158 protein-coding genes and 5 pseudogenes are annotated in these 204508 nt (G+C 61.3%); 83 read left to right on the forward strand and 80 right to left on the reverse strand.

The window, feature by feature from the left end; genetic code table 11:
• Positions 1-860 precede the first annotated feature (860 nt).
• The 7 genes from AD662_RS11580 to AD662_RS11610 all read right to left on the reverse strand — a co-directional run bounded on the left by AD662_RS11580 (position 861) and on the right by AD662_RS11610 (position 8922).
• Complete coding sequence (locus AD662_RS11580) at positions 861-2015, reverse strand: M20 family metallopeptidase (protein WP_053187321.1); 1155 nt, start codon at positions 2013-2015, stop codon at positions 861-863.
• Positions 2012-3436: a M20 family metallopeptidase gene (locus AD662_RS11585; RefSeq protein WP_053187323.1), complete on the reverse strand. Its 1425-nt coding sequence runs from the start codon at positions 3434-3436 to the stop codon at positions 2012-2014. The genes AD662_RS11580 and AD662_RS11585 overlap by 4 nt, the downstream gene beginning before the upstream one ends.
• Positions 3433-4422: an ABC transporter ATP-binding protein gene (locus AD662_RS11590; RefSeq protein ID WP_053178911.1), complete on the reverse strand. Its 990-nt coding sequence runs from the start codon at positions 4420-4422 to the stop codon at positions 3433-3435. Before AD662_RS11590 ends, AD662_RS11585 begins: the two co-directional genes overlap by 4 nt.
• Positions 4419-5435, reverse strand: coding sequence for an ABC transporter ATP-binding protein (locus AD662_RS11595; RefSeq protein ID WP_053187327.1), 1017 nt, complete (start codon positions 5433-5435; stop codon positions 4419-4421). The genes AD662_RS11590 and AD662_RS11595 overlap by 4 nt, the downstream gene beginning before the upstream one ends.
• A 32-nt stretch (positions 5436-5467) precedes the next feature.
• Positions 5468-6370, reverse strand: a complete 903-nt coding sequence (locus AD662_RS11600) for an ABC transporter permease (protein WP_014338928.1) — start codon at positions 6368-6370, stop codon at positions 5468-5470.
• A 9-nt stretch (positions 6371-6379) separates the two neighbouring features.
• Positions 6380-7297 carry an ABC transporter permease gene (locus tag AD662_RS11605; RefSeq protein WP_014338929.1) on the reverse strand — a complete coding sequence of 306 codons (918 nt, stop codon included), beginning with the start codon at positions 7295-7297 and terminating at the stop codon, positions 6380-6382.
• Between the two features lie 104 nt (positions 7298-7401).
• Positions 7402-8922 (reverse strand): ABC transporter substrate-binding protein, encoded by a 1521-nt coding sequence (locus AD662_RS11610; protein ID WP_053187329.1) that lies wholly within the window; start codon positions 8920-8922, stop codon positions 7402-7404.
• Positions 8923-9108: 186 nt separating this feature from the next.
• On the opposite strand from AD662_RS11610, the gene AD662_RS11615 reads away from it, so the two are divergent.
• A complete protein-coding gene (locus tag AD662_RS11615; RefSeq protein WP_053187333.1) occupies positions 9109-10026 on the forward strand; it encodes a LysR family transcriptional regulator in 918 nt (305 codons plus the stop codon).
• A gap of 50 nt (positions 10027-10076) precedes the next feature.
• Here AD662_RS11615 and AD662_RS11620 read toward each other — a convergent pair whose 3' ends face one another.
• The 13 genes from AD662_RS11620 to AD662_RS11680 are packed head-to-tail and all read right to left on the reverse strand — an operon-like array spanning position 10077 to position 35209.
• Positions 10077-11438 carry an isochorismate synthase gene (locus tag AD662_RS11620; RefSeq protein WP_053187336.1) on the reverse strand — a complete coding sequence of 454 codons (1362 nt, stop codon included), beginning with the start codon at positions 11436-11438 and terminating at the stop codon, positions 10077-10079.
• Positions 11435-11743 carry an isochorismate lyase gene (locus AD662_RS11625; RefSeq protein ID WP_018605337.1) on the reverse strand — a complete coding sequence of 103 codons (309 nt, stop codon included), beginning with the start codon at positions 11741-11743 and terminating at the stop codon, positions 11435-11437. Before AD662_RS11625 ends, AD662_RS11620 begins: the two co-directional genes overlap by 4 nt.
• Positions 11740-12498 (reverse strand): thioesterase II family protein, encoded by a 759-nt coding sequence (locus tag AD662_RS11630; RefSeq protein WP_053187341.1) that lies wholly within the window; start codon positions 12496-12498, stop codon positions 11740-11742. Before AD662_RS11630 ends, AD662_RS11625 begins: the two co-directional genes overlap by 4 nt.
• Positions 12495-14093, reverse strand: coding sequence for a (2,3-dihydroxybenzoyl)adenylate synthase (locus AD662_RS11635; RefSeq protein WP_018605334.1), 1599 nt, complete (start codon positions 14091-14093; stop codon positions 12495-12497). The genes AD662_RS11630 and AD662_RS11635 overlap by 4 nt, the downstream gene beginning before the upstream one ends.
• A complete protein-coding gene (locus tag AD662_RS11640; protein WP_053187343.1) occupies positions 14086-14805 on the reverse strand; it encodes a VOC family protein in 720 nt (239 codons plus the stop codon). The genes AD662_RS11635 and AD662_RS11640 overlap by 8 nt, the downstream gene beginning before the upstream one ends.
• Positions 14802-15947: a Gfo/Idh/MocA family oxidoreductase gene (locus tag AD662_RS11645; protein ID WP_053187347.1), complete on the reverse strand. Its 1146-nt coding sequence runs from the start codon at positions 15945-15947 to the stop codon at positions 14802-14804. Before AD662_RS11645 ends, AD662_RS11640 begins: the two co-directional genes overlap by 4 nt.
• Complete coding sequence (locus tag AD662_RS11650; protein WP_235862397.1) at positions 15944-17656, reverse strand: class I SAM-dependent methyltransferase; 1713 nt, start codon at positions 17654-17656, stop codon at positions 15944-15946. The genes AD662_RS11645 and AD662_RS11650 overlap by 4 nt, the downstream gene beginning before the upstream one ends.
• On the reverse strand, positions 17653-18687 hold the full coding sequence (locus AD662_RS11655) for a class I SAM-dependent methyltransferase (RefSeq protein WP_053187349.1): 1035 nt from the start codon (positions 18685-18687) through the stop codon (positions 17653-17655). The genes AD662_RS11650 and AD662_RS11655 overlap by 4 nt, the downstream gene beginning before the upstream one ends.
• Positions 18684-19787 (reverse strand): saccharopine dehydrogenase NADP-binding domain-containing protein, encoded by a 1104-nt coding sequence (locus AD662_RS11660; protein WP_053187352.1) that lies wholly within the window; start codon positions 19785-19787, stop codon positions 18684-18686. Before AD662_RS11660 ends, AD662_RS11655 begins: the two co-directional genes overlap by 4 nt.
• Complete coding sequence (locus AD662_RS11665) at positions 19781-21526, reverse strand: ABC transporter ATP-binding protein (protein ID WP_053187355.1); 1746 nt, start codon at positions 21524-21526, stop codon at positions 19781-19783. Before AD662_RS11665 ends, AD662_RS11660 begins: the two co-directional genes overlap by 7 nt.
• A complete protein-coding gene (locus tag AD662_RS11670) occupies positions 21523-23262 on the reverse strand; it encodes an ABC transporter ATP-binding protein (RefSeq protein ID WP_053187358.1) in 1740 nt (579 codons plus the stop codon). The genes AD662_RS11665 and AD662_RS11670 overlap by 4 nt, the downstream gene beginning before the upstream one ends.
• A complete protein-coding gene (locus AD662_RS11675; RefSeq protein WP_053187359.1) occupies positions 23259-28733 on the reverse strand; it encodes a non-ribosomal peptide synthetase in 5475 nt (1824 codons plus the stop codon). Before AD662_RS11675 ends, AD662_RS11670 begins: the two co-directional genes overlap by 4 nt.
• A 38-nt stretch (positions 28734-28771) precedes the next feature.
• Complete coding sequence (locus AD662_RS11680; protein ID WP_053187362.1) at positions 28772-35209, reverse strand: non-ribosomal peptide synthetase; 6438 nt, start codon at positions 35207-35209, stop codon at positions 28772-28774.
• A 304-nt stretch (positions 35210-35513) separates the two neighbouring features.
• Here AD662_RS11680 and AD662_RS11685 point away from each other — a divergent pair, with 304 nt between their 5' ends.
• Genes AD662_RS11685 through AD662_RS11695 form a run of 3 tightly spaced genes read left to right on the forward strand, consistent with a single transcriptional unit; the run spans position 35514 to position 41671 of the window.
• Positions 35514-36398 (forward strand): ABC transporter ATP-binding protein, encoded by an 885-nt coding sequence (locus tag AD662_RS11685; protein WP_053187365.1) that lies wholly within the window; start codon positions 35514-35516, stop codon positions 36396-36398.
• Positions 36395-39490 carry a hypothetical protein gene (locus AD662_RS11690; RefSeq protein ID WP_053187367.1) on the forward strand — a complete coding sequence of 1032 codons (3096 nt, stop codon included), beginning with the start codon at positions 36395-36397 and terminating at the stop codon, positions 39488-39490. The genes AD662_RS11685 and AD662_RS11690 overlap by 4 nt, the downstream gene beginning before the upstream one ends.
• Positions 39491-39523: 33 nt before the next feature.
• Positions 39524-41671, forward strand: a complete 2148-nt coding sequence (locus AD662_RS11695) for a TonB-dependent receptor (protein ID WP_053187370.1) — start codon at positions 39524-39526, stop codon at positions 41669-41671.
• 23 nt (positions 41672-41694) lie between these two features.
• Here AD662_RS11695 and AD662_RS11700 read toward each other — a convergent pair whose 3' ends face one another.
• Positions 41695-43665 (reverse strand): TonB-dependent receptor, encoded by a 1971-nt coding sequence (locus AD662_RS11700; RefSeq protein WP_235862398.1) that lies wholly within the window; start codon positions 43663-43665, stop codon positions 41695-41697.
• A gap of 310 nt (positions 43666-43975) precedes the next feature.
• On the opposite strand from AD662_RS11700, the gene AD662_RS11705 reads away from it, so the two are divergent.
• Complete coding sequence (locus AD662_RS11705; RefSeq protein WP_074849658.1) at positions 43976-44962, forward strand: helix-turn-helix transcriptional regulator; 987 nt, start codon at positions 43976-43978, stop codon at positions 44960-44962.
• A 193-nt stretch (positions 44963-45155) separates the two neighbouring features.
• On the opposite strand, the pseudogene AD662_RS11710 reads toward AD662_RS11705, so the two are convergent.
• Positions 45156-45398 (reverse strand): annotated as a pseudogene (locus AD662_RS11710) (C4-dicarboxylate transporter DctA); the annotation flags it as partial.
• Between AD662_RS11710 and AD662_RS29650 the strand changes: the two are divergent.
• Positions 45379-45525: pseudogene (locus AD662_RS29650) on the forward strand (LysR family transcriptional regulator); the annotation flags it as partial. The pseudogenes AD662_RS11710 and AD662_RS29650 overlap by 20 nt on opposite strands.
• A 64-nt stretch (positions 45526-45589) precedes the next feature.
• Here the strand turns inward: AD662_RS29650 and AD662_RS11715 are convergent.
• Together AD662_RS11715 and AD662_RS11720 are read right to left on the reverse strand one after the other, a co-directional pair.
• Positions 45590-48520 carry a DUF4132 domain-containing protein gene (locus AD662_RS11715; protein WP_053187378.1) on the reverse strand — a complete coding sequence of 977 codons (2931 nt, stop codon included), beginning with the start codon at positions 48518-48520 and terminating at the stop codon, positions 45590-45592.
• A gap of 31 nt (positions 48521-48551) precedes the next feature.
• A complete protein-coding gene (locus AD662_RS11720; RefSeq protein WP_018605292.1) occupies positions 48552-48992 on the reverse strand; it encodes a hypothetical protein in 441 nt (146 codons plus the stop codon).
• A gap of 901 nt (positions 48993-49893) precedes the next feature.
• Here AD662_RS11720 and AD662_RS11725 point away from each other — a divergent pair.
• Both AD662_RS11725 and AD662_RS11730 read left to right on the forward strand, forming a co-directional pair.
• Positions 49894-50808 (forward strand): DMT family transporter, encoded by a 915-nt coding sequence (locus tag AD662_RS11725; protein WP_074849779.1) that lies wholly within the window; start codon positions 49894-49896, stop codon positions 50806-50808.
• A gap of 33 nt (positions 50809-50841) precedes the next feature.
• A complete protein-coding gene (locus tag AD662_RS11730) occupies positions 50842-51453 on the forward strand; it encodes a class I SAM-dependent methyltransferase (protein WP_018605288.1) in 612 nt (203 codons plus the stop codon).
• Between the two features lie 37 nt (positions 51454-51490).
• Here the strand turns inward: AD662_RS11730 and AD662_RS28485 are convergent, their stop codons facing one another.
• On the reverse strand, positions 51491-51853 hold the full coding sequence (locus tag AD662_RS28485; protein ID WP_074849662.1) for a glyoxalase superfamily protein: 363 nt from the start codon (positions 51851-51853) through the stop codon (positions 51491-51493).
• 661 nt (positions 51854-52514) lie between these two features.
• On the opposite strand from AD662_RS28485, the gene AD662_RS11735 reads away from it, so the two are divergent.
• Together AD662_RS11735 and AD662_RS29285 are read left to right on the forward strand one after the other, a co-directional pair.
• Positions 52515-52844, forward strand: coding sequence for a Luciferase-like, subgroup (locus AD662_RS11735; RefSeq protein WP_018605284.1), 330 nt, complete (start codon positions 52515-52517; stop codon positions 52842-52844).
• A gap of 33 nt (positions 52845-52877) precedes the next feature.
• Complete coding sequence (locus AD662_RS29285) at positions 52878-53021, forward strand: hypothetical protein (RefSeq protein ID WP_156334904.1); 144 nt, start codon at positions 52878-52880, stop codon at positions 53019-53021.
• Positions 53022-53054: 33 nt separating this feature from the next.
• Here AD662_RS29285 and AD662_RS11740 read toward each other — a convergent pair whose 3' ends face one another.
• The 3 genes from AD662_RS11740 to AD662_RS11750 all read right to left on the reverse strand — a co-directional run bounded on the left by AD662_RS11740 (position 53055) and on the right by AD662_RS11750 (position 55168).
• Entirely contained in the window at positions 53055-53789 is a 735-nt protein-coding gene (locus AD662_RS11740) for an NADPH-dependent F420 reductase (RefSeq protein WP_053187384.1), read from the reverse strand.
• 32 nt (positions 53790-53821) lie between these two features.
• The gene (locus tag AD662_RS11745; protein ID WP_053187387.1) at positions 53822-54265 is read right to left on the reverse strand and encodes a MarR family winged helix-turn-helix transcriptional regulator; all 444 of its coding nucleotides are present in this window, start codon (positions 54263-54265) and stop codon (positions 53822-53824) included.
• A gap of 144 nt (positions 54266-54409) precedes the next feature.
• Positions 54410-55168, reverse strand: coding sequence for an SDR family oxidoreductase (locus AD662_RS11750; RefSeq protein ID WP_053187390.1), 759 nt, complete (start codon positions 55166-55168; stop codon positions 54410-54412).
• A gap of 121 nt (positions 55169-55289) precedes the next feature.
• On the opposite strand from AD662_RS11750, the gene AD662_RS11755 reads away from it, so the two are divergent.
• Entirely contained in the window at positions 55290-55871 is a 582-nt protein-coding gene (locus AD662_RS11755; RefSeq protein WP_053187609.1) for a TetR/AcrR family transcriptional regulator, read from the forward strand.
• A gap of 119 nt (positions 55872-55990) precedes the next feature.
• Here the strand turns inward: AD662_RS11755 and dctA are convergent, their stop codons facing one another.
• The gene (gene dctA, locus AD662_RS11760) at positions 55991-57298 is read right to left on the reverse strand and encodes a C4-dicarboxylate transporter DctA (protein ID WP_053187394.1); all 1308 of its coding nucleotides are present in this window, start codon (positions 57296-57298) and stop codon (positions 55991-55993) included.
• A 101-nt stretch (positions 57299-57399) separates the two neighbouring features.
• Entirely contained in the window at positions 57400-58569 is a 1170-nt protein-coding gene (locus tag AD662_RS11765; RefSeq protein WP_018600327.1) for a mandelate racemase/muconate lactonizing enzyme family protein, read from the reverse strand.
• A gap of 99 nt (positions 58570-58668) precedes the next feature.
• Between AD662_RS11765 and AD662_RS11770 the strand changes: the two genes are divergently transcribed.
• Positions 58669-59544, forward strand: a complete 876-nt coding sequence (locus tag AD662_RS11770) for a LysR family transcriptional regulator (protein WP_053187398.1) — start codon at positions 58669-58671, stop codon at positions 59542-59544.
• 109 nt (positions 59545-59653) lie between these two features.
• Here AD662_RS11770 and AD662_RS11775 read toward each other — a convergent pair whose 3' ends face one another.
• From AD662_RS11775 to AD662_RS11785, 3 genes are all read right to left on the reverse strand, one after another.
• The gene (locus tag AD662_RS11775) at positions 59654-60580 is read right to left on the reverse strand and encodes a sugar ABC transporter substrate-binding protein (protein ID WP_053187401.1); all 927 of its coding nucleotides are present in this window, start codon (positions 60578-60580) and stop codon (positions 59654-59656) included.
• Between the two features lie 81 nt (positions 60581-60661).
• Positions 60662-61453, reverse strand: a complete 792-nt coding sequence (locus AD662_RS11780; protein ID WP_053187405.1) for a TIM barrel protein — start codon at positions 61451-61453, stop codon at positions 60662-60664.
• The gene (locus AD662_RS11785) at positions 61450-62472 is read right to left on the reverse strand and encodes a Gfo/Idh/MocA family oxidoreductase (protein ID WP_053187408.1); all 1023 of its coding nucleotides are present in this window, start codon (positions 62470-62472) and stop codon (positions 61450-61452) included. The genes AD662_RS11780 and AD662_RS11785 overlap by 4 nt, the downstream gene beginning before the upstream one ends.
• 194 nt (positions 62473-62666) lie before the next feature.
• On the opposite strand from AD662_RS11785, the gene AD662_RS11790 reads away from it, so the two are divergent.
• Positions 62667-64658: a sigma-54 interaction domain-containing protein gene (locus tag AD662_RS11790; protein ID WP_053187412.1), complete on the forward strand. Its 1992-nt coding sequence runs from the start codon at positions 62667-62669 to the stop codon at positions 64656-64658.
• A 302-nt stretch (positions 64659-64960) separates the two neighbouring features.
• On the forward strand, positions 64961-66862 hold the full coding sequence (locus tag AD662_RS11795) for a potassium transporter Kup (RefSeq protein ID WP_050585377.1): 1902 nt from the start codon (positions 64961-64963) through the stop codon (positions 66860-66862).
• Positions 66863-66892: 30 nt separating this feature from the next.
• On the opposite strand, the gene AD662_RS11800 is transcribed toward AD662_RS11795, so the two are convergent.
• Positions 66893-67843, reverse strand: coding sequence for a magnesium transporter CorA family protein (locus AD662_RS11800; RefSeq protein ID WP_013692972.1), 951 nt, complete (start codon positions 67841-67843; stop codon positions 66893-66895).
• A gap of 66 nt (positions 67844-67909) precedes the next feature.
• Entirely contained in the window at positions 67910-69496 is a 1587-nt protein-coding gene (locus tag AD662_RS11805; protein ID WP_053187414.1) for a RimK family ATP-grasp domain-containing protein, read from the reverse strand.
• Positions 69497-69588: 92 nt separating this feature from the next.
• On the opposite strand from AD662_RS11805, the gene AD662_RS11810 reads away from it, so the two are divergent.
• The 5 genes from AD662_RS11810 to AD662_RS11830 all read left to right on the forward strand — a co-directional run bounded on the left by AD662_RS11810 (position 69589) and on the right by AD662_RS11830 (position 75258).
• Positions 69589-70701 carry a GNAT family N-acetyltransferase/peptidase C39 family protein gene (locus AD662_RS11810; RefSeq protein ID WP_053187418.1) on the forward strand — a complete coding sequence of 371 codons (1113 nt, stop codon included), beginning with the start codon at positions 69589-69591 and terminating at the stop codon, positions 70699-70701.
• Positions 70702-71307: 606 nt separating this feature from the next.
• Complete coding sequence (locus tag AD662_RS11815; protein WP_024618072.1) at positions 71308-72327, forward strand: substrate-binding domain-containing protein; 1020 nt, start codon at positions 71308-71310, stop codon at positions 72325-72327.
• Between the two features lie 165 nt (positions 72328-72492).
• Positions 72493-72918, forward strand: a complete 426-nt coding sequence (locus tag AD662_RS11820; protein ID WP_018600350.1) for a YciI family protein — start codon at positions 72493-72495, stop codon at positions 72916-72918.
• 23 nt (positions 72919-72941) lie between these two features.
• Positions 72942-73349 (forward strand): VOC family protein, encoded by a 408-nt coding sequence (locus AD662_RS11825; protein WP_053187421.1) that lies wholly within the window; start codon positions 72942-72944, stop codon positions 73347-73349.
• A gap of 166 nt (positions 73350-73515) precedes the next feature.
• Positions 73516-75258 carry an OPT/YSL family transporter gene (locus tag AD662_RS11830; protein WP_053187425.1) on the forward strand — a complete coding sequence of 581 codons (1743 nt, stop codon included), beginning with the start codon at positions 73516-73518 and terminating at the stop codon, positions 75256-75258.
• Positions 75259-75856: 598 nt separating this feature from the next.
• Here the strand turns inward: AD662_RS11830 and AD662_RS29290 are convergent.
• Both AD662_RS29290 and AD662_RS11840 read right to left on the reverse strand, forming a co-directional pair.
• On the reverse strand, positions 75857-76027 hold the full coding sequence (locus tag AD662_RS29290) for a nucleoid-structuring protein H-NS (RefSeq protein ID WP_156331361.1): 171 nt from the start codon (positions 76025-76027) through the stop codon (positions 75857-75859).
• A gap of 262 nt (positions 76028-76289) precedes the next feature.
• Positions 76290-77447: an alpha/beta hydrolase family protein gene (locus tag AD662_RS11840; protein WP_053178945.1), complete on the reverse strand. Its 1158-nt coding sequence runs from the start codon at positions 77445-77447 to the stop codon at positions 76290-76292.
• A gap of 1195 nt (positions 77448-78642) precedes the next feature.
• Here AD662_RS11840 and AD662_RS30120 point away from each other — a divergent pair.
• A pseudogene (locus AD662_RS30120) lies at positions 78643-78939 on the forward strand (HAMP domain-containing protein); the annotation flags it as partial.
• 57 nt (positions 78940-78996) lie between these two features.
• A complete protein-coding gene (locus AD662_RS30125) occupies positions 78997-79797 on the forward strand; it encodes a methyl-accepting chemotaxis protein (RefSeq protein WP_371103351.1) in 801 nt (266 codons plus the stop codon).
• A 25-nt stretch (positions 79798-79822) separates the two neighbouring features.
• On the opposite strand, the gene AD662_RS11850 is transcribed toward AD662_RS30125, so the two are convergent.
• Entirely contained in the window at positions 79823-80734 is a 912-nt protein-coding gene (locus AD662_RS11850; protein ID WP_018600359.1) for a LysR family transcriptional regulator, read from the reverse strand.
• Positions 80735-81061: 327 nt separating this feature from the next.
• Between AD662_RS11850 and AD662_RS11855 the strand changes: the two genes are divergently transcribed.
• The 19 genes from AD662_RS11855 (at position 81062) to AD662_RS11945 (ending at position 103404) form a co-directional block, all read left to right on the forward strand.
• Complete coding sequence (locus AD662_RS11855) at positions 81062-82000, forward strand: VOC family protein (protein WP_053187431.1); 939 nt, start codon at positions 81062-81064, stop codon at positions 81998-82000.
• A 15-nt stretch (positions 82001-82015) separates the two neighbouring features.
• The gene (locus AD662_RS11860) at positions 82016-82378 is read left to right on the forward strand and encodes a Rieske (2Fe-2S) protein (RefSeq protein ID WP_053179363.1); all 363 of its coding nucleotides are present in this window, start codon (positions 82016-82018) and stop codon (positions 82376-82378) included.
• Between the two features lie 178 nt (positions 82379-82556).
• Positions 82557-83681 (forward strand): FAD-dependent oxidoreductase, encoded by a 1125-nt coding sequence (locus tag AD662_RS11865; protein ID WP_018600365.1) that lies wholly within the window; start codon positions 82557-82559, stop codon positions 83679-83681.
• 128 nt (positions 83682-83809) lie between these two features.
• Entirely contained in the window at positions 83810-85489 is a 1680-nt protein-coding gene (locus tag AD662_RS11870) for a DUF1302 domain-containing protein (RefSeq protein ID WP_018600367.1), read from the forward strand.
• A 12-nt stretch (positions 85490-85501) separates the two neighbouring features.
• On the forward strand, positions 85502-86866 hold the full coding sequence (locus tag AD662_RS11875; RefSeq protein ID WP_018600369.1) for a DUF1329 domain-containing protein: 1365 nt from the start codon (positions 85502-85504) through the stop codon (positions 86864-86866).
• Between the two features lie 72 nt (positions 86867-86938).
• A complete protein-coding gene (locus AD662_RS11880) occupies positions 86939-88042 on the forward strand; it encodes a WD40/YVTN/BNR-like repeat-containing protein (RefSeq protein WP_053187434.1) in 1104 nt (367 codons plus the stop codon).
• A gap of 4 nt (positions 88043-88046) precedes the next feature.
• Positions 88047-90575: an efflux RND transporter permease subunit gene (locus tag AD662_RS11885; RefSeq protein ID WP_053187437.1), complete on the forward strand. Its 2529-nt coding sequence runs from the start codon at positions 88047-88049 to the stop codon at positions 90573-90575.
• Between the two features lie 126 nt (positions 90576-90701).
• Positions 90702-91904: an MFS transporter gene (locus AD662_RS11890; protein ID WP_053187440.1), complete on the forward strand. Its 1203-nt coding sequence runs from the start codon at positions 90702-90704 to the stop codon at positions 91902-91904.
• 48 nt (positions 91905-91952) lie between these two features.
• On the forward strand, positions 91953-92990 hold the full coding sequence (locus AD662_RS11895; protein WP_053187444.1) for an aromatic ring-hydroxylating oxygenase subunit alpha: 1038 nt from the start codon (positions 91953-91955) through the stop codon (positions 92988-92990).
• Entirely contained in the window at positions 92990-93940 is a 951-nt protein-coding gene (locus AD662_RS11900; RefSeq protein ID WP_018600381.1) for a PDR/VanB family oxidoreductase, read from the forward strand. Before AD662_RS11895 ends, AD662_RS11900 begins: the two co-directional genes overlap by 1 nt.
• Before the next feature lie 63 nt (positions 93941-94003).
• A complete protein-coding gene (locus tag AD662_RS11905) occupies positions 94004-94576 on the forward strand; it encodes a cupin domain-containing protein (RefSeq protein WP_053187447.1) in 573 nt (190 codons plus the stop codon).
• The gene (locus AD662_RS11910; RefSeq protein WP_053187450.1) at positions 94573-95565 is read left to right on the forward strand and encodes a fumarylacetoacetate hydrolase family protein; all 993 of its coding nucleotides are present in this window, start codon (positions 94573-94575) and stop codon (positions 95563-95565) included. Before AD662_RS11905 ends, AD662_RS11910 begins: the two co-directional genes overlap by 4 nt.
• A complete protein-coding gene (locus AD662_RS11915; RefSeq protein ID WP_018600387.1) occupies positions 95556-96563 on the forward strand; it encodes an NAD-dependent epimerase/dehydratase family protein in 1008 nt (335 codons plus the stop codon). The genes AD662_RS11910 and AD662_RS11915 overlap by 10 nt, the downstream gene beginning before the upstream one ends.
• Positions 96550-97335: a cyclase family protein gene (locus AD662_RS11920; RefSeq protein WP_018600389.1), complete on the forward strand. Its 786-nt coding sequence runs from the start codon at positions 96550-96552 to the stop codon at positions 97333-97335. The genes AD662_RS11915 and AD662_RS11920 overlap by 14 nt, the downstream gene beginning before the upstream one ends.
• A complete protein-coding gene (locus AD662_RS11925) occupies positions 97332-98246 on the forward strand; it encodes a LysR family transcriptional regulator (protein WP_018600391.1) in 915 nt (304 codons plus the stop codon). The genes AD662_RS11920 and AD662_RS11925 overlap by 4 nt, the downstream gene beginning before the upstream one ends.
• A gap of 99 nt (positions 98247-98345) precedes the next feature.
• The gene (locus AD662_RS11930) at positions 98346-99356 is read left to right on the forward strand and encodes an ornithine cyclodeaminase family protein (protein ID WP_018600393.1); all 1011 of its coding nucleotides are present in this window, start codon (positions 98346-98348) and stop codon (positions 99354-99356) included.
• Between the two features lie 28 nt (positions 99357-99384).
• The gene (locus tag AD662_RS11935) at positions 99385-100401 is read left to right on the forward strand and encodes a dihydrodipicolinate synthase family protein (RefSeq protein ID WP_046062817.1); all 1017 of its coding nucleotides are present in this window, start codon (positions 99385-99387) and stop codon (positions 100399-100401) included.
• Between the two features lie 16 nt (positions 100402-100417).
• Entirely contained in the window at positions 100418-101887 is a 1470-nt protein-coding gene (locus tag AD662_RS11940; RefSeq protein ID WP_053187453.1) for an NAD-dependent succinate-semialdehyde dehydrogenase, read from the forward strand.
• Positions 101888-102270: 383 nt separating this feature from the next.
• Positions 102271-103404, forward strand: coding sequence for an FAD-dependent oxidoreductase (locus AD662_RS11945; RefSeq protein WP_018600399.1), 1134 nt, complete (start codon positions 102271-102273; stop codon positions 103402-103404).
• 98 nt (positions 103405-103502) lie between these two features.
• Here AD662_RS11945 and AD662_RS11950 read toward each other — a convergent pair whose 3' ends face one another.
• Entirely contained in the window at positions 103503-104237 is a 735-nt protein-coding gene (locus AD662_RS11950; RefSeq protein ID WP_053187456.1) for an EthD domain-containing protein, read from the reverse strand.
• A 269-nt stretch (positions 104238-104506) separates the two neighbouring features.
• Complete coding sequence (locus AD662_RS11955) at positions 104507-104746, reverse strand: hypothetical protein (RefSeq protein ID WP_018600403.1); 240 nt, start codon at positions 104744-104746, stop codon at positions 104507-104509.
• A 634-nt stretch (positions 104747-105380) separates the two neighbouring features.
• Here AD662_RS11955 and AD662_RS11960 point away from each other — a divergent pair.
• Complete coding sequence (locus AD662_RS11960) at positions 105381-106400, forward strand: substrate-binding domain-containing protein (RefSeq protein WP_053187612.1); 1020 nt, start codon at positions 105381-105383, stop codon at positions 106398-106400.
• Entirely contained in the window at positions 106388-109411 is a 3024-nt protein-coding gene (locus AD662_RS11965; RefSeq protein ID WP_053187458.1) for an EAL domain-containing protein, read from the forward strand. Before AD662_RS11960 ends, AD662_RS11965 begins: the two co-directional genes overlap by 13 nt.
• A gap of 46 nt (positions 109412-109457) precedes the next feature.
• Here the strand turns inward: AD662_RS11965 and AD662_RS11970 are convergent, their stop codons facing one another.
• The 4 genes and pseudogenes from AD662_RS11970 to AD662_RS11985 all read right to left on the reverse strand — a co-directional run bounded on the left by AD662_RS11970 (position 109458) and on the right by AD662_RS11985 (position 112459).
• Positions 109458-109946: a hypothetical protein gene (locus AD662_RS11970; RefSeq protein ID WP_018600409.1), complete on the reverse strand. Its 489-nt coding sequence runs from the start codon at positions 109944-109946 to the stop codon at positions 109458-109460.
• 190 nt (positions 109947-110136) lie between these two features.
• Positions 110137-110301, reverse strand: a pseudogene (locus tag AD662_RS11975) (helix-turn-helix transcriptional regulator); the annotation flags it as partial.
• Between the two features lie 107 nt (positions 110302-110408).
• Positions 110409-110993 carry an anthranilate synthase component II gene (locus AD662_RS11980; protein WP_018600413.1) on the reverse strand — a complete coding sequence of 195 codons (585 nt, stop codon included), beginning with the start codon at positions 110991-110993 and terminating at the stop codon, positions 110409-110411.
• Positions 110990-112459 carry an anthranilate synthase component I family protein gene (locus AD662_RS11985; protein ID WP_053187467.1) on the reverse strand — a complete coding sequence of 490 codons (1470 nt, stop codon included), beginning with the start codon at positions 112457-112459 and terminating at the stop codon, positions 110990-110992. Before AD662_RS11985 ends, AD662_RS11980 begins: the two co-directional genes overlap by 4 nt.
• A 639-nt stretch (positions 112460-113098) precedes the next feature.
• Between AD662_RS11985 and AD662_RS11990 the strand changes: the two genes are divergently transcribed.
• Complete coding sequence (locus AD662_RS11990) at positions 113099-113290, forward strand: alpha/beta fold hydrolase (protein ID WP_053187470.1); 192 nt, start codon at positions 113099-113101, stop codon at positions 113288-113290.
• Positions 113291-113304: 14 nt separating this feature from the next.
• On the opposite strand, the gene AD662_RS11995 is transcribed toward AD662_RS11990, so the two are convergent.
• Positions 113305-114519 carry a multidrug effflux MFS transporter gene (locus AD662_RS11995; protein WP_018600421.1) on the reverse strand — a complete coding sequence of 405 codons (1215 nt, stop codon included), beginning with the start codon at positions 114517-114519 and terminating at the stop codon, positions 113305-113307.
• Positions 114520-114974: 455 nt separating this feature from the next.
• Between AD662_RS11995 and AD662_RS12000 the strand changes: the two genes are divergently transcribed.
• A complete protein-coding gene (locus AD662_RS12000; protein WP_053187474.1) occupies positions 114975-115244 on the forward strand; it encodes a YceK/YidQ family lipoprotein in 270 nt (89 codons plus the stop codon).
• A gap of 49 nt (positions 115245-115293) precedes the next feature.
• Here the strand turns inward: AD662_RS12000 and AD662_RS12005 are convergent, their stop codons facing one another.
• On the reverse strand, positions 115294-116211 hold the full coding sequence (locus AD662_RS12005) for an EamA family transporter (protein WP_053187477.1): 918 nt from the start codon (positions 116209-116211) through the stop codon (positions 115294-115296).
• 108 nt (positions 116212-116319) lie between these two features.
• On the opposite strand from AD662_RS12005, the gene AD662_RS12010 reads away from it, so the two are divergent.
• Positions 116320-117093 carry an AraC family transcriptional regulator gene (locus tag AD662_RS12010; protein WP_053178983.1) on the forward strand — a complete coding sequence of 258 codons (774 nt, stop codon included), beginning with the start codon at positions 116320-116322 and terminating at the stop codon, positions 117091-117093.
• Positions 117094-117274: 181 nt separating this feature from the next.
• On the opposite strand, the gene AD662_RS12015 is transcribed toward AD662_RS12010, so the two are convergent.
• A complete protein-coding gene (locus tag AD662_RS12015) occupies positions 117275-118144 on the reverse strand; it encodes an NmrA family NAD(P)-binding protein (protein WP_053187480.1) in 870 nt (289 codons plus the stop codon).
• Between the two features lie 136 nt (positions 118145-118280).
• Between AD662_RS12015 and AD662_RS12020 the strand changes: the two genes are divergently transcribed.
• The 3 genes from AD662_RS12020 to AD662_RS12030 all read left to right on the forward strand — a co-directional run bounded on the left by AD662_RS12020 (position 118281) and on the right by AD662_RS12030 (position 124934).
• Positions 118281-119156, forward strand: a complete 876-nt coding sequence (locus tag AD662_RS12020) for a LysR family transcriptional regulator (RefSeq protein ID WP_053187483.1) — start codon at positions 118281-118283, stop codon at positions 119154-119156.
• A gap of 138 nt (positions 119157-119294) precedes the next feature.
• Positions 119295-120452, forward strand: coding sequence for a response regulator (locus tag AD662_RS12025; protein ID WP_053187486.1), 1158 nt, complete (start codon positions 119295-119297; stop codon positions 120450-120452).
• 57 nt (positions 120453-120509) lie between these two features.
• Positions 120510-124934, forward strand: a complete 4425-nt coding sequence (locus tag AD662_RS12030) for a response regulator (protein WP_053187490.1) — start codon at positions 120510-120512, stop codon at positions 124932-124934.
• 43 nt (positions 124935-124977) lie between these two features.
• Here the strand turns inward: AD662_RS12030 and AD662_RS12035 are convergent, their stop codons facing one another.
• The gene (locus AD662_RS12035; RefSeq protein WP_018600437.1) at positions 124978-125433 is read right to left on the reverse strand and encodes a winged helix-turn-helix transcriptional regulator; all 456 of its coding nucleotides are present in this window, start codon (positions 125431-125433) and stop codon (positions 124978-124980) included.
• A gap of 311 nt (positions 125434-125744) precedes the next feature.
• Here AD662_RS12035 and AD662_RS12040 point away from each other — a divergent pair, with 311 nt between their 5' ends.
• A complete protein-coding gene (locus tag AD662_RS12040) occupies positions 125745-126986 on the forward strand; it encodes an MFS transporter (RefSeq protein ID WP_139213112.1) in 1242 nt (413 codons plus the stop codon).
• Here AD662_RS12040 and AD662_RS12045 read toward each other — a convergent pair.
• A complete protein-coding gene (locus AD662_RS12045; RefSeq protein WP_003200706.1) occupies positions 126911-127801 on the reverse strand; it encodes a LysR family transcriptional regulator in 891 nt (296 codons plus the stop codon). The genes AD662_RS12040 and AD662_RS12045 overlap by 76 nt on opposite strands.
• A gap of 168 nt (positions 127802-127969) precedes the next feature.
• On the opposite strand from AD662_RS12045, the gene AD662_RS12050 reads away from it, so the two are divergent.
• The 4 genes from AD662_RS12050 (at position 127970) to AD662_RS12065 (ending at position 133291) form a co-directional block, all read left to right on the forward strand.
• Positions 127970-129052, forward strand: a complete 1083-nt coding sequence (locus AD662_RS12050; protein WP_053187492.1) for a 4-oxalomesaconate tautomerase — start codon at positions 127970-127972, stop codon at positions 129050-129052.
• Between the two features lie 55 nt (positions 129053-129107).
• The gene (locus tag AD662_RS12055) at positions 129108-130412 is read left to right on the forward strand and encodes a CitMHS family transporter (protein WP_018600453.1); all 1305 of its coding nucleotides are present in this window, start codon (positions 129108-129110) and stop codon (positions 130410-130412) included.
• 95 nt (positions 130413-130507) lie between these two features.
• Complete coding sequence (locus AD662_RS12060) at positions 130508-131761, forward strand: OprD family porin (protein ID WP_053187496.1); 1254 nt, start codon at positions 130508-130510, stop codon at positions 131759-131761.
• A 273-nt stretch (positions 131762-132034) separates the two neighbouring features.
• Positions 132035-133291, forward strand: a complete 1257-nt coding sequence (locus AD662_RS12065; protein WP_053187499.1) for an MFS transporter — start codon at positions 132035-132037, stop codon at positions 133289-133291.
• Positions 133292-133343: 52 nt separating this feature from the next.
• On the opposite strand, the gene AD662_RS12070 is transcribed toward AD662_RS12065, so the two are convergent.
• Positions 133344-134087, reverse strand: coding sequence for a PDC sensor domain-containing protein (locus AD662_RS12070; protein ID WP_013693025.1), 744 nt, complete (start codon positions 134085-134087; stop codon positions 133344-133346).
• Positions 134088-134194: 107 nt separating this feature from the next.
• Complete coding sequence (locus AD662_RS12075) at positions 134195-134926, reverse strand: FadR/GntR family transcriptional regulator (RefSeq protein ID WP_053187502.1); 732 nt, start codon at positions 134924-134926, stop codon at positions 134195-134197.
• Positions 134927-135161: 235 nt separating this feature from the next.
• Here AD662_RS12075 and AD662_RS12080 point away from each other — a divergent pair, with 235 nt between their 5' ends.
• The 3 genes from AD662_RS12080 (at position 135162) to AD662_RS12090 (ending at position 138770) form a co-directional block, all read left to right on the forward strand.
• Positions 135162-136655, forward strand: coding sequence for an aldehyde dehydrogenase (locus AD662_RS12080; RefSeq protein WP_053187504.1), 1494 nt, complete (start codon positions 135162-135164; stop codon positions 136653-136655).
• A gap of 86 nt (positions 136656-136741) precedes the next feature.
• Positions 136742-138220, forward strand: coding sequence for an APC family permease (locus AD662_RS12085; RefSeq protein WP_053187507.1), 1479 nt, complete (start codon positions 136742-136744; stop codon positions 138218-138220).
• 64 nt (positions 138221-138284) lie between these two features.
• Positions 138285-138770 carry an ester cyclase gene (locus AD662_RS12090; RefSeq protein ID WP_053187510.1) on the forward strand — a complete coding sequence of 162 codons (486 nt, stop codon included), beginning with the start codon at positions 138285-138287 and terminating at the stop codon, positions 138768-138770.
• A gap of 1 nt (position 138771) precedes the next feature.
• Here AD662_RS12090 and AD662_RS12095 read toward each other — a convergent pair whose 3' ends face one another.
• The 10 genes from AD662_RS12095 to AD662_RS12140 form a co-directional block, all read right to left on the reverse strand.
• Entirely contained in the window at positions 138772-140100 is a 1329-nt protein-coding gene (locus AD662_RS12095; RefSeq protein ID WP_235862400.1) for a sensor histidine kinase, read from the reverse strand.
• 13 nt (positions 140101-140113) lie between these two features.
• Entirely contained in the window at positions 140114-140800 is a 687-nt protein-coding gene (locus AD662_RS12100; RefSeq protein WP_018600461.1) for a response regulator transcription factor, read from the reverse strand.
• Positions 140800-141597 carry a MipA/OmpV family protein gene (locus AD662_RS12105; protein WP_053187515.1) on the reverse strand — a complete coding sequence of 266 codons (798 nt, stop codon included), beginning with the start codon at positions 141595-141597 and terminating at the stop codon, positions 140800-140802. Before AD662_RS12105 ends, AD662_RS12100 begins: the two co-directional genes overlap by 1 nt.
• A gap of 260 nt (positions 141598-141857) precedes the next feature.
• Positions 141858-142613: an ABC transporter ATP-binding protein gene (locus tag AD662_RS12110; protein ID WP_053179025.1), complete on the reverse strand. Its 756-nt coding sequence runs from the start codon at positions 142611-142613 to the stop codon at positions 141858-141860.
• Positions 142607-143668, reverse strand: a complete 1062-nt coding sequence (locus AD662_RS12115) for a FecCD family ABC transporter permease (RefSeq protein ID WP_053187518.1) — start codon at positions 143666-143668, stop codon at positions 142607-142609. Before AD662_RS12115 ends, AD662_RS12110 begins: the two co-directional genes overlap by 7 nt.
• Positions 143665-144849, reverse strand: coding sequence for an ABC transporter substrate-binding protein (locus AD662_RS12120; RefSeq protein ID WP_053187521.1), 1185 nt, complete (start codon positions 144847-144849; stop codon positions 143665-143667). The genes AD662_RS12115 and AD662_RS12120 overlap by 4 nt, the downstream gene beginning before the upstream one ends.
• Positions 144850-144913: 64 nt before the next feature.
• The gene (locus tag AD662_RS12125; protein WP_053187523.1) at positions 144914-147325 is read right to left on the reverse strand and encodes a TonB-dependent receptor; all 2412 of its coding nucleotides are present in this window, start codon (positions 147323-147325) and stop codon (positions 144914-144916) included.
• A gap of 99 nt (positions 147326-147424) precedes the next feature.
• Complete coding sequence (locus AD662_RS12130; protein ID WP_053187527.1) at positions 147425-148402, reverse strand: FecR domain-containing protein; 978 nt, start codon at positions 148400-148402, stop codon at positions 147425-147427.
• Positions 148403-148918: a sigma-70 family RNA polymerase sigma factor gene (locus AD662_RS12135; RefSeq protein ID WP_018600473.1), complete on the reverse strand. Its 516-nt coding sequence runs from the start codon at positions 148916-148918 to the stop codon at positions 148403-148405.
• Between the two features lie 85 nt (positions 148919-149003).
• Entirely contained in the window at positions 149004-150230 is a 1227-nt protein-coding gene (locus AD662_RS12140) for an MFS transporter (protein WP_053187530.1), read from the reverse strand.
• Positions 150231-150475: 245 nt separating this feature from the next.
• Between AD662_RS12140 and AD662_RS12145 the strand changes: the two genes are divergently transcribed.
• Positions 150476-152692: a TonB-dependent receptor gene (locus AD662_RS12145; RefSeq protein WP_053187533.1), complete on the forward strand. Its 2217-nt coding sequence runs from the start codon at positions 150476-150478 to the stop codon at positions 152690-152692.
• A 56-nt stretch (positions 152693-152748) separates the two neighbouring features.
• On the opposite strand, the gene AD662_RS12150 is transcribed toward AD662_RS12145, so the two are convergent.
• The 6 genes from AD662_RS12150 to AD662_RS12175 form a co-directional block, all read right to left on the reverse strand.
• Positions 152749-153672 carry a hypothetical protein gene (locus tag AD662_RS12150; RefSeq protein WP_018600479.1) on the reverse strand — a complete coding sequence of 308 codons (924 nt, stop codon included), beginning with the start codon at positions 153670-153672 and terminating at the stop codon, positions 152749-152751.
• Positions 153672-154937, reverse strand: a complete 1266-nt coding sequence (locus AD662_RS12155) for an MFS transporter (protein WP_053187535.1) — start codon at positions 154935-154937, stop codon at positions 153672-153674. The genes AD662_RS12150 and AD662_RS12155 overlap by 1 nt, the downstream gene beginning before the upstream one ends.
• Positions 154938-155068: 131 nt before the next feature.
• Entirely contained in the window at positions 155069-156118 is a 1050-nt protein-coding gene (locus AD662_RS12160) for a type III polyketide synthase (RefSeq protein ID WP_053179038.1), read from the reverse strand.
• Positions 156119-156275: 157 nt separating this feature from the next.
• Positions 156276-156716, reverse strand: a complete 441-nt coding sequence (locus tag AD662_RS12165; protein ID WP_018600485.1) for a Zn-ribbon domain-containing OB-fold protein — start codon at positions 156714-156716, stop codon at positions 156276-156278.
• Between the two features lie 10 nt (positions 156717-156726).
• Positions 156727-157923 carry a thiolase family protein gene (locus tag AD662_RS12170; protein WP_053179042.1) on the reverse strand — a complete coding sequence of 399 codons (1197 nt, stop codon included), beginning with the start codon at positions 157921-157923 and terminating at the stop codon, positions 156727-156729.
• Between the two features lie 31 nt (positions 157924-157954).
• Positions 157955-159037: a hydroxymethylglutaryl-CoA synthase gene (locus tag AD662_RS12175; RefSeq protein ID WP_053187538.1), complete on the reverse strand. Its 1083-nt coding sequence runs from the start codon at positions 159035-159037 to the stop codon at positions 157955-157957.
• Positions 159038-159456: 419 nt separating this feature from the next.
• Between AD662_RS12175 and AD662_RS12180 the strand changes: the two genes are divergently transcribed.
• On the forward strand, positions 159457-160083 hold the full coding sequence (locus AD662_RS12180) for a TetR/AcrR family transcriptional regulator (protein ID WP_053187541.1): 627 nt from the start codon (positions 159457-159459) through the stop codon (positions 160081-160083).
• 19 nt (positions 160084-160102) lie between these two features.
• Here the strand turns inward: AD662_RS12180 and phlG are convergent, their stop codons facing one another.
• Positions 160103-160984: a 2,4-diacetylphloroglucinol hydrolase gene (gene phlG / locus AD662_RS12185; protein WP_053187543.1), complete on the reverse strand. Its 882-nt coding sequence runs from the start codon at positions 160982-160984 to the stop codon at positions 160103-160105.
• 148 nt (positions 160985-161132) lie between these two features.
• Here phlG and AD662_RS12190 point away from each other — a divergent pair, with 148 nt between their 5' ends.
• Positions 161133-161810: a TetR/AcrR family transcriptional regulator gene (locus AD662_RS12190; protein WP_053187546.1), complete on the forward strand. Its 678-nt coding sequence runs from the start codon at positions 161133-161135 to the stop codon at positions 161808-161810.
• Between the two features lie 23 nt (positions 161811-161833).
• On the opposite strand, the gene AD662_RS12195 is transcribed toward AD662_RS12190, so the two are convergent.
• From AD662_RS12195 to AD662_RS12210, 4 genes are all read right to left on the reverse strand, one after another.
• On the reverse strand, positions 161834-162304 hold the full coding sequence (locus AD662_RS12195; protein ID WP_053187548.1) for a DoxX family protein: 471 nt from the start codon (positions 162302-162304) through the stop codon (positions 161834-161836).
• A 73-nt stretch (positions 162305-162377) separates the two neighbouring features.
• On the reverse strand, positions 162378-162596 hold the full coding sequence (locus AD662_RS12200) for a tautomerase family protein (protein ID WP_003200762.1): 219 nt from the start codon (positions 162594-162596) through the stop codon (positions 162378-162380).
• 138 nt (positions 162597-162734) lie between these two features.
• Positions 162735-164519, reverse strand: coding sequence for an IlvD/Edd family dehydratase (locus AD662_RS12205; protein WP_053187550.1), 1785 nt, complete (start codon positions 164517-164519; stop codon positions 162735-162737).
• A gap of 49 nt (positions 164520-164568) precedes the next feature.
• Entirely contained in the window at positions 164569-165750 is a 1182-nt protein-coding gene (locus AD662_RS12210; RefSeq protein WP_053187553.1) for a fumarylacetoacetate hydrolase family protein, read from the reverse strand.
• 113 nt (positions 165751-165863) lie between these two features.
• On the opposite strand from AD662_RS12210, the gene AD662_RS12215 reads away from it, so the two are divergent.
• From AD662_RS12215 to AD662_RS12230, 4 genes are all read left to right on the forward strand, one after another.
• Positions 165864-166814 carry a LysR family transcriptional regulator gene (locus AD662_RS12215; protein WP_053187555.1) on the forward strand — a complete coding sequence of 317 codons (951 nt, stop codon included), beginning with the start codon at positions 165864-165866 and terminating at the stop codon, positions 166812-166814.
• A 274-nt stretch (positions 166815-167088) separates the two neighbouring features.
• Positions 167089-168471 carry an MFS transporter gene (locus AD662_RS12220; protein ID WP_053187558.1) on the forward strand — a complete coding sequence of 461 codons (1383 nt, stop codon included), beginning with the start codon at positions 167089-167091 and terminating at the stop codon, positions 168469-168471.
• Positions 168468-169208, forward strand: a complete 741-nt coding sequence (locus AD662_RS12225) for an SDR family oxidoreductase (RefSeq protein WP_018600526.1) — start codon at positions 168468-168470, stop codon at positions 169206-169208. Before AD662_RS12220 ends, AD662_RS12225 begins: the two co-directional genes overlap by 4 nt.
• Before the next feature lie 31 nt (positions 169209-169239).
• A complete protein-coding gene (locus AD662_RS12230) occupies positions 169240-170088 on the forward strand; it encodes an ureidoglycolate lyase (protein ID WP_053187561.1) in 849 nt (282 codons plus the stop codon).
• A 266-nt stretch (positions 170089-170354) separates the two neighbouring features.
• Here the strand turns inward: AD662_RS12230 and AD662_RS12235 are convergent, their stop codons facing one another.
• The 4 genes and pseudogenes from AD662_RS12235 to AD662_RS30135 form a co-directional block, all read right to left on the reverse strand.
• A complete protein-coding gene (locus AD662_RS12235; protein ID WP_053187564.1) occupies positions 170355-173453 on the reverse strand; it encodes an efflux RND transporter permease subunit in 3099 nt (1032 codons plus the stop codon).
• A 3-nt stretch (positions 173454-173456) separates the two neighbouring features.
• Positions 173457-174626, reverse strand: coding sequence for an efflux RND transporter periplasmic adaptor subunit (locus AD662_RS12240; protein ID WP_053187566.1), 1170 nt, complete (start codon positions 174624-174626; stop codon positions 173457-173459).
• 95 nt (positions 174627-174721) lie between these two features.
• The gene (locus AD662_RS30130) at positions 174722-175477 is read right to left on the reverse strand and encodes a methyl-accepting chemotaxis protein (RefSeq protein ID WP_373419646.1); all 756 of its coding nucleotides are present in this window, start codon (positions 175475-175477) and stop codon (positions 174722-174724) included.
• Between the two features lie 102 nt (positions 175478-175579).
• A pseudogene (locus AD662_RS30135) lies at positions 175580-176773 on the reverse strand (PDC sensor domain-containing protein); the annotation flags it as partial.
• Positions 176774-177284: 511 nt separating this feature from the next.
• Here AD662_RS30135 and AD662_RS12250 point away from each other — a divergent pair.
• The 4 genes from AD662_RS12250 to AD662_RS12265 all read left to right on the forward strand — a co-directional run bounded on the left by AD662_RS12250 (position 177285) and on the right by AD662_RS12265 (position 183009).
• Positions 177285-178733, forward strand: a complete 1449-nt coding sequence (locus AD662_RS12250; protein ID WP_053179063.1) for an APC family permease — start codon at positions 177285-177287, stop codon at positions 178731-178733.
• An 84-nt stretch (positions 178734-178817) separates the two neighbouring features.
• Entirely contained in the window at positions 178818-180239 is a 1422-nt protein-coding gene (locus tag AD662_RS12255) for an aldehyde dehydrogenase family protein (RefSeq protein ID WP_053187569.1), read from the forward strand.
• 11 nt (positions 180240-180250) lie between these two features.
• Positions 180251-181600: an aminotransferase class III-fold pyridoxal phosphate-dependent enzyme gene (locus AD662_RS12260; RefSeq protein WP_053187572.1), complete on the forward strand. Its 1350-nt coding sequence runs from the start codon at positions 180251-180253 to the stop codon at positions 181598-181600.
• An 83-nt stretch (positions 181601-181683) separates the two neighbouring features.
• On the forward strand, positions 181684-183009 hold the full coding sequence (locus AD662_RS12265; RefSeq protein WP_053187575.1) for an alginate export family protein: 1326 nt from the start codon (positions 181684-181686) through the stop codon (positions 183007-183009).
• Between the two features lie 194 nt (positions 183010-183203).
• On the opposite strand, the gene AD662_RS12270 is transcribed toward AD662_RS12265, so the two are convergent.
• On the reverse strand, positions 183204-183956 hold the full coding sequence (locus tag AD662_RS12270) for an IclR family transcriptional regulator (RefSeq protein WP_053187578.1): 753 nt from the start codon (positions 183954-183956) through the stop codon (positions 183204-183206).
• Positions 183957-184232: 276 nt separating this feature from the next.
• Here AD662_RS12270 and AD662_RS12275 point away from each other — a divergent pair, with 276 nt between their 5' ends.
• From AD662_RS12275 to AD662_RS12345, 15 genes are all read left to right on the forward strand, one after another.
• Complete coding sequence (locus AD662_RS12275; protein WP_053187581.1) at positions 184233-185774, forward strand: acetolactate synthase large subunit; 1542 nt, start codon at positions 184233-184235, stop codon at positions 185772-185774.
• A 10-nt stretch (positions 185775-185784) separates the two neighbouring features.
• Positions 185785-187275: an aldehyde dehydrogenase family protein gene (locus tag AD662_RS12280; protein WP_053187583.1), complete on the forward strand. Its 1491-nt coding sequence runs from the start codon at positions 185785-185787 to the stop codon at positions 187273-187275.
• Positions 187276-187301: 26 nt separating this feature from the next.
• Complete coding sequence (locus AD662_RS12285) at positions 187302-188096, forward strand: SDR family NAD(P)-dependent oxidoreductase (RefSeq protein ID WP_018600550.1); 795 nt, start codon at positions 187302-187304, stop codon at positions 188094-188096.
• A gap of 12 nt (positions 188097-188108) precedes the next feature.
• Complete coding sequence (locus AD662_RS12290; protein WP_053179075.1) at positions 188109-189149, forward strand: VPS10 domain-containing protein; 1041 nt, start codon at positions 188109-188111, stop codon at positions 189147-189149.
• Between the two features lie 11 nt (positions 189150-189160).
• On the forward strand, positions 189161-189610 hold the full coding sequence (locus AD662_RS12295) for a VOC family protein (RefSeq protein WP_003200799.1): 450 nt from the start codon (positions 189161-189163) through the stop codon (positions 189608-189610).
• Between the two features lie 14 nt (positions 189611-189624).
• Complete coding sequence (locus AD662_RS12300; protein WP_053179077.1) at positions 189625-190227, forward strand: amino acid synthesis family protein; 603 nt, start codon at positions 189625-189627, stop codon at positions 190225-190227.
• A gap of 25 nt (positions 190228-190252) precedes the next feature.
• Positions 190253-191116, forward strand: a complete 864-nt coding sequence (locus tag AD662_RS12305) for an alpha/beta fold hydrolase (RefSeq protein ID WP_053187585.1) — start codon at positions 190253-190255, stop codon at positions 191114-191116.
• 2 nt (positions 191117-191118) lie between these two features.
• On the forward strand, positions 191119-192726 hold the full coding sequence (locus tag AD662_RS12310; RefSeq protein WP_053187587.1) for a bifunctional 3-(3-hydroxy-phenyl)propionate/3-hydroxycinnamic acid hydroxylase: 1608 nt from the start codon (positions 191119-191121) through the stop codon (positions 192724-192726).
• Positions 192723-193487 carry a 2-keto-4-pentenoate hydratase gene (locus AD662_RS12315; protein WP_053187589.1) on the forward strand — a complete coding sequence of 255 codons (765 nt, stop codon included), beginning with the start codon at positions 192723-192725 and terminating at the stop codon, positions 193485-193487. The genes AD662_RS12310 and AD662_RS12315 overlap by 4 nt, the downstream gene beginning before the upstream one ends.
• 206 nt (positions 193488-193693) lie before the next feature.
• Positions 193694-194635 (forward strand): helix-turn-helix domain-containing protein, encoded by a 942-nt coding sequence (locus tag AD662_RS12320; protein ID WP_053187615.1) that lies wholly within the window; start codon positions 193694-193696, stop codon positions 194633-194635.
• 406 nt (positions 194636-195041) lie between these two features.
• Positions 195042-195710: a GntR family transcriptional regulator gene (locus AD662_RS12325; protein WP_024616528.1), complete on the forward strand. Its 669-nt coding sequence runs from the start codon at positions 195042-195044 to the stop codon at positions 195708-195710.
• A gap of 76 nt (positions 195711-195786) precedes the next feature.
• Positions 195787-196593 (forward strand): ABC transporter substrate-binding protein, encoded by an 807-nt coding sequence (locus tag AD662_RS12330; RefSeq protein WP_018600568.1) that lies wholly within the window; start codon positions 195787-195789, stop codon positions 196591-196593.
• 12 nt (positions 196594-196605) lie between these two features.
• The gene (locus AD662_RS12335) at positions 196606-197382 is read left to right on the forward strand and encodes an amino acid ABC transporter permease (protein ID WP_053187592.1); all 777 of its coding nucleotides are present in this window, start codon (positions 196606-196608) and stop codon (positions 197380-197382) included.
• Between the two features lie 2 nt (positions 197383-197384).
• Positions 197385-198164, forward strand: a complete 780-nt coding sequence (locus AD662_RS12340) for an amino acid ABC transporter ATP-binding protein (RefSeq protein ID WP_003200817.1) — start codon at positions 197385-197387, stop codon at positions 198162-198164.
• A gap of 42 nt (positions 198165-198206) precedes the next feature.
• Positions 198207-199817: a gamma-glutamyltransferase family protein gene (locus tag AD662_RS12345; protein ID WP_053187595.1), complete on the forward strand. Its 1611-nt coding sequence runs from the start codon at positions 198207-198209 to the stop codon at positions 199815-199817.
• Positions 199818-199826: 9 nt separating this feature from the next.
• On the opposite strand, the gene AD662_RS12350 is transcribed toward AD662_RS12345, so the two are convergent.
• From AD662_RS12350 to AD662_RS12360, 3 genes are all read right to left on the reverse strand, one after another.
• On the reverse strand, positions 199827-200843 hold the full coding sequence (locus AD662_RS12350; protein WP_053187598.1) for an NADP-dependent oxidoreductase: 1017 nt from the start codon (positions 200841-200843) through the stop codon (positions 199827-199829).
• 90 nt (positions 200844-200933) lie between these two features.
• The gene (locus tag AD662_RS12355; RefSeq protein ID WP_018600584.1) at positions 200934-201722 is read right to left on the reverse strand and encodes an SDR family NAD(P)-dependent oxidoreductase; all 789 of its coding nucleotides are present in this window, start codon (positions 201720-201722) and stop codon (positions 200934-200936) included.
• Positions 201723-201799: 77 nt separating this feature from the next.
• On the reverse strand, positions 201800-202894 hold the full coding sequence (locus AD662_RS12360; protein ID WP_053187600.1) for an alkene reductase: 1095 nt from the start codon (positions 202892-202894) through the stop codon (positions 201800-201802).
• A 170-nt stretch (positions 202895-203064) separates the two neighbouring features.
• Between AD662_RS12360 and AD662_RS12365 the strand changes: the two genes are divergently transcribed.
• Positions 203065-203667 carry a TetR/AcrR family transcriptional regulator gene (locus tag AD662_RS12365; RefSeq protein ID WP_053187603.1) on the forward strand — a complete coding sequence of 201 codons (603 nt, stop codon included), beginning with the start codon at positions 203065-203067 and terminating at the stop codon, positions 203665-203667.
• Positions 203668-204508: the final 841 nt, after the last annotated feature.

A 204508-nucleotide genomic window follows, 5' to 3' on the forward strand; every position in this document is an offset into this window, starting at 1 on the left:
GAGTGTGGGAGCGGGCTTGCCCGCGAAGACGGCGGCACATCCAACGCTGATGCAAGCTGATCCACTGCTATCGCGAGCAAGCTCGCTCCCACAGGAATTTGCAGTGGCCGCAAATCTGTAGATCGCCCCCGACCCAGTGTGGGAGCGAGCCTGCTCGCGATGACGGCGGCACATCCAACGTTGATGCAAGCTGATCCACCGCTATCGCGAGCAAGCTTTGCTCCCACAGGGATTTGCAGTGGCCGCAAATCTGTAGATCGTCACCGACTCAGTGTGGGAGCGAGCTTGCTCGCGAAGAGGGCGGCACATCCAACGCTGATGCAAGCTGAGCCACCGCTATCGCGAGCAAGCTTTGCTCCCACAGGGATTTGCAGTGGCCGCAAATCTGTAGATCGTCACCGACTCAGTGTGGGAGTGGGCTTGCCCGCGAAGACGACAGCCAATTCAAAACTGAACCACCGCCTTCGCGAGCAAGCTCGCTCCCACAGGAGAAACGCGGTCCCACCAAGAACCAGGTCGGCTACCAGGCCGCCTCGCGGTGGACGTTGATCTCGGCGCCCCGTTAACCACGCTGGCCGAACGCAGGCATTGTGGAGTGGGCATCCCGGCATGGATGCCGGGATAGCCGCGCTGGGCCATGGATGGCCCTTCGCGGCGGGCCCACGGAGCAATGCCGGAGTGAGGGCATGCCGAGCCTAGGCGAGGCACCAAGTGGTGGGGCAAAAGCGTTTTGCTTACTTTTGCGCTCTTCAAAAGTGAGCCGCTGTAAGAGCGGAACCGCCAGTCGCCGTTACCAAAAAAACGGATATACACACCACCCATCCAGAAAAACGCAAATAGATTCTTCCCCAAAAAAAGCCTCAACTACCCTCGCCAACAGCCAGAATAGTCGCCACCAACGCCAGAGCCCGAGGCACCAGCGTATCCAGTTCCAGATACTCACGATCGGTATGGACCTTACCCCCCACCGGCCCCAGCCCACACAGGGTCGGAATACCCAGGCTGGCAGTGAATCCAGAGTCGGCACAACCACCGGTGAACTCGCCCTCGACACTGAAACCCAGCGCCAGTGCTTCTTGTTGGTAGATGCGCAGCAGCCGTTCGCTGTGACAGGCCTCCATCGGCAGAAAGGTTGTCGCCTCCTTGAGGATGGCGCGGGTGCCAATCAGCTCTTCTTCCGCGACGATGCCCAGGATTGCGCTAAAAATCTGATCCCAGTGCTCGAGTTCGATAAAGCGCACGTCCAGCCGGGCAGAGGCGCTAGGCGCGACGGTGTTGCTGGAGGTGCCACCGTCTATCAGACCAACATTGGTCGTGATGCCTGCCGCGTAATCGGTCAAGGCATGCAGCTTGACGATCTTGCGTGCCAGGGCTTCGATGGCACTGGCGCCGTCGGCATGGTTGACCCCGGCATGCGCCGCGCGGCCGCTGACTTCGATGATCAGCGTGGCGCCGCCTTTGCGTGCGCTGACCACGTTGCCGCTGGCCCGGCCGGGTTCGGTATTGAGCACGGCACGCGCGCCACGGGCGGCTTTTTCGATATGGGTTCTGGCGCTGCCGGAGCCGATTTCTTCGTCTCCGGTGTACAGGACTTGCACCGGATAGGGCAACTCACCGGCGCGTTTGAGAGCCTTGAGCGCGAAGCAATTGAGCACCAGGCCGCCTTTCATGTCGGCGACGCCGGGGCCATAGGCGAGGTGGGCGTCACGACTGTAGCCGCGAGTCGAGGTGGTGCCTTTGGGGAACACCGTGTCGCGATGGCCCAGCAGCAGCACCGGCTTTCCAGAGGCGCCTGGTACTTCGGCGAGCATCACATCGCCAAAATCATCGACGGGCATGCGCTTGAGCAGGATGCCGTCGGCTTCCAGTTCAGCCGCGAGCAGTGCGCCCACCGCGTCGACGCCCGCCTTGTCATAGCTGTTGGAGTCGGTGTCGACGATACGCTGCAGCAGCGCTTCCATGGCGTGGCGCTGGCCGGCAAGCCAGTCCAGCGCCTGTTGTGGCGAGTCGCTCATTGCGCCTGCTCCCGCAACTGATGTTCCTGAGTCAGGCGTGCCGCGTCGTTGCCCAGGTCCCAGAACAGACCAGCCATGATTTGCAGGCTTTCCTTGACCACCGGTGCCAGCAGGTGCTCGTTCGGCGCATGTTGCGAGCAGGCCGGGTACGAGTGCGGCACCCACAATGTTGGCAGGCCGAGCACGTCCGCAAACACGTCGTTGGGCAGCGAGCCCCCGAGGTTTGGCAGCAGCGCAGGTTTTTTGCCGGTGGTCTGTGTCAAGGAGCTGAGGGCCCAATTGACCCACGGGCTTTGCGGGTCCAGCCGAGTGGCATGCATCACATCGATGCGGCTTTGCTTGACCTCGACATTGCTGAAGCCATGGGCATCCAGGTGGGCACGAACAGCCGGGATAAAGGTCGTGTAGTCGCTGTTCACCACGAAGCGGATATGGCAGTGGGCATTGGCTTTACCAGGGATCGCATGCACGGGGGCATCCGGGTTTCCGGTCTTGAAGGCGATGACGTCGAGGGTGTTCCAGCCGAATACTTTTTCGCTCAGCGAGAGCTGCGGGTTACCCCAGTTGGCGTCGATGTCCGGATCGCCCGGTCCGCCACCCACGTCAATGTCGGCCAGTGCCTGGCGAACCGGCTCCGGCAGTGTCTCGGGCTGCAGGCCTGCCACCTTCACCCGGCCCTGTTCATCGATCATGCTTGCGATGGCATTGGCCAGAATGATGCCAGGGTTGGCCAGCAAGCCGCCCCAGTTGCCAGAGTGATGGGCGCCTTCGCGCAAATTGACCACCAGCTCGAAGTTGAACACCCCGCGTGAGCCGAGAAAAATCGTCGGTCGGGATGCCGCCAGGCGTGGGCCGTCCGAGGCGATGAAAACATCCGCCGCGAGCTCTTCGCTGTGGGCGGCACAGAACGCATTCAAGCCCGGCGAGCCTTCTTCTTCGCCCATTTCCAGCAGCAGTTTGACGTTAAAACCCAGCTTGCCGTCGCGAGCCTTGAGCGTTTGTTCCAGCGCGGTCAGGTTGATCAGGTGCTGGCCTTTGTTATCCGCCGTGCCGCGGCCGTACCAGCGATCGCCTTCGACGGTGACTTGCCACGGTGACAGGCCTTCACGCCATTGCGCTTCATAGCCGCGCACCACATCACCGTGGCCGTAGCTCAGTACGGTCGGCAGTTCTGGATGCTCAATGCGTGTGGCGATCATGAAGGGGCCGCGATCCGCCACCGGGTTGTCATAGATCTTGACGCTGAAGCCCATGGCCTTGACATGCGGGGTGATGAAGTCATTGAGGTAGCGATACAACTCGGGCTGGCTGTCCGTTGCCTGGCTTTCGGTGGGCAAGGCGACGCTACGTTCGAGCAGATTGAAAAAGGCGCCGTTGTCGAATTGCTCTGTGGTGTTGCTGATGGCCAATGAACGACTCATGAGTGGACAAGCTCCAGTGTTTGGGCAGGATTGTCGTGAAGGTGGCAACGCACGTTGCCCCCGATAATGGAATCATTGGCCGGGTAGGCCGTTTTGCACGGTGCGAAGCAGCTCGGGCAACGCGGGTGGAAAGCGCAACCGGACGGCGGTGACATCGGATTGGGAAAGGTGCCGTGCAGGCCGATATCGGGAATGCCCAGGTGCGGATCGGGGGTGAGCACCGAATCCAGCAAGGCGCGGGTATAAGGGTGGCCGGGTTCAGCAAACAACGATTCGCGCGTACGTTCTTCGACGATGCGCCCCAGGTACATCACCGCTACCCGGTCGGCGAGGTGTTCGATGACCGCCAGGTTATGGCTGATCAGCAGGTAGGTCAGGCCGAATTCGCGCTTGAGGTCTTGCAGCAGGTTGAGAATCTGCGCCTGCACCGACACATCCAGTGCTGAGGTGGGCTCGTCGCAGATCAACACATCGGGACGCATGATCAGCGCCCGTGCGATCGCGACTCGCTGGCGTTGTCCGCCGGACAGCTGGCTCGGGTAGCTGTCGATCACCCGCTTGGGCAGGCCGACCACATCAAGCATCGCTTCGGTCTTCTTGCGCCGCTCGGCAGGGCTGCCGATGTCATGCACGATCAGCGGCAGGGTAATGATTTCGCGCAGTGTCTTGCGTGGGTTCAGCGAGGAATACGGGTCCTGGAATATCGGCTGAATGTGCCGGGACATTGCCTTGCGATCCGTCGCCGCCAGATGTCTGCCGTTGACCAGTACATCGCCGCTGGTAGGCGGCAGCAGACCGAGCAGTAGCTTGGCCAGGGTACTTTTTCCGCAACCGGACTCACCGACCAGACCGAGGGTCTCGCCCCGCATCAGACGCAGGGAAACGCCATCTACGGCTTTCAGGGTGGCGGCGGGTTTGAAAAAGCCCTGGTTGATCCGAAACTCGCGGCGGATGTCACACAGCTCCAAAGCGATGTCTTTTTTCATGACCATGCACGCTCCTGAAGGCGAATCGGTGCCGGGGCCGGTGCGGCGAACAGGCAGCGCGCCATGTGGCCGTCCTGCTCGACTTCGGGGATGTTTTGCGCGCAGGTAGGTATCGCCTGAGCGCAACGATTGCGGAACGCGCACCCTTGCTGTTCGCCTACCAGGCTTGGCACCAGGCCTGGAATCGAACCCAGCGCCTCACCCGGTTTGGTCTGGCCAGGGATTGGAATGCTGGCCAGCAGACCACGGGTGTACGGATGCTGCGGGTTCTCGAACAGTTGCAGGGCCGGGGCGGTTTCGACGATTTCCCCGGCATACATCACCGCGACCCGATCGGCGATCCGTGCCACCAGCCCAAGGTCGTGGGTGATGAAGATCACCGCCAGGCCGAGTTCTTTCTGAATGTCGCGGATCAAGCGCAGGATCTGCGCTTGAATGGTCACGTCCAGTGCCGTGGTTGGTTCATCGGCGATGATCAGGTCCGGTTCGCACATCAACGCCATGGCGATGATCACCCGCTGGCGCAAACCGCCAGACAGTTGATGCGGATACTGCCGCAAGCGCTCGGTGGCATTGCTGATGCCGACTTTCTCAAGCATCCGCCCGGCGCGAACCAGGGCCTCCTTGCGCGATACCTTGCGATGCCGGGTCAGCACTTCGCTGAGTTGATCGCCAATGCTGTAGGCCGGGTTCAGCGAGGTCATCGGTTCCTGGAAGATCATCGCCAGGCGATTGCCGCGCAGGTCGCACATGTGCCGTTCGCTCTGGCCGGTCATGTCGATACCGTCCAGCGTCAGTCGGGACGCAGTACGTTTGGCCTTGCGTGGCAACAGGTCCATCAGCGCCAGCGACGTCAAGGATTTACCGCAGCCGGATTCGCCGACGATGCACAGCATTTCACCGCGCTCGACTTCAAAGTTCAGGCCGCGCACAGCATGCAGCGTGTCATCCGGCGTTGGGCTGTTGCCCATGGGGATATCCACGCGCAGGTTTTCTACATGGAGTAGTGCCATGTTAGGTACCTTCTATCAGTTACGGCCGTCTATCAGTTACGGCCGTCGGGCAGGATCAGATCGCGCAGGCCATCGCCGACCAGGTTGATGCCCAGCACCAGAATCATCAGGGCGACACCGGGAATGGCGATGACCCACGGGGAAAAGAACATGTAGGGTTTGCCTTCGGCGATCATCAAGCCCCAGGACGGCGTCGGCGGCTGCACACCCACCCCGAGGAACGACAGTGCCGACTCCAGCAGGATCGCGTGGGCCATTTCCAGCGTTGCGACGACGATCAGCGCGCCGACCAGATTGGGCAGGATTTCGCTGACCAGAATGCGCAGGGTCGAGCAACCCAGCGCCTGGGCCGAGGCCACATATTCAGCATCGCGAATCTGTTGCACCGAAGCCCTGACCACCACCGCGAAGCGATCCCAGAGCAGGCAGCCGAGCAGCACAATCACCACTTTCAGCGAGCCGCCCATCAGCGAGGCCGAGGCCAGTGCGACCATCACGACCGGCATCGCCAGCCGGGTGGTGATCAGGTAGCTGATGAACGCATCGACCTTGCCGCCGTAGTAACCCGCCAACAGCCCCATGACGGTGCCGATGAAGCCGGAAATAAGCGCCGCCGCAATGCCGATGAACAGTGAAATACGTGCGCCGTAGAGCAGTCGTGACAGGTAATCGCGGCCCAGCTTGTCGGTTCCCAGGACGTATTCCCAGGTGCCGTTGGCCATCCATACCGGCGGCTTCATACGCAGCATCACGTCTTGTGCGTAAGGGTCATAAGGGGCCAGCCACGGCGCGAAGAGTGCTCCCGTGAAGATGATCAGCAACAACACCGTGCCGATGGCGAAACCACGATGACGAAAGCTCTTGCCAAGGACTCGGCTCAGGCTGCTGGGGGGTGGCAGGTAGTCATTGATCGCGAGGGTAGTGGGGGTGCTCATGTAAGCCTCCTAGCGCACGCGAATGCGCGGGTCGAGCAGTGCGTTGAGCACATCGGCCAGCAAGGTGAGGATGATGTAGATCACCGCAATCAGCAGGACCACGGCCTGTACCACCGGAAAGTCATCACGGGCGATGGCGTCCCAGGCGAGCTGTCCGATACCTTGCAGGGAGAACACGGTTTCGATCACTACCGAACCGCCGAGCATGAAGCCAAACTCCACCGCCGCCAGGGCGACGACCGGGATCAGGGCGTTGCGCAGTGCGTGCTTGAACAACACGCGGGCCGGGCGCAGGCCCTTGGCGCGGGCGGTGCGGATGTAATCGGAACTGAGCACATCGAGCATGCCGGCACGGGTCAGACGCATGATTGCCGGCGTCGCGTAATAGCCCAAGGCAATGGCCGGCATGACGAAGTGCAGCATCGTCGAGTTGCCGGACACCGGAAGCCACTTGAGCGTCACCGCGAACACCACGATCAACATCAGCGCAAACCAGAAACTGGGCATTGCCTGACCCAGCACGGCGATGCTCAAGGCCAATCGGTCAACCCAGGTGTCGCGTTTGACCGCGGCCAGCACACCCAGTGGAATCGCCACCAGCAAGGCGATAGCCAGCGCCATGGCACCTAACCCGAGGGTAATCGGCAAGCGGCTGGCGACGAGGTTGTAGACCGACTCCTGAAAGAAAAACGAGTTGCCCAGGTCCAGCCGCAACAAATCGCCCAGCCAGTTGAAGTACTGGGTCGGTAGCGGTTTGTTCAAACCGTACTGCACGCGGATCTGTTCGATCTGCTCGCTGGTGGCTTCCGGTCCGCCAATGGCCGTGGCCAGGTCGCCGGACAGGTGCAAAAGAGAAAAGCTGATCACCGACACGGTAATGGCAACGCAAATGGCGATGCCTAGACGGCGCAGAAGGAATCCAAGCATGGCAAGTTTCCTCATATCCAATGGATGACAGGTGTGAGGACGTGTCCGTGGTGCGGGTCAGTCCGCAGCCACGGCACCTCTCGATCAATCCGCTCGGTGGCGGATTACTTCCAGCTGGACTGAACGAAACGCGGCAGCTCATCCGGGTACGACGTGAACGCCAGCTCGGAGGTGTAGGCGTAGTTCATCGAGTAGTTGAACAGCGGCGCCCAGTACGCCTGTTCGCTGATGCGCTGCAACGCCTTGCGGTAGTTGTCCTTGCGCAATTGCGGGTCGAGGGCGTTGTCAGCGGTCTGCAACCAGCCCTGGACTTGCGGGTCTTTGATGTTGTCGTCCGGATTGCCCTTGAACCAGGTGCCCGCCGACGCCGAGGTGTCGAGGATCGAGAACGAGCCCCAGGCCTGAAACGACATCGGCACCTTGCCGCCACGTTGCTGATCGCGCAGGGCGGCGTACTTCAAGTAGCGCAGCTTGGCGTTGATGCCCACGGCCCGCAGGTTGCCGATGATGGCTTCGACGTAATCACGGTCGCGATAAGCGAAGATTTCTGTCTCGAAGCCATTGGGGTAACCGGCTTCGGCGAGCAGCGCCTTGGCCTTGGCCGGGTCGTAGTTGTAGACCGTGGCCGCGGTGGTATCGCAGCCGAACTGGCCTGGATAACAGGCCACCTGCAAGGGCTTGGCTTCGCCCCCCACCAATTGTGTGGCCAGCGCGTTGCGGTTGATCGCATGGTTGATGGCCTGACGCACCTTGAGCTGCTTCATCGGCGAGTTTTCCGTGGAGGTGCCTCGCGCATCAAGAATCAGGAAGCCAATGCGCATGGTTTCGCCGCTGGTCACGGTCAGGTTCGGCATACCTTTAAGGTCGACTGCCTGGTCCGGGGTTACACGCCACGTCCAGTCGACACCCTCGGTCATCAACTCGGCCAGGCGGGTTTCTGCATCCGGAATCACCCGGAACTTGAGATGGCCGATATGCGGCTTGCCTTGTGGGCTGTCCGGAAAGTAGTCCTTGTTGATCTCCATGGTCACGCCTTCGCCAGCCACCACCGACACGGCTTTATACGGCCCGGTACCCACTGGTTTGCGGCTGAATTCAGCCAGGCCGACCTTCTCGAAGTACTGCTTGGGGAACATCGGAACGGCGTTGGACAGGTATTCCAGTGCCGGAGGGAAAGGTTTTTTCAAATGCAGGCGGACGCTGTAGTCACCGGTTTTTTCGGCGCTCTTGATCCAGTCTACGTTTTGCACGGTAACGACTTTCGCTTCGGGCGACACCACGTAGTTGAGGGTGAACACCACGTCGTCGGCGGTGAAGGTGTCGCCGTTGTGAAATTTGACGCCTTTGCGCAGCTCAAAGTCGAGGGTGGTGTCGTCGACCTGCTTCCAGCTAGTGGCCAACATGGGTTTGTATTCGCCGCTGCTGGGGTCGCGGTAGATCAGGTTGTCCCAGATCAGCCGGCCGAGAATCACCCCTTCGCGCAAATCGTTGTGATAGGGGCTGATGTTTTCAGGCTCGCTGTCGGAAGCGTAAACCAGGGTGTCGTTGGCTTTACCGGCATGCGCCGGGAAACTGCTGATGAGGCCCATCAGCGCAATACTGCAGGCGAAACCTTTGATGCCCATGCCGTCGTCTCCGTTGGCGAGAGTGGTTGAATCAAAGGGCAGCGAATCGCAAATGCGTAGAAGGAGGATGAGAAGGTCAGGTCATGTTTTTTTGGTCTGGACACGAATGTAGGGAAAGGCTATCAATGCCACAAGAATAAAATTTCGATACTTGCATTGCCGAAAAGGCAATCCTTGGGGGCGCCGATGCAGCTGTATGGTGTGCAGTCCACGGCACTGCGTTATTTTCTGGAAGTCGCGCGATGCGGATCGATCAGCGAAGCCTCCGTGCGCTTGAATGTCGCCGCGTCAGCGGTGAGCCGACAGATTGCCAAGCTTGAGTTGGCCCTGGATGCCAGTCTGTTTGAGCGTCGCGCCCGAGGCATGGTGCTCAGCGAGGCGGGGGGGCGGCTGGCGGCCTATGCGCGCAAGTCGCAGCTTGAGGCCGAGCAGGTGGTGCTGGAGATTACCGAGCTGCATGGCTTGCAGCGGGGCCATGTGCACGTTGCCTGCTCGGAAGGGTTTGCACTGGAATACATGCCCAGGAGCATCAGCGCATTCAGGCGTGAGTATCAGGGCATTCATTTCACCTTGGAGGTCTGTGCGCCTGCCGAAGCGACCGAGAAGGTGCGTTCCGGCGAAGCCGATCTGGCGATGACCTTCAGCCTGACGCCGCAAAAGGAAATCAAGGTCGAACATGTCCTGAGCGGAGCGATTTTTGCCGTGGTCGCCAATTCCCATCCCTTGGCCGGGCGTGAAGCGGTCAGCCTCGCTGAGCTGCAGCCCTGGCCCATTGCGTTACCCAAGGCCGATACCACGATACGGCAGCTATTCGACATCTGTTGCGGTGTACAGGGGTTGTTGTTCGACCCGGTGTTGACCACCAACTACGTTGCCGCGCTCTATAGCTTCGTGCGCGAAGAAGGCGTTATCAGCCTGGCCAGCGAAATGACCTTGCAAAAGCAGGTGGCGGACAAGGTCCTGCAATGCGTGCCGATCCTCGACGAAGGCATGCAGGCACGCCGCATCGAACTGCAAAGCATGGCGGGGCGCAATCTACCGGCAGCGGTGTGTGCCTTCAGGGATTTTCTGATTGCGGATCTGGCGAAAGCCAAGCGTCTCTGAAAAGAGGCGTTCTGTGCGGTTCACGCAAGGCACATTGCGGTGGTGCTCCGTTAGCCTGAGAAGAGGCGTAATGCTTGCTCCATGCTGGCCAGCTTGATTTGAGTTTCCTCATACTCATCGGCCGGTCGAGATCCGTGAACAATCCCGCAGCCTGCAAACAAATGGCAATGCCGGGGCGTAATCAGTGCCGAACGCAGGGCCACCAGGAAATCTCCGTTGCCCCTTGCGTCCAGCCAGCCCACGGGCGCCGCATACCAGCCCCGATCAAAACCTTCGTGACGCCGAATGAAGCTCATGGCGGCGGCACCTGGCAAACCTCCTACGGCTGGGGTGGGGTGCAAGGCCTGGATGCCGTCCAGCAAGCTGCGCCCCTCTTCAAGTCGGGCGCTGATGGGGGTGCTCAAATGCTGCACCGTGGCCAGTTTCAGCAGTTCGGGGCGGGTTTGCGCTTGCAGTTCGCTGACGATGCCACTCAAGCCTTGCAGGATGGTCTGCACCACCAATTGGTGTTCGTGCAGTTCCTTGGGGTCCGCTAACAAGCCTGTGCCTAGTTGCTGGTCTTCTTCGGGCGTTGGGGCGCGACGAGCGCTACCGGCGAGGGCATGGGTGCTCAGGCGGCCTTCCTGGCAACTGAGCAGTCGCTCCGGGGTGGCGCCCATGAAACAACTGTCTCCCCGGTGCAGGGCGAACAGGTGGGATTGGTTACGCCGGTCGTGCAGCCGGCGCATGACGGCGCCGCTGTCGAGGGCGGTGTCCAACTGATATTCGATATGGCGGGCAAGCACCACTTTGCTCAGGTAGCCGCGATCGATGGCCTGCAAGGCGTTGGCGACTTTGGCCTGCCACTGCGGCGCTGGCAATGCGTTGTGTTCGATCACCTGGGGGGCCGACGCAGGGGAGTGTTGAGGCGCGAAAAACTGTTGGTAAGCGGCAAGACTGTTGTGCGCCAGTACGGCTGGATCACTGCCGGGTTCTACCACGCATTGGCAACGCAGCCAGCGGCCATGGCTGTCCTCGCTGAGCAACCATTGGGCCAGGTGAAAACTGGCATCGGCAAACGGCGCCCAATGCGGCGTACAAGGTTGCTGCGCGTCGAAACGCATGCCGCCCAGCAGCAGCGGTGGATGGGGACCGTCGATCACCGCGTCGGCACACAACGCGAACCATTGATGGTTGACGTCGGCCAAGCGCTGGCCCCCCGCGGCTTCGATCTGCCAGGCGCAACCCAGGCCGAACAGTGTCAGGTCCGGCGAGTGAGCGCACCAGAAGAAGCCTTGCCGGTGCGCCTCGTAGAGTGCCAAGGGATCGAGGGTCGGTGCGGGACGCGAGCTCACGGCGACGACGGGGCGCTGGTACTTCAGCGCGAACTGGTGCGCGGCTTCGAACACGTTCAATAAGGTGGCTTCGTTCATACCGCTTCGCTCTTTTTTTGCAGCCAGAACGCCGTTTGTTCCGCGATGTACCAATGGATGATCTGGTTGAACAGGCCCTCGATGAATTCACCGTCCAACCCAACCTCCTGCGCCCATCGCCGGCGCTGTGGCAACATCGCCGCGACGCGGTCCGGTGCGGCAATACTGGCCTGGTCGGGCTTGAACGACGAGGCCGCCTTGACGTATTGCATACGCAGCCCCAGGGCATCGACGATCTGCCGGTCGAGGGTGTCGATGGCGTGACGAATGTCCGGCAGGCCGGTGCAGTGTTCCGGGGTTTTCATACCAAGTCTCCTTGAAGGTAGGCCGTGCGTTGCAGCAGGTGATGGATCACGGGGCGTGGCTGTTGCTTGAGGTAAAAATGATCGCCGTCGAACAGGCGAATATCCGGGGCGTGCTCGCTCAGGTCTGCCCAGGCGTGGGCCTGGTCAAGGCTGACGTCCGTGTCTTCGCGAGCCAGCAGCACGTCGATCGGCGCCGCCAAGCGGTCGAGCCGGGTGGGGCGCCAGGTTTCGATGGCCTGGTAGTCACTGCGCAAGGTAGGCAGGAACAGTGCGCGCAGCTGCGGGTTGGCCCATAGGCCGGTGGCCTCGGCGTCCTGGCGCAGAATGTCGGCGATCAGCGCGTCGTCGTCCTGGCGGTGCAGGTCACTGGATGGTTGCCGGTGCGGTGGCGGATGGGCCGAGACAAACACATGTTCGGCACCGACGCCCGCCGCCTCCAGATGCACACCGACGGCGTAGGCCAGCGCCGCGCCCATGCTGTGACCAAACAGCCACAGCGGGCCGGTGGGCAAACTCAACAGCGCCTGGGTAATACGTTCGGCCAGACTGGACAGACACCGAATATGTGTTTCGTTGAACCGCTCTTCACGTCCGGGATACTGCACGGCCAGGAGGTCGATATCCCCCGGCAGATGCGCCAGCCACGGGCGAAAAAAGCTCGCACTGCCTCCGGCATGTGGCAGGCACACCAGGCGGGCCCGGGCGTGTTCTCCTTCACGTAGCACGCGCAACCACGGGGATATTTCACCACTCATAAGGCGTGCACCTGCTCCGCCAGGGCCTTGCGGTTGACCTTGCCCAGGCGCGTCAGCGGGAACTCGCGCAGCACCTGCAAGCGATCCGGCAATTTGTAGGCGGCCAGTCCACGCTCGCGCAGCCAGGCGTTGATCGCTCCCAGCTCGACGTGTTCGGCGTGGGCCAACACACAGGCGCAACTGCGCTCACCCAGCAGCTCATCGGCCAAGGCCACCAGGGCTACATCGCGAATCAACGGATGGCCCAGCAGCAGATTTTCGATTTCCTCCACCGGAATTTTCTCGCCGCCGCGGTTGATCACATCCTTGGTCCGCCCCTCGACGATCAAATGGCCCTCGGGCAGACGCCGCACCAGGTCGCCGCTGCGGTAGAAGCCATCGGCGGTGAAGGCGCGCAGATTCTGTTCGCCGGCGTTGTAGTAACCGCGAATGGTGTAGGGGCCACGCACCAGCAGTTCGCCCACGGCGCCTGGCGCAACCGGTACGTCATCGGCGTCGACGATGCGGATCTCGTCATCGGCGGTCAGCGGCAGGCCCTGGGTTTCGAAGATGCGGGCTTGCGGGTCATCCAGTGGGGTGAAGCACAGCAACCCTTCGGCCATGCCGTACACCTGTTGCAGGCCACAGCCCAGGGCCGGACCGATACGTGCGGCGATCTCGGCCTTGAGCCGCGCGCCGCCGACTTGCAGCCATTGCAGACTGCTCAGGTCGTGGTCGGACCATTGCGCCATTTCCAGCCACAGCAGCACCAGCGGCGGGATCAAAGCGGTGTGGGTGATGCGTTCGGCCTCGATCAGTTCGAAGGTGGTGTCGGGGCTGGGTTCCGGCGCCAACACGAGGGTAGCGCCGACACTGAACACCCCGAGTGCACCGGGTGAGGCCAGGGGAAAGTTGTGCGCCACGGGCAACGCCGCCAGGTAGCGGGTGTGGCTGTCGAAGCCGCACGCGCGGGCTGCCAGGCGCGCATTGCAGGCGTAATCGTCATGGGTGCGCGGGATCAACTTGGGCAGGCCGGTGGTGCCGCCGGACAGCAGCAGCACGGCGACTTCCCGTGAGTCTGGCGCGGACAGTGGACGAGGGTCAGCAACGCAGTCGGCCAGAGACACGAATTCCTCGGCCGCCCCGACCACCCAGACCTGTTGCAGGCTCGGCGCCTGTTCACATAGGGTGCGCGCCAGCGGCCGATAATCGAAGCCCAGGTGCCGATCGACAATCACATAGGCCACGGCCTGGCTCAGTTGGGCCAAGTGGAGCAGTTCATGTTCGCGATGGGCCGGCAGGGCGAACACCGGAATCACGCCCAGGCGCAACAGGGCGAAAGTCAGGCTGAAAAACTCGGCGATGTTCGGCAGTTGCACCAGCACCCGCTGGCCGGCGCGCAGGCCCCGGTCGGCGAGGCCGGCGGCCAAGCGGTCGGCTTGCAGGTCGAGTTCGGCGTAACGCCAGCGCCGATGCCCGTCCACCAGCGCCTCCTTGTGCGGTGTGCGCTGCGCCTGCTCGCGCAGCAATTGGCCCAACGGCACGCCTTGCCAGTAGCCGAGTTCGCGATAACGGCGGATAAAGTCGTCGGGCCAGTCGGTGCATCCATCAAGCATGGCAATCTCCTTGAGCGGTCGGGCAACCCAGCAAACGGGCGCCGTGCAGAATCAGCGGGTGCGCCAGGCCGGCGATTCGCACCGCCTGTACGCCGGTGTATTCGGCCGGCTGGATACGCAGCAACGGGTCGTCACCGGTCAGCAGGCTGAGGGCACTGTGGTCGGCGGGATGTACGCCCAGGTGGATCGCCGCCAAGCCCGTTGCGCCGTTGGGATGAATCATTCGGGGCGGATGCTGGGCCGGCTCATAGGGCGTGACCAGGAAGGGCAGGCGGTCGTGGCGGGGGTAGACGAAACGAAAGCGCGTCTGGCGGCCATCAGCGCAGGTACGCCGCCAGTTCACCGTCCGGCCCATGGCCACGCCGCAGCCCGTCAGGCCCTTGAGGCGCGGCGCCAGGGCGGGGGTCTCGCATAGCAGCGCCAGGTCGCAGAACCCTTCGCCCTGGGCGGCCCAGCGCAACATCCGGCGCCCGGCGCCACGGCCGGCCAGGCAGTCGATGGGCCACTTGAATAGCCAGGCGTGACGCGGTGTGGTGAGCAATTCGATGATCGGCCCCTGGCTGAACCAGATATGCGCGTGTTGCGCGCGGGCCTCGGCAGTGGCGTAGGTGACCTCGAAACCGGCGGCACGAAAATTCGCCACGGCCTGGTGCAAGTTGCGCACCCATAGCAACACATGGCTGCAGGTGGAGGAGGATTGAGCAGTGTTCAAAACGGCAGCGCTCCGAGCAGTTGGGCGGTGGCGTCACCGCAAGGGGGTTGCACGGCGTCGGCCAGGGCCTGAAGTTCAGCCAGCGGCAGCGGGCGGGGCACGGGCGGCTCAATCAAGGCGGGCATGCCGATCCGGTTGTTCATTTCGCGCCAGGCCATGGACACCTCGGTGGCCCAGACGCCGCTGCGCAGGCGCCGCGACGGCTCGTCGATGTCGCGGCATAACTCGTCCAGGGCGACGCTGACCGCGTCGGGCCAGACCTGGTTGAACACCTGCTGGTAGCTCTTGGGCACCTGCGGATCGAGCAGCACCATCGTCGGCCCGGCCAGCCGCTCGCTGCCGGGACCGGCCATGATCAGGCGGTCGGTGCTGTCCCTTAAGGCGTGCAGGCGCGGGTTCCACAGCACCGGGCCGTGGGTGTCGCCCAGGCTCAGTACCCCGGCTTCACAACCGACTTCGAGGCGATGCAACAGGAACGAGTGGTTGTCCGGGTCCTTGGGGTGCACCTGGTTCTGCACCCGCAAGCTGATCGGTACGCCGTTGAAGCGGGCGTCGAGCCGCGTGAAGGGATCCTCTGCGACCGTAGGGGCCGGTGCCGCGAACACCCAGGGCCGCAGACCACCGGCCAGGCGCCCGAGAATATCCAGTAACGGGTAGGCCACCTGGCTGTTGCAAGCGGCTTCGATATACGCCAACCCCTGCCGATCGCGCAGGTAAGCGGCCACGGCGAGAAAGCGGCGGATCGCCAGGATATTCGGGTACAGCGTATTCACCGCATAGGCGGCCTGGCCCTGGCGCGCGGCCTGCATGCACGCGGCGATTTCGCGGTGGTGCACCGGGTGTTCCTGCAACACGTGGATGCCACGGCGTAGAAATTGTTGGGCCAAGTCACCGCCGGCGCCACCGGTTGCCCCGGAGCGCACCACCACGCAGGCGATATCGACCTCATCCGGCACCTGTTCGACGGTCTCGTACAGCGTCACCCCATACTGTTCGGCGCAGGCCTTGGAATAGGCATTGCCGCGGGACAGGATGCCCACCAGTTCGTAGCGGTCATGGGCGCGGGCCAGGGCTTGCAGGTAGATGCGGCCGAACGCGGTGCCGGCCACGATCACACGTTTGCGCGCAGGGGCACCGTTCATGAGCAGGTCTCCGGCAGGCGAGCCCACAGGGCCAGCGTGTGGTTGTCGGGTAACTGGTCGGGCAGCTCGAGGGCCAAGGCGGGCTCTTCCAGGTGCGCGGCCAATGCGGCGCGGCTCAGGCGATGGGCGGGCACCTGGGTGACGAAGACACGATGGCCCAGGCACGCCAGTGGGTGCCCTGCGGCGGGCAGGCTACGGTTGCCCTGGAACCCGGTCCTGGCCAGTGCGGTTTGCCACTGCGTGAGGTTCAGGAAGGTGGCGCTGCTGAGCTGACGTTCATCGTTGGCCTGGTTGAGCATGAAGGCCTGGGAGGCCATCACCCAGAATTCCTCCTGCGTGGGTTCGCTGAATACCAGCCAGCCGCCCGGCTTGAGCAAGGCGAGCAGGGTCGCCAGGGAGCGCTCGGTATCGCGGGCGGCATTGAGCACGCCACCGGCGACGATCAGGTCCCAGCTCTGGCTGCGGTAACCCTGGGCGAGGGCGGGGCGATCGATGTCGAACACGCCATGGCGGACCCACGGCCAGGCCTGCAAACGCTCGGCGGCCTGCTCGCTGAAATAGCGCGACACGTCGGTGCACAGGTAGTCCACCGAAGCCTCGGCCAAGGCCGGTAGCACGGCCTGGGTGGTCGACCCGGTGCCGGCGCCGACTTCAAGCACGCGCAACCGCATGCCGGCCGGTTGGCGTGCGGCCCAGGCGCCGACCCAGTGGGCTACCGCACGGTGCTGGTACTGCGCCGCCAGGCTTTCGCGGTACAACGCCGCCGCTCGGTAGGTACGCCCCTCGGGAAACAACAGGTGCACCGCCGCACAGTCGCCGCGCATCAGCGCCGGCAATTGGCGCGCATTCGCCTGCGCATAGTCGAGAGTGCCGCTGCCGCCGGTGTTGCACGCCCAGTCCAGGGTCAACTGCGCCCAGATGCCCTCCAGGGCGGCGTCGCTCCAGGCACTGGCGTCAAGGGTGGGATGCAATCGGGTGCCTTCGCGGCGCAACAGATCTTGCCCTTGCAGCACGTCCAGCCAGCGTGCGATCAGCGACCGGTGACCCGGCGCGATGCCCGCGTGAGCCAGACCCTGGGCCACATCATTCACCGGTGCCGGCAGCAGGCCGCAATGGTCCAGACCGTTGAGCATCGACAGCAACGCGGCGTGACCCAACCGATCATTGAGCCGTACCGCTTCAACAAGTCGCTCGGTGGAAAACTGCCGGTCGAGGGCCACTTCAGTGGCATCCAGGTAGTCCTCAACCCATCCTGTCTCACAAGGGTGAGGCACAGCGAACAAGGTCTGGCCGTGCAGCGCGACGCTGCTCACCGCGGGGTGCCCAAGGGCTCGCTCGCGCCAGCGTTGCTGCTCGAGCTTGACGCTGGCCAGGTCGCGCCATTGCCCAAGAGCATCGGTAAACCCCAGGACGCTGCAATTGAGCTGCGCCGCCGCCCGCTCGGCGAGTTGCCAGTCGCCCGGTTGCGCCGTGACGAACAACACCTGTTCCAGGTGGCTCAGGTCGGTCAAAGGCAGGGCGGGAAAGTCCAGCAGCCGTTCCAGCTGTTCGGCGTTCATCACCGCCACGGCGGGGCGCTGGCGTTCGATGACGGCCAACAGACGAGCCGGGGAGCGTTGATGAATGCCCAGGTCGGTCAGGGCAGGCAAATGCCATGGGAACGTGCCGACGGGCAGGTCGATCAGCAGGGTGTCAACGTTCAGCGTCATCGTGAAACTCCTATGGCGTGAAACAAGCGCTGCCCGGCGGCCGCCAGCGGGTCGGTTGCCGCGGGCCATACCTCAAGCAACTGGAAACCCCGGCTCTGCAAGGCCTGGCCCCATGCATCGGGTGTCATGAACGCCTCATCCGTACCGCGTAACGGCGCATTGGCGGGCGGTGACAGCAGCAGGTGCATGAAGGTCAACATGGCCGGGTTGTCCGCGATGGACTCACTGAACAACAAGCTCCCGCCGTCCCGCAGGCAGGCGCGAATCTGCCCGAGGCTGCGGGGCAAATCGCGGGCGTTGTGCAGCACATTGCCGGCGACCACCAAGTCCTGACTGCGCGCCTCGACGCCTTGCTGGGCGAAGTCGCGGTCCAGGTCGAGCAAGCCGAAGTGCATCCCCGGCTCCAGGCGAAACTGGCGCTGGGCCGCGCCGCTGAAAAGCGAGCTGATGTCGGTGAAGCGATAGCTCTTCTTGCGTGCTTGCAGCGCGGCCAGCACGGCGTGGGTGGTGCAGGCGGCGCCAGCGCCCAACTCCAGCACCCGCAGCCGATCGCCGTGGGCACTGACTTCGGCTGCACGTGCGGCGAGGGCCTGATTGATCGCCGTGGTGAACAGGTTGTGCTGGTAGGCACCCAGCACCGCGACGGGGTCACCCGTTTGCAACAGCAACGGCGCCAGGGCGAGTTGATCGCGCAACAGGCCGGGCAGGCAGTCGATGACCTGGCTGTGCAGGGGCGCCATGCTGGTCGGGAAGCCCAGTTCGGCGTATAGCCGGGGCAAGTTTTCGACTGCGGCTTTGGGTGGCGTGCCTTGCCAGGCGAGGCGTTCAGCGTCTTCGCACAGCGCACCGGCACGGCTCAGGGCCGCCAGCCAGCGCCGCACAATCCAGGCATGGCGGGGGGCCGTGCCCAAGGCCTGGTTGATTTGCCCGGCGCTGCGCCAGACCTGCAACGGCAAGGCCTGGGTGTGCAGCAGTACCTGGGCCATCACCCCCAGGCTCACGTGTTCAAGTTCATTCAGGGCGATGTTCATAGGCAGCCTTCTTCAACGGTATGCAAGTGATCGAGCGGACCGTCCAGCAGGTTCAACGCACGGATCGCCGAGGTGCGTTGCAGGCGTTCGAGGCTGGCGGCGGGCGGCAACGCCTGAGCGGCGTAATGGCAGCCGGCACGGATTTCATCGCTCGCTACGCTGACCACCGTGGCAGCGGCCATTGCACCGGTCAGCGCCGCGTTGCCTGCGCCGCTGAGCACCAGGCTGCGGGTGCGCGCCTGGTCGTCCCACAGCCCGTCGAGTTGCAGCAGCAACGTGACGAAGGGGGGCTGGCCGCTGAGGTCCAGCCGGCTGGCCTCGCACAATCGCTGCACGGCTTCGATACGTGGCAGGCTGTGGGCCAGGTCCAGCGCCTTGAGCACATGTCCGTCGGTGATCACGTTGAACCAATGGCCGACATTCAGGCGCAGGTCTATGGCCAGGCGTTCGCCTTCCTGATTCAAATAGGGCAGTAAGTGAACCTGGCCGGGGAAGCAGGGCAGCAGCACGTCTCGGCTGCGGCGCAGCGCTCTACTGCAGCGGCCGTTGTACCAGGCCGCCAGGGGTTCGCTGGTGCCGTCTACCGCCCCTTGCAGGAAGTCGTCGGCGGCCACCGCGGTGAATTGGTCACGCAGGCCGAAATAGCTGGTCAGGCCCAGGACCTGGGTAAATGCCTGCTCGGCCAGCCAACGCGGCAGCAAACCGGTAAGCCCCGGTTGCAGGCCGGCACCGAGGACGGCGCAACGGTCGGGCCATTGACTCGGCTCGAGCGTCATGTCACCGGCAGCATCCACGTAATGCGCATGGGTTTGCAGCGCCGCCTCGGCGGCACGGTCCGCCAATTGCCAGGAGGGCCCGGCGCAGTTGAGCAGCACGTCGCAGCCACGGGCGAACCCGGCCAGGGCGGGGGCATCATTGAAGTCCACTACTGTCCATTGCAGGTGTGCGTCGGGCCATTGCTGCTGGAGCGATGCCAGGCAGCGCGCACCGTTGCGTGGGTCACGCCCGCCCAGGCGCAGCTCGTTCACGCCCAAGTTCAACAGCGCCCGAGCGCTGGCCAGACCGACATCGCCACTGGCACCCAGCACTCCGATCAGCATGGCTGGGCCTGCGCATTCAGCCGCCAGCCGCCGGCACGCTGGCGATCACGCCAGAACCCGGTGTAACGCCCGTCGAGGGCCAGCAGTTGCGAGTGAGTGCCTGCTTCCACCAGGCTGCCCTGGTCCAGCACCAGAATCTGCTCGGCGGCCATGATGGTCGGCAGGCGATGGGCGATGACCAATACCGTCGAGCTTTGCTTCAGGCTACGAATGGCCGTCTGCACAAAGGCTTCGTTGTGCGGATCCAGGGCGGCGGTGGCTTCATCCAGCAGCACGATCGGGGCGCGTTTGAGCAAGGCCCTGGCCAGGGACACCCGCTGGCGTTCGCCACCGGACAGTGCCGCGCCGCCTTCGCCCACCGGGGTGTGCCAGCCCTGGGGCAGGCGCGCGACAATTTCATCGACGCCGGCCAGTCGCGCCGCTTCAGCCACCTGCTGCGCAGTGGCGTCCGGCCTGCCGACACGGATGTTGGCTTCGAGGCTGTCGTCGAACAGGTAGACGTCCTGCATCACCAGCGACAGTTGCGCCATCAAGGCTTCGTTGGACAGTTCGCGTACATCGACACCGCCGACCTTGACGCGGCCCTCGGTCGCATCGAAAAAACGCATGAGCAGGCGCGTGACGGTGGTCTTGCCCGAGCCCGAGGCGCCGACAATCGCCGTCATCGAATGGGCCGCTGCAGTGAAGGTCAGGTCGCGCAGCACCGTCGGGCCGCTGGCGTAGGCGAAGCTGACGTGTTCGAAGGCAAAGCTGCCGGGGGCGGTCAACGGCTGACTGACCGGGGGTTGCGGCAATGGCGACTCGCGCAGGATGCCGACCAGTTGGTCCAGGTCATTGCCGGCCATGCGCAACAGGCCGCTGCGCGCCGCCACCTCGGCCAGCGGCCCGACAAATCGTGCCGCCAGGGCGAGCAGGGCGATCAGTTGGATGGCGTCGATTTCGCCTCGGACAGCCAGGGCGATGCCCACGCCCACTAGCAGCGCGAAGGCCAGTTGCACGGTCAGGCCGCCGGCGAGCAATTTGGGAAAGGTCTGGGCCAACATCGAACCGCCGGCCTGTTTCTGCGCCAGGTTGGCCGCCTGCAAGGGCGCGTAGCCCTCCTGGGTCCGGCCAAAGGCGCGCAGCACTTGCTGGTAGCGGGCGAACTCCACCACGCGGTTACCGGCGAGGGTCGCGGCGGCTTCGACCCGGGCATCGTTACGGCCAATGGCAGCGGCCGACCCGTGATGGGCGAAATAGATCAGCGGCGCGCAGAACACGGCGGTCAGGCCCAGGCGCCAGTCGAAGATGAACAAGGTCAGGGCGACCGTGGCCGGTACCACCACCCCGGACACCACCGGTCCGAGGTAATGGGCAAACAAACCGGTGACCATCAACGTGCCGCTGGTGGCACTGCGCGACAGGCGCCCGACTTTCTCCGAGTTGAACCAGCCCAGGGGCAGGCTGGCCAGGTGTTGGCCGAGGCGATCATGCAAAGTGGTCAACACAACCAGCGCGAGGGCAAAGCCCTTCATCGCCTGCTGGTAATGGGCAAAGCAGGTCAGCACGGCCATCGCCGCCAGGCCGGCCAGCCAAGCCGTCGCCGTGGGTAGATCACCGGCAAACAACGCGTGCAGGATCGGCACCAGCAACGCGACGGCCAGCCCTTGCAGCACGGCGCTGGTCACCAGCCACGCGAGGTATCGATAGAGGCGTGTGGCGTGAGCCGGCCCCAGTAACGTGACAAGACTGTGGATCACAGGGACATCTCCAACTCGGGAACGGAGGTCTTGGCGCCGGCGCGCCAGAGGTGGGCATAGGCGCCGTTGGCCTGAAGCAGGGCTTCGTGACGACCGCTTTCCAGCACGCGGCCCTGATCGAGGACGACGATCTGGTCCACCCCGCTGATGCTGGCCAGACGGTGCGCAATCACCAGTACCGTGCGACCCCGGGCCAGGGCCGACAGGGCGTCCTGGATCAACGCCTCGGATTCGGGGTCGGCGTGGGAGGTGGCCTCGTCGAGGATCAGCACGGGCGTGTCGGCCAACAGCGTGCGGGCGATGGACAGGCGTTGTGCTTCACCGCCGGAGAAAATCGCATCCTCGCCGATCACCGACTGATAGCCCCGGGGCAGGGCCTGGATGCGTGGGTGAATCTGCGCCGAGCGAGCGGCCGCCTCCATTTCTGCATCGCTGGCGTCGGGGCGGCCCAGGCGCAGGTTATCGGCCACGGTCCCGTGCACCAGTTGCGCGTCCTGCAAGACGAAACCGACCTGCCGGTACAGCTGGCGCGGATCGATCTTGCGCACGTCGACACCACCGACTCGCACGCAGCCAGCGTTGACGTCGTGAAAGCGCGGCACCAGTTTGGCCAAGGTCGATTTGCCCGCGCCGGACGCGCCAACCAAGGCCGTCACGCTGCCGGCCGGGCAGTGCAGGTCAACGCCGTTCAGGATCGGGTGCTCGGGATCGTAGCCAAATTGCACGTGTTCAAAGGTGATGTCGCTGCCCTGGGGTGGCTTGCCTACATTTGGCGTGGGCAGCTCTTCAACCGTGAGCAGTGCTTCGATGCGGTCGGCAGCCGCCAAGGCGGTGCGTTGGGCGGTGAGGCTCTGATTGATCACCAACAGCGACTGCGGAATCACCACCGCCACCAAGGTTTCGGCGAACAATTGCAGCGGCGTGATCCCGCCTTCGGCCAGCAACAGGCTGCCCACCCCCAGGCTTACCAACAGAATCACCGGGACACTCAAGGCCATCGAGGAAAACGCTTCCAGGCGCAGCAGCGGTTTGACCCAGCCGGCGTATTGCTCGCTGAACTGGTTGACCGCCTGCTGATAGCTGCGATGAGCCTGGCCCTCTTGCCCGAATGCCTTGACCACGGCAATGCCGTGGACAAACTCGACGATGGCGGCGCTGACTCGGCTCATGCTCTTGTCCAGCAACTGCATCTTGGCGCCGAAGCCGCGCATCATCAGGGCGTAGGCCAGCGCATAAACCGGCAATGTCAGCACCGCCAGCAATGCCAGGCGCCAGTTCAGCGTGACCAGCCACACCAGCCCCGCCACGGGCGTGACGATGGCCGCGGTGAGTTCCACCGCGTGGTGGGCGACCAGGTGATGCAGGTCTTCAAGATCGTCCTGCACCACTTTGCGCACCGCGCCCGAGGTGGTGTCGGTGTACCAGCCCAGGGGCACGCGCCCCAGCTTGCGCACCATGGCTTCGCGCAGGCTGGCCTGCAGGCGGTGGTCCGCCAGATGGGTCAACCACAGGGCCACGCCGTTGGCCATCCAACCCAGGCTCAAGGCGATCACCACCAGCGCTGCCCAGCGCCACAAGGCCTGGGTGTCGACGCTGCCGGCCAGCAGCAACCGACCCAGCTCGGTCAGACCGGTAAAGGGCACCAGGTTGACCAGCGCGCCGACCGCGGCAAACACCACGCCAATACGGATCAGGCGGTTGACCGGGCGTTTCAGGGTCTCCAGGGCGGTGCTCATGAGTTTTTCCGAAGGGCGTCCAGCAGGTGCGCGGTGACGATGTGGACGTGGGGCGGTTCGATCACACTGAAGTGGTTGCCGGGCACGTCGATCAAGTCGAACCGCCCCAGGCACGCGTCTTCCCAGAACGGTGCTGCCAGGTGGCCAACGCCGCCGGTGATGCCGAACGACTGCTGCTCCAGGCAGCGCAGGTAGGTCATGTTGCCGAGGAACGGCGGCGGGTCGAACCTTGCCGCGCGCATGCTGTGGCGGCACACGCGAAACAGCGTCGGCACCAGCTCCGGGCCGATGGGCACCCCGGCCTGGCCCGACGCCAGGCGCGCGTACTCGGCCAGGCGTTGTTCCTGGCTGCGCGCCGATTGTTGTCGCACCGCCAGCGCCAGGGCTTCCAGGCCCGGGTCGCCGCTCAAGGACGCCATGGCCCCGGCCGGCACGCGGCGATTGTCACGGGCCATCAGCAGGTCGATGGCGCGGTACACGTCGTAGTCTTCGATGTGCGCGCCAAACACGGTTTTGACCGGGTCCAGGTTCAGGTTGGGCACGAAGATCGCCTCGTAGGCCAGCTCTTCGTCGGTGTCGATGAACATCGGAATGCTGTCGATCAGGCTCAGGTCCACCACGTCCATGCCGCGTTCGAGCAAACGCCGGGCGACTTCGGTGGCGAGCAGCCCGCCGAGGCAGTAACCGATCAACTGGAAGCGCTGGTGACCGTCGGCGATCAAGCGTTCGGCGTAGTCCTGGGCCACGCTTTCGATCAGGCGCTTGGGCTCCAGGGCCAGGTAGCGCTCGGTGTCGGCCACGGCAAAGCCGATCACCGGCCCGGCCTGCTGCTCGGCCAGGGCGCGCCCCAGGTGTTGGAAGTAATCCAGGGTGCCGAGGGCGGCGTGGAACATCACCCGCACCGGGCCGACCTCGCCACCGCCGAACGGCACCACCAACGCATTGCTGCTAGATGAACGCTGGGCTTCGCCGCTCGCCGCAGCGCTGGCCGGCGCGCTTTCGCCGTGGTTGAGCAGGCGCGCCAGGGCGGTGACATTCGGCTCGTTGAGCATCTGCCGCAGCAGCGTGTCGTAACTCAAGCCCTGGGCCTGGGGCAGTTGTTCACGCAGTTGACCGGCGACACGGGCGAGGATCAGTGAGTCCGCGCCTTTCTCGTAGAAACTGTCGTCGGCGCCAATCTGCGTCAATCCCAAGGCCTCGGCCCATAGCCGACACAACTCGGCGGTGAGGGGATCGCTCGGCGCCGCCTGGCCAGCAGACACCTGTGCATCGGCAGCGGGGCGCAACCCGGCCAGGGCCTTGCGATCGACCTTGCCGTTGGCGGTCAATGGCAAGCGGTCGAGCACTTGCAGGTGCGCTGGCAGCATGTAGTCGGGCAAGCGCTGCGCCAGGGCGCGACGCAGGCTGTCGACATCCAGGCGCTGGAACCCGGCCTTGAAACGGGCGGCGAACACCTGCATGCCGAGGGCGGCCAACGGGTGATCCACCAGGGGCAGGGCCGGCAGGCATTCACCCCCGAAGGACTTGATCCGCGCCTGCCAGGTCTCGGCGTTGTGCAAACCGCTACGGCCCAGGTCGTGGTTGCCGTTGACCGGGGTCATCATGAAGCCCTGGGTCAGCAGGATCGGCGGCCATTCACCGGTGGGTTCGCTGAACACCAGCCAGCCACCGGGGCTGAGCAATTCGGTGATCTGACCGAGGGCTTTGTCGATGTCCTTGACGCTGTTGAGCATGCCCGCGCACAACACGATATCGACGCTGTTGCTGGCTAGCCCTTGGGGACGAATGTCCTGGTCGATGTCCAGCACGCCGTAGCGCACCCAGGCGTGCTCGGCAAAACGTTGCTTGGCCGCCGGCAGGAAAAAAGCGGTCATGTCGGTGAACAGGTAATCGACCTCCAAGCCATCGAGCAGGCCGATCACTGGCGCGCTGGTGGCGCCGGTGCCGGCGCCGATTTCCAGGATACGCAGCGGACCGTCGCCGTCATGGTGAGTGGCGAGGCGGTTGATCAGTGCCGCGATGCTGTGATTGTTGTAGCGCGAGACGGCGTCCCCGCCGTACAGCTGCAACGCCAGGTCCTGTTGACCTTGGGGAAACAGCAGGTCGAACGGGTTGACCTCGCCCTTGAGCAGTTGCGGCAACTGCCAGATATGGTTGAGCTGGTAGTCGAACAGCGTTTGGCTGCACAGCCCCGCGGCGATGGCTTGTTCCACCCGACCCCAGGCAAGCGCCGGCTCTGGCGCGGGTTGCGCCAGTCGATAGCGCGATTGTTCGAGTTGCACCAGGCCAGCCTCGCACAGCGAGCCGAGCCAGCGGCGCACCAGCCAGTGATGGCGCGGCTGTGCCTGCAGGGCGTTGAGAATGGCTGGTGCATCGGGTTCGGTCAGCGCGCCGCTGAACAACCCGGCCTTGAGCATCACCTCCAGCATCGAGCTCAATGCCGCGACACTCAGGTCGGCCTGATAATCGCGTACGTGTTGCGCGTCAAACGTACCGACCTGGCTGTCGGCATAACGATTGATCGTTGTGAACAAGGACGCGTCCGGCAGGGGTTGGGGCGCTGTCCGCGCCGCGGTGACGAAGGCCAGCAGGCTGCGTTCGCCGGTCGCGTCACCGGTGACCAGGCTGATTGCGCTGTCGACGCCGGGGGTGGCGAGCAATGCGGCGTCGATCTCGCCCAGTTCAACGCGATGCCCGCGGATTTTCACTTGGCCGTCTTCACGGCCAAGGAACTCCAGCTCGCCACCCGGCAGGTAGCGACCACGGTCGCCCGTGCGATACAGGCGCTGGCCATCCACGGGATGGGCGAAGAACCGCGCCTCGCTCAGTGCCTGGTCGCCGAGGTAACCCTGGGCCAGGCCGACCCCTGTGATGTACAGGTCGCCGGGCACCCAGGTCGGGGCGTCGCGCCATTGGCTGTCGAGCACGCGAAAGCCCTGGTTGGCCAAGGGCAGGCCATAAGGAATGCTGCGCCACGCCGGGTCAATCGCGCCGATCGGGTGCAGGTTGGACCAGATCGAGGCTTCGGTCGCGCCACCGAGGCCCACCAGGGCCAGGCCGGGCAAGAGCTGTTGAAGTTGCGGCGGCAGGTTCAGCGCGATCCAGTCACCGGACAACAACGCCAGGCGCAGGCTGTCCAGTGGCCGGGGTTCGGCATGCAGGTAGTGGGCGAGCATGTGCAGTTGCGCAGGCACCGAATTCCACAGCGTCACCTGGTGCCGCTGCACCAACTCGGCCCAGTGCGAAGGGTCGGCGCCGCGCGCCGGGTCGGGCAGCACCAGTGCGCCACCCACGGCGAGGGGACCGAAGAGGTCGTACACCGACAGGTCGAAACTCAGCTGTGCCAACCCCAGCACGCGGTCTTTGGCGCCGAGTTGAAAGCGGCGGTTGATGTCTTGCACGGTATTGAGGGCGGCGCGATGGCTGATCATCACGCCTTTGGGATCGCCCGTGGAGCCGGAGGTGAAGATCACGTAGGCGAGGTCATCGGGGCTGCCGTCGACCGCTTTGAAATCGGCCGATGCGGGCACCAGTTGATCCACCGCATGCCAGTGCAGTCCATCAGTCAGCGGTGTGTGGGGCAAGGCGTGGGACTGGCCGAGTACATGACGCACCTGGGCGCTGCGCAGCACGCGGTCGCGGCGGGCGGCCGGGGCGTTGCTGTCGAGTGGCAGGTAGGCCGCCCCGGCGAGCAATACACCATAGGCCGCCACGACCTGGTCGAGGCCTTTGGGCATGAGGATCGCCACCGGCTCCTGGGCGGCGCAACCGGCCTGGCACAGGGTGGCGGCGACGGCGAGGGCGCGTTCGACGAGCGCGGCATAGGTCAGGCTGCCGCTGGCGTCGATCACCGCCAGCGCCTGTGGAGTTTCAGCGGCCATGGTCAGCAGGCCGTCCTGCAAGCGCCCGGTGGACAGCGGCGCGGCGGTGGCATTCGCCGCCAGGCGCTCACGCTGTTGCCAGGCCGGCAGGGGCACGTGCATCGGTTGTTCCCAGGCGGCCGGGTCCAGGGCCAATCGCTGCAACTGAGCCAGGAACGCCTGCTGCATGTCGTTGACCAAACCGTCGGGGAACACGCCTTGGCGCACGTCCCAATGGATGTGCAAACCGTTGAGGTCATCCATCACCTGGCAGTCGAGGGAGACCTGTGGGGTCTGGGTAATGCCGTGGCCCATCCGGCGCTGGCTGGCCGCCAGAGGTTCGATCGCCAGGCCAATGGCGCTGGTGAACACCACTGGCATGGCCGCGGCTTCACGGCCCCGACGGCGGCCGATTTCGCGCATCACTTCAATGCCGGAAAACAACCGGTGCTCCAGGTCGGCAAACAGTTGGCTGCCCAATTGCCGGGCCTGCTGGGTGAAGTCCTGGTCTTGAGGATCGTTGACCTGCAACAGGCTTACGGAGGTGAAGTCCCCCACCAGCCGATCCACCTGTGGGTGCAGCGGCAAGCGGTTGAGCAGCGTCAGGTTGAGGCTGAAGGCAGCGCGCTGGCTCCAGCGCTGCAGGGTTCCGACATAGGCGGCGAGCACTGCAATGGAAGGGGTCAGGCCGCGTTCGCTGGCAGCCTTTTTCAGGGCGCTCCATTGTGGCTGATCGAGCCGGGCCGAGTGCCGCTGAAAACGCGGTACGGTCGTGTCTTCGCCGCTCAAGGGGGCAGGCAATTGTGGCGCGGCGGGCAAGTCGTCGACGCGCGCCAACCAATACTCGCGATCGCGTTGATGGCGACTGCTTTCGAGTAAGCCACGCTCGGCCAGCAGATAGTCGCGGAAGGTGATGTCCAGAGGCGGCAGGGCGGCTAGGGGATCGTCCAGCAACTGCTCCAGCTCGTTGAACAGCAGCTGTGCGCTGGCCCAGTCGGCAATCAGCGAGTCCATGGAAAAGTGCAGGGTGTCGCCGCTGTCGCTGCGGCTCAAGCGCAATTCGAACAACGGCCATTGATCGGTGGGGTAGAGCTTCTGTTCCATGCTCTGGCGGATCTGTTGCACGGCGTGCTGATGCTGTTCACTTGTGGCGCCGCGCAGATCGGCGACGGCCAGCGGGTAATGGGCCACGTTGGCCAGGACGCGTTGCGAACCCTCGCTGGCGATCACCGCGCGCAGCATGTCGTGACGCTCGATCAGACGGTTCCATGCTTGTTCCACCCGGTGTGGATCGAGCACTGGCCAGCTCAGTTCCAGGTAACCGTGGCAGGCCACATTGCCGTAGCCAAACGAAGATTGGCGGCCCAAGAGGTAGGCGTTCTGCACATCGGTGAGCGGGAAGGGCGCGTGGTGGTTCGCCGGGTCGGCCTGGACCAGCGGCTGTTGCTGTATTTCGAGCAGGTGCAGGATCTGTTGTTTGTGCTCGCGCAGTTGTGCCAGGCACTCGGCATTGAGCAGGCCTTGGGGCGCGCGGAATTTCAGTTGTCCGTCCTGGGGCCAGAGTTCGACGCCCAGGGACTTGAGTTCACTTAGCAGTTTGGCGGCGGGCATGGGTACAGCTCCTGGAGAAAAGAGAGGATGTACGGGCATCAGATGACGCCCTCTTCAACGGTGTCCGAGGTGGGTTGGCGCTCAAGGATCTGCGCCACCTCCGTCAAGGTGGCGGCGCCGAACAACTGGCCCATGGGCAGTTCAAGGCCCAGGCGGGTACGCAGCATTTCGAGAAAGCGCGTGGCCAGGAGGCTGTCGCCACCGAGGCGGAAAAAGTTGTCGTGGCGCGACACGCTCGGCACGTTGAGCAATTGCTGCCAGAGTTCGGCGATCACTTGTTCGTCCGGGCGCAGCGGTTGTTCGTCCACCGCCGGGCGCGACTGAGCGGCGTCGGCCAAGGAGGCCTGCAGCGCCCGGCGATCGATCTTGCCGTTGCTGCTCAGGGGCAGGCGTTCCAACACCAGGATCTGCTCCGGGCGCATGTACCCCGGCAGGCACTGCTCCAGGTATCGCGCCAAGACCTGCGCGTCGGTGCTGGCGGTCACGGCAGCCATCAGTCGGTTGTCCGTGACCAGCGCCACGGCCCTGTTGACGCAGGGGTGACGGGCGAGGGCGGCCTCGATTTCGCCCAGCTCGATGCGATGGCCGCCGATCTTCACCTGGCTGTCGGCGCGCCCGAGAAATTCCAGCAGGCCATCGGGGTGGTAGCGGCCCAGGTCGCCGGTGCGGTACCAGCCATCGACAAAGCGCTCGGCATTCAACTGTGGCGCATGGCGATAGCCGCGGGCGACACCGGCTCCACCAATCCACAACTCGCCGGTCACCCAATCCGGGCAGTCCCGGCCCAGGGCATCGACCACCCGATAGGCCTGGTTGGCCAGCGGCACGCCGTAGGGGATCGAACGCCAACCCGGCAGCGCTTGCTGCACTGGGTAATGGTTCGACCAGATGGCCGCTTCGGTGGCGCCGCCCAGGGCGATAAAGCGACAGTCAGGGGCCTGTTGCCGCAGGCGCTGCGGTAGATCGAGGCCAATCCAGTCGCCCGACAGCAACGCCACGTTCAGGCCCAGTGGCTGGCGGTCGTGGGCGTTGGCTTCGAGCAACATGTCCAGCAGGGCCGGCACGCTGTTCCACAGCGTCACGCGATGGCGTTGCACGGCCTTGAGCCAGGCCCGGGCATCGCGGCGCTGGTCCTCATCGATCAAGACCAGCGCACCACCCACCGACAGCAGGCCGAACAGGTCGTACACCGACAGGTCGAAGTCCAGTGCGGAAAGGGCCAGCGTGCGGTCGCTGGCGTCGATGCCATAGCAGCGGTTGATCTCGGCCACGGTGTTCATCGCCGCGCGATGGGTGATTTCCACGCCCTTGGGCTGGCCGGTGGAGCCGGAGGTGTAGATCACGTAAGCCAGCTCTGCGGCCGAGACGGCGAACGGCGCGGGCAGCGGTTCAGCGTCCAGCGCGCGGAACGGATCGAGGTGTTTGACGCTCGGCAGTTGCGGGTCGTGCCCGGCAAGCATCACGGTCACGCCGGCCTGTTGCAGGATGCGTTGGCAACGCTGCAACGGTTGGTCGACACCGACCGGCAGGTACGCGGCACCCGTTGCCAGAATGCCGAGCACGCTGGCGATCTGTTGTGGGCCCTTGGCCAGGGACACGGCTACCAGATCGCCAGGCGCAACACCCGCGTCCACCAGGCTGCGGGCAATGCGCAGTGCCCGCTCGGCGAGTTCGCCATAGCTCAGCGTGCCGTGCTCACCCCACAACAGCGCCGGGTGTTGTGGCGCTTGGCGTGCCTGTTCGAAGAAGCCCTGGTGCAAGGTCGGGTCACCCGGCACGCTCGGGCCCGGGGCATTGAGCCGGGCGCGCAATTGCGCCTGGGCTTGCGGCAACAGGTCGGGCGGCGCGCTGTCCCAGGCGTGCTCGGCCAGCCAGTTCAAGCTGTGCAGGTAGGCGTCGAACATCGCTTCGACCAGGCCTTCGGGAAACAGGCCGACCACCCGGTCCCAGTTCAAGGCAATGCCGCCGTTGGCTTCCACCACCTGATGGTCGAGCCAGACCTGTGGGGTTTGGGTCAGGCCAAAGACTTGCCGGGCAAACGGTCCATCCACCGGCGCGGCCGTGCCATCCGGGACCCCGAGCGCACTGGTGAACACCACGGGCATGCTCGCCTGCTGCTCGCCATTGCCCCGGGCCAACTGCCGCAGCAGGCTGACCGAGCCGAGGCAACGGTGTTCCAGCGCCTCACCCAGGGTTCGCTGGGTACGCCGTGCGCGATCGACCCAACGTTCGCCAGGCACCGGTACATAGCCAAGCAGCGTCAGGGAGGTGAAATCGCCCATGACCTGATCGATCTGGGGGTGCAGCGCCCGACGATCGAACAGCGTGAGGTTGAGGCTGAGGTCGGGGCGCGCACTCCAGCGGCCGAGGGTTTCGGCAAACGCGCAGAGCAGTACGGCCGATGCGGTGAGGCCATGCTGTTGGGCCTTGGCCAGGATCGCCCCCCAGGCTTGGGCATCGATCTGCCCTTGCAGGCGCTCGAAGCGCGGTCGACCCAGGCTGGCGGGGTCAACCGCCAGCGGCAGTTGCGGAGGCGGCGGCAACTCGGGCAGGCGCTCTTGCCAGAAGTGTTGCGCGGCTTGCCGTTCGGCCGCCTCCACGGCGGATTGCAATTGATAGTCGCGGAACGACAGCTCCAATGGCGCCAGGGTCAAGCCGGGGTCACGGTACAAGGCATCGAGTTCTGCGTAGAAGCGCAGGATGCTCAGGGCATCGAGGATCAGGTTGTCCAGGCTGATGGCCAGCCGCGTGTGCAGGCCATAGGTCACGGCCTGCACATCGAACAGCGGCCACTGGCCCGGATCGAACACGCGATGGGCACAGTGTTTGCGCAAGTCGTCGAGGCTGGCGTAGTCCTGGCCGATTGCAAAGGACGGCAGCTGTTGCAGGGGCAGGATGCGGGCCTGGCCGTGTTGATCGAACACGGCACGGAGCATTTCGTGGCGCTCGATCAAGCGATCCAGCGCGTTCTGCAGGCGCGCAAGGTCGAGGTCCTCGACGTCGTATTCGCGATAGAAGTGGCAGCTCACGCCGCCCAGTACCAGGCTCGAGTCACGACCCAGCCAATAGGCTTGCTGCACCTCGGTCATGGGGAAGGGCGCATGGCGTTGTGGCAGGTCGGGCACAATGGTGTACCGCGGTTCGGCCTGGGCCTGTCGATGCAAATCGGCACAAAAGTGCGCCAGTACCGGTTTGGCAAAGACCTGGGCGATCCGCGCGCCCCCCAGCCCCTGTTCTGCAAGCAGGCGTACCAGGCGGGTGGCGCTCAGGGAATCACCGCCCAGGGCAAAGAAGTTGTGTTCACGGCAGACTTCACCGCAACCCAGCAACTGCTGCCAGGCACGCGCCACCTGTACTTCGATGTCACCGCAGGGAGGGGACAGATTGGCCTGCACGGGGGCGCTGTTGGCCGCCAGCCAGTCGGTCAGTACTTTGCGATCCACCTTGCCGTTGCCGGTCAAGGGCAACTGCGCGCAGCCCAGGATCGTGCTGGGAATCATGTAGCTCGGCAGACGCTCGGCCAGATGTTGGGCCAGGCCCGATGGGTCCAAGCGTGTGGGTGTCGCGGGGCCGTCCGTCAGGCGCACCACCGCCGCCAATTGCTGGCCGGCCAGCAGCGTCACCGCGTGTTCGATGCCTGGCCAGGCCAGCAATGCGCTTTCGACTTCCCCGGCTTCGATGCGGTAGCCGTGCAGTTTGAGCTGGAAGTCGGTGCGCCCGAGGAATTCGACGTTGCCGTCAGGGTGATAGCGCGCACTGTCGCCGGTGCGGTACCAGCGCAGGCCTTGATAGTCGACAAAGCGTTCAGCGCTGCGCACCCGGTCGCCGCGATAACCCTCGGCAACACCGGCACCGCCGATCCACAGTTCACCGGCCACCCAGTCGGGGCAGTCGTGGCCGTGCGGGTCGACAATGCGCAAGCGGACATTATCCAGCGGCGTGCCATAGGGCAGGCAGTGCCAGGGCAGCGGTTGGCCGGGCCGCACTTCGAACAGCGTCGAGTGAATCGCGGTTTCGGTGGCACCGCCCAAGGCCATGAAGCGGCAGCTGGGGGCTTGGGCCCACAGCCTTGGCGCAAGATCCGGGGCCACTTTGTCACCGCCGAGCAACACCGCGCGCAGGGGCAGGCTGGCGTCGGCGGGGGCGCAACCGAGCAGCATGTCGAGCAACGCCGGCACGCAGTTGAGCACGCTGGCGCGATGCAGCAGGGCCAGTTCGCGCCAGCGTCCGGCATCGCGCTGGGCCTCGGGCTCGATGCCGATCACCGCTGCTCCCGTCGACAGCGCGGCAAACAGATCGAACACCGACAGGTCGAATTCCAGCGCCGAGAGCGCGAGGATTCGGTCCTCGCTGTTCAGTTGCAAGCGCCGTTGCAGGTCTTCCAGGGTGTTGGCGGCAGCCATATGGCTGATTTCCACGCCCTTGGGCTCACCCGTGGAGCCGGAGGTATAGAGGATATAGGCCAGGTCGCTGACCGTTCCGGGCCGAGGGGCGTCCAGCGCGGTGCTGGCGGCGGGCAGTTGCGTGAGCAACAAGCGGGCACCCGACGAATCGCAGATTCTCTGGCAACGGGTCGCAGGTTGATCGACGCTGATGGGCAGGTACGTGGCGCTGCACGCCAGGATGCCCAGCACCGCGATCACCTGCTCGGGACCCTTGGGCAGTTGCAACGCCACCACGTCGCCGCGCCGGATGCCTTGGTCTTCCAGGTAAGCCGCCACTTGTAGGGCGCGTTCGGCGAGCTCGCCGTAGTGGATGACGGAGTGATTGCCGTGTAACAACGCGGGCAGGGCGGGAGTCAGGCGCGCCTGGGTAAAAAAGGCTTCGTGCAGGCGCTTGACCGGCAGGGGCGCCACCTGGCCTTGGACGGTATTGCGTACCGCAAGTTGGCTTGCAGGGATCAGCGCCGGAGGCGGCAAGTCCCACGCCGCGGCTTCAAAACACAGGCGCTGCAGCAAGCCGGTATAGGCTTGGAACAAGCCATCCAGTACACCGTCGGCGAACAACCCTTCACGGGCGTCGAGATTGACCAGGATGCCGCCATCCAGCTCGGTGACCTGGGCGTCGAGCCACACTTGCGGGCCTTGGGAAATGATCCAGGCCGGTTGACCGAAACACGCCTGCACACCCTCGGCGAACAATTCCCCCAGCCCCAGGGCGCTGGTGTACACCACCGGCGCCAGCACTTGCTCACCCCGTTGCCGGGACAGTTCGCGCAGCACCTCCAGGCCGGAAAACGCGCTGTGTGCCGCATCGCCGTGGAAGCGCCGTTGCAGGGCCGTGGCGCGAGCGGCGAAAGTACCGGCGACGTGACCGTCCCAAGCCAGCAGGATCGATGAAGTGAAATCGCCGACCAGGCGCTCGACATCGGCATGCAGCGGCGTGCGGTTGAATAGGGGCAGGTTGAGCAGCAGCTCGGGTGTCTCGCACCAGGCGCCAAGGGCTTCACAGAACACCGCCGCCAAGGCCATCGCCGGCGTCAGGCCGTGCTCCCGGGCGTGGCGCTCGAAGGCCTGGCGTTGTGACGGCGGCAGCCAATGGTGACGGCGTCGCACCTGGCGATCGTCGCTCTGGGGCTTGAGTGGCAAGCGCGGGGCGCCGGGCAATTGGTCCAGGCGCTGTAGCCAATAGTCACGGGCTCGTAGATGAAGCACACGTTGCTCGGGGCTGGCGTGTTCATGGCGCAGGTCCGCCAGGTAGCGGGCAAAGCTGTAGTCCAGCGCGGCCAGGGGGTGTTGGCGATACAACTGCACCAGGTCACCGAGCAGGGTGCGCAGGCTCAGGGCATCGGCGGCGAGCATGTCGAGGTTCAGGTGCAGGCGCGTCCCGTCGGGCAGCAACGACAACTGGATGTCCAGTACCTGACCTTGTTCAACGGCCAATTGGCGGTGGGACAACTCCGCGCGCAACGCTTCCAGCCGTTGCTGTTGTTGCTCGGCGTTGGCCTGGCGCAAGTCATGCACCTTCAACCCCGGCCAAGGGCTGCGAGCGAGGATCCGCTGGCGGCCGTCTTCGAGAAACTGCGCGCGCAACATCGGGTGGCGCGCCAGCAGCGCCCGAACGGCGGCTTCCAAGCGGATCGGGTCGACATCGCGGCGATCGAATTCGTTATAGAAGTGCGCGGCTACACCGCCCAACTGCTGGCCGGGGGCGCGTCCGATCCAATAGGCGTGTTGCATCGGCGCCAGTTCGAAAGGCTCCCCGTCGTCCACTTGCGCGGTAGTTGTGGTCGGGGCACGGGTCTCCACATCGAGCATGGCCAGCCAGGCTGACAGGCGCGGATCGGCGATCAGTTCAGCAAAACGCGCGGCCAGGCCGTGGCGGCGCCATTGGCCGGCGAGGCGAATCAGGGTGACGGAGTCCAGCCCCCATTCGATCAGGTTCGCCTCCAGGGGAATCTGGTCGGCGGGCCGGTCGAGGGCCTGGGACAGGGATTGACGCAGCAGTGTTGCGGTTGAGGTGCTGGGAGTGGCCATGGCTCAACGTCTTCTCATTGCTAGGGCCCGGACCGGGGTTGGCCCAGGCGCTGGGGGCAGGCAGTTGCATGGGGGAAGATGCTAGTCATTCTCATTTTGCCAACTACCCGGATCGAATCGTTTTTGCCCCGCATCCGCGTATCGCTCACCGGTTGCAGTGCCGTGGTGGCTACGCACAACGCCGATCGCTCGCAGGATGCGGTTGGAAAATGACTTGAATCGGGTAGAGCCCGCCCCATGGCCTTGACTACCGTCGCTCGCCGCCCTCTTTGCAGGGCCTGTGTCCCTTTGGTTGGAGTTGTGGATGTCTGTCGATTCGGGTTTACAAGTGCGCGGCCTGCGCAAGCGCTACAACAACGGCGTCGAAGCGCTGCGCGGCGTGGACCTGAGTGTCGGCCCCGGGATGTATGGCTTGCTGGGGCCTAACGGCGCGGGCAAAAGCAGCCTGATGCGGACCCTGGCGACCCTGCAGCAACCCGACGCCGGCAGCATTCACCTGGACGGGGTGGATGTGTTGGCCGATTCCGATCATTTGCGCCGCCGCCTGGGCTATCTGCCGCAGCAACTGGGCGCGTATCCGGGCGTAAGTGCGCGGGACTTGCTCGATCGTTTTGCCTGGCTCAAGGGTCGTACCGACAACCGCCAGCGCCGCGAGGAAATCGAGGGCCTGCTGGACAAGGTCAACCTCCAGCAGGCCGCCCATCGGGCGCTCGCCACTTATTCGGGCGGCATGCTGCGCCGGTTCGGCATCGCCATGGCGCTGGTGGGCTCGCCACGCTTGTTGATCGTCGATGAGCCCACGGCGGGCCTCGACCCGGCGGAGCGCAACCGTTTCCATCGAGTGCTCGCCGATGTCGCCGCTGAGTCCATCGTGTTGCTTTCGACCCATATCGTCGAAGACGTCGAGAACCTCTGCAGCCGACTGGCGGTGCTGGCCGGTGGGCAGATCCTTGTCGAAGGCAGCCCGGCGCAGTTGCTGGGTGCCGAGCAGGGCCGATTGTGGGAAGCGTCCTTCGACCGTGGCGAGTCGCTGCCCGACGCCTTGCATGTGGCCGCCAGCCCGCTGGGCAGCCGCGTGATCGTGCACGGCGAGCGTCCTGCCGATCCACGTTTCCTGCCCCATGCGCCGCGCCTGGAAGACATCTATTACCTGGCATTGGCCCAGGCAGGTGAGGCGATCGACGCATGAATACCTTTGCTCTGCTGATGCGCGAAGCCTGGGTGGAAGTACGCGCCGGGCTGCGCAGCGGCATTCCGTTACTCGTCTTTCTCGGCCTGACCGGCTACCTGCTAATGGCCCTGGCCAACGCCGACTATGTGCAGAAAATGGGCGCCAGCGAGATCGCCCGCAATGCCCCGAGCCTGATTTACCTGATGTCGTGCGGCTGTATGTTCTTCCTGTTTTTTGCCTGGGCCTGGGTCTTTGCCCAACCCGCCCTGAGGGATCGCAAGGCGCAGTTGGAAGAAGTGCTGCTGGCCTTGCCGCTGTCGCTGCCGGCGCTGTTGTGGGGACGTTTTATCGGTGCGGCATTGGTGGGTGGTTTGCTCGCCAGTTCATTGATCGTCGGTTTTCTCGTCAGCCCGGTGCTGGGCTGGCTCGACTGGGTGCCGGCGGCGAGCATCGGCGCGCCCATGTGGTCGGCACTGGGGTTTGCCTGGGTCGCCTTGCTGTTGCCGGTGAGCACCGGGATCGGTGCGTTGTATTACCTGCTGGCCTTGCGCAGCCGAGGCCTGGCTGCGCCGTTTGCCTTGGCGACGGTGTTGATGCTGCTCTGGATGTTCGCGGTGGTGGTGCTCAAGGGCGGCCATATCAACCCGCTGCTGGCCGCCAGCCTTGACCCGTCGCTGTTTACCTTTGCCCAGGCCCAGGTGGAAACCTGGAGCGCCGCGCAGAAGTCCCAATCGCTATTGGCCTTGACCCCGGGGTTCTGGCTTAACCGGGCGCTGTGGTGTGGGTTGCCTTTGTTGCTGTTGGCCGTCGTCCTGGCCCGCACCAGCCGCCAGGGTTTGATGGGCCGACGCAGTGGCACCGTATTGGCCGAGCCACCGATGCTGCTGGCGAGCCACGTTCGCCTGCCCGGCCCATTATCCGCCAGCCTGTGGTCGCGGGCCTTGTGGCGTGAGGTTCGCTGGCAGGTGCGGCAGCTGTTTGCCCGGCGCATTGGCTGGGTGGCCCTCGGGTTGCTGCTGGCCATGGGCATACTCAGTGGGTTTGTCCACATCGTGTGGCATGCGCGCGGGCCGATGGTGCCGCGACCGGACCTGATCTTGCCGCTGTTATCGAGCGCATCGTTCCTGGTGATCGCTTTTATTGTCGCGGCGCTGGTGGGGCTGGTGTGTCGGCGCGATGACGTCGAAGGCCTGGGGGCGATGTTGCAGGCAACCCCGGCACCGGCATGGCTGCGCTTGTTGGGGCAGGTGGCCTGCGTGCTGGCGGCGACACTGGCCTTGGCGCTGGTACCGGGTGTTGCCAGCCTGGTGATCAGCGCGCTGGTCGCCCCCGACAACCTGGCACCGGGCTTTGTGCTGATCTATCAGGCGCTGGTGTTTGCGCCGCCGTTGCTGGAGTTGGCGATGCTCACGGTGCTGGTGCATGCGTTGGTCCGTCGCTCCGGCCTGGCGTACGCGACGTCAATGTTGCTGACGTTTTTCCTGGTGCTCAACCATGAGTTGGGGCTGGTCAGTTATCCCGCCTATGCCATGGCGATACCGGCCCATGTGGCCTTGTCACAACTCACGGGCTGGGCGCCCTGGCTGCCTTATCTGGCCACCTTGACCAGCTGGAAACTGGCCGGCTGCCTGGTACTGGTTGCGGTGGCGGCGCTGGCCTTGCCTCGGGGGCCGGAGCGCCGGCGTCTCATCGATGTACGCCGCAGCCTGCGGGGCTTGCCCGGTGCGCTGCTGGTGTTGGGGGTCGTGGGTTTACTGGGCAGCGGTGTGCTGTTGCATCGGCATCTGGTGGAGCAGGGCGATTACCAGTCGGTGGCCGAAGAACGGGCCGAGCGTGCCGAATGGGAACAGCGATGGTTGGCCGGGGCGGGTGCCTGGCAGGTGGCCGACGGCCGCTTGCACTTGCGCATCGATAGCGTTGCACGACGTGTTGAAGGTGAGTGGACGCTGGGGGCCGTGACCGCCGCCAATGAGCGCCTGGACGCAGAACTGCCGCCGGGTTTGCAGGTTGCTGCGGTAAGCGTCATGGGGCGGCCGGTGGTTTTCGAACAGGCGGCCGGGCACCTGCGTGTGCCCTTGGATGGGTGCGCGGCGAGCGGCTGCAACGTGCAACTGAACTGGACGCTGGATGCCGCCGGCTGGCCTTCCGAAGGTGATGCAATCTGGCTGGGACCGCGAGGGGTGTGGCTGCAAGCGCGCCGCCTGATGCCGCGCCTGGGCCTGGACAGCGAGCGCTTGCTGCGCGCGCCGGTACAACGTGCCGAAGCCGGTTTGCCGCCTCAAGTACCGAGCGTGCCGGCAGGGGCGTCAGTCGCCGTGGACGCCGTGGCTCCGGCGGCGGCGTGGCAGTGGCTGATCGAGGTTGATGGTCAGGCTTTCAACGGCCACAGCGTAGGGCCACTGGACTTCGCCTATCACGTGGCGGCGACGCAAGACCTCGACGGCGTGCAAGTGCTCGCTGATGCCGGTCGCCAGCAAACCGCCCGCGAGGTACGTGAAGACCTCGACGTCATGTCCGCCTGTGTGGCTCGGCGCCTGGGCAGCCGCCCGGCCGTCGAGTCCCTGAGCCAGTGGCCGCCCGGCATGGGGGGCAGCCAGTTGAGCCAGCGCCATCTGTTGCTCAGCCAGGCGCCGGATTGGGACGTGGCGCAGGTGAGCGTCGGGCGCTGGGCGCGCCGCGCGCATATCGCCGAACTGCTCGCACGCCGAATGTTGATCGACGCCAGCGACCTGCGCCAGGCCCCGGGCTATCTGTGGCTGAGCCAGGGCGTGGCGGGCGCGATCGGCTTGTTGTGTGTCGGCGACGTCGATGGCGCTGATGCCCGCTCGGCCTTGGTGAAGTTGATGGCCGATGACTTGACCCGCGCATTGGGCAATGACGGCGAGCCCATCGGCACCTTGGCCAATGCCCGGGAACAGGGTTGGGTCGCGACGTATGCACCGCTGGCCAGCCTGGATTGGGTGGCCGGGCAAAGCGTCGGACAACTGACGGCGATGACCGCAAATATCCGCAACGGCCAGGGATGGCCCGCCGCGATCCAGGACCTGCTGGGCGCGCCCTCCGATCAGGCGATCACCGCAGCGCTCAGGCGCTGGGGGCCTGCGCAATGAATTCGAACCATCCCCTTTGCCTGGAGCTTTTTCATGTCATCACAGCTGTCTATCCAACCGCTACGCCGTCCCCTCGGCTGGCGGGAGAATGTCTTGACCCAAACCCTGGCGCTGGCCTTGTCCAGCCAGATGTGCACGGCCTATGCCGCTGATTATCAACCTGCCGCCAGCGCGCCGGTGATCGAGCTGGCGCCGCTGATGGTCAGCGCCCGGTTGAACGAGGAGAGCGCCAAGGATATTCCCTTCGGGCTCTCTGTGATCGACGGACAGACCCTCGAAACCCGGCGTTTGCGCACGCTTGAAGACGCATTGCGCACCACGCCGGGTGTGGATGTGAACTCCTGGGGCGGCGCCAACGACGCCAATGTGCGCATCCGTGGGGTCGGTTCGCTGAACCAGATGAGCATGGACGACGGCTCGGTGGTGCTGAATGTGGACGGGGTGCCGATGTCGGTGCGCAACGCGGCGATGGCCACCCTCGATGTGGAACGGGTGGAGGTGCTCAAGGGCCCCCAGGGCACGCTGTTGGGGCGTAACAGTGAGGCGGGCGCGATCAATGTCACCACGCGCAAGCCAACGCGCGACGTGGAAGGCTATGTGCGCGGCGAAGTTGGCCAGCAAGGCCAGTTCATGAGCGAAGGCGCCGTGGGCGGGCCATTGACCGAAACCCTGGCCGGGCGCGTTGCCGTGCGCCGCAGCGGCTTCGATAACTGGGTCGACGACCAGCAGGACGGCGACCCATTGACCCAGCCTCGCGACCTGGCCCTGCGCGGCAGCCTGCTGTGGGACAACGAGCAAGGCACGACCGGTCTGCTGACCGCCGAGCGCCAGCGCGCCGAGCATTATGCCGGCCTGGAGTTGCTGCGCCCGTTTGGCAATCGTCCCAGCCTGGACTACACGCCCGGTACGTTCGATGGCAACCAGAAGACCAACGAGCGCTATTCTTTCGAGCTCAATCATGACCTGGCGCAGTCGCGAATCACCTCGATCAGCGCCTACACCAGCACCGACTTCAACGCGGTCAAAGGTTATGACCGCAACATCACCGAGGCCCTGTACGGTTCACCGTTCGAATACCTGATCGAAGATTCTGCCCATGAGCGGGTGTGGAGCCAGGACCTGCGTCTGGGCTCGCTGGTGGACGCCGATGTGTTCTGGGTGACCGGGGTAAACCTGTCGCGCTCCGAGCGCAGCTTCGATTCCGACAACTTCACCAACGGCGCACAACAGATGCGCGAGTTCAGCACCAACAGTTATGCCGCCTACGGCGAGGTGACGTACCCGATCGCCGAAGACTGGAAACTCACCACCGGCCTGCGCCACACCTGGGACCGCAAGACCTATGGGGCCGACTATTCCAGCGCCGGCATTACCGTCGGTGACAACCGCCGGTTGCAGGATAACTACAGCACCGGGCGCGTGGCGCTGAGCTACACGCTGACGCCGCAGACGAACCTGTATGCGGTGCTGTCGCGAGGCTATAAATCAGCCGGCTTCAACGATTACGCCACCTCGGTCAAGGACAGCGAGCCCTACAAGGCCGCCAAGGTGAACGCCGTCGAAGTCGGTTTCAAGCATGAAAGCGCCGAGGGGGCCTTGAGCCTGGAGGGGGCGTTGTTCCTGACCCGCGTGCAGGACGATCACCTGCTGGGGTATGACTTCAACACGCTGGCGGTCAGCGCCGTGAACGCCGACACCCGCAGCAAAGGCGCCGAGCTGTCGAGCACGTGGCATGTCACCGATGAGCTGACATTGGGCAGCGCCATTAGCTACACCAACGCGGTGGTGACTTCCGATGCTCCGGGGGTTTCTGGCGGTGATGTCGCGGCGGGAAGTCGTGTGCCGGATGTGCCGCTGTGGAGCGGCAACTTCAGCGTCGCCTGGCAGAAAGACCTGGGCGCGTTCCTGGGCTTGCCGGCGCCGCGCCTGAATACGCTGCTCAACTATCGCGTGCAGAAAAATCGCCCGGCCGACCCGCAGAATCACTACGACCTCAAGGGCTACGCCAAGCTGGACCTGCACCTGGGCGTGGAGAGCGGCGGTTCGGAAGTCTACCTGTGGGGCGACAACCTGCTTGATGCGCGATATGACCTGTACGGTTCGTATTCCACCGATCAAGTGCTGACCGGTATGCCGGGCCGAGGACGCTCGGCCGGCGTCGGGTACAGCTATTCGTTCTGAACGCCCTTTGAGTCAAAGGCAGGTTAGAACTGATAGGTGTAGCCGACACCCAAGGTGCGCCGCCGTGCCGGCGCACCGTAGGCCACCGGGTCACTGTAGAAACCATAGGTGTCGTAGGTTTGGTTCAGCAGGTTGTCGGCAAACGCATAGACTTCGCCAAACCGGCTTTCCAGGCCTGCGCGCAGGTCGAGTTTCTCGTAGTTGTCCAGGTTGAAATGATTTTGCGGATCGGCTGCGCGTTCGCCCACCAGGTGGTAATTGAGGCTGGTGTTCAGGGTGGTTTCGCCCATGCTGGCGAAGGTGCCCAACGGGTGCTGCCAACTGATGTTGAGGTTGCCGCTCCAGCGCGGTACATCCGGGGTACGGTTGCCGGCCGCGACGTCACCGGCCTGGATGCCGCGCACGGCGCTGGTGATCTTGGCGTCGAGGTAGGTGGCGCTGGCGGCCAGGGTCAGGCCATGGTCGAAGTGCCAGGTGCCTTCCAGTTCGGCACCGCGGGCGCGGGTATCGGCATTGAACGCATTGGTGGCGAAGGTTGCCGCGTTGTAGCCCAGCAGATGGTCGTCGTGCACGCGGGTGTAGAACAGCGCACCGTTCAAGCTGCCGCGGCGATCTTCTGTTTCACTTTTGAAACCCAGTTCAGCGGCTCTGCTGACCGCGGGCTTGTAGGGCGCGCTGTCGCTGACCTGCGACGCATAATCATTGAACCCCCCGGATTTATAGCCCCGCGCCAGTTGCACGTAGACGTTGGTTTGCGGGGTGAGCGCGTAGCTCAGGGCCGCGCGGCCGGTGCCGTAGTGGTCCGTCAGCTTGCGTGAATCGTCCACGGCGCTGGCGCCATCGATGTATTGGCCATCGTAGGTCTTGCGATCCCAGGAATGGCGATAGCCCGTCGTGAGTTTCAGGCGTTCGGTGAGTGGGAAGGTGATTTCGCCGTAGCCGGCATACGTGGTGGTGGTGAAATCGCGGAACCTGGCGCTGGTGCTGCCGTAGGTGTTGCGCGGCGTGTCGTAGCTGCGCTCGTTGCGGCTGGCGGCAAGGCCGGCGATCCAGAACGTGTCGGCGTCGGGCAGCGAGCTCAAGTGCAGGTCCTGGCTCCAACTGCGCTCGAAGGATTTGTCCACCACCCAGTACTCGCTGGGCGTGCCGTACAGCGCACCCATCAGTTTGCTGTCGTAGGCGATCAACCCCTCGAAGTCAGCGGTGGAGGTGGCGGTTGTAGAGGTCAGGCGACTGTTGGCGAAGTCATGATCGACCTTGACGGTGTAGCGCTCGGTGGTCTTGTAATTGTCGTCGAACAGGCCGGGCGTCAGGTCCAGGCTGGGGTCGCTGCCATAGGGGCGCAGCACCAGCGAGTTGGTGGCGCGCTCGGTTTTCTGGCGTTCGGCGCTGAACAGCACTTGGGTGTCATCGTTGAGGTCCCAGAGCAGGCTGGCGCGATAAGCCTCGTTGCGCGGCTGGGTGATGGGATCGTTGCTCTGATCGTTGTCGATCCAGCTGTCGTAGCCGGCACGGCGCACCGCCAGGCGACCGCTGAGGCTGTCGCTGATCGGTCCGCCGATGGCCCCTTCGCTGAGGAACTGGCCCTCCTGGCCGACTTCGCCGCGCACATAGCCTTCCACTTCACGGGTCGGCTGGCGGGTGGTGATGTTCACCGCGCCGGCCTGGCCAATCGCACCGGACATCGTCCCCTGGGGGCCCTTGAGCACTTCGATGCGGTCGATATCCAGGGTGCCGAAACCGAGGCTGCGCGACGATACCGGTACCCCGTCGATGTTGAATGCCACTGAGCTGTCATCCATCGACATCTGGTACAGCGAGCCGACGCCACGGATCAACACGTTGAAATCATTGGGGCCGCCGGATGAATTGACGCTGACCCCGGAACTGTTGCGCAAGGCGCTTTCCAGCGTGTCGAGGCGCTGGGTACGCAGTTGCTCGCCGCTGATGACGCTGAGGCTGATGGGCAGGTCCCTGGGATCTTCCTGCTCCATGCGCGCGGTCACCGTCGAGACGGGTAATTCGAAGACTTCACCAGTGGCGGCGAGGACTGGACTGGTTAGTGTCCAAGTTAAAACTATTGTTATAGTATTACGCTTGTAGCAAGATCGAGGGACGGTCGTTGTGTTGCGTCGTGCAGACATAATGGGACCTTGACTGAGGTTTTGAGCGGTGCGCGTGACCGTTGGCAGTAACGAATTGGCGCAGCAGGGTGACACGCTAGATGCTAATAATTATCAATTGCGCAACTCTACCCCGATGTGATCTGATTCGAGCCGTATCCGGTCAGCCAGGAGATTCACGATGTCAGTCGTTCAAGGAGGCGCAGGAGAGCCGATGCCGGTCTCGCGAATCATTACGGGAGAATATGGAAGCGACCTCGGACCCGGGGCGCACTGTCGGGTCACGCGCATGGCCCTGCAGGACGGACTCGACATCGTGCGCTGGCAAAGCAAGTTCGAGCAGCCGATCGAATTGCCCTTGCAGGATGACAGCGACTGCATTCACTTCAGCTTCACCAACCTGCTCAAGGGCAAGGCCGCCTGCAGCTTCCGTGACGGCCGTCGGCAGCGCCGCTACGTGATTGACGAAGGCGCGGGCTGCATCAGTTATGGCCGTCGTCGCGATGGCCTCTATCACCAGCACGGCGAGATCGACAACATCACGGTCATGGTCCGCCCCGAGGTGCTGTCACAGTGGGAGTTGAAACTCGATCCGCTGCTGAACAAGGCACTGGCCTGCGATCATTGTTTTCTTGATGGCCACCGCAGTGGCGAAATGAGCGCGACCGCGCATCTGTTGTGCATGGCCATGGACCAGGGACCAGACGCGCCGATGAGCCAACCCCGAAGCGGCCTCTGGCTGTATGGCCAGAGCGTGACGCTGGTCAGCCTGTTCCTGGAGGCACGGCGCAACGTGGGGTGCACCTGCCGTGTCAGTCATATCGATCGCCAACGCCTGTTGCGCGCGCGCGAACGACTGCTTGCCGATCTGGGCAAGGCGCCAAGCCTGTCAGAACTCGCTCGCGAGTCCGGAATGAGCCAGCCCAAGCTCACGCGCGGGTTTCGCCAACTGTTCTTGAACAGCGTCTACGGGGTCTTCCAGCAAGCGCGGATGATCCAGGCCCGGAGTCGATTGTTGAACGGTGAAGAGTCGGTGATGAGAATCGCCTCGGACCTTGGCTATGCCAATGCAAGCCATTTCGCCACAGCCTTTCGCAAACAGTTCGGGATCAATCCCTCGATCCTCAAACAGGGCGGAAGAAGTAAATTATCGATCTCGGCCAAGTGAGTCAAAACCGCCAGGGCAAGTGACCGCTCCATGGCGTCGCGTCCGTGACCCTGTACGTGGTCTGGCCGTGGCTGCGATTCAGATCATCAGGCTTGCCTGCGCCGATAATTGCGATTTTCATTTCAGTAACCTCCACGCTTGAACATACCGGTCATGCGGTATTCGAAGCGGCATGACCGGGGCGCTTTGCGGATTACTTTTGCGCCAGCAATGCCTTTCTTGCTGCCTTTTCGTTTTTCATGGCGGCGATTTCACGCTCGCAGGCCTCGACATCGAACGAGTTGTCCCACTTGGCAATGGCGATGGTTCCAATGCCGTTTCCGATCAAGTTGGTCACCGCCCGCGCTTCGTTCAGGAACCGGTCGATGCCCAAGAGCAACACCAGGCCAACCAGGGGGATGGAGTGAATGGTTGTCAGCGTGGCAGAGCAGGAAATGCTGGATGGGCGCCTAGTCAGGGCGCTCGACGAAAGCTGGGATATACCGCTGGAAATTCATCTGACCCATCCAACAGCGCCACTCAGTCAATCGGCCGAAGCGTTCTGGGCCCGGGTAGGGCAGTGACCCGGCGCGTTTCATGTAGCGCATAGCGTAGCCGTTAGACCAGAGCCATGTTCGATCGCCCACATCAGCCGCCGCGCTGTATCTGCTCCAGTATCAGGCTGTCGGTGATGTTCATGTCGTCCAGCAGCAGAAACATCTTGCTCAGCACCTCGGCCATTTTTCTGTCGGTGTCGGCGAACGGCAGGTAGAACTCCGTGGAGCTGCTGCCTGCGGGCACGATGCACAGGTAGTTGCCAGGTTCGATATGGATGGCCGCGCTGCCCAGGTGAATGCGGTAGTTCGCACGCTGGCCGGTAATGTGCAGAAAATGCCCTTCACATTTAACGTTTTGCAACCCTAGCCCCTGAACCAACTCACCGACCAGTTCGGCGCGTCGTTGCAGGGTTTCTTGGCTGGTGCTGTAGTCGTCTGCGGTGTGGGCCACGGAGACCAGCAGGTCGGCGTCGCGCATGATTTCCGAGAACAGCAGCGGTGGTACTTGCTCAAGGGGTAGGGCTTTTTGGTCGCGGTAGAACGCAATCGTGTCGAAGGTAAAGTGTTCTGTTTCCGAGAGGTAATGGCCGGTGTCCAGAAAGTTGAACGTGGCGTATATGCCGTGCTCTTTGCTCTCGTAGTAGATGTCCTCGACGCTTGAGGTCGACCAGTTGCGGACCTGCAGCAACCGGGCGGCGACTTTACCTTTGAGGCGGTGACCGGCAAATCGGTTGGACCACAGGCCGGTGTCCCGCTCAGCAGGTGTTAACAGGTACAGCTCGCGAAAGGCCTGTTTGAACGGCTGCACGCGGCGATGGGTCACCACTTCTTTCTGCCAGGCCGACAGTTGTCCGGCCGTGAACAGATGAAAAGGGTGAGCGATACGCAGAGTCCTTTCAGCGACTTGTTGGCGGCCTTCCAGGTCAGTCACCGTCAGCGTTGCGGCATCGAGCCAGCCCAGCGCAGCGTCGTCGGCCTGCACAATCAGCTGTTCGAGCAGCAGGCGAACCGCGGGCATTTTCAACAGCGGCTTCAGGTCGTCCAGAGCCAGGGTTTCGCCGCTGCTCATCATCGCTTCCAGGGTGCGGCAGAAACGGGCGATCTGTTCCTTGAGCTGGGTCTGTTGCGTTTTGAGGGCAATGAAGTCTGGGTTTTTGCGCACCGCAGGCGGTGCGGTCTTGAGTGTCTTTGCGGCTTTGCAGATGTGCAGCGTGGGCGACAAGCCGTCGATGATGAGCGTGATGTCATAGCCATCGATGGTGGCAGCCGTCAGCGCGGATTCGGCGATCTGCGATTCCATGGCCCATTCCAGGCGAATCGCCGAGGGGTAACCGGCGGCACGCGCCAGGTTTTCCAGGCCTGCCTGCACCGCTGCGTGGGAGTTGGCCTGTCGCTGAGCGCCGTATTTGCGCACCTCTTTGTGCAGCTTCTTGAGTGTCAGATAGCGCTGGCGTACGTCGTCCGGCCCCGTGACGGGCAGCAGGCCATAGATGCGCATTGCCGGCTGTGCGTGGCGGGACAACTTCTTTTCCAGCGCCGGTCGACCGATGCCCTGGTAGGCGTCGAGCAGCACACGCGTCTCGGGAAACGCCCAGTGCGAGGGTTCGAGCGCCGCGAGGTATTCGCGCAGGTGGTCGGGGTCGGCCTCGGCCAGTGCCTTGTCCAGCAGGTAGCGGTCCACCACACCCACGGTTTCATCCAGCGTATTGGGCAGGTCGGTGCCCCAGCCGGATTGAGGTGCCAGGGCAATGTTCAGGTATTCACGCTGGAAGGCTTGCAGATCACTCCAACCGAGCGCGTCGAGCACCACTCGGCTGGCTTGTCCGGCGTAGGGCAGGGCGGTCAGCAGGCTATTTCTGGAAAAACCGGTTAGCGCCGCGAGCAGCTCTGCCGATGGGTTCCTGGGCAATTGCTGAAGCGACAGGAAGCGCTCGAGCACCGCGGCCGTGTAGCCGAATCCGTCAAGAAAGTTATCCGGCGTCATGCCCAGTCGTTCGACGACCGCCAGGGCCTGCAACAACCAGCGGGTCTGATACACCTCCACCGAACGGAAGGTGTCAGCCAGCTTCTCGGCGTTAGCGGGCAATCCAGCCAGGGCGTCCTCGACATAACGAACGGTGAAGTTCACCAGTTCAGGGGGCACCGCAGCAGCTTCTTCAGTGGGGGGCTCATCGCTCTGGGACGACTCATCATCGAGGCCTTCGTCTTCCGGGGCCTCGTCGTTTGAATCGTCCTCGTCGAACGCTTCCTCGGCGTACCGATCCAGGTCCACATCATCGCTGTCCAGCCCGGTGTCGTCGCAATAGAACATCATGGCGCGGCCCCAGGTATTGGCTGCCCGGACGAAGCGAGGGTAGTCGAGGCGGCCCGCTTCCAGCAGGCCCAGCGCGATGCGCTGGATTTCCTTGTGCACGTAGATATACGCGTCGGCGATTTTCCTTTGTTCGTCACCGGGCGTTGAAGGGGGCTGCTCGCGGTTCCAGCTGCCGTCCAGCAACCATTCGGCGAAGGTCTGCCAGGCCGGGGTGGGCGGGTAATTGCTCAGGCGATTGATGCACGCCGGGACGTCGGGGAAGGCCCAGGCCTGATCCGGGCTTCTTCGGTAATAGGCCGGGCCATCTTCGTCAGTGGGCAATGGATAGTCACTGTCCTCGAAAGCAAATTGCAGCATGTGCTGCAGTCGCGCGCAGATCTGCGCCAGTGAATAGGCATCCGGGTGAGCCGTGATCCACGCATCGCAGAGTCGATGTTGCAGTCCATAGCGCTGTTGATCGCGACGGTCCTCCAGATCGTCCCAAACGGTCGGGAACACAAAACCATCAGCCAGCGCTTTGGGCCCCTCCTGGGGATGCTGCCTGACCCAGTCATCGGCTATGCGCAGGCAGTCGATGCCGTCCCAGAAATCGGGCTCGAATTGGTCATATTGGCTGAGCTCGGGATAGTCATCCAACGCGCTATCACAGAATGCTCGCAGCGCAGCGAGGCGTGTGGCTTGATCGGGCACAGGGCGGCGTGATTGCATGAGGGTATCCGAGGGAAGTGAACGACGAAGATCAACCGCCAATCAGCGGCACGAGGCGGATAAACGCGAGCGTGGAAGGGGGGCTCAATTCGATTGTCTCATCGAGACTTTGCAGCATGACGCCGTTGTGGAGAACGCGGAACGCACGGGCTTCAAAACCCTTCAGGGCTCGCTCGACTTCAACGCCGACATCCAGGTCTGGAGGTGCGCTGGCTTGGGGCATGACCACCGCGCCTTCACTGGCTTGCTGAAGAACGTCCCGCTCGCTCAGGTATTGGCGGTCGAGCACTTCACGCAGCGACACGTGTTCCAGCCAGTGCTGGACCGACAGCGCGGCGATCTGCTCGGCAACGGTCAGGCGAATGAGCTCGGCGACCGTCAAGGTCAACGAACTCGGTGTCAGGGTGACAGGGGGCAGCAAAGGCTCCTGGCGTGCGCCTTTCAGGCAATAGCTATGAACCACTAACTCCATGACGCATTCCTTGCAAGCCAGGCCAGCCGGGGGGATGGCGCATTAGCATATCCCGGTCTGCGATAAACTTCATCGCGCTGCGCGCTCGGGCGGAGTAATAGAAGCCTGATAGGTGAACGATTATGGTTGGCATGAATCCATCGCATGCTCCGGTGTTGTGGCTGCGATCTCAACAGTGCCTGACTACATCCAGAGCAGGCGTGCCGGTCGAGACGTCTATTTAATGTGTCTTTAAAGGTTCAGGGCTTAGGCGGTGAGAGCGGAGTCGGCAAGATGGGCGTTACTGCCGCACTACGGCAGCTATTCAAGGATTCACGAAATAGATGAAGCAACTCGTTCAAGAAAGCAACCAAGGGCCCGTGCCAAATGTCGGTAGAGGGGCTGCTGTCCATATAACTTTATGAGCAGCTTCTCTTGATTTTCATTATAAAAATACAACCAGCCAATTTGATGGTTCATACAGTATTCTTTAGGTTGTCACCAAACCGTTACATAAAAGGTTTCACGCCGATAAGCATTCGCTGTCATCGAATTTATGTATCACCATTCTCGATGGCAAAAAGAGCTTGTGCTCGTGAAAAATAAAGGTTAAAAATTGGATCCAATATGGAACTCGGCTCTTCGGTAGCCTTAGGCTGCTGATTGTCGTTCATAGGCCTTTTATGGATGAGGACTTTAGTCCCAGGGACGGTTGATTTGAATCCAATGCATACTGAGTCTGACAGCTATAGCACGCCAAGGGCTAGGAGTGGGTGATAGCTATCTGAATATTTGTACTTGTCCTTCACGGGTCGCATGAACCTGGGTGTTGACTATGCGCGGCAAATAATGGCTGCGCTAATGATGGCTCCTGCGACCGCTCATGTTCGAAAAGCGCAGCACGCCTTGCTACGTTGGTACTATGAAAAACAAAGCAATTACGTCGAACGTTCTACTCATGGGGGCTGCGATTATTTGGGGGTGTGCGTTTGTTCCTCAAAAAATTGGCATGGATGCAATTGGACCTTTTTGGTTTACAGCCATACGCTTTGCTATCGGAACAACTCTGATACTGCCTTTGCTTTATTTTGAGAAAGACACCGCCAAGCTCACCTCAAAGGATTGGATGAAAGGGATTGCTGTGGGTGTAATCCTTTTTGGTGGGATAAATCTTCAGCAGGTGGCTTTAATCTATGCGTCAGTAGCCAATACTGGCTTTATTACTGGCCTCTACGTCGCGCTCGTGCCTTTACTTTGCCTGTTTGCTGGGCAGCGCCACGGCGCCGGACTTTGGGTTGGTGTGATTTTAGCGATGATTGGTCTGTATTTGCTGAGTGTCCATGGCGCATTGCAAGTTAACCCCGGCGATCTGCTTACGTTGCTCAGTTCTATTTTTTGGGCGTTGCAAGTGATAGCTCTTTCTTCTTTCTGTCACAGTCTGCCGCCGATTAAACTTGCGATAATCCAGTCAGGAACATGCGTACTAATGTCGTTGGTACTTGCACTTTTTGTGGAGCCTATATCCGGCCAGATGGTTCGAGACGCCTACATTCCGTTGCTATATGGAAGCGTGATGTCAGTCGCGGTAGGTTTTACTTTGCAGATTCTGGCTCAAAGACATATCAAGGCAGCACATAGCGCGATCATTCTTAGCACGGAGTCCGTGATCGCCGCAGTCGCAGCCTGGGCCATCCTCGGAGAAACTCTGGGGACCAGGGAGGTTTTAGGATGCGTCCTGATATTGGCGGGTACTCTTATAGCTCAATTTTCCGGTGCACAGTTGAGTACAGCCCCCGTGCCCAGCGCAAAGGGAAGGCAAGTGACGGAAAGCGTCTGAATCTTTTATCCGCTTGAGACCAAGGAGAGGGCAATGACCGCTTTAGAGAAAACGCTGCTGTCAGAAGAAGAGCGCGAATCGATGACAGCTAATCCCGCAAGGCAGGACGAAGCATTTTTGAAAGGCGCCTATGCGTATCTGTCAAACACTGCTCTGACTGCAAGATACTCTGTAATTTCCGGAATTATCGAAGAGTATGATTGCGACCGAATACTTGACGTAGGTTGCTACACCGGAGGATTAAGAGCTTCTCTGAATCGCCACAGGGCATACCATGGAATCGATATTTCGACGCATGCGATATTAGACGCTCGTAAAAATTACTCCAACTTTGAGCGAACTCGCTTTACCGTTGGTGATGTTCGTACAGTCAGGTTTCCCGAGGAAAGTTTCACCTGCGTCGTATGGGCCGGTATCGGATTTGGTTATTCGCAGACCGACAATCAGTCTTTTACAGACCTGTTTGATAAGACATGTGAGTTTTGCAGCGAAGAGGGGATCTTGATTTTTGAATGCATAGAAGGATACTCTTGGATACAAGCCCATATAGAGAGGGTGAGTAAAATTCTCAATGTGCTACAGGTTACATATCCGTTGGCTACAGTTCATAATAAACGCACATTGTTTGTTTCTAGAAAAATCTGAAGCAAAAAAACGCTGCTATTCATAGCAGCGTTTTTTATTAGCTCAATTTGTTTTCCGTCAGTCTAAGTTGATTGCCAAACGGGTCGGCTATTTGCAGTGTGGTCGATGCCTCGGTATGACTTACAATGACAAGTTTTCCAGCCGGCAATCGGGTGCGAAGCTCAAGATAAAACTGATCAATACCTGATACATGCACCATTACTACCGCGCCTGGTTCTGCATCACCTTCGTGTTCGGTGAGATGCAGAACTAGTTTGTCTTTTCGGATTTGCAAATACACAGGGTGGTTTCGCTGCTGATAGATCCAGTCTATTGTAAAGCCTAGGCAATCTATATAGTGCTCTCGAGCGAGCCGCTCTGAGGAAATTTTGAAAACCGGTATGGCAGTTGCAAGTTCCATGCGTGCGTACCTGATGTTGTCCTTTCCGAAGATTACTTAAATTGAAGTATTAGATCAAGTGTAACGTTGAGCGAAATGGCAGTGCCTAATGATGGTCTAAGCGGTGAGCTCGAAAACTACGGTTTTCGTTATCAGCGCTTCTTAATCCCGCGTTGAGTAAATCTGCGTTGTCAGTCAAGCCCCGGCAAACACCTTCGAATGAACTTTTCCACTCGCAGTGATAAGTCCATGGATTATGAAACCAATATCTCGCCATAGAGTTGCACCAACGAACGAGCAGCGGCATTCGTCAAATACATGGGGTTCACTTCATTCGAACTAAATCCAGGGTGGGTGGTGACTTGGCAGTACATTGCCTGGCCCAGGGGGAGGTCAGAAAACGGTTTTCTTGAAGGGCGAGCGGATACGCCCCGATAGAACGACAAAATGGCGAGCACCTGTACGACGACGGCTCCTGTCACGACGGTGACGGCGACGATGGTGAAGGCGGAGTGCCCATGCGTCCTGCCAGACTGAGTCGCTGTTTCATCAATTCGATCGAAGAAGGCCTGGCGTACAGGGCGGATTTGAATCGCCGACTCGACTTGACAAGACTTTCACCGGACAGCCCGTTGCCCGCGTTGCCGGAGGAGTCTGAGTTTGATGGCATTCGAACTGAGCGTTGGTCAAAAGCTCCAGTACCTGGCTACTGATCGGAACGGCGGAACACCTTGCCGATAAGCTTTCAGCGTTATACGAATCGAATGCCGTCGATGGCTACAACCTCATGTTTCCGTTTTTGCCAACGGACTTCGAAGTATTCAAGCGCGGCGTGGTGCCTTTGCTGCAAGCCAAAGGAGTTTTCCGCAAGGAATATGAACCTTTGGCTTCCATCGACAGCGTCACCTACGACTATCTTGCAAGAGACAACAGTGACGAGATAAAAGGCCTGAAGATCCTGGCGCGAAGTGTGCGCAGTCCCTGCCTGCCTTACATCACGTCGATTCATTGAACGGCGACGGACGCAGATTCAATCAGGAGCGCAATGAACGAAGCGTTGAAACAGCTTCCTGAGGTTGCTCGAGCGCTGGCTATCAAGGAAGTCTTGCCGGCCAGTGAGGCTGACTATGAGTGTCTGCTGGAATATGAGCGCAGCGCGAACCATCGCGGCTTTTCATTTGTATTTTAGCGGTGCGCGCAAGAGTGATGTCTGATCAGGTCGTCAGGCTGTCATTGCACGATTGGTGGCAACAATTTGCTCATGAGTGAACTGACTGCCGGGAGCCATGAACTGGGCCAGAAGTGCGTCCCGGTTTTGAGGCGCTCTCAATTTATCAGCCGCGCATAAGGCTGATTTCAGCTCCGGCAGTGTTAGTTCTGTGCAGTACGCAGGCGTGCCTGGTTGCTGATGCCAGGAGCTCTCAAGGCTGCCAGCGGCAAGCGCGGTGAAGCCGGTATCCTCGACAAGATCCTGCGCAATTGCCTCAGCCTTGATGTCATCCCCAGCGACCGGCAAGGCGATGCGTGTTGAGGACCCGGCGGGTTGGCCTTTGTCGGCAAGTGTCGCTGCGAGGAGGGCGTTCCATGCCTTAATGACCGGGCGGCCAATTTGCTCGCTTACCCAGACGCTTTCGGGTTTGCCGTCGTCAACTTCCTTGATTGCCCCGTCACGTCCCGGATAGTAATTGGACGTATCAATGACGACGACTTTCTCGGGAACATGGCTCAACGTCTGCTTGAGATCAGGGTATTTGGCGAAGGGAATCGAGAGGATAACAACGTCCACCTCGGACACCGCCTCTTCCTTGGCCACCGCCTGTACACCGATTTCGTTGGCAAGGTTCTGAATGCTCTGCGGGCCCTTCGAGTTGGCCAGTTTAACTTCATGGCCGCACGCTGCGAGCTTACGGGCAAGGGTAGCCCCGATGTTGCCTGCGCCGATAATTCCGATTTTCATTCCAATACCTCCTCGCATAAAACACTATTCAGTTACCGCTTGGCTGGGTGTGCGAATGAATTAAGCGTGTCGCGAAGATCCAGCAATTCTTCAGGCGTCAGCTGACAGGCGGATTCAATCTTTTCAGTAATTCCCCAAAGCTCATGCCGAAGTGCCTCGCCTGCGTGAGTGAGCGCGATGAGCACGCGACGTTCATCGGCTCGGTCACGCGTTCGAGTCACAACGCCAAGCAACTCCAGCCTCTTCAAAAGCGGCGTGATGGTGCCGGTGTCCATGCCGAGCTTTGTACCGAGATCTCCCACTGCGCGAGGCTGTGCAGTGAAAAGCTCGAGCATCACAAGGTACTGAGGGAATGTCAGGCCAAATGGCTCCAAAAGCGGCTTATGCAGCCGCGCCATTCGGTTTGCTGCGCCGTAGAGAGCAAAAGACAATTGCTGGCCTACCTCGCGTTTCTGGAAATCACCTTGTTTTGTCATTTGTCTAGTCAGCTATTATCTAGTGCGCTACATAAAGTAGCGCACATGTCTCAACGCTTCAACCACACGGGGTAAGAATCTCCTTCAGGCGCTATTCAAACAAGCGGTGGCCCATCAAGGCAGGTACCACTGACACGGTTAACCTCATTCTGCCGGTGCTTTGTATCCCGCAAGCATGTTCAATATCTCATCATGCGCACCGTTCGCTTCAGCAAGCCGCAATGGTTTGGCGCGTTCGACGACAAGTTCCCGTGGGGTCGGGGTAATCTCGAGTAGCTCGAAGATTTCGTTCAAGAACTCGTCCAAAGGCATGGCGTGTTCGTCATTCTCCTGCCCCAGCAAAGTGGTACGTACACCCGGTGGCGCAAGCTCGATAACCTCAACTGACGAGGCCTCCAGTTGCACGCGAAGACTTTGAGTGAATGAATGGACGGCCGCTTTGGTTGCGCTGTAGGTCGGTGTTGCAGGCAGCGGGACGAATGCCAAAGCCGAACTGACATTGATGATCGTTGCACTGGGCTGCTTGATCAGTTGGGGAGTGAATGCGTACACCATGCGAATCGTGCCCAGCAAGTTCGTGGTCACGATATCTTCGGCGGTGCTCAGGTTTTGCGGATCAGTCAGATCCTCCCAGTGCATGATGCCCGCGTTATTTATGAGCACGTTCAGATTCGGGTGGCTGATCGCAAGCGCTTCGCTGGTGCGCTGGATGGATTGTGGATCGCAGACGTCCAGCAATACCGATTCAAGACCTGGATGTTCCGACACGATCTTGTCGAGCAGAGCCTTGCGCCGTCCCGCGATGATGACGTTGTTTCCCGCCTTGTGAAGCCTGAGTGCCAGACCAAGGCCGATGCCTGAGGTGCTGCCGGTAACCAGGATCGTGTTGCCAGTGCTGTTCATAGTAAACTCCGGTAAGGGGATTCAAGCGGACAGTTGTCCACTTGCCAAAAAATTACCGGACAACTGTCCGCTTTGCAATGCTGCGAAGGAAAAAACTTTGCCCAGGAATGACGAATTGGCGATGCGTTCTGACGCCAAGAAAAACCGAGAACGAATTCTGAAGGTCGCTGTGGCAGAGCTGACACTCGATCCTGCGGTCCCGCTGAGCGCAATTGCGAAGAAAGCCGGCGTGGGGCAGGGCACGTTCTATCGCCATTTCGCCAACAGAGAGGCGCTGGTCTTCGAGGTTTATCAATTCGAAATGCAGCAAGTGGCCTCGCTGGCCGAACAGCTGCTCGCTACAAAACCACCTAAGGAGGCCCTGCGAGAATGGATGGATTGCCTCGTTGAATATGCAATGACAAAGTCCGGACTTGCGACCGCGATTCGGCAAGCAGCCTCTACTTACGAGTTCCCAGGGAAGTCGGGATACGCCCCCGTCCAGGCAGCCGCCGAGTTGCTTTTGAGGGCAAATGAAAAGGCCGGAACGATTCGCAGCGGGGTGACCCACGACGACTTTTTTCTAGCCACTGCCGGAATATGGCAAATAGATTCCCAGGGCGAATGGCGCTCACGTCTCGCCAGATTGATGAACCTGGTCATGGATGGTCTATGCGCTGGCAGCCCCGAAAGCCTGAAGAAAGAACCGTCCAGCACTGAGTGACCGGAGGGAAGTAGAGCGACTATCAAGATCGTCTATCAAACGAAAGCGCAAGATTACTGCTGCTGCACCACGGCCGATCATGCCGTATTCGAAGCGGCATGACCGGGGCGCTTTGCGGATTACTTTTGCGCCAGCAATGCCTTTCTTGCTGCCTTTTCGTTTTTCATGGCGGCGATTTCACGCTCGCAGGCCTCGACATCGAACGAGTTGTCCCACTTGGCAATGGCGATGGTGCCAATGCCATTGCCGATCAAGTTGGTCACCGCCCGCGCTTCGTTCAGGAACCGGTCGATGCCCAAGAGCAACACCAGGCCAACCAGGGGGATGGAGTGAATGGTTGTCAGCGTGGCAGCCAGCGTTACGAAGCCCGCGCCCGCCACGCCAGCCGAGCCTTTTGAGGTCAGCAGGAATACGCCCAGCAGAATCATCTGATCCACAAAAGTCAGTGGCGTATTGGTCGCCTGGGCGATAAAGATCGCGGCCATGGTGAGATAGATGCAGGTGCCGTCCGCATTGAAGGTGTACCCGGTTGGCAACACCATGCCCACGACGGATTTTTTGCAGCCAAGCTTTTCAAGCTTCACCATCATTCGCGGCAGCACGGCTTCGGTTGAGCAGGTGCCAAGGGTGATGAGAATTTCATCTTTGAAATAACGCAGAAACTGCATGAGCGGCATGCCCGACCAGCGAGCAACCGCACCCAGCACGACCACGATGAAAATCAAGGTCGTGAGGTAGAGCGCGACCAGCAACTGGCCGAGCGACAGCAAGGTACCGATTCCGTATTTGCCGATCGTGAACGCCATGCCGGCACCGGCACCAAGTGGCGCCAGGCGCATGACCATTGCAACGATCTTGAACAGGCCTTGCAGGAACAGATCAAGGGTGTTGATCAGCGGCTTGCTGGTTTCGCCCATTTGAACCAGGGCAACACCCATCAAGACCGAAAGCAGGATGACCTGGAGCATGACGCCATTGGAGAAGGCGCCGATGAAGGTTTGCGGGATGATATTGAGAAAGAACTCAATGGCGCCACCTTGCTCACTGGCAACTTGGCTGTATTTGCTGATGGCACCGCCATCCAGCGCGCTAGCGTTGATGTTCATACCGACGCCAGGCTTGACGATGTTGACCACAATCAGGCCGACGACCAGGGCGATGGTGGAAAGAATCTCGAAGTAGATCAGCGCTTTTACGCCAATCCGTCCGACCTCCTTGATACTGCCCATCTTGGCGATACCGACAACGACCGTACCGAAAATAATCGGCGCCAACAGCATTTTGATCAGTTTGATGAAGCCATCGGCAAAGGGTTGGAGCTTGGCACCGATATCAGGCACGAAGTAACCGATTGCTGCACCGATCACGATGCCGATGAGTACTTGCACATACAGCTGGCCATACCAGCGGGATTTGGAGATTTCCACGGAAGCACCTCATTTTATTTTTGTGATGGGCTGTGGCTTGGCGTCGAGAGGGGACACCGGGTGCTGCGGCCTCTTTGACAGAGACCGCAGATCGAGGGTGATCAGCTTTCGCCCAATTCACGCATGACGGCATACAAAGCGGATTTGGCTTCGAAGCCGACACCTGGAATATCCGGCAGGCCGACATAGCCGTTTTCCACCTGGATCCCGTCAGCGAAGCCACCGAAAGGCTGGAACACATCGGGGTACGATTCGTTACCGCCCAGGTGCAGACCCGCGGCGATGTTCAGGGACATCTGGTGACCACCATGCGGAACTACGCGGCGGGAAGACCAACCCATTTCTTCCATCACCTTGAGGGTGCGCATGTACTCCACGAGCCCGTAGGACAGCGCGCAGTCGAACTGGAGATAGTCGCGATCGGGGCGCATGCCGCCGTGGCGCAGCAGGTTGCGGGCGTCCTGGTGGGAGAACAGGTTTTCCCCGGTGGCCATGGGCAGTTCATAGTGATTGGCGAGCTCGGCCTGGAGTGCGTAATCCAGTGGATCGCCGACCTCTTCGTACCAGAAGAGGTTGTACGGCTTGATGGCCTCGGCGTACGCAATACCGGTCTGCAGATCGAAACGACCGTTGGCATCGACGGCTAGCCGACGACCATCGCCAACCACTTCAAGCACCGCTTCGATGCGACGGATATCTTCGTCCAGCGGCACCGCACCGATCTTCATCTTGACGACGTCGTAGCCACGATCCAGATAGCTCTGCATTTCCGCCTTGAGCTTGGTCTGGTCTTTGCCTGGGTAGTAGTAGCCGCCCGCTGCATAGACCCAGACCTTGTCATCGGCCACGCCGTTACGGTAACGGTCGGCCAGCAGGCGATACAGCGGTTTGCCTTCAATCTTGGCGACGGCGTCCCATACGGCCATGTCGATGGTGCCCACCGCAACCGAGCGCTCGCCATGGCCGCCTGGCTTTTCGTTGGTCATCAAGGTTTTCCAGATGGCGAACGGGTCCAGGTTGTTGTTGGCATGGTCGATGAGCGTGTCTGGATCCGCTTCCGTGATACGCGCCAGGAAACGATCACGCATCAGTGCGCCCTGGCCATAGCGGCCATTGGAGTTGAAACCGTAGCCGATGACAGGCTTTCCGTCGCGAATCACATCTGTGATGACAGCGACAACCGAGCACGTCATCTTCGAAAAATCGATGTAGGCGTTAGCGATTGGGGAGGCAATGGAAACAGTTTTTTCACGAATGTCTACGATGCGCATGACGGGGTCCTCTTGTTGTTTGTAGCCCCACGTTAGGCTTTGCGATGTCACCCGCCCAATGCTATTAATGCCGCACCCTATGCACAGGAGGCATGGCCCTTGGAACTCGTTTGGCTTGAGGATTTTTCAGCGCTTGCGGAGTACGGCAGCTTCGTTCGGGCGGCTGAAGCGCGGCACGTTACCCAGCCGGCATTCAGTCGCAGAGTGCGCTCGCTGGAGAGCTGGATGGGGGTGCAATTGTTCGTGCGAACGCCTCAAGGCGCGACGCTGACTGAAGCCGGAAGGCAAATTTTGCCCAGTGCCCAGGAGGCTGCCAGGCGCTTGTACAGAATGCGCAACGAGGCGCAAGAGGTCGCTGGAATGGCTGCCAGGTCGCTTCAATTTGCGGCAACGCATTCCCTGTCGTTTACATTTTTTCCCCGGTGGCTTCGAAGCTCGGAGAGCGGTGCGCCCATTGAGGCTGTGCAACTGCACTCCGATAGCATGGCTGTCTGTGAGCAGATGCTGATACATGGCCAGGTTCAGTTTCTGCTCTGCCATCGCCATCCCGATGTTCCACCTTTGCTCGCCCCAGATCAGTTCATCGGCAAAAAGGTGGGTGAAGACGTTCTCGTTCCTCTGGCGAGTGCTTCTGCCAACTTCGGTACCTCGCCTGCGGCATTGCCATACCTGGCTTACACCCATGAGTCTGGACTGGGGCGTATCGTCGCCCACAGGTTGCGTGGCAAAGAAGATTACCTGCACCTCAAACCCCTTTTCAGCAGCCACCTTGCAGCCGTGCTGATGTCCATGGCCCTGGAAAGCAAAGGCGTGGCCTGGTTGCCCAAGAGCCTCACCGAGCAGGAAATGCTGGATGGGCGCCTAGTCAGGGCGCTCGACGAAAGCTGGGACATACCGCTGGAAATTCATCTGACCCGTCCATCGGCGCCACTCAGTCAATCGGCCGAAGCGTTCTGGGCTCGGGTGGGGCAGTGACCCGGCGCGTTTCATGTAACGCGCTGCGTTGCTCAATAAAAATAGAATTTGAGTGTGCAAATCGCCGCTGATCCCTTGCCGGGACCGCGGCGAAGTGACGAGCGTGTCGCTACTTGTAATGTTGTTCAAACACCGCCAATTGCTCAGGCTTGATCAACTGAAAGGGCACCCAGACGTCCGTTTCCACCGGCTCTCCCTTGATCATCTTGAGTGCTGCCTGTACCGCGCTGGCCGCCTGGGCCTTGGGGTCCTGGAACACCGAGGCGACCAGCATCCCACGCTTGATCGCCGCCAGGCCGTCAGGCAAGCCGTCGATGCCGACAATCGCGATCTCACCCTTGGCTTTGCCGGCCTGCTGCAAGGCCATGGCCGCACCGATGGCCATTTCGTCGTTGTTGGCGACGATGGCGTCGAAACGGCTGCCCGCCAATAGCCAGTTACTGGTCAGGTCCATCCCTTTGTTGCGTTGCCACTCGGCGCTTTGCTGCTCGACAATCTTGATCCCCGGATAATCCTTGAGCACCTGTTTGACGCCTTCGGTGCGGTCGTGGGTGGCGTTTTGCGCCAGGTCGCCCATGATGATCGCGAGGTTGCCTTTGCCGCCGAGTTTTTCGGCCAGGTAGCGCATTTGCAGCTGTCCGGCCTCGATGTCATTGGACGCGACCGTAACGACGCCTTTGGGCAAGGTGCGCTCGTCCGGATGACGGTTGACGTAGACCAGCGGCGTCTTCGCTTCGACCGCGGCGCGGGTGATATTGGCCGTGGCGGAGGTGTCCACCGGCAGGACAATGACCGCATCGACTTGCTGGTTGATAAAGCCCTGGACCTGGTTGAGTTGGCGCACCACATCGCCTTGGGCGTCCTCGAACTGAATCTGCACGTTTTCCTTTTTCGCGGCCTCGTCCAGGCCGTTACGCACGTAGGTCATGAAGTTGTCGTCGACCCTGGCGATGCTGACGCCGATGCGATAGTCGGCGGCGGCCCATTGGCTGAAGAACAAGAGCAGGGTGGCGAAAAGCAGTGTGCAACGACGCATGATGGTTTTCCTTTTGTTGTTATGGGTTGTACGTCATCAAGAGCTGAAAATCTGCCGCACGTGTTGAATTCGGCGCGGGCTTTATCCATCAAGCGTGAAGGCCTGCCGGAAACGCTCAAGCGCGACCTCGCTGTCACCGCTGGCCCAGCCTTCGAGGCCGACGACACCGCTGTATCCCATGCCGAACAAGGCCCTGGCAATGGCGGGATAATGGATTTCACCGGTACCGGGCTCCATGCGCCCCGGGACGTCGGCGACCTGGATTTCGCCGATGGCGCTGCCGGCGCGCTGGATCAGCTCGATCAGGTTGCCTTCGCCGATTTGTGCGTGATAGAGGTCCAGGTTCATCTTCAGGTGCGGGCTGCCCACGGCCTCGATCAGCGCCAGGGTATCGTCGGCACGGGCGAACGGCGTGCCCGGGTGGTCGACTTCGGTGTTGAGGTTCTCCAGCAGGAAAACCCGACCTGCGTCTTCGCCCAGGCGGGCGATTTTTTCCAGCGTCTTGCAGGCGTTCAACCACATGCGACCAGTGGTCTGGGTCACGGGTTTGACCGGCAAGCCCAGGTCACCCAGGCCGGTGCCATGCAGGTTCAAGCTGGGGCAGCCCAACTGAGCCGCGACGGCCAAGGATTCCTGGGCGCTGTCGAGCAGGTGTTGGATGCCCTCGGGATCGGTCAGGTTGCCCGAGATGTAGCCGGTCATGGAGGTGAAATCCGCGCCGGTCGCTACAAGGGCCTGGATGTCTTTGGTCGTCCAGTTCCAGATCTCGACGCTGAAGCCCAGCGCGTGGATGCGTTTGACCCGCTCGGTGAAGGGCAGGTCGAGGAAGACCATCTCGGCGCTGATCGCCAGTTTGAACGGTATGAAACTCATGAAAGCGCTCCTTGCACACACACCGCTTTGCCCTGTTGGAAGGATTCGATACAGGCGCGGGCAATTGCCAGTGCCGCCCGCGCGTCTTCACCGCTGGCCAGAGGTTTCTCGCCGCTGCGCACGCAACTGACGAAGTGGTTGAGCTCGGCCACATAGGCATCACGCAGCAAGTCGGTGTCCATGCGTTGGGTGTCGGCCTGGACCCCATTGGCCAGGTACCGCAGCAAGTCAGAGTCGTTGACGTTGCCCATGGTCAGCATGCCAGCGCTGCCGAACACTTCGCCGCGGACATCGTAGCCATACACGGCCTGGAAGTTGGCCTCGGCCGTGGCGATGGCGCCATTGTCGAAACGGATCGTGACCACCGCGGTGTCGAGAAACCCTTTGTCCTTGTAGGCCGGTGCGATCAGGGCATCGGCCATCACAAAAACCTCAACCGCCTCGGCGCCTGGATTCAGGTAGCGCAGGGTATCGAAGTCATGGATCAGGGTTTCCAGGAAGATCACCCATTGTGGCGATGCGGCCGGGTTGTTCAGCGCCGGGTCGCGGGTCAGCGAGCGCAGCAGTTGTGGGGTACCGATCCGGCCAGCAACCACGTCCAGGTGAGCGGTGCGGAAACTTCTGGCAAAGCGACGGTTGAAGCCGACTTGCAGCGTCACCCGTGCATCGGCCGCGGCGGCGATGGCGCGGTCGGCTTCGTCCAGGGTGATGGCCATCGGTTTTTCACAGAACACACCTTTGCCGGCCCGGGCTGCATTGATCACCAGTTCGGCATGGCTGCGTGCCGGGGCGGCGATCAGCACGGCGTCGATGTCCGGGTCATCCAGCAATTGCTGTGGGTCGGTATAGACCTTCTGCACGTCCAGTTCTGCCGCCAAGCGTGCGGCTTGGCCGGGGGTAGGGTCGGCGATGGCGGCAAGGCACGCGCCGGGGATGTGCCTGGCGGCGGTCAGGCCGTGAAAACTGCCCATGCGGCCGGCGCCGATGAGGCCAAGGCGAAGGGTTTTGGATGTGCTCATGAACATGACTCCCTTTATTGTTTTTACGACTCGGCGGTAAGAATGTCCTCGTCTGTCCAGGCAGGGAGCAAGCGCTGTGCCAATAATTAACTTATTGATATTTAAGTAATTTAATTCTTTTGAATTGGAAAGGATGTTCATTTGAATGACATGTCTATACTGACATGTCGAAAATATGAACATGTGGCCGAATAATGAATCAGCAACCTGCAGCGTTGAGCGCCGAAGACCGTGACTACCTCACCACGCTGGGCCCTGCGTCGTTGAACGAAGGGCCAGGTACTGCGCTGGATGAGGCCTGGCAAGCGTGCTTGCAGGGGGCTATCGATCGGCCTGTCGGGATCCGCCGAGTGATTTGGGCGTCCTGGTTGCGCAGCGTCGATGCCGGCCTCGATCCGGAAGACGGTGAGTACCGTTTTGTCGCGCCTGCCGACCTGACCGCGACCCTGGCAGCCAACCGGGTGCTGATCGCCGCTGCGGCGCAAGTCATGCGCGGTTTGCTCGCCTATAACCCCAGGGGTCATATCAACCTGACCGATGCCGAAGGCACGACGTTGTATTTCTGTGGCCTGGACCTCACACCCATCGGCAGTCGATTGCTGGAGTCGGTACAGGGCACCAATTGCACCGGGCTGGCAATCGTCGAAGACCGTTTGGTGTATGTGCTGGCCGAAGAGAACTTCGGGCTTGGCCTGCGCCAGCGCCGCATGCATTGCGCCGCTGCGCCGATCCGCGATGCCCAAGGCCGGACGCTGGGCATGTTGACCTTGACGGCAGAGCCCGGCTGGTTTCATTTCCATACGCTGGGCACCGTCCAGGCTGCGGCCGAGGCGGTCTCGAGGCAGATGGCGCTGCAAGCCTTGCTGGAAGAGCAGCAAACGGTCCTTGAGGTGCTCAACGAGGGCTTGGTGGTTTTGGATGAGCAGGGCTGCATCAAGGCGCTCAACCATTACGCCCGACAGTTGTTCCGCGTCGGCCATGACCTGCTCGGCAGTCCGTTCAAGAGCCTGGGCAAGAGCGAATTGACCGATGCAGTCCTGCTCGCGGGCGGGGACGGCGTGCGCGACCTGGACTGCACCTTTGAGCTGCACGACCGCAGCCATCTGGCCTGCCTGGTGTCGGTCTGCCCACTGGAGCAAGGCGGGCGGATTGTGTCGTTGCGCGAGAACCGACGCATCCGGGAAATCACCCGGCGGATCATTGGCACCCAGGCCAGCTACACCTTCGAAACCATCCTCGGCCGCTCACAGGCGATTGAGGATGCACTGCACCTGGCGCGGATTGCCAGTCGCAGTGATTCGACCACGCTGATCCTCGGTGAGAGCGGCACTGGCAAGGAGTTGTTCGCCCAGGCCATCCATAATGGCAGCGACCGTTGTGGCGGGCCTTTCGTGGCGGTCAATTGCGGCGCCATTCCCCGTGACCTGGTGCAGAGCGAACTGTTTGGACACGTCGAAGGCGCTTTCACCGGGTCGGCGCGCGGTGGGTCGGCAGGCAAGTTCGAGTTGGCCGATGGCGGGACGATCTTCCTCGATGAAATCGGTGACATGTCCTTCGATGCACAGGTCAGCCTGCTGCGTGTCCTGCAGGAAGGCGAGGTGACACGGGTGGGGGCGAAAAAATCGCTGCGGGTCAACGTGCGCATCATCGCCGCCACCCACCGCAACCTGAGCCAGGCAGTGGCCGAGGGCGCCTTTCGTGAGGACCTTTACTACCGGCTCAACGTGCTGAACCTGACGGTGCCGCCACTGCGGATGCGTCGCGAAGATGTGCCGTTGCTGGCGCGGCATTTTCTCGCGCGATGTGCCCGGTCGCTGCGCAAGTCGATGCAGGACCTTTCGCCCGCGGCCCTGGATATGCTTGGCGCTTATCACTGGCCAGGCAATGTCCGTGAGCTGGAAAATGTCATTGAGCGGGCGACCAACCTGGCGATGACCGAGCTGATCGAACCGAGCGATCTTGCCCTGGATATCAGGCAGCGAGGGCGCTCATCGACATGGGGAAGTGCCCCTGAGCCGCGGATGGCGCCGGATCTTGGTACCCATGAGATGAATGCCATCATCGCCGCCCTCAAAGACACGCGCGGAAACATCCGCCTGGCTGCTCAACGGCTGAATGTGTCGCGTGGCGGGTTGTACAACAAAATGAGCCGGTTTGGACTCAAGGTTGAGGCATTCCGTTCCTAGCGGGATGCTGTCGTAAATGCTCTGATAATTGCCACGATCCCTAGCTGGGCTGCTGGTATAGAGCGTGCGCGATAACGCGTAGCTGCCCGTGATGGGGAAGCGTTAACGCGCAGTCCTGACGATGACAGACCAACGGGGAATGTAAAAATTTTACGGTTTTTTTACGGTAGGTGTTTTGACCCACAACGATACTGGCCGCGATTTTCAGATCGTCCGAGCGCCTTGCATTTCCAATGGCCCTGGCAAATCGTATTGCTCAAGGATGGCATACACTTCCCCCCGTAATTTGAGAGACGCAACCCTTGAGCGAAGCAGCGATTTCCGCCCATGAAGATTCCCATGCCAAAACATCAGGAGTGGGCTTGCTCGTCGCCGCGGTGGGCGTGGTTTATGGGGACATTGGCACCAGCCCGCTTTACACACTCAAAGAAGTGTTCGCCGGTCACTACGGCGTCCAGGCCAACCAGGACGGTGTACTGGGTATTCTGTCGTTGATCTTCTGGTCACTGATCTGGGTCGTCTCGATCAAGTACGTGCTGTTCATCCTTCGCGCCAACAACCAGGGCGAGGGGGGCATCATGGCCTTGACCGCATTGGCACGTCGGGCTGCGGCACCGTTTCCCAAAATGAGCAGGGTCCTGGTATTGCTCGGGCTCTTCGGCGCGGCACTGTTTTACGGGGACAGCATGATCACCCCGGCCATCTCGGTGCTCTCGGCGGTCGAAGGGCTGCAGCTTGCGTTCGATGGAATCGAACAGTGGGTCGTTCCGCTGTCCGTGGTCATCCTGGTAGCGCTGTTCCTGATTCAAAAACATGGCACGGCGCGTATCGGCATCCTGTTCGGCCCGGTCATGGTGCTGTGGTTCATGGTGCTGGGTGCGCTCGGCATTTACGGCATCCTGCAACGACCGGAAGTTCTGCAGGCGCTCAATCCTGCATGGGCAGTGCAGTTTTTTGTGGTGCATCCGGGGATTGGCGTGGCCATTCTGGGCGCCGTGGTGTTGGCATTGACCGGTGCTGAAGCACTGTATGCCGACATGGGCCACTTTGGCCGCAAGCCCATTGCTCGCGCCTGGTTCATTCTCGTGTTGCCCGGCTTGGTGCTCAATTACTTTGGCCAAGGCGCCCTGATCCTGGGAAACCCGGAGACGGTGCGCAACCCGTTCTATTTACTGGCGCCTGAATGGGCACTGTTACCGATGGTCGCGCTCTCCACACTGGCCACCATCATCGCCTCTCAAGCCGTGATCTCCGGTGCTTTTTCCCTGACTCGCCAGGCCATCCAGTTGGGTTACGTCCCTCGCATGTTTATCCAGCATACCTCCAGCCAGGAACAGGGACAGATCTATATCGGTACGGTTAACTGGGCGTTGATGGTGGGTGTCGTGCTGTTGGTGATTGGTTTCGAGTCGTCCAGTGCGTTGGCCGCAGCCTATGGCGTCGCTGTGACGGGGACCATGTTGATCACGACAATCTTGTCCTCGGCTGTCGTCCTGCTCCTGTGGAAAACGCCGCGCTGGCTGGCCGTCCCAATGCTGCTCGGATTCTTGCTGGTAGACGGTCTGTATTTTGCGGCCAATGCACCCAAAATTTTTCAGGGTGGCGCGTTCCCGGTGATTGCCGGCATCAGCCTGTTCATTTTGATGACGACCTGGAAGCGGGGCAGAAAGATTATTGTTGAGCGGCTGGATGAAACCGCACTTCCTCTACCGCTATTCATCGGCAGTATCCGTACGCAGCCTCCCCATCGGGTGCAAGGTACGGCGGTGTTTCTTACGGCCAGGACAGATGCTGTTCCTCATGCATTGCTGCACAACCTGCTGCATAACCAGGTTTTGCATGAGCAAGTGGTATTGCTCACAGTGGTGTCCGAAGACAGCCCTCGTGTGAGTGCTGACCGACGGTTTGAGGTTGAAGCCTATGGAGAAGGGTTCTTCCGGGTCAGTCTGCACTTTGGCTTTATCGAGGAGCCCGATGTCCCCTTGGCCTTGAGTCTCTGTCACTTGGCTGAACTGGACTTCAGTCCGATGCGCACCACCTATTTCCTCAGCCGGGAGACGGTGATCCCGACCAAGCGCATCGGAATGGCCCGTTGGCGAGAAACCCTGTTCGCGTTTTTGCTGAAGAACGCCAATAGCAACCTGAAGTACTTCAAGTTGCCGTTGAACCGGGTGATAGAGCTGGGCACACAGGTCGAGATGTAAAAGAGTCATCGAGTATCCAGAGGGGCTCGTTCAATGCGGGCCATTCATGCTGGATGAACCACGCGTCAGACGCTTGAGCGCGATGACCATCAGGCCCCCGGCTACTACCATTCCCGTGAGAAAAAGCGGATAGGCAACCCACCAGGGAACGGCTGAGGTCATCATGCTGAACTCGGACATGCCACCAATGCTGGCGATCAGGTTGAGAGGCAGGAAAACCACATTGATCAGCGTCAGTTTGCGTAACAGGTTGTTCATGGTGTTGTTCATCAAATTGCCGCGTGCGTCGATCAAGCCGGCAAACACCCTGGAGTAGATTTCCGCCTGTTTGTTGCACTGGGTGTTTTCGATGATCAAATCGTCGATAAGCGCAATCGCCTCGACGCTGAAGTGCTCTTTTTCCGCATGGTTGCGCAGCCGAGTCAGGACCGCGCCATTGCTGTGAATCGCATTGATGTAGTAGATCAGGCTTTCGCTGAGGTTAAACATCTGGACCAGATGTCGATTCTCCATCGAGGCGTTGAATTTCTGCTGCAGCTCGCGAGCCACCATCTTGATCACCTTGAGGTGGCCCAGGTAGTGGTGGAGGTTGTTGAACAGTATATCCAGCAGCACATCTTGCGTTGTGTGCAAGGGGTGCCGCTGCCCCAATCCACTCAACTGGGAGTCGTCAGTCGCGATTATCAGCAAGCGTGTTTTAGAGAAGAGCAAGCCGAACGATGAGACCTCAAAGGCCAGGCTATCTCCGCCCGAGTAACTTTCCGGGCGCTTCCAGATCAAGAACAGGTTATCCGGATGGAATTCGATGCGTGAGACTTCGTCCGGATCCAGTGCCGAAGCCAGCGCGTGATCGTCCAGTTTGAACTCGCTGCGCAACAGATCTCGTTCTGCCGCATCGGGATTACTGAACAACATCACATCAGCATTGAGCTGTTCAACCGGTACCAGCGCCCCATTGGCGAGCAGAAAACTCTTGATCACGTCTGACCTATGGCGTTGTTGACAGAGGAAGTCAGTGTCTTGCAGGTCGTGTAGCGGATCAAGTATTCACCAGGCCTGACCGCGACGTTTCAGCTCAAGACGGCGAATGAACTCTTCCAGAACCAGGGAATACAGGTCGTCCTGCAAGTAGGCGTCTTCGATGCCCGCGTCCATGTTCGGGTTGTCGTTAACCTCGATGACCACCACCTTATCCCCCGACTGTTTCAGGTCGACCCCGTACAAACCATCTCCGATGAGGTTTGCGGTCTTCACCGCCAGCTCCACCACCGCCCGCGGTGCTTCGTGAACCGCCAAGGTGCGGCATTCCCCATTAATGTCCTGGCCCTTGGCTTTGTGGTTGTAGATTTGCCAGTGACCTTTGGACATGAAGTACTGGCAGGCGAATATCGGTTTGCGGTTGAGTACGCCGATGCGCCAGTCGTACTCGGTGTAGAAGAACTCCTGAGCCAGTAGCAATACCGAGTGCTCGAAGAGCTCAGCGGTGGCATCCAGCAGCGCCTGTTGGCTTTCAACCTTGATTACGCCACGGGAAAAACAACCATCGGGAATCTTCAGCACTAATGGAAAGCCCAGGCGTTCACCGACTCGCTCGAAGTCTTCCGGTCGCTCCTTGTAGAGAATCTCGGTTGCCGGCATACCCAATTGATGGCTTTTGAGCAGATCAGTCAGGTACACCTTGTTGGTACAGCGCAGGATTGAAGTGGGATCGTCCATCACCACCAGGCCTTCGCTTTCCGCCTTCTTGGCGAAGCGATAGGTGTGGTTATCCACGCTGGTGGTTTCGCGAATCAGCAGGGCGTCATACTCGGCGATTCGTGAATAGTCTTTCTTTTCGATCAGATCGACATCAATGCCCAGGCCTTTGCCCACCCTGATAAAACTTTCCAGCGCCTTGGCATTGGAAGGCGGCAGCGATTCCTGCGGGTCATGCAATATGGCCAGGTCGTAACGGGCCACGCGGGGTGACCGCGGTACTCGCCAGATCTTGCGGCTGAAACTGTCCAGCGAGTTGGCAAATTGATCCTCCTGGTCTTCGCGTAGCTTTTGCAAGACACCAGGTTTTATCCCCTCGATATGCCAACTATTGCTTTTACGGAACTCCACCAGGAGGATCGGGCATGGGAATATTTCGAAAATTTGCCGGGCCAGTTCCTGCAAGGGCTCAAGGTTGGTTTTACCAAAGTAAAGAGTGAACGTGAATCCTTCGGTATTACTATAAGGGTGGTTGTTCAGTGCTTTGTCCAGCGCCTTGTCCAAGTCATCCAGCGCGAGGCTGTACAGTGACTTTCGGGTCAACTCGCTGATGGTCCGCACAGACGGAATAACTTTATGGCCGCGTGCTTCTGCCAGCAATGAACAGTAATACCCGTGTCCTAGGTACTTGTAGCTCCGACACAGATTAATAACCTGAACACGCTTGCCAGCCTCGCTTTCAAGGGGTTGCTCGAGATATTCCTGGGCACTCATCACATCGTCTGATGGGAAATAAGACGCCCAGTCTTCTTTTCGCTCAACAATAATAACGACTTGGCTTTGCCGCCTGGGTGCGCTCGATAAATAAGTAAGGTTTGATATTGTCGCTAGCCGATTTTGCTCTGATACTTCACGCAAATCACCCTGTACCGCTGACATATGAGAAGGTCCGTTGGAGAACAAGTCCTTATCTATTAAGCACGATACTTTTTAAAAGTCTCGTTTCGTTACGCAACTTTTACGGCGGCTATATGAACCTGGTATTTCGCAAGGCGACACACGATGATCTGAAGTCTCTGCTGGAATTGGAAAACCAGTGCTTTACCCATGACCGGCTCACGCCGCGCAGTTTCCAGTGGATGATCGGCCGAGCCCATGCCAGCCTGATCGTCGCGCAGGCCGAGAGCCAATTGATGGGCTACTGCCTGGTCTTGTTCCACCGCGGCACCTCGCTGGCGCGTCTGTACTCCATCGCCATCGCCACCCAGAGTCGTGGCCTGGGCTTGGGGAAACAGCTACTGGATCAGGCGGAAGAGTGCGCACGCGCGAACGACTGCGCCTACCTGCGACTGGAAGTCCGACCGGATAATCCGGTTGCCATCAGTCTTTATGAGCGCAATGGGTACCGGCGCTTCGCCGTGGTAAACGACTACTACGAAGACCATTTGCATGCACTGCGCTTGGAAAAGCGTGTTGTGCAGCATCGGGAAAACCGTGAGCTCCAAGTACCTTACTACCAACAGACCACTGAGTTTACCTGCGGCCCGGCTTGCCTCTTGATGGCCATGAAGGCATTGCAACCCAATCGTTTAATCGGACGTAGGGACGAACTGCAAATCTGGCGTGAAGCCACCACCGTGTTCATGACTTCAGGGCACGGTGGTTGCAGTCCCCAAGGGTTGGCACTGGCGGCCTGGCGTCGAGGGTTTCGAGTACGCCTGCAAGTGAGTATTGCAGGTCCGCTATTTCTCGACGGCGTGCGCGACGAACATAAAAAAGAAGTCATGCGCCTGGTACATGAAGCGTTCTGCAGCGAACTTGCGCAGAGTGATGTGGAGCAGGTGAGCAGCAACCAACTGGACCTGGCTCAGGCACTGAAGGAGGGCGGTCAACCCCTGGTGTTGATCAGTAGCTACCGACTGACGCGCTCAAAAGCCCCGCACTGGGTCATTGTCACTGATTACGACGAGGACTTCGTCTACCTGCATGATCCAGACATTGATCATAGTCAGCACCGTCAGGCACTTGACTGCCAGCATCTTCCCGTCAGCCACAAGGCATTCGACAAAATGTGTGTTTTCGGCGGCAATAAGCTACGCGCCTCCGTGACGATTTACCCTCGTCAATCCATGCCCAAGGTATGAAGCGATACCCAACCCCGGTGGCTCGGCTGATCGCGATCATCAGGGCGATCAGCCTGGCGGTTTGTTCACGGCTGAACTCGGTCTGGGCTATCAGTGGCTTCACTCCGTGACGCTGCTGCCTGCGGGTACGATGCACAGGTAGTTGTAACTCGCAGCCCTGGAGCATCCGCTACATTGAATGGAGTTGATTCTCCGCTATGTGTCTGTTCCAAGAGCCTGGTCATGCTGCAGCTTCGGTCTGCTCTACGATCTACCTGAGCACGCTTTCGAATATCTTGAGACAGTGGAGCAAGTGCCACCTCATCTCTCGCGAGGACCGGGGCTGGAAGGATGTTACAAACTTACTATTCCCCTTTCAGGTTGATGACGGCAGAAGCGACTATCCTTGCGGACACTGAATCTGAACTCTGTATCCATAAAAAAAGAGACGCCATGACACATTACGATCGCGCCATCGGCTCCCGACCCGGTATCACATGTGGTGATCGAACCTGTAAGGCCAGGTCCCGGTTGCTCAAGATAATTTCAATGACGGCTTTCTGTCTCTTCACGGCCACGCCCGGATACGGCCAGGATCTACCGGCAACGACGGACGCCACGGTTACGGTGACTCAAGCACAGGAAATGGTTGCCAAGGCCACTCTCGGCGCCGTTCCCTGGAGCGGCCCCGAATCCGGCCCGCGCGCCCAGCGCGGCAAGAGCATCGCCATTGTCGCAGAAGATATGCGCAATGGAGGCATTGTCGGCGTCGCCCAGGGCGCTCGTGAGGCCGCCAAGGCGATGGGCTGGACGCTGAGGGTCTTCGATGGCGCCGGATCCCCGGATGGGCGTGCAAAGGCCTTTGCCGATGCCCTGGCGGCGAACCCCGATGGCCTCATTCTGTGCGGTGCCGATGCCCTTGAAAACAAGGCGGCGCTGGCCGTCTTCGCTGACAAGGGCGTGCCAGTGGTGGGCTGGCACGCCGGGGAGCGGCCCGGGCCGATTGATGGGACGCCGATGGCCATGAACGTCACGACCGACCCGCTCGAAGTGGCTCGCATCACGGCCATGGCGGCAGTGGCGCAGTCGAACGGAAAAGCCGGCGTGGTCATCCTGACCGACTCCAGGTACAGCATCGCCATGGCGAAAGCCAAGGCCATGGAAAACGTGATTCGGGCCTGTCGGGAGTGCTCGTTGCTGGAGGTGCGCGATGTCGCGATCTCCGAAAGCCGCGAGAAAATGCCGGCGATCACCACGGAACTGCTCCAGCGCCATGGCAAGCGCTGGACCCATACGCTGGCCATCAACGATATCTATTTCGACTACGCGGTGGCCACCTTGGCCAGCGCCGCGATACCCCGCGATGGCATCAGCCTGTTGTCGGCCGGGGACGGTAGCGCTTCGGCGTTCCTGCGCATCCAGGAAAAAAACTACCAGACCGTCACCGTGGCCGAACCGCTCAACGTGCATGGCTGGCAGGTGATCGATGAATTGAACCGCTTGATGGCAGGCCAGCCGGTGAGCGGCTTCGTGGCACCGGTTCACTTGGTCAATGCCGCCAATATCACCTTGGACGGCGGGACGAAGCTCCTGTACGACCCCAGCAATGGTTATCGAGACATCTATCGATTCCAGTGGAATCCCTGAGCGCTGGACGTGGCTTCACGGCCAGGGAGCCTGGGTCTCCCAGGCCGCCAACGGTCTATCGAAAAATAATGGCGTCGACCTGTCGATTTCGACCATTGCCATTCGATTAGTCCGTAGAGCCGCCACACGGACGGCTTGATCCATCCATTCTCAGGAGAAAAAAGCATGCGATTTATGGTGATCGTCAAGGCCAGTCCAGAGTCGGAAGCCGGAGAAATGCCCAGCGAAGAACTGCTGGCCGCTATGGGCGCCTACAACGAAGAACTGGTCAAGGCCGGGGTGATGCTCGCCGGTGAAGGCCTGCATCCCAGTGCCGAGGGCGTACGCGTGCAGTTTTCCGGCAAGAACCGGACTGTCGTCGACGGGCCCTTTGCTGAAACCAAGGAGCTGATCGCCGGTTTCTGGATCTTCAAGGTCCAGTCATTGCAGGAGGCCATCGATTGGGTCAAGCGCTGCCCGAACCCGATGGTCAGCGACAGTGAAATCGAGATCCGCCAGATCTTCGAGTTCGAGGAGTTCGGCGAATCCTTTACCCCCGAATTGCGCGAGCAGGAAGAACGCTTGCGGGCGCAGATGTCCGGCCAATCGTGAAGCCGGATACAGGAGATCCCACCATGAGAATCATTCCTTACCTGACCTTCAACGGTAACTGCAAGCAAGCCTTCGCTTTGTATGAGGAGGTACTGGGCGGCGAGCTGTTTTCCATGTCTTTTGCCGAGGCCCCCGAGGAGACCGGGATGCCCAAGGATCCCAATCTGATCATGCACACTTGCCTGACCGTCGGCGCTTTCAGCCTGATGGCCTCCGATTGCCCGCCAGGCCAGCCATATAGCAAACCACAAGGCGTTTCGGTGTCCCTCAATGTCGACAGCGCGGAGGAGGCCGAGCGGCTGTTCAATGGCTTGAGTGCGGGTGGCAGTGTGTTTATGCCCCTGGAGAAGACCTTTTGGGCGGAACGCTTTGCCATGTTCGAAGACCGTTTCGGGATTGCCTGGATGGTCAATTACGAGGGGGAAAAATAAGTCGAGCGCAGCCCATGGATGGACGACTCGGGTGAACCTTGCGCCAGTACTGCGTTCACTTATTGAGGTGCCGTTTTAAGTGGTCCTGTGGGAGCGAGCAAGCTCGCTCCCACATGGGGCCAGTCTGAATCTGACGGCTGCCCTCCAGTGCCGACAAGGACTTCGCATGCATCCAACCTCGTCCACATTCCCCTTGACCACCACCGTCGAACGCGAGCTCAGTCTGCGTGCGGTCAGCACGGGAATCGTCCTCGGTATCCTGCTGACACCTTCCAATGTCTACGCCGGGTTGAAGATCGGTTGGTCGTTCAATATGTCGATCATTGCCTTGCTGATCGGTTATGGCATCTGGCAAGGCCTGGCGAGTCGGTCGGTGGGGCGACTGCCCTGGACGCTGCACGAAAGCAACATCAACCAGACCGTGGCCTCCGCCGCTGCGTCGATCATTTCCGGTGGGCTGGTCGCGCCCATCCCGGCCTACACCCTGCTGACCGGCCAGCAGTTGGACGCCATTCCCATGGTGGCCTGGGTCTTTTCGGTGAGTTTCCTGGGGATTTGGATTGCCTGGTACCTGCGGCCCTCATTGCTCAATGACAAGGCGCTGAAATTTCCCGAGGGCATGGCGACCCTGGAAACCCTGCTGCATATCTATAACCACGGCCACGAAGCCGCGACGCGCTTGAAGGTGTTGCTCAGCGCCGCGTTGCTGTCCGGGTTGGTCAAGGCGGTCGACACCTTCATGTGGACCATCCCGCGCTGGTCTCCGAGCGCCCAACTGGAGCGCCTGACGTTTACCGCTGACCCTTCGCTGTTGTTAGTGGGATTCGGCGGGATCATCGGTATACGCGTGGGCCTGACTTTGCTGCTCGGTGCCTTGCTGGCGTGGGGCGGGTTGGCGCCGTGGCTGCTGGCGCAAGGCTTGGTGCAGTTGCCGCACGGCAGCAGCGGCCCGCAGTTCGCGGCGCTGGTGGAGTGGTTGCTCTGGCCGGGGGTGAGCCTGATGGTTTGCTCGACCCTGGCCTCGTTGGCGATTCGCTTGTGGGCATTGCACCGGTCCACCCTGGCGGGCGGTGGGGCGATCTGGACGATACCCAAGCCTGGGCCTGCCACCGGTTTTGTACTGTCGATCATCCTGGTGGTGAGCCTGCAAGTGCTGTTGTTCGGCATCAACCCATGGATGGCCTTGTTGACCATTCCCTTGGCGATCTGCCTGGCTGCGGTGGCCGCCCGAGTGGTCGGCGCCACGGGCATTCCGCCGATCGGGGCCATCGGCCAATTGTCCCAGTTGAGCTTCGGCATCGTCGCCCCGGGGCAGGTGCCGATCAACCTGATGAGCGCCAACACTGCCGGTGGTTCGGCAGGGCAGTGCACCGACTTGATGAACGACTTCAAGGTCGGCCGGGCGATCGGCGCTACGCCGCGCAAGCAGCTGATCGCCCAGACCCTGGGGATTTTCGTCGGTAGCATCGTCGGGGTGTTGGCTTACCTGGCCCTGATCCCGGACCCGCAAACCATGCTGCTCACCGAAGAGTGGCCAGCCCCGGCAGTCGCCACCTGGAAGGCCGTGGCGCAAACCCTGACCCTGGGCCTGGATTCATTGTCAGCGAGCATTCGCTGGGCGATTTTCATCGGTGGCCTGGTCGGCTTGTTGTTGGGAGTCCTCGACAGCCTGCTGCCGGCGCATCGGGCCCGGTACCTGCCAAGCACGGCGGCCTTGGGCCTGGCCTTCGTCTTGCCGGCCTCGGTGTCCCTGATGATGGCCCTCGGTGCGCTGTTGACATGGCTGGTGAGCTGTCGCTGGCCGAGCCTTACGAAACGCTTCGCCATCACCGCGGCGGCGGCGTTGATTGCCGGGGAGAGCATTACTGGGGTGGGGGCGTCGTTGTGGCAGATGCTTGGGGATGGGTGAGATGGAGTAACTATCGACGGTTGGTCTCGTCAATGCGATGGGCGCGCTTCAGAGTGGTGTGTATATCCGTTTCTGCGGTAACGGCCACTTAGGGTTCCGCCCTGACGGCGGGTCACTTTCGAAAAGCCCGGAAGCCGGCCCAGTCGAAAGTAACCAAAGCGCTTTTGCCCCACCACTCGGTGCCTCGCCTAGGCTCGGCATACCCTCACTCCGGCATTGCTCCGTGGGCCGCCGCGAAGGGCCATCCATGGCCCAGCGCGGCTACCTCGGCATCCATGCCGAGGTGCCCACTGCGCAATGCCTGCGTTCGGCCAGCGTGGTTTAACGGGGCGCCGAGATCAAAGTCCAAAGCAAGAGCGAGAGCAAGAGCAGGACACATGCCAGCATCTAAGTGTCTGAGCCTCCGCTATCGCGAGCAAGCTCGCTCCCACAGGGGTTCTTCAGCAGACACAAAATTCATGTACACCGCAAAACCTGTGGGAGCGAGCTTGCTCGCGATGAGGTCGGCACATCCAACATCACCGAAAACTGACACATCGCCTTCGCGAGCAAGCCCGCTCCCACAGGAGAAACACGGTCTCATCAAGAACCAGGTCGGCTACCAGGCCGCCTCGCGGTGGACGTTGATCTCGGGCGCCCCGTTAACCACGCTGGCCGAACGCAGGCATTGCGCAGTGGGCATCCCGGCATGGATGCCGGGATAGCCGCGCTGGGCCATGGATGGCCCTTCGCGGCGGGCCCACGGAGCAATGCCGGAGTGAGGGCACACCGAGCCTAGGCGAGGTGCCGAGTGGTGGGGCAGAAGCGCTTTGGTTACTTTCGACTGGGCCGGCTTCCGGGCTTTTCGAAAGTGACCCGCTGTAAGAGCGGAACCCTAAGCCGCCGTTACGCAAAAAACGGATATACACACCAAAGCAACTAAACACCGAGCTTTCTAAAAAAACAAAAAAACGGCGCTTCCCATTTCTGAAAGAAACGCCGTTTTTCCTAAGTGAACAGCATTACAGTCGTGCCGGGACGTTCACCCCCCCTCATGCAGTACGACCACCGAGCACTTCAGCCACCCAATCGGCAATGTACTGACCAGCATTGATACTGTTATCGAAACTCGAATGCTGCACGCCGCCCTCACGTTCGGTGAAGACTTTCAGCTCGCGCTTTGGACTGTTGACCAACTGCTCATAGGTGCGGTGTGCCCACTTCAGTGGAATCTGCGAATCCTTTTCACCGTGAGTGACCAGGAAAGGCACCTTGATGCGATCGAGTATGCCGTCCAGGTGGATGTTCTCGGCGATGGCCATGAACTCATCGGTGTCTTTGGCGCCCCAGACCCAGGCCACATGCGACCAGTAATGGGGAACCGGGAAACTACCTTCCTTTTCCAGGCGACGCTTCTGCACATCACGCCAGTCATGGTTAGCACCCCACACCACGCCGCAAGCGAAGCGCGGCTCGAAGGCGACCGCGCGCGGGCAGTAATAGCCGCCGAGCGACACACCTTCCAGGCCAATGCGTTTGGCGTCGACATCGTCGCGGGTTTCCAGCCAGTCCACCACGCGGCTGGCCCAATGTTCGCTGTCAAAACGCGCCGTCAGGTGATGCAGGCGCAGTGCTTCGCCTGTTCCCGGCTGGTCGATGATCAACGACGACACGCCCCGTTTGGCCAGCCAGGCGGGCAGGCCGACGCGGTATTTCATTTCTTTGGTGGAATCCAGTCCATTGACCTGCACCAGAATCGGCGCTGGGCCGCTGACGCCTTCGGCACGGACCAGCAGGCCGGAAATGTGTTTGCCTTCGTAAGGGATTTCAACGCGCTCGCAGTTCTCTCGTGCCAGTTCGATACCGCGTTGGAAGGTGTGCAAAAAGCGCTGGTACAGCTCCGTGCGGCCAGGAGCACCATGGGCCTGCAGGCGTTCGCAGCTCAGGTAGTAGGTCGCGGCGCGGTTGTATTTTTCACCGGCAGACAACATTCGACCCTTGCCTTCGTCTTCTTCAGCCAGGCCGCACAGCTTGTCGGCCATGTTCGCCCAGGTCTCACGGAAGGCCTTGCTACCGGCGGCGTCCGGTTGTTTGGCGGCCTCTTGCAACGGCGCGCACATCTCTTCGATTTCGCCGATGCGGGCGCCCATTTCAATGGCCAGGTCGACGGAAAGATTCCACACGTAGTTGGTCGGGAAGTAGCGGAACATGATTGTTATTGTCCTTGTGCGAGCAAAGGCAGGCGGTCAGGTCCGACGCGGGGATGGCCAGGCCTGACGGTTCGAAGCAGGCTAAGAGGAGGCCAATGGTTTGGCCAATCGCGAGTCGGGATGGGAGGTATTGCGAACGCTGATAGAGCGTATGGGCGCCATGGCCTAAGGGTTTTCTTCTCACCGTTCAAGCCGCAAATCCGGATACCTATCATCGTACTTTGCGATTGCTCATAACGCAGGATGCGATTGGTGTCGTCGAGGTACGACTCATTAGAGTTGCGGCTACACCGCGCTATTGGTCGGAGTCCCGGGCGCGCACAACAACAAGAATAAGGTATCGGCAGATGAGTGAGTCCAAACCTGGCACAGCGATCAGCCTGGTCGCCAAGGGCAGGCTGTTTTTCCACGACCGTGCGAGGAGTTTGACATGCCCGTACTGAGCCGTGTGTTTGGCAACCTATCGGTGGGGGCCAAGCTGTCGCTGGGTTTCGGCCTGGTGCTGCTGGTGACGTTGGCGGTGGCGGTCACTGCTTTTCGTTCCCTGGGAGTGTTGCAGCAGCGCGGTGAACAATCGCGTCAGGAGTCGTCGATCCAAGCACTGATCCTGCGCGCGCGTATCGCCGAGAAAGCATTCGCCCTGGACCTTGCTCCACAGCGCCTGGACCAGGTCCGCGAGGCGATCGGCACACTGAACCGGCAACTCGATGCTGAGCCCGCCAATAGTGCAGTACGCATGGCCGCTAGCACGTATCTGGAGCAGTTTCTCGGCTATGCCGATTCGTTGCGTCGAGCCAGGGAAGCGCGCCTGCGCATGCAGGCACTGGCGCAGACGGCTGGCGACAGTTTTACCCTGCTGTTTCTCGATCAACTGGATACGCTCAACGCCCGGTTGGGGCAGGGGACACCGCCGGACAGCGATCAGATGGTGCGACTTGAGCAGACGGCCGCGTTGCGGGACAAACTCGCCAAACTGCGTGACAGCGAGCTGTACTACTCGCTCGATGGCGAGGAGCGTTACCGCAGCGACTGGGAAATGAGCATGAGTGATCTGCTGGCCGCCATGCAGGCGCTTGATCTTGGCGAGCAGCAAGGCGAGTCGCTGCAGGAGGCGAACACGGCCTTGGGTGACTACCGCAAGGCCTTCGTCGAGTTCGTCGACAGCCGTGGGCAAAGTGCACAAAGCAGTGCGGCGATGAACGCGCAAACCGAGCAGGTGAGCAAGCTACTGGCCCAGGCCGATGAACAGCAAAGGCAGGCGGTACTCGACGATAATCGCAATGCCGATCGTCAATTGGGTTTGATCACTGTCCTGGCTCTCGCCTTGGGCATTGGCGCCAGCCTGCTGATCCGCCAGTTGATTGTGCAGCCGTTGCGCCAGGCTGTGCAGTTGGTCCAGCGCGTGGCGGCGGGGGATCTGAGTGATCCGCCGTCAGACAGTGGTCGTCGTGATGAATTGGGCCAACTGTTGGGCACTGTGGGCAACATGCTGGGCAGCCTGCGGGGATTGGTCGGGCGCATCGACCGTGGTGTCGGCTCGCTTAATGGCATGGCCGGCAGCTTGGCCGAAGTGACCTTGAGCAACAGCCGTGGTGTCGAACATCAACGCCAGGAAACCGAACTGGCCGCCACCGCCATGCAACAGATGGCCACCACGGCGCAGGAGGTCGCCCGCAACGCGGGTGAGGCCAGCGAAGCGGTGGCGCATGCCGACCAACAAGCGCGTGAGGGCGATGAACTGGTGCGCCAGGCGGGTGGCAAGATCGACCACCTGGCTGTGGAAATGAGAGGTTGTGCCGAGGCCATGCGGTCCTTGCTGGTGGAGAGCGCGGCGATTGGTGGTGTGCTCGATGTCATCAAGGCGGTGGCCGAGCAGACCAACCTGCTGGCGCTCAACGCCGCCATCGAGGCCGCGCGGGCGGGTGAGCATGGTCGTGGCTTCGCTGTGGTCGCCGATGAAGTGCGTGGCCTGGCACGACGCACACAGCGCTCGACCACGGAAATCGAAGGGTTGATCGTTCGTCTGAGCAGTGTTGCCCAACAAGCCGCCGAGCGCTTGCAAGGCAGCCATGTGCTGAGCGATGAAACGGTGGTGCTTGCCGCACAAGCCTCCCAGGCACTGGCGCGGATTACCCGGGCGGTGTCCCGCATCGAGCAGATGAACCAGCAGATTGCCGCGGCGGCCGAGCAGCAGAGTGTGGTGGCCGAGCAAGTCAGCCAGAGCATGACACGGGTGCGCGAAGTGGCCGAGGGCAGTGCCAGGGAAAGCCTGCAACTGCAAGTCTCGACGGCCGACTTGCAACAGGTTGGCGGCGAGCTCAAGGCGGCTGTCGGGCACTTTCGTACCTGACCTCGCCTGCGAGTAATGGTCGCTACTACTGCTCCAGCTCGTTGATGATCTGACTGATTTTCGCCCGCAGCCAACGGTGCATCGGATCCCCCTCCATGGTCCGGTGCCAGAGCATGAACTCACGCATCACCGGGATTTTCACCGGTGGTTGCAGGATGCGCAGCGGCAGGTAGTTGGCGTAGAGCCTGGCCATGCGCTGGAGCATGGTGGCGACGCGTTGGGTGCCGACGATCAGCTGCGGCAAGGTGTTGAAGTCGTGTGTCACCACTTCCATGCGTCGGGTGAAACCGTACTGGCTCATCAGCCATTCTTCGACGCTCAGTTGCCGGTTGCGGCCAAAAATCACCGAGACATGGCCCATCTCGATGTACTGATCGAGGGTGATGCTGTCGCCCACTTGGGTGTTGCCGTCCCACACCACGCATACGTGCTCTTCTTCGAACAGCAACTGCGATGGGTGGCCTTCGATGAGATAGCGCTCAGGCACGATCATCATGTCGGCCTCGCCGCGCATCAGCAGCTCGGTGGACGTGTCGCCGGGGCCAAGCAGTTCGAAGGTGATATGCGGGGCCTCCAGGGAGATCTTCTGGATCACCCGGGCAAACAGGACGCTGATCAGATAGTCCGAAGTGATCAGGCGAAAATGGCGCTTGCTGGTGGCGGGGTCGAACACCGGTTTGGCGGTGATCGAGGACTGGATCGTCAGCAGTACCTGGCGCACGGGCGCCGCCAGTTCACGGGCATAGGGCGTGGGCTGCATCTTGCGCCCGACCTGCGCCAGCAGTTCATCTTCGAAGTAGAGGCGCAGCCTGCCCAGTACGCCGCTGGTGGCGGATTGGGTCATGTGCAGGCGTTCGGCGGCGCGGGTGATGTTCTGCTCTTCCAGTAACACATCAAGCGCCACCAGGAGATTGAGATCCAAGTGGTTAAAACGCATGGCGGTCTCGATTCTTGTATTTATTTTGTAAATACCTTCCGACCTTCCTATCGCGGCGTCAAGTCCCATGAGTGGGCGAGTCGAGCGATGCCTGTTCGATTTTTCACAGCACTTGGCGCTGTGCAGCCAGGTATCGCATTTGCCGATAGGTCGCATCCCGACAAGCGATTAGTCAGTGCGTTTTTGCCCCTTCAGTATCGGCCCACAGTCGGTTGGCCGTGAGGCTTTATCGACTCCAAGACCAGCCTCGGCAGCGCTCCGCCTGGCACGGCTCCCGTAAGCGGGGTGCTGGCCTGCGCTGAATAATTACAATGGAGTGGTAACTCAATGAACATCATTGGCCTTGATGCCTTGATTTTTGGCGTCGACGACATTCAAGCCTGTACTCATTGCCTGCGTGACTACGGTCTGCTGCCTGTCGATGTCGACAGCGAGGGCGGTCGTTTTGAAGCCCTCGACGGCACTGCCGTGATTATCCGTCGTGCGGACGATGCCAGTCTGCCGGCGGCCATCGGGCCTGCGCCTTCGATTCGTGAAACCGTTTATGGCGTGGCCAGCGCAACTGATCTTGAGGCCATCGCCGATGAACTGGGGCGCGATCGCCTGGTGACCCGCGGTGCCGATGGTTCCGTGCACAGTGTGGACGACATGGGCTTTGCCATTGGTTTCCAGATCAGTGTGCGGCGTGCGTACAGCGCGCCGGCGGACCTGACCAATACGCCGGGCCATGCCCCCCAGCGCCCGGTCAACCAACCGGGCATCAGCCCCGATATGCAGGCCCTGCCGCGGACCCTGTCCCACGTGGTGTATTTCGTGCCGGATGCGGCCAAGGCCGAGGCCTTTTACAAACGCCTGGGCTTCGTGACCACCGACACCTTTGTTGGCGCGGGTCCGTTCATGCGTCCCGCCGGTTCCGATGACCATCACTGTTTGTTCATGATCCAGACGCCACCGCATATGAAGGGGTGCGAGCACTTCACCTTTCACATGGGCAGCGGCACGGAAGTGCTGTTGGCCGGGCGTCGCTTCGAGCAGCACGGCTGGACCAGCTTCTGGGGACCGGGCCGTCACCTCTTTGGCTCCAATTGGTTCTGGTATTTCAACAGCCCGCTGGGCTGCCACATCGAATACGACGCAGACATGGACAAGCACGATGACGCCTGGCAAGCGCGCCAGGCGCCGTTGTCGGCGGATAACTCGCAATTGTTCCTGTTCACTTCCCGGGAAAAATGGTTCCCCAGCGGCCCGCCACCGAAGCAGGCCTGAGTGCGGATGTCGTCCATGAGTCACGACGCCATTGTTCTCTGTCGCCTGGATGACGTGGTCGAAGGGCAGGCCCGCGGGTTCGATCCCCTGGGCACGGGGAAGGACAGCGTGTTCGCCCTGCGCCATGGCGGCGAGGTGCGGGTCTATCGCAACAGTTGCCCGCACCTGGCGGTGCGGCTGGAGTACCGCAAGGACCGTTTTCTCAGCGCCGATGGCAGCCAGATTGTCTGTTACGCCCACGGTGCCCGGTTCCTTCCGGACAGTGGCCTGTGCGTCTACGGACCGTGCCTGGGGGAGCGCCTGAGTGCTCTGCAATGGCATACGGAGGCCGATTGGCTGGTGCTCGAAGCGGGTCAGTTGGAAGCGTGTGGACCTTAGTTAACGTATCGCGGTTGCTGATACATCGTATCCCTACATGCGATTAGTCAAACGCCTGCTTTGCCGAGAAAGTGAACACAACGCGGTAGCGAATGCGTGCAGAAGTAGCCGTTAGTGAAGCCTGGGATCGCTCCGACAGAACACTAGCGTGAATAACAAGAATAAGAGTGAGACAAGCATGAACTCAGTGAAAAAAGTGCTTATTGTCGGTGGCGGTATCGGTGGTCTATGCGCCGCAATCGCTTTGCGTCGCAAGGACATTGAAGTCGATCTTGTCGAGCTCAAGACGCAATGGACAGTCTACGGCGTTGGCATCATCCAGCAGAGTAACGTCGTGCGCGAGATGGCCAAGTTGGGTGTGTTGGACGGCTACCTCGACGCCGCCTACGCGTTCGAGGATGTGACCATCAATACCACGGCCGGTGAACAGCTGGCGCGAATACCCGGTCAGCGCCTGGCGGGTCCCGAGTATCCAGCCAACGTCGGCATCTCGCGCCTGGCCCTGCATCAAGTCCTCAGCGAAACCACCATTGCCTTGGGCGCTTCGATTCGCCTGGGCTTGAGCGTCGAGACGCTGGAGCAGGTGGGCGAGGGCGTTGATGTGCTGTTCACCGGTGGCAGTCGGGGTCGTTACGACCTGGTCGTGGGCGCCGATGGCCTGTACTCAACAATGCGCGGCTTGCTGTTCGGCGAGCAGTACCCACCGCGCTTCACCGGCCAAGCGGTGTGGCGCTACAACTTCCCGCGCGCCGCTGGAATCGATCATCTGGCCACCTTCCAGGGACCTGCCGGTAATGCCGGGCTGGTGCCGCTGGGTTGCGACCAGATGTACCTGTTCGTGACCTCCCACGAGCCCGCCAACCCGAGGATGGATACCGCCACGCTGGCGACCCAGATGCGCCAGCGCCTGAGCGGTTTCACCGGGCTGATCGGCGAACTGCGCGAGCAGATCAGCGACAGCGAACGGGTGGTCTACAAGCCGCTGGAGGTGGTGTTCGTCAGTGAGCCTTGGTACCGCGGCCGTGTCGTGTTGATTGGCGACGCGGTACACGCCACGACGCCGCATCTGGGCCAGGGCGCCGGCATGGCCATTGAAGATGCCGTCGTGCTAGGCGAAGAGCTGGTCGCCGGCGGCAGCGTCGAACAGCAGCTCGAACGCTTTATGGCGCGCCGTTATGAACGCTGCAAATTCATCAGCGAAAGCTCGGTGCTGGCCGGTGACAAGGAAATGGCCCACGACAGCAGCTTCGACCGGATCGGCCTGGTCAGGCGAATGCTCGAGGTCACGGCACAGCCTATCTGAGGCGCCGGCAAAACCGAATTCGCTCTCCCATGGATGCTTCATGCCTGTGCAGGCTGGGCCCGGCTCGACTGCGGGCGCCGTTTCACCAGAAGAGCTGACATACAACAACAATAAAGAGGGTTACTTCGATGGCTACTCGCAAGATCGCTGCGTCGCGGCGCGTCCCCTTCACCCTGACCCTTGCGGCCAGTCTGGGGCTTGGCGCTTCGGCTGCCCAGGCCTTTCAGATCGATACCGGCAACCCCGATCTCAGCTTGCGCTGGGACAACACGCTGAAGTACAGCGCGGCCTGGCGCCTGAAGGACCCCAGCAGCAAGCTCAGCGAAGGGCAGACGGCGTTGAACCAGAATGACGGCGATCACAACTTCGGCAAGGGGCTGATCTCCAATCGCCTGGATATTCTTTCCGAACTGGACATCGGTTATCACAACTTCGGTGCCCGCCTGAGCGGTGCTGCCTGGTATGACACTGTCTACCAGGACCGCAACGACAATAATGATGCGGCCAGTGCCAACCAACGTTCGGTGGGTTTCGACGAATTCACCAGCGACACCCGTCATCTGCATGGCGGTGACGGCGAACTGCTCGATGCCTTCGTCTACTGGAACGGTGAGCTGGCCGACCGTGCCTTGTCGGTTCGCGCGGGGCGCCACGGCCTGATCTGGGGTGAAAGCCTGTTCTTCGGCGGCAACGGCATTGCCGGGGCCATGGCGCCGGTGGACGTGGTCAAGGCGCAATCGGTACCCAATACCCAGTTCAAGGAAATCACCCGGCCGGTCAATCAGCTCTCGACCGCCTACCAACTGACCGACGATGTGTCATTGGGCGCCTTTTACCAGTTGGAGTGGGAGGCCACCCGCTTGCCGGGCGCCGGCAGCTATTTCTCCACCAGCGATACCATCGGTGAAGGCAATGAACGGCTGATCACTGGCGGGCCATTCCCGGATTTCCTTGGCGGTAATGCCAACAGCCCGGCCGCGTTTTTCCATGGCAAGGACAAGAAAGCCAGGAGCTCCGGCCAGGGCGGCCTGCAGCTCAAGTACAACACTGGGACGACGGATTACGGCCTGTACGCGCTGCAGTATCACGAGAAAACGCCCACGTTGTACTTGAAGCCGAATGCCACCGGGCCGAACTTCAGTACCGGGCAAGTCGGCGAATATTCCTGGGTCTACCCGGAGGATATCCGTGTCCTTGGCGCCAGTTTCGCCACCTCCGTGGATGAGTACAGCTTTGCCGGCGAGGCGTCCATGCGCTGGAACATGCCGTTGGTGTCCAACGCCCAGACCGTCCTGCCGGGCGTCGAGGCGGACAACAATGATGACGCCTTGTACGCCGTCGGCCGGACGGCCCACGTCAACCTCAATGTCCTGGCATCGCTGGGCCCTTCCTTCGTCGCCAATGAGGCCAGCCTGGTCGGGGAGATCGCCTGGAACCGCTTGCTGGCCGTGACCAAGAATCGCGCCGCCCTCGATCCTAACGCCACCGATGACGGCCTGGGCTTGAAGCTGGTGTACACGCCCACCTATCGCCAGTTCTTCCCGGGCGTCGATATCAGCGTGCCGGTGGGTATCAGCTACTTCCCCATGGGCAAGTCGGCGGTGATCAGCGGGTTCGGCCCCGATAGAGGAGGGGACATGAACATCGGCGTCTCCGCCACCTACCTGGACCAAGTGACCGTGGGGCTGACCTACACCCACTTCTACGGTCCCGAGGACACCAGCCTCAACGCCGCCAATCAGTTCAATTACAAGCAGTCGTTGAAGGACCGGGACTACCTGGCTTTCTCCGTCAAGACCACGTTCTAAGAGGATTTGCGCATGACCATTCAGTTCACTCTAAAGGCCTTGTGCTTAACCCTGCTGGCCGCCACCGCGCCGATGACCCTGGCCGCCAGCGCTGAACAAGCGGCCGCGCTGGGCAAGACCCTGACACCCTTCGGTGCCGAGAAAGCGGGTAATGCCGACGGCAGCATTCCGGCCTGGGACGGTGGCTACACCAAGGTCGATCCAGGCTATGTTCCGGGCGGCAAACGTGGCGATCCGTTTGCCGCGGACAAACCCTTGTACAGCATCACCGCCCAGAACCTGGCCAAGTACGCCGACAAGCTCAGCGACGGCACCAAGGAGCTGTTCAAGCGTTTCCCGGACACCTATCGCATCGATGTCTATCCGACCCGGCGCACAGCCGCCGCGCCGCAGTGGGTCTATGGCAACACGCTCAAGAACGCGACCCGCGCCAAACTGGTCGACAGCAGCGCCGGCCTGATCCCCGACGGGGCCTATGGCGGGATCCCGTTTCCGATTCCACAGAACGGTACCGAAGCCATCTGGAACCACCTGCTGAACTGGCGCGGCACCTCGGTGGCGGCGCATTTTCGCCACTATCTGATGACGGCCGACGGCAACCAGGTGATGACCAGCGACGGCCTGTTGACCCAGGAGATGCCCTACTACTTCGAGGAAGGCGGCCCTGAAAACTACTCGGGCGACTACTGGCAGGTGCACTTTGTCAATTCCGGCCCGGCGATTCGTGCCGGCGAACAGATCCTGGGGCGTGAGAACATCAACGGCGAAAAATCCCAGGCCCATGTCTATCTGGCCGGTCAGCGCCGGGTGCGCACGTTGCCCAACGCCTGCTGCGATACACCGACGCCGTCCACCGCCGGGGTCATGTCCTTCGACGAACTGTTCGTGTGGCAGGGCCGTACGGACCGGTTCGACTGGAAACTGGTGGGCAAGCAGGAAATGTACGTTCCCTACAACACCAACAAGGTGCAGACCGCTGCCCAGCCGCAAGACCTGTTCGCCAAGCACCATCTGAACCCTGACTACGTGCGTTGGGAGTTGCACCGCGTCTGGGTAGTCGAGTCGACATTGGCCGCCGGTAAGCGTCACCAGTTGCCCAAAGGCCGTTACTACCTCGACGAAGACACCTGGCAAGCCCTGCTCGGCGACCGTTGGGACGCCAGCGGTCAACTGGCCAAGACCCTCTGGTCCCTGCCTTCCGTATTGCCCGACCTGCCAGGCCTGGTGCAACTGTCTGCCGGTTTTTATGACCTGACTTCGGGGGCGTGGTTTATCCAGAACGTCTACGCCGGATTGCCGGATCAGTATCACGCGGTCGATCGCTACAAGGCCTCGGAGTTCTCGCCAGCGGCGATGGCCGGTCGCGGCGTGCGTTGAGTCTGAGCTGAGCGTGAAGGGCAGGCCTGTCGGTCTGCCCTTGGGGTGCGAGTGTTTTTCCGAGGTTAGGTTATGAACAGAATCAGTCAGGCGAGCGCTGTGCTCTTGGCCCTGTATTTGCCCTTCGCCACGAGCGAGTGCCTGGCAGGACCGACTACCGTGGGCGCACCGTTGAGCACCCCGGCCATGCCGGTGCCGGCGGCGCAGAAGAGCGTATTGATCGATCTGGCGCGGGCCGGCACACGTCTGGTGGCGGTGGGCGAGCGCGGCATGGTGCTGCTCTCCGACGACAATGGACAAAGCTGGCGCCAGGCCTCGGTACCGGTTTCGGTCAGCTTGACGGCGGTGCAGTTTGTCGATGCACAAAAGGGTTGGGCAGTGGGTCACGCTGGCGTGGTATTGGCCACGCGTGATGGCGGTGAGCACTGGACGCTGCAACTCGACGGCGCGCGTGCGGCACAGCTTGAACTGGATGCAGCCAAGGCTGACCAAGCCACGGCAGCCAACCCGGATGACGCATTGGTACGTGTACAAAATGCCGAGCGTCTCGTTGCCGATGGCGCTGACAAACCCTTCCTGGCACTCGAATTCATCGACGCCCAACACGGGCTGATCGTCGGTGCCTACGGCCTGGCGCTGTGGACCGCGGACGGCGGCGCCACGTGGCAGTCGCTGATGGGGCACATCGCCAACCCGAACGGGATGCACTTGTACGCCATCAGTCATCAGGGACCGCGCTGGTTTCTGGCTGGCGAGCAGGGTTACCTGGCGCGCTCGGATGACGACGCGGTGTCGTTCAGTCAGTTGGAAAGTCCCTATGAAGGCAGTTTCTTCACCTTGCAGAGCCGCGCCGATGGCGCCCTGTTGGTGGGTGGCCTGAGGGGCAATGCCTTCATATCCAATGACGGTGGCGCAAGCTTCCAGCACCTGTCTGTCCCTATGCCGATTTCTTTCAACGACGCCACCCGCCTGGCCGGCGGCCAAGTGCTGCTGGTCAACCAGGGCGGCGCGCTGTTTCTCAGCGCTGAGCAGACCGGGGCGGCGCTGCAGCCACTGGGCAAGCCCTTGGGCAAACCTGTTTCAAGTGTGATCGAGGCCGCCGATGGCAGCTTGATCGTTGCCGGTTTCACCGGGTTGCAGCGTATTGCGCAGCCATCCACTGCCGCTTCGGAGTGAGGTTATGACGTCCCCTGGTAATTTTTCCCAGTCCCCCGCGAATGCGTTCGAAGACTTTGATCCGCGTTCCGGTTCGGTGCTCGAGCGAGCCCTGTTCAACCATCGCCTGTGGGTGTTGCTGCTGTGCCTGGCGACCACGCTGGTGCTGGGTTGGCAGTCCAGTCGTGTCGAGCTCAACGCCAGTTTCGAAAAAATGATTCCCACCCATCAGCCCTATATCGCCAACTACCTTGAGCACCAGAAGGAACTGAGCGGGCTGGGTAACTCGGTGCGCATCGCGGTGGTCAACAAGCGGGGCGACATCTACGACAGCGCCTACCTCAAGACGCTGCAGGCGTTGAGCGACAAGATCTATCTGCTGCCCGGTGTCGACCGCGCGTACATGAAGTCGCTCTGGACACCGGCCACGCGCTGGGTGGCGGTGACCGAAGCGGGCCTGGACGGTGGGCCGGTCATTCCGGATAACTATGATGGCGGCGCCGCGAGCCTGGCGGCATTGCGGCGCAATGTGCAACTGTCCAACGAAATCGGCCAGTTGGTGGCGTTCGACCAGGCCTCGAGCATCATCCAGGTACCGCTGCTGCAGCGCACCCCCGATGGCCAGCCGTTGGACTACACCCGGCTGTCGCAACAACTGGAATCGCTGCGCAGCCAGTACCAGAGCGACAGCATCGACATTCGTATCACCGGTTTCGCCAAGAAAGTCGGTGACCTGATCGCCGGCCTGCGGCAGATCCTGGTGTTCTTTGCCGTGGCGATCCTGATCACCGCCGTGGTGCTCTACTGGTACACCCGCTGCATCCGCAGCACCTTGCTGGTGGTGTTCTGCTCGCTGGTGGCGGTGGTCTGGCAGCTCGGCCTACTGCCGCTGTTGGGCTATCAGCTGGACCCCTATTCGGTGCTGGTGCCGTTCCTGGTGTTTGCCATTGGCATGAGCCATGGCGCCCAGAAGATGAACGGCATCATGCAGGACATCGGGCGCGGCATGCACCGGGTGGTCGCCGCGCGCTTCACCTTCCGCCGCCTGTTTCTCGCCGGTCTCACCGCGCTGCTGTGTGATGCGGTCGGCTTTGCGGTGCTGATGATCATCAAGATCCAGGTGATCCAGGACTTGGCGATGATCGCCAGTATCGGTGTAGCGGTGTTGATCTTCACCAATTTGATCCTGCTGCCGGTTTTGCTCTCCTATGTGGGCGTCAGCCGCCGCGCCGCGCGACTGAGCCTGAAAAGCGAGCACGCTGAACAGGCCGGTCAGAATCGCCACGGGTTCTGGCGCTTTCTCGACCTGTTCACCCAGCGGCGCTGGGCGGCGTTGTGCATCGCCCTGAGCCTGGCACTGGCGATGCTCGGTTTCATCGTCAGCCTGCAATTGAAGGTTGGGGATCTGGACGCTGGCGCGCCCGAGCTGCGGGCCGACTCGCGCTACAACCAGGATGACGCGTTCCTGACCCGTCATTACGGCGCCAGCAGCGATCTGTTCGCGGTCATGATCAAGACGCCAGCCAGCGCCTGTTCGCGCTACGACATCCTGCGCAAGGTCGATGCCCTCGACTGGCAATTGCGCACCTTGCCAGGGGTTGATTCGACCAATTCGCTGGCGCTGCTGAACCGCCGGATGCTGGTGGGTCTGAGCGAAGGCAGCCCGAAGTGGTACGAGCTGCAGAACAACCAGGCGATGCTCAACATGGTCACCGCCGGGGCGCCGCGCGGGCTGTACAACGAAGACTGCAGCCTGCTGACGCTGTACGTCTACCTCTCCGACCACAAGGCGCAAACCCTGACCCGCCTGGTGGAGCACGTCGAACAATTCGCCGCGGCGAACAATACCGACGAGGTCCAGTTCCTCCTGGCCGCTGGCAATGCCGGGATCGAGGCGGCGACCAACATTGTCGTCAAGCAGGCTAACCGCGAAATGCTGTTCTGGGTCTATGGCGCCGTGATCCTGCTGTGCCTGATCACGTTCCGTTCCTGGCGCGCCACGATTTGTGCGGTGATTCCGCTGATGCTCACCTCGATCCTCTGTGAGGCGCTGATGGTCTGGCTGAACATCGGCGTCAAGGTCGCGACCCTGCCGGTGATCGCCCTCGGTGTGGGCATCGGCGTCGACTACGCGCTGTACGTGATGAGCATCCTGCTCGGTCATATGCGCCAGGGCACCAGCCTGTCGCAGGCGTATTACCGGGCACTGCTGTCCACCGGCAAGGTGGTGATGCTGACCGGTGTGACCTTGGCGATCGGCGTGGCCACCTGGATGTTTTCGCCAATCAAGTTCCAGGCTGACATGGGCGTGCTGCTGGCCTTCATGTTCGTCTGGAACATGGTCGGTGCGCTGGTTCTGTTGCCGGCCCTGGCTCACTTCCTGTTGCCGAGCAAACGTGTCAGCACGGGGAAGGCTCAGGCCGGCCCCAACCACCCGACGAGCCTGCCGCTGATACCGGCCGTAGCCGAGGAGGGGGTCTGCGTGAAGCACTCGCTGCGCCTGACTTCGGGACACGATCAAACGACAACCGCCGCCAATCCCGTCGCGTCATAACAACAAGAAAGGACTTTCCCATGCCTCGTGTGTCGCTGTTCCAGCAGTCTTTATGGCTTGACCTTATCGCCGGCCTGAGTGCCTTCGGCATGGCGTTCTGCGCGACCCAACCACCGGAGGTGCGTGATGAGCGTTGAACGCCAGGCAGGTTTGCCACAGTCGTTGTTGCTGCTACTCGGCAGTTGCCTGCCGGTGCTCGGTGCGGTGCTGCTGGCTCCCATCCTGCCGCGTATGCAGGAGCACTTCGCCGACACGCCGGGTGTGGCCGTGCTGGTGCCCATTGCCCTGACGCTACCGGCGTTGATGATTGCACTGTTGGCACCCGTGGCCGGGATCATCGCCGACCGGCTTGGGCGCAAGCCGTTGCTGATCGGTGCGATGTTTCTCTACACCGTCTGTGGCGTGCTGCCGCTATGGCTGGAGTCGCTAGAGGTCATCGTGATCAGCCGCGCCGGCATCGGGGTGGCCGAAGCGGCGATCATGACCTGTTGCACCACGATGATGGGCGACTACTACAGCGGCGCGCGGCGTGAACGCATGTTCGCCCTGCAAATGGTTGCGACCTCGTTGTCGGCGGCGATTTTCATTGCCGTCGGTGGCGTGCTCGGCGAACACGGCTGGCGCACGCCGTTTGCCTTGTATGGGCTGGGGCTGGTGTTTCTGCCGCTGATGGTCTGGTTGCTGTGGGAGCCGCGGGCGCAGGTCGTCACCGCGACAACCGCGGCGGGCAGGGCATTCCCCTGGCGCCCCTTGGCGCCGTTGTATGCCCTGGCATTCCTGGCGGGCTTGAGCCTGTTCATCGTGCCGGTACAAGTCGGTTACCTGCTCAACCTGCTGCATGTCGAAGGCTCGCAGCAGATCGGTATGACCATGGGCGCCAGTCAGTTTGGCGTTCTGGTCGGCGCCCTGAGTTTCCGTCTGTTGCGTGGTGTCCCTTCGCACCGGCAGATGCTCCTGGCTTTCGTCGCGGCCGGTATCGGTGGCGGGCTGCTGGCGGTGGCCGACAGTCATGGGCTGGTGGTGATCGCCGTCCTGATCAATGGCCTGGGCATCGGCTTGATGATGCCGACCCTGCTCACCTGGATCATGAGCCTGGTCGACTTCCAGCAGCGCGGCCGCGCCGCCGGCGGCTTCACGGCGATGTTTTTCGCCGGTGAGTTCGCCAGCCCGCTGGTGGTGCTGGCGATCACCGGGGGAATGATCAGCGCTTTGCCTACCGCACTGGGAATTGTCGCGGGTGTTCAACTGTTGGTGGCCCTGGCCTGCATTCGGTTGCGTGGCCGCAGGTCAGCTTTTCCCGCTGCGGTTGCCGCAGACGCTGATCGCTGATCTGTCCATTCGACGTGTCATCAAAATAAGAAAAACGAGGAGAACATCATGAGTTATTTGCTCAACACCTGGTACATCGCTGGATGGGCAGACGAGCTGGCGCAAGGAGGCATGCTGGGCAGAACCATCGTCGAGCAACCCATCGTGTTCTTTCGCAATAGCCAGGGGGCGATTCAGGCGCTCGTCGATCGTTGCCCGCACCGTTTTGCCCCGCTGCACATGGGCAAGATTGTCGGCGATAGCGTCCAGTGCCCGTACCACGGCCTGCGTTTCGATGGCAGCGGTCAATGTACGCACAACCCCCATGGCGATGGGAGTATCCCCAAGGCCGCCTGTGTCCGCGCGTTCGCGGTCGCTGAGCGCCATGGTGCGATCTGGGTCTGGCCTGGCGATCCGAACCTGGCCAACGATGCGCTGATCCCTGATTTTTCCTTCTTCGAGCAGGCGCCAACCGATGCCAAGGGCCATGGGTATTTGCCTACGCGCGCGCACTACGAGCTGCTGGCCGACAACATCATGGACTTGAGCCACGTTGATTTCCTGCACCCCGATACGCTCGGTGGCGGAGCGTTATCCCGCACGCGCGCCACTATCGAGGAGCTGCCCAACGATCGCGTGCGCATCAGTTGGTGGGCGCCTGATGATGTGCCGCCACCGGCTTTTGGCGCTCACCTGGAAGATCCGAGCCGGGCAGACGTCTGGGCCGAGGTCATCTGGCATGCACCTGGCCTGATGCTGCTGGGCAGTGGTGCCACGCCTCCAGGGCGCCCCAGGGAAGAGGGGCCCGTCACGTGGAACCTGCATCTGATGACACCGCAGGACGCGACCAATACCCATTACTTCTTTGCCAACACGCGCAGTTTCGAGCAGGACAATGCGCAGCTGAATGCCTTCGTCCAGGAGATGTTGATCGGTATTTTCGCCGGTGAAGACAAGCCCATGGTCGAGGCTCAACAGCGTCAGATTGGCGAGGTTGAGCTGCTTGGCCTTAACCCGGTGCTGCTGCCAGTCGATGCTGGGGCTGTGCGTTGCCGACGTGTTCTGCGTCGGTTGATCGCCGCTGAACAGCCGATGGGTAGCCAGTGATGATCGATGTCATCGTGACCCGCAAACGCCTCGAAGCCGAAGGCATCTACAGCTTTGAACTGGCCCCGGCCGAGCATTCCATCCTGCCTGCTTTCAGCGCCGGCTCGCATATCGACGTGCACCTGCCCAATGGCCTGGTGCGCCAGTACTCGCTGTGCAATCACCCCGAAGAACGCCACCGCTACCTGCTGGGCGTTTTGCTCGACCCGGCGTCTCGCGGCGGTTCGCAGGCCATGCACGAACACGTGCACGAAGGTAGTCGGCTGCGCATCAGCGAACCACGCAACCTGTTCCCGCTGGAGCATGCGGCCGGGTACAGCGTGCTGTTCGCAGGCGGTATCGGCATTACGCCGATCCTCTGCATGGCCGAGCGCCTGGCGCGGATCGGCGCGCCTTTCGAGCTGCACTATTGCGGTCGCTCGGCCGGGCGCATGGCCTTTATCGAGTACATCCGCCATTCGGCGTTTGCCCATTGCGTGCACGTTCATGTGGACGATGGTGAGGATGCTCAGCGTCTGGACAGCGCTCGGGTCTTGTCCGCGCTGGCGAGTGACCGCCACCTGTACGTCTGTGGCCCTACTGGCTTCATGGAGCACGTGCTCGGCACGGCGCGCGAGCAGGGCTGGGACGAGGCTCAATTGCACCGTGAGTACTTTACCGCCGCTGTCCCGACGGGCGAGCCGGGCAGCTTCGAGGTGCAACTGGCCAGCACGGGACAGTGTCTCCAGGTGCCGGCCGCGCTCAGCGTTGCCCAGGTGCTGCTGGAGGCGGGGATCGATATTCCGTTGTCCTGCGAGCAGGGCATCTGTGGCACCTGCCTCACGCGCGTGCTGGAAGGTGAGCCGGACCATCGCGACATGTTCTTGACCGATGCCGAGCGAGCCCGCAACGACCAGTTCACGCCGTGTTGCTCGCGTGCCAGGAGCGCGCGGCTGGTGCTCGATCTTTAAGGTTTTTCCATGAATCCATTTTTACCTGCTGCTGTGCTTCGCCAATTGATTGAGGAGTCGAACATGCAACAACTTCCTGGTTTCAAACGCGTGGTCACCGGGCACGATGCCCAGGGCCAGGCGGTGGTCGCGCTCAGTGGCCCGACGCCCAACAGCTTCGCGCTCAAGGCCGTACCCGGCACGGTCTTCCATGAGATCTGGAACAGTGGCGCCAGCCCGGCCGCGCTGGATAACGGCGACGACCCCACCTGCAAACCGCTTCAGTTGAGCCCGGCACCGCTGGGCAGTGTCATCCGCGTGGTGGATATTCCGCCTGACAGCGTGCAGAACCAGGTCAGCGCCGAGGATGCGGCGGCGGCCTTCGCCGAAATAGGCCAGGCCCATGCCGGCACGGGGCAGGCGGATTCCAAACACAAGCTGATGCACCGCACCGAAACCCTCGATTACGGCGTAGTCACGGAGGGCGAGGTGTGGCTGGTGCTCGACGGCGAGGAGGTGCATCTCAAACGCGGTGACATTGTCGTGCAGCGCGGCACCAACCACGCTTGGAGCAATCGTACCGAGCAGATGGCACGCATGCTTTTTGTGCTGCTCGATGGCCGCTTCGCCCCCGAGCTGCAAGGAGAACCGGCATGAAGCTCAGCACCCTGAAAGATCACAGCCGAGACGGTCGCCTGCTGGTGGTGTCGCGCGACCTGGCCTGGGCGGTGGAGGCCAGCGATATCGCCGTGACGCTGCAGGAGGCTATCGAGCATTGGCCGAGCGTCGAAACGGCTTTGCGCATGCGGTATGACGCGTTGAACGAAGGCACGCTGACCGGTGCCTTCGCCTTTGATCCGCAGCAAGCCGCCGCACCCTTGCCACGTGCCTGGCAGTGGCTGGACGCCTCGTCTTTTCTCAGTCATGGCGAGCGGATGCAGAAGGCTTTTGGGCTTGACCCGATCGAAGGCGTTGAACACACGCCCCTGATGTATCAAGGCTGTGGCGATGACTTCCTGGGGGCCCACGACGACATCGTGCTGCCCAGTGAAACCCATGGTATCGATTTCGAAGGTGAATTCGCGGTGTTGGTCGATGAGGTCCCTATGGGCTGCTCGGCGCAAGACGCCGTCGACCATATTCGACTCATCGTGCAAGTCAACGATGTCAGCCTGCGTGCGCTCGCCCCCCGTGAAATGAAGACCGGCTTCGGCTTTATCCAGGCCAAATCCTCGTCCAGTTTTGCCCCGGTGGCGATCACCCCCGACGAGTTGGGCGAGGCCTGGCGCGATGGGCGTGTGCACTTGCCGCTGAAGGTTGAATGGAATGGCAAGTGGTTTGGCCATGCCCATGGCGGCGCCATGCATTTCGGTTTTCATCAGTTGATTGCCCACGCGGCATTGACCCGCCGTCTCAGGGCCGGCTGCCTGATCGGTTCCGGCACCGTCTCCAATGCCGATCCCACGGTGGGCGCTGCCTGCATCGCCGAACGTCGTGCCGTGGAGATGATCGAGCAGGGCGCGCCACAGACACCCTTCATGCGCTTCGGTGATCGCGTGCGCATGGAAGTCTTCGACTCACAAGGGCAGTCGGTCTTCGGAGCGATAGACCAGCGTGTCGTGCGTGGAGGCCTCCCATGCGCGTGATGATTACCGGGGCCAATGGTTTTGTCGGCCGGGCGCTGGTGAAACGATTGCTCGAAACCAATGAGTTACAAGGCCGGACGATCAGTGCATTGATTCTGCTGGATAAAGAGTTGGTGGGCTTTGCTGACGATAAGCGCCTGCGCCGGCATTGCGGCAGTGTGACCGACGCCGCGTTATTGCGCCGCGCGTTGGCCGATGGCATTGATGTGGTTTTTCACTTGGTCAGCGTCCCGGGTGGCGCGGCGGAGCAGCACTATTGGCTGGGCTATCAGGTCAACCTGTTGGCAAGCTTGGAATTGCTTGACCAGTTGCGCGAACAGCCGGGCCGGCCGGTGCTGGTGTATGCCAGCAGCGTGGCGGTGTACGGCGGCGACCTGCCGGCCCGCATGGATGAGCGTGCGGTGCCGAGCCCGCAGTTGAGTTACGGCGCGCACAAGGTGATGGTGGAAATGGCGCTCAACGACCTTGCCCGACGAGGCGAGGTGGACGGTCGTGCCGTGCGCCTGCCCGGCATTGTCGCGCGTCCACGTGAACCCAATGGACTGCGTTCGGCGTTCATGAGCGACCTGCTGCACGCCTTCGCCGACGGCCAGCCATATTGCTGCCCGGTCTCACCGCAGGCGCAGGCATGGTGGATGTCCGTGCGGTGTTGCGTGGATAACCTGCTACGGGCCGCCGAACTGCCGGCTGCCGAGCTCGGTGAGTCACGCGTCTGGCAATTGCCGCTGTTGCACCTGTCCATTGCCCAGGTCATCGATGCCTTGGCCGCGGCCTATGGCCAGGAACGTCGCGGGTTGATCAGCTTCGCTCCGGATGCTGGGCTGCAAGCGTTGTTCGGCAATTTCCCAGCGATGAAAACCCCTCTGGCCCGCGCCCTTGGCTTTCGCCATGACGGCTCGGCAGCCGCCTTGATTCGTAACAGCTTGAACACGGCTACCCCGACGCGTCGTGCGCGTGGGCGGGTGGCGCTTGGAGTGAGCGAAAATGCAATCAACTAAACGCCGCCTGGTGGACCTGTCCGTTACCCTGGATAACAACCCCTACACCGATCCACCGCCGTTGCTGCCGAAAATCGACTATATGGACCATCAGCAAGGCTGGCCGGAGATGGCCGCGATGTTTCCCGGCCTGTCCAAGGCGCAACTGCCCGGCGACGAGTCCTGGGCGGCTGAGCGCCTGCAGATCACGACGCACAGCGGTACGCATATGGACGCCCCTTGGCACTACGCCTCGACCACGGACGGTGGCAAGCCGGCTTTCGGCATCGACGAACTGCCGCTGGACTGGTGCCTGCAACCGGGCGTGAAGCTGGACTTTCGTCATTTGCCGGATGGTCATGTGGTCAGCGCCGCCGAAGTGCAGGCTGAGCTGACGCGCATCGAACACGTCCTCCAGCCGTTGGACATTGTCCTGGTCAACACCCGCGCCGGGGCGCTGTTTGGCCAGCCAGGGTATCTGGATGCCGGGGTTGGCATCGGTCGCGAAGCCACGTTGTATCTGCTCGAGCGCGGCGTGCGCGTGGTTGGTACCGATGCCTGGAGCTGGGACGCGCCGTTCAAGTACACGCGCGAACGCTTCGCCGCCACGGGCGACGCCTCGATCATCTGGGAAGGGCACAAGGCCGGACGTGACATCGGCTACGGCCAAATGGAGAAACTGGCCAACCTGGAGTGCCTGCCAGCCCATGGTTTCCAGGTGTCCTGTTTCCCCTACAAGATCAGGCACGCTTCGGCCGGTTTCGTCCGTGCCGTAGCGATTTTCGAGGAATGAGCGTGACTGCGGACGCTGCTTTGACGATTGTCGATCCTCGCTGGACATTGTTTGTGCGGGTCGCGGCGGCTGGAAGTCTCAGTAAAGCGGCTGTTTTACTGGATATGCCGCAGTCCATGGTCAGTCGAAACATTGCTCAGCTCGAATCGCAATGTGGCGAGCGGCTGTTTCATCGTACCGGCCGTGGGGTGCTCCTGACTGAGTTTGGAGAGCAGTTGCTACCTTGCGTATCGAGTCTTCTCGCGGACGCCGAAGGCCTGGCCGATGACATTCGTACCCGGCGTGGAAAACCGGTGGGGGAGGTGGTCGTAGGGATGCTGCCTTCGGCGGTCCGGCGGTTTGCCGGTACGCTTTTCGCGGCGGTACAAGCACAGATGCCGGGTGTGAGATTGCACCTGATCGAGGGCGCGAGTGCGCAACTCGAAGAGCAGTTGCAGGATGGTCGTCTGGATATGGCGCTGGTCCTGCGCGAGAACGAAGCCAGTATCGGCGAGGCGTATTTACTGGCCAGGCTGGCGCTGCATTTGATAGGGCCAGCCAGCGATCCCCTCTTTGCCGAGCGAGACATTGCGTTAAAGCGGCTATCCGGATTGCCACTGGTAGTCCCGGGGCGTCCCCATCTGTTAAGGGCCAGGCTCGATCATCTGGCCGCCGAACAGTGCGTGGAGTTGTGCGTTGCCGTGGAAGCCGACTCCGTCCAGCTCCAGTACGAAGTCGTCGCGGCAGGCGGAGGTTATGCGATTGCCTCTGTGCTGCCGGGCTCGCTGGATCAACGACTGATTTCATCGCGCATTATCGAGCCCGTGCTGGAGCGCTTTGTCGTGCTGGTCGAGTCGCCCCGTCGCCCCTTGACCCGTGCTTCCCGTGAAGTGCGACGGCTGATTTGCAATCTGTCCATGCCATCGATTTGAGCGATAGCTGCTTTCGATCCCCAGCAGTATCCGGTGGGGGGCGCCCCTCGTAGGGTGTCAGTCAATCAATGATTGATACCCGATTGCGAGGTTAGCGCTATGCATCATGCCCAAGAGCCCCAAGTCATTACCCCGACGCTTTTTCTCAGCGACGCCGATGTCGCCTCGCTCGCCGACTGGAGCACAGCCGTTGCCGCGCTCGCGCAGGCGTATGCCTGCCCCACGACGGATGCCATGGTGCCGCCTCGCTCCATGGCCCGCGGCGACGGTATCTGGCTGCGCAGTTTGACTGCTGTACCTCCCGCTGGCGGCCAAATGGGCTGCAAGTTGATCGCGGCGTCCATGCGGGCGCGCTGCGCCAGCTACCTGATTGCATTGTTCGACCAGCAAACCATGGCGCTCAGTGCCCTGATCGACGGCAATCGGGTGACGGGCTTGCGCACCGCTGCAACCGCTGCGCTGGCGGTTGATCTGCTGGCGCCTCAACGAGCACTGCGGGTGGGCGTGATTGGTGCCGGGTTTGAAGCGCGTGGCGCGCTTGACTGCCTCAAGGCCGTGCGCGATGTCGCCCGTGTCCGGGTGTTCAGTCCAACGCCCGCGAGCCGTGAGCGGTTTGCCGAAAGCTTCAGGCCGGGGCTGGATATCCAAGCGGTGAACACTGCGCAAGAAGCCGTGCAGGACTGCGATGTGGTGATTTGTGCCGCACGCAGTCGTGACGAGTCTGCGGTGTTGCAAGGGGCATGGCTTTGCGCAGGCGTGACGGTCGTGTCGTTGGGTTCCACCTTGCCTGAGCAACGGGAGGTTGACCCGGTCACGATGGAGCGAGCCGTCTGCATCGTCGCGGATATGCCGCAAGAGGTACTTCACGATACCGGCGACGCCATTGCGGCGATCAGTGCCGGTGTTTATGTCGCCGACAAACTAGTCGCGCTGTCGGATCTGGTCGCGGGTCGCGTCAATCCGCGCCAGAAAGAAAGCGACATCGTTCTCTACAAGTCAGTTGGCTCGGCGCTGCAGGATGTCGTCATCGCACAAGCGTTGTACGAGCGCGCCAGGCAACAAGGCCTCGGCATCGAGCTGCCTGCCAGCATTGTCCCTGTCTCGAAATAACCCCTCCACTGTTCGAAGGAAAATCATCATGGCCACTTACAAGAAAGCTGATGCCCGCGCCTGGGCCCGTGAAAACCTGGTGGGCTGCTCGGCTGTCACCATCCCAAGCTTCAGTGCTGATCTGAAGCGTCTCAATGAGCGTGGCATACGCCACGACATCGAGCATACGGTTGGACTGGGTTACAGCAGCACGTTGCTGTGCAGTGAACTGGCGATCTCTGCCCAGGAAAACGCTCAATTCACCGCCTGGGCGCGAGAGTCGGGGAAAGACCTGATCCTGTTCTTCCATGCGGCTTTTGGCACGCTTGCCGAGAACATTGAGGCGGTGAAACTCGCTGAGAATGCCGGCGCCGACATCGTCCTGCTCTCCTACCCGCCGCAGTTCTGGCCGACCAGCGAGCAGGAAATCTATGACTACACCAAGTCGTTCTGCGATGCCACGGACCTGGCTGTCATGCTCTTCCCGATTCCGCTCTGGGGCTTTGAGCGCGTGCATCCGGCGGGTATGTCGTTGGAGTTGGTCCGTCGTCTTCTGGCCGATTGCCCGAATATCGCCGCCATCAAGTCCGAGCAAGGGTTTCCGTTGCCAGCGGGCATTTGCGAGATGTACTACCACTTCCGTGATCAGGTGGTGATCAGTTGCCCGATCGAAGCTGACGCAATCCCGTTGATGAGCCTGATGAAACTGCAGTTTTCCGGCACCAGCAACACCGCCTGGATGAGCGACTACTACCCGAAAGCCTTCGAACTGGCCCGCACGGGCCGCTTCGAAGAGGCGATGGAACTGTATTGGAAGGTCAACCCGGCACGCAGTGCCAATGGCGCCGCCGCGCAAAGCTATGCCGGCGGCACCGGGGTGCTCAATCGCACGATGTGGAAATACCAGGACTGGCTCGCCGGCTTCAACGGCGGCCCTCTGCGTGCCCCGGCGATGCGCGTGCCGGATCGCCTCATGAAGTCTTTGCGCCAAGGGCTGGTTGCGGCGGGCCTGCCGGTGACGTCGGACCCGGATAGCGCGTTCATGATCGGGCGTCACCCTTGCTGATTAAGAGGATTGCAAAGTGAAGCATTTACTTAAGGATCCGACGCTGTGGCGCACCGGCGCCTACATCGCCGGCGAGTGGCTGAACGAGACGCCGCACGGTCGGTACACGCTGCGTAATCCGGTGGATCAAGCGGTGCTGGCCGAGTTGCCACGCTGCCGCGAAACTGAAGTTCGGCACGCTATCGATACGGCGCATGCGGCCTTTGGTCCATGGCGACGCTTGACGGCTAAACGTCGGGGCGAGGTGTTGCGCCGTTGGTATGAGTTGATGGTTGAACATCGTGAGGATATCGCCACGCTGATTACCCTGGAGGAGGGCAAGCCGCTGGAGGAGGCGCGGGGTGAGGTCGATTATGCTGCGTCGTTTGTGCGATGGTTTTCCGAAGAAGCCACGCGAGTGCGCGGTGATTTGATTCCCGGCGTTAAGGACACGCAGCGCATTGTGGTACTGCGCGAACCCATCGGGGTTTGCGCCGCGATCACGCCCTGGAACTTCCCCGCGGCCATGATCACGCGCAAGGCCGCTCCGGCGCTTGCGGCGGGCTGCACGATGGTCGTGAAGCCGGCCAGCCAGACGCCCATGACCGCCCTGGCCCTCGCTGAACTTGCGCAGCGCGCGGGTGTGCCGGCTGGTGTGTTCAGTGTGATCACGGGGAGTGACACCCGCGACATTGCCGGTGAACTCACGGCCAACCCGTTGGTGCGCAAACTCACCTTCACCGGGTCCACGGAAGTGGGCCGGTTGCTGTTGGCGCAAGCGGCGCAGACGGTCAAGAAATGCTCCATGGAGCTGGGCGGCAACGCGCCGTTCATTGTCTTCGACGATGCTGATCTTGATGCGGCAGCCGACGGGGTGATGTTGGCCAAGTTTCGCAATGGCGGGCAGTCCTGCATCGGCGCGAACCGGGTGCTAGTGCAGTCAGGGATCTATGACGCACTGGCCGAGCGCATCCTCGAGCGCATGGCACGCTTGACGGTGGGCAATGGCCTGGAGCCGGGTGTACAGGTCGGGCCGTTGATCGATGACGCGGCGGTACGAAAATCCCAGGCCCTTGTTGATGATGCGCTGGCGCAAGGTGCTCGACTGCTGTCCGGCGGCAAGCCTCATGCGCTGGGTGGGTGTTTCTTCCAGCCCACTTTGTTGGCTGATGTGACTCATGGAATGCGGGTCGCTCGCGAAGAGATCTTCGGCCCGGTCATGCCACTGGTGCGCTTCGACAGTGATGACGAAGCCATTGCCGTGGCCAATGACAGCGAGTTTGGCTTGGCGGCGTATCTGTACAGCCGTGACGCGGCCCGGATCTGGCGCAATGCGGCTCGCATCGAGTCGGGCATGGTGGGTATCAACTGCGGCTTGATTTCAAATGAAGTCGCCCCTTTCGGCGGCGTGAAGCAGAGCGGTCTGGGGCGAGAGGGATCTCACCTGGGAATCGACGAATTCCTTGAGGTGAAATACCTCTGCTGGGATGGCTTGGAAAGCGTGTGAACCGCTATCGCGAGCAAGCTCGCTCCCACATGGGTTTGTGGGTGTTCACCGCACCTGGAAACAACACAAAAGCCTGTGGGAGCGTGCTTGCTCGCGAAGGCGTCGGCACATCCAACATCACCGCCAACTGACTCTCCTCGATCGCGAGCAGGCTCGCTCCCACAGGGGGACTGCGGGTGTTCAGCAACCCATCTCCTGTAGCGATACCTCGGATTGTGGAAAGCGATTTCAGCGCTGATAGCCAATTCGATAGTCTCGTCGTTGATCCGGCATTTCGGTCGGAACCTCATGAGTCTGCGGCATTGAGTCGATCGCGCTGCAGAGCCCGTCGGTGCGCCATGCAATGTCAGCCCGATTGAAATAAGAATAATTAGGAGAGCGTGATGATCGCAGCAGTCAAAAAGGTCCTGGTGATCGGAGGCGGATTCTCCGGTATGACCGCGGCTATCCAGCTCGCCCGCGAGGGCGTCGAAGTGGACCTGGTCGAGATAGATCCTCTGTGGTGTCCCCTGGGGGCCGGTATTACGCTCAGTGGGCCGACGTTGCGAGCGCTTGATACGGTGGGGATTCTTGAACGGGTGGCCGCAGAAGGGTATCTGTCGACCAATTTCGATGTGTTTTCACCGGTTGGCGAACTGATCGTGCAGTTGGCGCTTCGACCGCCGGTCAGCGACAAACCGATTCCCTGCGGCGGCGGCATCCTGCGCCCGGTGCTGGCTCGCATTTTTGCCGACAAAACGCGGGAAGTGGGCACCCACGTGCGCCTGGGCATAACGTTTGACAGCCTCATCGAGCATGCCGATGGCGTTGAAGTGTCTTTCACTGACGGCACCTCCGGGCGCTACGACCTGGTCATCGCCGCCGACGGTGTGCATTCGCGGATGCGAAAGGAGTTTTTCCCGGAGGCGCCCTCGCCAAAACCCATTCACCAGAGTGTCTGGCGCGCGGTGTTGAAGCGTCCGCAGGAAATCGTACGGCCCAGTCATTGGCTGGGGCGCACCAAGGTCGGCGTCAATCCGATTTCTGAAACGCATATGTACATGTTCCTCATGGAAAACCGCGAGTTTTCCGAGTGGATCGATCCGGCCAGTTGGCCAGGCGAAATGGCGCGTCTGCTGGGTGAGTTCCCCGCCCCGATCCTGCAAGCGCTTGTGCCGCAACTGTTCGAACCGGGTGCCAATATCGACTACCGTCCGCTGGCCAATTTGTTGGTGCCGTTGCCTTGGCATAAGGGCCGCGTTGTGATGATCGGGGACACGGTGCATGCCACCACGCCCCATCTGGCTTCCGGGGCCGGGATTGGTATCGAGAGTGCCATCGTGCTTGCTGAGGAACTGTTCGCCGATAACGATCTACAGGCTGCCCTGAGCCGGTTCGAAGCGCGGCGTTGGGAGCGTTGCCAACTGGTGGTCGAGAACTCTGCACGGCTGTGCGAGATAGAAAAAAGTGCGGGTGACAAGGATGAGCATGCCCAGATCATGCGAGAGTCCACTGCTACGTTGGCTGAACCTATCTGAGTGATTCAGTCCCTTCGGCTGGATGCCCTTGAATCACTTCAGCATCCAGTTCGAAGAGGGGCAGTGGACTTGATGCAGTTAATTAACTCATTAAATGTTTACTGGCCCAGATCGAAAATGACGACCTCCTTGACGTATACGAAAAAAGATTCCGACGCCAGCACGACTCCTTCGTCAGACAGCTGCTGGAACAGTGCTCGCTGATACTGACGAAAAACAGAAAGATCGGCTTCATTTTCAAACCACAGGCTGGAAGTGCCTTCGTATACCGCGATGTCTGGCCCGAAATAGGACGTTACTCGGTCACCCTCGGGAAGGTATCTGGAGCGAGTGTGCCGACGTAGCACCTTTTGGAAGTCCGGGTATTGATTGGCAACCGTGTCGTGAGCTGAATCCCAGGCGCTGAAAAAGGCCTCCAGTTGCACGGTTGGGTTCTTCTTCAGGAAGACGATCGCCTTCCATTTGGAGGGGGCGGCACCGGCATTGGAAATCTCGACTTCATCCATCAGCTGAGCGGCCTGTTTTGACAGGTCGGCGAAGTTTTTTGCATCAGGCCCAACAGTTTGTTGGGTATAGGGATCGCTGAAGGTGTGAATCAAACCTGACATGTCATCAAAAAATAATTCCGTGACGGAGTCCCGGTGAAATGTTTGTGTGTAGGCGTTATCAGAGTCAACGCCGAAAGCTGAGTCGATGACATGATTTTGCACGTATCGTTTGACGCCTAAAGGTTTAGCCCGGGCGATTTCTCCATGCTGGTGTTCTATATAGTTCAAGAACTCAGCATGCGTCATGCCGGGTTTGCGGCGTACGGCAGCTAGCATTTTAATCATGAGGGCACTCGCGTCTGGTTGGGGTTGATGGCATTGGTCTTATCTTTCTAAACATCGAATGCGCTTTTGCAGGCGGTATTCACCGTGGTGATGTTTTAGAAACAAGATAAGACCAACGTTGTCCTCCAAACCAATCAGGGTTTCTGCTAGCAGGTATCACGTAAGAACATGCTTGATGCGTCTTTACCTGGCTGAGGCCTCTGCCAATGCTCTGAGGATAAGCCTCGGCACCTTCCACTGCCTGACCCGTCCGGCGAAAAAACATATTGCTAAGGCTGGCCTGCGGTCTTGGTGGAGACAATTTTGCCGTAATTTTCTGCTGGCGGTGTCTCGACCACCAACGTACGTTCTTTGCGACACTTGAACTTCACCCCTTTGCGCGGCGCCATGACTCTGGCCGTCTCCATGCACATTGCCTTGGAAGCAAAGGTTGGCCCTGGTTGTCGTTCATCGACACAGCCTTCGAAGCCACTGCAGATCGTCATCACAACAAAATAGACAGTCATCATCTCGGTGTCGCTCCATTGAGTGATGCGATTGATTACTTCCTGTAGTCCAGGTCGGCGGCCTGAACGTTTTGCGGGGGTTGCCTGCGGATGATGAGCTTCGATTTGAACCCCCAGCAATGGCACATGGGTACCGTGCGTCGGGAAATTGTCACTGTATTAATTTATTTTTATTTGATCGCTTTTTGTGCCAATAAGTTGGCGTCATGCGGGCTGAAATGGACGCTTTGAGGAGCCGTTCGGGATAGCCTGCAGGCACCGATATTCAGGCGTTAAAAAGGAAAAGGGTGGGATAAAGGAAAATGCCGCTCAGTTAAGAAACGAAACCTGTGGGAACGGGCTCGCTCCCGCTGGAAATTCCCTTTACCCACAAAGAACCTGATGGCAGCAGAACCGACTATCCTTTCGGAACACTGCATTCTTGGCAAAAAGGGACGTCATGCCTGACTTTGATCGCGCCACCGGCCCCAGACACGGCATCACATGCGGTGATCGAACCTGTTCGATTGGGCCCAGGTTTCCAAGATCCTCGTTACTCCGGATGGCTTCAATAACGGTTTCCTGTCTTTTCATGGCAACTTCTGCATACAGCCAGGACCTGTCAACCGCAGCGGGGCTCGAAAACACCACGGTCACGGTGATGCAAGCGCAGGAAATCGTTTCCAAGGCCACCCTCGGTGCCGTTCGTTGGAGCGGCCCTGTATCCGGCCCGCAAGCCCAGCGGGGCAAGAGCATCGCGCTTGTCGCAGAAGATTTGCGTAACGGCGGCATTGTCGGTGTCGCGCAGGGCGCCCGGGAGGCCGCCAGCGCGTTGGGCTGGACGCTGAAGATATACGATGGTGCCGGCTCATCGGCCGGGCGCGCAAAGGCCTTTTCCGATGCCTTGGCCGCGAAGCCCGACGGCCTTATCCTGTGCGGCTCCGATGCCCTTGAGAACAAGGCGGCGCTGCAGCTCTTCGCCAACAAGGAGGTACCGGTGGTTGGCTGGCACGCTGGGGCACGCCCGGGGCCGATTGACGGCACACCGGTGGCGATGAACGTCACGACCGACCCGCTTGAAGTGGCGCGCCTCACGGCCATGGCGGCAGTGGCACAGTCAAGCGGACGCGCCGGCGTGGTCATCCTGACCGACTCCAAGTACAGCATTGCCATGGCGAAAGCCAAGGTCATGGAGGACGTCATTCGGGGCTGTCGAGAATGTACGTTGCTGGAGGTGCGCGATGTGGCGATTTCCGAAAGTGGCGAGAAGATGCCGGCGATCACCAAGGAGCTGCTTCAGCGCTATGGCAAACGCTGGACCCACACGCTGGCCATCAACGACATCTATTTCGACTACTCGATTGCCTCGCTGACCAGCGCCGCCATACCCAGTGACGGCATCAACCTGCTGTCTGCCGGTGACGGCAGCGCTTCGGCTTTCTTGCGCATACAGGCAAAAACCTACCAGACCGTTACTGTGGCCGAGCCGCTCAACCAGCATGGCTGGCAAGTGATGGATGAATTGAACCGGCTGTTTGCAGGTCAGCCAGTGAGCGGCTTCGTCGCGCCGATTCACTTGGTCAATGCCGACAATATCGCCTTCGATGGCGGGAAAAAATTCCAGTACGATCCTGACAATGGCTATCGAGACATCTATCGCCACCAATGGAATCCCTGACGTTGGATATGACTTCCCGGTTTGGACGCCAGCTATTGCCACAATCGCTGCGCGCACAATTCACTCTGGCGTTCCTGACGTTGGCGCTGCTGATCCTGGCAGGCGCCGCCACGGCGGTCTACGCGTTGCGCACCTCTAATAGCGCCACTCGCCAGCTGACGGATGAACGACTGGTCCGCATGCAAAATGGGCAAGACATGGTGCAGCGCACCTTGTTGATCGAGCGCCAGACTGACCAGCTTCTGACAACCCGTTCCCCGGACATCCTGCGTTCAAGCTATGCGGCAACCGTCGAACAGCTTGAAGCCCTCGATCAACGGGTGCAGCAACTGACTGCCGCGAACAGTGGCGTGGCGATACTCGACATGCATCAGTCGAGTCAGATGTTCCGCAATACCGCCAACATCGTTGCGCAGCTGCGAGAAAGCCTGCTGCAAACCGAGGTCACCTTCGCGCAGGCCCTGGAGGATCGCACCGCCCGATTGACGGCGACCCAGACCCGGGCCAGCCTGGAGCTGGCGGTGCTGCTTTTCGATCTGCCGCAGGCAGTTGACAGTGAGGCCGTGCAACGGCTGCGGGCCCGATATGAGCGCCTGCCACGTACCGCTGACACGTTATCCGATGTTGATGTGCAGACGTCGGATCTCTTCTCCTTGCGCCAGACGCTCATCAATCAACACAACGTCTTGCAGCGCTTCAATGAGCAACTCAAGAACGAGGCCGAGGTCCTGGTTTCGGTGGCCCGTACGCAATCGAACGCCTACACCGAAGACTATCGCGAAGCCGTGCAGCGCCTGGTCGAGGCCTCGAATCGCAGCCAGCAATGGGTGCTGATCATGCTGGGCGCCAGCCTGGTGTTCGCCTGGTTCGTGACCCGGGTGTTCATGGGTCGTCATGTGCTCGTGCGCCTGAATGAAATAAGCCGGCAATTGCGTCAGGAACACACGGACAAAACGCATTTGATGATGGCCGACCATGGGAAGGACGAGATCGGCAACATGGCGCGCGCGGTGAACCAATTTCTCGAAGACCGGCTTCAGCTGGAGAAAAGAACGGTTCAATTAAGTATCGCCACAGAACGGCTCGCCGTGCAAAACAACCGATTGGAGCAAGAAGCCATCGTCCGTGCCGGACAAGGTCATGTCCTGGAACTGATCGCCAGGAGCACCGAGCTTGCAGAAGTGCTCGATAGCCTGGCGCACCTGGTCGAGTCCCAACTGGAGGGCATGAAGGTCTCCATCCTGCTGCTGGATGAGGAGGGCAAGCACCTGCTGCACGGGACTGCACCCAGTTTGCCGAAAGCCTATAGCCAGCTCATCGACGGAATTGAAATCGGTCCGAACGTCGGTTCATGTGGTACCTCGGCGTATCGACGAGAGCCGGTCATCGTCACGGACATCGAGCAGGATCCACTGTGGGAAGCGTACCGTTCACTCGTTGCGCCCTATGGGTTTCGCGCCTGCTGGTCGACGCCGATCCTGTCCCATGAGCGAAAGGTCCTGGGCACGTTTGCCTTGTATGCCAACACCGTGCGCAGCCCCAGCGCGGCCGAGACGAAACTGATCGACATGGCCACACCGCTCGCCGGTATTGCGATAGAACGTCAACAGACCGAAAAGCGCATTCGCTTTATGGGCGACCATGACGCCCTGACCGGGCTGCCGAATCGTACGCTGCTCGAAGACCGCCTCAAGCAGGCGATGCTCTATGCCCAGCGCTACAACCGGCTGGTGACAGTGGTGTTTCTCGACCTGGACAAGTTCAAACTGGTGAATGACAGCCTTGGGCACAGTGCCGGGGACGAACTGCTGAAAACCGTCGCCCAGCGCATGCTGGGGTGTGTACGGCGTACCGACACCGTGGTGCGACTGGGCGGCGACGAGTTTGTGATCATCCTGTTCGACCAGCCCTCGGACCTGGACGGCGTGACGCCCGTCCTGCACAAAATCCAGGAAGCGATCCTGCGGCCGATTCAACTCAGCGGCCATACGCTCCACGTCACCTGCAGCATGGGGTTGGCCACGTACCCTACCGATGGCACCGACACCGACACGTTGCTCAGCAATGCGGACGCCGCCATGTACCGGGCCAAGGAACTGGGGCGCAACAGCTTCCAGTTCTATACGAGCGAGATGAATAACAAGGTCCAGGGCAAGCTCGCCATGCAAGACGGGCTGCGAAGCGCACTCAACAATGACGAGTTCCTGCTGTTGTACCAGCCACAAGTGGATTTACGGTCAGGTCAGATCATCGGCGTGGAGGCATTGATCCGCTGGCAGCATCCCGAACTCGGCATGGTCTCTCCCATCAAATTCATTCCTCAGGCCGAAGAGACCGGGCTGATCGTGCCCATCGGCGACTGGGTGATTCATACCGCCTGCAGACAGAACAAGGCGTGGCAGGATGCCGGTTGGCCGCCGATCACCATGTCGGTGAACATCTCGGCTCGCCAGTTCATCGAAAGGGACCTGATCGACCGGATCATGCATGCCTTGCAGGAAACCGGGCTGGACCCGATGTACTTTGAGCTGGAGCTGACCGAAAGCCTGATCATGCAAGACCTTCAGCAAGCCATCAGCAAAATGAAGGCCCTGCAAGCCATGGGGATCAGCCTTTCGATCGACGACTTCGGCACCGGCTATTCCAGCCTCGCCGCATTGAAAAGCTTCCCGATCGCGAGGCTCAAGATCGACCAGTCTTTCGTGCGTGATCTACCCAACAACGAGAACGACAAAGCCATCGCCACCGCCGTGATTTCGTTGGGGCACAAGCTGAACCTCAAGGTCATTGCCGAAGGTGTCGAAACCGAGGAGCAGCAAACCTTCCTGCGTGAAAACGGCTGCGATGAAATTCAGGGGCACTTTTTCAGCAAGGCGGTCAGCGCGCAGGAAATCAGCCGGTTACTGCGTACGTCCGGAGTGTCTGAACCAAGCCGCCTTGCCAGTCCAGGTTCGGTCAGGCAAAAAAAACGCGATGTAAAACACCCGAGCGGTCCAATGTCCGGGCATTGATGATTCTGCCTTTCTGTATTTCCGGGGGAGAGGGTATCACCGGATCTCAGGAAGCATCCTGCTCATAGCTGCAACCCACGTAGAGATCGCTGTCCTTGTCTTCCGTGGAGACCACTCGCAGGCTAGCGCCGTTACCGAGGCTGCGCTGATAGTCAACGTAGCCGTCGGTATCCAGGGTCTTTTTCAATTTCAGGGTGCTGGCGAGCTTTTCTGCATCGGCCTTCGGGCTGCTGCTTTTGGCCTGGAGAAAGAAGCTGAAGCGGTCGGTCATCACCAGAGTGGTCGACGACACGCCGTGCACCGTCAACGCCGGGGTGGCTTGCCAGGCGCCACCGCCCCACGGGCTGTGCGCTTCATCCTTGGAGAGCGTCAGTTGCTCGGCGTCAACCAGGTCGTTGAACTCGCCCACCTGCTGCGCATTGGCCTGGCACTGCGCCAGGGCCTTGAACAAATCGCTGTGGCTCGGGCCAGCGGCCGAAACAGTAAAGGTGGACAGACACCCGGCCAGGGCGACGAGACCAAGAGAGATTTTCATGCCGACATCCTTGTTTCAGTTGAATAACAGGTGATGGATACCCGAGGTCAAGGGCTGCAGGCTTCGGGAATGAACGTGCTGCGCGGCTGGACACGGGCCTGCGCTGCAGGTCGGGAGCTTGCCATTGCTGACTTGAATATGCCATCAGGTTATCCCTGAGGATGGACTGTCGTAGAAACCACTTTTGTGCTCATTTCTGGCACTGGTAAGTCGGCGAGATAACGGTCGGCATGACCAGCCCACAGACCACCGCAGCACTGACAGCTTGCTGGCGGCTTACCGAACCCAGCTTGCGTCGAGCATTGAGCAGGTGGAAGTCGATCGTGCGTTCGGAACAGGTAGGGATGTGGCTGACGCAGGCGGGGGAGTGGTGTTTGTCCATAAACGGATCGCTCTAGTTGTAGCAGGAATGAAGCAGTCGCAGCACGGGGAAAGAAGGGGCGCATGCCCCTTCCGGGTGGATCACTTGTGCACGTGACACCGGATGAAACTGCGGAACAGGTCCAGGCCGTTTTCGGTGAGGATGCTTTCAGGGTGGAACTGCACGCCCTCCACCGGCAGGTGGCGATGGCGTACGCCCATGACATAGCCGTCGTCCGTGGATCTGGACGTGATCTCCAGGCAGTCGGGTAACGGCTGCTCGCTGATCATCAACGAGTGGTAGCGGGTCGCCCGAATCGCATGTGCCTGGGTGTGATCATAGACGCCCCTGCCGTCGTTCTCGATCGTGCTCACCTTGCCGTGCATCACGTGTGGGGCCCGGCAAACCTGGGCACCGAAGGCCAGGCCGATGGCCTGGTGACCCAGGCACACACCCAACAGCGGCAGGCGCCCCTGAAAGTGCTTGATCACTTCGATGTAGCCCACATCCGCCGGATGCCCAGGCCCAGGGCCCAGCACGCAGAAATCCGGCGAGAACGCTTCAATGCGCTGGATGAGATCCGGTACGTCGTGACGCTCGACGTGGGTTTCCAGCCCCAGTTGTTCCAGGTACTGGCTGATGATGAAGACGAAGCTGTCATAGGCGTCGATCAAGAATACTTTCACAGTGCGATCTCCTGGCCGGTCACTGCCCGATAGACGGAACCCATCTTGTACAGCGTCTCTTTCCACTCAAGCGCTGGCACCGAATCAGCTACCACTCCGGCGGATGCACGCAAGTGGTACGTACCCTCGTCGAAGACCGTCGAGCGAATGCACAATGCGGTGTTGACGCTGCCATCGAAACCGACCAGGCCAAGGGCCCCGGCATAAATGCCCCGGCGGTTGCTTTCCATCCCCTCGATCAGCTCCATCGCCCTGACCTTGGGTGCGCCGGACATGGTGCCCGCGGGGAACGAGGCCTTGATCACGTCGTAGGCATCCAGGCCCGGGCGCAGCAAGCCGCGAACGTTCGACACCATGTGGTAGAGGTGCGAGTACTCTTCCACCAGCATGAACTCATCGACCTCCAGCGAGCCGGCCTGGCACACGCGACCGATATCGTTGCGACACAGGTCGATGAGCATCAGGTGTTCGGCGCGCTCCTTCTCGGAGCGGGTCAGCTCCAGGACCAACTGAGTCGGATCGACGCCAGGCTTCTTGCCCACGGTGCCGGCGATCGGGCGCATCTCGATCAAGTCGTCCTTGATCCTGACGAACAGCTCGGGGCTGGCGCCGATCAGGTCGATGCCGCCTACGTGGGCCAGGTACATGTAGGGGGAAGGGTTGCGCAGGCGCAGGTTCTGGTACACATCGAACGGCGAAACCTGCGAGCGGATGCGAATCTCATGGCCGAGCTGGATCTGGTAGACGTCGCCGGCGCGGATGTGCTCCATCGCCACTTCGACACGCTCGACGAATTGCTCCGGGGTCACCGTGCGCTCTTCCTCGAAGGCCTCGGGGTAGGGTAGCGGAGCCAGCGCCTCGGCTGCCGGGGGTGTGCTCAGGAAGGGGTAGTCCTCCAACGTACGGGGCGACCAGAGATCGTGGTTGTTGATCAGGGTTTCGACGATGCCATTGCTGTGGAAATAAACCAGGGTCTGATAGACCGACAGGGCAATGAGCGGGTAGTCGTAGGTCTGTTTGGCCAGATCGGGAAGTCGCTCGATCAGGCGAACGCAGTCGTAGGCGAAATAGCCGAAGAAGGCCAGGCTGGAAGGGGCATTGGACGCAGGCTGGAACGTTGCCTGGATAGCCCGGAGAAGGTTCCACGCCGCCTCGCTGTCGGACAGATGGATCTTGTGTTCCTGGTCGACCTGCATGCCCGCTTGCCGCAGGCTGGCGGACAAATGTTCACACAGGGCGGCGCAGCCTCGCAGTTGGGCCTGGCCCTCATTGATACACACTTCGAAAAGCGGTTCGAGCCCGACGATCGTCGCCCGGCGATCACGGCTTGGGCCGGACAGTGATTCAAGAATGAAAACAGACTCACGACCCAGTTGTTCCAGTGCATTTTCATATATGCGAAGTGCATCCGTAGGTCGACGTTCTTCGCGGCGAAGAACATTCACGCCAATTAGATTTTTATTCACGGTTAATACCATATTCAAGGTGTAACGATTCAGGCGCTCGATTAAGAGAGCGCCACGGGAATATAAAGCGCGCAGGCACTTTAAATACGTGTTGACGGATATTCTGAATAGACGGGGCGGACGCTGTTTATGTCGCACGCACTAAAAAGCTTGCAATGGATTGCAGCCAATGGTTGCGCAGGGCACAAGGCGCGAGCGCCTTCGATTTCAGAGGGGAAAGATCAGGACGTTGCTGGCAGGCAGCAGACAGGCTCCGGTCTTCGCTAGATTAGCGACGCCAGGTATTGCTTTTGAAGATGGCCAGAATGGCCCGGGAACAGCTGTCGGGATAGCTGTGGGAGGAACTGATAGCAGAAAGGTGATAGTACATTTTTAGACATCCCAGTCTTGGCTAAGCACTGCGGGAATAATTGGCAGTGCGGCGAAATTATCAGCGAGCCCTGAGGCTGTCAACTGCTGAGGGAATATTAATCTTTCATTCACTTTTGAATGTCGACGAGGCGAAGAGCTATCCCTGCGCGTATGTAACCGCGCGTGCTTTTAACAAGAAGCTCGTGCGCGCACAACTGCGAGATAGCGCAGCTGGGTATTTATAAGTTCTGTCCTGCGGCCCATTCAATTTCAGAAGGGATAACTGTCATGCCATTGAAATGGTGGTCTGCTGGGGTTCGGCCTGTGGTGTTCCTGCCGGCGACCCTGGATAACCTGCTCCAGCAACTCCCCGATGCACGCGGCGAGTTCATCGAGGACTGCGGGTATGTGCTCTATCTTGAACGGGGCGCCGAGGTGGTGGCGGCCATTACACGGTTCATTGCGACGTCCAGGGTTTAGGACGATTCATTCTTCTACCCCCGCAAGAGAAACAACACCAGCGCCACCAGGCAGGCCGTCGTCTGAATCCCACCCAGCGTCGTGACCGGCGCGAAGCTCAAGACGGAGGCCAGCCAGGTGGTCAGCGCAGCCGCACCCATGGAGAGAAACCCCAGCAGCGCGGAGGCCATCCCGGCTTCTTTGCCGAAAGGGCCCATGGTGATTGCCGTGCCGAGCGGATTGGCCAGGCCCATGCCCCACAGGAAGGTGATCATCGAGAGGGCATACCACCCAAGACCAGGTGCGGCTGGACCCACCAGAAGCAGGCCGCCGCCGATCATGGCGCAGGCAATGCCCGCGAGCGTGATGATCCGCGCGCCATAACGATGCGCCAGGCGCGGGGCCGCCATGCCGGCTGCGAACACGACGAATACCGTCGCGGCAAAATACAGGCCGGTCTGCAACGAGGTCAGGCCGATACCTTGCATCAGGATGGCGGGCGCCGCCGCGAAGGAGGCGAACAGGCCGCTCATCAGCAGGCTCATTGAAAGGGCTGGGAGGATGAAGCGCTTATCCAGCGCCAATCTGCCATAGGCGAGCACCACGCTCTTGGCCGAGTGCGGCGCCCGGCGATCGGCGGGATGGGTTTCTCCGAGGTCGCGCACGTAGAAAAAGGCCAGTACCACGGCGGCCAGCCCCACCAGGATGAAGATGGCACGCCAGCCGAGTGTGACGGACAGGACGCTGCCGGCCAGCGGCGAAAAACCCGGCGCCGCGGCGGTGGCGATCATCGTCAGCGACAGGGCCCGGGCGAGCGTCTCGCCTTCAAACAGATCCCGTGCGATGGCACGCGACAGCACCGAGGCTGCACACACGCCGAGCGCCTGGACGACGCGTCCGGCGATCAGCACATCAAGGGTGGTGGCAAGGCCGGCGATGACGGTGCCGACCACGAACACTGAGAGGCCGCCGAGCACCAGTTTCTGCCGCCCGTAGCGGTCGGCCAGTGGCCCGACCACCAACTGGCCCAAGGCGAATGTGATGAAGAAGCTGGACAGCGTCAGGCCGAGCTCGCGCGCGGTCACGCCCAGGTCTTCGCCGATATCCGCAAACGCCGGGAGAATGATGTTGGTAGACAGCATGCTGATCGCCGCCAGGCCTGCAAGCAGCGCCACGACTTTGCCGGTCAATGGTTGGGTGGAGGCGTGCGGTTGCGTAGCGGCAATTGCCAATGAAGTTCTGGCTTCCATACAGCCTCTCCTGTGTTTGGTTGGCGGGCAAAGACGTTGATTGCCAAACGCCAAGACTGTGGTTCGCGATCTCGGCGCCGTGACGTAGGCTTGCACATGACGCTCATAATATTTTCATGAATATGATGATCGTAATCTCTTGCGTCAAGTTAAATATCTGGCGCGCGCAGGCAGGATTCACTGTTGCCAATAAGTGGGGGGCGAGGTAGAGCGGATGGGGAAGGTGTGAGGTCGACGCTTTTCAAGCGTCGTGACCTCGGTATCAGGTAGGTCCGGATCGAACGATGCCCTAAACGGCCGTCTGAATACAGTCACCACAACGTTCCTATCGGTGCAGCCGCGCTCGGGGTGTTCATCGAGTGGTTCGCGACCCTGCTGGGGCCTTGCCTTGAGCGCCGAGCCGTTGGGGCGGCTTTGATGCTACAGTCCGGCCTTTCCTGGGGGAGGGGCGCGTCATGCGGATCGTAGTAATGGCTTTGGCGATGGCGCTGCTGGGCGGATGCGCCACGGCCAACGAAACCTTTGGCATGGGACAGCTCTGTGGCCGCCATCCTTACTGCGGTGCGGCGACCGATATTGAAATCATCAAGGCTTCGACGAATGACAACGACGTGTATTCACGCGCGCTGGCACCTTTTGCAATCGTTGATCTTCCTTTCAGCATCGTCGCCGATACGCTGATCCTGCCTTATACGATTTTTCATATGAGGCCTGCCGAGGAGTAGTGGTAGTGCCTCGACGGCTTGAATCCAAAACCCAAGGCGGCCGACCGCATTAATCGCCTGTTTTCTGCCGTTTCATCCTCGTCCAATCAACACGTACGATGGCGCAACGCAGCACCTGTAATTGTCCTGAGCTCAAGGCAATCGCCAGTAGAATTAGCAAGATGAGCCCCCAATCAGAGGGGCTTGGGTATTGGCCGAGGATCGCCATTGAACTGAAGATGCCAAACACCGGGATCAGCAGTGACAACGGCGCTACGCGTGACAGTGGGTATTCACGCAATAGCAGGTTCCATCCCCAGTAACTGAAATGCGTCGCGGCGTAGACCTGGAACGCGAGCGAAAGCAACGTCGTTGCATTGAGCTGCGAAGGGAGTGCGTTGAAGGGCGCTGAGCCATGCAACAGCCACGTCAACAGCAAGAGCGGGATCGGTGCAAACAAGCTGGCCCACACCACGAAAGCGAAGACCTCACGCACCTTCGATACTTTGATGATCACGTTGCCGATGCTCCACGCCATTGCGCTGCCAATGACGAGTGCGAAACCGGCCTTCGACGAGTCGCCAGGGCTGCACAGTACGATCCCTCCCAAGCCTATGGCTGCCAGCAGGCTGCCAATCCGTTGAGGCTGCCCCAGGCGTTCGCCAAAGAAAAGTACACCCCAGCCCAGAGTGAAGAATGCACTGCACTGGATCAGCAGCGACGCTGTACCGGGTGGCACCCCCATGGCAATTCCCTGGTTGATCAACGCCCACATGGCCACGCCAAAGATCAGCCCGTAGGCGGCCAGCCATCGGAAGGCAACGCGTGGACGCTCCACGAAAAATACCCAAGGCAAGGCGGCCAGCGCGAAACGCAACGCAGTCAACAGCAGCGGATCAATGCCGGCAAGTCCGAGTTTTGTCACGGGGAAATTCAACCCCCAGACGGCCGTCACCAGAATGGCGAGTAATAGATGCTTCTTTTGCATTGTCAGTCTTTCTCCAGCGCAGAACGGAAGTGTTCGTGCGTGAAGAATATGCAAGCAATTGACCTGGCCTGCTTTCAGTCACAGGCCAATATTCATTAGAATCGGGCCATGCGAGAAACCACCCTACATACCTACCAGAACACACCGCGCGATGCCGTCGTGACCGAACGTGGCTACGCAGACGCAACGCTGTTCCCAATGCATCACCATCCACGTGGTCAGTTCGCTTATGCCGCAAGCGGGGTCATCACCGTGTTTACCGATGACGGCAACTGGGTCGTTCCGCCCCAACGCGGTATATGGGTTCCGGCGCAACTCGCCCACTCCATGCAGATGCGTGGCCCCGTTACCCTGCACAACACCTATATCCGCAAACAAGCGGCCCAGCGGCTGGGGTTGCCGGGGCAGTGTCAGGTATTGGACGTGTCGCCGTTGTTGCGGCAATTGCTGGTCAAAGCAATCGATGTGCCCGCGCGATATGCCATCCAGGGACGTGATGGGCATTTGATGGGGCTGCTGCTCCATGAGATCGCCAGCATGCCCGCGCTTTCGCTCAATGCCCCGTTGCCGGCAGAACCACGCCTTGCGATGGTCTGTCGCGAGTTTCTGACCCAGCCTTCGCTGGAGGTTGGTATCGACGATATGGCCTGCCGTGCGGGGATGAGTCGCCGGACGTTTACCCGCCATTTTCGACTGCACACCGGAATCAGTTATCTCCAATGGCGACAGCAAGCCTGCCTGCTCGAAGCGATCGTTCGTCTGGGGAAAGGTCAGCCGGTCACCGAGGTCGCCATGGCGTTGGGTTATAGCAGTTCAAGTGCGTTCACAACGGTTTTCAAACAGCTGCTGGGGGAAGTCCCCAGTCGCTACTTCCCGGTGTGACAGGCTTAGGGCGCCAGTTAAGGTTCTGGGCAAGAATGCGCCTTGGTCTCCGGGGTTCGCCAGCTGGCTTAGCGAGTAGCCGTTGCTGGAGCAAGACTTCCTCGTTGCACGCCAGGTCGGTCATCCGCTGACCGAGGCCCAACGCTGGACGAGGATGACCTGACAGTACTGCCCCGGCGGTTCAAACCCCGGGGATAGCCTCGCGGACGAAGTCTTCGTAGGTGCGCAACGGACGCCCCAGGATCGCCTGCAGCCGTTCCACGGTTCCTTCAGCAGCCTGCATGCCAAATGTCTGGATACCGGACATCATCAGGCGCATGTCATAAGCCAGCCAGGCGGGACCGTACGCGGCCAATTGTGCTTCGAAGGCGGCCACATCGTCACCGCCGTAGGCGATCTCGCGACCCAGGGCGGAGCTCCAGATCTTCGCCGCGGCGGCACCGGTCAGTGCTTGTGGGCCGACCAGCTCCAGGGTTACACGGTCCAGGGCCGAAGGTGCCTTGTCGCGTCGCAGCAACTCGGCAGCGGCGATGTCGGCGATGTCGCGGGCATCGATCATCGAGACGCCCTTCGAGCCGATCGGCATCGGGTACACCGAGTAGTTCTGAATTGTCTGCTGGACCATCAATTCGTTTTGCATGAAGTAAGCCGGACGCAGGATGGTTGCGGCCATGTCGAGGCTTTCGATCATGCGCTCGACCGTATGCTTGCCGGTGAAGTGCGGTACGTGGGTGAACTTGTCGGCATGAATCACCGACAGGTAGACGATGCGCTCGATGCCAGCCTCGCGAGCGAGGTTCAAGGTGATGAGGGCTTGTGTCACCTCGTCGGGCGTCACGGCGTTGAGCAGGAACAGCGTCCGCACCGACACCAGCGCGTCGCGCAGCGAAGGGACGTCGGTGAGGTCGGCAACGACTTCAGTGACGCCCGCCGGGAAGGTGCCCTTGCCAGGCTGGCGCACGAGGGCTTTGACCTCGGCGTCCGCGTTGGCGAGGCGTTGAATGATGAGTGAACCGAGGGTGCCCGTGGCGCCGGTAACGAGAATGCTCATTTTGAATCTCCTGCATAAGAGTGGGTCAGGTCCGCCACTGCGTTGTCGGCCCGTTGCGATGATCAAACGATATTCCGTTGCAGAAACAAAACGAAGACGCCAGGATGTAGACACTCCGTTTCAAAAGTGGAACAGCATGAACCTGAACGCGCTGATCGATTTCACCCTCGTCGCAACGAACGAGGGGTTGGGCAAGGCAAGCCGTGCGAGCGGAATAGCCAAGGCAACCTTGTCGCGCCGCATTGCCGACCTTGAGGAGCAATTGGGCGTCAGGCTGATCGAGCGCAGTGCGCGTGGTCTGAAACTCACCGAGGCTGGAGAGCTGCTGCTGAGCAGGGCCGAAGGGCCGTTGGCCGAGGTGGCGGAAGCCATGGCGGCGGCGAAGGAGGGCGTATCGACGCCTCGCGGACGCTTGCGTGTCGCTGCCCCGGTCCTGTTCTCGCAGCTTGCGATGGGCGGCATCGGCGCAGCGTTTTGTGCGGCTTATCCTGACGTCACGATCGAGGTCATTTCGGAGGATCGCGTGGTCGACCTCGTCGAGGAACAATTTGATGTCGCCGTCCGGATCAACCCCAGCCCGGACAGCAGCTTGGTCGGCCGCTGCTTCGCCAAGGACCGCCTGGTGGTGGTGGCCGCGCCGGGATTACCTCGGCCTGCACCCGGGGCCATTCGGTCAGTTCCCGGTATTGTGATGTCCAGTTTCGAGCCCACCCATTGGGCACTCGATGGCGGTCACCTGATTCTGGAGCCGATCCCCAGGCTGCGCTTCTCTTCGTTCCTGATGATCCGCGATGCAGCCATCGCCGGTGGTGGGGCTGCCCTCATTCCACAGTCCATCGCATGGAACCAGTTGGCCAGTGGCGAGTTGGTCCAGTGGGGCACGGTATCGGGGAAAGAAGCCGAACTCTGGGTCTTGCACACGTCCAGGCGTCTTGCTGCGCCGAAGGTTCGCGCATTTGTCGATTTCATGTGCGCCAGGTACCCGGACATGGCCCTGACGCTGAAAGGATAGAAAAAGGCAGGGAGGTGCGCGCTGGGCCGGTGATGGGTGCGGCAGCCTCGCAGAAGTACCGCTAAGCTCACCTCCATTGAGGGGACAAAAAAAGTCCCCCTAGGGATGCCAACATCTCTGGCAAGGGAGCCGCTAGCCATGAGTGCCGAACAGAGCCACTATCCCCAGGCCACCATTCTGGTGGTCGACGACACGCCTGATAATTTGCTGTTGATGACCGATCTGCTCAAGGATCGCTACCGGGTCAAGGCTGCGAACAGCGGTGAGAAGGCCCTGCGAGTGCTGCAGGGTGGCTCGCTACCGGACCTGATCCTGCTTGATGTGATGATGCCTGGGCTGTCTGGTCACGAGGTGGCGGGCCAGCTCAAGCATGATCCGCGCACCTGCGACATTCCAATCATCTTCCTCACCGCCCTGGCGGCGATCGAGGATGAGATCCATGGCTTGGAGCTGGGGGCGGTCGACTACATCACCAAGCCGATCAGTCCACCGTTGGTTCTGGCGCGAGTGGATACCCAGCTCAAGCTCAAGGCTGCGGCGGACTTCCTGCGTGATCAGAACGACTATCTGGAGAAAGAGGTGCAGCGGCGTACCCGCGAGGTCATGGCCATCCAGGACGTGACCATCCAGGCCATGGCCTCACTGGCAGAGACTCGCGATAATGAGACCGGCAACCATATCCGGCGGACCCAGCACTACGTGAAGGTCCTCGCCGAGCGGCTGCGCGACCATCCTCGTTTCAGGCATTTTCTCAACGACGAAACGATCCGCCTGTTGTTCAAGTCGGCGCCATTGCACGACATCGGCAAGATCGGCATTCCTGATCATATCCTCCTCAAGCCGGGGCGCTTCACCCCAGAGGAGTTCGAGATCATGAAGACCCATACCACGCTGGGACGCGATGCTATCCAGCGTGCCGAAGACCAACTGGGTGTTGCGGTGGACTTCCTCAGCCTGGCCAAGGAGATCGCCTACAGCCACCAGGAGAAATGGGACGGCAGTGGATACCCGCAGGCGTTGGCGGGTGACGACATTCCCATCAGCGCCCGGCTGATGGCGGTGGCGGATGTCTATGACGCCCTGATCAGTCGACGGGTTTACAAAGAAGGGATGCCCCACGAGGAGGCCGTCGAGATCATTCGTCAGGGGCGAGGCTCGCATTTCGATCCAGACATTTGTGATGCCTTCCTGGCTCATGTCGAACAGTTCCAGGCCATTGCCGAGCGTTTCGCCGACAGCGATCAGGACATGGCTAAGCAGTTGGCTGCCCTGAAGCGTATCGCCCAGGAACCTTGAACGAAGCACTACCAGCAACGTTCGCCAGCTTCTTCATTGTGGTCATTGGGGTATGTCATGGTCAAATTACGCACTCTGCTTGAGCGTCTAGCGCTTCGCCATAAGCTGATCCTCGGCTTTGCCACGCTACTGCTATTGGTCTTGGTACTTGGCGTGCAAAGCCTGCGTACTCAAGAGTCGCTGAAGCGAGACATGCAGAATCTCTATAGCCAGGAATTGGTGGGCATGGAGCACCTGCACGAAGCCCGAGTGCAACTGCCGCACCTGGTGCAGACACTGCAGCGTGCAGTGGGTACGGACAGCGCGGACGTGCGCATCGAGTCGCTGCAACACTTGCATGACACTCAAACCCTACTACACCGGTCGCTGGCCGAGGCCAAGGTAACCCTGAGGCGCCCGGAAAACCTGGCGCGCCTCGCCGAGTTCGATGTGCTGCTGCAACAGTTGCTGCGGGAGGCAGAGCGGGCCTTTGCATTGATTGATCTGGGTCGCCAGGGCCAGGCATTGTTGCTGCTCAACAGCAGCGAGTTCCAACGCCTCGATCGGCAGGCCGATGCCCTGTTGCACGCAATCGCTGAGGTCAAGGAGGCCTCGATCCGCGACACCTCCAAGGACATCGCCGACTTTGCCGAGCGCAGTACAACGCTGACCTACATGTTGCTGCTCGGCGGCTTGGCGCTGGCGCTACTGCTTTGCTGGCTGGTCAGCCAGTCGATTCGCAACCCGCTCAATCGAGTGAGGGCGGCCGTGGACCAGTTGGCTGCAGGAAAGCTCGACCAACCGATTCCGCACACGGACTTGAACAACGAGACCGGCGACCTGGCGCGGGCCATCGCCAAATTGCAGATCGAGTCTCAACAATTGGAGCGCCAGCGGTCGGTCAAGGCACAAATCGCCGAGTTGCAGATCGACCTGCAGCAGGCAGGGGCGCCTGGCGAACTGGCGCAGGTGTTCCTGCAACATATGGCGAACCAGCTCGGTATTTGCCAGGGGGTTCTTTACAGCGTCCACCCGGACTTCACCAGACTGGTGCTGATGGGCGGCTATGCCACTGATTCGGAGCGGCCACCGCAGGCGCAAGTCATGTTCGGCGATGGCCTGCTAGGCCAATGCGCAGTCGATCGCCAAGCCCGCCAGATGCAGGCGCTGCCGGAACAATACTGGCACCTGCACTCGCAGCTCGGCGAGATTCCAGCCACTTGTCTGTTGCTACAACCGATCCTGCGTGGCGAGCGGCTGCTGGGCGTGCTCGAACTCGCCGGATTAAAAGTCTTGGATGATGAACAGTCACTGCTGCTCCAGGAAGCCGTCCCTCGCCTGGCAGCGGCGATGGCGATCCTGGAACGTAATCAGGCCGTCCAGGCATTGCTGGAGGAGACCCGTCGTCAAGCCGATGAAATGGCCGGGCAAACGCTGCTGTTGGAGCATCAGGCTCAGGAGCTCGAAGCCCAGCAATCGGCACTGCGCGCCACCGAGGCCTGGTACCGCGGGATCATCGAGGCAGCACCGGACGGCATGCTGGTGGTGGGCGCTGACGGACGCATCCTGCGGACCAACCAGCAATTGGATCGGTTGTTCGGCTACAGCGCCGGCGAGTTGGTGGGCGAGGCTATCGAGCGTCTGGTGCCGGTCGCGAGTCGCGGTCGCCACGTTGAGCTGCGCAATGGCTTCATGGCCCATGGTGATACTCGGCAGATGGGCGCCGGCCTGGACGACCTGCAGGGTGTGCGCAAGGACGGCAGTCTGTTTTCGGTGGAGATCGGCCTGTCGCGCCTGCCGAGCCTGGAAGGCCGGGGGGTATGCGTGTGCGCCTCGGTGCGCGACGTCAGCGAGCGTCGCCAGTTGCAGGCAGCGCTCAAGGTCAGCGAAGCACAATTGCGCGCGGTACTCGACAGCAGCCCGGTAGCCATGCTGATCAGGGACATTGAAGGCCGTCCGACCTACTGCAATCCGCAGTTTGAACACCTGTTCGGCGTCGATATCGTTCAACTCGAAGGGATCGATCCGAGGCGCTTCTGGGTCGATCATCAGGCACACCAGCGCTTCGTCGAGGCGGCGGAGCAGGGTGCGGTGATTAACTTCGAGGCTACTTTCCAGCGTAGCGAGGGGGAGCGCTTCGATGTGCTGGTTTCGGCGGTGACATTGGAGCAGCGCGAGCGAGTGATTCGCGCCAACTGGTACTTCGACATTACCGATCGCAAGGCCGCCGAGGCTGAGGTGCACCTGGCGAGAGAGATCGCCGAGGAAGCGACGCGGGCCAAGAGCGACTTCCTGGCCACCATGAGCCACGAGATCCGCACCCCGATGAACGCCATCATTGGCATGAGCCACCTGGCCCTGCGCACCGAGCTGGACCATCGGCAGCGCAACTACATCGAGAAGGTACACCGCTCGGCGGAAAATCTGCTGGGGATCATCAACGACATCCTGGATTTCTCCAAGATCGAGGCTGGCAGGATGCACCTCGAGTACATTCCTTTCCACTTGGAAGACGTGCTCGACGGCTTCGTCAGCATGATTGGCCTGAAGGTCGAGGACAAAGGCCTGGAGCTGCTGTTCAGCACCCCGGCGGGGCTGCCGACGGCGTTGATCGGCGATCCGTTGCGCCTGGGCCAGGTGTTGATCAACCTGGGCAACAATGCGGCAAAGTTCACCGAGCAGGGCGAGGTTGTGGTTGGCGTGGAGCGACTGGGTACCGGCGAGGAGCAGGCACAGTTGCATTTCTGGGTGCGCGACAGCGGCATCGGCATGAGCCCCGAGCAGTGCAGTCGGCTGTTCCAACCCTTTAGCCAGGCCGATAGTTCCACCACTCGCAAGTACGGTGGCACCGGTCTGGGCCTGGCCATCTCCAAGCACTTGGTGGAGCTGATGGGCGGACGTATCTGGGTGGAGAGCGAACTCGGTCAAGGCTCTATCTTCCATTTCGAGGTGAGCCTCGGCGTGCAGCGCGACGCTCAGCCGCGGCGCATGTTTACTGCTGATGAGCTACTCGGCGTTCGCGTGTTGGTGGTCGACGACAACGCCAGCGCGCGCGAGATTCTCTCCAGCATGGCGCGCAGTTTTGGCGTTGAGGTGGACGTGGCGCAGAGTGGGCGCGTGGCGTTGGGGATGCTGGTGGAGGCGGAACGCAAGACACTGCCCTATGACCTGGTGTTGATGGACTGGCGCATGCCCGGCATGGACGGCGTGGAGACGGTGCGTCAGATGCACGCTGCCAATCTGGCGCAAACACCGTCTGTCATCATGGTCACCGCATTCGGGCGCGAAGAGGCACGTGAGGAGGCTAGCCGGCACGGTATCCAGTTACCGGTGGTGCTGACCAAACCGGTGACGCCGTCCACGCTGCTTGAGGCGATCGGCACGGTGCTCGGCAAGCCCCCCCAGGCCGATACCCGGGCCGGCGAACGATCTGGACAGAGTGCCAGTGCCGTGGCCAGCCTGCATGGCGCCCGGCTGCTGCTTGTCGAGGATAATGAGCTGAACCGCGAGTTGGCCTGCGAACTGCTGGAGAGCGCTGGCATCGAGCTGTGCGTGGCCATCCATGGTGAAGACGCACTCGACCTGTTGGCGCGCGATGATGATTTCGACGGCGTACTGATGGACTGTCAGATGCCGGTCATGGATGGTTATACCGCAACCCGCAGGATTCGCGAGCAGTCGCGTTGGGCTGGGCTGCCAGTGATCGCCATGACCGCCGACGCCATGGCGGGCGACCGCGAGCGGGCCTTGGCCTGCGGCATGAACGACCATATCTCCAAACCGCTGAACGTCGAGGGCATGTTCGTCACCCTGGCCAAGTGGATTCACCCCAGGCCTGGTCGTACTGCCCATGTGACCGAAGTCTCACCGCTCTCCAAAGTGGTCCCCATGGGGCTGCCCGTCGAACTTGCCGGTATTGATCTGGCGGCTGGCCTGGCCACCTGTATGGGCAAGGTCGAACTCTACCTGCGCCTGCTGCGCAAGTTCGGCTCCAGCCAAGGTGCTTTCCGAACCGAGTTCTTGGCCGCACGAGGCGGCGAAGATCCTTCGGCGGCAACACGACTGGCCCATACCCTGCGTGGCACTGCGGGTAACATCGGTGCCAGGGCCGTTGCGGATGCTGCCATCGCCCTGGAGCAGGCTTGCCTGGCCGGCGCCCAGGAGCAGGTCGTGGCTGCCGGGTTGTTGGCGGTGGAGCATTGCCTGAATCAGGTATTGGAAGGGCTGGCGGGGCTAGCGGACCCGCAGTCATTCAGCGAGCCGCTGCCCGTGTCGCATTCAGACGCAGAGTTGCAGGCGCGGTTGGCCCAAGTCAGGGACTTGTTGGCCGAGAGTGACACGCAAGCGTTGACTGTCCTGCACCCGTTACCGGGGCTGACGTCAGATCCCAGGTTGGCCGAGCAGTTGCGTCGGGTCGTCCAGCATGCCGAGCGCTTCGATTTCGACCAGGCGCTGGAACTGCTGGAAAACCTGACCGGATTGAGTCAAAAGGCCGCGAGGTGATGACGTCGGAAGCGTTCAGGCATGAGGCGATCCTGCTGTCGCTTTACGATTCGCCGGCAACAAGTCTCAACTTGTGGCAGTCAAACGGTCCAAGTATTTCGCCACTCGCCGAACGTACCTCCATCGGCATGAGGGCCTGCCCGGATGTGTTGTCCAACAGCACGGAACGCGTTTCTCCCGGCTCGAACAGGAAGCGTTCGCCCCACTGTCGCAGGCTGACCACGACCGGAAAGATTTCCCGGCCTTTGTCCGTCAGGACGTACTCCTTGTAGGCGCTTCCATCGGACGCGGGTCGAACGTCGAACACACCGACCTCGACCAACGCTTTGAGTCGCGAAGCCAGAATGTTCTTGGCCACGCCCAGGCTCTTCTGAAATTCGCTGAAGCGGCGAATGTCGTCGAATGCGTCGCGGATGATCATGAGCGACCAGCGATCGCCAATCACGTCCAGTGTCCTGGCTACCGGGCATTCGCTGTTTTGCGGTGAAGCGTTTTCCATTTTATTGACCTTCTGAAAAAGGATCGCAAGTCCGGTCGATGTCTGTGGTTGCAAATTGAAACCTGATCGGGTGACAATCCAGTCAGGTTTTTAATTGAAACCAGTTTAGCGCCAAGGAGGCGTGCATGACAGCAGATGCCGACTGTTTCACCCAGCAGCCTTCGGGAAATCACCCTGGTGGGGGCACGTGCTCCCGCGTAGGAGCTGTCGAGCGAAGCGAGGCTGCGATCTTTCCCCAGGCACATGAATCCCAAGGGAAAGATCAAAAGATCGCAGCCTTCGGCAGCTCCTGCAGGGGGGCAACGGGTTCTTTGAATGAACAGCATTACCCAGGGCTTTCGCCGGCGCTCACACTACTGTTTTCCGTGACCTGTGCATTGGCCGTCGCCAATGTCTACTTTGCCCAGCCCTTGCTCGCCTCAATGGCCGAAAGCCTGGGCGTTGCTTCAGGATTGATCGGGGTGGTGGTCACGGCCACTCAGGTGGGGTACGCGCTGGGGTTGCTGTTCATCGTCCCGTTGGGGGACAAGGTCAACCGTAAACGGCTGGTTTTCGCGCAATTGGTGTTGTCCGCGCTTGTGCTGGCGGCCGTCGGCGCAGCGCGGCACTGGTTGGCTTTGTTGGGTGCGATGATCGTGATGGGCTTGCTGGCGGTGGTTGTCCAGGTGCTGGTGGCCTATGCCGCCGTGCTGTCCTCGCCCTCCCAGCGTGGACAGGCCGTGGGAACCGTCACCAGTGGCGTTGTCCTGGGTATTCTCCTGGCCCGGTTTACCTCTGGAGTGATTGCCGATCTGGCGGGCTGGCGCGGGGTTTATTTCGTTTCCGCGGGATTGATGCTGACCATCGCGGCGGTGTTCTGGGCAGTGGTGCCTGCTGCCGTGTCGCCACCTGACCGGCAGCCTTACCGGGCGCTCATCCGGTCGCTGTTCAAACTGTTCATGAGCGAGCCGGTGCTACGGATCAGGGGGCTGCTGGCCTTGCTGATCTTTGCCGCGTTTTCGGTGTTATGGACCGCCATGGTGCTGCCGTTGAGCGCCGCGCCGCTGTCGCTTTCACACACGGCCATCGGCCTGTTTGGCCTGGCCGGCGTCGCCGGGGCCCTGGCAGCCAGAAGGGCCGGTCGGTGGGCCGATCAAGGCTTTGGACAACGCGTTACCGGCTGGTCGCTGGGGCTCCTGACGTTTTCCTGGCTGCCTATCGCGTTTACCGAGACCTCCCTGATCGCACTGGTGTGCGGCGTGGTGTTGCTCGACTTCGCGGTGCAAGCCGTGCATGTCACCAACCAGAGCTTGATCTTCGCGGCACGGCCCGACGCGCAAAGTCGCATGGTCGGGGCTTATATGTGCTTCTACTCGGTGGGCAGCGCACTGGGCGCGGTGGCCGCGACCCAGGTCTATGCGCTGTGGGGCTGGATGGCGGTCAGCTTGCTAGGCGCCTTGATCAGCTTCGCCGCGTTGGCGGTGTGGAGGCTCTCGCTTCATTGCGGCCACTGCTCAAGCAGGATCGAGACAAACTTCTCCGCAGCCGGGGAGAGCGATGCGCCCCGGCGGTAGACCAGGCCCAGCGAGCGGTTTACCACAGGCTCGATCAGCGGCACGCTGACCAGCGTTGGATGATCCCCGGCCGGCATAGCCAGGCTGGGCATCGCCGACACACCGAGGCCGGCCTCGACCAATCCCAGCGACGTCGACAAGTGCTGCACTTCGTAAAACCATTGCGGGCGCCAGCTCAGGCCCGACAGCGCGTGATCCAGCAGCATGCGGTTGCCGCTCAGGCGACCGACGCCGATCAGCCGATAATCACTGAGTTCCGACCAGGTAACCGCACTGCGTTCAGCCAGTTCATGATCGCGCCGGCAGGCCAGCACAAAGGGTTCGTTGACCAGGGGTACGAACTCGATGTCCGGGTGCTGGCCGCTCATCATGTTGATGCCGAAGTCGGCTTCGCCGCGCAGTACCGCTTCGAGCCCTTCGTTGGCGCTGAGGTCGAGCAGGCGGATGCGGATTTTCGGGTAGCGCTCGTTATAGAGGCGAATCACCGAAGGCAGGAAATAGAACGCTGCCGTGGGAATGCACGCCAAGGTCACCCGGCCGATCTGTCGCTCCGCCAGCTCGCGGATGTTGAGAATCGAGTCGTCGAAATCATCCAGCAGGCGCCGCGCCTTGGGCAGGAAGTCACGGCCGACACTCGTCAGGCTGACCTTTCGGGTGGTGCGATCGAGCAAAGCGGTTCCCAAGCCTTCCTCGAGTTTTTTCATCCGTCGACTCAAGGCCGGTTGCGACAGATGCAGCGCGTCGGCGGCTTCGTGGAAGCTGCCGAGTTCGGCGATTTTCACGAAAGATCGTATGTCCTGGAGCTCATATTCCATGTTTTATCTCACCAAGAAGGGGCACGGCGCCGCACAATCATCGTAATTTAATTCATTTGTGAAACGCAATAATCACTCCGATCTTTGCATTGGAAACACTTTTTAAACCCTGCCACTCTTGTGCCTAGAACATCAATTATCCAGATTGATCAACAAGAGTTAATGTTCATGAAGCGAATTCCTTGTGTGCTGATGCGCGGCGGTACGTCAAAAGGCCCGGTGTTTCTCGCCTGGGATCTGCCGGTCGCCATCGCCGAACGTGACGAATTGCTGATCAACCTGATGGGTTCCGGCCACGAACTGGAAATCGACGGCATCGGCGGCGGCAGCCCACAGACCAGCAAAGTGGCAATCGTCAGTCCATCGTTGCACCCGGAAGCCGACGTCGATTATCTGTTCGTCCAAGTCATGGTTTCCCAGCGTCGGGTCGACACCGCGCCCAACTGCGGCAACATGCTCTGCGCCGTCGGCCCGTTCGCCATCGAGCAGGGGCTGGTCAAGGCTACCGGCGATCTGACCCGGGTGCGCATTCGCAACCTCAATACCGGGACTTTCGTGAATTCCGAGGTGCAAACCCCGGAAGGCAAGGTCAGCTATGAAGGCGACACCGCCATCGACGGCGTGCCCGGCACGGCCGCTCCGGTGCAACTGACCTTCCTCGATGCCGCGGGCAGCAAGACGGGGAAGCTCTTCCCGACCGGGCAACCCCTGGACATGATCGACGGCATTGCGGTGACGTGCATCGACATGGCGATGCCGATGCTGATCGTCGAGGCCAGCCAACTGGGCAAGCGCGGTGACGAAAGCCCCGCTGAATTGGACGCCGACAAGGCGTTCATGCAGCGCCTGGAGTCCTTGCGGCTCAAAGCCGGCCTGGCGATGGGCCTGGGTGACGTCAGCGACATGGTGATCCCCAAGCCGGTCCTGGTGTCGCCGGCCAAGTCTGGCGGGACCCTCCAGGTGCGCTACTTCATGCCGCACAACTGTCACCGCGCCTTGGCAATCACCGGCTCTATCGGCCTGGCGACGGCTTGCGTGACCAACGGCAGTGTCGCGGCCAACCTGATCGGTGGCGGCAGCGAGCCACGTTTGCAGCAGGTTCGCATCGAGCACCCCAGCGGCGGTATCGATGTGGTGTTGTCCTACACCGGCGAAAAGGGTGAGACCATTCGAGCCTCGGTGGTACGCACCGCCCGCCGACTTTTCTCTGGTTTCGTCTACGCCACGGTTTCCCGGCGCCTGGCCGGATAGCCAGGCAGACCTCGTCATTGCATCAGCGACTCAATAACAACAAGAGATCTGACATATGCTCGCTTTACTTGGCTTGGCCATGGTGGTGGTCTTCACCTTCCTGATAATGACCAAACGGCTGTCGCCGATCGTCGCCCTGACGGTGGTGCCCATCGTCTTTGCCGTGCTCGGCGGCTTTGGCGGGACCACCGGCAAGATGATGCTGGATGGCCTGAAGATGGTCGCGCCGTCAGCGGCACTGCTGTTGTTCGCGATCCTGTTTTTCGGCCTGATGATCGACGCCGGTCTGTTCGACCCGCTGATCCGCAAGATCCTCAAGCGGGTCAATGGCGACCCGATGAAGATCGCCGTGGGCACGGCGCTGCTGTCGCTGTTGGTGGCGCTGGACGGTGACGGCACGACGACGTACATGATCACCTGTGCCGCGATGCTACCGCTGTATAAGCGCATCGGCATGAACCCGATGATCCTGGCGACCGTTTCCATGCTCTCCTTGAGCATCATGAGTGGCATGACCCCTTGGGGCGGCCCGGCGACCCGGGCGATCGCAGCGCTGGGCCTGGATGCCGGTGAGTACTTCGTGCCGTTGCTGCCGACCATGATCGGTGGGGCCGCATGGGTGGTGTTCACGGCGTTCCTGTTGGGCCGTGCCGAGCGCAAGCGCATCGGCAACGTCCAACTGCAAAGCGGCGGCGGCAACTGCTATATCAACGCGATCATGGAAGACACGCCACACAAGCGTCCGAAACTGGCCTACGTCAACCTGCTGTTGGTGGTCGCGGTGATGGTCGCGCTGGTGATGGGGCTCATGCATTCGGCGATCCTGTTCCTGATTGGTTTCGTCCTGGCGCTGATGATCAACTATCCGCAGCTGGATATTCAGAAGGAGCGCATTCTCGCCCACTCGGGCAACGCCATGACCGTGGTCCTGCTGGTGTTTGCCGCGGGCATCTTCGCCGGGATTTTCTCCGGGACGAAAATGGTCGATGCGTTGGCACAAACCCTGGTCGACTGGATTCCGCCTTCCTGGGGTCATCTGTTCCCGCTGGTGGTGGCGATTACCAGCATGCCGCTGACGTTCGTCTTGTCCAACGATGCCTACTACTTCGGTGTCGTGCCGATCCTGGCCAACGCCGCGGCGGCCTATGGCATTGATCCGGTCGAGATTGCCCGGGCGTCCATTCTCGGCCAGCCGGTGCACCTGATGAGCCCGCTGGTGGCCTCGACCTTGTTGCTGGTGGGCATGGTCGACCGCGACCTGGGCGACTTCCAGAAAGCCACCGTCAAATGGGCGGTGCTCACGTCCCTGGTGATTACCGCGCTGGCCCTGCTGACCGGGGCACTGACGCTGTTTTCCTGATTCACCCGACACACTTTAGCTTCCCTGCCAGACATGCCCTCGCAAGCGGGTGTGCGCTGGCTTGCACGCCCAATAACAACAACGAGTAGCTCGACATGACCACTTTGCTTACCCGCGGGGCTTTGTTTCCAATCCTTGGGCTGCTGCCCCTGGCCTCGGCCAGCGCCGAAGGTTTCATCGACGACAGCAAGCTCAAGCTGCAATTGCGCAACGTTTACTTCAACGAAAATTTTCGCGATGAGCACGGTATGAGCGCACGGGCGGCGAGGACCGCCAAGAGTGAGCGCACCGAATGGGCCCAAGGCTTCCTGCTGGATTACCAATCGGGCTTTACGCCGGGCACCATTGGCTTTGGGGTCGATGCCCTGGGCCTGCTCGGGGTCAAGCTCGATTCCGGGCGTGGTCGCAGCGGCACCGGCCTGCTGCCAGTGCATGACGACGGTCGCGCCGCCGACGAGTTCGCCAGCGCAGGGATGACCGCCAAGGCCAGGATAGCCAAGACCACGCTCAAATACGGCACCTTGCTGCCCAAGACTCCGGTGCTGGTCTACAACGATGCGCGGCTGTTGCCCCAGACTTACCAGGGCACCCAGATCAGCAGCACTGACATCGACAACCTCACCGTCACCGGTGGGCATCTGGAACGTTTCAAGCTGCGCGATTCGAGCGACAGCATGCCCATCGTGCCCGATGGCTACGGCGGCGATAAGTCCGGTGACTTCAGCTATGCCGGTGCCGACTACAAGTTGGGTAAAAACATCCGTCTGAGCTACTTCTATGGTGAGCTGGAGAATTTCTATCGACAGAATTTTGCCGGCATCCAGCATGATCTGCCCTTGGGCGCTGGGGTATTGACCAGCGACCTGCGCTACTTCAACAGCGTCGATTCGGGTTCGGCCTATGGCGGCAAAATCGACAACGACATGCTCAGCGGATCGCTGTCCTACGCCGTTGTCGGCCACACACTGAGCGCCGGCTATCAAACCCTCAGTGGCGAGGCGGGCCTGCCTTATGTCAGCGGCGCCACGGTGTACTCCTTCAGCAACGTCGGGATCGGCAAGTTCATCGAGGAAGACGAGAAGACCTGGATGCTCGGGTACGGCTACGACTTCGCTCGCCTCGGTGTGCCCGGCCTGACATTTTCCACCCGCTACCTGAGCGGCAACGACGGCAAGTCCAACACCACGGTCAAAGAGTGGGAGCGAGACGCAGAGATCGCTTATGTGGTGCAGCAGGGCACGTTCAAGGGGCTGGGGGTGAAGCTGCGTAACTATGTCTATCGCTCGGACTTTTCCCGTGGCCGTGACAGCAACCGGGTCTACTTTACCTACGATGTCGCCCTTTGGTAGGGCATGCGGTTCACCTAAGAAACAACGATGGACCTGTGGCCAGAGATTGCTCCCGCTCGGCTCTGTAGGAGCTGGCGAAGCCTGCGATCTTTTGATCTTTCGCTTGAGATTCAAGTGCTTCTGGAAAGATCGCAGCCTCGCTTCGCTCGACAGCTCCTACAGGCGCGACCCAGCGGGAGCAATCTCTGGCGACGGTCTTCTCAGTGGCTCGGTTCGATGCTTTGCGACATCATGGCGTCAATTTTCTTTGGGGCAATGCCCGTCGAGGCCGCTATGGATCGCAACCGAGACCGACGTAACAACCTTTCCCTGGATGGCCTGAATTTTTTCCTCGCGGATGTACGCGATGGGCTGGGTCCTTACCTGGCGCTCTACCTGCTGGCGGTGCATCGCTGGGACCCGGCCAGCATTGGCGTGGTGATGACAGTGGCGGCGATGGTCGGGCTCGTTGCACAGGCGCCCGCCGGAGCGCTGATCGACCGGGTGCGCAGCAAACGTGCCGTGGTGGCTGTGGCCGCCTTGATGGTGACGCTGGGTTGCCTGGTGCTACCGTTCACGTCTTCCTTCGGCCTGGTGGCGCTGACCCAGGCGCTCGGCGCCGTGGCGGCGTCGGTCTTCGCGCCGGCGATCGCGGCGATTTCCCTGGGCATTACTGGCGCCAAGGCCTTTACGCGGCGCACTGGGCGCAACGAGACATTCAACCACGCGGGCAATGCCTGCGCAGCGCTGCTGGCGGGTGGGTTCGCCTGGCTGTTCGGTCCCATTGCGGTGTTCTACCTGATGGCCGCGATGGCATTGGCCAGCATCGTGGCGGTCAGTTGCGTGTCCGCCGAGGCCATCGACCATGACGTGGCCCGGGGCCTGGAGGCCGGTCAGTCGGTGCAGGGCCCGACGCCCTCGGCGCTGCGCGTTTTGCTGGATAACCGCACGCTGCTGTTGTTCGCCATCTGCTGCGGGCTGTTTCACCTGGCGAACGCGGCGATGCTCCCGCTGGTCAGTCAGAAACTCGCCCAGGCCAATGCACACCTGGCCACGCCGCTGACGTCGGCCTGTATCGTCGCGGCGCAATTGGTCATGGTGCCCATGGCGTGGCTGGTCGGCGTCAAGGCCGATGCCTGGGGACGCAAGCCGTTGTTGCTGGCCGGCTTCCTGATCCTGCCCATTCGAGGTGTGTTGTACGTGCTCTCGGACGACCCCTATTGGTTGGTAGCGGTGCAGTTGCTCGATGGGATCGGTGCCGGGCTGTTTGGCGCGCTGTTCCCCTTGGTGGTCAAGGACCTGACCCAGGGCACCGGGCGTTTCAACGTCAGCCTCGGGGTGCTGTCGACGGTGTTCGGGTTCGGCGCGGCGTTGAGTAACAGCTTGGCCGGTTTTGTGGTGCAAGGGGCTGGCTACAGCGCGGCGTTCCTGACCCTGGCAGCGATTGCTGCGTTGGCATTTTGTCTGTTGCTGGCGATGCCCGAGACTTTCATGCCCAGCCGCGCCCCACAGCCCGGCACGCTTACGGTCGCTGACGGCGGGGTCGCCTGAGCCTGCGTATCACCTATGTGTGAGCGAGCTTGCTCGCGATGGCGACCGGCAATCAGAGCCTGGGTACCGGCCGTTCCACGACACTCCAATAGGACGAGGTGTCGATGAGGCTCAAAACGCGCCCTTGGTCCATGTCCTGGTTCAGCACGCCTCGTATCAAATCACCGGCCAACCAGCTCGCCGTATTAGCTGCCAATACTCGACCTTCGGCATTGAGCAACAGCGCTTCATTGCTGACTCTCATCAGGCTGCGCACGAGCAAGGGTTCCAACGAGTGCAGGGAGATGTCGGCGGCGGCAACGCCAATGAAGCGATCATCGAAAAAAATCGGCACGGAGAAGGCAACGATGTACTGCTCGGTGCCATACAAGTCGACAAAAGGCCCGTCTATGGAGGGCTGGCGAGTCTGCTGCGGACGGGTGTACCAAGGCATGTGCAGGTAATCGTAGAAACGATCGCTGCGGCTATCGAGATTCAGCTGCAAAGGCTGGACTTGTTCGTTCTGGGTCCGGCACCACCACTGCAGGTGCATCTCGCAATCTTCCAGCTCACCAGGGGCGAAAACCACGCCAGCGCCATGAAACTTGAGACTCTCGGAGTCAAGGATCTGCCGGACGCCAGCCAACAATGGCTTGAGGTCGCGTTGATTGGGGCGCCTGGTCTTGCACCGTTGCCGTTCCCAAATGCTCGATACCTGGGCGCCCAGGTCGTTGAGACCCTTGAAGACGTTACCAATGGAAGCGTTGATCAACGTTGCGCATTGGGATAACCCATTTGCTGACATTTCGTTATCCATGGCTCTAACTCATGCCTCGGAAGGGACAGTGCGGTGTTTGCTGGCGACACGGACAGGCTGTCGGGCGGTGTTTGGAGTCAGTTGTCGAGCAAGATCTGTTCCAGTCATCAGGCATCTTGCGCCATCTGCTGCAAGCGTATGGCGGTCAAACGCCGGACGCCGCGAGCAACATGGGCTTCGGCCAGTGCCCCCGCCAGATTGGCATCGTTCGCAATGATGGCCTCCAGAATCGCCCGGTGTTCCCGCTCGATCACTTGGGGATCCGGTTGCTCATCAAATGGCAACCATAACAACTCCCCCAGTTCCGCCTGCAAGCGGGCCTCGCTGTGGGTCAGCCGTACCGACTGCGACGCCACGGCAATTTCGATGTGGAACCTGGCGTCGGCACGTCGGCGCTCCAGACGTTCTTGTGCCTTGGCCAGCGCATCGATGTAGCCACCCAGCCGCGCATGTTGCTCAGGGCCGGAGCGTTGGGCTGCCAAGCGGGCGGCGGCGCCTGAAATGGCTGCGTGCTCGTCGGCCAGGTCACGCAATTCAAGCGTGCTCATTTCACGCAATTGATCGAACAACGCCTGATCGGTGGTTTGTGGGGCGGCGCAGATAAAGCTGCCGCCGTTGCGTCCACGCCGGGTTTCGATGACCCCGCGCTCTCGCAAGGCAGCCAACGCATCGCGCAGGGTGACCGTGGCGACGCCGAGTTGGGTGGCCAGGGTGCTTTCGCTGGGGAGCTGTTCACCTTCGACCAGTAACCCCAGGTCAATCATTTCAACCAGGCGGCGGGTGACGGATTCCGTTTTCCCTTCCTGACTGAGGCGTATGAGACTTGATGTAGGGCTCATGGTCGTTTCATTCATTGGCGGCGTCGTCGACGCCTGGACTCAAAAAATTCTATTTCATAGTTCAAAGGCATTTTCAGGGGCCATTGGCGCGGAATTCTAGGGGCGAAAAGGCGTTAAAGTCAAAAAAACCTGGCTGAATTTGGTTTTCCTGGGGTTCTCATGGATTAAAAGATATGGTTCCATATGTTTAAGCAAGCCGAGATCGCATTCATCCGAACCCAGGAGCACTTCAATCATGAGTCACTTGACCCGAGCAGAATGGGAAGCCAGAGCCAAGGCGCTGGACATCGAGGGCCGTGCCTTTATCGACGGGCGATACAGGCCTGCCAGTTCAGGCGCTACCTTTGAATGCGTGAGTCCTGTGGACGGGCGATTGTTGGGCCTGGTTGCAAGTTGCGATGCCGCGGACGCCGAGCTGGCCGTGACCAGCGCCCGGGCGGCATTCGACTCCGGCGTTTGGTCGCGTCAGGCACCGGCAGTGCGCAAGGCGGTCATGCTGCGTTTTTCCGACCTCTTGCAGTCTCACGCCGAAGAGCTGGCACTGCTGGAAACGCTGGACATGGGCAAACCGATCGCCGACTCGCTGGCGGTCGACCTGCCCGGCGCCATCGATAGCATTCGCTGGTGCGGGGAGGCCATCGACAAGATCTACGATGAGGTGGCCGCGACGGCGGTAGATCAGCTCGGGCTGGTGACGCGGGAGCCGGTCGGGGTGGTCGCTGCCATCGTGCCGTGGAATTTCCCGTTGATGATGGCTTCGTGGAAATTGGGGCCGGCATTGGCGACCGGCAACTCGGTGATTCTCAAGCCTTCAGAGCGTTCGCCGCTGACGGCTATTCGTATCGCACAGATTGCCCTGGAAGCAGGGTTGCCGGTCGGTGTGCTCAATGTGCTGCCAGGCTATGGACACACGGTGGGCAAGGCCCTGGCCTTGCACGGTGACGTTGATGCGCTGGCGTTTACCGGTTCCACCCGAGTGGCCAAGCAACTTCTCGTGTATGCGGGCGAGTCGAACATGAAGCGGGTTTGGCTGGAGGCGGGGGGGAAGAGTCCGAACATTGTCTTCGCAGATGCCCCAGATCTACAGGCAGCCGCCGAAGCGGCAGCGGCCGCCATTGCTTTCAACCAGGGCGAGGTGTGCACCGCCGGTTCACGTTTGCTCGTCCAGGCTTCCATCAAGGCGCACTTCGTGCCGATGGTGGTCGAGGCTTTAAAAGGCTGGAAGCCAGGCCATCCGCTGGATCCCGACACCAATGTCGGTGCGCTGGTGGACGCGCGCCACCTGGAAGGGGTGTTGCAACACATTCGGCAAGGACAGGATCAAGGCGCCCAGTTGTTGCTGGGAGGGCGCGTGGCATTGGAGCAAACCGGCGGCAGCTACGTGGAGCCGACACTGTTCGACAATGTCAGCAACTCAATGACAATTGCCCGGGAAGAGATTTTCGGCCCGGTGCTGTCGGTGATCGAATTCGACGAAGCCGAGGATGCGGTGCGCATCGCCAACGACACGCCTTACGGGCTGGCTGCAGCCGTCTGGACGGCCAACCTGTCGCGCGCCCACACCATGGCCCGCGCACTTCGCGCCGGAAGTGTCTGGGTCAACCTGTATGACGGCGGCGACATGATGGCGCCGTTCGGTGGCTACAAGCAGTCCGGTAATGGCCGCGACAAATCCCTGCATGCCTTCGATAAATACACCGAGATCAAGGCCACCTGGATACAGCTCTGAGGCATTTCTGGTGAACCACGTTACGGGTGGAATGGTTCTGCCTGCTTGACGCTTACTCAACGAATTCCTTTTTGAAGGATGGCGCAATGAACAGCTCAATAAGCTCCACGGCAGCCGTGGACCAGGACGCGGAGCAACTCCGTGCCCTCGGGTACACCTCGAGTTTCGAACGTAGCATGAGCCTGTGGCAGAACTTTGCCCTCGGGTTCACCTACCTATCGCCGGTAGTCGGCGTCTACACATTGTTCGGCCTGTGCCTGGCAACGGGCGGGCCGCCCATGTTCTGGTCCTACCTGCTGGTGGGGTTCGGGCAAATGCTGGTGTGCCTGATTTTTTGCGAAGTGGTGTCCCAATATCCCATCTCCGGCGGTGTCTATCCGTGGGCCCGTCGCCTGGTGGGGAAAAAATGGGCCTGGATGGTCGGCTGGATCTACGCTATCTCCCTGTGCGTGACCATTGCTGCCGTAGCCCTGGGCGCCGGTCCCTACATTGCCAACCTGTTGGGTTTCGAGCCGTCGCCGGTCACCAATACCTTGGTCGCGCTGGTCCTGACCGCTACTGCGACGGTGTTGAACCTGAGCGGCACCAAGCTGCTGGCGCGGGTGGCTATGTTCGGCTTTCTGTGTGAGCTGGTCGGGGCGTTGTTGATCGGCGGCTATTTGCTGATTTTTGAGCGTCACCAGTCCTTGAGCGTGTTGTTCGACACGTTCGATATCTCCATCGATGGGGAGTACTGGCCGGCCTTCCTGGCCGCATCACTGGCCGGGATGTTCCTTTACTACGGTTTTGAAGCGTGCGGCGATGTGGCCGAGGAAACGCCCAATCCCAGCCGCCAAGTCCCCAAGGCCATGCGAATGACGATCTGGATCGGCGGTGCCGCGTCGATCTTTGCCGCCCTGGCCTTGATCCTGGCCGTGCCTGATATTGCCGCCGTTGTTTCCGGCCAGGACAAGGACCCCATGGCCACGATATTCGGCGCGGCGTTCGGTCCGGTCATGTCGCGGGTGGTCATGGCGGTGATCACGGTTTCGTTCGTTTCCTGTGTGCTGAGCTTGCAGGCATCCGCCAGCCGCTTGTTGTATGCCTACGCCCGAGACGAGATGCTCATGGGCAGTGGCGTGCTGAAGAAAATCTCCCCGGCCACCCATGTGCCGACCGCCGCCCTGATGGTCTGCGGGGTGCTGCCGGCGATCATCGTGTGTGTCGGTTTCTATCTTCAGAACGCCATCGCGCTGGTGGTGAGTTTTGCCGCCATCGGTATCTACCTGGCATTCCAGATGATCGTCGGGGGTGTGATGTACGCCCGTCTCCGGGGCTGGACACCCAATGGCCAGTTCACCTTGGGACGTTGGGGCTGGCCGGTGAACATCGCTGCGCTCTGCTATGGCTTGTTCGCCATCGTCAATATGTCCTGGCCGCGTATGCCAGACGCGCCGTGGTATGTGAACTACGGCATCGTGTTGGTTGGCGCCATCGTGATCTTCGTCGGCCTCGTCTACATGGTCCTGTTTCGCCCCTACGAGAAAGGTACCGCCCCGGCTTCCGATGCCTGGAAAAAAAACTAAGCGACATGACGGCCTGCCGCCGGGCGCGGCAGGCAAATCCTCTGATGAGAAAAGGGTGAACGCTATGATGTCTCGAATCCATTCGATGCTGTTTGGGTTGCTCCTGATTCTGGCCAGCCATGGGGTTCTGGCAGCCAGTCAAAACGATACCCTGGGTGTGATCCATGACTATATGAAAGCTTGGAACGCTCGCGATGCGGAGGCTGCGGCGAAGTACTTCACCGAGGACGGCGAGTTCCTCGACGCCTCGGTGGGGACACCGCAGGTCGGCCGGGAAAATGCCAAGACCCAGGTGATCGAAGTGTTCATGCACGCAGTGCCGGATCTGCAATGGACGATGCTGGGCGAGCCGATCGTCAACGGTGAAAGCATTGCCTTCGAATGGGAATTCAAGGGACACAATACCGGGCCTTGGAGCACCGAGACGCCGGCCACCCAGCGCCCCCTCAGCTTCAAGGGGGTGAGTTTCATCCGGCTCAAGGAGGGCAAGATCATCACGCAGCACGACTACTATGACGCCCTGGGTTTCAACAAGCAGCTCGGCTGGTAGATCAATGTTCCCGCCGCGAGAGCTGTAGCAACAAACCAGGCTCGGCTCTCCTGGCAGAAAGTGTCCAGCCATGGGCCTGGGCGATTTCCTGACAGATCGTCAAGCCCAGGCCGGCGCCATGGTCGCGGCGATGGGCCCCGCGCCAGAAGCGAACGAACAGGTGCGGCAGTTGCTCCCGATCCACCCCGGGGCCCCAGTCTCGTACGCTCAGGTGATCCGCGCCGATGTCCACTCGAACCTCGGTGCCTCGAGGGGCGTGTTGGATGGCGTTTTCCAGCAGGTTCTTCAACAAGGTGAAGAGGGCGCTGCGATCCGCCTGCCATGGGTCAGTAGAGATAGGCGCCTGCGCCAGCACCAGGCGTACCTCGGCGGCTTCGGCCATGCGCTGCAGATAGTCGCTGGCTTCCCTCGCGACATCGGTCAGTTCGACTTCGGCAAACAGGTAGTTCTGGGCCTCACTGGCTTCGGTCAGGAGCAGCAGTTGCTGGACTTGACGGGTCATGTGGGCCACGTCGTTGAGCAGTGCGTTGCGATCGTGGAAGTCCTCCATCAATTCGATTTGCGCGCGTATCAGCGCCAGCGGTGTCTTGAGCTCGTGCGCCGCGGTCGCGAGAAATTCCTGCTGGATCCGGTAGCCATTTTCCAGGCGCTGGAGGACCCGATTGAAACTGTCCACCAGTGGCACGACTTCGGACGGTACGCTGCTGACCTGCAAGCGTGAATGCAGGGAGCGAGGCGAGATCGCCGCGGCCGACTCGGACACCTCGCGCAAGGGTTTGAGCGTATAGCCCAGGGTGATATAGGCACAGGCGGCAAAGACGAAGAGCAGCACCAGGCTGAACAGGACGATACCGGCACCCATGAATGGCAACGCGAATGCACCGTGGAAGAGGTCCATCAGCCGTTCGCTGACGGCAAGTTGCAGGAACCAGGGCTTGCCGTCGTGTTCGACCGGCGCGGTGGCGCCATACATCAGGATGCCCTGGCGCTCGAACTTGAACGGTTCGTGATCTGAAGGATGCAGCGCGGTGCTTGCCGGCCAGAAGTTTGCTTCGGTAGACGCCAGGACCACGTTTGCCGAGGCGTCCAGCACGCGGTATCCGATGTCTTGCTGCATGCTTTCATAGGTCCAGATTCGATCGGCCTCGCTGCGATCGAATCCGACCGGGCGTCCAGCAGGATCGAACTGGAGTTTTTCCGCCAGCTCCTGGGTGCGCTCGGTCATGTTCATGACCAGCAGGATGTCGCTCTGGGAGGTGACCAGGGCCAGCGCCGTCAATACGATCAGCAGGATGCTCAGCGCCACGCCGGCAATATAAGCCAGCAGCACCTTGAATCTGAGGCTACTCAGCCACGTCGACCTGGCGCAGCGCATAACCAAGACCTCGCAAGTTGACAATGCGTTGGCGGGAGCCGATGGCAAGCAGCTTGCGGCGGATACGGTGAAGGGCCACGTCCAGGGCGTTCGGCGTGACCGCCTCGCTCAAGCCCCAGCCTGCTGCCTCTATCGTCTGACGGCGGACGACCTCCCCAGGTTTGCGCAACAGCAGCAACATGATCTGCATTTCCGCCGGTGCCAGGGCAATGCTTTCATTGGCACAGCACATGCTGCCGGTGTCGGGTTGCAGGCTCAGGTCGCCATGGCTGGGCGCCAGTGGGCGACAGTCCACGGGGCGTCGCAGCAACGCTCGCACGCGCGCGACCATTTCATCCATGGCGAACGGCTTGGGCAGATAGTCATCCGCGCCGGCATCGAGCCCCTGTACCCGATCATGCAGGGCATCCCGCGCCGTGAGCACCAGGCAAGGGATGCCAAGCCCGGCGCTGCGCAGACGCTTCAACAAGACGAGCCCGTCGCCGTCCGGCAAGCCGCGATCGAGGATCAGCGCCTGGTAGGGCACACGCTGGATGGCCGCCCACGCGCCATCCATGCGGTTGATCACATCGACGGCGATCCCTGCATTCGCCAGGCCCGTGCAGACCAGGTGCGCCAATCGTTCGTGGTCCTCGACCAGCAGAATGCGGCTCATCAGAAACGGTACAGGTAGCCGAACAGCGCGCTGTTTTCGGTAGAGCTGTCTACCAGTGGGCTGTCCTTGATCTCACTGGCGAGGCTCGTCGCTTTGATATCGAGGAACAGAGAGTGGTGTTTATCGAACATGTAGTTTCCCCGGACGCCAAATTCGGTATTGAGGGCGGACTTGCCATCATAGGCCGCACGATCGATGCGGGCCTCACTGTCGCGCACGCCAAAATAATAATCGACGTATTTTTTGTCCTGCCACATCGCCGTCACATGGGGCGTGAGGGTGATGTGGTCGTCGAGCCGCCAGGTTCGCTCCAGGCCCACGTTGAAGCGCTGCCCCTTGCTGTTGCCCGACAGGTCCGAGAGCCACTCGGCGCGCACGTCCACCAGACCGGTGTGCCACTCCACTTTGGCCCCCGCCCAGAAGCCACTTTTGCGGTCGCTCATGCCATCGAAGACCCGCGCGTCGTCAGCGTCGTAGCCACTGAAGTCGTACTGGCCCATGAGGCTGAAATCGATTTGCTGGGTGTCGCCGATCTCGAGTTGGGACAGCTTGACCTCGGCGTTTGGACCGAACACCCGCAGGTATTCGTTCTCGAAGTAGATCAGCGGTATCGCCTTGTTGTCACGATCGATGCCGGTATAGGGCTGCTGGCTGCTGATTGCGCCGACCCCCAGTCCCCAGGACGAAGACGGTTCGGCAGCTTCAGGTTCGGCTGCTTGTGCGGCGATGGCTGAAGTGGCCACGGCGAGCAGGATCACATTCGGGATGGTTGAAACGGCTAAGTGCAGCAAATGCATTGGGGGGCTCCAACGGAATAGGATGAAGTGCGCGCCTATCGTTGAGCGTTTTCCCTTACTGGATGCTTACGGTTATCTGTCGAAAGCCAGAGATTGCTCCCGCTCGGCCGTTGTAGGAGCTGTGTAGGAGCTGTCGAGTGCAACGAGGCTGCGATCTTGTCCCAGACAATTGAGTCGCAAGCGAAAGATCAAAATCAAAAGATCGCAGGCTTCGCCAGCTCCTACAGCAGCGCGAGCAAGCTCTGACCACGGGTCTGCGCTCAAACGATATCGTCGATCAGGATGTGGTGCTGTCCGCGGCTGCATCGTTCGATCCGCGCCTCGACCTTGTAGACCTTGCGCAGCATCGACTCGGTAATCACCTCCGCGCTCGGGCCGCTGCCCTGGGCGGTACCGTCGGCAATCACCAGTACCTGGTCGGCAAAGCGCAGCGCCTGGTTCAGGTCATGGATGGCGATGAACACAATGACTTCGCGCTTGCGCGCCAGGGCCCGCATGAAGCCCAGCACCTGGACCTGCCGGTGCATGTCCAGGGCGCTGGTCGGTTCATCCATCAGCAGGATTTCCGGTTCGCGCACCAAGGTCTGGGCGATCGACACCAGTTGTTGCTGCCCGCCACTGAGTTCACCGAGGTTGCGGAACGACAATTCGGTGATGCCCAGCGCGGCGAGAATGTCGTCCACCAACTTCAGTTCATCGTCATGGACGGCCCAGCCCGGCGTGAGTTGTTTGCGCGCCAGCAGGACCGATTCGTACACCGTCAACCGGGCGCTGGCGTTCAAGCCCTGAGGCATGTAGCTAATGCCTTGCGGCCCCTTTTTCGAACCCTGCAAGAGGACCTGTCCGGGGCCTTCGATCAATCCGGCCATGCGTTTGAACAAGGTGGATTTGCCCGCCGCGTTGGGGCCGATCACCGCCACCACCTGACCGCCGACAAAGGCTGCCGTGGTCACACCGTGAATGATCGTGCGCTGGCCGTAGCGGGCACCGAGGTTCTCCAGCTGGATCGTCACCATGAGTTTTTCTTCCCGCCGAGGATCAAGGATATGAAGAAGGGCACGCCGATCAGCGACGTGACCACGCCGATGGGGAAAATGGCGCCGGGGATCAGGGTTTTGCTGATCACCGAACTGGCGGACAGAATCAATGCGCCGGTCAACAAAGACGCTGGCAGGAAGAACCGCTGGTCTTCACCGATCAGCATTCGCGCGATGTGCGGGCCGACCAGCCCGATGAAGCCGATGGTGCCGACAAAGGCCACCGGGAATGAGGCGAGCAGGCTGACCATGATCAGCGTCTGAAAGCGTAGGCTGCGCACGTTGATGCCGAAACTCGCGGCCTTGTCATCCCCCAGGCGCAGCGCGGTCAAAGCCCAGGCGCGCCGGGCGAAAATCGGCAGGGTGACCAGGATCACCAGGCAGATCACCCCGAGCTTGGGCCAGGTGGCTTTGGTCAGGCTGCCCATTGTCCAGAACACCACGGCGGCCACGGCTTGTTCGGTGGCGAAGAATTGCACCAGTGCCAACAGCGCGTTGAAGGTGAACACCAGGGCGATGCCGAGCAGGACGATGGTCTCGGCGCTGACACCGCGGCGCAGGCTCAGGAAGTGGATCAGCAAGGCCGACAACATGGCCATGATGAACGCGTTCACCGGCACCATGTACTGTGCCGCCAGCGGGAACAACGCCACGCCAAACGCCAGTCCCATGGCTGCACCGAAACTGGCGGCGGCGGAAATGCCCAGGGTGAACGGGCTGGCCAGCGGGTTGTTGAGGATCGTCTGCATCTGCGCGCCGGCCAGCGACAACGCGGCGCCGACCGCAACGGCCATCAGCGCCACGGGCAAGCGGATGTCCCACATCACCACACGCACCTGGGGCGATGCGCTGTCCGGCGAAAACAATGCGCCGAGCACTTCGTCGAGGCTGTAGCGCGCCGGCCCGAGGGCCAGGTCGAGCAGGACGCTGCAGATCAGCAGCAGCGCGAGCCCACCGAGGATGAGGCGCTTGCGCAGCACCAGGCGCCGGTAGGTGTCGCGTTGAACCACCAGGGCTTCGTTCAGCGAGCTCATGGCGTGACCTCTGCCGGGCGCAGGCTGACGGCGTAGCCCGGCTCATAAGGTACCGGCAAGAACTGCTCATGCAGTTGGCGGAACGCGGCATCCGGATCCAGGTCGGCAAACAACGTCGGGTGAAACCATTTGGCCAATTGCTGGATGGCCACGAACTGATAGGGGCTGTTGTAGAACTGGTGCCAAATGGCATGGAAAGCCTGGTCGTCCTGGGCCTTGATGCCGGCATAGGCCGGTCGTTGGGTGTACCACGCCAGTTTTTTCCTGGCTTGGGCCATGTCCGCGCCCGGGCCGACGCCGACCCAATGGCCACCGGGAGCAAAGGCTTCCCAGTTGGCACTGGTGATCACCACCTGCGCCGGGTTGGCGACCACCACTTGCTCGGCATTCAACTGGCCGAACGTGGTGGGGATGATGCCTTTGGCGATGTTGTCGCCCCCGGCCATTTCGACGAACAGGCCGAAGTTCTCGTTACCAAAACTCAGGCAGCAATCATCGGTGTAACCGCCGATGCGTTCGATGAAGACCTTTGGCCGGGCAGGGTGGTGCGCTTCAATGACGTCGGTGACACGCCGAATCTGTTGGTTGCGAAACTCGATGAAGGCCTCGGCACGGGCTTGCTTGCCGAACAGTTGGCCGAACAGGCGCATGGTCGGCTCGGTGTTCTGCATCGGGTTGTTGCGAAAGTCGACGTAGACCACCGGGATGCCCAAGGCGTCGAGCTTCTCGATGTAGCGCGCATCCTCGGTGGCGTGCTGGGCTTCGATATTGAGGATGATCACATCCGGACGCTGGGAGATCGCCTGCTCAATGTCAAAGGTGCCGTCCTCGAACCCGCCGAAGGTCGGAATCCTGGCGATGGCGGGAAATGTGCGCAGGTAGGCGCTGTAGGTGTCCGGATCGGACTGGATCAGGTCCTTGCGCCAACCGACGATGCGTTCGATGGGGTTTTGTGTGTCCAGCGCCGCGACCAGGTACAGCTGGCGGCCTTCGCCGAGGATCACCCGCCGGACCGGGAGGTGGACCTTGACCTGGCGCCCGAGCAGATCGGTCACGCTGCCCAGGGCTGGATCCGCCTCGGCGGCGACAGCGTTGCGTGGCGCCAGGGAAAGCAACGACAAGCCGAGCCATCCGGCGAACAGCAGGGTGGCGAGCGTGTGACGACGCAAAACGGTAACCATGGTTCAGGCCTTTACAGAAGCCGACCGGGACAACGGCGCAAACCGCCAGCCCGGCCCGCGGGTTTCAGAAATCAACGGTGGCGGACAATAGCAGCGTGCGTGGTGCGCCTTGGGAAAACGCACCATAGGAGGCGACCCCTGACCAGTAGGCGCGGTCAAACACGTTCTGTACCGTGGCGCGAAAAGTCGTGGGCCGCTCGGCGATGCGCGTGGCGTAGCGGGCGCCGACATCGAAGCGGGTCCAGGCGTCCAGTGCCTGGGTGTTGGCCTGGTCGACGTACTGGCTGGCGGTGTAGATCGCGCCGCTGGTCAGCGTCAGCCCTTCAATGCCCGGGGTGTCCCACTCGGCCCAGAGGTTGGCCTGGACCTTGGGGACGCCCACCGGTGTGTTGCCGCGGTTGGCGGCCACGCCGGTGCGGGTCAGCTCCCCATCGAGCAGCGTCACGCCACCGAGCAGGCGCGTGCCTCGGGCCACCTCGCCGGACAGGTTCAGTTCCACGCCACGATTGCGTTGCTGGGCCTGGACCGAAAACACTCTGTTCGACAATTCACCGCTGGGCTTCTTGATCTGGAACAGCGCCAGCGTGGCCATGAAACGGTCGTAGTCGAGCTTGATTCCGATCTCCTGCTGGCGGGAGATGTAGGGTGAGAAAACCTCATCCGCGTTGGTTGCAGCGGACGGCGCAATGTCGCCCTTGCTCAGGCCTTCGATGTAGTTGTAGTACAGCGCGACATGTTCCCAGGGCTTGGCAACGATACCGAACAGCGGCGTGGTTTTGCTTTTGTCGTAGGACGGGATGGCAACGGTGGTGTTGAAGTTTTCCGACTGGACGTTCTGCCTGCGCAGCCCGAGGGTGACTTGCAGGCGCTCATCGAGCACCGACAGGGTGTCGGCCAGGGCGACGCCTGACAATTGGCTCTCGGAGACTTTCGGTGTGTTGGGTTCGGCGAGGTTGGGCCGGGGCCGGTCGATCGGGTGATAGATGTTCGAGAGGATGACGGGGCCGGAAATAATGCCCCGGGACAACTCGTCGCGATAACGACTGACTTGCAGCACCGCGCGGTGGCTGACCGGCCCGGTGTCGAAGCCCAGGCGCGCGCCGGCGTCGACGGTGTAGCGCCGGACCTTGAATTGGTAATAGCCGGGATCTGATGACGTGTCGCCGGCTGCGTTGATGATGGTTGGGGTCTGGTCGGACATGCGCTCGACCTCGGATTTTCCGCCACCGGCGTGGGCAAACAGCGTCAGTTGGTCGCTGAGGTCATATTCGCCACTCAGCAACGCCGACTTGTCCCGGGCTTGGGAGCGGCCCCAATCCTGGCTGACACTGGTCCGGCCGTTGGCGGCCGATGGAATCTGCACGCCGGGGGCGATCCTGAAGGGCCGTGATGCGGCGTCGAACGCTTCCTTTTGATTGATCAGGTCCAGGCTCGTGCGCAGGCGATCCCCTTGGTAATCCAGGGAGATGGCGCCGGTGCCGACCTCTCGGGACTGCTTGTCGATGGCCGTGTCGCCCTGCTGCAGGCTGCCGTTGAACCTGATCCCGAACCGGCGCTCCTCACCAAAACGCCGGCTGACGTCGAGGTGGCCGCCCAGTTGCGAGTCCATGGCATAGCGGCTGGTGAATCGGGTCAGGTCCTCGTCGAGGGCGCGCTTGGGGACCACGTTGATCACGCCGCCCACGGCGCTGTTGGGCGACATGCCATACAGCAGGGCGGCGGGGCCCTTGACCAGTTCGATGCGCTCGGCGTAATCGGTGAACACCCGGTAATTGGACGCCACGCCATACACGCCGTCGAACGCCAACTCGCCGAGATTGCCTTCCCCCAGCGGAAAACCGCGAATGAAGAACGAGTCGACAATGCCGCCCGCCTGGCCGGTGGCGCGCACCGAAGGGTCGCGCTCCAGCACGTCGCCCACGGTGACCGCCTGTTGATCCTTGATCATTGTCGAGGTGTAGCTGCTGACGCTGAAAGGCGCGTCCATCACATCGGTGTTGCCCAGCAGGCCAAGGCGTGCGCCGCGGGCGACCTGATCACTGGCGTCGGTGGGCGGCAGGCCGGTATTGCGTCTGCCGGCGGCATCGACGCTGATCGTCGGCAAGGACACCTGGCGCAGCACCAATGTGTAGCTGCCATCGTCGCGGGCAACCATCTCCACACCGCTGTCGGCCAGCAGGCGCGTGAGTGCTTGCGCTGCGGTGTAGGTGCCGGAAAGTCCCGGGCTGACCAGGCCTTCGGTGATCGACGGCTGGAACGACAAGGCAATGCCGGCGGCCAGCGCAAAGCTCGACAGGGCGGCGCCGAGCGGCCCGGGGGCGATGTCATAGGTTCGGGGGGCGATGGCTTCCAGTTGCACAGGCACGGCGGCCAAGGCGAACGATCCGATGAGCGTGTTCAAGGCAAGGCTCAACAGCACACTGCGCATGACGGGCTTGGACGGACGATCCGGACGCAGGGGCCGTGCAACGAGCATGGATGGATGACCCTATGGACGAGATGAAATGGTTATTCCTTTCTTTGCCAGTCGAGATCAAAAAAAGTATCACCTGCGCAGCAACTATTTTCTGTGGGGTCAGGCTGGGGTGAGCGTCAGCCAGTAACCGCTCAAGTGGCCGGTGACGAGAACCGGGTAGGTCTGGACCAGCATGTTGAGCGTGCGCTGGGTGTCGCTGATAGGAAACGCACCGGAAACACGCAGCTCGGCGATGGCCGGGTCACAGCGCACGAAGCCTCGGCGATAGCGCGCCAACTCGGCGACGAAATCCGCCAGGCGCATCTTGTCGGCCATCAGCATGCCTTGGGTCCAGGCGCCGACGTTGCGATCTGTCGGGGTCAACCGGCCAAAGGCCTGGGACGAGAAGTCAGTGCGCTGCCCGGCGTTGACGATGATCGGCGCGGCCTGGCGCGCATCGGCCAATTCAATCCGCACAGCGCCTTCGAGTACCGCCAGATGGGTGCGCGATTGCAGTTCGCGAACGGTGAACCGCGTGCCCAAGGCCTGCATCCGACCCTCGCGGGTACTGACCAGGAAGGGGCGGGCCTGTGGCGAAGCATCCGGTGCGGTCTGGACCAGGATTTCCCCTTCGCGCACCTGGATGAGCCGCTGCTGGGTGTCGAACAGGACGTCGATGGCCGTGCCGGTATTGAGGATGATGTGAGAACCGTCGGCCAGGGTCAACTCACGACGCTCACCAACAGCGGTGCGGTAGTCGGCGGACCATTGCTGCGATTGCGCCAGTTTCCAGCTGCCCCAGCCGGCGGGAACGACTGCCAGCAGCAACGCCAGTTTGCCGAGGGCCGCGCGCCGTTCGGGGCTGCTTGGGCGATCCAGCGCCGACATCGCCAACGAGCGTGGCAAACCGCCGAGCTTGTTTTGCAACATCTGCGCGCGGGACCAGGCCCGGCCGCGCTCGGGGCTGCTGACTCGCCAGCACTCCCATTCGGCGCGCTCGCTGTCGCTGAGCTCGCGTTCACTCAAGCGCATCAGCCACTCGGCGGCCTCTTCGAGGACCTTGGGGTCGAGCGGTGGCTCATGGCGACGGGTGAGCATTCAGTCCACCAGCATCAGGCATTGCACGAACGCCTGCTTCATGTAGCGTTTGACCGTGATCAGCGAGACGTTCAACTGCTGGGCGATGTCGTCGTATTTCAGGCCGCCGATCTGCGACAGCAGGAATGCCCGTTTGACCGGCGCAGGGAGGGTGTCGAGCATGGCGTCGATGTCGTGCAGGGTTTCCAGCACGAGGAAACGCAATTCGGGGGACGGCACCTCCTGGGCTGGCAAATGCGCGAGCGCCTCCAGGTAGGCACGTTCCAGTGCCTTGCGCTGATACCAGTTGACGAGGATGCCCTTGGCCACGCAGCTCAGGTAGGCCCGGGGTTGGTCAATGGCGGTGACTTGCGAGGCCAGAATGCGCGTGAAGGTGTCTTGCGCCAGGTCCGCCGCATCCATGGCGTTGCCCAGCTTTTTCTTCAGCGTGGCGTACAGCCAGCCATGATGACCAGCGTACAGCGCTTCGATCACGCGCAGATGATTGTCGTTGTTCGCGGGCAGGGTTTCGCTCATGGCTGCAGCTTTTTGCAATTGAGAAGTATTCCCAATGCTAATGGACAACTTGTCCGCGACGCAAGCGGCATTCAGCAACCCTGTTTCAGCTACGCGGACGGCTCGCGGGCCCGTAACGCAATGCAATGACGGGGATCAGCGCCAGCACATAGGCCAGGCAAACGAACAGGTAGGTGTATTGCAACCCGTAGACCTGGCTGAGCAACCCACCGATCGAAATGCCCGCGATCGAAGCGAATTGCGTGGTGCCCTGGGCAATGCCCAGCACGTGTCCTTGTCGCGAGCTGTCGGCGGATTTCGAAATGAGGGCCATCAGCACTGGCGTGGTGGCACCCAGCAGCACCCCCCAGATGAAGTAGGCCATGACAAATACGATGGCGTTGCGCGTGACCCCCGCGAGGGCGGTCAGGGCGATACAGCCGAGCACGATGAAGAGGATGCGCTGCAAGGTTTGCTGTTGGGTACGGTGCTCGAAATAACGCGACCAGGCCGTGGCCGACAGAATGAAACCCAGCGCCAGCAAGCCGTAGCACAGGCCGACGAGCGAGTTGCTGACGTCGAATACCGCGCTCACATACAAGGCGAATGACGTTTGCGGCAGCATCCGCGCCAACAACAGAATGCCCATGACGCACAACAATGACCGCAACGGTGATCCTTGCCAGGGGCTGTCGGTACGGCTCGTCGCGGCCGGGGCCTGGCTGGCCGGGACTTTCTTCACGGGCGGCACATCCGGCAAGGTCACGGCGGCCACCACCGTGCACACTGCGCATAACGCCGAGGCGGTGAGGTTGATCCAGAAGAACGTCGCGTAGTCGAGGATCAGCCCCCCGACTACTGCGCCGAGCAATGAGCCGACATTGGTGGATATTTGCAGAATCGCGAACAGCCGCGCCCGCCGCGATGGGGCTTCGATACTGACGCCGTAGGCCTGCGCCGGGGCGATGTACCCGGCAAAGGCGCCCTGCAAGAAGCGCAGGACCAGAATGATCCAGATATCGCTGCACAGCGCCAGCCCGAGCTGGGTCAGCGACAAGCCTGCCAGGGCGCGGATCATCATCCACTTATGGCCGTAGCGATCACCGATACGGCCCCAGAAGGCACTGGTCAGCATGATGCCCAGCATCGGCCCGACATACACGGCAATGCTGGCGAAGCTGAAAACCGACGCCGAGGACGTCAGCCCGCGCAGGTGAACCGGCCAGAATGGTCCGCTCATTTCCATCGCGCCCATGGAGATGAGCTGGATCGCGAACAGAAGATAAATCAGGACCCTGACGTTCGAACCCTGGACGACACCTGTGTGGAACATGATCAGCCTCGGTGGTTAAACGCCAGCAAGCGGGTAGGGCAGCGTGTGCTGCAGGCGATGACAGGGTCGGCAAGATGCCCGGCTGCACGAGAGGTTGCAAGGTGTCGATACCGCTGCAGCGTCGGTATGCGTGAGTGCTTTGGCGCAGCCTGAAAAAATAAACCCTGGGAGGTGATACTTTTCCGCAGGTCGACTGGCAATAGGAGTGATTACCATTTTCTCTCGTTGGAAAGGATCCTTAAGCCATGTCTGTTGCAAGTCGACCTTGTGGTGAGTCTGCGTTATCCGTCGCGATTCGTACCGCCACGCTGAGTTTCGTTCTGGTCGCAGGAAGCGCCACCGCCTGGGCGGCAACCCCCGAGCAGGAGCCCGCCGCCGATAAAATCTCGAACGCTGCGGTGGTCGGCAACGGGCAAGGCTTGACCCTCGATGCGACCACTATCACCGGTACCGACAACAACCCAGGTGCACTGCCACCCGTGTTGGCCGGTGGTCAAGTGGCACGCGGCGCACGCTTGGGGATGATGGGCAACAAGGACGTGATGGACACACCGTTCAGCGTGACCAGCTACACCGCCAAGACCCTGGCCGACTTGCAAACCGTGACGGTGGCCGATGCCTTGCAGCGAGACCCTTCGGTGCGCTCGACGGGCCAGGTGGGCGGCATCGTCGACTCGTTTTTCATTCGTGGTTTTCCAATCGGCGAGGGTAACCTCGGCGAGCTGGCCTACGATGGCGTATACGGCGTGGCGCCCAACTACCGGGTGTTTACCGACTACGCCGAGCGGGTCGAAGTGCTCAAGGGACCGGGCGCACTGATGTATGGCATGTCGCCGAACAGCGGGGTGGGCGGGGTGATCAATATCGTTCCCAAGCGGCCGTTGGACGAAGACCTGACGCGCTTTACTGGCAGTTATGCGTCTGATTCCTACGTGGGCGGACACTTGGACGTCAGCCGTCGATTCGGCTCGGAAAACCAGTTCGGGGTGCGCTTCAACGGCAGCCTCCAGGGCGGCGACACGGCCGTCGATGACCAGGAACGCGAACTCAACATCGGCGCGATCGCCTTCGATTATCGCGGCGAGCGTTTGCGTTTGAACCTCGACTTCATCAGCCAGAAAGAAAGTTTCGAAGGCGCCTCACGGCCGTTCAACTCCAATGTTGAGATTCCGTCAGCCCCTGACGGTCGCACCAACGCGTCGCAAAAATGGGGTTGGTCGGATACCAAGGAGCAGTCGGCCTTGCTCGGTGGTGAATACGACCTGACGGACGCGGTCACGGTGTTTGCCCACGCCGGTGGCGGCCGGTCGGACGTCAAGCGGATGTCAGACCAGGTGCCACGAATACTCAACAGTGCCGGCGATATCGTCAACAGGCCGGGATATTACAAATTCAACGTGGATCGCTCGACAGCCGACGTGGGGGTACGCGGGATACTTGATACCGGCCCTATCACCCACACGACCACGCTGATGGCGACCACTTATCAGGATGAGCTGTCCCGGGGCATCAACAACGGGCCGAATGTCTCCTCGAACATTTATCACCCGGTGGACGCGCCCAAGCCAGCCATCAATGCGCCCAGGGTGCTGCGCGTATCCGAGTCGCAGTTGTCCGGCTTCGCATTGACCGACACCTTGTCGGCATTGGATGACCGTGTCCAACTGACCCTGGGGTTGCGTCGGCAGAACGTCAAGTCGGAAAATTACAACACCGCCGTTTTCACTCCGTCTTACGACAAAAGCAAAACCACGCCGATGTTCGGTATCGTCGTCAAACCCTGGGAAGACGTATCGCTCTACTACAACTATGTCGAGGGTCTGAGTAAGGGTGACGCTGCGCCAGCTAACGCGACCAATTCCGGGCAAATGTTCGCACCTTATGTATCCAAGCAACACGAGATGGGCGTCAAGTACGAGCACGGCACCTTCATGACCACCCTGGCACTGTTCCAGATCGAGAAGCCCAGTGGCGAGATCGACGCGAACGATGTCTTCTCGGTGCAGGCCGAACAGCGCAACCGTGGCGTGGAACTGAGCGTATTCGGCGAAGTGGCCCCCGGCACACGCCTGATGGGCGGAGTCACACTGCTCGACGGCGAACTGACGGATTCCGCCACCGCGGCCAACCGTGGCAATAAACCGGTGGGCGTGCCTGAGGTACAAGCCAACCTGTGGGCGGAATGGGACACCCCGTGGATGGAGGGCTTTACTCTCACCAGTGGTGCGATTTATACCGGCAGCCAATACGTGAACCAGGCCAATACCCAGGAGCTGGATGCGTGGACTCGCTTTGATGCGGGGGCTCGCTACGCCACCAAGATCGAAGGTCGGCCTACGACTTTCCGAGCCACGGTTCAAAACGTCTTTGATCGCGAATACTGGTCGGGTGTCGCCTCGTATGGGGCGTTCTCTCCCGGTTCTCCGCGCACATTGCAGCTGTCGGCCACGGTCGATTTTTAAGAAGCAGGCAAGGGTGGCTCAAACCAAGGGCCACCCCCCTCGTTTATAGCGATCGATCAGAACTTTTTCGGCACAGGCAGGGGCCGGTCGATACCGTCACGGTCAGCAGCGCGTCGCGCAGGCAAGGGCACCAGCGAAACCAATTCCTCTTCGACGATTTGATTGCTCATGGCCAATTCCAGCTCGGGGCAGTCAATGCTGAGCCAGTCACCGTGCTGGAGCGGCACATTCGCGGTGCGATGGCTCAAGCTGTGAAACACGTAATGAACCAGCCCAGGCTCGAGAAACTGCTCATGTTTCTCCAGAAACTCCTCTGAGTATCGGCGCAAACTCTGCCAGCGATGCAAACTCATCCGGTGGTGACTTGCCGTCAAGGGTTGGCCGTCGCGTTCTATCTGGACATTGATGGCCAAGTCAGCCTGCAGTTCCCCCACGATCAATGCCGGGGCAATCGCACAGGTACGCAAGTGCGCATGCGTTGAAGAAATGGCGTCACGACTGTGCAATACATGATCGTGAATATCGTTGCCCAGGGTAAAACCAATGAAGCGCAGCGCACCAAACGGGTCGACCCAATAAAGGCAGACAATGCACGGTTCGCTACTGATGCTTTGCGAATGATAAGGCACCTGCAAAGGGTCGCCGTCGGTCTTGAGCAGTCGGCCGTTACCTTTGTAATACCAGGCTTGTTCCGTCTTGGCGGTACAGAGGGTGATTTCGCTGATCTGGACCAATAAGTTGTTATCGGGTTTGAGCGGCGGTCGGTATTTCACCGCCGCAGGCGTAAGCGGGTAGGGTGTGGACGGTAGGTCCTTGAGATAGGACTCCCAGTCCATATTCCGATCCGCGCAATGGGCCAGGGCTTCATACAGATTTCCCTGGGGGGGACGCACCTCCCGGCTTTGCCCGGACTTGAAGTCAAATACGCCAAGGCCTCCTCGCGGCACTGGAGAGTCCAGCAACATTACATAATGGGTCATCACTTATCCTCCAGGGTCAAGCGTGCGGACAGGGGGGCGTAGTCCTTGAGTCCGTTGAACGCCGGGTTTGCCTCTTTGAGCCGTAAGGACAGCAAGCCCCCCGTGATACTTCCGGCCAGTGCCAGGAACAGAATCGCAGTGAGTCCCCACGTCATGGCGATGTAGCCGGCGACGACAGGCGCGACGCCTCCTCCAAGAATCTCTCCGCAGCCCACCACCAGGCCCGTCGCGGTGGCCAATAAACTGGGCGGCACTGATTCGCTGGTCAGTGGACCGACCGTCATGCAGATCAGGCTGAAGTTGATAAAGGACAAGAAAAATAATTGAAGGAACAGTAGCCAGGGCAACGGTGGGCTGATGATCAATAAACCCACCAACAGCGCGCTGATCATGAAGCAGATGGAGACCACGGGCTTGCGACCCAGTTGGTCGGACAAGCCGGGAATGACCAACTGGCCAAAAAAACCACCCAGGCCAATTGCAGAAATGATCATGGCCATGGAGAAATTGCTCAGGTGCAGAATGTCTGTCAGGTAGCTGGGGAGCAGGGCACACAGAACGAACTGGCACGTCAGTATGCAAAGCATCAAGGCAATATTGAGCCGCACATTCCCGCTGGACAGGGCCGTCCTCCACTGACTTTTGGAGGTGCGTGCAATCGACACCGCGCTGGGCGCCTGGGTCGGTTGGTAGGTTCTATAGAGGTACCAGGCCACTAACAGGCCGGGTAACGAAATGATGGCGAACACGGCGCGCCAGGATCCGAATATTTCCAGCAAGACGCCCGCCAGCAGCGGTCCGAGGCACAGGCCGATGATGGGGAACAAGGCCTGTTGAATCCCTAGATTGAGTCCGCGCCGGGAAGGCTGCGAGACTTCATCGGTGACAATGATACTGACCGGAGTGAAGGCGCCTTCGCAGACGCCCATCAAGGCGCGCAAGAGCACCAGGCCCACCAGGCTGGTGATCAATGCAGACGCACCGGCCAGGAGCGATAGCAGGGTGATCGACAGCACCAGCAACTTCTTGGGGCCCAGTACCCTGATGGCGGCACCCATGAACAGGGCAGAGCCTCCCCATGCAAATGCCAGGATGGCCGACAACATGCTCAAGTCCTGATAGTCCAGGGCCAAGTCACGCATGATCACCGGGAACAGCGGCATGATAATGAACCTGTCCAGTCCTACCAGCCCGAAGCTCAGCGACAGAAGCGTGATCATGCGTCTTTCATAGCCGCCCCAAGGTCGAGTGACCAGATATTTCATCTCCATGTTCCTTCCCCTTCTTTCCCTAGTGCTTTCGAAGCCCTCTCGAACGAGGTGAACGTCTGCGATCGATACGCCTGTAACCAGGGGCAGGTGTGCCCCTGGCTGGGTGCCGGTGTTTTACGGGGCTGTCAGGCGACCCACTTGCCCACGGCCATTTCCGCGGTGAAACCGGGGCCGAAGGCCGCCAGCATGCCCGTCGCGCCATCGACAAGCCCGCTGTCAAACTGGCGCTTGAGCACATCGAAGACCACCACGCTGGCGATGTTCCCGGCTTCGCTCAAGCTGTCGCGAGACTGCGCGACCCGACCGGGATGCAGGTCCAGTTGCAGGACCAGTTCATCAAGAATTTTCCGTCCGCCGGTATGGAAGATGAAAAAGTCATTTTGGGCGCAATGTTGATTGAAGGTCTCGTAGTTCAATTCCTCCATCATCGGTGCGACATCTTTAATGGAGTTCATGACGGCTTTGTCCAAGGTAAAGTGAAAGCCACTGTCCTTAACGTCGTATTTGATGTAGTGCTCGCTATCAGGCAGGAAGTAAGACCCGGTCTTGGCGATCTTGAAACCAGGCGCCTTGTCATCGGCGCGCATGACGCAGGCCGATACGGCATCGCCGAATAACGCCGCCGATATGAACGCGTGCAACTTGGTGTCCTGGGGTTGATAGCAGAGCGATGAGAACTCCAGGGAGACGATGAGGACATGGTTGTCCGGCGCCCGGCTGGCAAAATCATTGGCTCGATTGATCGCCGCAGCACCTGCCACGCAGCCCAATTGAGCGATGGGCAGTTGTACGGTCGACGTTCGCAGGCCCAGGTCATTGATCAGGTGGGCCGTCAGCGAAGGCATCATGAAACCCGTGCACGATGTCACCGCGACCATGCGAATGTCGTCGGTGGTCAGCCCGGCATTCTCAATGGCTTGGCGCGCCGCGATGGACGACATGCGGCGGGCTTCGCGCTCATAAACGATGCTGCGATGGGTAAAGCCGGTATGCACCGCCAGTTCATCGATAGGCAGGACCAAGTGCCGTTCGTTTACCTGTGTGTTTTGAATCATTCGTTTGGCAAGTGCCATTCGTGGATGATCATCATGCAACTGCTCCAGATGCTCGATCATTTGTTGCTGGGTGATCTTGTATTGCGGAAACAACAGACTGGGTTTGCAAAGAGTAGACATGACAAGTCCTCGGCTAGAAGCCAATAAAGTTAGAAGCACATTTAAGGCAATGACTGCAAAGCAGGACTCTGAAAGACAGAATCAAAGCAGCGGGCTGGGAGGCCAAAAACTTGACTGTTGTTATCGAAAGAGCGGGGTGTAGCGGACGCCTTGTTGGTTATTTCACCAAGACAAACTTATAGGCATATTGCCAGGCCAAGTTGCTTTCCCGGACATGTTTGCGAATAACCATGCGCACGGGCGCACCGCTGACGACTTGCCGGGGATCGATGACATCAACGATTTCCGAGGCAATCACCAGGCCATCATCCAGGCGCACCATCGCCATGAAACGGGGCACGGTTTCGCCATAGCCCATGGCCGCCAGTATCGGATTCTCGGCATGAGCGCTGACTTGGATCGTGCCGGTGCGTGCGCAGCGATACGGTTCCACATTCAACGAATTGCACGCGCCACACACTGTGCGCCGGGGGAAGAAGATCTCGTCGCAATCCTGGCAACGGCTGCCTTCGAGACGGTATTTGCCGCCGTGCTCGCGCCATTCGCGCAACATGCTGGCAGTGGTCATGCGGTGAATTTGTTCAGGGTAAAGGGACATGGTCGGCTCCTTAATCGTTGGAAAGCACAATGACACTGTTGTGCGCGGCGTAACCGCCCAGGTTTTGCGAGACGCCAATACGGGCGCCTTTGACTTGGTTGTTGGACTCGCCGCGAAGCTGTCGGAACAACTCAGTAATGTGCAAAATCCCATCGCAACCGGAGGCGTGGCCGCGCCCGATGTTGCCGCCGTCAGTGTTCAGGGGAAGTTGCCCATCAAGGGCTATGCCGCCTTCCAATACGAAGTCGCCTGCCTGGCCTGGACCACATACGCCCATGGACTCCATTTGAATCAGCCCGGCGCCCAGCAAGTCGTAGACTTGCGCCACATCGATATCCTTTGCAGTGATACCGGCTTTTTTGTAGGCGATTTCGGCGCAGGCTATCGAGTTGGCGGAAACCGCCATGCCTACATCTTTTGGCAGCCCCGGAAATTGCAGCGTCGGGTTGTGATAGCGCGTGCCGAAATAGTGCGATACGCCGGTGTAGGCACAGCCACGGATAAATACCGGTTGGGTCGTGTAACGGTGCGCAAGGTGTTCGGCCACCAGGATGGCGCAACCGCTGGCTTCACCCCAGGCCAACATCGAGCCACAGGCTTCGCTACTCTTGAGTGCTTCGAGGGACGGAATCGGCACGCCATAGCGGGTAGCCATGGGGGTGTTGTGGGCATAGATACGCATCTGCCGCCCAAACGTCGCCAATACATCCGCTTCGCGTCCTGCATAACCGAACTTTTCAAAATACTCGGCGGTCGCCAGGGCGAAGGCGTCTGTGTGTGAGATGCCGAGAAAATAATCGTATTCACATTCAGTGCTGGAGCCGATGTACTCGGCGTAGTTGATGTGGTCGGTCATTTTTTCAAAGCCGCCGCACAGAACGATGTCGTATTCACCTGAGGCGACCATTTGGTGGGCCATCTGGAAAGACACCGAGCTGCTGGTGCAGTTGGCAGTACTCATGAACGTGGGGGCAGGGCTGATACCCAGGGCATCGGAAATGGTCGGGCCCAGGCCTCCGTACTCAGAAATGCCTTCACCGTGGTAGCCATAGGCAACTGCCTGGAGTTCGCGGGGATGCATCTTGATGGCGTTGAGTGCTTGGTAGGCGGACTCGACGATCATCTCCTTGAAGGTCTGACGAACTCTGGAACTGCCCGGTTTAGGGGTATAGGCAGCCGAAACGATAGCAACGCGTCGTGCGCTCATAAAAAAGTGCTCCTTGCTGGATGGATTGGAATCAGAGATAGGCCGTCAGGGCATAGTCGGGCCGCAAGTATTTGAACTCGTACTTGATCGACGTCCCGTAATCCACGTAGTACTTATCCTCCAGCAGCGTGCGCAGCGGAACGTTGGTCTTTTGATAGGCTTCGATGGCATCGGTGACGGTCAAGGCAATGGCATCGCTGCCCGCACCAAACCCATAGGAAACCACCAGGATTCTTTCACCGGGACGCGCTTGATCGAGGACGTTGACCAAACCCAGCAAAGGGCTTGCTGCCCCGGCATCACCGACATTCTGGGCATAGATGCCAGGTTCGATTTGCGCCGTCGTGAAGCCCAGGTGCTTGCCGAGAGAGTAGGGGGTTGAGACCAGGTTTTGCTGGAAGACGACATAATCGAAATCAGCAGCCTGCGCATGGATCTTGGCCATCAATCCCGAGGCAGCACGGCGAGTCTGGTCTTCAAGGCCGATGCTGTTCTTGTCCGAGCCCAGTCCCATTCCCGACCGGATATAGCGGTCCCCTTGAGGCCTGATGTTGTCAGCGACATCCGCCGCGCAGGAAAAACTTGCGTCAAAGTACGCGATCACATTTTCTGTACCCAACAGCAGGGCCGCGGCGCCCGCTCCGGCGTAGGACTCTGTCAAATCACCGGGGGCGGTGTTGCGGTTGATCGTATCGGCGCCCACCGCCAACGCGTTGCCCACCATGCCCGATGCTACCAAGGCGTATGCGATCTGAAGGGCGCTGGTGCCTGATTTGCCGGCAAACTGCACGTCTGCACAGAAGGCGTCGTAGCCGCAGCCGAGCATTTCCAGGATGATCGCCGCCGAGGCCCGGGAGTCATAAGGATTGGTGCAGGTGCCAAGATAAAGCGCTTCAAGGGAACAAGGCGGCGCTTTGTCCAACGCGCGTTGCGCGGCTAGCACGCCCAAGGTGATGACGTCTTCATCAGGTTGCAGCACAGCCCTTTCAAGGATGCCCAATTGACCCTTTACCAAGCTCAAATCGGTGTTTTTCCACACCTGGATCACGTCGTCCACCTTGAGCCGGCAGACCGGGATGCCCGCGCCATAGCTCACAATTCCTACTTTATTCATGTGTACTTCCTCCAGATTCCGTTCTTTCACCTGCTGGCAGAACGCCGTGACAGGTGCATGAAATATTTAGAAACTATCTATTGGTGCTCGCAAAGTGATAAATGGCGGTCCCATGCCTCATAAATCGGCAGGTCCAAGCGACAGAACCTACCGGTCAACCTATGAACAATAGGCTTGTTTTCGTACAATCATTATGTATGATACGAAACGTACCGTATCGTTAAGGTAGCGTTAAAAATTTATGACTTTCCTTCTCGTATCTCCCTATATAGAGGTAATAAGCGCTCAAGAGACCCCCTGCTAAGCAGAAGCTGAGATCAAATAAACATACAAAACGAAACGATCCGTTTCATTGCTTTTCGAGAGAATCCTATACCCTGAGTCTCTTTTGTCAAGCGCCATATTGGAGATTTTGATTTATGGCCCGTAAACCATCTCGGAGCTCCATTGGCTCATTGAGGAGCCCTCACACGCACAAAGCGATCATCATTTCTGCCATAGAAACCCTCAAGGAGTGCGGTTACTCGGGGCTGAGCATCGAGGCGGTGGCCCGTCGCGCTGGCGCGAGCAAACCGACAATCTACCGGTGGTGGGGTAACAAGGCAGCCTTGATCGCCGAGGTCTACGAGAGTGAAAGCGAGCAGATTCGCAAAGAGCCTGATAAAGGCTCTTTCAAGGAGAACCTCAATTTCTTGCTGCTCAATCTCTGGAAGGTCTGGCGAGAAACAATTTGCGGGGAGGCTTTTCGGTGTGTCATCGCTGAGGCGCAACTCGATCCCTGCACGCTGCCCAAACTGAAAGATGAATTCATGGAGCGACGTAGGGAGTTGCCTCGCAAGCTGGTGGAAAATGCTATTCAGCAGGGCGAGTTGCCCAAGGACACGTCGCGTGAATTGCTCCTGGACATGATCTTTGGGTTTTGCTGGTACCGGCTTTTGACTGAGCAGTTGGAGGTGGAAGCAGATATCAATGAGTTCACGACACTGCTGCTGAACGGGGCAATGCGCTCGACTTCGACGGCGGTTCAAGACGCCGCCGAAGCCTGATTATCGGGAGGGGTTGCGCTTATTTCGTGCCGCTGAATCGTGCATGAAGGCTCGGCAGGATGCTGGCCAGGTGGTTGAACTCACACAAGTCATGCACCGCAAATTCATAAGCCAGGGTTTCCAGCTCCACTTCGCCCAGGCCGTTTTCTTCCAGTAGCCGAGCGGCTCGCTCGGCGCCTGGAAAACGCTGCATGGCAGGGTGGCTGCCGACCCAGTAGCGGCTCGTCAGGTACAAACCCTCCGGACACTCCTTGAACAAGTGCGCCATCAGCGACACCGGCACTTGCGGTTCGTGGGCCAGGCTCATCAAGGCGCTGACGCTGCCGTCTATTTTGGATTCGCGGTACAGATCCGGACAGAAGCCCAGCTCGCAGGGGGCCCTGAAATCAATATGCAGGTGCATGAGACGGTCACCGACGTACTCAGAGGCGCAAAAGGTATTGCCGTACAAACGCTCCTCGAAGCTCAGGGTATCGTCGAGGAGGCGCTCGTGATGAACGCAGGGGTTTTCCACATGGGCATAAGGAAACCACAGGGTGTAGCGTTCAGCCTCCAGCGGATGCCACATGAACCACCACTTGAGCATTTCAGCTGTGCAGTTGGGGAAAAACTTGCGACTTTGCACGTAGGCCATCGGCCCTGGCAGCAGGGCGTATCCGGCCTCTTCGCTAATGAAATCAGCGGCGAGCATGCGGTTAAGGTCTTCAACGCTGGGCGTCAAGGTGTCAGCCAAGGCCATGGGGCCTTGCTGTATTTTTTCGACGGCACTGAGCGGCACGCTGATCTTCGAGCGGAAAAAGTCGGCGTAGGGTTTGCCTTGGATGGCCCGCTGATTGGCCAGGAACTGCTTCTGCATTGGCAATGAGAAGTAGGTGAAAGGTGTCATTACGCGCGCTTCCATGACGGTATTTCCTTGGTAGTGCGTGAAAAGCCCGCAGCATCGGCTGCGAAGTCCTCGCGCGGTGTTGTAAAGGGACAATGACGGGACCAAAATAGGTAGGCCAAAATAAAAAGTCAAATTTGAATTAGAACTATAAAGAGATGAGCTCATGGACAATGCCATTGGCAAGCCTTCCCTGCCTCGTGCTTCGCGACTCGATGGGCAGGCAACGCGGTTGCAGATTCTGGAAAAGGCGGGTGAGTTGTTTGCCGAACAAGGGTTGGCCAACACCACCAGCAAGCAGATTTGCGAACGTTCGCAAGCCAACAGCGCGGCGGTGAATTATCACTTCGTAAACAAAGAGGGCCTGTACCGCGCGGTATTGCTCGAAGCCCACGCTCGGTTGGTGCGCATGGAAACGCTGGTTTCGCTTAACGAGCGGCCAGGGTCGCCGCAAGACAAATTACGTGCCCTCATCACCGTGTTGGTCGAGCGCCTGCACGACCATCCGGATGGTTGGGCGCTGAAAGTGCTCACGCGCGAAGTGCTTTCGCCTTCTCCCGAGTTTGAGGTGGTACTCAAGGAGCAGTCGTTTCCCAAGGCGCACATACTGCGTGGCTTGCTGGGGCAAATCATGAACTTGCCAGCAGATCACCCGACAACCTTGCGCAGCGCCATCAGCGTCTTCGCCCCCTGTCTTTTTTTGCTTATCGCCCATCAGCCGTTAAAGCAGCATGTACTGCAAGGCTTGAATCTCGAGCCGCAAGGTTTGATCGACCACATGATGAGCTATGCCCTTGGTGGGCTCCAGGCAGTGGCCGCGACTGCGCACGACGCTGCAAACTGACGCGGGGTCGATGGTTATGGGGGCTACCGTTGGCGCGCGTCCATTGAGTAGGCGCCGCCGCCGCGCGCGACGATGTAGAGCGCAAGAAAACCCATCAGCACCGGAAACTCGATGCCTCGATCTATCCAAGGCCATGTCGGTCCCAGCGCGTAGCTGATGGCAACCATCTCTAAGGCGATCAGCAGGGCGACGAGTCGCGTGCCAAGCCCCATCACCAGCATGAGCGCACCGACCGTCTCCAGGAGCATGACCAGGAAGGCAAGTTGTGCAGCGAAAGGCAGTCCCATCACGTTCTGGATGAGGTTGATCGACGCGGTCATTGGATCCGCCATCGAACCGTGGGCGGTGCGCAGAACCTTCGGCAAACCGTGGGTAAACAGGACCACGGCGAAGACGATCCGCAGCAAGGCGTACAGGCAAGGTTCGAGGCGGGCGACTCGTGCAGTCACCGTGGCCACCGCGCCGCGCAGCGATGATAGGTCTTGAGTTGTCATGGGGAATCCTTGGCAGGGTTGCTTGAAGCGCTGATACGTGACGTCGATAGGTTTTTTGAATACTCCGAAGGCGCTATTGTCCTTTGGCAGGCAGCCCCATCTTCGCCAGCGTCAGCGTTTCATCCGCGCGCCCCCATCCGCCGTCTGCCACCTCTTCGACCAGCACCATGGTGAACGGACGGACTCCCTCGCCGAAGTACTCGACGAACATTTCTGTGGTGCGATGGATGATCTCTTCTTTGCGAGCGTGGTCCAGGATCCCTTCGGGGAATTTGTAGTTGGCAAATGGCATAGGTTTGCTCCGTGGGTGTGAGAAAGATGCGGCAGGGCGAAGGCCCCTGGCGCGCATCTTTCTCCTTTACGCCCTTGGAATAAATCCCTCTGGGTTGGCATCAGCATTCAACGTACGTGAACAATCGGCCGTCTGGACTCAGTGCGAATGACGCGGCTCACCACTACGAGCGATCACGCGCAGATGCAACGTCGCCGGCTCCAGGCAGCCCCCGGTGGACAGTTGCCCCACCAGTTGCCGGTACAACTCCTGCCAGGGCGTTTGCGAAGGCGGGATGTTCGGCGTCCATGCGAGTCGGCGCCGGGCCATCTCTTCATCGTCGATCAGCAGGTTCACGGTGCGTGTGTTCAGGTCCACTTTCAGCCGGTCGTTGGTTTTCAGCAACGCCAGGCCGCCGCCCACGGCCGCTTCCGGGGACATGTTGAGGATCGATGGGCTCGCCGAGGTGCCGCTCTGGCGGCCGTCGCCGAGGCAGGGCAGGGAGTCGATGCCTTGCTTGATCAGTGCCGCCGGCGGGGCCATGTTCACCACTTCGGCACTGCCGGGGTAGCCCACGGTGCCGACACCGCGAATGACCAGGATGCAGCGCTCGTCGATGTCCAGCGCCGGGTCGTCGATGCGGGCGTGGTAATCCTCCGGCCCTTCGAACACGATGGCCCGGGTTTCAAAGCTGTTCTCGGCGCCGGGCTCGGACAGGTAGGTCTTGCGAAACGCCTCGCCCACCACCGACATCTTCATGATCGCGCTGTCGAAGAAATTGCCGCTGAGCACGATAAAGCCGGCGCGGTGCTTGAGTGGGGTATCGAAGGGATAGATCACATCGGCGTTGCTGGTCAGGCTGTTGCTGACGATTTCGCCGACGGTCCTGCCGCTGACCGTGGCGCAGTCTTCGTGCAGGCGTCCGGCTTTTTGCAGTTCGTGCATGACCGCTGGCACGCCGCCGGCCCGATGGAAGCCTTCACCCAGGTACTTGCCTGCCGGCATGCAATTGACCAGCAGCGGCACGTCTTCGCCAATCCGTTGCCAGTCGTCCAGGCTCAACTCGACGCCCATGTGTCGGGCGATGGCGATCAGGTGCGGTGGGCAGTTGCTCGAAGCGCCGAGTGCCGAGGCGACGGCGATGGCGTTCTCGAAGGCCTGGCGGGTCATGATCTGCGACGGGCGTATGTCTTGCAGCACCAGTTCGCAGATGCGCTTGCCGGTGGCGTAGGCCATTTGCCCGCGCTCGCGATAGGGCGCCGGGATGCTCGCGCAACCGGGCAACGACATGCCCAGGGCTTCGGCCAGGGCGTTCATCGACAAGGCGGTGCCCATGGTGTTGCAGTGCCCCACCGACGGCGATGCCGCGGTGGTCATTTCCATGAAGCCTTCGTAGTCGATCTCGCCGGCGGCCATCAGGTTGCGCGCATGCCAGAGCACGGTGCCGGAGCCGATCAGTTCGCCCTTGTGGTGACCGTCGAGCATCGGCCCGCCGGACAGGACAATGGCCGGCAGGTCGGTGGTTGCCGCCGCCATCAGGCAGGCCGGGGTGGTCTTGTCGCAGCCGGTGGTGAGCACCACGCCATCCAATGGATAGCCATGAAGAATCTCCACCAGCCCCAGGTAGGCCAGGTTGCGGTCCAGCGCGGCGGTGGGGCGGCGCGACTGTTCGGCGATCGGGTGCACCGGGAATTCCATGGGGATGCCACCGGCATCACGGATGCCGGCCTTGACCCGTTGGGCCAGTTCCAGGTGATGGCGGTTACAGGGGGTCAGGTCGCTGCCGGTCTGGGCGATGCCGATGATCGGGCGTCCCGATTGCAGCTCTTCGCGAGTCATCCCGTAGTTCATGTAGCGTTCGACGTACAGGGCGGTCATGTCCGCGTGGGCCGGGTCATTGAACCATTGCTCGCTGCGCAGGCGGCGTTTTGACGTGTCACTCATGATTCATTTCTCTCTTGTAATTGGATGAATCGGTCACGGTCGTGGCGTTTTAGCGCTCCAGCAGTCCTCGGGCGGCGAGGTTACGCAGCAAGGCGCTGACACCAAAGGTCCAGGGCGCGGCATCGCAGCTGTGGGTCACCTGGTTATGCAGGCTGCCGAGCAACGGGCTGCTGATGCTGACCACGTCACCGCGTTTGTGGGTGAAACCGCTGCCGGCATGATCACGGTCTTCGGTGGGGGCGAACAGGGTACCGAGAAACAGCACAAACCCGTCCGGGTATTGGTGATTGGCGTTGAGCGTCTGGCCCGCCAGGTCCTGCGGGTCACGGCTGATCTGGCTCATGGAACTCGAACCCTGCAGGCGGTAGCCGTCTTCGCCCTGTACCTTAAGATCGACCACGCAGGAGCGGACGTCATCCAGGCTGAAGTGTTCGTCAAACAGGCGAATGAACGGCCCGATGGCGCAGGAAGCGTTGTTGTCCTTGGCCTTGCTCAGCAACAGCGCACTGCGGCCTTCGATGTCCCGCAGGTTGACGTCGTTGCCCAGGCTGGCGCCGTGGATCTGGCCCCGGCTGTTCACCGCCAGCACCACTTCCGGTTCCGGGTTGTTCCATTGCGATATCGGATGAATGCCGATGCGGCTGCCGCTGCCCACGGCGGCCAGGACCGGTGCCTTGGTGAAGATTTCCGCATCCGGGCCGATGCCGACCTCCAGGTACTGCGACCACATGCCCTGTTCGATGAGCAGGGCCTTCAGGCGCATGGCTTGCTCGGAGCCCGGCACGATCGTGCGCAGGTTGTCGCCGATCACGCTGTGCACCGTGGCGCGCACGGCTTCGGCCTTCGCCGCGTCGCCGCCGGCCTGTTCCTCGATCACACGCTCGATCATGCTGGCGGCGAAGGTCACGCCGGCGGCCTTGATCACTTGCAAGTCCAGTGGCGGCAACAGCGACGGCTTGCTCGGGTCGGCATCAGGGCCGGTGTTGGCCAGCAGGGCTTCGACACTGGCGATGAAGGTACCGGGCGTCTGTCGCACGGCGGCCAGCGGCGATTCTGTTTCCAGCAGATCGCTCAATGTCGCAAAACGATCCGAGAGATCGAACACACCGTCGCTGCGCAACGCAATGGGCGAAGGCCCGGCGATTCGGCCTGGCACCCAGGCACGACCAATCAGGGTTCCGGCCACGCCATCGACGGGCAGGGTGTTCTCGGGAGTAAGCAGTAGCGACATGGCAAGTCTTCCTGTTCGTAAAGCCTTCACGCTAGGGTGGCCGCTCGATAAACTCCAATGAGATATATTCAGTATTTGATAACGTTGGGTTATCGCCGGCCTGAGGAATCGCCATGTCAGATCTGTCCTTCTCCAGCTTCTGTGGCTGGCTCAAATTCCGCCACTTGCTGCTGATCGACACGTTGGGGCGCACCCGCAACATGCACCTGGCGGCGCAGCAGATGAACCTCAGCCAGCCGGCCATCAGCAAGATGCTCAAGGAAATCGAAAGCCTGCTCGGCTTTGCCTTGTTCGAGCGGTTGCCTCGGAGCATGCCGCCTACGGCTTTGGGCGAACACGTACTGCGGTATGCGCAGATTGCCTTGAATGATGCGCGCTCGTTCGTCGAACAGATCAGCAGCTTGCGCGAGGGGGGGCACGGTTTTCTCAAGGTCGGCGGGATCTTTGCCGCCACTGCGGTGGCTTTGCCCGAGGCGATCCTGCAGATCAAGCAGCGCTGGCCGTTGCTGTCGATTGAAGTGGTGGAGCAGACCAGTAACCACCTGATGGAGATGCTTGAAGAGAAGACGCTTGACCTGGCGGTGGCCCGTTTTACCGATCAAAGCCAGCAGCAGCGCTATGACTTCCAACCGTTGGCCCCAGAACCGTTCTGCATCGTGGTCAACTGTCACCATCCGTTGGCCGGCGCGGGCCCGGTCTCCTTGCAGCAGTTGGTGGACTTGCCGTGGATTCTCTATCCGGTCGGCACGCCGATTCGCGCACGCATGGAGCTGGCCTTCGCCGAGGCCGGGGTGGGAATGCCGCGCAACACCATCGACACCATTTCCATGCAGACCTTCCTCCAGGTGCTGCAACGCGGGCCCATGATCGGCATGCTGCCCAATGCGATGGTCGATCCGCTGCTCGAAAGCGGCCAGCTCAAGACTCTCGATACCCCGTTGCACCTGGTGCCGCAGGACTACGGCATTCTCACGCGCAAGGATGAGCCGTTGGTGGGCCCGGCGCTGGAGTTCGCCGAGATCCTCAAGGACAACGCCCGCCTGGCCGCCATGCAGCCTGCTTAAGGGCAAGATAAGTCTGTGGGAGCAAGGCTTGCCCGCGATGCAGGCGCCGCGTTTTCCCTCAAACCGCGTCGTCTTCATCGCGGGCAAGCCTTGCTCCCACAGATGACTCGCTACAGGTTCCATGGACTTGAGGATTAGTTGATAACGCCTCGTTATCAACTAATCCAAAAATGCCATTGGGAAAGAATCGCTCCCCGACAGTAGAGTCCTCGTTCAATCGCCGGATGATTCGCTCATTCGACGTGACCCAATAAAAACAATCAGGGGTTACCTCATGCAAACCATCTCCGAGCAGTTGCCCACGCAGGCTCCCGCCTGCGAACTGGATTTCGAAGACCGGACCTACCGCAAGGTGATCTGGCGGATCCTGCCCGTGTTGCTGTTGTGCTACATGGCGGCGTACCTCGATCGAGTGAACATAGGGTTCGCCAAGCTCGACATGCTTAACGAGCTGCAATTCAGCAACACCGTGTATGCCTTGGGCGCCAGTATGTTTTTCTGGGGCTATTTCCTCTTCGAAGTCCCCAGCAACCTGTTGCTGCATCGCTTTGGCGCGCGGTTCTGGATCGCCCGGATCATGCTCAGTTGGGCGGTGATTTCCATGGCCGTGGCCTACACCGTGCCGCTGGCAGGCTTGTTCCACGTCGAATCGAGCACCATGTTCTACGTGCTGCGCTTTCTGTTGGGCATCTGTGAAGCGGGCTTTTTCCCCGGCGTGATCCTGTACCTCAACTACTGGTTCCCGACCCACCGGCAGAGCCGGGTGATGTCCGGGTTCCTGCTGGCGTTGCCGGTCAGCCTGACCCTGGGTGGGATACTCTCCGGCTGGCTGATGAACAGCATGCAAGGGGTGCATGGCCTGTCTGGCTGGCAATGGATGTTGCTCATCGAAGGCATTCCTTCGATCATCATGGCGTTCGTGGTGATCGTCTGCCTGGCCGACAACATCGACAAAGCCAAATGGCTGTCTGTCGCGGAAAAAGCCCTGCTCAAGGCCAACCTGCAAACCGACAACCAGGGCAAGGCCACGCGCTTGAGTGAAGTGTTCTTCAATCCTCGGGTGTGGTTGCTGGTGTTGATCCTGCTGACCTTCAACACCGGCTTCTATGGCCTGGCGTTCTGGATGCCGTCGATCATCAAGAGCACCGGCATCACCAACAGCCTGCACATCGGTTTGCTGACCGCCATCCCCTACTCGGTGGCGATGGTGGCGATGCTGCTCAACGCGCGGCACTCCAACCGCACCGGCGAGCGGCGCCTGCATGCGGCGATCCCAGCCTTCATTGGCGGTGTCGGCCTGATCCTCAGTGCTTTCTTCGCTGACAACCTGGTGCTGTCGGTGCTCTTTCTCAGCGTCGCCGCCTCGGGGATCCTCAGCCTGATGCCGATTTTCTGGACCCTGCCGGGCACCGTACTGTCGGGCGTCGCCGCTGCGGCCGGCATTGGCATGATCAACGCCATCGGCAACCTGTCGGGCTTCACCGGTTCGATGATCACCGCCGTGGCCGAAACCCTCACGGGCAACATCAACAATGGCACCTATGTACTGGCCTTGTGTCTTTTGGTCAGCGGTGGACTGATCCTGGCCATTCCCGCCTCGATGCTCGGCAGGACACCCAAGCACGCCACCACGGCAGCCCAACTGGAGACCGCATGAACCTACAAAACAAGCGCGTACTGGTGACGGCAGCAGGGCAGGGCATTGGCTTGGCCAGCGCCATTGCCTTCGCCCGAGCCGGTGCCGAGGTGTTCGCCACTGACATCGATATCCAGGCATTGGCGGGGATCGAAGGGATTACCGCCATGCCCTTGGATGTCACGTCGCCCGCTGCCATCAGCGCCGCCTGCGAACGCATCGGTGGGCTCGACGTGTTGTTCAACTGCGCAGGCTTTGTGCACAGCGGCAACATCCTCGACTGCGACGAAGCCGCCTGGGCACGTTCGATGGACCTCAATGTCACGGCCATGTACCGGATGATCCATGTGTTCCTGCCGGGCATGCTGGGCCGTGGCGGCGGTTCGATCATCAACATGTCGTCGGTGGCCTCCAGCGTCAAGGGCGTGCCCAATCGCTTCGCCTATGCCACCAGCAAGGCTGCAGTCGTGGGCCTGACCAAGGCCGTCGCCATCGACTTCGTCAGCCAGGGCATCCGCTGCAACGCGATCTGCCCAGGCACCGTGGATTCACCCTCGTTGCGCCAGCGCATCGCCGATCAGGCCACGCAGCAGGGCGTCGATGAGGCGCAGGTCTACCGGCAATTTCTCGACCGCCAGCCCATGGGCCGCATCGGCCACACTGAAGAGATCGCGCAGTTGGCGTTGTACCTGGGCAGCGATGCGTCCGCCTACACCACGGGTGCCATCCACATCATCGACGGTGGCATGAGCATCTGAACCCCGGTCTTCACTTGAGCAGGAGCACGACATGAAACTATTGCGCTACGGCGAAAAAGGTTCGGAAAAACCCGGGCTGTTGGATGCCGACAATCAGATCCGCGACCTCTCGGGCCATGTGCCGGACATCGCCGGGCAGGTCCTTGGCCCGGACAGCCTGGCAGCGCTCGCCGCCCTCGACCCGCGCAGCCTGCCGATCGTGGCCGGCCAGCCGCGCATCGGTGCCTGCGTCGGCCAGGTCGGCAAATTCATCTGCATTGGCTTGAACTACGCCGACCATGCGGCCGAGTCGAATATGGAGGTGCCCAAGGAGCCGATCATCTTCAACAAATGGACCAGTGCCATTTGTGGGCCGAACGACGACATCCAGATCCCGCGCGGCTCGCTCAAGACCGACTGGGAAGTCGAGCTGGGCGTGGTCATCGGTAAAGGCGGGCGCTACATCGACGAAGCCAATGCCATGGAGCATGTCGCCGGCTACTGCGTCATCAACGATGTGTCCGAGCGCGAGTGGCAACTGGAGCGCGGCGGCACCTGGGACAAGGGCAAGGGCTTCGACACCTTCGGCCCCCTCGGGCCGTGGCTGGTGACCCGGGACGACATTGCCGACCCGCATACGCTGGACCTGTGGCTGGAGGTCGACGGACACCGCTATCAGAATGGCAATACCCGAACGCTGATCTTCAGCGTGCCGCAACTGATTGCCTACCTGAGCCGGTGCATGAGCCTGCAACCGGGGGATGTGATCTCCACCGGCACGCCGCCCGGCGTCGGCCTGGGCATCAAGCCCACCCCGGTGTTCCTGCGCCCGGGCCAGACCATGCGCCTGGGAATCCAGGGCTTGGGCGAACAGCGCCAGGTCACGGTGCAGGCGGACTGATCATCGGGCTCGTTGCCGTCATCGCGAGCAGGCTCGCTCCCACAGTGGATCTTCGACAGGCACAAAATTCATGTGCCTCGCAGGCCCCTGTGGGAGCGGGCTTGCTCGCGAAGGCGGCGTCACAGTTAATGAAGATGTTGAATGTGCTGGCCTCTTCGCGAGCAAGCCCGCTCCCACAGAGGATTGCGGATGTACGCGGATATTGTGCCCGCTGAAGATCCACTGTGGGAGCGAGCCTGCTCGCGATAGCGGTGGGTCAGTTTGCATCATCCCTTGGGATCAACACGCCTGACACGCTTCATCACCACCACAAAAAACACCGGCACAAACACCACCGCCAGCGTCGCGGTGATCATCCCGCCGATCACTCCGGTACCGATGGCCTGCTGGCTCGCCGAACTGGCGCCCGTGGCAATCGCCAGCGGTACCACCCCAAGGATGAAGGCCAGCGAGGTCATGATGATCGGCCGCAGGCGCAGGCGTGCCGCCTGGAGCGTGGCGTCGATCAGGTCGTGGCCTTCGTCGTACAGGCTCTTGGCGAACTCGATGATCAGGATCGCGTTTTTCGCCGACAGGCCGATGATGGTGATCAGCCCGATCTTGAAGAACACGTCGTTAGGCATGCCGCGCAACGACACGGCCAATACCGCGCCGAGCACACCCAACGGCACCACCAGCAACACCGAGGTCGGGATCGACCAGCTCTCGTACAGCGCCGCCAGGCACAGGAACACCACCAGCAGCGACAGGCCCAACAGGATGGGTGCCTGGCTGCCGGACAAGCGTTCCTGCAAGGACAACCCCGTCCACTCCTGGCCCAGGCCCGTCGGCCCCAGGGCCACCAGCCGTTCGATTTCGGCCATGGCTTGCCCGGTGCTGTAGCCCGGTGCCGACTCACCGGAAATGCTCACCGCCGGATAACCGTTATAGCGGGTCAATTGCGCCGGCCCCTGGGTCCAGCGGGCCTGGACGAAGGCTGACAACGGGACCATTTTTCCACTGTTGTTGCGCACATGAATCTTCAGCAAGTCTTCGACCTGGCTGCGCTGGTCGCCCTCGGCCTGGACCACCACCCGTTGCATGCGCCCCTGGTTGGGGAAGTCGTTGATGTAGGTCGAACCCACTGCCGTGGACAACACACTGCCGACGTCGGCAAAGGAAATGCCCAGGGCATTGGCCTGCTTGCGGTCGACCTCCAATTGCACCTGCGGCGCCTCCGCCAGGGCGCTTTCACGCACATTCATCAGTATCGGGCTTTTGTCGGCGGCGGCGAGCAATTCGCTGCGGGCCTGCATCAAGGTGGCATGGCCGAGGCCACCACGGTCCTGCAAACGGAACTCGAAACCGCTGGATGTGCCCAGGCCGTCCACCGGCGGCGGTAGCACCGAGAAGGCCATGGCGTCCTTGATCTGGCTCAGCGCCAGGTTGGCGCGGTCGGCGATGGACGCCGCCGAATCATCGACGCCGCGTTGCGACCAGTCCTTGAGGGTGGTGAAGGCCAGGGCCGCGTTCTGCCCGCTGCCGGAAAAGCTGAAACCGAGAATGATCGTGCTGTCACCGACTCCCGGTTCGCCGGCGTTGTGGGCTTCGATCTGCTCCACCACCTGCACCGTCCGGTTTTTGCTGGCACCCGGTGGCAGCTGGATGTCGGTGATGGTGTAGCCCTGGTCTTCCACCGGCAGGAACGAGGAGGGCAGGCGACTGAACAGCAGGCCCATGCCCACCAGCAACACGCCGTAGATCAGCAGATAACGGCCGCTGCGTTTTACCGCATAGGCCACCCAACCTTGATAGCGCTCGCCGAATCGGTCGAAACCACGATTGAACAGGCCGAAGAAACCGGTCTTGGCGTGGTGATCACCTTTGGCGACCGGTTTGAGCAAGGTCGCGCAAAGCGCCGGGGTCAAGGTCAGGGCGAGAAACGCCGAGAACAGGATCGAGGTCGCCATCGACAGCGAGAACTGCTGGTAGATCACCCCCACCGAGCCCTGCATAAAGGCCATCGGAATGAACACCGCCACCAGCACCAGGGTGATGCCGATGATCGCCCCGGTGATCTGCCCCATGGCCTTGCGCGTGGCCTCCTTGGGCGACAAGCCTTCCTGGGCCATGATCCGCTCGACGTTCTCCACCACCACGATGGCATCGTCCACCAGGATGCCGATGGCCAGCACCATGCCGAACATCGTCAGCACGTTGATCGAGAACCCCAGCGCGAGCATCGTCGCGAAGGTGCCCATCAGCGCCACCGGCACCACCAATGTCGGGATCAGGGTGTAGCGGATGTTCTGCAGGAACAGGAACATCACCGCGAACACCAGCAACATCGCCTCGCCGAGGGTGTAGATCACCTTGGTGATCGAGACCTTGACGAACGGCGACGTGTCATAGGGAATCTTGTACTCCACGCCGGCCGGGAAGTAGCGCGATAGCTCGTCCATCTTGTTGCGCACGAGGGTCGCGGTGTTCAAGGCGTTGGCGCCCGGCGACAGTTGTACCGCCACGGCAGTGGACGGCTTGCCGTTCAGGCGCGTGGAAAACTGGTATTCCTGGCTGCCGATTTCCACCCGTGCCACGTCGGCGATGCGCACCGTCGAGCCATCGGGGTTGGCCTTGAGCACAATGTCGGCGAACTCCTGCGGCGTGTTGAGCTGGCCTTTGACGACGATGGTCGCGGTGATTTCCTGGGTGCTGCGGCTCGGTAAATCGCCCAGGCTGCCGGCCGACACCTGGGCGTTCTGCGCCACGATGGCGGCATTGACGTCGGCCGGGGTCAGGTTGAAGCCGACGAGTTTCTGCGGGTCGATCCAGATCCGCATGGCCCGTTCGGCCCCGTACAACTGGGCCTTGCCGACACCGTCCAGGCGCTTGATCTCGTTCATCACGTTGCGCGCCAGGTAGTCGCTGAGGGCCACGTCGTCGAGCTTGCCGTCGCTGGAGGTGAGGGTGATCAGCAGCAGGAAGCCGGCGGAGACTTTGTCCACTTGCAAGCCTTGCTGGGTCACCGCTTGCGGCAGGCGCGACTCCACGGCCTTGAGGCGGTTCTGCACGTCGACCTGGGCCAGTTCCGGGTTGGTGCCGGGTTGGAAGGTCGCGGTGATGGTGGCGCTGCCCAGGCTGCTCTGGGACTCGAAATACAGCAGGTTGTCGGTGCCGTTGAGTTCCTCCTCGATCAGGCTGACCACGCTTTCGTCCACGGTTTGCGCCGAAGCACCCGGGTAGACGGTGTAGATCTCGATTTGTGGCGGGGCCACGACCGGGTACTGCGCCACCGGCAGTTGCGGAATGGCCAGGATACCGGCCAACAGGATGAACAGCGCGACGACCCAGGCGAATACCGGGCGGTCGATGAAGAATTGCGGCATGGCTTAGTGTCCTGCCTGTGGCCCGGGAACCTGGGCGAGGGGAAGTGGGGAATCGTCGACCCGGACCTGCTCGCCGGGACGGGCGTGTTGCAGGCCTTCGATGACGATGCGGTCGCCGGGCTTCAAACCTTGCGTGACGACCCAGCGATCGTTTTGCGCGGCGCCCAGTTGCACCGGTTGCTGGCTGACCTTCTGCTCGGCATCCAGCAGCAACACCTGGGCGACTCCGGCGCTGTCTCGCAAAATCGCCCGCTGCGGCACGGTGATGCCTTGGCTGTTGACCGCCTGTTCCAGGCGCACGCGAATGAAACTGCCAGGCAGCAAGTCCAGGTCGGGGTTGGGGAATTCGCTGCGCAGGGTGATCTGGCCGGTGCTCGGGTCGACGCTGAGGTCGGTGAACAGCAATTTGCCGGGCAGCGGATAGGGGCTGCCATCGTCCTGAATCAACGTGGCCTTGGCCTGGCCCTGGCCGACCGCTTGCAAAAGCCCTGTGCGAAAGGCGCGGCGCAGGTCGTTGAGTTCGCGGGTCGACTGCGTGAGGTCAGCGTGGATCGGGTCCAGCTGCTGGATCAATGCCAACGGCGTGCTTTCGTTCTGCCCAACCAAAGCGCCTTCCGTCACCAGGGCGCGACCGATCCGTCCGGAAATCGGCGCGGTCACCGTGGCGTACCCGAGGTTCAGTTTCGCCCGTTCCACCGCGGCCTTGCTGGCCGCGACGTCAGCGGCGGTCTGGCGCACGCTGGCCCGGGCGTTGTCGTAATCCTGGCCACTGATCGCCTTGTCATCGATCAACTGGGCATAACGCTGTGCCTGCAAACGGGCCTGGAACGCGTTGGCCTCGGCCTTGCGCAACGCCGCCTCGGCACTGTCCAGGTCGGCCTTGAATGGCGCCGGATCGATGCGAAACAGCACCTCGCCCTGTTTGACGTCGCGGCCTTCACGAAACACCCGCTGCAAGACCACGCCGGCCACCCGCGCCCGGACTTCGGCCACCCGCGGCGCGGCGATCCGGCCGCTCAGCTCGTTGCTGATCGACAGTGGCCGGGCCTGGACGGTTTCGACGCGCACGCTTGCCAGCGGGGTGGAGGTTTCCGGGGTCGAGGCGCTATCACAGCCACTGAGCAGCAGCGCCCCGACCAACAGGCCCAGTGTGACGAAAGGAATCTTGGACATGGTGCTTCCCCACTATTGAGCTGCCCATGGTAGGGATCGAGTCCAACGACAGGGGTGAAGCTTTGTAGGCGCTCTGTGAAATTGTGTAATGGCCCCTAAATCCGAAAGTGACCGACCAGTTGCTGTTGATGATTGGCCATCGCACGCAACGAGTGGCTCGCCTGCGAGGCTTCTTCCATGCGGCTGGTCAAGGTTTCACTGATCCCGCGAATGTCGCTGACGCGGTGGCTGATGTCTTCCACCACAGCGCTTTGCTCCAGGGCAGCGCTGGCGATCTGCTGGTTCATGTGTTCGATCACTTCCACTGCGTCGGTGATGCGCTGCAGTGCCGCCTGGGTCTTGTCGACGTGAGCGACGCTGTCCCTGGCCAGCTCGCGGCTCGACTGGGTGCTGTGCACGACGTCCTGACTCAGTTGCTGCAACGCTTCGATCACCGAGCGTATTTGTTCGACCGAATTCTGCGTATTACTCGCCAGATGCCGCACTTCGTCGGCCACCACCGCGAAACCACGCCCCTGTTCACCCGCCCTGGCGGCCTCGATGGCGGCATTCAAGGCCAGCAGGTTGGTCTGCTGGGCAATGGCGCAGATCACGTCCAGCACCTGGCCGATGTGTTGACTGTTGCCGGCCAGCGCCTGCACTTGCTCAAGCGTGGTCTCCAGGCGCCGGTCCAGGCTGTCGATGCTGGTGACCGCGTTGGCGAACAGTTCACGCCCCGATCGGCTGGCGCTTTCGGCGACGGTGGCGGCATCGGCCGCCTGGTGGGAATGGCGGGCCACTTCCTGGGCACTGGTGCTCATTTCATGCAAGGCCGTTGCCGCCAGTTCGACTTCCCGGTACTGCGTGTGCATGCCCGCGCTGACTTCCCGGGCCACCTGTGCCGACGTGTCGGCGGTGTTGCGGGTGTCCAGGGAGGCTTGCTGGATATCGCGGATGATGGGCTGCAATTTGTCGAGAAAGCGATTGAAGCCCTTCGCCAGTAGGCCCAATTCATCGTGGCGGTCGTTGGGCAGGCGCTGGGTGAGATCGCCGTCGCCGTCGACAATCGCATCGAGCATATGCGCCACCCGCAGCAGCGGCCGGGTCACGCCGTAAGCGGTGAGCCAGATGAGCAACAGGCCCAAGCCGGCAGCCAGCAAGCCGAGGCTGAGGTTGAACCAGTTGGCCTGGCGATGCTTGTCGTCCAACTGTGCCTGCATGTGCAGGGCCGGTGCTTGCACAAGTGCTTCGGGCACGCGTATCTGCAATTGCCAGGGGGGATTGTCGGGGACGGTTTGCACGGCTTGTCGAGCGTCGACGGAGGTGCCGTCAACCGCGCCGCTATGGCCGGCAACTTGCCCTGACGGGGAAAGAATGTTGATCTCGCTGTGGCCAGGATACAGGTCGTTGGCAAGGCTGGCGGCGAGTTGCTGGAGGGTATCGAGGCTGATGTCCATGCCCACCACGCCGATGACTTTGCCCTGGTCCAGCAACGGTATGGAGATGCTGCTCATCAACGTCTTCTGGCCTTCGACCTCGATCGCGTAGGGCTCTGTCACGCAGGTGCGCCCCTGGGTTTGCGGGCAGACGTACCAGGCATTCTCCGGCTCGCTGCCCGGTGGTGCGGTGTTGGCGCTGATCTGGGCTTCGCTGAGCACCTCTTGCACCAAATGGCCGGGTTGGCTTTGCGACCAGTACAGGGCAAAGCGACCTTTTTCATTGCCGGCCAGATCGCGTTGGCCAGTGAAAGCGGCATCTTCACCGACCAGCGCGTCGGGCAGCAGCACCACGTAGAAACCGAGGACTTTTTCACGGTTCTGAAGGGCTTGGCGGGTCGCGGCGATCAGGTCCCGGCGCAGTTGCCCTGGCGTCAGTCGCCCGTTCCACGCCTGGGCGCGCAGTTGCAGGACCTGCTGGGCAAAGCCCTCCCCATAGATCGCCGTTTCGCTGAAAAAACGTTCCACCCGCTGACCATGGGCCAGGCCCTGTGCCTGCAAACCTTCCAGGGCCGAGCGCCCGAGCAGTTGACTGCTTTGCTGCTTGAGCAGCGTCGCGCCTTGCTGGTTCTGATACAGGGAGGCGCCGGTCAATGCCCCGACGACGGCGAGCAGGCACAGGCCACTCAAGAGCGTGATTCGCCATTGGATAGAGAGACGAGCGAAGAACATGCTGAAGTTTCCTGCGCTTAGGGGCTTTTATTGTTTTGGGCCCAGCACTGTTTGAAGGACGGGCGAGGCTATCTTGCGGCAGGAAGCGCCTGCCGGTTATCCCGAATCGGCAGCCGTTGTGCGCCGACATTGGGCTAATGCGGGGCACTTAGAGCGACGACGTCCCCTGTGGCGAGGGGATTTATCCCCGTTGGGCTGCGCAGCAGCCCCCTAAGCAGTCAACTCAATCTGTCTGATACACCGGGTTGCCTGCATTTAGGGCCGCTTCGCGCCCCAGCGGGGCGGTGCGACGTTTCGCTAAATCCCCTCGCCACAGGAATGTCCTTGGCTCTGATGGGGCTGACCTGTTTTGGGGCGCGGCTTCGGATGCTGCCGTTTTGGGATAGCGAGTGGGTTTGGCAACGGCCTAGCATCGAATCCAGCGTGCAAGCAGAACAATAAGCTTTTGGACGTCGGCGAAGCTGGCGTCTGCGATCCAGCAACAACTGCCTCATACAACAAGGTCAAAAAAATGAGCGTATCTTTCCCGATCAGCAGTTCGACGGAGTTGAAGCGCGGCGCCTTGGGTGTCGGTTTCATCATCTTCTTTGTGATTTCGGCGGCGAGTCCCTTGAGCGTCATCGCCGGCGGTTTCCCCATTGGTATCATGCTGGGCAACGGCGCTGGCACACCGGCATTGCTGCTCCTGGCCTTGCTGGTGTTACTGGCGTTCTCGGCGGGCTACACCGCCATGTCCCGGCACATGACCAATGCCGGCGGTTTCTATGCATTCACTGCTCGCGGTTTGGGTGGCTTGGCCGGCGGTGCGGCGGGGGTGCTGGCGATGTTTGCCTACAACATCCTGCAAGTCGGGTTGTATGGCATGTTCGGCGGCGTGGTTAGCGGGACGATGGCCAGCGTCTTTGGCCTGGACTTGCCTTGGTGGACCTATTCGCTCCTGGCAATGGCGAGCATCGCGATTCTTGGCTATCGCAAGATCGACCTGTCGGCCCGGGTGCTGTCGGTGGTGGTGATTGCCGAGTACCTGGCAATCCTGACGCTGGATTTCGCCATTCTCAAGACCGGTGGCGACAGTGGCATCAATCTCGATTCGTTCGAGCGCAGCCATGTGTTCAGCGGCACGCCGTCCATCGGCTTGCTGTTCTGCTTCGCGGCGTTCATCGGCTTCGAGGCCACCACCATCTACGGCGAGGAGGCGAGGAATCCGCACCGCACGATTCCCATTGCCACCTACAGCTCGGTGCTGTTGATCGGTGGTTTCTATGCCTTGTCGGTCTGGGCGATGGTGATCGGCGTCGGGGCCGACAAGATCGTGCCGACCCTGCAGGCGCTCCAGGATCCGACGACGTTCATCTACGGCATGTCCGATCATTTTGTCGGCCCGCACCTGACCCAGATCATCCGCGTGCTGTTCATGGTCAGCATCTACGCCGGGCTGCTGGCGTTCCACAATGCCGCGGCGCGTTACTTCTATGCCATCGGCCGCGACGGTTTGCTGCACAGCCGGTTGGGCACCACCCATCGCGTGCACCAGAGTCCGCACATGGGCTCGGTCCTGCAAAGCCTGATCGCGGCGGTGGTGGTGCTGATCTTCGCCGCGCTGGACGCCGATCCGATCCTTCAGCTGTTCGCCTGGTTTTCCAACCTGGCCACGTTGTGCGTGATCCTGCTCATGGCGCTGACCTCAGCGGCGGTGTTTGTCTATTTCCGTGCACACCCGGAGCTGAAGCTGGGGCTCTGGCGCGGTCGGATTCTTCCGGTCTTTTCGTGCCTGGCATTGCTGGTGGTCCTGGCCCTTGCGGTGATTCATTTCGACGTGCTGACCGGCGCCAGCCAGCTTCTGTCCTATGGCCTATGCGCGGTGATTCCCGCCGCGCTGATCGTCGGTGTGTTCCTCGCCGCTCGATTGCGCAAGGCATCGCCCGAGCGATTCATGGCGCTGGGAAGCCACAAGCTCTGAGGCGTCAGGCACAACGTCAATCCACCCAGAAAATAAGTCCGCTGTCGTTCGGGACGGTTCGTCAGCGCGTGAAAGGAAGGTTCTATGCACGATTATCAAATGCTCATCAATGGGGCTCGGGTCGACGGTGAGAACGGGCACTTTGATGTGCTCAATCCGGCGACCGGTAAGGTGTTCGCTCGATGCGCGGCCGGTTCCCTGGCCCAGCTGGACCTCGCTGTCGAAGCGGCGCAGTCGGCCTTTGTCGAGTGGCGACACAGCACCCATGAAGATCGCCGCCAGAGCCTGCTGAGCATCGCTACCGATCTCGAACAGGAAGCCGATGCCTTGGCCCCGCTCATTGTCCTGGAACAGGGCAAACCACTGGAATTGGCGTTCTCCGAAGTGATGGGCGCGGTGGCCTGGACGCGTTATGCCGCCGAGCAGCAGATTCCCGTGGAGTTGGTGGAAGAAACCCCAACCCAGCGTATTGAACTGCACCGCAAGCCGTTGGGCGTGGTCGCGTCGATCACGCCTTGGAATTGGCCGTTCATGATCGCTGTCTGGCACATCATGCCGGCATTGCGGGCCGGTAACTGCGTGATCAGCAAACCGTCGAGCCTGACCCCCTTGAGTACCCTGCGCCTGGTGGAAGTCATCGCTCGCCACGTGCCTCGGGGCGTGATCAATAGCGTGACCGGTGAGCAAGGGTTCGGCAGTGCGATCACCGCCCACGCCGGTATCCAGAAAATTGTCTTCACCGGCTCCACCGCTACCGGCCAAAGCGTGATGCGCGGCGCCGCCGGCAACCTCAAGCGCCTGACCCTGGAGCTGGGCGGCAACGATGCCGCCATCGTGCTGCCAGGCACCTCGGTCGAGGCGGTCGCCGAAGATATTTTCCAGGCTGCATTCCTGAACATGGGGCAGACCTGCGCCGCCCTCAAGCGCTTGTACATCCACCAATCCCAGTACGAGGCTTTTGCCGAGGCCCTGACCCTGATCGCCCGGCGTCAGGTGGTGGGTGAGGGCCTGGCGCCCGGGGTCACGTTTGGCCCGGTGCAGAACCTCGAACAGTTGAAGCTGGTTGAGGAACTGGTGGCCGATGCCCGTGCCCAGGGGGCGCGGGTGTTGTGTGGCGGTGCTCGTCTGGACCGCCCGGGCTTTTTCTATCCGCCGACGCTGGTCGCCGATGTGACCGATGGGCAGCGCCTGGTGGATGAGGAGCAGTTCGGGCCGGTGTTGCCGCTGATTGCCTACCAGGATGTCGAGGATGTCCTGCGTCGCGCCAATGCGGGCGACATGGGCCTGGGGGGATCGGTCTGGGGGCGCGACAGCGAGCAGGCACAGGCCCTGGCCAGTCGCCTGGAATGTGGCATGGCCTGGGTCAACTGCCATGCGCAGATCCAGCCGAATACGCCGTTTGGCGGCAGCAAGATGTCCGGGTTCGGCGTCGAGTTCGGCCTTGAAGGGTTGCTGGAGTTCACCGGCCAGCAACTGCTGTACGTACGCAAGCGTGAAACTGAGTGAGGACTGCAACCATGTACGAGCACTACAAGACAGCACAAAAAAAATTCTGGCACCCGATGAGTTCTTCGGCGCCAGCCAACCGCTCCAAGACGTTGATCATCGCCCGTGGCGACGGTAACTACATCACCGACATCGAAGGCCATCGCATGCTCGATGGTGTCGGCGGTTTGTGGAACGTGAACGTGGGCCATAATCGAGCTTCAGTGAAGGCGGCCATTGCCGCGCAGCTGGACGAACTGGCTTATTACCAGACCTTCGACGGCATCGCCCATCCGCGAGTGTTCGACCTGGCCGAGCGGCTGACGTCGATGTTCGCCCAGGAAAACATGACCCGGGTGTTGTTCAGTTCCGGCGGTTCCGACGCGGTCGAGACGGCCCTGAAAATGGCCCGCCAATACTGGATCGCCAGCGGCGAGCCAGGGCGCACGCGCTTTCTCTCATTGCGCAATGGTTACCATGGCGTGCACGTGGGCGGCACCTCCGTGGGCGGCAACGGCGTATATCACTACAACCACGGGCCGCTGCTGGCTGGCTGTCATCTGCTCGACACGCCGTGGCTGTACCGCAACCCCTGGGACTGCCGCGATCCGGAAGAACTGACCGCGCAGTGCATTCGTCAATTGGAAGACCAGATCGCGCTGCTCGGCCCGCAGACCATTGCCGCGCTGATCGCCGAACCGGTGCAAGGCGCCGGCGGCGTGATCGTGCCGCCGGCGTACTACTGGAAGGGGCTGCGCGAAGTCTGCGACCATCACGGCATCCTGTTGATCGCCGATGAAGTGGTGACGGGGTTCGGCCGCACCGGTTGCATGCTCGGCAGTCGTGGCTGGGGTGTCGCCCCCGACGTACTGTGCCTGGCCAAGGGCATCACCGCCGGTTACATCCCCATGGGCGCCACGGTCTTCAACCAGCGCATGGTCGATGCCATCGAGAACGGCCCGGGTTTCAGCAACGTCATCATGCACGGCTACACCTACAGCGGGCACCCGACTGCCTGCGCGGCGGCCCTGGCGGTGCTGGACATCGTCGAGGCCGAGGATTTGCCAGGCAACGCCGGGAAGGTCGGTGCCCAGTTGCTGGAACAACTGCAACCGCTGACCGAGCGTTATGCGGTAGTGGGCGAAGTGCGCGGCAAGGGCTTGATGATCGCCGTGGACCTGGTGGCGGACAAGGCCACGCGCGAGCCGCTTGATCCGGCTACGGGCCTGGCCTCGCGCATCGCCGAGCAGGCGCGCCGGGCCGGCGTATTGATGCGCCCGATAGGCAACAAAATCGTGATGTCGCCACCGCTGACCCTCACGTCCGACGAGGCCGCCATGATGGTCGGCGCGTTGGACAGCGCGCTTGCCGACTGCCGTTAGCCCAGCCAGCCGGCGCCGCTTGCGGCACCGGCTCCTGAATATAAAAACAGCCTATCAAGGGCGCACCACAAGGAGCTCTAGCCATGCGGAACCTATCGCGTATGGGATTTTTCGGCAGTGGCCTTGCCTGTACGCTGGCGCTCTGCGCTGCGAGTCAGGTCCAGGCCTATGAGTTGTATGCCGATGACGACACTCACCTCAACGCCGACATGCTGGCCGTGTTCGGTCTTTTCAACAGTCGCAAGAACTACGACGGCACGCCAGGTGGTTCAACCTGGCGCGAAGGCTTCATCAAGTATGGCGTCAGCGGCGACCAGGGCCTGGCCGGCCATGGCACCGCCTACGGGGCGTTCAGCCTGGTCAGTTCCGCCACCTGGGGCGATGGCGACGCGGCCGGCAATACGCTGGGCAGCGAGCGCACGACGAAGATTGAAGACGCTTACCTGGGGTGGCGTTCCGCCGATCTGTTTCCCGTGTTGGGGCAGGACGGCGTCGATATTTCCGGTGGCCGCCAGGTGGTCAAGCTGGGCAGGGGATTTTTGATCAACGATGACGGGCCGAACCTGGGCAAAGGGCCTGCCGGTGGTCGCTTGAATCGCGGTGGCGCCTATTACCTGGCTGCCCGGCACGCGTTTGATCAAACCGCCGTATTACGTCTGGGCGGGCAGGATGGGCTGCATGGCAGTGTGGTGTGGCTCAAGTCCGATAACCGCGCCCAGGCCGAAACCGAACTGGCCGCCGGCACGCTCGATTACACCGCCAAGGCGGGCACGTTGGGACTGACCTGGATACATGGTCTTGACGTGAACGAGCAGTGGGCCAGCGATTTCCAGAAGCAACGCAAGGGCATGAACGTCTACAGCATTCGTGGTGAAGGCGACGCGGGCATCGAGAACGCCAGCCTGGCATTCGAATACGCCTGGCAGGACAAGGACGCCGGCCCGCAGAACGCCTGGTACGCCGAGGCCGGCTACACCTTTGCCGATCTCGCCTGGGCCCCGAAGCTGACGTATCGCTACACCCGTTATTCGCAAAAGTGGGACTCGCTGTTCACCGGGCTCAGCACGGGCTATGGCACCTGGTTCCAGGGTGAAGTCGCGGGCAATTATGCCGGGCCCTTCAACAGCAACACGGGCATTCATCATGTCGGCCTGACAGCCAAACCGTTGGAAAACCTGACCCTTGGTGCGCTGTACTTTGATTTCAACACGGTACGCAAAGATAGCGCCCTGAACCTGGATGCCCGTGAGCTGGATCTGTATGCCGAGTGGGCCGTCAACGAGCATTTGATCATCACGCCGCTGATAGGCCTCTACAAGCCGGATCGGGATGCAACGACCGGGGGCAATCAAGTGGCGGGCAATGGCACCAACGTGTACAGCCAGGTGACGGTGGCCGTGCCGTTCTGAGGCAGGGGGTGTTCGATAAACCCTGTGGCGAGGGGATTTATCCCCGCTGGGGCGCGAAGCGGCCCTAAATGCAGGCAACCCGGTGTGTCAGACAGATTGAGTTGACTGCTTAGGGGGCTGCTGCGCAGCCCAACGGGGATAAATCCCCTCGCCACAGGGAATCGTTTTTCTGGAGTGAGCAGTGTCCCTGCTTTCTAGCTGACAGCAGGCGGATGTTGCATCCGCTCGGCAATCCGCCGGGTGGTGTCCATCACCATTTCAACCACGGTTTCCTGGCGCAGCAGTTTGAAGCTGTCGGTGCTGCCGACGGCTGAAAGGCTGCCTACCACCTCGTCGAGCACGGGGTTGATGATCGGCGCCGCGATACCGGTGAGCCCCAGGTTGAGTTCATCGTGAGTCAGGCAATAGCCATCCTTGCGGATCTTTTTCGCCGCTTTGGAAAAACTTGCCCAGTCAAAGCCGTTGTCGGGGTCATTGGCCATGTGTTCTTCGAACAGGCGTTGCAGGCGCCGCCCCTTTTGGAAGGCGATCAGCACCTTGGATTGCGCACCGCGAAAAAACGGCAGTGGCTGGCCGCGACCGAATGCGAACTGGTAGGTGTTATCGGGTTCGGCGATGTAGGTGTTGATGATGTGGCCGTCATAGAAAACGCTGGCGAACACCGCCAGGCCAGTTGCCTCGGACAGCTGGTGCATCAACTCGCGGCCCGCCACGAGGATCGGGTCGTACTGGCGCATCATCCAGTCGAGTTCAATGATGCGTGGCCCCAGGCCGTAGCTGCCGGCATCCACCCGGACCAGCAGGCCAGCATCACACAAGTCCTTGACGTAGCGGTACACGGTCGCCCGTGACAGGCCCATGCGTTCGGCGATGGTGTCGGGGTCGATCTTCAGCGTTGCCGGGCCGAACAGGTCCAGCACACTCAGCATTTTGCTCAGACTGCTCATTTCGCTCCTAAAGGGGGGAATGGCGCGTAGGTGGTCGTTTGGGTGAGCACTATAGGTAGGTGCGCCGATGATGGAAAGCCCGCTCGTTAGGCGGACAGGGCGTTGCCACGATACGCCAGTGCTTGAGAAAAACAAACGGATTGATGGCCTTATTCTCGTTATAATTTTGCATTAATCTCAAAATAAGAGCTTTTGTTTGTAAAAAGTACTTGAGTGGAGGGTTCTTCTATGTGATAAATCTCAGCCACTGCAAACGCTCGATCAAGAGGGCTGGAAATGAATGGTGCGCAACTGATAGTGAAAGCGGCGGTGGCGAGCGGTATCGAATACTGCTTCGCCAATCCCGGAACGACTGAAATTCCCCTGGTGGCAGCCATGGCCAGTGCGCCAGCCCTCAAGCCGGTGTTGTCCTTGTTCGAAGGGGTGTGCACCGGTGCTGCGGACGGCTATGGCCGGATTGCCGGCAAGCCGGCGATGACCCTGACTCACCTGGGGCCAGGCTTTGCCAATGGCATTGCCAACCTGCACAACGCGCGTCGCGCCAACACCCCGATTGTCAACGTCATCGGTGATCACGCGTCCTGGCACGTCAATTACGATCCGCCGTTGGCCAGTGATATCCAGGCGTTGGCCGGCAGCGTTTCCAAGTGGGTACGTACCTCGCGCACGGCATCGGGGGTTGGTGAAGATTTCCAGGAGGCGGTGCGTGCCGCCTGGCAGGCCAACGGCCAGATCGCCAGCCTGATTCTGCCGATGGACCTGCAAGCCAACACGGTGCAGCACGAGAAAGCCTTCACCGCATTGCAGGCCCCGGTTCGGCGTTTTGCCGGTGACCGGATCGAGGCGGTCGCCCAGGCACTGCGTGATGGTCGGCGCCTGGTGTTTATCGTCGGCGACCAAGGCTTGTCGGTCGCCGGGCTCGAAGCGGCGGGGCGCCTGGCGCAACTGCCGGGCGTGCGCCTGTTCGCCGAAACCTTTCCGCGCCTGAGTTATCGCGGCGGTGGTTTGCCTGACCTGGATCGCCTGCCGTACTTCCCCGAAGTCGCCATTGAGATCCTTGACCAGTACGACGCGGTGGTGTGCGCCGGCGTGCCGGAGCCGATCAGTTATTTCGGCTACGAAGGCATCGCTTCTCGCCTGGCCGAACGTGAACGCCTGCTCTGCCTGGCGGAAGTAGGGGACGATGTTGCCGGCGCGCTCACTGCGCTGGCCGATGCCCTTGAAGCGCCGGCTTATGTGCCAACGCCAACCGGCATCGAGCTGCCGCCAAGCGAAGCTACGTTGACCCCGCAGTCCGTGGGTCAGGTGTTGGCTGCGTCGCTGCCGGACGACTGCATCGTTTCGGTGGAAGGCGGGACGTGCGGCTATCCATTCTTCACCGCTTCGGCCCATGCCGCACGGCATCGGGTCTTGACCAACACCGGTGGGGCCATCGGACAGGGCATCCCGGTGGGCTTTGGCGCCGCCATGGCCGAGCGCGGCAACCGCGTGTTCTGCCTGCAATCGGACGGCAGCGCCCAGTACACCATCCAGACCTTGTGGAGCATCGCCCGCGAGCAACTGCCGGTGGTGATCCTGATCGCGGCCAACCATCGCTACGCCATTTTGCAGAACGAGCTGCGCCGCTTCGGCATGACCGACCTGGGCCCCGAGGCCCTGAGCCTGACGGTGCTGGATCGTCCACGGATCGATTGGAAGGCCTTGGCCAAGGGTTACGGCTTGCCGGCCAGCACCGTGCACACCAACGGTGAGTTGCAGCGCGCCCTGGCCAACGCCAAGGCCGATGGCGGCCCTTGCCTGATTGAAATGGCACTGTGAAGGAGCGGATATGAACCCGATTCAATTGTTACCTGCCGTCGAGAAGTTCCTGTCGCAACCGGGTCGGCTGTTTATCGGTGGCACTTGGCAGGACGCCGCCAACGGCCGGCGGTTTGCCGTGGAAAACCCGGCCACTGAGCACACCCTGGCGCAAGTCGCCGAAGGTGGCGAGCGCGACGTCGATGCCGCCGTCGCTGCCGCCCGCGCGGCCTTCACCGGGCCCTGGGCGCAGCACTCACCGGCCCAGCGCGGGTTGTTGCTGTTTCGCCTGGCGGAACTGCTCGACCAGCATCGCGAAGAGCTGGCGCAACTGATCACCCTGGAAAACGGCAAGCCGATCGGCGCGGCCCGGGGCGAAGCGGCCAGTGCGGCCAATATCATTCGTTATTTCGCTGGCTGGCCGACCAAGATCGAAGGCAGCACGCTGCCGGTATCGCCCTCCAGCGGCGCACCGATGCTCAACTACACCTTGCGCGAGCCGGTGGGCGTCTGCGCCTTGATCGTGCCATGGAACTTCCCGCTGACCATGTGCGTGTGGAAGCTTGGCCCGGCGCTGGCGACCGGTTGCGTCGCGGTGCTCAAACCCGCCGAGCAGACGCCCCTGGTTGCGATTCGCCTGGTGCAGTTGATCGAGGCCGCCGGTTTCCCGGCTGGGGTGGTCAATCTGCTCACCGGTCTTGGTGCGCATACCGGCGCACCGCTGGCCCAGCACCCGGACGTGGACAAGATCGCCTTCACCGGTTCGACCCAGGTAGGGCGGCTGATCGCCCAGGCGGCCACCGGCAACATGAAGAAGGTCTCGTTGGAGCTGGGTGGCAAGTCCCCCAACATCATCCTGCCGGACGCCGACATCGTCCGTGCCGCCAAGGGTGCCGCCGACGGTATTTTCTACAACCAGGGGCAGGTCTGCACCGCCGGATCGCGTCTCTACGTGCACGCCAGCGTCCTCGATCAGGTGCTTGAGGAACTCCAGCGCCACGCGGCCGCCCATGTGTTGGGGCCAGGCCTGGATCCGGCCAACAGCATGGGTCCGCTGGTCTCGGCCCGGCAATTGGGCACGGTGCGTGGCTACCTGCAACGGGGCCAGGAAGAAGGCGCCGAGCTGATCTGCGGCGGTGACCGGCCGGCCCACCTGGAGCGCGGCCACTTCATCCGGCCCAGCGTGTTTCTCGACCGCGCCGAGCGCGCCTGTGTCGCCCGGGAAGAAATCTTCGGCCCGGTGCTGACCGTCATGAGCTGGACCGAGATCGATGAACTGGTGCTGCGCGCCAACGACTCGCCCTATGGCCTGGCCGCCGGTCTCTGGACCCGTGACTTGCGTTCCGCCCATCGCGTGGCCGCTCAGTTGAAGGCCGGCTCGGTGTGGATCAACTGCTGGAACGTCGTCGACCCGGCCTCGCCATTTGGTGGTTACAAGCAATCCGGCTGGGGCCGGGAAATGAGTAAGAACGTGATCGATGCCTACACCGAAACCAAAAGTGTCTTCGTCGATCTCGCCTGAGCCGAACAATCACAAGAGGAACTGCTATGGATCTGGAATTACAAGGCCGCGTGGCGATCGTCACCGGCGGTGGCATGGGCATCGGCAAGGAAGTCGCGCGCTTTCTGTCCCAGGAAGGTTGCAAGGTGGTGATCTGCGCGCGGCGCATGGAGTTTCTCCAGCAAGCCGCCGAGGAAATCACCGCAGAGACCGGCAACGAGGTGCTGCCGCTGTTCTGTGACACCAACCAGATGTCGGCGGTGTCCGACATGGTCGAGGCGGCCCACAAGCACTTTGGTCGCATCGACATCCTGGTCAACGGCGCCGCGGCACCGTCCGGTGTGGTGCGCAACGACATCGAGCATGCCGGCGACGATGAATTGCTCTCGGACCTCAACACCAAGGTGATCGGCTATTTCCGTTGCGCCAAGGCCGTGACCCCGCACATGAAGGCCGGTGGCTTCGGTCGCATCATCAACATTGGTGGCCTGACCGGGCGGGGCAGCAAGGTCCTCTCGGGCATGCGCAACCTGGCCATCGCCCACATGACCAAGACCCTTTCCGACCAACTGGGCCCCTGCGGCATCACCGTCAACCTGATCCACCCCGGCGTGGTCGACACCCCGCACATCCAGGAGCTCTACGAGCGCGAAGGGATCAAGCAGGGCAAGACGCCCGAGCAGGTGGAGCAGGGCTACATCGACGCGACGCCGATCCGGCGCACGCTGGCACCCATCGAAATGGGCTGGCTGATCGGTTTCCTCGCATCCCCCAAGGCCGGTGCGGTGACCGGGGAATCGATTGGCATCGACGGCGGCTTGACCCGCGGCATCTTCATTTGAGGAGCAGCAGTGATGAGTAACGGAACCCTTTTGGTCGCCACCGTAGGGCAAGCGGTGATCCGCAGCGCCGACGATGGCCGTACCTGGCACCGCCTGGGCTTGGGCCAGGACCTGGAATTCGACGCGATCACCCGCTCCCTGAGTTTCCATCCGGGGACACCTGAGGTGATTTATGCCGGCACCGACGTCGGCCTGTGCATCAGCCGTGATACCGGCGGCCATTGGCAGCGGGTGGATTCGCCATTCAACGGCCAGACCGTCTGGAAGGTGGCCGTGGACCCGCAAGATGCACAGCGCATTTTTGTCGGCACCGGTGCGCCGTCGCGCGCCGTGCTGTGGCGCACCCTCGACGGTGGTCAGCACTGGGAACGTGCCCCGGTTGAGATCCCGGAGTTCTGCGACGGCGTCAGTCGTCCGCGCTTGCTGGCCTTCGCCTACGACCCGACGGATCGCAACCAGCTCTGGTTCGGCCTGGAAGAGGGCGGGTTGTTCCACAGCCGTGACGGTGGCGATAGCTGGACCCGTGTCGATGACCGCTTGCTGTGGGACTACAACTCGGACGTGCACAACATTGTGGTCCTGCCCAACCATGGGCAAAAGGTCATCGTCGTGGTCTGTGTCAACGCCGTTTACCGCAGCCTCGACGAGGGACAGACCTGGACCGGCATCGTCGCCCGGGAAACCTTCGGCCTGTACTACGTGCGCGCCATGAATGCCGCGTTGGGCAGCGAGGATACGCTCTACCTGAGCATCTCCGACGGCACCCCGGGCACCACCAGCAAGGTACTGGTGTCCCGGGATGCCGCCCTCAGTTGGGAAGTGTTGCCACTGCCGCAACAGCCCAACTCCTGTGTCTGGGCGATTGCCTTGAACCCCGCCGACCCTCGCCAGATTGTCGCCGGCACCAAGTACGGGCATCTGTTCACCTCCGAGAACGGCGGTGACGGCTGGCAGAAGCAGTGGCGTGAATTCAGTGAAATCGCTGATGTGCTCTGGACGCCCGCCGTGGCGCAAATCAAGTCCGGGCATCAATCCATCATCAAGAAGAACTGAGGTATCGCGCGATGAAAGTCGAAGTCGTTCGTACTCACCTGTCGCTATCCGTGAGCGACCCTGAAGTGTCGGCGCGTTGGTACGCCGACGTGCTGGGCATGCATGAAAGCGCCCGGGGTGAAAGCTGGATCATGATGGCCTTCGGTGCCAAGCACCACGACATCGCGTTGCTGCGCGCGGCACCCGGGGCCCACCAGGGCGGCCTGGGGCTGCAGCACTACGGGCTGGAGATCGCGGGCGACATGACCACTCTGCGCAAGCTCTACGGCATGTTGCTGAAGAAGGGCGTCGAGGTGGTGAAGATCACCGACCACGAGATCGGTAACGGCGTGTATTTCAACGACCCCGATGGCAATCGCCTGGAATTCTTTCTCGAGTCCGAACACGACGATGCACGCGGCAAGGCCCGCTTCAAGGCCGCTGGAGCCCCCAGCCGGCATTTCGATCTCGACCCACTTTGAAAGAGACTGCTCTTATGAAAACCGCAAATTTCGCCAGTTACCACATCCGCAAATGGTACAGCTTCGTCGAGGAAACCCTGGCCAACGAAACGGGCCAGTTGGCCGACGGTGAACCGCTGTTCAAGTACGCGATTGGCGCGGTGATCGCCAACCCTTATGCCGGCCGTTTCAGTGAAAGCCTGGCCGAGCTGATAGAGCCGTCACCTTTGCTGGGCCAGGAGTTTGGTCGGCGCATCCGGGTAATGGCTGGCCAGCGCGAGATCGTCAGTTACGGCAAGGCGTGCCTGGTGGGCAGCCAAGGCGAGTACGAACATGGCAATGCCTTGCTGACCAACCCGGCGGCGGATCCGATCCGCGTCGCGTTGGGCGGCGGCAAATCCTGGGTGCCTTCCACGGGCAAGCGTGGCGGGCCTGGCGTGACCATCGATGTGCCGCTGGCCCACAAGGATGCGCTGTATGTCCGTTCGCACTACGACAGCATTTCGCTGTCGTTCGGCGATGGTCCAGCAGCCGACGAGTTGGTCATCATCTGGGCCTTCGCCACGCGTGGGCGCTTGCATGCGCGCCTGGGTGGTCTCCAGGCTGCCGACGTCAAGGGCAATGACGGCCTGTATTGAGGTACGGATCGTGGGAAGCGAACGAATGTCTGCAAACAGCCAGTTCTTCACCAATCGATCAGGGCTGCGCCTGCATTATCTGTCCTGGGGCAATCCGTCGGGCATCGCGGTGGTGCTGCTCCACGGGTTGCGCTCCTATGCCCAGACCTGGGATGGCCTGGCCAATGCATTGGGCGAGCGGTACTGCTGCTACGCCCTTGACCAGCGTGGTCGTGGCTACAGTGACTGGGCGGATGCCGCCAGTTATCGGACCGAGGCCTATGTCAACGATCTTGAAGATCTGGTGGTGCATCTGGAGCTGCGGCGTTTCGTCCTGGTGGGACATTCTCTCGGTGGCACCAATGCACTGGAGTATGCGCGGCTCAATCCGGGACGACTGCAAGCGTTGGTGATCGAGGACATCGGCCCTGGTTCTTCGGTCAGCGGTGACGGCGCCGAGCGGATTCGGCGCGAGATGAGCCAGACACCGTTGTTGTTTCCTGACTGGGAGAGCGCCGCCCAGTTCTGGCTGCAAGCGCGACCTGGCCTCTCTCAGGAGGGGCTGGCTTCCAGGTTGATGTATTCCATGAAGGAAACCCTGGCTGGCATCGAATGGCGTCACGACCAGCAAGGTATTGCCCAGGCGCGCCTGAGTATTACCCCGACCGACCTGTGGCCGGCGGTACGGGCGCTGGATTGCCCGACGCTGTTCATTCGTGGCGCCCGTTCCGATTTCCTGCCCTTGGCGACCCTCGAGTCGATCAAGCAGGCCAATAAGTGGGTGCGCACAGAGGAAATCGCCGACGCCAGCCATTACGTCCATGATGACCAAAGCGCAATGTTCAACCTTGTCGTCATGGACTATTTGTATGACCAATGCCTACAACCACAACAACAAAGCGGTGAATAGCGATGAAGCAGGAGAAAACCCAGGTTGTCATCGTGGGCGGCGGCCCGAACGGGATCACGGCCGCTCATTACATGGGGCTGTACGGTATCGACTGCATCGTCCTCGAATTGGCTGACGGCGTGCTGCCGTATCCCCGCGCGGTGGGCATGGATGACGAGGCGCTGCGGGTGTTGCAGGGCATCGGCATCGCTGAACTGGCGGCGCGCGACATGATCTGCAACGTGCCCCTGCGTTACTACAATGCGCGAGGCGTGTGTTTTGCCGAGGTCAAGCCGAGCACGGCAAACTATGGCTGGCCGATGCGCAACATCTTCATGCAACAGTTGCTTGAAACGACCTTGCGCGAGCAGTTGGGCAAGCACGCCAGTGTCGCGTTGCGCCAGGGCCATGAAATGCTCGATCTGGAGCAGGATGCCGAGGGCGTGACCTTGCAGGTGCGCGATGCCCAGGGCGAGCTCTATCAATTGCAGGCGCAGTACGTGATCGGCGCCGATGGCGGACGTTCCAGCGTACGCAAGAAACTCGGTATCGAGTTGCTGGGGCTGACCCACCCGCGCAAATGGGTGGTGATCGACACGGCCAACGACTCCCTGGATGCACCGTACACCGCCCTGCATGCCGACCCTCAGCGACCCTTCGTCTGCATCTACCTGCCGTATCAGCAGCGGCGCTGGGAGTTCATGCTCCTGGAGGGCGAAGATGAGACCCGGATGTGCGAAGAGGCGACGATCCGGGACTTGATCCGTGGGCATATCGGCGATGCGGTCGACCAACTGGAAATCATCCGGATCCGCGCTTATACCCATAACTCCCGGGTCGCGGCGCGCTTTGTCCAGGGCCGGGTGGCACTGGTGGGGGATGCGGCGCATATTTCCCCGCCCTGGGCCGGGCAGGGGCTCAATTCAGGCCTGCGTGATGTCGCCAACGTCAGCTGGAAGCTCGCCGCGATCCTCCAAGGGCGGGCGTCGCCGGCGATTCTTGCCAGTTACGACCAGGAGCGCCGTGGGCATGCGACCGATCTCATCGCGTTGGCCGACAACATGGGCGCTGTCCTGGGGCTGACCAACCCGTTGATGGCCGGTGTGCGGGACTGGTTGTTCCAGGCCGTCAACAGCGTCGACAACCTGCGCTCGCACTTGCTGGAATTCAAGTTCAAACCCAAGGCAACCATCACCAAAGGCCTGGTTCATCACGAGCGCGCCGAGCTGCATGAGGATGATCTGGTTGGGCAGTTGTTCATCCAGCCGTCTGTCGAAGATGCCCAGGGCCAGCGCCGGCGCCTGGACGAGGTGCTGGGGCATTCCTATGCAGTGCTGGGGTATCGGGTCAATCCGAGCGAACAGCTCAGCGAGCAAACCGCCGCCTGGTGGGCGCGCTGGGAGACGCGTTTCATCCAGATCAATCGCTCGCGCAGTGGCGTGGGGCGTAACCAACCCTTGTCCGCCAGCGGCGCCATTTGCGTCGAGGACGTCGATAACCGCTTGGGCGAATGGTTTGCCAAGGTGCGTGACTGCGTTGTGGTGGTGCGACCGGATCGGTTCGTTGCCGCGATCACCACACCCGAGCGGCTCGAAGGCGTGTTGCGCAAATTGGCGGAGCAGCTCTCATGAGGCGTGAAGACGATCTTCTGGTCCGGCTTCAGGATGCCGCGCAGGCCGTACACGCCTTGCCTTCGCTGGCGCCTCAGGCCGTCGCCCTGCAGGAGGGCTACACCTTGCAACGCGAGGCGCTGCGTCGGCGCCAGACCGCTGGTGAGCGGTTGACCGGGTGGAAAGTGGCCTTCGCCAGCCGCGCCGCCCAGGACCGTTTCGGTATTGATGAACCGGTATTGGGCGCGCTGACCGATGCCATGGCTGTGGAACCCGGCAGCACGGTGACCCTGGCACGGCTGATCCAGCCCAAGCTGGAAATCGAGCTGGCGTTTGTCCTGGGGCGCACGCTGGTGCCGGGTTTCTACAGCGACGAGGACATCTTCGCTGCCATCTCCGAGGTCGCACCGGCATTCGAAATTGCCGATTGTCGCTGGCAGGACTGGCGTTTCGGCGTCGGCGCGTTTCTTGCCGACAATGCCGCGGCGGGGCTGTATTGCCTCGGGGCGAGGGTGGGGTTCGATCCGGATCGACTGCCCGAAGTGAACTATCGCCTGGTGCATGACGGCGTGCCCTGCGGTGAAGGTAACGTCCTGGCGCGCGAGGACACCCCTCTGGCGAATCTGTGTTGGCTGGTCCGGCGGTTGCTGGCCGACGGGCAGCGCGTTGAAGCGGGGCAGGTGGTGCTGTCCGGGGCGTTGTTGGCGCCGATGGACGTCAGGGCAGGCGAATATCGTTTGCACATGCTTGGCACGGAACTGGCTTTGGTTTTCCGACAATAAACACTGTTCACCGTAGGAGCTGCCGAAGGCTGCGATCTTTTGATCTTTTGATCTTTCGCTTGAGATTTAAGTGTCTGGGGAAAGATCGCAGCCTCGTTGCACTCGACAGCTCCTACACAGCGTCCGACACAGCATCGGCACAGCGTCTGGCACAGCTTCTATACAGCACCGGGCAATAAGCGCAGCACCACCGAGGAACAATGATCATGTTCGCCGAAGTCCGTACCTTCAATGATCCTCAGCAACACGCCGGTTCGATCCTGGGCTGGCAACAGGTCTATGACCAACTCGGGCGTGGCTGCCTTTCCAGCGAACTGCGGCAGGTGTGCGCCGAGCGTTTCCAGATCTTCCAGGAGGTGCTGGATAAACGGGTGGTGCAGCGCGGTAGCGCGCCCAAAGGGCGCTTGTGCATTGCCATGTCGCTGGGCGGTGCGCCGGTGGTCCAGGGGCACCAAGTGGGCGCTCACAGTGTCGTGCTGTTGCGCGATGGCGAGGACTTCGTCTTGCACGCCCCGGAAGGCATGCACTTCTTTGCGGCCAATGTCGACACGGTGCGGTTCGCCAAGCTGGCGGCCTACGAACTGTCGAGCGAACAGCTCAAGCGCTTGAAAAGCGTGTCCCAGGTCAGCGTGGATGAGGCGGTGCTGCGCCGGGTGCAGCAAAGGATCCACCCACTGTTTCGTCACCTTTTGGAACAGGCGGACGCGGTCAATCCCGCCGCGGAAAAAATCCTCGAAGACGTCCTGCTCAACGCCTTTCTCGACCTGTTCAGTCACGCTTCGGACGAGGTGCGTGGCCGGCGCGGCAATTTTGCCGTCAGTGCCTATCTGGTCAAACGTTGCCAGGAGCTGGTCGTCGCCAGCGCCGATGTGCCCTTGAGCATCCTCGATTTGTGCGAACAATTGCGGGTCAGCCGCAGGACTCTGCAGAACAGTTTCCAGGCGGTCACCGGGATGCGTCCGGTGGAGTACCTGCGCAACCTGCGGCTCAATGCCGTGCGTCGGCGTTTGATCACGACCCGTGCGGCGGCACTGAACGTCAGTGAAATCGCCGTGGCGGTGGGTTTTTTCCACCTGAGTCATTTCGCGGCCCATTACCGGGCGCTGTTTGGCGAGTCACCCTCGGATACGCCCAGGGCACCGGCATGATGGACTCCAAATGGACAGGCGAAATCTGTGGCGAGGGGATTTATCCCCGCTGGGCTGCACAGCAGCCCCAAAAGCACTGAACTCAATCTTCCTGGCACACCGAGTTGCCTGGTTCGGGGGCCGCTTCGCAGCCCAGCGGGGATAAATCCCCTCGCCACAATTCATCTAGCCAGCCTTAAGTGAACGGTATTCGCGATGTTACCGAAGCGCCATCTTGCACCCCTAAAAGGCAGCCACTGAGCTATTTGGTAGCACACCTGGGCGATCCAGGTCTTCAGGCTGGCAGTCGTTTTTCCAAGTAAATTACTTAAAATCAATTACTTGCACAGTGATGCGTGAGGTTGGCACGCATTCTGCTTTTTTGAATCCATGGATAATTGGATACAAAAATGCAGAGGGTGCTGCCATGCAATTTGCCCCGACTTACGTTGAACGCCCACCGATGACTGCCGAGGAGGAGGCCTACAACTTCCTGCTCGATGCGATTTGTGGCGGTCGGTTACGCAAAGGCGACCGGCTGATTGCCGAGGACATCGCCAACGAGATCGGCATGAGCCGGATGCCGGTGCGCGAAGCCTTTCGCCGTCTGGATGCCCAAGGCCTGGTGACCCTGCGACCCAATCGCGGGGCGATTGTCAGCGGCCTGGACATCGATGAGTTGCACGAAGTCTTCGAGATGCGCAGCGCCCTGGAAGGCCTGGCCGTCCGTGTCGCGACAGCCAGGATTGGCGAGCGCCAGTTGGCTGCCTTGGAGCGACTGCTGGACGAGATGGACGATTACCGCGAGGAAAGCGCCGAGTGGGTCAGCCGCCATCGCGCGTTCCATGAATACCTGTGCAGCCTCAGCGGTCGCCCGCGATTGCTCAAGCAGATCAGCGCGCTCTATTCCCTGATCGAAGCGCCCATGCGCCTGTGGTTGCAGCACGTGGAAAAGCCCCTGAGTGCGCGCCAGGAGCACATGCTGATTCTCGACGCCCTGCGTGCGGGCGATGCCGACAAGGCCGAGGCGGTGGTGCGTGCGCACATCGAAGGCACCGTTCCTGAATTGATCGAGTTCCTGCAATCAAAAAAATAACGAGAGCAGGTTTCGAATCTGCCCGTGTTCTGACTTTGAGTACTGCCCGTTACTTACTGAACTGGAGTGTCTGGTCATGCATAAGCCTCGCCTGTTGGTTGCCGCTTTATCCTTGGGTTTCTGTGCGCAGTGGGCGGTTGCCGCGCCCGTTGTCCCGGAGCGTTTGCTCAAGGTCGATAAACTCGTCTACTGCTCGGGCATGGATTCGCCGCCGCTGGTGTCCTTTGATGAGGCGCAGAAACCCAAGGGACTGACCGTGGACCTGGGGCTGGAAATCGCCAAGCGCCTGGGCGACAAGAAGGTGGAGTGGCGGGTCATTCCCTTTTCCGGATTGCTCCCCGCGTTGCTGGCCCGCCAGTGCGACATGATCGTCGACCAGTTGTTTGATAAACCCGAGCGCCGCGAGGTGATCGACATCGTCAACTACATGTATTCCAGCCAGGCGGTGGTGGTGCCCAAGGGCAATCCAAAGGGCCTCAAGACACTGCCGGATCTCTCCGGAGACAAGGTCGCGGTGCTCAACGGTTCCACCATCAAGACCCTGCTCGACGCCGAGAACGAGACCCTGGCCAAGGCCGGCAAGCCGCCTATGAAACTGGTGGTCTACAACACCGACACCGATGCCTTCCAGGCCCTGCGCATCAGCCAGGTCGACGCCTACGGCACCACCGTGGAAACCGCCGGTTACTACGCCACCATGGCGCCCGATCTGTTCGAGGAGGGCGTGCCAGCCTTCAGCCGGATTCTCACCGGCCTGGGCATTCGCAAGGACGATCCGCAACTGACCGCCGCCGTGCAGCAGATCATCGGCGATATGCGCAGCGATGGCAGCTACAGCCAACTGCTGGGCAAATGGCATGTCGCCAGTGACACACTCGATTGAGGTGAACCGTTGATGAATTTCAATTGGGATGTGTTCTGGCAGTACCTGTTGCAGCCCAGTGGGGTGTACCTCACCGGGCTCTGGTTGACTTGCCTGATCAGTGTGCTGGCGATGTTGCTGGGCTGTGCCCTCGGGCTGGCCGCCGCGCTGTTGCGGTTGTCGAAGAACCCGTTGCTGCATTTGCCAGTGCGTTTTTACGTGTGGCTGATGCGCGGTACACCGTTGCTGGTGCAGATCGTCTTTCTCTACACCGCACTGGCCGCCGGCGGGATTTTCCGCTTCGAAGACATCGACCTGTTCGGCCTGGTGATCCCCGGCAATATCCAGGCGGCGATCATTGCCCTGGGCCTCAACGAGGGGGCCTACATGGCCGAGATCATCCGCGCCGGCATCGGTGCGGTGGACAAGGGCCAATACGAGGCCGGGCGCTCGCTGGGCATGACCTCCGCCAAACTGATGCGCCGCATTGTGCTGCCCCAGGCGTTCCGGGTCATCGTTCCGCCGCTGGGCAACGAGTTCAACGTGATGCTCAAGAACACCACGCTGGTCAGCGTGATCGGCGTACAGGAATTGTTGCTCAGTACCCAGATGGTCACGTCGGCGACGTTCCGGGTGTTCGAGCTGTACCTGGTGGTGGCGATCTATTTCCTGTTGCTGACCACGTTGTGGGGCTTTTTCCAGCGCTGGCTGGAGGCCCGTTTCGGCCAGTCGGACCGGCCCTCGTCACCGCCGCCGGCGTCGATGCGGATGTTCGGTCGCAGCACCCTGAACCTGCTGAGGGCACGTTAACCATGGCGCATAAAAGCGAAGAGCTGATCATCGAGGCGCTGGACGTTCACAAATCCTTCGGCGAGCTGCAGATTCTCAAGGGCATCTCCCTGCAAGTGCGGCGCGGCGAAGTGGTGGTGCTGATCGGCGCTTCGGGCTCCGGCAAGACCACCTTCATCCGCTGCATCAACCTGCTGGAGGACATCCAGGGCGGGCGGATCCGCGTCAACGGCCGGGCCATGGGCTATCGCGAACGGGCCGACGGCAGCCTGGTGCGTGAGTCGGAGCGCAACATCGCCCGGCAGCGGCGGGACATCGGCATGGTCTTCCAGCGCTTCAACCTGTTCCCCCACATGACCGCCCTGGAGAACATTATCGAGGCGCCGATCCAGGTGCTTGGCGTGACTCGCACCGCAGCGTTGGAGCAGGCCCGCGGCCTGCTGGAACGGGTCGGCCTGGCGGACAAGGCCGATCACTACCCGTCGATGCTCTCCGGCGGCCAGCAACAACGGGTGGCGATTGCCCGGGCCCTGGCCATGAAACCCCAGGCCATGCTGTTCGACGAACCCACCAGCGCCCTCGACCCGGAGACTGTCGGCGAGGTGTTGCAAGTGATGAAGGAGTTGGCCGAGGAGGGGATGACCATGGTCGTGGTGACCCATGAAATGGGCTTTGCCCGGGAAGTGGCCGACCGTGTGGTGGTCCTGGACCAGGGCGAGCTCATCGAGCAGGGGCCGCCGGAGCAGATTTTCTGTCACCCCATTCATCCCCGTACCCGGGCTTTTCTCAGTCGCGTGTTATGACCTTTCCCGGCCACTGAATTCCTGTATCGAAGAGCCTTCACCATGCTGAAATTTTCTGCCCACGAATACCCTTATCCGTCGCAACGCCAGAGCGTTTTCGCCCGTCGGGGCATGGTCGCCGCGTCCCAACCCCTGGCTGCCCAGGCGGGCATCGAGATCATGCAAAAGGGCGGCAATGCCATCGACGCCGCCATCGCCACGGCAGCCGCACTTACGGTGGTGGAACCCACTGGCTGTGGCATCGGCGGTGATGCCTTCGCGCTGGTCTGGTGCAAGGGCCAGTTGCACGGCCTCAACGGCAACGGCCATGCACCGGCCGCCTTGAGCATCGAGGCGGTCAAGGCCGCCGGCCACGAGCAGATGCCGCTCTATGGCTGGACACCGGTGACTGTCCCGGGCTGCCCGTCGGCCTGGGCCGAGTTGTCCCGACGCTTTGGCAAGCTGCCCTTTGCCGAGCTGCTGCAACCGGCCATCAGCCTGGCGCGGGACGGCTTTGCGCTGTCGCCGGTGGTTGCCCATCAATGGCAGGTCGCGGTGAACGAGTTCACACCCCATCGCGATGCCGTCCTCGAAACTTGGTTCGACACCTTCCTGATCGAAGGCCGGGCGCCACGGGCCGGGGAGGTTTTTCGCAACCCGGCCCAGGCGCGCACCCTCCAGGAGTTGGCCGACACCCGCTGCGAGAGCCTCTATCGCGGCGCGTTGGCCGAGCGCCTGGACGCCCATTCCCGGGCCAGCGGCGGCTATCTGCGGGCCTCGGACCTCAAGGATTATCGCGCCCAGTGGGTGGACCCCATCCACGTCAATTACCGAGGCGTGGATGTCTGGGAAATCCCGCCGAGCGGGCAGGGCCTGGTGGCCTTGATGGCGTTGAAGATTCTGGAAGGCTTCGACTTCGATCACCGTGACAGCCAACAGACCTGGCATCGCCAACTGGAAGCGATGAAGTTGGCCTACAGCGACGGCCTGCACTACATCACCGATCCTTTGCACATGCGCGTGGCGGTGGCTGACCTGCTCAGCGATGACTACAGTGCTCACCGTCGTCGAAAAATCGGCGAACAGGCCCAACCGCCTGCGCCCGGCGACCCCCACGCCAGCGGCACGGTGTACCTGGCGACCGCGGATGGGGAGGGCAATATGGTCTCGTTCATCCAGAGCAACTACCACGGGTTCGGCTCCGGCGTGGTGCTGCCCGACAGCGGTATTGCCCTGCAGAACCGCGGGCAGGAATTCAGCCTCGATCCGACCCACGCCAACTGCCTGGCCCCAGGCAAGAAAACCTTCCACACCATCATTCCCGGTTTCCTCACCCGCAATGGCGAGGCCCTCGGTCCCTTCGGCGTGATGGGCGGCTACATGCAGCCCCAGGGGCATGTGCAGATGGTCATGAACCTGGTGGATTTCGGCCTGAACCCGCAAGCGGCACTGGATGCACCGCGCTGGCAATGGCTGGGGGAAATGAAGGTCGGGATCGAGCACGGGGCCTCACGGGACCTGGCCAATGCCCTGGCGCGAAGGGGGCATGAGGTTCAGATCGCCAGTGACCTGACCGACTATGGCCGCGGCCAGATCATCCTGCGCGACCCGGTCAGCGGTGTGCTGTGCGGTGGTACCGAACCCCGGGCGGATTCGCATATTGCTGTTTGGTGATGAGCGGTTTCATTCAGCGGCCACTCCTGGGTGGATCTTGATGACGACCTTGCCCTTCGATCGTCCTTGTTCGACATAGCTCAGGGCATCGGCTGTTGCGTCGAAGGGGAAGGATCGGTCAAGCACCGGCTTGATGCTGCCGGATTCGACGAGCGTGCTGATCTCACGCAGTTGAGCGCCGCTGGCACGCATGAACACGAAGGCGTAGCTCACACCTTTTCGGCGGGCCTTGCGGCGTATACCGCTGCTCAACAGGCCCATTATCAGTCTCAGCACCCAGGAAAATCCCTGGGCCCGGGCGAACTGCGGGGTGGGTGGTCCCGAGATGGAAATGAGCTGGCCGCCGGGTTTGAGGATCTTCAGCGATTTCTCCAATTCATCGGCGCCGAGGCTGTGCAACACGACGTCATAGTCCTGCAGAACGTTGGCGAAGTCCTGTTGCTTGTAATCGATGACAACGTCCGCGCCCAGGGCTTTGACCCACGCCACATTGGCGGTGCTGGTGCTGGTCGCAACGAAGGCGCCGAGGTGCTTGGCAAGCTGGATGGCGAGGGTGCCGACGCCACCTGAACCGGCCTGGATGAAGACTTTTTGGCCTTGCTTCAGTCGGGCGGTTTCAATCAGTACCTGCCAGGCGGTCAGGGCGACCAAGGGCAGGGCGGCGGCGTCTTCCATGCTGATGTTTGCCGGTTTCACGGCCAGGGCATTTTCGTTCACTGATATCTGCTCGGCGAAGGTGCCGATGTACCCATCCGGGGCGCGGGCATAGACTTCATCGCCCGGCTTGAATTGCTCGACACGGGATCCCACGCGGACCACGACCCCCGCCACGTCATGCCCCAATACCAAGGGAAACGAGTAGGGCAGGATCAGTTTGAACTCGCCTTTGCGAATCTTTGAATCCAGGAGGTTGACGCTGGCGGCGTGCGCGCGGACCAGAACGTCGTGGTCAGCCACTTCAGGAGCCGGTACCTCGCCAATACGTCCAGCGTGCTTGCCGTAGCGGTCGATTAAAAATGCCTTCATGGTGCTTTGTTCTCATAAGGGGGCAACAGGCTGGTCAGGTGTCCAGAAATGCCAGCGCTGTCCTTCGCGCCGGCGCCCGCTAAACGATGATCACGCCGGGTCTTGATAGCGTTCGGCAACATGGGACTGCCGGATTTGTCCGAGCAGGCCTTGACGCGCAGCCTGCAAGGCATCCCAGCGTGCTTCTTCATGCAGGGGCGGGATGGTCACCGGCTCGCGACGATCAAAACCGACCAACGCGGCATCGACCAGGTCACCGACTTCCATGACTTCACTCAAGGTGTTGATATCGATGCCCGCGCGTTCCCAGATCTCGGTACGGGTGGCCGCTGGCAGGACGGCTTGCACGTAGACGCCTTTCGGGGAGAGTTCCAGGCTGAGGCCCTGGGAGAGAAACAATACGAACGCCTTGGTCGCGCCGTAGACCGACATACCGAACTCCGGTGCCAGGCCAACCACGGAGCCAATATTGATAATCGCGCCGTCACCCGCTTTGACCAGGCGTGGGGCGATGGCGCTGGCCAGCCGGACCAGCGCGGTGGTATTGAGCGCCACGAGGTGCGCGACGCTGTCGGTCGATTGTTCGATGAAGGTGCCGGATTGGGCGGCACCGGCGTTATTGACCAGGATGCCGATGTTGGCGTCATCGCGCAGCCGGGCTTCGACGGTTGTCAGGTCGCCGATCTGAGTCAGGTCGGCCTGGAGAATATCGACGGCAACGTTGTGTTCGCTGCGCAGCTTGGCGGCCAACGCTTCCAGGCGCACGCTGTCGCGGGCCACCAGGACAAGATCGTGTCCACGTTGCGCAAAGCGCTGGGCATAGACAGCACCAATGCCGGTGGAGGCGCCAGTGATGAGAACGGTTGTGCGAGTGTCCATGGGAAATTCTCTTCTTCAAGGTATTGATGAGCGAGTCGCGCGCTGTTGTTCAGGCGCGCAGTCGGGTCTGGCCGGTGTTACCGCGCGCTGGATTCAGCGAGCGTTGGATAATCGATGTAGCCCGTCGCACCACCACCGTAGAGGGTAGCGGGATTGAATGCCGACAAAGGCGAACCGGTTCTGAGCCGCTCCACCAGGTCCGGATTGCCGATGAACGGCCGGCCGAAGGCGATCAGGTCAGCCTTGTCTTCGACGAGTCGTGAGGTAGCCAGGTCCAGGTCGTAGCCGTTGTTGGCGATGTAGGTGTTTTTGAAGCGCTGGCGCAAGGCAGCAAAGTCGAAAGGCACAACGTCGCGCGGCCCACCGGTCGCGCCTTCGACCACATGCAGGTAAACGATGTCGAGGGCGTCGAGCTGGTCGACCAGGTAGTCGAACTGGGCCTGTGGCGCGCTGCTGGACACACCATTGGCCGGCGAGACCGGCGAGATGCGCAGGCCGGTGCGGTTGGCGCCGACTTCATCCACCACTGCCGCAGTCACTTCCAGCAGCAGGCGCGCACGATTTTCAATCGACCCGCCGTAGGCATCGGTGCGCACGTTGGCGCCGTCCTTGAGGAACTGGTCCAGCAGGTAGCCGTTCGCGCCGTGGATCTCTACGCCATCAAATCCCGCAGCAATGGCGTTCGCCGCCGCCTGGCGAAAGTCGTTGACGATCCCCGGCAACTCGCTGATGTCCAGCGCTCGCGGTTCGGAAACGTCCTCGAAACTGTTGTTGACGAATACCTTGGTCGCCGGACGCAAGGCGGAGGGGGCAACTGGCGCCGCGCCGTTCGCTTGCAGGTCGACGTGGGAAACGCGGCCGACATGCCACAGCTGCAGGAAAATCCGCCCGCCTTTGGCATGCACGGCCTCGGTGACCGTGCGCCAGCCGTCGATCTGCGCCCGGGTGTAGATCCCGGGTGTGTCCTGATAGCCCTGTCCTTGCTGGGAAATCTGTGACGCCTCGGAGATCAGCAGGCCGGCCGACGCTCGCTGGCTGTAGTAAGTGGCAGCGAACTCGCTCGGTACAAAACCTTGCCCCGCACGGTTACGTGTCAGCGGCGCCAGGACCACTCGGTTGGAAAGCGTGAGATCACCCAACGTGTAGGGCGTGAACAGGATCTGGTCGGTCATGGCGTCTTGTTTCCGTCGGTTTGGATAAAGGGAGCGCGTGCAGCCTGGCGAGGTGAGCACGGCTTTTCATTAGGATGATGATCGAAATCTAAACTGTCAACGAATTTGATTATGTTCGACATCTATGTATGATGTGAGCATGATTTTCGAGCAGCACGAGGGAGTAAAAAATGAGGGTGACCAAGGCCCAGGCCCAGGCAAATCGGGAGCACATCGTCGAGACGGCCTCTGTCTTGTTTCGCGAGCGAGGCTTTGACGGCGTGGGTGTGGCGGACCTGATGGCGGCCGCTGGCTTCACCCATGGCGGGTTCTACAAGCATTTCGGCTCCAAGGCCGACCTGATGGCCGAAGCAGCAGCGAGCAGCCTTGCGCAGTCGCTGACCGACAATGCGGGCATCGACGTGCCTGATTTCGTCGATCTTTACGTGTCCAGGGACCACCGTGACGGCCGGGGCGGCGGTTGCACCATGGCGGCACTGTGTGGCGACGCTGCCCGTCAATCGCCCGAACTGAAGGCCACCTTTGCCCGCGGCGTCGAAAACACCCTGGCCGCGCTTGAAAGCCGGTACGAGGCCGGGCAAGACGCGTCGCAGGAAGCACCGCAGGAAGCGATCAGGGCAAAAATGCTCGACATGTTGGCGCATGCCGTCGGGGCGATCATGTTGTCGCGGGCCTGCCCGGACGACTCCGTGCTGGCCGATGAAATCCTCGAGGTTTGCCGCGCCCGGATCATCGCGGCGCTGCCGCCGTCGCCCGCGAAACAGCCTGAGTGATCATAATGCTGTTCACTTAAGAAAAACGGTGCACCCGTGGCCAGCAATTGCTCCCGCTGGGCCGCGAAGCGGCCCTTTTTGTGAGCGCTTTGCACTCAAGCGGGAGCAAGCTCCTATCAAACAAAACGCAAGCACTTGATTTTCTATAACAAATTCCAGGTCAAGGCTGCACGGTAGCGAGAATGTTCAATTTCCACTGAAAATGTGGTTGCCCAGAATCTATGGCCAACTATCAGACCGCCTTCGCGAGCAGGCTCGCTCCCACAATTGGACCGGAGTACGACCGGAAGAGCCAGGTCGGCTATGAGGCCGCCTCGCGACGGACGTTGATCTCGGCGCCCCGTTAACTACGATGGCCGAACGCAGGCATTGCGTAGTGGGCAACCCGGCATGGATGCCGGGTTAGCCGCGCTGGGCCATGGATGGCCCTTCGCGGCGGCCCACGGAGCAATGCCGGAGTGAGGGCACACCGAGCCTAGGCGAGGTGCCGAGTGGTGGGGCAAAAGCGTTTTGCTTACTTTTGACTGGGCCGGCTCCCGGGCTTCTCAAAAGTGAGCCGCCGTCAGGGCGGAACCCTAAGTGGCCGTTACCGCAGCGATGGATATGTACTCGGCCATAATCCTGGCCAACTGTCAGACTGACTTCGTGCGCAAGCTCCTATTCAAAAACTCAGGTATCTGATCTTCTAAATAGATTCCAAGGCGCAGGCTACACAGTGGCGAAAGGGTTCACTCTCCTATACGTGGTCACAGCATGCTATGCCAACAACGACTCCACGCCGATACCGTGTGGGCCGCTCTCCCTCTCGGGTGCGAACACGCCAGTGATAACTGCGGCCTCT

Origin of the sequence: Pseudomonas kilonensis, assembly GCF_001269885.1 — a bacterium.
In the GTDB taxonomy this organism is placed as follows: domain Bacteria; phylum Pseudomonadota; class Gammaproteobacteria; order Pseudomonadales; family Pseudomonadaceae; genus Aquipseudomonas; species Aquipseudomonas kilonensis.

What these genes read in the sequence shown, in the direction of transcription:
- AD662_RS11580 (WP_053187321.1), bottom strand. Translation starts at nt 2,015, where the DNA reads ATGAGCGACTCGCCACAACAGGCGCTGGACTGGCTTGCCGGCCAGCGC.
- AD662_RS11585 (WP_053187323.1), bottom strand. Translation starts at nt 3,436, where the DNA reads ATGAGTCGTTCATTGGCCATCAGCAACACCACAGAGCAATTCGACAAC.
- AD662_RS11590 (WP_053178911.1), bottom strand. Translation starts at nt 4,422, where the DNA reads ATGAAAAAAGACATCGCTTTGGAGCTGTGTGACATCCGCCGCGAGTTT.
- AD662_RS11595 (WP_053187327.1), bottom strand. Translation starts at nt 5,435, where the DNA reads ATGGCACTACTCCATGTAGAAAACCTGCGCGTGGATATCCCCATGGGC.
- AD662_RS11600 (WP_014338928.1), bottom strand. Translation starts at nt 6,370, where the DNA reads ATGAGCACCCCCACTACCCTCGCGATCAATGACTACCTGCCACCCCCC.
- AD662_RS11605 (WP_014338929.1), bottom strand. Translation starts at nt 7,297, where the DNA reads ATGCTTGGATTCCTTCTGCGCCGTCTAGGCATCGCCATTTGCGTTGCC.
- AD662_RS11610 (WP_053187329.1), bottom strand. Translation starts at nt 8,922, where the DNA reads ATGGGCATCAAAGGTTTCGCCTGCAGTATTGCGCTGATGGGCCTCATC.
- AD662_RS11615 (WP_053187333.1), top strand. Translation starts at nt 9,109, where the DNA reads ATGCAGCTGTATGGTGTGCAGTCCACGGCACTGCGTTATTTTCTGGAA.
- AD662_RS11620 (WP_053187336.1), bottom strand. Translation starts at nt 11,438, where the DNA reads ATGAACGAAGCCACCTTATTGAACGTGTTCGAAGCCGCGCACCAGTTC.
- AD662_RS11625 (WP_018605337.1), bottom strand. Translation starts at nt 11,743, where the DNA reads ATGAAAACCCCGGAACACTGCACCGGCCTGCCGGACATTCGTCACGCC.
- AD662_RS11630 (WP_053187341.1), bottom strand. Translation starts at nt 12,498, where the DNA reads ATGAGTGGTGAAATATCCCCGTGGTTGCGCGTGCTACGTGAAGGAGAA.
- AD662_RS11635 (WP_018605334.1), bottom strand. Translation starts at nt 14,093, where the DNA reads ATGCTTGATGGATGCACCGACTGGCCCGACGACTTTATCCGCCGTTAT.
- AD662_RS11645 (WP_053187347.1), bottom strand. Translation starts at nt 15,947, where the DNA reads ATGAACGGTGCCCCTGCGCGCAAACGTGTGATCGTGGCCGGCACCGCG.
- AD662_RS11650 (WP_235862397.1), bottom strand. Translation starts at nt 17,656, where the DNA reads ATGACGCTGAACGTTGACACCCTGCTGATCGACCTGCCCGTCGGCACG.
- AD662_RS11655 (WP_053187349.1), bottom strand. Translation starts at nt 18,687, where the DNA reads ATGAACATCGCCCTGAATGAACTTGAACACGTGAGCCTGGGGGTGATG.
- AD662_RS11660 (WP_053187352.1), bottom strand. Translation starts at nt 19,787, where the DNA reads ATGCTGATCGGAGTGCTGGGTGCCAGTGGCGATGTCGGTCTGGCCAGC.
- AD662_RS11670 (WP_053187358.1), bottom strand. Translation starts at nt 23,262, where the DNA reads ATGAGCACCGCCCTGGAGACCCTGAAACGCCCGGTCAACCGCCTGATC.
- AD662_RS11675 (WP_053187359.1), bottom strand. Translation starts at nt 28,733, where the DNA reads ATGCCCGCCGCCAAACTGCTAAGTGAACTCAAGTCCCTGGGCGTCGAA.
- AD662_RS11680 (WP_053187362.1), bottom strand. Translation starts at nt 35,209, where the DNA reads ATGGCCACTCCCAGCACCTCAACCGCAACACTGCTGCGTCAATCCCTG.
- AD662_RS11685 (WP_053187365.1), top strand. Translation starts at nt 35,514, where the DNA reads ATGTCTGTCGATTCGGGTTTACAAGTGCGCGGCCTGCGCAAGCGCTAC.
- AD662_RS11690 (WP_053187367.1), top strand. Translation starts at nt 36,395, where the DNA reads ATGAATACCTTTGCTCTGCTGATGCGCGAAGCCTGGGTGGAAGTACGC.
- AD662_RS11695 (WP_053187370.1), top strand. Translation starts at nt 39,524, where the DNA reads ATGTCATCACAGCTGTCTATCCAACCGCTACGCCGTCCCCTCGGCTGG.
- AD662_RS11700 (WP_235862398.1), bottom strand. Translation starts at nt 43,665, where the DNA reads ATGGAGCAGGAAGATCCCAGGGACCTGCCCATCAGCCTCAGCGTCATC.
- AD662_RS11705 (WP_074849658.1), top strand. Translation starts at nt 43,976, where the DNA reads ATGTCAGTCGTTCAAGGAGGCGCAGGAGAGCCGATGCCGGTCTCGCGA.
- AD662_RS11715 (WP_053187378.1), bottom strand. Translation starts at nt 48,520, where the DNA reads ATGCAATCACGCCGCCCTGTGCCCGATCAAGCCACACGCCTCGCTGCG.
- AD662_RS11720 (WP_018605292.1), bottom strand. Translation starts at nt 48,992, where the DNA reads ATGGAGTTAGTGGTTCATAGCTATTGCCTGAAAGGCGCACGCCAGGAG.
- AD662_RS11725 (WP_074849779.1), top strand. Translation starts at nt 49,894, where the DNA reads ATGAAAAACAAAGCAATTACGTCGAACGTTCTACTCATGGGGGCTGCG.
- AD662_RS11730 (WP_018605288.1), top strand. Translation starts at nt 50,842, where the DNA reads ATGACCGCTTTAGAGAAAACGCTGCTGTCAGAAGAAGAGCGCGAATCG.
- AD662_RS28485 (WP_074849662.1), bottom strand. Translation starts at nt 51,853, where the DNA reads ATGGAACTTGCAACTGCCATACCGGTTTTCAAAATTTCCTCAGAGCGG.
- AD662_RS29285 (WP_156334904.1), top strand. Translation starts at nt 52,878, where the DNA reads ATGAACGAAGCGTTGAAACAGCTTCCTGAGGTTGCTCGAGCGCTGGCT.
- AD662_RS11740 (WP_053187384.1), bottom strand. Translation starts at nt 53,789, where the DNA reads ATGAAAATCGGAATTATCGGCGCAGGCAACATCGGGGCTACCCTTGCC.
- AD662_RS11745 (WP_053187387.1), bottom strand. Translation starts at nt 54,265, where the DNA reads ATGACAAAACAAGGTGATTTCCAGAAACGCGAGGTAGGCCAGCAATTG.
- AD662_RS11750 (WP_053187390.1), bottom strand. Translation starts at nt 55,168, where the DNA reads ATGAACAGCACTGGCAACACGATCCTGGTTACCGGCAGCACCTCAGGC.
- AD662_RS11755 (WP_053187609.1), top strand. Translation starts at nt 55,290, where the DNA reads ATGCGTTCTGACGCCAAGAAAAACCGAGAACGAATTCTGAAGGTCGCT.
- AD662_RS11765 (WP_018600327.1), bottom strand. Translation starts at nt 58,569, where the DNA reads ATGCGCATCGTAGACATTCGTGAAAAAACTGTTTCCATTGCCTCCCCA.
- AD662_RS11775 (WP_053187401.1), bottom strand. Translation starts at nt 60,580, where the DNA reads ATGCGTCGTTGCACACTGCTTTTCGCCACCCTGCTCTTGTTCTTCAGC.
- AD662_RS11780 (WP_053187405.1), bottom strand. Translation starts at nt 61,453, where the DNA reads ATGAGTTTCATACCGTTCAAACTGGCGATCAGCGCCGAGATGGTCTTC.
- AD662_RS11785 (WP_053187408.1), bottom strand. Translation starts at nt 62,472, where the DNA reads ATGAGCACATCCAAAACCCTTCGCCTTGGCCTCATCGGCGCCGGCCGC.
- AD662_RS11790 (WP_053187412.1), top strand. Translation starts at nt 62,667, where the DNA reads ATGAATCAGCAACCTGCAGCGTTGAGCGCCGAAGACCGTGACTACCTC.
- AD662_RS11805 (WP_053187414.1), bottom strand. Translation starts at nt 69,496, where the DNA reads ATGTCAGCGGTACAGGGTGATTTGCGTGAAGTATCAGAGCAAAATCGG.
- AD662_RS11810 (WP_053187418.1), top strand. Translation starts at nt 69,589, where the DNA reads ATGAACCTGGTATTTCGCAAGGCGACACACGATGATCTGAAGTCTCTG.
- AD662_RS11820 (WP_018600350.1), top strand. Translation starts at nt 72,493, where the DNA reads ATGCGATTTATGGTGATCGTCAAGGCCAGTCCAGAGTCGGAAGCCGGA.
- AD662_RS11825 (WP_053187421.1), top strand. Translation starts at nt 72,942, where the DNA reads ATGAGAATCATTCCTTACCTGACCTTCAACGGTAACTGCAAGCAAGCC.
- AD662_RS11830 (WP_053187425.1), top strand. Translation starts at nt 73,516, where the DNA reads ATGCATCCAACCTCGTCCACATTCCCCTTGACCACCACCGTCGAACGC.
- AD662_RS11840 (WP_053178945.1), bottom strand. Translation starts at nt 77,447, where the DNA reads ATGTTCCGCTACTTCCCGACCAACTACGTGTGGAATCTTTCCGTCGAC.
- AD662_RS30125 (WP_371103351.1), top strand. Translation starts at nt 78,997, where the DNA reads ATGGCCGGCAGCTTGGCCGAAGTGACCTTGAGCAACAGCCGTGGTGTC.
- AD662_RS11850 (WP_018600359.1), bottom strand. Translation starts at nt 80,734, where the DNA reads ATGCGTTTTAACCACTTGGATCTCAATCTCCTGGTGGCGCTTGATGTG.
- AD662_RS11855 (WP_053187431.1), top strand. Translation starts at nt 81,062, where the DNA reads ATGAACATCATTGGCCTTGATGCCTTGATTTTTGGCGTCGACGACATT.
- AD662_RS11860 (WP_053179363.1), top strand. Translation starts at nt 82,016, where the DNA reads ATGAGTCACGACGCCATTGTTCTCTGTCGCCTGGATGACGTGGTCGAA.
- AD662_RS11865 (WP_018600365.1), top strand. Translation starts at nt 82,557, where the DNA reads ATGAACTCAGTGAAAAAAGTGCTTATTGTCGGTGGCGGTATCGGTGGT.
- AD662_RS11870 (WP_018600367.1), top strand. Translation starts at nt 83,810, where the DNA reads ATGGCTACTCGCAAGATCGCTGCGTCGCGGCGCGTCCCCTTCACCCTG.
- AD662_RS11875 (WP_018600369.1), top strand. Translation starts at nt 85,502, where the DNA reads ATGACCATTCAGTTCACTCTAAAGGCCTTGTGCTTAACCCTGCTGGCC.
- AD662_RS11880 (WP_053187434.1), top strand. Translation starts at nt 86,939, where the DNA reads ATGAACAGAATCAGTCAGGCGAGCGCTGTGCTCTTGGCCCTGTATTTG.
- AD662_RS11885 (WP_053187437.1), top strand. Translation starts at nt 88,047, where the DNA reads ATGACGTCCCCTGGTAATTTTTCCCAGTCCCCCGCGAATGCGTTCGAA.
- AD662_RS11890 (WP_053187440.1), top strand. Translation starts at nt 90,702, where the DNA reads ATGAGCGTTGAACGCCAGGCAGGTTTGCCACAGTCGTTGTTGCTGCTA.
- AD662_RS11895 (WP_053187444.1), top strand. Translation starts at nt 91,953, where the DNA reads ATGAGTTATTTGCTCAACACCTGGTACATCGCTGGATGGGCAGACGAG.
- AD662_RS11900 (WP_018600381.1), top strand. Translation starts at nt 92,990, where the DNA reads ATGATCGATGTCATCGTGACCCGCAAACGCCTCGAAGCCGAAGGCATC.
- AD662_RS11905 (WP_053187447.1), top strand. Translation starts at nt 94,004, where the DNA reads ATGCAACAACTTCCTGGTTTCAAACGCGTGGTCACCGGGCACGATGCC.
- AD662_RS11910 (WP_053187450.1), top strand. Translation starts at nt 94,573, where the DNA reads ATGAAGCTCAGCACCCTGAAAGATCACAGCCGAGACGGTCGCCTGCTG.
- AD662_RS11915 (WP_018600387.1), top strand. Translation starts at nt 95,556, where the DNA reads ATGCGCGTGATGATTACCGGGGCCAATGGTTTTGTCGGCCGGGCGCTG.
- AD662_RS11920 (WP_018600389.1), top strand. Translation starts at nt 96,550, where the DNA reads ATGCAATCAACTAAACGCCGCCTGGTGGACCTGTCCGTTACCCTGGAT.
- AD662_RS11925 (WP_018600391.1), top strand. Translation starts at nt 97,332, where the DNA reads ATGAGCGTGACTGCGGACGCTGCTTTGACGATTGTCGATCCTCGCTGG.
- AD662_RS11930 (WP_018600393.1), top strand. Translation starts at nt 98,346, where the DNA reads ATGCATCATGCCCAAGAGCCCCAAGTCATTACCCCGACGCTTTTTCTC.
- AD662_RS11935 (WP_046062817.1), top strand. Translation starts at nt 99,385, where the DNA reads ATGGCCACTTACAAGAAAGCTGATGCCCGCGCCTGGGCCCGTGAAAAC.
- AD662_RS11945 (WP_018600399.1), top strand. Translation starts at nt 102,271, where the DNA reads ATGATCGCAGCAGTCAAAAAGGTCCTGGTGATCGGAGGCGGATTCTCC.
- AD662_RS11950 (WP_053187456.1), bottom strand. Translation starts at nt 104,237, where the DNA reads ATGATTAAAATGCTAGCTGCCGTACGCCGCAAACCCGGCATGACGCAT.
- AD662_RS11955 (WP_018600403.1), bottom strand. Translation starts at nt 104,746, where the DNA reads ATGATGACTGTCTATTTTGTTGTGATGACGATCTGCAGTGGCTTCGAA.
- AD662_RS11965 (WP_053187458.1), top strand. Translation starts at nt 106,388, where the DNA reads ATGGAATCCCTGACGTTGGATATGACTTCCCGGTTTGGACGCCAGCTA.
- AD662_RS11970 (WP_018600409.1), bottom strand. Translation starts at nt 109,946, where the DNA reads ATGAAAATCTCTCTTGGTCTCGTCGCCCTGGCCGGGTGTCTGTCCACC.
- AD662_RS11990 (WP_053187470.1), top strand. Translation starts at nt 113,099, where the DNA reads ATGCCATTGAAATGGTGGTCTGCTGGGGTTCGGCCTGTGGTGTTCCTG.
- AD662_RS11995 (WP_018600421.1), bottom strand. Translation starts at nt 114,519, where the DNA reads ATGGAAGCCAGAACTTCATTGGCAATTGCCGCTACGCAACCGCACGCC.
- AD662_RS12000 (WP_053187474.1), top strand. Translation starts at nt 114,975, where the DNA reads ATGCGGATCGTAGTAATGGCTTTGGCGATGGCGCTGCTGGGCGGATGC.
- AD662_RS12005 (WP_053187477.1), bottom strand. Translation starts at nt 116,211, where the DNA reads ATGCAAAAGAAGCATCTATTACTCGCCATTCTGGTGACGGCCGTCTGG.
- AD662_RS12010 (WP_053178983.1), top strand. Translation starts at nt 116,320, where the DNA reads ATGCGAGAAACCACCCTACATACCTACCAGAACACACCGCGCGATGCC.
- AD662_RS12015 (WP_053187480.1), bottom strand. Translation starts at nt 118,144, where the DNA reads ATGAGCATTCTCGTTACCGGCGCCACGGGCACCCTCGGTTCACTCATC.
- AD662_RS12020 (WP_053187483.1), top strand. Translation starts at nt 118,281, where the DNA reads ATGAACCTGAACGCGCTGATCGATTTCACCCTCGTCGCAACGAACGAG.
- AD662_RS12025 (WP_053187486.1), top strand. Translation starts at nt 119,295, where the DNA reads ATGAGTGCCGAACAGAGCCACTATCCCCAGGCCACCATTCTGGTGGTC.
- AD662_RS12030 (WP_053187490.1), top strand. Translation starts at nt 120,510, where the DNA reads ATGGTCAAATTACGCACTCTGCTTGAGCGTCTAGCGCTTCGCCATAAG.
- AD662_RS12035 (WP_018600437.1), bottom strand. Translation starts at nt 125,433, where the DNA reads ATGGAAAACGCTTCACCGCAAAACAGCGAATGCCCGGTAGCCAGGACA.
- AD662_RS12045 (WP_003200706.1), bottom strand. Translation starts at nt 127,801, where the DNA reads ATGGAATATGAGCTCCAGGACATACGATCTTTCGTGAAAATCGCCGAA.
- AD662_RS12050 (WP_053187492.1), top strand. Translation starts at nt 127,970, where the DNA reads ATGAAGCGAATTCCTTGTGTGCTGATGCGCGGCGGTACGTCAAAAGGC.
- AD662_RS12055 (WP_018600453.1), top strand. Translation starts at nt 129,108, where the DNA reads ATGCTCGCTTTACTTGGCTTGGCCATGGTGGTGGTCTTCACCTTCCTG.
- AD662_RS12060 (WP_053187496.1), top strand. Translation starts at nt 130,508, where the DNA reads ATGACCACTTTGCTTACCCGCGGGGCTTTGTTTCCAATCCTTGGGCTG.
- AD662_RS12065 (WP_053187499.1), top strand. Translation starts at nt 132,035, where the DNA reads ATGGATCGCAACCGAGACCGACGTAACAACCTTTCCCTGGATGGCCTG.
- AD662_RS12070 (WP_013693025.1), bottom strand. Translation starts at nt 134,087, where the DNA reads ATGGATAACGAAATGTCAGCAAATGGGTTATCCCAATGCGCAACGTTG.
- AD662_RS12075 (WP_053187502.1), bottom strand. Translation starts at nt 134,926, where the DNA reads ATGAGCCCTACATCAAGTCTCATACGCCTCAGTCAGGAAGGGAAAACG.
- AD662_RS12080 (WP_053187504.1), top strand. Translation starts at nt 135,162, where the DNA reads ATGAGTCACTTGACCCGAGCAGAATGGGAAGCCAGAGCCAAGGCGCTG.
- AD662_RS12085 (WP_053187507.1), top strand. Translation starts at nt 136,742, where the DNA reads ATGAACAGCTCAATAAGCTCCACGGCAGCCGTGGACCAGGACGCGGAG.
- AD662_RS12090 (WP_053187510.1), top strand. Translation starts at nt 138,285, where the DNA reads ATGATGTCTCGAATCCATTCGATGCTGTTTGGGTTGCTCCTGATTCTG.
- AD662_RS12100 (WP_018600461.1), bottom strand. Translation starts at nt 140,800, where the DNA reads ATGAGCCGCATTCTGCTGGTCGAGGACCACGAACGATTGGCGCACCTG.
- AD662_RS12105 (WP_053187515.1), bottom strand. Translation starts at nt 141,597, where the DNA reads ATGCATTTGCTGCACTTAGCCGTTTCAACCATCCCGAATGTGATCCTG.
- AD662_RS12110 (WP_053179025.1), bottom strand. Translation starts at nt 142,613, where the DNA reads ATGGTGACGATCCAGCTGGAGAACCTCGGTGCCCGCTACGGCCAGCGC.
- AD662_RS12115 (WP_053187518.1), bottom strand. Translation starts at nt 143,668, where the DNA reads ATGAGCTCGCTGAACGAAGCCCTGGTGGTTCAACGCGACACCTACCGG.
- AD662_RS12120 (WP_053187521.1), bottom strand. Translation starts at nt 144,849, where the DNA reads ATGGTTACCGTTTTGCGTCGTCACACGCTCGCCACCCTGCTGTTCGCC.
- AD662_RS12125 (WP_053187523.1), bottom strand. Translation starts at nt 147,325, where the DNA reads ATGCTCGTTGCACGGCCCCTGCGTCCGGATCGTCCGTCCAAGCCCGTC.
- AD662_RS12130 (WP_053187527.1), bottom strand. Translation starts at nt 148,402, where the DNA reads ATGCTCACCCGTCGCCATGAGCCACCGCTCGACCCCAAGGTCCTCGAA.
- AD662_RS12135 (WP_018600473.1), bottom strand. Translation starts at nt 148,918, where the DNA reads ATGAGCGAAACCCTGCCCGCGAACAACGACAATCATCTGCGCGTGATC.
- AD662_RS12140 (WP_053187530.1), bottom strand. Translation starts at nt 150,230, where the DNA reads ATGTTCCACACAGGTGTCGTCCAGGGTTCGAACGTCAGGGTCCTGATT.
- AD662_RS12145 (WP_053187533.1), top strand. Translation starts at nt 150,476, where the DNA reads ATGTCTGTTGCAAGTCGACCTTGTGGTGAGTCTGCGTTATCCGTCGCG.
- AD662_RS12150 (WP_018600479.1), bottom strand. Translation starts at nt 153,672, where the DNA reads ATGACCCATTATGTAATGTTGCTGGACTCTCCAGTGCCGCGAGGAGGC.
- AD662_RS12155 (WP_053187535.1), bottom strand. Translation starts at nt 154,937, where the DNA reads ATGAAATATCTGGTCACTCGACCTTGGGGCGGCTATGAAAGACGCATG.
- AD662_RS12160 (WP_053179038.1), bottom strand. Translation starts at nt 156,118, where the DNA reads ATGTCTACTCTTTGCAAACCCAGTCTGTTGTTTCCGCAATACAAGATC.
- AD662_RS12165 (WP_018600485.1), bottom strand. Translation starts at nt 156,716, where the DNA reads ATGTCCCTTTACCCTGAACAAATTCACCGCATGACCACTGCCAGCATG.
- AD662_RS12170 (WP_053179042.1), bottom strand. Translation starts at nt 157,923, where the DNA reads ATGAGCGCACGACGCGTTGCTATCGTTTCGGCTGCCTATACCCCTAAA.
- AD662_RS12175 (WP_053187538.1), bottom strand. Translation starts at nt 159,037, where the DNA reads ATGAATAAAGTAGGAATTGTGAGCTATGGCGCGGGCATCCCGGTCTGC.
- AD662_RS12180 (WP_053187541.1), top strand. Translation starts at nt 159,457, where the DNA reads ATGGCCCGTAAACCATCTCGGAGCTCCATTGGCTCATTGAGGAGCCCT.
- phlG (WP_053187543.1), bottom strand. Translation starts at nt 160,984, where the DNA reads ATGGAAGCGCGCGTAATGACACCTTTCACCTACTTCTCATTGCCAATG.
- AD662_RS12190 (WP_053187546.1), top strand. Translation starts at nt 161,133, where the DNA reads ATGGACAATGCCATTGGCAAGCCTTCCCTGCCTCGTGCTTCGCGACTC.
- AD662_RS12195 (WP_053187548.1), bottom strand. Translation starts at nt 162,304, where the DNA reads ATGACAACTCAAGACCTATCATCGCTGCGCGGCGCGGTGGCCACGGTG.
- AD662_RS12200 (WP_003200762.1), bottom strand. Translation starts at nt 162,596, where the DNA reads ATGCCATTTGCCAACTACAAATTCCCCGAAGGGATCCTGGACCACGCT.
- AD662_RS12205 (WP_053187550.1), bottom strand. Translation starts at nt 164,519, where the DNA reads ATGAGTGACACGTCAAAACGCCGCCTGCGCAGCGAGCAATGGTTCAAT.
- AD662_RS12210 (WP_053187553.1), bottom strand. Translation starts at nt 165,750, where the DNA reads ATGTCGCTACTGCTTACTCCCGAGAACACCCTGCCCGTCGATGGCGTG.
- AD662_RS12215 (WP_053187555.1), top strand. Translation starts at nt 165,864, where the DNA reads ATGTCAGATCTGTCCTTCTCCAGCTTCTGTGGCTGGCTCAAATTCCGC.
- AD662_RS12220 (WP_053187558.1), top strand. Translation starts at nt 167,089, where the DNA reads ATGCAAACCATCTCCGAGCAGTTGCCCACGCAGGCTCCCGCCTGCGAA.
- AD662_RS12225 (WP_018600526.1), top strand. Translation starts at nt 168,468, where the DNA reads ATGAACCTACAAAACAAGCGCGTACTGGTGACGGCAGCAGGGCAGGGC.
- AD662_RS12230 (WP_053187561.1), top strand. Translation starts at nt 169,240, where the DNA reads ATGAAACTATTGCGCTACGGCGAAAAAGGTTCGGAAAAACCCGGGCTG.
- AD662_RS12235 (WP_053187564.1), bottom strand. Translation starts at nt 173,453, where the DNA reads ATGCCGCAATTCTTCATCGACCGCCCGGTATTCGCCTGGGTCGTCGCG.
- AD662_RS12240 (WP_053187566.1), bottom strand. Translation starts at nt 174,626, where the DNA reads ATGTCCAAGATTCCTTTCGTCACACTGGGCCTGTTGGTCGGGGCGCTG.
- AD662_RS30130 (WP_373419646.1), bottom strand. Translation starts at nt 175,477, where the DNA reads ATGCACACGCAGTACCGGGAAGTCGAACTGGCGGCAACGGCCTTGCAT.
- AD662_RS12250 (WP_053179063.1), top strand. Translation starts at nt 177,285, where the DNA reads ATGAGCGTATCTTTCCCGATCAGCAGTTCGACGGAGTTGAAGCGCGGC.
- AD662_RS12255 (WP_053187569.1), top strand. Translation starts at nt 178,818, where the DNA reads ATGCACGATTATCAAATGCTCATCAATGGGGCTCGGGTCGACGGTGAG.
- AD662_RS12260 (WP_053187572.1), top strand. Translation starts at nt 180,251, where the DNA reads ATGTACGAGCACTACAAGACAGCACAAAAAAAATTCTGGCACCCGATG.
- AD662_RS12265 (WP_053187575.1), top strand. Translation starts at nt 181,684, where the DNA reads ATGCGGAACCTATCGCGTATGGGATTTTTCGGCAGTGGCCTTGCCTGT.
- AD662_RS12270 (WP_053187578.1), bottom strand. Translation starts at nt 183,956, where the DNA reads ATGAGCAGTCTGAGCAAAATGCTGAGTGTGCTGGACCTGTTCGGCCCG.
- AD662_RS12275 (WP_053187581.1), top strand. Translation starts at nt 184,233, where the DNA reads ATGAATGGTGCGCAACTGATAGTGAAAGCGGCGGTGGCGAGCGGTATC.
- AD662_RS12280 (WP_053187583.1), top strand. Translation starts at nt 185,785, where the DNA reads ATGAACCCGATTCAATTGTTACCTGCCGTCGAGAAGTTCCTGTCGCAA.
- AD662_RS12285 (WP_018600550.1), top strand. Translation starts at nt 187,302, where the DNA reads ATGGATCTGGAATTACAAGGCCGCGTGGCGATCGTCACCGGCGGTGGC.
- AD662_RS12290 (WP_053179075.1), top strand. Translation starts at nt 188,109, where the DNA reads ATGAGTAACGGAACCCTTTTGGTCGCCACCGTAGGGCAAGCGGTGATC.
- AD662_RS12295 (WP_003200799.1), top strand. Translation starts at nt 189,161, where the DNA reads ATGAAAGTCGAAGTCGTTCGTACTCACCTGTCGCTATCCGTGAGCGAC.
- AD662_RS12300 (WP_053179077.1), top strand. Translation starts at nt 189,625, where the DNA reads ATGAAAACCGCAAATTTCGCCAGTTACCACATCCGCAAATGGTACAGC.
- AD662_RS12305 (WP_053187585.1), top strand. Translation starts at nt 190,253, where the DNA reads ATGTCTGCAAACAGCCAGTTCTTCACCAATCGATCAGGGCTGCGCCTG.
- AD662_RS12310 (WP_053187587.1), top strand. Translation starts at nt 191,119, where the DNA reads ATGAAGCAGGAGAAAACCCAGGTTGTCATCGTGGGCGGCGGCCCGAAC.
- AD662_RS12315 (WP_053187589.1), top strand. Translation starts at nt 192,723, where the DNA reads ATGAGGCGTGAAGACGATCTTCTGGTCCGGCTTCAGGATGCCGCGCAG.
- AD662_RS12320 (WP_053187615.1), top strand. Translation starts at nt 193,694, where the DNA reads ATGTTCGCCGAAGTCCGTACCTTCAATGATCCTCAGCAACACGCCGGT.
- AD662_RS12325 (WP_024616528.1), top strand. Translation starts at nt 195,042, where the DNA reads ATGCAATTTGCCCCGACTTACGTTGAACGCCCACCGATGACTGCCGAG.
- AD662_RS12330 (WP_018600568.1), top strand. Translation starts at nt 195,787, where the DNA reads ATGCATAAGCCTCGCCTGTTGGTTGCCGCTTTATCCTTGGGTTTCTGT.
- AD662_RS12335 (WP_053187592.1), top strand. Translation starts at nt 196,606, where the DNA reads ATGAATTTCAATTGGGATGTGTTCTGGCAGTACCTGTTGCAGCCCAGT.
- AD662_RS12340 (WP_003200817.1), top strand. Translation starts at nt 197,385, where the DNA reads ATGGCGCATAAAAGCGAAGAGCTGATCATCGAGGCGCTGGACGTTCAC.
- AD662_RS12345 (WP_053187595.1), top strand. Translation starts at nt 198,207, where the DNA reads ATGCTGAAATTTTCTGCCCACGAATACCCTTATCCGTCGCAACGCCAG.
- AD662_RS12350 (WP_053187598.1), bottom strand. Translation starts at nt 200,843, where the DNA reads ATGAAGGCATTTTTAATCGACCGCTACGGCAAGCACGCTGGACGTATT.
- AD662_RS12355 (WP_018600584.1), bottom strand. Translation starts at nt 201,722, where the DNA reads ATGGACACTCGCACAACCGTTCTCATCACTGGCGCCTCCACCGGCATT.
- AD662_RS12360 (WP_053187600.1), bottom strand. Translation starts at nt 202,894, where the DNA reads ATGACCGACCAGATCCTGTTCACGCCCTACACGTTGGGTGATCTCACG.
- AD662_RS12365 (WP_053187603.1), top strand. Translation starts at nt 203,065, where the DNA reads ATGAGGGTGACCAAGGCCCAGGCCCAGGCAAATCGGGAGCACATCGTC.